The organism is Enterobacter sp. MGH 33, from assembly GCF_000534535.1.
GTDB classification, from domain to species: domain Bacteria; phylum Pseudomonadota; class Gammaproteobacteria; order Enterobacterales; family Enterobacteriaceae; genus Enterobacter; species Enterobacter hormaechei_C.
The window spans coordinates 3084620-3315305 of sequence record NZ_KI973212.1 but is presented as its reverse complement, the minus strand read 5'-3'; the positions used below and the strand labels follow the sequence as shown (position 1 = coordinate 3315305).

210 protein-coding genes, 7 tRNA genes, 3 pseudogenes and 1 other annotated feature (1 of these 221 only partly in view) are annotated in these 230686 nt (G+C 54.5%); of the genes and pseudogenes, 128 read left to right on the top strand and 92 right to left on the bottom strand.

Annotated elements, in window-relative coordinates; translation table 11 throughout:
• Nucleotides 1-97 precede the first annotated feature (97 nt).
• The 10 genes from dalD (at nucleotide 98) to L379_RS08630 (ending at nucleotide 11646) form a co-directional block, all read left to right on the top strand.
• Nucleotides 98-1465: a D-arabinitol 4-dehydrogenase gene (gene dalD / locus L379_RS08585; RefSeq protein ID WP_032104897.1), complete on the top strand. Its 1368-nt coding sequence runs from the start codon at nucleotides 98-100 to the stop codon at nucleotides 1463-1465.
• Nucleotides 1466-1474: 9 nt separating this feature from the next.
• A complete protein-coding gene (gene xylB, locus L379_RS08590; RefSeq protein ID WP_015572354.1) occupies nucleotides 1475-2938 on the top strand; it encodes a xylulokinase in 1464 nt (487 codons plus the stop codon).
• A gap of 67 nt (nucleotides 2939-3005) precedes the next feature.
• A complete protein-coding gene (locus L379_RS08595; protein WP_017693074.1) occupies nucleotides 3006-4283 on the top strand; it encodes an RbtT/DalT/CsbX family MFS transporter in 1278 nt (425 codons plus the stop codon).
• Nucleotides 4284-4327: 44 nt separating this feature from the next.
• Nucleotides 4328-4993, top strand: coding sequence for an HAD family hydrolase (locus L379_RS08600; protein ID WP_080024813.1), 666 nt, complete (start codon nucleotides 4328-4330; stop codon nucleotides 4991-4993).
• Nucleotides 4994-5290: 297 nt separating this feature from the next.
• Nucleotides 5291-6445: a mandelate racemase family protein gene (locus L379_RS08605; protein ID WP_017383258.1), complete on the top strand. Its 1155-nt coding sequence runs from the start codon at nucleotides 5291-5293 to the stop codon at nucleotides 6443-6445.
• A gap of 33 nt (nucleotides 6446-6478) precedes the next feature.
• Nucleotides 6479-8095, top strand: a complete 1617-nt coding sequence (locus tag L379_RS08610; RefSeq protein ID WP_032654223.1) for an ABC transporter substrate-binding protein — start codon at nucleotides 6479-6481, stop codon at nucleotides 8093-8095.
• Complete coding sequence (locus L379_RS08615; RefSeq protein WP_017693076.1) at nucleotides 8092-9129, top strand: ABC transporter permease; 1038 nt, start codon at nucleotides 8092-8094, stop codon at nucleotides 9127-9129. Before L379_RS08610 ends, L379_RS08615 begins: the two co-directional genes overlap by 4 nt.
• Nucleotides 9126-10031, top strand: coding sequence for an ABC transporter permease (locus tag L379_RS08620; RefSeq protein ID WP_015572358.1), 906 nt, complete (start codon nucleotides 9126-9128; stop codon nucleotides 10029-10031). Before L379_RS08615 ends, L379_RS08620 begins: the two co-directional genes overlap by 4 nt.
• On the top strand, nucleotides 10003-10863 hold the full coding sequence (locus L379_RS08625) for an ABC transporter ATP-binding protein (protein ID WP_032104614.1): 861 nt from the start codon (nucleotides 10003-10005) through the stop codon (nucleotides 10861-10863). Before L379_RS08620 ends, L379_RS08625 begins: the two co-directional genes overlap by 29 nt.
• A gap of 9 nt (nucleotides 10864-10872) precedes the next feature.
• A complete protein-coding gene (locus L379_RS08630; RefSeq protein WP_032654220.1) occupies nucleotides 10873-11646 on the top strand; it encodes an ABC transporter ATP-binding protein in 774 nt (257 codons plus the stop codon).
• Between the two features lie 69 nt (nucleotides 11647-11715).
• Here L379_RS08630 and yegS read toward each other — a convergent pair whose 3' ends face one another.
• The 9 genes from yegS to yegD form a co-directional block, all read right to left on the bottom strand.
• Entirely contained in the window at nucleotides 11716-12615 is a 900-nt protein-coding gene (yegS, locus tag L379_RS08635; protein ID WP_015572360.1) for a lipid kinase YegS, read from the bottom strand.
• Between the two features lie 248 nt (nucleotides 12616-12863).
• Entirely contained in the window at nucleotides 12864-14225 is a 1362-nt protein-coding gene (gene yegQ, locus L379_RS08640) for a prephenate-dependent tRNA uridine(34) hydroxylase TrhP (protein ID WP_017383261.1), read from the bottom strand.
• Nucleotides 14226-14453: 228 nt separating this feature from the next.
• On the bottom strand, nucleotides 14454-15176 hold the full coding sequence (gene baeR, locus L379_RS08645; RefSeq protein ID WP_015572364.1) for an envelope stress response regulator BaeR: 723 nt from the start codon (nucleotides 15174-15176) through the stop codon (nucleotides 14454-14456).
• Nucleotides 15173-16576 (bottom strand): envelope stress sensor histidine kinase BaeS, encoded by a 1404-nt coding sequence (baeS, locus tag L379_RS08650; protein WP_015572365.1) that lies wholly within the window; start codon nucleotides 16574-16576, stop codon nucleotides 15173-15175. The genes baeR and baeS overlap by 4 nt, the downstream gene beginning before the upstream one ends.
• On the bottom strand, nucleotides 16573-17988 hold the full coding sequence (locus L379_RS08655) for an MFS transporter (protein ID WP_015572366.1): 1416 nt from the start codon (nucleotides 17986-17988) through the stop codon (nucleotides 16573-16575). The genes baeS and L379_RS08655 overlap by 4 nt, the downstream gene beginning before the upstream one ends.
• Complete coding sequence (gene mdtC, locus L379_RS08660; protein ID WP_017693079.1) at nucleotides 17989-21066, bottom strand: multidrug efflux RND transporter permease subunit MdtC; 3078 nt, start codon at nucleotides 21064-21066, stop codon at nucleotides 17989-17991. It abuts the gene before it with no gap.
• Nucleotides 21067-24189, bottom strand: a complete 3123-nt coding sequence (locus L379_RS08665) for an MdtB/MuxB family multidrug efflux RND transporter permease subunit (RefSeq protein ID WP_032654218.1) — start codon at nucleotides 24187-24189, stop codon at nucleotides 21067-21069. It lies immediately after the preceding gene.
• Nucleotides 24189-25391, bottom strand: coding sequence for an MdtA/MuxA family multidrug efflux RND transporter periplasmic adaptor subunit (locus L379_RS08670; RefSeq protein WP_032654214.1), 1203 nt, complete (start codon nucleotides 25389-25391; stop codon nucleotides 24189-24191). Before L379_RS08670 ends, L379_RS08665 begins: the two co-directional genes overlap by 1 nt.
• Nucleotides 25392-25607: 216 nt before the next feature.
• The gene (yegD, locus tag L379_RS08675) at nucleotides 25608-26960 is read right to left on the bottom strand and encodes a molecular chaperone (RefSeq protein WP_017383266.1); all 1353 of its coding nucleotides are present in this window, start codon (nucleotides 26958-26960) and stop codon (nucleotides 25608-25610) included.
• A gap of 130 nt (nucleotides 26961-27090) precedes the next feature.
• Here yegD and alkA point away from each other — a divergent pair, with 130 nt between their 5' ends.
• Nucleotides 27091-27963 (top strand): DNA-3-methyladenine glycosylase 2, encoded by an 873-nt coding sequence (gene alkA, locus L379_RS08680; protein ID WP_032654211.1) that lies wholly within the window; start codon nucleotides 27091-27093, stop codon nucleotides 27961-27963.
• On the opposite strand, the gene L379_RS08685 is transcribed toward alkA, so the two are convergent.
• The gene (locus L379_RS08685; protein ID WP_032654210.1) at nucleotides 27928-31257 is read right to left on the bottom strand and encodes a diguanylate cyclase; all 3330 of its coding nucleotides are present in this window, start codon (nucleotides 31255-31257) and stop codon (nucleotides 27928-27930) included. The two genes, alkA and L379_RS08685, sit on opposite strands and share 36 nt — an antisense overlap.
• A 342-nt stretch (nucleotides 31258-31599) precedes the next feature.
• Here L379_RS08685 and udk point away from each other — a divergent pair, with 342 nt between their 5' ends.
• From udk to asmA, 3 genes are all read left to right on the top strand, one after another.
• Nucleotides 31600-32241, top strand: coding sequence for a uridine kinase (udk, locus tag L379_RS08690; protein ID WP_000130320.1), 642 nt, complete (start codon nucleotides 31600-31602; stop codon nucleotides 32239-32241).
• Nucleotides 32242-32332: 91 nt separating this feature from the next.
• On the top strand, nucleotides 32333-32914 hold the full coding sequence (gene dcd, locus L379_RS08695) for a dCTP deaminase (RefSeq protein ID WP_006811250.1): 582 nt from the start codon (nucleotides 32333-32335) through the stop codon (nucleotides 32912-32914).
• A 23-nt stretch (nucleotides 32915-32937) separates the two neighbouring features.
• Complete coding sequence (gene asmA / locus L379_RS08700; protein ID WP_032654208.1) at nucleotides 32938-34788, top strand: outer membrane assembly protein AsmA; 1851 nt, start codon at nucleotides 32938-32940, stop codon at nucleotides 34786-34788.
• Nucleotides 34789-34878: 90 nt separating this feature from the next.
• Here asmA and L379_RS08705 read toward each other — a convergent pair whose 3' ends face one another.
• A complete protein-coding gene (locus tag L379_RS08705; RefSeq protein WP_015572372.1) occupies nucleotides 34879-36462 on the bottom strand; it encodes a TerC family protein in 1584 nt (527 codons plus the stop codon).
• A 693-nt stretch (nucleotides 36463-37155) separates the two neighbouring features.
• Here L379_RS08705 and L379_RS08710 point away from each other — a divergent pair.
• The 30 genes from L379_RS08710 to ugd all read left to right on the top strand — a co-directional run bounded on the left by L379_RS08710 (nucleotide 37156) and on the right by ugd (nucleotide 70654).
• Nucleotides 37156-38292, top strand: coding sequence for a polysaccharide export protein (locus tag L379_RS08710; RefSeq protein WP_032654207.1), 1137 nt, complete (start codon nucleotides 37156-37158; stop codon nucleotides 38290-38292).
• Nucleotides 38293-38298: 6 nt separating this feature from the next.
• The gene (gene wzb, locus L379_RS08715; RefSeq protein ID WP_003862078.1) at nucleotides 38299-38742 is read left to right on the top strand and encodes a low molecular weight protein-tyrosine-phosphatase Wzb; all 444 of its coding nucleotides are present in this window, start codon (nucleotides 38299-38301) and stop codon (nucleotides 38740-38742) included.
• Between the two features lie 2 nt (nucleotides 38743-38744).
• Nucleotides 38745-40907 carry a tyrosine-protein kinase Wzc gene (wzc, locus tag L379_RS08720; RefSeq protein ID WP_015572374.1) on the top strand — a complete coding sequence of 721 codons (2163 nt, stop codon included), beginning with the start codon at nucleotides 38745-38747 and terminating at the stop codon, nucleotides 40905-40907.
• 110 nt (nucleotides 40908-41017) lie between these two features.
• Nucleotides 41018-41860 (top strand): colanic acid biosynthesis glycosyltransferase WcaA, encoded by an 843-nt coding sequence (gene wcaA / locus L379_RS08725; RefSeq protein WP_017383272.1) that lies wholly within the window; start codon nucleotides 41018-41020, stop codon nucleotides 41858-41860.
• Nucleotides 41860-42351 (top strand): colanic acid biosynthesis acetyltransferase WcaB, encoded by a 492-nt coding sequence (gene wcaB / locus L379_RS08730; RefSeq protein ID WP_003863505.1) that lies wholly within the window; start codon nucleotides 41860-41862, stop codon nucleotides 42349-42351. Before wcaA ends, wcaB begins: the two co-directional genes overlap by 1 nt.
• Complete coding sequence (gene wcaC, locus L379_RS08735; RefSeq protein ID WP_017383273.1) at nucleotides 42348-43565, top strand: colanic acid biosynthesis glycosyltransferase WcaC; 1218 nt, start codon at nucleotides 42348-42350, stop codon at nucleotides 43563-43565. Before wcaB ends, wcaC begins: the two co-directional genes overlap by 4 nt.
• Nucleotides 43540-44760 carry a colanic acid polymerase WcaD gene (gene wcaD, locus L379_RS08740; protein ID WP_032654206.1) on the top strand — a complete coding sequence of 407 codons (1221 nt, stop codon included), beginning with the start codon at nucleotides 43540-43542 and terminating at the stop codon, nucleotides 44758-44760. Before wcaC ends, wcaD begins: the two co-directional genes overlap by 26 nt.
• 16 nt (nucleotides 44761-44776) lie before the next feature.
• A complete protein-coding gene (wcaE, locus tag L379_RS08745; RefSeq protein ID WP_003863510.1) occupies nucleotides 44777-45523 on the top strand; it encodes a colanic acid biosynthesis glycosyltransferase WcaE in 747 nt (248 codons plus the stop codon).
• 16 nt (nucleotides 45524-45539) lie between these two features.
• Nucleotides 45540-46094 (top strand): colanic acid biosynthesis acetyltransferase WcaF, encoded by a 555-nt coding sequence (wcaF, locus tag L379_RS08750; RefSeq protein ID WP_015572376.1) that lies wholly within the window; start codon nucleotides 45540-45542, stop codon nucleotides 46092-46094.
• Nucleotides 46095-46115: 21 nt separating this feature from the next.
• Nucleotides 46116-47237, top strand: a complete 1122-nt coding sequence (gene gmd / locus L379_RS08755; protein ID WP_003863514.1) for a GDP-mannose 4,6-dehydratase — start codon at nucleotides 46116-46118, stop codon at nucleotides 47235-47237.
• A gap of 2 nt (nucleotides 47238-47239) precedes the next feature.
• Nucleotides 47240-48205, top strand: coding sequence for a GDP-L-fucose synthase (locus L379_RS08760; RefSeq protein WP_015572377.1), 966 nt, complete (start codon nucleotides 47240-47242; stop codon nucleotides 48203-48205).
• A gap of 2 nt (nucleotides 48206-48207) precedes the next feature.
• A complete protein-coding gene (locus L379_RS08765; protein ID WP_065186924.1) occupies nucleotides 48208-48687 on the top strand; it encodes a GDP-mannose mannosyl hydrolase in 480 nt (159 codons plus the stop codon).
• Nucleotides 48684-49907: a colanic acid biosynthesis fucosyltransferase WcaI gene (gene wcaI / locus L379_RS08770; RefSeq protein ID WP_032654204.1), complete on the top strand. Its 1224-nt coding sequence runs from the start codon at nucleotides 48684-48686 to the stop codon at nucleotides 49905-49907. The genes L379_RS08765 and wcaI overlap by 4 nt, the downstream gene beginning before the upstream one ends.
• A gap of 3 nt (nucleotides 49908-49910) precedes the next feature.
• Nucleotides 49911-51347 carry a mannose-1-phosphate guanyltransferase gene (cpsB, locus tag L379_RS08775; protein ID WP_017693088.1) on the top strand — a complete coding sequence of 479 codons (1437 nt, stop codon included), beginning with the start codon at nucleotides 49911-49913 and terminating at the stop codon, nucleotides 51345-51347.
• 109 nt (nucleotides 51348-51456) lie between these two features.
• Entirely contained in the window at nucleotides 51457-52827 is a 1371-nt protein-coding gene (gene cpsG, locus L379_RS08780) for a colanic acid biosynthesis phosphomannomutase CpsG (RefSeq protein ID WP_032654202.1), read from the top strand.
• Nucleotides 52828-52941: 114 nt separating this feature from the next.
• Nucleotides 52942-54336, top strand: coding sequence for an undecaprenyl-phosphate glucose phosphotransferase (gene wcaJ, locus L379_RS08785; RefSeq protein WP_006811236.1), 1395 nt, complete (start codon nucleotides 52942-52944; stop codon nucleotides 54334-54336).
• A 1-nt stretch (nucleotide 54337) separates the two neighbouring features.
• Nucleotides 54338-55816 carry a colanic acid undecaprenyl disphosphate flippase WzxC gene (gene wzxC / locus L379_RS08790; protein WP_015572379.1) on the top strand — a complete coding sequence of 493 codons (1479 nt, stop codon included), beginning with the start codon at nucleotides 54338-54340 and terminating at the stop codon, nucleotides 55814-55816.
• A gap of 15 nt (nucleotides 55817-55831) precedes the next feature.
• Nucleotides 55832-57112 (top strand): colanic acid biosynthesis pyruvyl transferase WcaK, encoded by a 1281-nt coding sequence (gene wcaK / locus L379_RS08795; protein WP_032654201.1) that lies wholly within the window; start codon nucleotides 55832-55834, stop codon nucleotides 57110-57112.
• Nucleotides 57109-58329 carry a colanic acid biosynthesis glycosyltransferase WcaL gene (wcaL, locus tag L379_RS08800; protein WP_017383280.1) on the top strand — a complete coding sequence of 407 codons (1221 nt, stop codon included), beginning with the start codon at nucleotides 57109-57111 and terminating at the stop codon, nucleotides 58327-58329. The genes wcaK and wcaL overlap by 4 nt, the downstream gene beginning before the upstream one ends.
• A gap of 12 nt (nucleotides 58330-58341) precedes the next feature.
• A complete protein-coding gene (gene wcaM, locus L379_RS08805) occupies nucleotides 58342-59733 on the top strand; it encodes a colanic acid biosynthesis protein WcaM (RefSeq protein ID WP_032654200.1) in 1392 nt (463 codons plus the stop codon).
• Nucleotides 59734-59907: 174 nt separating this feature from the next.
• Nucleotides 59908-60804, top strand: a complete 897-nt coding sequence (gene galF / locus L379_RS08810) for a GalU regulator GalF (RefSeq protein ID WP_017693091.1) — start codon at nucleotides 59908-59910, stop codon at nucleotides 60802-60804.
• Nucleotides 60805-61138: 334 nt separating this feature from the next.
• Nucleotides 61139-62413: a WzyE family oligosaccharide polymerase gene (locus L379_RS08815; RefSeq protein ID WP_017693092.1), complete on the top strand. Its 1275-nt coding sequence runs from the start codon at nucleotides 61139-61141 to the stop codon at nucleotides 62411-62413.
• Complete coding sequence (locus L379_RS0124165) at nucleotides 62391-63452, top strand: glycosyltransferase family 4 protein (RefSeq protein WP_228100606.1); 1062 nt, start codon at nucleotides 62391-62393, stop codon at nucleotides 63450-63452. The genes L379_RS08815 and L379_RS0124165 overlap by 23 nt, the downstream gene beginning before the upstream one ends.
• Nucleotides 63443-64663 (top strand): hypothetical protein, encoded by a 1221-nt coding sequence (locus tag L379_RS08820; RefSeq protein WP_017693094.1) that lies wholly within the window; start codon nucleotides 63443-63445, stop codon nucleotides 64661-64663. Before L379_RS0124165 ends, L379_RS08820 begins: the two co-directional genes overlap by 10 nt.
• Entirely contained in the window at nucleotides 64647-65147 is a 501-nt protein-coding gene (gene pssD / locus L379_RS08825; RefSeq protein WP_017693095.1) for a PssD/Cps14F family polysaccharide biosynthesis glycosyltransferase, read from the top strand. Before L379_RS08820 ends, pssD begins: the two co-directional genes overlap by 17 nt.
• Nucleotides 65144-65611: a PssE/Cps14G family polysaccharide biosynthesis glycosyltransferase gene (gene pssE, locus L379_RS08830; protein WP_017693096.1), complete on the top strand. Its 468-nt coding sequence runs from the start codon at nucleotides 65144-65146 to the stop codon at nucleotides 65609-65611. Before pssD ends, pssE begins: the two co-directional genes overlap by 4 nt.
• 173 nt (nucleotides 65612-65784) lie before the next feature.
• A complete protein-coding gene (gene gndA, locus L379_RS08835) occupies nucleotides 65785-67191 on the top strand; it encodes an NADP-dependent phosphogluconate dehydrogenase (RefSeq protein ID WP_032654199.1) in 1407 nt (468 codons plus the stop codon).
• A gap of 89 nt (nucleotides 67192-67280) precedes the next feature.
• On the top strand, nucleotides 67281-68366 hold the full coding sequence (gene rfbB / locus L379_RS08840) for a dTDP-glucose 4,6-dehydratase (RefSeq protein ID WP_017693098.1): 1086 nt from the start codon (nucleotides 67281-67283) through the stop codon (nucleotides 68364-68366).
• Nucleotides 68367-69248, top strand: a complete 882-nt coding sequence (gene rfbA, locus L379_RS08845; protein ID WP_017693099.1) for a glucose-1-phosphate thymidylyltransferase RfbA — start codon at nucleotides 68367-68369, stop codon at nucleotides 69246-69248.
• A 239-nt stretch (nucleotides 69249-69487) separates the two neighbouring features.
• Entirely contained in the window at nucleotides 69488-70654 is a 1167-nt protein-coding gene (gene ugd, locus L379_RS08850) for a UDP-glucose 6-dehydrogenase (RefSeq protein WP_017693100.1), read from the top strand.
• A gap of 49 nt (nucleotides 70655-70703) precedes the next feature.
• Here ugd and L379_RS08855 read toward each other — a convergent pair whose 3' ends face one another.
• Nucleotides 70704-71708: an NAD-dependent epimerase gene (locus tag L379_RS08855; RefSeq protein WP_017693101.1), complete on the bottom strand. Its 1005-nt coding sequence runs from the start codon at nucleotides 71706-71708 to the stop codon at nucleotides 70704-70706.
• Between the two features lie 191 nt (nucleotides 71709-71899).
• On the opposite strand from L379_RS08855, the gene wzzB reads away from it, so the two are divergent.
• Entirely contained in the window at nucleotides 71900-72880 is a 981-nt protein-coding gene (wzzB, locus tag L379_RS08860; RefSeq protein ID WP_017693102.1) for an LPS O-antigen chain length determinant protein WzzB, read from the top strand.
• 38 nt (nucleotides 72881-72918) lie between these two features.
• On the opposite strand, the gene hisIE is transcribed toward wzzB, so the two are convergent.
• From hisIE to hisL, 9 genes are all read right to left on the bottom strand, one after another.
• Entirely contained in the window at nucleotides 72919-73530 is a 612-nt protein-coding gene (gene hisIE, locus L379_RS08865; RefSeq protein WP_017693103.1) for a bifunctional phosphoribosyl-AMP cyclohydrolase/phosphoribosyl-ATP diphosphatase HisIE, read from the bottom strand.
• Nucleotides 73524-74300, bottom strand: a complete 777-nt coding sequence (gene hisF / locus L379_RS08870; RefSeq protein WP_017693104.1) for an imidazole glycerol phosphate synthase subunit HisF — start codon at nucleotides 74298-74300, stop codon at nucleotides 73524-73526. Before hisF ends, hisIE begins: the two co-directional genes overlap by 7 nt.
• A complete protein-coding gene (gene hisA, locus L379_RS08875) occupies nucleotides 74282-75019 on the bottom strand; it encodes a 1-(5-phosphoribosyl)-5-[(5-phosphoribosylamino)methylideneamino]imidazole-4-carboxamide isomerase (RefSeq protein ID WP_032654196.1) in 738 nt (245 codons plus the stop codon). Before hisA ends, hisF begins: the two co-directional genes overlap by 19 nt.
• Nucleotides 75019-75609: an imidazole glycerol phosphate synthase subunit HisH gene (gene hisH, locus L379_RS08880; protein WP_032654193.1), complete on the bottom strand. Its 591-nt coding sequence runs from the start codon at nucleotides 75607-75609 to the stop codon at nucleotides 75019-75021. The genes hisA and hisH overlap by 1 nt, the downstream gene beginning before the upstream one ends.
• Entirely contained in the window at nucleotides 75609-76676 is a 1068-nt protein-coding gene (hisB, locus tag L379_RS08885) for a bifunctional histidinol-phosphatase/imidazoleglycerol-phosphate dehydratase HisB (RefSeq protein ID WP_032654190.1), read from the bottom strand. Before hisB ends, hisH begins: the two co-directional genes overlap by 1 nt.
• Complete coding sequence (gene hisC, locus L379_RS08890) at nucleotides 76673-77734, bottom strand: histidinol-phosphate transaminase (protein WP_032103469.1); 1062 nt, start codon at nucleotides 77732-77734, stop codon at nucleotides 76673-76675. The genes hisB and hisC overlap by 4 nt, the downstream gene beginning before the upstream one ends.
• Complete coding sequence (hisD, locus tag L379_RS08895; protein ID WP_032654188.1) at nucleotides 77731-79035, bottom strand: histidinol dehydrogenase; 1305 nt, start codon at nucleotides 79033-79035, stop codon at nucleotides 77731-77733. Before hisD ends, hisC begins: the two co-directional genes overlap by 4 nt.
• A 5-nt stretch (nucleotides 79036-79040) precedes the next feature.
• Nucleotides 79041-79940 carry an ATP phosphoribosyltransferase gene (gene hisG, locus L379_RS08900; protein WP_032654185.1) on the bottom strand — a complete coding sequence of 300 codons (900 nt, stop codon included), beginning with the start codon at nucleotides 79938-79940 and terminating at the stop codon, nucleotides 79041-79043.
• Between the two features lie 45 nt (nucleotides 79941-79985).
• Nucleotides 79986-80109, bottom strand: a sequence feature (His leader region).
• Nucleotides 80085-80135, bottom strand: coding sequence for a his operon leader peptide (hisL, locus tag L379_RS25915; RefSeq protein WP_099516347.1), 51 nt, complete (start codon nucleotides 80133-80135; stop codon nucleotides 80085-80087). Its footprint overlaps the feature before it by 25 nt.
• 172 nt (nucleotides 80136-80307) lie before the next feature.
• On the opposite strand from hisL, the gene L379_RS08905 reads away from it, so the two are divergent.
• The 4 genes from L379_RS08905 to L379_RS08915 all read left to right on the top strand — a co-directional run bounded on the left by L379_RS08905 (nucleotide 80308) and on the right by L379_RS08915 (nucleotide 83733).
• Nucleotides 80308-81132 carry an SDR family oxidoreductase gene (locus tag L379_RS08905; protein WP_017383300.1) on the top strand — a complete coding sequence of 275 codons (825 nt, stop codon included), beginning with the start codon at nucleotides 80308-80310 and terminating at the stop codon, nucleotides 81130-81132.
• 41 nt (nucleotides 81133-81173) lie between these two features.
• Nucleotides 81174-82103, top strand: coding sequence for a LysR substrate-binding domain-containing protein (locus L379_RS08910; RefSeq protein ID WP_032654183.1), 930 nt, complete (start codon nucleotides 81174-81176; stop codon nucleotides 82101-82103).
• Nucleotides 82104-82322: 219 nt separating this feature from the next.
• Nucleotides 82323-82385 (top strand): membrane protein YoeI, encoded by a 63-nt coding sequence (gene yoeI, locus L379_RS25910; RefSeq protein ID WP_099458931.1) that lies wholly within the window; start codon nucleotides 82323-82325, stop codon nucleotides 82383-82385.
• The gene (locus L379_RS08915; protein WP_006811203.1) at nucleotides 82375-83733 is read left to right on the top strand and encodes an APC family permease; all 1359 of its coding nucleotides are present in this window, start codon (nucleotides 82375-82377) and stop codon (nucleotides 83731-83733) included. The genes yoeI and L379_RS08915 overlap by 11 nt, the downstream gene beginning before the upstream one ends.
• A gap of 121 nt (nucleotides 83734-83854) precedes the next feature.
• Here the strand turns inward: L379_RS08915 and sbcB are convergent, their stop codons facing one another.
• Nucleotides 83855-85291, bottom strand: coding sequence for an exodeoxyribonuclease I (sbcB, locus tag L379_RS08920; RefSeq protein ID WP_369797634.1), 1437 nt, complete (start codon nucleotides 85289-85291; stop codon nucleotides 83855-83857).
• A gap of 191 nt (nucleotides 85292-85482) precedes the next feature.
• Here sbcB and dacD point away from each other — a divergent pair, with 191 nt between their 5' ends.
• The 4 genes from dacD (at nucleotide 85483) to L379_RS08940 (ending at nucleotide 88880) form a co-directional block, all read left to right on the top strand.
• On the top strand, nucleotides 85483-86655 hold the full coding sequence (gene dacD / locus L379_RS08925) for a serine-type D-Ala-D-Ala carboxypeptidase DacD (protein WP_047740833.1): 1173 nt from the start codon (nucleotides 85483-85485) through the stop codon (nucleotides 86653-86655).
• Between the two features lie 118 nt (nucleotides 86656-86773).
• Nucleotides 86774-87247: a DNA gyrase inhibitor SbmC gene (gene sbmC / locus L379_RS08930; RefSeq protein WP_017383302.1), complete on the top strand. Its 474-nt coding sequence runs from the start codon at nucleotides 86774-86776 to the stop codon at nucleotides 87245-87247.
• A 91-nt stretch (nucleotides 87248-87338) separates the two neighbouring features.
• Nucleotides 87339-88397 (top strand): FUSC family protein, encoded by a 1059-nt coding sequence (locus L379_RS08935; RefSeq protein ID WP_017693112.1) that lies wholly within the window; start codon nucleotides 87339-87341, stop codon nucleotides 88395-88397.
• Nucleotides 88398-88544: 147 nt separating this feature from the next.
• Nucleotides 88545-88880, top strand: a complete 336-nt coding sequence (locus tag L379_RS08940) for a DUF496 family protein (RefSeq protein ID WP_000450410.1) — start codon at nucleotides 88545-88547, stop codon at nucleotides 88878-88880.
• 146 nt (nucleotides 88881-89026) lie between these two features.
• Here L379_RS08940 and L379_RS08945 read toward each other — a convergent pair.
• Nucleotides 89027-89102, bottom strand: a tRNA-Asn gene (locus tag L379_RS08945).
• Between the two features lie 226 nt (nucleotides 89103-89328).
• Between L379_RS08945 and emmdR the strand changes: the two genes are divergently transcribed.
• Both emmdR and L379_RS08955 read left to right on the top strand, forming a co-directional pair.
• Entirely contained in the window at nucleotides 89329-90747 is a 1419-nt protein-coding gene (emmdR, locus tag L379_RS08950; RefSeq protein WP_023294986.1) for a multidrug efflux MATE transporter EmmdR, read from the top strand.
• Nucleotides 90748-90850: 103 nt separating this feature from the next.
• Nucleotides 90851-90926 (top strand) — tRNA-Asn (locus L379_RS08955).
• Between the two features lie 118 nt (nucleotides 90927-91044).
• Here the strand turns inward: L379_RS08955 and L379_RS08960 are convergent.
• On the bottom strand, nucleotides 91045-92499 hold the full coding sequence (locus L379_RS08960) for an AMP nucleosidase (RefSeq protein WP_015572404.1): 1455 nt from the start codon (nucleotides 92497-92499) through the stop codon (nucleotides 91045-91047).
• A 76-nt stretch (nucleotides 92500-92575) separates the two neighbouring features.
• Nucleotides 92576-93892, bottom strand: coding sequence for a shikimate transporter (gene shiA, locus L379_RS08965; protein WP_032654177.1), 1317 nt, complete (start codon nucleotides 93890-93892; stop codon nucleotides 92576-92578).
• 256 nt (nucleotides 93893-94148) lie between these two features.
• Between shiA and pagP the strand changes: the two genes are divergently transcribed.
• Entirely contained in the window at nucleotides 94149-94724 is a 576-nt protein-coding gene (gene pagP / locus L379_RS08970; protein ID WP_003859516.1) for a lipid IV(A) palmitoyltransferase PagP, read from the top strand.
• Here the strand turns inward: pagP and L379_RS08975 are convergent.
• Genes L379_RS08975 through L379_RS08985 form a run of 3 tightly spaced genes read right to left on the bottom strand, consistent with a single transcriptional unit; the run spans nucleotide 94721 to nucleotide 99830 of the window.
• The gene (locus tag L379_RS08975) at nucleotides 94721-95644 is read right to left on the bottom strand and encodes an acyltransferase (RefSeq protein ID WP_026080612.1); all 924 of its coding nucleotides are present in this window, start codon (nucleotides 95642-95644) and stop codon (nucleotides 94721-94723) included. The two genes, pagP and L379_RS08975, sit on opposite strands and share 4 nt — an antisense overlap.
• Nucleotides 95645-95682: 38 nt before the next feature.
• Nucleotides 95683-98745, bottom strand: coding sequence for an efflux RND transporter permease subunit (locus tag L379_RS08980; protein WP_032654174.1), 3063 nt, complete (start codon nucleotides 98743-98745; stop codon nucleotides 95683-95685).
• On the bottom strand, nucleotides 98745-99830 hold the full coding sequence (locus L379_RS08985) for an efflux RND transporter periplasmic adaptor subunit (protein WP_032654172.1): 1086 nt from the start codon (nucleotides 99828-99830) through the stop codon (nucleotides 98745-98747). Before L379_RS08985 ends, L379_RS08980 begins: the two co-directional genes overlap by 1 nt.
• A 473-nt stretch (nucleotides 99831-100303) precedes the next feature.
• Here L379_RS08985 and L379_RS08990 point away from each other — a divergent pair, with 473 nt between their 5' ends.
• From L379_RS08990 to ldtA, 3 genes are all read left to right on the top strand, one after another.
• The gene (locus tag L379_RS08990) at nucleotides 100304-100735 is read left to right on the top strand and encodes a universal stress protein (RefSeq protein ID WP_032654169.1); all 432 of its coding nucleotides are present in this window, start codon (nucleotides 100304-100306) and stop codon (nucleotides 100733-100735) included.
• A 47-nt stretch (nucleotides 100736-100782) separates the two neighbouring features.
• Nucleotides 100783-103476 carry a cation-transporting P-type ATPase gene (locus tag L379_RS08995; RefSeq protein WP_032654166.1) on the top strand — a complete coding sequence of 898 codons (2694 nt, stop codon included), beginning with the start codon at nucleotides 100783-100785 and terminating at the stop codon, nucleotides 103474-103476.
• A gap of 62 nt (nucleotides 103477-103538) precedes the next feature.
• On the top strand, nucleotides 103539-104471 hold the full coding sequence (gene ldtA / locus L379_RS09000; protein WP_032654163.1) for a L,D-transpeptidase: 933 nt from the start codon (nucleotides 103539-103541) through the stop codon (nucleotides 104469-104471).
• Between the two features lie 135 nt (nucleotides 104472-104606).
• On the opposite strand, the gene L379_RS09005 is transcribed toward ldtA, so the two are convergent.
• A tRNA-Asn gene (locus L379_RS09005) sits at nucleotides 104607-104682 on the bottom strand.
• Nucleotides 104683-105002: 320 nt separating this feature from the next.
• Between L379_RS09005 and nac the strand changes: the two genes are divergently transcribed.
• The gene (gene nac / locus L379_RS09010) at nucleotides 105003-105920 is read left to right on the top strand and encodes a nitrogen assimilation transcriptional regulator NAC (protein ID WP_003859531.1); all 918 of its coding nucleotides are present in this window, start codon (nucleotides 105003-105005) and stop codon (nucleotides 105918-105920) included.
• 96 nt (nucleotides 105921-106016) lie between these two features.
• On the top strand, nucleotides 106017-106967 hold the full coding sequence (gene cbl / locus L379_RS09015; RefSeq protein WP_017383311.1) for an HTH-type transcriptional regulator Cbl: 951 nt from the start codon (nucleotides 106017-106019) through the stop codon (nucleotides 106965-106967).
• Nucleotides 106968-107121: 154 nt separating this feature from the next.
• On the opposite strand, the gene L379_RS09020 is transcribed toward cbl, so the two are convergent.
• The 3 genes from L379_RS09020 to L379_RS09030 form a co-directional block, all read right to left on the bottom strand.
• On the bottom strand, nucleotides 107122-108003 hold the full coding sequence (locus L379_RS09020) for a nucleoside-specific channel-forming protein Tsx (RefSeq protein WP_032654160.1): 882 nt from the start codon (nucleotides 108001-108003) through the stop codon (nucleotides 107122-107124).
• Nucleotides 108004-108087: 84 nt separating this feature from the next.
• Nucleotides 108088-109650, bottom strand: coding sequence for a bifunctional metallophosphatase/5'-nucleotidase (locus tag L379_RS09025; RefSeq protein WP_032648836.1), 1563 nt, complete (start codon nucleotides 109648-109650; stop codon nucleotides 108088-108090).
• A 128-nt stretch (nucleotides 109651-109778) separates the two neighbouring features.
• Nucleotides 109779-111332 (bottom strand): bifunctional metallophosphatase/5'-nucleotidase, encoded by a 1554-nt coding sequence (locus L379_RS09030; RefSeq protein ID WP_032648835.1) that lies wholly within the window; start codon nucleotides 111330-111332, stop codon nucleotides 109779-109781.
• A 132-nt stretch (nucleotides 111333-111464) separates the two neighbouring features.
• Between L379_RS09030 and L379_RS09035 the strand changes: the two genes are divergently transcribed.
• Nucleotides 111465-112640, top strand: a complete 1176-nt coding sequence (locus tag L379_RS09035) for a cytoplasmic protein (RefSeq protein ID WP_096159905.1) — start codon at nucleotides 111465-111467, stop codon at nucleotides 112638-112640.
• A 105-nt stretch (nucleotides 112641-112745) separates the two neighbouring features.
• On the opposite strand, the gene L379_RS09040 is transcribed toward L379_RS09035, so the two are convergent.
• The 9 genes from L379_RS09040 to L379_RS09075 all read right to left on the bottom strand — a co-directional run bounded on the left by L379_RS09040 (nucleotide 112746) and on the right by L379_RS09075 (nucleotide 123758).
• Complete coding sequence (locus L379_RS09040; RefSeq protein WP_032654156.1) at nucleotides 112746-114272, bottom strand: aryl-sulfate sulfotransferase; 1527 nt, start codon at nucleotides 114270-114272, stop codon at nucleotides 112746-112748.
• 248 nt (nucleotides 114273-114520) lie between these two features.
• The gene (locus L379_RS09045) at nucleotides 114521-114910 is read right to left on the bottom strand and encodes a M15 family metallopeptidase (protein ID WP_032654154.1); all 390 of its coding nucleotides are present in this window, start codon (nucleotides 114908-114910) and stop codon (nucleotides 114521-114523) included.
• Nucleotides 114897-115223: a phage holin family protein gene (locus L379_RS25150; RefSeq protein WP_017693121.1), complete on the bottom strand. Its 327-nt coding sequence runs from the start codon at nucleotides 115221-115223 to the stop codon at nucleotides 114897-114899. Before L379_RS25150 ends, L379_RS09045 begins: the two co-directional genes overlap by 14 nt.
• 329 nt (nucleotides 115224-115552) lie before the next feature.
• Nucleotides 115553-115628, bottom strand: a tRNA-Asn gene (locus L379_RS09050).
• A 163-nt stretch (nucleotides 115629-115791) separates the two neighbouring features.
• Nucleotides 115792-117981 (bottom strand): TonB-dependent siderophore receptor, encoded by a 2190-nt coding sequence (locus tag L379_RS09055; protein ID WP_032654151.1) that lies wholly within the window; start codon nucleotides 117979-117981, stop codon nucleotides 115792-115794.
• Between the two features lie 26 nt (nucleotides 117982-118007).
• Nucleotides 118008-119333 (bottom strand): lysine N(6)-hydroxylase/L-ornithine N(5)-oxygenase family protein, encoded by a 1326-nt coding sequence (locus L379_RS09060; protein WP_017383315.1) that lies wholly within the window; start codon nucleotides 119331-119333, stop codon nucleotides 118008-118010.
• Entirely contained in the window at nucleotides 119330-121072 is a 1743-nt protein-coding gene (gene iucC, locus L379_RS09065) for an IucA/IucC family protein (RefSeq protein WP_032654148.1), read from the bottom strand. The genes L379_RS09060 and iucC overlap by 4 nt, the downstream gene beginning before the upstream one ends.
• On the bottom strand, nucleotides 121069-122016 hold the full coding sequence (locus L379_RS09070) for a GNAT family N-acetyltransferase (RefSeq protein WP_032654145.1): 948 nt from the start codon (nucleotides 122014-122016) through the stop codon (nucleotides 121069-121071). The genes iucC and L379_RS09070 overlap by 4 nt, the downstream gene beginning before the upstream one ends.
• A complete protein-coding gene (locus L379_RS09075; protein WP_032654142.1) occupies nucleotides 122016-123758 on the bottom strand; it encodes an IucA/IucC family protein in 1743 nt (580 codons plus the stop codon). The genes L379_RS09070 and L379_RS09075 overlap by 1 nt, the downstream gene beginning before the upstream one ends.
• A gap of 138 nt (nucleotides 123759-123896) precedes the next feature.
• Here L379_RS09075 and L379_RS09080 point away from each other — a divergent pair, with 138 nt between their 5' ends.
• Nucleotides 123897-125105 (top strand): MFS transporter, encoded by a 1209-nt coding sequence (locus L379_RS09080; protein ID WP_015572420.1) that lies wholly within the window; start codon nucleotides 123897-123899, stop codon nucleotides 125103-125105.
• On the opposite strand, the gene mtfA is transcribed toward L379_RS09080, so the two are convergent.
• On the bottom strand, nucleotides 125102-125899 hold the full coding sequence (mtfA, locus tag L379_RS09085; protein ID WP_017383320.1) for a DgsA anti-repressor MtfA: 798 nt from the start codon (nucleotides 125897-125899) through the stop codon (nucleotides 125102-125104). The genes L379_RS09080 and mtfA overlap by 4 nt on opposite strands.
• 266 nt (nucleotides 125900-126165) lie before the next feature.
• Between mtfA and L379_RS09090 the strand changes: the two genes are divergently transcribed.
• Nucleotides 126166-127068 (top strand): L-proline-binding transcription factor PsrA, encoded by a 903-nt coding sequence (locus L379_RS09090; protein ID WP_003859540.1) that lies wholly within the window; start codon nucleotides 126166-126168, stop codon nucleotides 127066-127068.
• On the opposite strand, the gene L379_RS09095 is transcribed toward L379_RS09090, so the two are convergent.
• From L379_RS09095 to L379_RS09105, 3 genes are all read right to left on the bottom strand, one after another.
• On the bottom strand, nucleotides 127040-127828 hold the full coding sequence (locus L379_RS09095; protein ID WP_032654138.1) for a substrate-binding domain-containing protein: 789 nt from the start codon (nucleotides 127826-127828) through the stop codon (nucleotides 127040-127042). The two genes, L379_RS09090 and L379_RS09095, sit on opposite strands and share 29 nt — an antisense overlap.
• 6 nt (nucleotides 127829-127834) lie before the next feature.
• A complete protein-coding gene (locus tag L379_RS09100; protein WP_032654136.1) occupies nucleotides 127835-129136 on the bottom strand; it encodes an MFS transporter in 1302 nt (433 codons plus the stop codon).
• Nucleotides 129137-129396: 260 nt separating this feature from the next.
• Nucleotides 129397-130692 carry a serine hydrolase domain-containing protein gene (locus L379_RS09105; RefSeq protein ID WP_032654133.1) on the bottom strand — a complete coding sequence of 432 codons (1296 nt, stop codon included), beginning with the start codon at nucleotides 130690-130692 and terminating at the stop codon, nucleotides 129397-129399.
• A gap of 95 nt (nucleotides 130693-130787) precedes the next feature.
• Between L379_RS09105 and L379_RS09110 the strand changes: the two genes are divergently transcribed.
• Nucleotides 130788-131693, top strand: a complete 906-nt coding sequence (locus L379_RS09110) for a LysR family transcriptional regulator (protein ID WP_032654131.1) — start codon at nucleotides 130788-130790, stop codon at nucleotides 131691-131693.
• On the opposite strand, the gene fumA is transcribed toward L379_RS09110, so the two are convergent.
• Nucleotides 131682-133331 carry a class I fumarate hydratase FumA gene (fumA, locus tag L379_RS09115; protein ID WP_032654129.1) on the bottom strand — a complete coding sequence of 550 codons (1650 nt, stop codon included), beginning with the start codon at nucleotides 133329-133331 and terminating at the stop codon, nucleotides 131682-131684. The two genes, L379_RS09110 and fumA, sit on opposite strands and share 12 nt — an antisense overlap.
• A gap of 52 nt (nucleotides 133332-133383) precedes the next feature.
• Nucleotides 133384-134892, bottom strand: a complete 1509-nt coding sequence (locus L379_RS09120) for an anion permease (protein ID WP_017383327.1) — start codon at nucleotides 134890-134892, stop codon at nucleotides 133384-133386.
• A 608-nt stretch (nucleotides 134893-135500) separates the two neighbouring features.
• On the opposite strand from L379_RS09120, the gene L379_RS09125 reads away from it, so the two are divergent.
• The gene (locus L379_RS09125) at nucleotides 135501-138281 is read left to right on the top strand and encodes a flavocytochrome c (RefSeq protein WP_032654125.1); all 2781 of its coding nucleotides are present in this window, start codon (nucleotides 135501-135503) and stop codon (nucleotides 138279-138281) included.
• A 58-nt stretch (nucleotides 138282-138339) separates the two neighbouring features.
• The gene (locus L379_RS09130) at nucleotides 138340-139302 is read left to right on the top strand and encodes an FAD:protein FMN transferase (protein ID WP_032654124.1); all 963 of its coding nucleotides are present in this window, start codon (nucleotides 138340-138342) and stop codon (nucleotides 139300-139302) included.
• On the opposite strand, the gene dcuR is transcribed toward L379_RS09130, so the two are convergent.
• On the bottom strand, nucleotides 139283-140002 hold the full coding sequence (dcuR, locus tag L379_RS09135) for a two-component system response regulator DcuR (protein WP_003859556.1): 720 nt from the start codon (nucleotides 140000-140002) through the stop codon (nucleotides 139283-139285). The genes L379_RS09130 and dcuR overlap by 20 nt on opposite strands.
• Complete coding sequence (locus tag L379_RS09140) at nucleotides 139999-141615, bottom strand: sensor histidine kinase (RefSeq protein ID WP_023294962.1); 1617 nt, start codon at nucleotides 141613-141615, stop codon at nucleotides 139999-140001. Before L379_RS09140 ends, dcuR begins: the two co-directional genes overlap by 4 nt.
• A 153-nt stretch (nucleotides 141616-141768) precedes the next feature.
• Here L379_RS09140 and L379_RS09145 point away from each other — a divergent pair, with 153 nt between their 5' ends.
• Nucleotides 141769-142632 carry an N-acetylmuramic acid 6-phosphate etherase gene (locus tag L379_RS09145; protein ID WP_032648811.1) on the top strand — a complete coding sequence of 288 codons (864 nt, stop codon included), beginning with the start codon at nucleotides 141769-141771 and terminating at the stop codon, nucleotides 142630-142632.
• 55 nt (nucleotides 142633-142687) lie between these two features.
• On the opposite strand, the gene ompC is transcribed toward L379_RS09145, so the two are convergent.
• Nucleotides 142688-143851 carry a porin OmpC gene (gene ompC, locus L379_RS09150; RefSeq protein WP_023294961.1) on the bottom strand — a complete coding sequence of 388 codons (1164 nt, stop codon included), beginning with the start codon at nucleotides 143849-143851 and terminating at the stop codon, nucleotides 142688-142690.
• A 284-nt stretch (nucleotides 143852-144135) separates the two neighbouring features.
• Here ompC and L379_RS09155 point away from each other — a divergent pair, with 284 nt between their 5' ends.
• The 3 genes from L379_RS09155 to L379_RS09165 are packed head-to-tail and all read left to right on the top strand — an operon-like array spanning nucleotide 144136 to nucleotide 146786.
• Nucleotides 144136-144837 carry a phosphohydrolase gene (locus L379_RS09155; protein ID WP_032654123.1) on the top strand — a complete coding sequence of 234 codons (702 nt, stop codon included), beginning with the start codon at nucleotides 144136-144138 and terminating at the stop codon, nucleotides 144835-144837.
• Nucleotides 144838-144880: 43 nt separating this feature from the next.
• Nucleotides 144881-146314: a DNA cytosine methyltransferase gene (locus tag L379_RS09160; protein WP_096159766.1), complete on the top strand. Its 1434-nt coding sequence runs from the start codon at nucleotides 144881-144883 to the stop codon at nucleotides 146312-146314.
• Complete coding sequence (locus L379_RS09165) at nucleotides 146295-146786, top strand: very short patch repair endonuclease (RefSeq protein WP_017383335.1); 492 nt, start codon at nucleotides 146295-146297, stop codon at nucleotides 146784-146786. Before L379_RS09160 ends, L379_RS09165 begins: the two co-directional genes overlap by 20 nt.
• Here the strand turns inward: L379_RS09165 and yedA are convergent.
• Nucleotides 146758-147672 carry a drug/metabolite exporter YedA gene (gene yedA, locus L379_RS09170; RefSeq protein ID WP_015572432.1) on the bottom strand — a complete coding sequence of 305 codons (915 nt, stop codon included), beginning with the start codon at nucleotides 147670-147672 and terminating at the stop codon, nucleotides 146758-146760. The genes L379_RS09165 and yedA overlap by 29 nt on opposite strands.
• Before the next feature lie 178 nt (nucleotides 147673-147850).
• Here yedA and L379_RS09175 point away from each other — a divergent pair, with 178 nt between their 5' ends.
• The 3 genes from L379_RS09175 to dgcQ all read left to right on the top strand — a co-directional run bounded on the left by L379_RS09175 (nucleotide 147851) and on the right by dgcQ (nucleotide 150807).
• Nucleotides 147851-148762, top strand: coding sequence for a DUF808 domain-containing protein (locus tag L379_RS09175; protein ID WP_017383336.1), 912 nt, complete (start codon nucleotides 147851-147853; stop codon nucleotides 148760-148762).
• Nucleotides 148763-148839: 77 nt separating this feature from the next.
• Nucleotides 148840-149022 carry a YodC family protein gene (locus L379_RS09180; protein WP_003859574.1) on the top strand — a complete coding sequence of 61 codons (183 nt, stop codon included), beginning with the start codon at nucleotides 148840-148842 and terminating at the stop codon, nucleotides 149020-149022.
• 84 nt (nucleotides 149023-149106) lie between these two features.
• Nucleotides 149107-150807 (top strand): cellulose biosynthesis regulator diguanylate cyclase DgcQ, encoded by a 1701-nt coding sequence (dgcQ, locus tag L379_RS09185; RefSeq protein WP_032654121.1) that lies wholly within the window; start codon nucleotides 149107-149109, stop codon nucleotides 150805-150807.
• On the opposite strand, the gene L379_RS09190 is transcribed toward dgcQ, so the two are convergent.
• Together L379_RS09190 and yodD are read right to left on the bottom strand one after the other, a co-directional pair.
• On the bottom strand, nucleotides 150792-151592 hold the full coding sequence (locus tag L379_RS09190; protein WP_017383338.1) for a mannosyl-3-phosphoglycerate phosphatase-related protein: 801 nt from the start codon (nucleotides 151590-151592) through the stop codon (nucleotides 150792-150794). The genes dgcQ and L379_RS09190 overlap by 16 nt on opposite strands.
• Nucleotides 151593-151886: 294 nt before the next feature.
• On the bottom strand, nucleotides 151887-152114 hold the full coding sequence (yodD, locus tag L379_RS09195; protein WP_017383339.1) for a YodD family peroxide/acid resistance protein: 228 nt from the start codon (nucleotides 152112-152114) through the stop codon (nucleotides 151887-151889).
• 128 nt (nucleotides 152115-152242) lie between these two features.
• Between yodD and dsrB the strand changes: the two genes are divergently transcribed.
• Nucleotides 152243-152431, top strand: a complete 189-nt coding sequence (dsrB, locus tag L379_RS09200) for a protein DsrB (RefSeq protein ID WP_003859583.1) — start codon at nucleotides 152243-152245, stop codon at nucleotides 152429-152431.
• A 98-nt stretch (nucleotides 152432-152529) separates the two neighbouring features.
• Here the strand turns inward: dsrB and rcsA are convergent, their stop codons facing one another.
• From rcsA to fliF, 14 genes and pseudogenes are all read right to left on the bottom strand, one after another.
• A complete protein-coding gene (gene rcsA, locus L379_RS09205) occupies nucleotides 152530-153153 on the bottom strand; it encodes a transcriptional regulator RcsA (protein WP_017383340.1) in 624 nt (207 codons plus the stop codon).
• A 290-nt stretch (nucleotides 153154-153443) separates the two neighbouring features.
• Nucleotides 153444-154236 (bottom strand): annotated as a pseudogene (gene fliR, locus L379_RS09210) (flagellar biosynthetic protein FliR); the annotation flags it as partial.
• 6 nt (nucleotides 154237-154242) lie between these two features.
• Nucleotides 154243-154512, bottom strand: a complete 270-nt coding sequence (fliQ, locus tag L379_RS09215) for a flagellar biosynthesis protein FliQ (protein ID WP_003859587.1) — start codon at nucleotides 154510-154512, stop codon at nucleotides 154243-154245.
• Nucleotides 154513-154522: 10 nt separating this feature from the next.
• Nucleotides 154523-155260 (bottom strand): flagellar type III secretion system pore protein FliP, encoded by a 738-nt coding sequence (gene fliP / locus L379_RS09220; protein WP_015572437.1) that lies wholly within the window; start codon nucleotides 155258-155260, stop codon nucleotides 154523-154525.
• Nucleotides 155260-155634 carry a flagellar biosynthetic protein FliO gene (gene fliO / locus L379_RS09225; RefSeq protein WP_015572438.1) on the bottom strand — a complete coding sequence of 125 codons (375 nt, stop codon included), beginning with the start codon at nucleotides 155632-155634 and terminating at the stop codon, nucleotides 155260-155262. The genes fliP and fliO overlap by 1 nt, the downstream gene beginning before the upstream one ends.
• 2 nt (nucleotides 155635-155636) lie before the next feature.
• Complete coding sequence (gene fliN / locus L379_RS09230) at nucleotides 155637-156050, bottom strand: flagellar motor switch protein FliN (protein ID WP_003859592.1); 414 nt, start codon at nucleotides 156048-156050, stop codon at nucleotides 155637-155639.
• The gene (gene fliM / locus L379_RS09235; protein ID WP_003859594.1) at nucleotides 156047-157051 is read right to left on the bottom strand and encodes a flagellar motor switch protein FliM; all 1005 of its coding nucleotides are present in this window, start codon (nucleotides 157049-157051) and stop codon (nucleotides 156047-156049) included. Before fliM ends, fliN begins: the two co-directional genes overlap by 4 nt.
• A gap of 4 nt (nucleotides 157052-157055) precedes the next feature.
• Nucleotides 157056-157526, bottom strand: a complete 471-nt coding sequence (fliL, locus tag L379_RS09240; RefSeq protein ID WP_003859598.1) for a flagellar basal body-associated protein FliL — start codon at nucleotides 157524-157526, stop codon at nucleotides 157056-157058.
• Nucleotides 157527-157632: 106 nt separating this feature from the next.
• On the bottom strand, nucleotides 157633-158838 hold the full coding sequence (gene fliK / locus L379_RS09245) for a flagellar hook length control protein FliK (RefSeq protein ID WP_032654117.1): 1206 nt from the start codon (nucleotides 158836-158838) through the stop codon (nucleotides 157633-157635).
• The gene (gene fliJ / locus L379_RS09250) at nucleotides 158835-159278 is read right to left on the bottom strand and encodes a flagellar export protein FliJ (RefSeq protein WP_006811155.1); all 444 of its coding nucleotides are present in this window, start codon (nucleotides 159276-159278) and stop codon (nucleotides 158835-158837) included. Before fliJ ends, fliK begins: the two co-directional genes overlap by 4 nt.
• A 21-nt stretch (nucleotides 159279-159299) precedes the next feature.
• Complete coding sequence (gene fliI, locus L379_RS09255; RefSeq protein ID WP_017693144.1) at nucleotides 159300-160670, bottom strand: flagellar protein export ATPase FliI; 1371 nt, start codon at nucleotides 160668-160670, stop codon at nucleotides 159300-159302.
• Nucleotides 160670-161377 carry a flagellar assembly protein FliH gene (gene fliH / locus L379_RS09260; protein ID WP_032654115.1) on the bottom strand — a complete coding sequence of 236 codons (708 nt, stop codon included), beginning with the start codon at nucleotides 161375-161377 and terminating at the stop codon, nucleotides 160670-160672. The genes fliI and fliH overlap by 1 nt, the downstream gene beginning before the upstream one ends.
• Nucleotides 161370-162368: a flagellar motor switch protein FliG gene (gene fliG, locus L379_RS09265; protein ID WP_003859608.1), complete on the bottom strand. Its 999-nt coding sequence runs from the start codon at nucleotides 162366-162368 to the stop codon at nucleotides 161370-161372. The genes fliH and fliG overlap by 8 nt, the downstream gene beginning before the upstream one ends.
• Nucleotides 162361-164043: a flagellar basal-body MS-ring/collar protein FliF gene (gene fliF, locus L379_RS09270; protein ID WP_032654113.1), complete on the bottom strand. Its 1683-nt coding sequence runs from the start codon at nucleotides 164041-164043 to the stop codon at nucleotides 162361-162363. The genes fliG and fliF overlap by 8 nt, the downstream gene beginning before the upstream one ends.
• A 228-nt stretch (nucleotides 164044-164271) precedes the next feature.
• Between fliF and fliE the strand changes: the two genes are divergently transcribed.
• Both fliE and yedD read left to right on the top strand, forming a co-directional pair.
• Nucleotides 164272-164586, top strand: a complete 315-nt coding sequence (gene fliE / locus L379_RS09275) for a flagellar hook-basal body complex protein FliE (protein WP_003859612.1) — start codon at nucleotides 164272-164274, stop codon at nucleotides 164584-164586.
• 75 nt (nucleotides 164587-164661) lie between these two features.
• A complete protein-coding gene (gene yedD / locus L379_RS09280) occupies nucleotides 164662-165075 on the top strand; it encodes a lipoprotein YedD (RefSeq protein WP_032654111.1) in 414 nt (137 codons plus the stop codon).
• 102 nt (nucleotides 165076-165177) lie between these two features.
• Here the strand turns inward: yedD and amyA are convergent, their stop codons facing one another.
• From amyA to fliD, 4 genes are all read right to left on the bottom strand, one after another.
• A complete protein-coding gene (gene amyA, locus L379_RS09285; RefSeq protein ID WP_003859614.1) occupies nucleotides 165178-166665 on the bottom strand; it encodes an alpha-amylase in 1488 nt (495 codons plus the stop codon).
• 98 nt (nucleotides 166666-166763) lie between these two features.
• Nucleotides 166764-167135 (bottom strand): flagella biosynthesis regulatory protein FliT, encoded by a 372-nt coding sequence (gene fliT, locus L379_RS09290; RefSeq protein ID WP_006811148.1) that lies wholly within the window; start codon nucleotides 167133-167135, stop codon nucleotides 166764-166766.
• Nucleotides 167135-167545, bottom strand: a complete 411-nt coding sequence (gene fliS, locus L379_RS09295) for a flagellar export chaperone FliS (RefSeq protein WP_003859616.1) — start codon at nucleotides 167543-167545, stop codon at nucleotides 167135-167137. Before fliS ends, fliT begins: the two co-directional genes overlap by 1 nt.
• Nucleotides 167546-167575: 30 nt before the next feature.
• Nucleotides 167576-168988 carry a flagellar filament capping protein FliD gene (fliD, locus tag L379_RS09300; protein WP_017693218.1) on the bottom strand — a complete coding sequence of 471 codons (1413 nt, stop codon included), beginning with the start codon at nucleotides 168986-168988 and terminating at the stop codon, nucleotides 167576-167578.
• Nucleotides 168989-169257: 269 nt separating this feature from the next.
• Between fliD and L379_RS0124160 the strand changes: the two are divergent.
• From L379_RS0124160 to sdiA, 8 genes and pseudogenes are all read left to right on the top strand, one after another.
• Nucleotides 169258-170583, top strand: a pseudogene (locus tag L379_RS0124160) (FliC/FljB family flagellin).
• 163 nt (nucleotides 170584-170746) lie between these two features.
• Nucleotides 170747-171466 (top strand): RNA polymerase sigma factor FliA, encoded by a 720-nt coding sequence (locus L379_RS09305; RefSeq protein WP_003859623.1) that lies wholly within the window; start codon nucleotides 170747-170749, stop codon nucleotides 171464-171466.
• A gap of 54 nt (nucleotides 171467-171520) precedes the next feature.
• Entirely contained in the window at nucleotides 171521-172072 is a 552-nt protein-coding gene (gene fliZ, locus L379_RS09310; protein ID WP_015570235.1) for a flagella biosynthesis regulatory protein FliZ, read from the top strand.
• Nucleotides 172073-172158: 86 nt separating this feature from the next.
• Nucleotides 172159-172959: a cystine ABC transporter substrate-binding protein gene (tcyJ, locus tag L379_RS09315; protein WP_003859627.1), complete on the top strand. Its 801-nt coding sequence runs from the start codon at nucleotides 172159-172161 to the stop codon at nucleotides 172957-172959.
• A gap of 103 nt (nucleotides 172960-173062) precedes the next feature.
• Nucleotides 173063-174049, top strand: coding sequence for a D-cysteine desulfhydrase (dcyD, locus tag L379_RS09320; RefSeq protein WP_017693220.1), 987 nt, complete (start codon nucleotides 173063-173065; stop codon nucleotides 174047-174049).
• Between the two features lie 21 nt (nucleotides 174050-174070).
• Nucleotides 174071-174739 carry a cystine ABC transporter permease gene (gene tcyL / locus L379_RS09325; protein WP_003859632.1) on the top strand — a complete coding sequence of 223 codons (669 nt, stop codon included), beginning with the start codon at nucleotides 174071-174073 and terminating at the stop codon, nucleotides 174737-174739.
• Nucleotides 174736-175488 carry an L-cystine ABC transporter ATP-binding protein TcyN gene (gene tcyN / locus L379_RS09330; RefSeq protein ID WP_003859634.1) on the top strand — a complete coding sequence of 251 codons (753 nt, stop codon included), beginning with the start codon at nucleotides 174736-174738 and terminating at the stop codon, nucleotides 175486-175488. The genes tcyL and tcyN overlap by 4 nt, the downstream gene beginning before the upstream one ends.
• Before the next feature lie 223 nt (nucleotides 175489-175711).
• On the top strand, nucleotides 175712-176434 hold the full coding sequence (gene sdiA, locus L379_RS09335; RefSeq protein WP_017384479.1) for a transcriptional regulator SdiA: 723 nt from the start codon (nucleotides 175712-175714) through the stop codon (nucleotides 176432-176434).
• A 64-nt stretch (nucleotides 176435-176498) separates the two neighbouring features.
• Here sdiA and L379_RS09340 read toward each other — a convergent pair whose 3' ends face one another.
• Nucleotides 176499-176723, bottom strand: coding sequence for a DUF2594 family protein (locus L379_RS09340; protein ID WP_003859644.1), 225 nt, complete (start codon nucleotides 176721-176723; stop codon nucleotides 176499-176501).
• Nucleotides 176724-177187: 464 nt separating this feature from the next.
• Here L379_RS09340 and uvrY point away from each other — a divergent pair, with 464 nt between their 5' ends.
• The 6 genes from uvrY (at nucleotide 177188) to L379_RS09370 (ending at nucleotide 180740) form a co-directional block, all read left to right on the top strand.
• On the top strand, nucleotides 177188-177844 hold the full coding sequence (uvrY, locus tag L379_RS09345) for a UvrY/SirA/GacA family response regulator transcription factor (protein WP_017384478.1): 657 nt from the start codon (nucleotides 177188-177190) through the stop codon (nucleotides 177842-177844).
• Complete coding sequence (gene uvrC, locus L379_RS09350; protein WP_032654110.1) at nucleotides 177841-179673, top strand: excinuclease ABC subunit UvrC; 1833 nt, start codon at nucleotides 177841-177843, stop codon at nucleotides 179671-179673. Before uvrY ends, uvrC begins: the two co-directional genes overlap by 4 nt.
• A gap of 56 nt (nucleotides 179674-179729) precedes the next feature.
• Nucleotides 179730-180278: a CDP-diacylglycerol--glycerol-3-phosphate 3-phosphatidyltransferase gene (pgsA, locus tag L379_RS09355; protein WP_003859652.1), complete on the top strand. Its 549-nt coding sequence runs from the start codon at nucleotides 179730-179732 to the stop codon at nucleotides 180276-180278.
• A 163-nt stretch (nucleotides 180279-180441) separates the two neighbouring features.
• A tRNA-Gly gene (locus L379_RS09360) sits at nucleotides 180442-180517 on the top strand.
• A gap of 51 nt (nucleotides 180518-180568) precedes the next feature.
• Nucleotides 180569-180642, top strand: a tRNA-Cys gene (locus tag L379_RS09365).
• An 11-nt stretch (nucleotides 180643-180653) separates the two neighbouring features.
• A tRNA-Leu gene (locus tag L379_RS09370) sits at nucleotides 180654-180740 on the top strand.
• A gap of 129 nt (nucleotides 180741-180869) precedes the next feature.
• Here the strand turns inward: L379_RS09370 and L379_RS09375 are convergent.
• From L379_RS09375 to L379_RS0124155, 7 genes are all read right to left on the bottom strand, one after another.
• Complete coding sequence (locus L379_RS09375) at nucleotides 180870-181886, bottom strand: tyrosine-type recombinase/integrase (RefSeq protein WP_032654108.1); 1017 nt, start codon at nucleotides 181884-181886, stop codon at nucleotides 180870-180872.
• Nucleotides 181870-182118 (bottom strand): DUF4224 domain-containing protein, encoded by a 249-nt coding sequence (locus L379_RS09380; RefSeq protein ID WP_017384475.1) that lies wholly within the window; start codon nucleotides 182116-182118, stop codon nucleotides 181870-181872. Before L379_RS09380 ends, L379_RS09375 begins: the two co-directional genes overlap by 17 nt.
• 210 nt (nucleotides 182119-182328) lie before the next feature.
• Nucleotides 182329-182511: a hypothetical protein gene (locus L379_RS09385; RefSeq protein ID WP_017384474.1), complete on the bottom strand. Its 183-nt coding sequence runs from the start codon at nucleotides 182509-182511 to the stop codon at nucleotides 182329-182331.
• A 2-nt stretch (nucleotides 182512-182513) separates the two neighbouring features.
• Complete coding sequence (locus tag L379_RS09390; protein WP_032654105.1) at nucleotides 182514-183074, bottom strand: siphovirus Gp157 family protein; 561 nt, start codon at nucleotides 183072-183074, stop codon at nucleotides 182514-182516.
• The gene (locus L379_RS26105) at nucleotides 183071-185335 is read right to left on the bottom strand and encodes a hypothetical protein (protein ID WP_032655656.1); all 2265 of its coding nucleotides are present in this window, start codon (nucleotides 185333-185335) and stop codon (nucleotides 183071-183073) included. The genes L379_RS09390 and L379_RS26105 overlap by 4 nt, the downstream gene beginning before the upstream one ends.
• A 50-nt stretch (nucleotides 185336-185385) precedes the next feature.
• The gene (locus L379_RS09400) at nucleotides 185386-185709 is read right to left on the bottom strand and encodes a hypothetical protein (protein WP_032654104.1); all 324 of its coding nucleotides are present in this window, start codon (nucleotides 185707-185709) and stop codon (nucleotides 185386-185388) included.
• A 495-nt stretch (nucleotides 185710-186204) separates the two neighbouring features.
• On the bottom strand, nucleotides 186205-186585 hold the full coding sequence (locus tag L379_RS0124155; RefSeq protein WP_369797642.1) for a helix-turn-helix domain-containing protein: 381 nt from the start codon (nucleotides 186583-186585) through the stop codon (nucleotides 186205-186207).
• Between the two features lie 86 nt (nucleotides 186586-186671).
• Here L379_RS0124155 and L379_RS09405 point away from each other — a divergent pair, with 86 nt between their 5' ends.
• From L379_RS09405 to L379_RS24595, 28 genes and pseudogenes are all read left to right on the top strand, one after another.
• Entirely contained in the window at nucleotides 186672-186866 is a 195-nt protein-coding gene (locus L379_RS09405; protein ID WP_032654100.1) for a Cro/CI family transcriptional regulator, read from the top strand.
• A 64-nt stretch (nucleotides 186867-186930) separates the two neighbouring features.
• Entirely contained in the window at nucleotides 186931-187377 is a 447-nt protein-coding gene (locus L379_RS09410) for a toxin YdaT family protein (protein ID WP_032654098.1), read from the top strand.
• Between the two features lie 21 nt (nucleotides 187378-187398).
• A complete protein-coding gene (locus tag L379_RS09415) occupies nucleotides 187399-187623 on the top strand; it encodes a hypothetical protein (protein ID WP_032654096.1) in 225 nt (74 codons plus the stop codon).
• Between the two features lie 2 nt (nucleotides 187624-187625).
• On the top strand, nucleotides 187626-188615 hold the full coding sequence (locus L379_RS09420) for a helix-turn-helix domain-containing protein (protein WP_032654093.1): 990 nt from the start codon (nucleotides 187626-187628) through the stop codon (nucleotides 188613-188615).
• Nucleotides 188612-190000, top strand: coding sequence for a replicative DNA helicase (locus L379_RS09425; protein WP_032654090.1), 1389 nt, complete (start codon nucleotides 188612-188614; stop codon nucleotides 189998-190000). Before L379_RS09420 ends, L379_RS09425 begins: the two co-directional genes overlap by 4 nt.
• Before the next feature lie 41 nt (nucleotides 190001-190041).
• On the top strand, nucleotides 190042-190719 hold the full coding sequence (locus L379_RS09430) for a hypothetical protein (protein ID WP_032654088.1): 678 nt from the start codon (nucleotides 190042-190044) through the stop codon (nucleotides 190717-190719).
• Between the two features lie 3 nt (nucleotides 190720-190722).
• Nucleotides 190723-190959 carry a hypothetical protein gene (locus L379_RS09435; RefSeq protein ID WP_032654084.1) on the top strand — a complete coding sequence of 79 codons (237 nt, stop codon included), beginning with the start codon at nucleotides 190723-190725 and terminating at the stop codon, nucleotides 190957-190959.
• A gap of 110 nt (nucleotides 190960-191069) precedes the next feature.
• Nucleotides 191070-191339: pseudogene (locus L379_RS09440) on the top strand (DNA cytosine methyltransferase); the annotation flags it as partial.
• Entirely contained in the window at nucleotides 191339-191677 is a 339-nt protein-coding gene (locus L379_RS09445; protein ID WP_032654082.1) for a hypothetical protein, read from the top strand. The pseudogene L379_RS09440 and the gene L379_RS09445, both read left to right, overlap by 1 nt.
• Before the next feature lie 176 nt (nucleotides 191678-191853).
• Nucleotides 191854-192045: a hypothetical protein gene (locus L379_RS09450; protein ID WP_032654080.1), complete on the top strand. Its 192-nt coding sequence runs from the start codon at nucleotides 191854-191856 to the stop codon at nucleotides 192043-192045.
• 68 nt (nucleotides 192046-192113) lie between these two features.
• On the top strand, nucleotides 192114-192710 hold the full coding sequence (locus L379_RS09455; RefSeq protein ID WP_032654077.1) for a DUF1367 family protein: 597 nt from the start codon (nucleotides 192114-192116) through the stop codon (nucleotides 192708-192710).
• An 11-nt stretch (nucleotides 192711-192721) separates the two neighbouring features.
• Entirely contained in the window at nucleotides 192722-193024 is a 303-nt protein-coding gene (locus tag L379_RS0124150) for a Ref family recombination enhancement nuclease (protein WP_032654074.1), read from the top strand.
• 155 nt (nucleotides 193025-193179) lie between these two features.
• Nucleotides 193180-193470, top strand: a complete 291-nt coding sequence (locus tag L379_RS09460; protein WP_017384458.1) for a hypothetical protein — start codon at nucleotides 193180-193182, stop codon at nucleotides 193468-193470.
• 36 nt (nucleotides 193471-193506) lie between these two features.
• Nucleotides 193507-193992, top strand: coding sequence for a hypothetical protein (locus L379_RS09465; RefSeq protein WP_032654072.1), 486 nt, complete (start codon nucleotides 193507-193509; stop codon nucleotides 193990-193992).
• A gap of 12 nt (nucleotides 193993-194004) precedes the next feature.
• Nucleotides 194005-194235: a hypothetical protein gene (locus L379_RS09470; RefSeq protein WP_015571350.1), complete on the top strand. Its 231-nt coding sequence runs from the start codon at nucleotides 194005-194007 to the stop codon at nucleotides 194233-194235.
• Between the two features lie 3 nt (nucleotides 194236-194238).
• Nucleotides 194239-195864, top strand: coding sequence for a portal protein (locus L379_RS09475; protein ID WP_032654070.1), 1626 nt, complete (start codon nucleotides 194239-194241; stop codon nucleotides 195862-195864).
• A complete protein-coding gene (locus tag L379_RS09480; RefSeq protein ID WP_001619031.1) occupies nucleotides 195861-196094 on the top strand; it encodes a Bbp19 family protein in 234 nt (77 codons plus the stop codon). Before L379_RS09475 ends, L379_RS09480 begins: the two co-directional genes overlap by 4 nt.
• Entirely contained in the window at nucleotides 196081-196917 is an 837-nt protein-coding gene (locus L379_RS09485) for a hypothetical protein (protein WP_032654066.1), read from the top strand. Before L379_RS09480 ends, L379_RS09485 begins: the two co-directional genes overlap by 14 nt.
• A 219-nt stretch (nucleotides 196918-197136) precedes the next feature.
• A complete protein-coding gene (locus L379_RS09490) occupies nucleotides 197137-198048 on the top strand; it encodes a phage capsid protein (protein WP_032654063.1) in 912 nt (303 codons plus the stop codon).
• Nucleotides 198049-198105: 57 nt separating this feature from the next.
• Complete coding sequence (locus L379_RS09495) at nucleotides 198106-198669, top strand: phage connector family protein (protein ID WP_032654060.1); 564 nt, start codon at nucleotides 198106-198108, stop codon at nucleotides 198667-198669.
• A 1-nt stretch (nucleotide 198670) separates the two neighbouring features.
• Complete coding sequence (locus L379_RS09500) at nucleotides 198671-200659, top strand: phage tail protein (protein ID WP_032654058.1); 1989 nt, start codon at nucleotides 198671-198673, stop codon at nucleotides 200657-200659.
• Nucleotide 200660: 1 nt separating this feature from the next.
• Nucleotides 200661-201110, top strand: a complete 450-nt coding sequence (locus L379_RS09505; protein ID WP_032654055.1) for a GNAT family N-acetyltransferase — start codon at nucleotides 200661-200663, stop codon at nucleotides 201108-201110.
• A gap of 2 nt (nucleotides 201111-201112) precedes the next feature.
• Nucleotides 201113-201580, top strand: coding sequence for a hypothetical protein (locus L379_RS09510; RefSeq protein WP_032654052.1), 468 nt, complete (start codon nucleotides 201113-201115; stop codon nucleotides 201578-201580).
• A gap of 2 nt (nucleotides 201581-201582) precedes the next feature.
• The gene (locus L379_RS09515; protein ID WP_032654050.1) at nucleotides 201583-204291 is read left to right on the top strand and encodes a transglycosylase SLT domain-containing protein; all 2709 of its coding nucleotides are present in this window, start codon (nucleotides 201583-201585) and stop codon (nucleotides 204289-204291) included.
• Nucleotides 204291-207182, top strand: coding sequence for a hypothetical protein (locus L379_RS09520; RefSeq protein ID WP_032654047.1), 2892 nt, complete (start codon nucleotides 204291-204293; stop codon nucleotides 207180-207182). Before L379_RS09515 ends, L379_RS09520 begins: the two co-directional genes overlap by 1 nt.
• Nucleotides 207183-207246: 64 nt before the next feature.
• Nucleotides 207247-207588, top strand: coding sequence for a hypothetical protein (locus L379_RS09525; RefSeq protein ID WP_032654043.1), 342 nt, complete (start codon nucleotides 207247-207249; stop codon nucleotides 207586-207588).
• On the top strand, nucleotides 207585-209195 hold the full coding sequence (terL, locus tag L379_RS09530) for a phage terminase large subunit (protein ID WP_032654039.1): 1611 nt from the start codon (nucleotides 207585-207587) through the stop codon (nucleotides 209193-209195). The genes L379_RS09525 and terL overlap by 4 nt, the downstream gene beginning before the upstream one ends.
• 20 nt (nucleotides 209196-209215) lie before the next feature.
• Nucleotides 209216-211504, top strand: coding sequence for a phage tail fiber domain-containing protein (locus L379_RS24595; RefSeq protein ID WP_050597042.1), 2289 nt, complete (start codon nucleotides 209216-209218; stop codon nucleotides 211502-211504).
• Nucleotides 211505-211532: 28 nt separating this feature from the next.
• On the opposite strand, the gene L379_RS09535 is transcribed toward L379_RS24595, so the two are convergent.
• From L379_RS09535 to L379_RS09550, 4 genes are all read right to left on the bottom strand, one after another.
• Nucleotides 211533-212738, bottom strand: a complete 1206-nt coding sequence (locus L379_RS09535) for an O-antigen ligase family protein (RefSeq protein ID WP_032654036.1) — start codon at nucleotides 212736-212738, stop codon at nucleotides 211533-211535.
• 462 nt (nucleotides 212739-213200) lie between these two features.
• Complete coding sequence (locus L379_RS09540) at nucleotides 213201-214670, bottom strand: glucosyltransferase domain-containing protein (protein WP_032654033.1); 1470 nt, start codon at nucleotides 214668-214670, stop codon at nucleotides 213201-213203.
• Entirely contained in the window at nucleotides 214663-215592 is a 930-nt protein-coding gene (locus tag L379_RS09545) for a glycosyltransferase family 2 protein (RefSeq protein ID WP_032654030.1), read from the bottom strand. The genes L379_RS09540 and L379_RS09545 overlap by 8 nt, the downstream gene beginning before the upstream one ends.
• Nucleotides 215589-215951: a GtrA family protein gene (locus L379_RS09550; protein WP_032648602.1), complete on the bottom strand. Its 363-nt coding sequence runs from the start codon at nucleotides 215949-215951 to the stop codon at nucleotides 215589-215591. The genes L379_RS09545 and L379_RS09550 overlap by 4 nt, the downstream gene beginning before the upstream one ends.
• 149 nt (nucleotides 215952-216100) lie before the next feature.
• Between L379_RS09550 and L379_RS09555 the strand changes: the two genes are divergently transcribed.
• The 7 genes from L379_RS09555 (at nucleotide 216101) to L379_RS09585 (ending at nucleotide 221166) form a co-directional block, all read left to right on the top strand.
• The gene (locus tag L379_RS09555; RefSeq protein WP_015571338.1) at nucleotides 216101-216331 is read left to right on the top strand and encodes a class II holin family protein; all 231 of its coding nucleotides are present in this window, start codon (nucleotides 216101-216103) and stop codon (nucleotides 216329-216331) included.
• Nucleotides 216312-216851 (top strand): lysozyme, encoded by a 540-nt coding sequence (locus L379_RS09560; protein ID WP_032654028.1) that lies wholly within the window; start codon nucleotides 216312-216314, stop codon nucleotides 216849-216851. The genes L379_RS09555 and L379_RS09560 overlap by 20 nt, the downstream gene beginning before the upstream one ends.
• Nucleotides 216848-217210, top strand: coding sequence for a hypothetical protein (locus L379_RS09565; protein WP_032654025.1), 363 nt, complete (start codon nucleotides 216848-216850; stop codon nucleotides 217208-217210). Before L379_RS09560 ends, L379_RS09565 begins: the two co-directional genes overlap by 4 nt.
• An 852-nt stretch (nucleotides 217211-218062) precedes the next feature.
• A complete protein-coding gene (locus L379_RS09570; protein WP_017384435.1) occupies nucleotides 218063-218818 on the top strand; it encodes a DUF4225 domain-containing protein in 756 nt (251 codons plus the stop codon).
• Nucleotides 218819-218820: 2 nt separating this feature from the next.
• Nucleotides 218821-219144 (top strand): hypothetical protein, encoded by a 324-nt coding sequence (locus L379_RS09575; RefSeq protein WP_017384434.1) that lies wholly within the window; start codon nucleotides 218821-218823, stop codon nucleotides 219142-219144.
• A gap of 91 nt (nucleotides 219145-219235) precedes the next feature.
• A complete protein-coding gene (locus L379_RS09580) occupies nucleotides 219236-220204 on the top strand; it encodes an IS5-like element IS903B family transposase (RefSeq protein ID WP_022649395.1) in 969 nt (322 codons plus the stop codon).
• Nucleotides 220201-221166: a LysR substrate-binding domain-containing protein gene (locus L379_RS09585; protein ID WP_050597041.1), complete on the top strand. Its 966-nt coding sequence runs from the start codon at nucleotides 220201-220203 to the stop codon at nucleotides 221164-221166. Before L379_RS09580 ends, L379_RS09585 begins: the two co-directional genes overlap by 4 nt.
• Nucleotides 221167-221171: 5 nt before the next feature.
• Here L379_RS09585 and L379_RS09590 read toward each other — a convergent pair whose 3' ends face one another.
• The 6 genes from L379_RS09590 to L379_RS09615 all read right to left on the bottom strand — a co-directional run bounded on the left by L379_RS09590 (nucleotide 221172) and on the right by L379_RS09615 (nucleotide 226783).
• Entirely contained in the window at nucleotides 221172-221642 is a 471-nt protein-coding gene (locus L379_RS09590) for a hypothetical protein (protein WP_017384432.1), read from the bottom strand.
• A gap of 165 nt (nucleotides 221643-221807) precedes the next feature.
• Nucleotides 221808-222524 carry an ABC transporter ATP-binding protein gene (locus tag L379_RS09595; RefSeq protein ID WP_017384431.1) on the bottom strand — a complete coding sequence of 239 codons (717 nt, stop codon included), beginning with the start codon at nucleotides 222522-222524 and terminating at the stop codon, nucleotides 221808-221810.
• Nucleotides 222521-223396, bottom strand: coding sequence for an ABC transporter ATP-binding protein (locus L379_RS09600; RefSeq protein ID WP_032654019.1), 876 nt, complete (start codon nucleotides 223394-223396; stop codon nucleotides 222521-222523). Before L379_RS09600 ends, L379_RS09595 begins: the two co-directional genes overlap by 4 nt.
• A complete protein-coding gene (gene livM / locus L379_RS09605) occupies nucleotides 223393-224667 on the bottom strand; it encodes a high-affinity branched-chain amino acid ABC transporter permease LivM (RefSeq protein WP_015570245.1) in 1275 nt (424 codons plus the stop codon). Before livM ends, L379_RS09600 begins: the two co-directional genes overlap by 4 nt.
• A gap of 11 nt (nucleotides 224668-224678) precedes the next feature.
• Nucleotides 224679-225593 carry an ABC transporter permease subunit gene (locus tag L379_RS09610; protein ID WP_003859667.1) on the bottom strand — a complete coding sequence of 305 codons (915 nt, stop codon included), beginning with the start codon at nucleotides 225591-225593 and terminating at the stop codon, nucleotides 224679-224681.
• Nucleotides 225594-225661: 68 nt separating this feature from the next.
• Nucleotides 225662-226783, bottom strand: coding sequence for a branched-chain amino acid ABC transporter substrate-binding protein (locus L379_RS09615; RefSeq protein WP_032654017.1), 1122 nt, complete (start codon nucleotides 226781-226783; stop codon nucleotides 225662-225664).
• A 411-nt stretch (nucleotides 226784-227194) separates the two neighbouring features.
• On the opposite strand from L379_RS09615, the gene L379_RS09620 reads away from it, so the two are divergent.
• On the top strand, nucleotides 227195-227863 hold the full coding sequence (locus tag L379_RS09620; RefSeq protein ID WP_003859671.1) for a YecA/YgfB family protein: 669 nt from the start codon (nucleotides 227195-227197) through the stop codon (nucleotides 227861-227863).
• A gap of 316 nt (nucleotides 227864-228179) precedes the next feature.
• Here the strand turns inward: L379_RS09620 and tyrP are convergent, their stop codons facing one another.
• A complete protein-coding gene (tyrP, locus tag L379_RS09625) occupies nucleotides 228180-229391 on the bottom strand; it encodes a tyrosine transporter TyrP (RefSeq protein WP_032655647.1) in 1212 nt (403 codons plus the stop codon).
• 191 nt (nucleotides 229392-229582) lie between these two features.
• Here tyrP and L379_RS09630 point away from each other — a divergent pair, with 191 nt between their 5' ends.
• Nucleotides 229583-229819 carry a YecH family metal-binding protein gene (locus L379_RS09630; RefSeq protein WP_003859673.1) on the top strand — a complete coding sequence of 79 codons (237 nt, stop codon included), beginning with the start codon at nucleotides 229583-229585 and terminating at the stop codon, nucleotides 229817-229819.
• A gap of 36 nt (nucleotides 229820-229855) precedes the next feature.
• Here the strand turns inward: L379_RS09630 and ftnA are convergent, their stop codons facing one another.
• Nucleotides 229856-230353: a non-heme ferritin gene (ftnA, locus tag L379_RS09635; protein WP_003859676.1), complete on the bottom strand. Its 498-nt coding sequence runs from the start codon at nucleotides 230351-230353 to the stop codon at nucleotides 229856-229858.
• A 199-nt stretch (nucleotides 230354-230552) separates the two neighbouring features.
• Nucleotides 230553-230686: the 3' end of a YecR family lipoprotein gene (yecR, locus tag L379_RS09640; protein WP_015570249.1), read on the bottom strand. Its footprint extends 205 nt past the window's final position; the window shows 134 of its 339 coding nt (coding positions 206-339); its start codon lies beyond the right edge, outside the window — the gene reads right to left on this strand; the stop codon is at nucleotides 230553-230555.

Here is a 230686-nt window from a genome sequence, read left to right as displayed (position 1 = left end):
TATTTGAATGGTCATTTGTTCTTTTGTGATCTGTAGCTCTTATTTTAATCAAATGATCATCTACAGTTCAGCCATAACCTCACTGGAGAACAGAACAATGACCGAGAAATACACATGGCTACATATTGGGCTGGGGTCTTTTCATCGTGCGCATCAGGCGTGGTATCTGCACCGCCTGATTGCCGGCGGCGATACGCGCTGGCACATCGCTGCGGGCAACATACGCAACGATGCTGAACATGTGGTGCAGGCGCTGGCCGCGCAGAAGGGGCGATATGTACTGGAGACCGTCAGCCCGGAAGGCGAGAGAGACTATGAAGAGATCGCCTCGATTCAGACGCTGATCCCGTGGCAGGCGGATTTGCAGCCGCTGATTGCCGAAGGGGCGAACCCGCAGACTCGGGTCATCGCGTTTACCGTGACGGAGGGGGGCTACTATCTGGATACCAGCCACAGGCTGGATGTGGCCAATGCCGATCTGGCGAGCGATATTAAGGGCGGCTGTAAAACCATCTACGGGACAATTGCCCGCATCCTCGAAGCGCGTATGGCGAACGGAGCGGGTCCGGTAACCTTGCTTAACTGTGACAACGTGCGGCATAACGGCGAGCGCTTCCACGACGGGTTGATTGAATTCTTAACCCTCAGCGGCAAACAGAGGGTCATCGACTGGCTGAGCGCTAATGCGACCTGTCCGAATACCATGGTGGATCGCATCACACCGCGTCCGGCGGCCGATCTCCCGGCGCGCATTAAGGCCCGGACGGGCATAGACGATAACGCCCCGGTTATGGGGGAACGCTTTATTCAGTGGGTGGTTGAAGACAATTTCCGCGACGTTCGTCCCGCGCTGGAAACGGTGGGCGTGGAGCTGGTGGGATCCGTCATCCCTTATGAAGAGGCGAAGATCCGCATCCTCAATGCCTCCCATAGCTGTATCGCCTGGGCGGGTACTCTGGTCGGGCAGCAGTATATCCATGAAAGCACGCTGACAGAATTTATCTACAAGATTGCCGACCGCTACGTGACGGAAGATGTCATTCCCTGCCTGGGAGATAATGGCATCGATCTGCCAGCCTACCGCGACGTGGTGCTTAAGCGTTTTACCAACCCCTGGATTCAGGACACCAACCAGCGCGTCGCGGCCGACGGGTTCTCGAAGATCCCGGCGATGATAGCCCCAACGCTGCGTGAATGTTACCAGCGCGGCGTACGTCCTGACGCTACCGCTATGCTGCCTGCGCTGTTCTACGTCTATATGGAGCAGTGGCATCACGGCAAGCTGCCATATGAATACCAGGACGGTATCCTCAACGCCTCTGCGGTACATGCGATGTTCGAATCGGACGATCCGATAGCCCGATATGCCAGCGATACCGCCCTGTTTGGCGATCTGACCGGCCGGGAAGATTTTGCCGCGCTTCTGCGTGAAAAAATCGCTGACGTCTACGCGCTGATTAAGTGAGAGGTGGGTATGTATCTGGGCATCGATCTTGGCACATCAGAAGTAAAGGCGCTGGTCATTGACGAAAACAACGGCGTTGTCGCCACCCATAGCGCGCCGCTGACGATACAGCGTCCGAAGCCGCACTGGTCTGAACAATCGCCGGAAGCCTGGTGGGAGGCAACCGAATACCTGATTGCCACCCTCCGGGAGAAGTGCGGCCACCACTGGCAGGCGATAAAAGCCATTGGCCTTTCCGGACAGATGCACGGTGCGGTACTGCTGGATGCCGCGGGTGAACCCCTGCGTCCGGCCATCCTGTGGAATGACACCCGCTGCGCGCAGGAGTGCGCAGAGCTGGAAGAGATGGCGCCCGAGCTGCACCAGGTGGCGGGGAACCTGGCAATGCCGGGGTTTACGGCACCAAAGCTGCTCTGGGTGCGCCGTCATGAGCCGCAGAACTTCAGCCGTCTCGCCACCGTGCTGCTGCCGAAGGATTATCTGCGCTTCAAAATGACCGGAAAAAAAATCTCTGATATGTCGGACTCGGCAGGGACGCTGTGGCTGGATGTGGGAAAACGAGACTGGTCGGATGCACTGCTGGAAAAATGTGGGCTGTCGCGTGCCGCCATGCCTGCGCTGGTGGAAGGGTGTGAGGTCTCGGCGCTACTCGAACCTGCGGTAGCGCAGCGGTGGGGTCTCAACCCCTCGGTTATCGTTGCCGGCGGCGGGGGAGATAACGCCGTCAGCGCGATAGGGGTTGGGGCCGTTTCGCCGGGCGATGCGTTTATTTCGCTGGGCACCTCCGGCGTGCTGTTTGTGGTCACGGATGCCTACCGTCCGGCGCCCCAGTCTGCCGTGCACGCGTTCTGTCACGTGCTGCCAAACCTGTGGCATCAGATGAGCGTGATGTTAAGCGCCGCCAGTTGTCTACAGTGGTTTTGCCGTCTGGTGGGCGTCACGGAGCTGGCATTGCTTGAGGAGATCGCCCAGCTAAGCGATGCGGAGAAAGCGAGCGCGCCGATGTTCCTGCCCTACCTTTCCGGGGAACGTACGCCGCATAACGATCCCTGTGCACGGGGCATGTTCTGGGGGCTAACGCACTCCAGCCAGCGTGCGCTGATGGGGTATGCGGTGCTGGAAGGCGTCAGCTTCGGTATTGCCGATGGCCTTCGCGTGTTGCAGGAGAGCGGCACGCAGATTGAACAGTGCTCCCTCGTCGGCGGCGGGGCGCGGAGCCCCTTCTGGGCCCAGCTGCTGGCCGATATTCTGGCGATGCCGGTGGTGACGCATAAGGGCGGCGAAACCGGCGGTGCGCTGGGGGCTGCACGGCTGGCCTGTCTCGCAGCCGGTAAGCCGCTGGCTTCCGTGTGCGAAAAACCTGAAGTCTATAAAACCTGGCGCAGCGATCCGGCGCGCCACCGTGCGCTGATGACGCGTTACCAGCAGTTTAACGCGCTTTACCAAAACGACCTGAACTACCGAAACCCATAATTCTGTGGCAAAGACCCTCCGGTGATGCTGCCGGAGCGGTTCCCTGTACCCTAAAAACGAGGTCAATATGTCGTTAAATAACAAACAATGGCTGGGATTACCCCTGAGTCTGGTCTGGGGGTATATCGCTATCGCGGTCTTTATGACGGGCGATGGTTTCGAGCTGGCATTCCTGTCGCACTATATTAAGGCGCTGGGCTTCACGCCTGCTGAAGCCTCTTTCGCCTTCACGCTCTACGGTCTCGCGGCGGCGCTCTCCGCATGGATTTCCGGCGTGGTGGCTGAAATCATCACCCCGCAAAAAACCATGCTGATTGGCTTCGTCCTGTGGTGCGTTTTCCACGTCCTGTTTCTCGTTTTTGGTCTGGGTCAGGCAAATTACGCATTAATTCTGCTGTTCTACGGGATCCGCGGCCTGGCCTATCCGCTGTTCCTCTATGCCTTTATCGTCGCCATTGTGCATAACGTTCGCAGTGACAGTACCAGCGCGGCGCTGGGCTGGTTCTGGGCGGTTTACTCTATCGGCATCGGCGTGTTCGGCAGCTACATTCCGAGCTTTACCATTCCGCACATCGGGGAGATGGGCACGCTGTGGCTGGCGCTGGCATTCTGCGTAACCGGCGGGATCATTGCGCTGGTCTCTATGCGTAAGGTGGAAACGCCACGGCATATGCAGACTCTCTCCACCCGAGAAAAATTCGCCGAGCTGGGCCGTGCAGCGACGCTGCTCTACACCAACCGCAGTATTCTGCTCTCCAGCATGGTGCGTATCATCAACACCCTCTCCCTGTTCGGGTTTGCCGTCATCATGCCGATGATGTTTGTTGACGAACTGGGCTTCACCACCTCCGAGTGGCTTCAGGTCTGGGCAGTATTCTTCTTCACCACCATCTTCTCGAACGTCTTCTGGGGCGTGGTGGCGGAAAAAATGGGCTGGATGCGGGTGGTGCGCTGGTTTGGCTGTATCGGGATGGCGCTCTCGAGCCTGGCGTTTTACTACATTCCGCAGCACTTCGGGCATAACTTTGCCATGGCGCTGGTCCCGGCCATCGCGCTGGGGATTTTTGTGGCGGCCTTCGTACCGATGGCGGCGGTGTTCCCGGCGCTGGAGCCGCGGCACAAGGGGGCGGCGATTTCGGTGTATAACCTGTCAGCCGGTCTGTCTAACTTCCTTGCGCCGGCGATTGCCGTGGTGCTGCTGCCCTGGTTCAGCACGCTCGGCGTGGTCATTGCCTACACGGCGCTGTATGTCGTGGCCTTCATCCTGTGTCCGTTTATTCGGGTTGAACAGCCTGGGTTTGTTCGTCAGGAAACCTGTAAGGGTGAAACGGTCGGAATTTCGTAATTTATTCAGGCCTGACGGCAGCGTCGGGCCATTCACGGAGACGTATGATGGATGTTAAGGCGGTAATTTTTGACATGGATGGCGTCATCATTGACTCCGAAGGCCTGTGGCGTCAGGCGCAGAAAGCAGCTCTGGCAGGCTGGCGTGCTGAGGTCAGCGACGAAGAGTGTGAGTCACTGACGAAAGGCAAGCGGCTGGATGAGATTGCCCGGACCTGGTGTGAATACTGTAAACTTGAGGCCGATCCTGTAATGATTGAAGCGGCCATTCGTCTGCGCATCATCGAACTGATTGGCCGGGAAGGCAAAGCGATAGAAGGCATCTACGACGTGATGTCGTATTTTCGTGAGGCAGGTTACCGGATTGCACTTGCCACCTCTTCGTCGCATGAAATCGTGCATGCGGTGCTTAAGAAACTCAGGATGGGTCACTATTTTGAGGTCATTTGCAGCGCCGACGATGAACGCTACGGAAAACCGCACCCTGCCGTCTATCTCTCGGCGCTGCGAAAATTAGGCCTGACGGCCTCGCAGTGCATAGTGATTGAGGACAGCCAGAGCGGCTACCGTGCCGCCCTTAGTGCGGGGCTCAAAACCCTCATCGTCTCGCCAGCGTGCCATCATGCCAGCTTTAACAATGCCAGTGGCCGGTATGCGTCTATGCATGCGCTGCTGGAAACGCTTGCCGTTCCAGCCCCGGAAGCGGGTTAGTTGACTGATTTGTAAGCGCAGAAGTTTCCGCGGGTTGTTGCCGGTCAGCATATTCCTGCTTCTGCGCTTACCTTCAAATAACGTCTCCCGATCAACCTCACATTTCCCCGCGCTTTTGTGAAAATTGTCACGTCCGACCGTGCATATGCCCAAAAAATAGCCTCTCCTTAACGCGTTTTGTCCGAGGACGTGCTGATTTTTTATGCTTAAATTACATACTGAAACGCATTTTTAAAATCATAAAACCCCTTTGTCATTTTCTGCTTCTGGGCTTATCGCCGGACTTAAGGACCGATAATGAAAATTGAATCTGTAGACGTCACCGTTTTTCAGTACCCGACGCGTCGGGTCTCTGACGCGGCGGGGCATTCGCATCCTGGGCCGGAGAGCATGGCCAAAATGGCGATGTTGACCATCACGGCAGAAGAGGGCACCCGCGGATATTCGTTCGCGCCGCCGGAAGTGGTGCGCCCCTTTGTGGTCAATACCTTCTTTCGCAAAGTGCTGGTGGGGCAGGACGCATTCAACCGGGAACGCATCTGGCAGGATCTGGCGCACTGGCAGCGGGGAAGCGCGCATCAGCTGACCGAGCGTGCGCTGGGCTTCGTTGAACAGGCGCTGTGGGATCTGATTGGCCGTAAGCTCAACCTGCCGGTCTGGAAACTGCTTGGCGGCTATCGCGATAAGGTGCCGGCCTACGGCAGCACCATGTGCGGCGACGATCTGCCGGGCGGATTATCCACGCCGGAGGAGTACGCCAGCTTTGCCGAAAAGCTGGTAGCGCGCGGTTACAAGGCCATCAAGCTGCACACCTGGATGCCGCCGGTCTCTTTCGCCCCCAATCCAAAGATGGACGTCAAAGCCTGTGCCGCCGTGCGTGAAGCGGTTGGCCCGGACATTGACCTGATGATTGACGGCTACCACTGGTACAGCCGTACCGAGGCGCTGTACATCGGCAAAGCGCTGGAAAAGCTTGACTTCGCCTGGTTTGAAGAGCCGATGGAAGAGGAGAGCATGGCCTCCTACGCGTGGCTGGCGGAGAACCTCTCGATTCCGGTTATCGGGCCGGAAAGCCTGGGCGGAAAGCACCACAGCCGTGCTGACTGGATCAAAGCCGGGGCCTGCGACATCCTGCGCGCAGGGTCGAACGGCGTGGGCGGCATTTCCCCAACGCTGAAGGTGGCGAACCTGGCGGAATCTTTTGGCATGGACTGCGAAATACACGGCAACGGCGCGGCCAGCCTGGCGGTGATTGGCGCCATCAAAAACTGCCGCTGGTACGAGCGCGGCCTGCTGCACCCGTTCCTCGACTACGACCAACCGGCGGCGTACCTCAACAGCCTGGTGGACCCGATGGACGAACACGGCATGGTCAGTCTGCCGACCCGCCCGGGGCTGGGCGAAGACATTAATTTTGCATATATCGAAGCCAATACCGTCAGCCACGACTGACAGATAAAAACGTACCCTACAGGCGATATATACATGAAACGATCTCCCTTAGCCGGGGCGTGCTTGCTCGCGCTCTCGCTGATGATGGGGAGCGGTGCGGCGTACGCGAAAACGCCGCCCGACCAGCTCATCATCGGCATGAACATGAATAACCTGCTGACTCTCGATCCGGCGGCAATGACCGGTAACGAAGTGGTCGGCATTGTGGTCAATCTCTACGACTCGCTGGTGGAGCTGGACCCGAACGCGCTCACCAACGTCAGGCCCGCGCTGGCGACGTCCTGGAATATTTCGCCGGACCGTAAAACCCTGACCTTTCACCTGCGTGACGACGTTAAATTCCACTCTGGCAACCCGCTGACGGCGGAGGATGTGGTCTGGTCGATGCGCCGTCTGCTGCACCTCAACCTTGCCCAGGCGTCGGTGTGGAAGTCGTATGGATTTTCTAAGCAAAACATCGACAGCCAAATCAGCGCCCCCGATGCCTACACGGTGCAAATTGTTCTGCCTAAGCCTAACGATCCGCAGCTGGTGATCTACTCCCTCGGCGCGCTCGGCAACCTCGGCGTGCTCGACAGCAAAACGGTGCAACAGCACGCGGTGAATAGCGACTGGGGCAACCGCTGGCTTACCACCAACGAAGCGGGTTCCGGCCCGTTTATGCTGGAAACCTGGCAGGCGAAGGACATGCTGCGCATGCAGCGCAACCCGCAATACTGGCGGGAAGAACCCAAAATGAGCCGGGTGGTGCTGCGTCATTTCCAGGAGTCACAAACCCTGCGCCTGATGATTGAGAAAGGCGATCTCGACGTTGCCAGCAACATGGCGGTGGCGGACATTAACGCCCTGCGCAAAGACCCGCAGCTCACCGTCGAAGCCGTGCAGAAAGGCACGGTCTACTACGTGGCGATGAGCATGAAAGAGGTCCATTTCGCTAACCCGAAGGTGCGCGAAGCGGTGCGCTATCTGATTGACTATCAGGGCATCAACAGCGCGCTGATGCCGGGCTACGGCGTGCTGCACCAGCGCCCGATCAAGGCGGGTATGCCGTCCACGCTGCCGGACCCGGGCTATAGGCTCGATATCCCGCGCGCCAGAAAGCTGCTGGCGGAGGCGGGCTACCCGGACGGGTTTGACACCACCCTGCGGGTGCTGGCGGATCAGCCGTTCCTCAATATCGCCATCGCCGTGCAGTCGACGCTGATGCAGGCGGGCATCAACGCCAAAATCATCACCGGCACCGGGAACCAGATTTACGGCGCAATGCGCGAGCGCAAGTTCGACATGCTGGTGGGGCGCGGCGGTAGCGGCGTCGAACCCCATCCGCACTCCAGCCTGCGGGCGTTGGTCTATAACCCGGACAACAGCGATGGAGCCCGTCTGACCAACTTCCAGGGCTGGCGTACCAGCTTCTACGACAAGCCGCTCAACGAAATGATCGACAAGGCCCTGCTGGAGCGCGATCCGGAAAAACAGATCGCCGACTACCAGCAGATCCAGGTCCGCTACGACGCGCTGATCCCGGCGATGATCCCCCTGTCACAGATGGTCGATTCGGTGGTGGTGCGTAACGAGGTGAAGAACTTCCAGTCGCACCCGTCGGCCACCACCTTCCTGCGTGAGGTCTACAAAACCGGAGGTGACAAATGAGTGTGGCAATTCTCGCGCCCGGCTCACGGACCCGGCGCTTCTCAAAGCGGTTAACGCAGGTGGTGGTGACGCTGTTCGGCCTTCTGCTGCTGACCTTTTTCATCGGCCGCGTAATGCCCGTTGATCCGGTGCTGGCGATTGTCGGACCGGATGCCGACCACAGCACCTATCAGCAGGTCTATCACCAGCTGGGATTCGACCGGTCGCTGCTGGCTCAGTTCGGTATTTACCTCAATAACCTGCTGCACGGCGATCTGGGCAATGCCCTGCTGACGGGTAAACCGGTGACTGCCGATATTCTGCGCGTCTTCCCGGCGACGCTCGAGCTGGCGACGATGGCGATTATCGTCGGTGCGGGTCTGGGCATTCCGCTGGGCGTACTGGCGGCGGCGCGGCGCAACAGCGTTTCCGACTACGTGGTGCGCATCATCAGTCTGGCGGGTTATTCCACGCCGATTTTCTGGGTCGGGATGATGGGGCTGCTGCTGTTCTACGCCTGGCTTGGCTGGGTGGGAGGCGCGGGACGTCTGGATCTCGGACTGGAGGGGGTAGTCCCACGCCGCACCGGACTGATGACGGTGGATGCGCTGCTGGCCGGGAACGGCGCGGTGTTCTGGAACGCCATTAACCATCTGGTTTTGCCCGCGTCGCTGCTTGGCTTCCACTCGCTGGCCTACATCAGCCGCATGACCCGCAGCTTTATGCTGGCGCAGCTGTCGCAGGAGTTCATTATCACTGCCCGGGTGAAGGGCTTAACTGAACGTCAGGTGATCTGGAATCACGCGTTTCGCAACATTCTCGTGCAGCTCCTGACGGTAGTGGCGCTGGCCTACGGCTCGCTGCTGGAGGGGGCGGTGCTGATTGAAACCGTCTTCTCCTGGCCGGGCTTCGGTTCGTATCTCACCGGCAGCCTGCTGCTCGGGGATATGAACGCGGTCATGGGCTGCGTGCTGCTGGTGGGGGTCATCTTCGTGATGCTGAACCTGCTCTCCGACATGCTGTATCAACTCTTTGACCCGAGGACGAAATCATGACCGTTTCTCTGGATTCGCCGCTGGGGACCGGGCCATCCGAACGCCGCCAGCGTATCAGACGCACGCTGGGCCGCGCCGCGGGCTTCGTCGGCAAGATGGCGCGCAATCCGCTCACCGCCATCGGCGGCGGGATTATCCTGCTGCTGCTGATTGTGGCGGCGTTTGCCCCGCTGATCGCGCCGTACAACCCGCTGGTGCAGGACCTCAATAACGCGCTGGTCGCCCCGAACGCACTGCACTGGTTCGGCACCGACGAGTTTGGCCGGGACATCTTCAGCCGGCTGGTGTACGGCGCGCGCATCACGCTCTACATCGTGCTGCTGGTCTCCGTGACCGTTGGCCCGCTGGGGCTGCTGCTGGGCGTGACCGCAGGCTACTTCGGCGGCAGGGTGGACGCGGTGCTGATGCGCGTCACCGATATCTTTATCTCCTTCCCGAGCCTGGTGCTGGCGCTGGCGTTTGTCGCGGCGCTCGGGCCGGGGCTGGAGCACGTGGTGATTGCGATTACGCTCACCGCCTGGCCGCCGATTGCCCGTCTGGCGCGCGCCGAAACTCTCTCTCTGCGCCAGGCCGATTTTATCTCCGCCGTGCGGCTTCAGGGTGCTTCCCCGGTGCGCGTACTGTGGCGTCACATCGTCCCGCTGTGCCTGCCGTCAGTGATTATCCGCATCACCATGAACATGGCGGGGATCATTCTCACCGCCGCCGGGCTGGGCTTTCTTGGCCTTGGCGCACAGCCGCCGGAGCCGGAGTGGGGAGCGATGATCTCCAGCGGTCGTACCTACATGATGGAGTGCTGGTGGGTGGTGACTATTCCGGGGCTGGCGATCCTGATCAACAGTCTGGCGTTCAACTTCTTAGGAGATGGCCTGCGTGACATCCTCGATCCTCGTAGCGAATAACCCGATGCTCGACGTGCGCGATCTCCACGTCGATTTTATCAACGGCGACGCGGTCACCCACGCGGTGCGCGGCGTCTCTTTCCAGCTCGGACGCGAAAAGCTGGCGATTGTCGGTGAATCCGGTTCCGGTAAATCCACCGTCGGGCGGGCGCTGCTACGCCTGCATCCGGCCAAAGCGCAGATCCGCGCCGCGCGGATGCAGTTTGGCGATGTCGATTTACAGGCCGTCAGCGAGGCGCAGATGCGCGGCATTCGCGGCAAGCGCATCTCGATGATCATGCAGGACCCGAAATACTCCCTTAACCCGGTGGTGTGCGTGGGCGACCAAATTGCCGAAGCCTGGCTGACCCATCATCCGGGGCGCAAGGCGGAAGCCAAAGCCAGAGTGCTGGAGATGCTCGACGTGGTGCGCATTCGCCAGCCGGAGCGGGTGTATCACCTCTGTCCGCACGAGATTTCCGGCGGGCAGGGGCAACGCATCATGATCGCCATGATGCTGATCGCCGATCCCGAGCTGGTCATTGCCGACGAGCCGACTTCGGCGCTGGACGTGTCGGTGCGTTTGCAGGTGCTGGGCCTGCTCGACGACCTGGTGCAGTCCCGCGGTCTGGGGCTGATCTTTATCAGCCACGACATCAACCTGGTGCGCAGCTTCTGCGACCGGGTGCTGGTGATGTACGCCGGACGGGTGGTGGAGTCGATTGCCGCGAAGGATCTGCACAACGCCAGGCATCCCTACACCCAGGGGCTCATCAGCGCGCTACCGGAAATCAACCATCGCCGACCGACGCTGCCGGTATTACAGCGTCAGGCCAGCTGGCTCACCGAGTAAGGAGCAGAGATGATCGAGATACAACACCTTAACCTGACGTTTGGCGAGGGCGAGAAGCGTAATCAGGTGCTGGACGATGTGAATATCAGCGTGAGGGACGGCGAGATTTACGGCCTGGTGGGGGAGTCCGGTTCGGGCAAAACAACGGTGCTGAAATGCCTTGCCGGGCTGTTTACCCACTGGGAGGGCGAGCTGGCGATTAACGGCAAGCGGCTGGAAAAACGTATCAGCCAGGAACGCTGCCGCCGGGTGCAGATGGTATTTCAGGATCCGTACGGCTCTTTGCATCCGCGTCACACCATCGGCGATATTCTGGAAGAGCCGCTGCACATTCACCGCATAAAAAATCGGGAGCGGCGCGTTCACGCCCTGCTGGATAAAGTTGGGCTTAGCCGGGCGTTTCGCGATCGCTATCCGCACCAGCTTTCCGGCGGGCAGCGCCAGCGCGTGGCGATTGCCAGGGCGCTGATTCTGGAGCCGCAGGTGCTGCTGCTGGATGAACCTACCTCGGCGCTGGACGTCTCGGTGCAGGCGGAAATCCTCAACCTGCTGGCGGAACTTCAGCATGAGTCGAACCTGACCTACCTTATGGTGACCCACGATCTGGGCGTGATTGCCCATCTGTGTCAGAAGGTGGCGGTAATGCAGTATGGCAAAATCCTTGAAAGCCTGACGGTGGACGAACTGGTCGCCGGGCAGGCCAAAACCGACTATACGCGGATGCTGGTCAATGCCTCACAGCAGTATTCCCGCGAGATGGCGCGGGAGGTGGCGGTGTATTAGGTAGCCGGGTGGCGACTACGCGATCGGTCCTGTAGGCCGGGTAAGGCGTAGCCGCCACCCGGCAAACCATCAGCGCAAGAGCTGACAATCCGGCGGTAATCGGCACTGCAACGCGCCCGGAACAACTTCGATGCGGAATTTCTCTCCGCTCAGCGGTTCGCCATCAAGGTTAAAGGTCATGCCGTGTGGGGCGATCACTTCAAACCACGCGGATTTCCCGGCGATAATATTGGGGCTCTCCTCTGGCTGCGTCAGCGTCGTAAACAGCGCGGGCAGCAGCCCGTCGCCAGTAAAAATGCGCAGCTGTAGCTGACCATCATTAATCAGGGCTTCCGGGCAAAGCTGCTGTCCGCCGCCTGCCTGACGTCCGTTGCCGATACCAATCACCAGCGCGTCGCCCTGCCAGTGGAAGTTCTCACCGTGGATTTCACAACTGTCGGGCTTGAGGGTGTCCATGCGCATCAGGCCGTGAATGAGGTACGAGACGCCGCCCAGCGCGGCTTTCAGCTTCTCCGGCGTTTCGCTGGTGATCCGCGTGCCGAAACCGCCCGTTGCCATGTTGATAAAGCAGGTTCTTTCATTCACCTGCGCGATGTCGACGGCGGTCGCTTTCCCGAGGATAGCCAGTTGCAGCGCTTTGCCTAAATCCTCAGGTATGCCGGCGCTGGTGGCAAAATCATTGGCGGTACCGAGCGGTAAAATGCCCATCACCGGGCGATGTGCTGTGTTGAGGTCAATAAGCGCGCCAGCGATCTCGTTGATTGTTCCGTCGCCGCCGCCTGAAATGATGGTCTCAGCGCCTAACCTGATGCCTTCGTCGATATAGCGTGCCGCATCGCCTTTTTCAAAGGTCACCCGCACGTGAATGCGCGCGCCATCTTCACGCAATTCGGTGATCGCCTGGCGCAACAGATCGTTGCCTGCACTTTTGCCATTGAGAATTAATAAACTGTCTGGATAGGATGCCATCCGGGTTGCTCCCTTTTTTAACTATAGAAAGAGTGTATCCCAGAGAAGGAAAAAGCGGGTAAGAACAGGATGAAAGGCAAAAAATAAGCCCGCGTAAGGGAGATTACGCAGGCTAAGGAGGTGGTTCCTGGTACAGCTAGCATTTATGGGTTATGTTTTTCAGCGGGGGGATAATACCCGTATTGAACGAAGCGGTATGTGATCCGATTCTAAGAATTATCCCAGCGTGAAAAAATCCCGTTGATTGACTATTTGCCGTGTGGATTTCGGGTATTTTCACCTTCAAAATTACGCATCAGCAGCGCAAACTCCAGCTCTACCTCTTCAGGAACCGGCAGCCAGACCACATGGCCGTCGCCAGGAGCGACCTCTATCGCCTCACCTTTTTTGTTTTCCAGGTGCTCCAGGCGGAAGTTCATATTGCCCTGAGGCGTCATCAGCTCCAGGCTGTCGCCTTTAGTGAATTTGTTTTTTACGGCGACGGCGGCCAGCGGACCTTTACGTTCGCCGGTGAAGTCGCCTACAAACTGCTGGCGTTCGGAAATCGAGTAGCCATGCTCGTAGTTCTGGTAGTCGTCGTGGGTGTGACGACGCAGGAAACCTTCGGTATAGCCGCGATGCGCCAGACCTTCCAGCGTTTCCAGCAGGCTGGTGTCGAACGGTTTGCCGGCGGCGGCATCGTCGATGGCTTTGCGATACACCTGTGCGGTACGGGCGCAGTAGTAGTAAGACTTGGTGCGGCCTTCGATTTTCAGGGAGTGTACGCCCATCTGGGTTAAACGCTCGACGTGTGCGATGGCGCGCAGATCTTTGGAGTTCATGATGTAGGTGCCATGCTCGTCTTCGAATGCGGTCATGTATTCGCCCGGACGTTTGGCTTCTTCGATCATAAACACGCTGTCGGTAGGCGCGCCGATACCCAGCGTTGGCTCAACGTTGGTGACCGGGATCGGCTCGTGTTTGTGCACGATATTGCCGATGTCATCTTCTTTGCCTTCCTGAACGTTATATTCCCAGCGGCAGGCGTTGGTGCAGGTGCCCTGGTTCGGGTCACGCTTGTTGATGTAGCCAGAGAGCAGGCAGCGGCCGGAGTAGGCCATGCACAGCGCGCCGTGAACGAAGATTTCGATCTCCATATCCGGCACCTGGGTGCGGATCTCTTCGATCTCTTCGAGGGACAGCTCGCGGGACAGAATGACGCGGGTCAGCCCCATCTGTTTCCAGAATTTCACCGTTGCCCAGTTGACGGCGTTAGCCTGCACCGAGAGGTGAATGTCCATCTCCGGGAAGTTCTCCCGAACCAGCATGATTAAACCCGGGTCCGACATGATCAGCGCGTCCGGCCCCATCTCCACGACCGGCTTCAGGTCGCGAATGAACGTTTTCAGCTTGGCGTTGTGCGGCGCGATGTTCACCACCACGTAGAATTTTTTGCCCAGGGCATGCGCTTCATTGATGCCGAGCTGAAGATTCTCGTGGTTGAATTCGTTGTTACGCACGCGCAGCGAGTAGCGCGGCTGGCCCGCGTAAACGGCGTCGGCACCATAGGCGAAAGCGTAACGCATATTTTGCAGCGTTCCCGCCGGGGAAAGGAGTTCCGGTTTAAACATGTTTGTTCTCGTTCTGATGACAGGTCAGATCCGCGTGCACCTGGTGCAGCGGTAAGGGGAGATCCCCCACTTTAAGGGCGGGCATTGTAGCGCTGCGGGGAAGAGAGGTAAAGCTTTGCCCCTCACCCTAACCCTCTCCCCTTTGGGGCTGAGGGTTCCCCACAAAATAATGCCTGCACAGACGGCCCCCTCTCCCTTGAGAGAGAGGGCTGGGGTGAGGGGGGGTATTCAGGCAATCCTGCACGCATCCGCTTCCCAGCGATAACCCACGCCGTACACCGCGCGAATAAACGACTGGTCGGCGTCCAGTGCCTCCAGCTTGCGGCGCAGGTTTTTGATGTGACTGTCGATGGTGCGGTCGGTCACTACGCGGTAATCGTCATACAGATGGTTGAGCAGCTGTTCGCGGGAAAACACTTTTCCCGGCTCGTGGGAGAGCGTTTTCAGCAGGCGGAACTCCGCTGGGGTAAGATCCAATAGTTTGCTGCGCCAGCTCGCCTGGAAGCGGCTTTCATCGACGATCAGCGGGCTTTGCGCATCCAGCACCTGCAATTCACGCTGCGGCTTACAGCGGCGGAGGATGGTTTTCACCCGAGCGACCACCTCCCGCGGGCTGTAAGGCTTGCAGATGTAATCGTCGGCGCCGATTTCGAGCCCCAGCAGACGGTCGATCTCTTCGATTTTGGCCGTCACCATCACGATGGGCACATCGGAGAAACGACGAATTTCCCGGCACAGGGTCAGGCCGTCGGTACCCGGCAGCATCAGATCCAGCAGGATCAGATCCGGCGGCGTCTGGCGCACGTAGGGCAGCACCTGGTCGCCGTGGCTGATAAGCGTTGGCGCGTAACTTGCGGCACGCAAATAGTCGATCAGCAGTTGCCCAAGTTTAGGCTCGTCTTCCACGATCAAAATACGCGGTGTGTTGTCGTCAATCGGTAACTCGGTCATGCTTCCCTCGATAAATCCCGTTCCAGAGGTAACTCTACTGTAATGCTAACCCCGCCAAAAGGCGAATGGGCGGCGCGGATGGTGCCGCCGTGGGCCTCAACAATGTTAACGCAAATCGCCAGCCCAAGGCCGGAACCGCCGCTGGCGCGGTTGCGTGAACCTTCGGTGCGATAGAAGCGCTCGAACAGTTTTTCCAGCTGCGCATCTTTCACGCCAGGGGCGGAGTCCGCAAAGGTCAGGGCAAAGCGCCCGTTTTCCTGCCTGCCGGAGATATGCAGCGCGCCGCCGCCGTCGGTGTAGCGGAGGCTGTTCTCCAGCAGATTATTGAACAGCTGCATCAGGCGATCTCTGTCGCCAAATACCACCGCGCTGTCCGGCAGCGAGAGGTTGATTTTCAGGTCACGGCTGGCGAAGCGCTCGCGGAATGCGCCGGTCACGACTTCAAGGATATTGATCACGTCGACTGGGGCTTTCTGGTAGGCCAGGGCGCCTTCGTCGGACATGGAAAGCTGATGCAGATCGTCCACCAGCTTGGTCAGCGTGCCGACTTCCGCCTGAAGCGAGGCCACGGACTCGGGGGTGAACTGCCGCACGCCGTCCTGAATCGCCTCCAGCTCGCCGCGCAGCACCGCCAGCGGGGTGCGCAACTCGTGCGAAATGTCGGCCATAAAATCGCGGCGCATCTGCTGGTTTTTTTCCAGCGTGCTGGCGAGCTGGTTGAAGTCCTGCGCCAGCTTGCCCAGTTCATCCTGGCTGCGGGTGTCCACGCGGGTCGAGAAATCACCCGCCGCCAGCTTGTGCGTGCCTTCCACCAGGCGCTTAACCGGCGCCAGCAGGCCGCGCGCCAGCGGGAAGGTGGCGAGCGCCGCAAGCAGGGTAGAAAGCGCGACAATCAGCCAGCTGGTCTGACGCTGCTGGCGGTCAAAGTTGATGTCGGTGTTGCGCGTCAGCCGCTCGACCGGCGAGGCGATAACCCAGCCCACCGTGGCGCCGTTCGAAGTAATGGCGCGCTTTGTGCCGTCCGGCGGTACCGGAGAGCGTGGTCCAACGAGCACGCGCATCTCCTGATCAATCACCCAGAACTGGGTGCGCCAGCCGTGCGGCGGCATGCCCGGCCCCGGGCGGTCGTCGTCATTATCGTGCTCCAGCGATCGCAGGATTTGAAACACAAAGCGATCGTTATTGCGCAGAAAACGCCAGTTACCGTGCAGGCTATACTGTTCGCCCAGCGCGTCGCTTAAGCCCTGTAGTCGCTGTTCGTTACCGTGCTTAATGTAGTCAATAAAGCCGCGCTCAAAGCTGACCCGCACCGCCCAGTGCATGGTAATCAGCAGAACGATACAGGTGGCGAAAATCGCCACAAAAAGCTTACCGGTGATCCCCGGACGCCAGAATTTCATGGTGCACTCCTTTTGCCGCGTCGGATCACGACGTTTTTGGTCGTGTCATTCGGTACTCTGACAAAGATAAAAGCGGGCAGGGCGATAATTACCGCCATGCTGAGGTAAGTGTATAAAAATACCTGATGCGCGACGGGGGTGTCGGCGCTGAGATGGTGCTGCCCGTACATGCCGAGCAGCAATCCGGCGACCGTGACCCCCACGCTCATGGAGAGCTGCATGATCATCGACAGCAGGCTGTTACCGCTGCTCGCCAGCTCGTCCGGCAGATCTTTCAGCGTCAGGGTGTTCATCGACGAGAAGCGCATGGAGTTGATGATCCCCTGGCAGAACAGCACCAGCGGCAGGATGTAGTACCAGCCCAGCAGCGCCACGGCCATAAACAGCAGGCAAACCAACGCCAGCCCGATCGTGGCGGTCACCAGCACCCGGCGATAGCCAAAGCGGTTCACCACCTGCACCACAATACGCTTCATCCCCATGCTGCCGAGCACCATCGGGATCATCATCAGCCCGGCGTGGAACGGCGAGAAGCCCATCCCAATCTGTAAAAACACCGGCGTCATAAACGGCAACATGCCGCTGCCGATGCGTCCGGCAAAGCTGCCGAAGAGACCAAGACGGTAGGTGGGATTTCTGAACAGATTCAGGCTGAACAGCGCGTTAGCGTTGCCTCTGGCATGCCACAGATACCAGAGAATCGCGGTGATCCCCAGCGCCACCAGCAGGGCGAGCGACAGGGAGGAGATCCCCAGCCCTTTTTGCCCGTCGAGGGCCAGGGTGAGCGTCGCCATGCCAGCCGCCAGCAGGATAAAGCCAACGAAATCAAAGCGCCGGGTCTGCATTTTATAGTTCGGCATCAGCGTCAGGGTGGCAATCGCGCCGATAATACCGACCGGCAGGTTGATCAGGAAGATCCAGTGCCAGGAGGCATACTCCACCAGAATACCGCCCAGCGCCGGGCCAAGCAGCGGGCCGACCTGACCGGGCAGGGTGACGAAGGTCATCGCCGCCATATACTGCGCGCGCGGAACAATTTTCATCACCGTTAACCGCCCGACGGGCACCATCATCGCGCCGCCGACGCCCTGTAGCACGCGCGCCATCACCAGCTGGTCGAGGGTATTGGCCTGGGCGCAAAACAGCGACCCGGTGGTAAACAGCACAATGGCGGTGAAGAAGATGTTTCGCACACCGACTTTATCCGCCAGCCAGCCGCTGGCGGGCAGCATCACGGCGACCGTCAGCACGTAGGCGACAATCACCATATGCATGTGCAGCGGGCTCTCCCCCAGGCTTTTCGCCATCGAGGGGAGGGCGGTGTTCACGATGGTCGTGTCCAGCGACTGCATAAAGAAGCCGAACGCGACGATCCACAATTGCCAGCGAACATTACTGGGTAGGTCGGTCATTTACTCGGTCACCGTGGTTCTCTTTTTACGCGAAAAACGCAGCCGCAGTCGGTCAAAGAACAGATAGACTACCGGCGTGGTGTAGAGCGTCAGCAGCTGGCTCATCACCAGGCCGCCGACAATCGTGATCCCCAGCGGCTGGCGCAGTTCAGAGCCGTCACCACCGGATATGACCAGCGGTAGCGCACCGAACAGCGCGGCCAGCGTGGTCATCATGATCGGGCGAAAACGCAGCAGACAGGCCTGGAATATCGCCTCGTCCGGCGTCAGGTTGCCGTTACGCTGGGCGTCCAGGGCAAAGTCGACCATCATAATCGCGTTTTTCTTCACAATACCTATTAATAGCATGATCCCGATGAGCGCGATTAGGCTGAACGGGGCACCGAACAGCTCCAGCGCCAGCAGCGCCCCCACGCCCGCAGAGGGAAGCGTGGAGAGAATGGTCAACGGGTGCACATAGCTTTCGTACAGCACGCCCAGCACGATATAAACCGTGGCAATAGCCGCCAGAATCAAAATGACCTGCGAGTTCATGGTGTCCTGGAACACCTGCGCCGTACCGGCAAAGCTGCCGCGCACGGAGGAGGGCACCCCGAGCTGGGTCATGGCGCGGTTGATGGCGTCGCTGGCCTCAGACAGCGACGAGCCGGTTGGCAGGTTAAACGACACGGTCGAGGCGGCGGAAAGCCCCTGGTGGTTCACCGACAGCGGCGCGTTCGACGGCTGCCAGCTGGCGAAGTACGACAGCGGGATCGCCTTGCCGTCATTATTGATCACAAACATCTTGTCCAGCGCGCTGATGTCCTGGGTGTAGCGCGGATCAACTTCCATCACCACCTTGTACTGGTTCATCGGCTGATAGATGGTGGAGACTTCACGCTGCCCGAAGGCGTTGTTAAGCAGGCTGTTGGCCGCTTCAACGTTAATGCCCAGGCGGGACATGGTTTCGCGATCGTAGGTGAGCGCCATCTCGGCGCCGTTATTCTGGCTGTCGGAGTTCACGTCCGCCAGCTGCGGCAGCGCGGCCAGCGCTTTACGGATCTTCGGCTCCCATTCGCGCAGGGCGGCTAAGTCATCCGAGAGCAGGGTGTACTGATAGCTGGCGTTAGCCTGTCGTCCGCCGACGCGAATATCCTGAACGGCCATCAAAAACAGATTTGCCCCCGGCTCTTTGGCAAGCTTCAGCCGCAGGCGGTCAATGATCTGCTGCGCCGTTTCGTGACGTTCACCGCGCGGCTTAAGGGTAATAAACATCATCCCGCTGTTAACGCGTGAGCCGCCGGTAAAGCCGGTGACGTTATCCACGGCCGGATCTTCCCGGATGATTTTCATAAAGTCTTGCAGTTTGCCCCGCATCGCCTGGAACGAAATACTCTGGTCCGCCTGAATACCGCCCATCAGCACGCCGGTATCCTGCTCCGGGAAGAAGGTTTTCGGGATGGTGATATACATCCAGACGTTGAGCACAATGGTGCCGATCAGCACCAGCCCGACAAGACGCGTGTGGTTCAGCACCCATTTCAGCGATTTGCCATAGCCTGACTGCATCGCCATCAGGACGCGGCCAAAGCCTTTCCTGCGCGGCTGCGAGTGAGGTTGGCTGCGCTTTAGCATCCAGCCGCACATCATCGGCGTCAGCGTCAGCGAAATCACCAGGGAGATACCGATGGCGACGGAAAGCGTGACGGCAAATTCGCGCAGCAGTCGCCCCGGCAGGCCGCCCATCAGCAGCAGCGGCAGGAACACCGCCACCAGCGACAGGCTCATGGACAGGACCGTGAAGCCCACTTCGCGCGTCCCCTGAAGCGCCGCCTGGAGCGGCTTCATGCCCGCTTCCAGATGGCGCGAGATATTCTCCAGCACCACGATGGCGTCATCCACTACAAACCCGGTGGCAATCGTCAGCGCCATCAGCGACAGGTTGTTAAGACTAAACCCACACAGGTACATGGCGGCAAAGGTGCCTATCAGCGATACCGGAACCGCCACCGCCGGGATCAGCGTGGCGCGCCCCGAGCGCAGGAACAGGAACACCACCAGGATCACCAGCGCGACGGAGATGATCAGCGTTTGCTCTACCTCCTCAAGCGAGGCGCGGATGGTAGGGGAGCGGTCCTGCGCAATCTGGAGGTCGATGGCCGCCGGAATCGTTTCCTGAAGCTCCGGCAGGCGCGCGCGGATGCTGTTCACCGTCTGGATGATGTTGGCTTCCGGCAGTTTGCGGATCATCAGCAAAATCGCCGGTTTGGCGTTGGTCATCCCGGCGTTACGCACGTCCTGCACCGAATCGGTGACGCTGGCGACGTCGCTCAGGCGCACCGCCGCACCGTTGTTGTAGTGAATAATCAACGGCTGATACTCGGCGGCGGTTTTCAGCTCATCGTTGGTCTGGATCTGCCAGCGGTGGCTGTTGTCCTCAATCGCGCCCTGCGGCTTACGCACGTTGGCGTTGCTGATGGCGGAACGCACGTCGTCCAGCGACACGCCCTGGTTAAACAGCGCCTGCGGATTCAGCCCCACGCGCACAGCGGGCAGAGAGCTGCCGCCGACGTCCACGTCGCCCACGCCGTCAATCTGGGCGATGGTTTGCGCCAGCTGGGTGGAGGCAAAATCGTACAGCTCGCCCTGGGAGTAGGTCTCTGACGTGAGCGTCAGGATCATGATCGGCGCGTCGGACGGGTTAGCCTTGCGGTAGGTTGGACGGCTCGGCATGCCGCTTGGCAGCAGGCTTTGGGCGGCGTTTATCGCGGCCTGCACGTCACGCGCCGCGCCGTTGATGTCCCGGTCGAAGTTAAATTCCAGAATGATGCGCGTGCTGCCCAGCGAACTGCTGGAGGTCATCTCGTTAACCCCGGCAATTCGCCCAAGCGAGCGCTCAAGCGGCGTCGCCACCGATGACGCCATGGTCTCCGGCGAGGCACCCGGCAGCGAGGCGCTGACCATGATCACCGGGAAATCGACCTGCGGCAGCGGGGCCACCGGCAGCAGCCGGAAGCCCAGCACGCCGCACAGGGTAATAGCGACGGAGAGTAAAATCGTCGCCACCGGACGGTAAATGAAGAGGGCGAAAAACTTCACTTACGCCTCCTCTTCACGTTTCGGGAAGCGGCTTTTCGTCCACAGGGCCAGACGGTCAAACAGCAGGTAGATAACCGGCGTGGTAAACAGCGTCAGCACCTGGCTCACCAGCAGGCCGCCCACCATCCCGATGCCCAGCGGACGGCGCAGTTCGGCCCCCACGCCGGTGCTCAGCATCAGCGGCAGCGCGCCCAGCAGGGCGGCGAGGGTGGTCATCAGGATCGGACGAAAACGCAGCAGACAGGCCTGGTAAATGGCCTCGCGCGGCGCCATACCCTGCTCGCGCTCGGCGGCCAGCGCAAAGTCGATCATCATGATGGCGTTTTTCTTCACGATGCCGATAAGCAGGATGATGCCGATGATCGCAATGACGTCCAGCTCGCTCCCCGCTAGCATCAGCGCCAGCAGCGCCCCCACGCCCGCCGTCGGCAGTGTGGAGAGGATGGTGATCGGGTGGATAAAGCTTTCATACAGCACGCCAAGCACGATATACATCGCCACCACCGCCGCGACAATCAGCCAGACGGTGCTGCCCAGCGCGGCCTGGAACGCCAGCGTACTGCCCTGGAACTGGGTCTGAATATCGGACGGGAAGCTGAGTTCTTTCTCCGCGCCCAGAATGGCCTCCACCGCTTCGCCCAGGGAATAGCCGTCCGGCACGTTGAAGGAAATGGTGGTGGACGGGAACTGATCGAGATGGTTAATCGACAGCGGGGTGTGACGCTCTTCCACGCTGGCAATGGCGCTGAGCGGCACAATCCCGCTGTCTTTGCTGGTCAGGCGCACCGTGTCCAGCGCGGCCAGCCCGGGCGTGTTCTCGGTGTTATGTTCCAGCACCACGCGATACTGGTTGGCCTGGGTATAGATGGTGGAGATCAGGCGCTGGCCAAAGGCGTTATACAGGGCGTTATCCACGTCGGACATGGTAATGCCCAGACGGCTGGCGGTGTCGCGGTTGACGTTCACGTACGCCGCCAGCCCTTTATCCTGCCAGTCGCTGCTGACGTCAGAAACCTGCGGCAGTGCTTTCAGCTTGTCCACCAGCTGCGGCACCCAGGTGCTCAGTGCCTCAAGCGAGGTGGCCTGGAGCGTAAACTGGTACTGCGTGCGGCTCACCTGCGTATCAATGGTTAAATCCTGGATCGGTTGCAGATACAGCTCAATGCCCGGCACGCGCGCCACCGCGCTTTGCAGGCGTTCAATCACCGCGTTAACGCGATCGTCGCGGTCATCGAGCGGTTTAAGGTTAATTTGCAGGCGCGCGCTGTTGAGCGACGGGTTGGTGCCGTCCACGCCCACGTAGGCAGTCAGGCTTTCCACCGCCGGATCTTTCATGATGATCTCAGACACCTGCTGCTGGCGCTGCGCCATGTTGGCGAAGGAGACCGTCTGCGGCGCCTGAAGCGTGCCCTGAATAATGCCGTTGTCCTGAATCGGGAAGAAGCCTTTCGGAATGAAAATCCACAGCATGACGCTGAGCGCCAGGGTGCCGAGCGCCACGCCGAGCGTTGCCCACGGATGGTTCAGCACTTTCGCCAGCACGCGGCCGTAGGCGGCGATAATGCGCTCGAACATCCGCTCGGAGGCGCGCGAGAAGCGGTTTTGCTTGCGCAAGGACTCGTGGCTCAGCATGCGGGCGCACATCATCGGCGTCAGCGTCAGCGACACCACGGCAGAGATCAGAATGGCGACCGCCAGCGTCACGGCAAACTCGCGGAACAGCCGCCCGACGATATCGCCCATAAACAGCAGCGGGATCAGCACCGCAATCAGCGAGAAGGTGAGTGAGATAATGGTAAAGCCAATCTCCCCCGCGCCCTTCAGCGCGGCGGCTAACGGCTTTTCACCTTTTTCGATATAGCGCGAGATGTTCTCGATTACCACGATGGCGTCGTCCACCACAAACCCGGTGGCGATGGTGAGCGCCATCAGCGTCAGGTTGTTAATCGAGAAGTCGAGGAACACCATCACCGCGAACGTTCCGACCAGCGAGAGCGGCACGGCGACGGCGGGAATGATGGTTGCCGGGACGTTGCGCAGGAACAGGTAGATGATCATCACCACCAGCGCAATCGCCAGCATCAGCTCGAACTGGGTGTCGGTCACTGACGCGCGAATATTCGTGGTGCGGTCAGAGAGCACTTTCACGCTGACCGATTTTGGCAGGCTTTCCACCAGCTGCGGCAGCATGGTGCGAATGCTGTCGGCGGTATCAATAATGTTCGCGCCCGGCTGGCGCTGAACGTTCATGACAATCGCCTGCTGCTTATTGGCCCACGCCCCGAGCCAGCTGTTTTCCGCGCCTTGTTCAACGGTTGCCACGTCGCCCAAACGGATCGGCGCGCCGTTCTGGTAGGCAATGATCAGCTGACGGTACTCATCGGCGGACTGCATCTGGTCGTTGGCGGAGAGCGTGACCGCGCGGGTCGGGCCGTCCAGCGAACCCTTCGCTGAGTTGACGTTGGCGCTGCTGATGGCGGTGCGAATGGTTTCGCTGGTTAACCCCAGCGCGGCAATGGCCTGGGCATTCAGTTTGACGCGCACGGCGGGGCGTTGACCGCCCGCCAGCGTCACCAGCCCCACGCCGGTCACCTGCGAAATCTTCTGCGCCACGCGGGTTTCAACCATGTCTTCCACTTGGGTCATCGGCATGGCGGAGGAGGTGACGGCAAGGGTCATGATCGGCGGATCCGCCGGGTTGACCTTGCTGTAAACAGGTGGATTCGGCAGGTCAGACGGCAGCAGGTTTGTGGCGGCGTTAATCGCGGCCTGCACCTCCTGCTCAGCGACGTCCAGCGACAGCGTGAGCTGGAACTGAAGCGTGACGACCGAAGCGCCACCGGAGCTCTGGGAGGACATTTGCTTCAGGCCAGACATCTGGCCAAACTGACGCTCCAGCGGGGCGGTGATGGCGGACGTCACCACATCCGGACTGGCGCCCGGATAGAGGGTGACAACCTGAATGGTCGGGTAGTCCACTTCCGGCAGCGCCGACACGGGCAGAAAACGGTAGCCAATGAACCCGGCCAGCAGGATCGCCACCATCAGCAGGGTCGTCGCAACCGGACGTAAGATAAACAGGCGTGATGGCCCACCTGTAGAGCTCGGCGGCATCACCTGCATCAGGCTTTTGCTCCTGTATCCTGCGCTTCCACCACCTCGACCTGCGCCCCTTCGGTCAGACGGTCAATACCGTCGGTCACGACGCGGTCGCCAGCGGACAGCCCGGCGCTGATCACCACCGTCTGGCTGTCCTGGATGCCGGTTTTCACCAGGTGTTTGCTGACCTTGTTTTCGCTGTTCAGCACCCAGACAAAGTTGCCTTCACTGCCCATTTGCAGGGCCGCCGTCGGGATCACTACCGCGTTTTCTTCGGTCGCGACCAGCATTCGCGCGTTGACGAACTGATTCGGGAACAGCGCATCGTCCTGATTGTTGAAGCGTGCTTTTAGCTTAATGGTGCCGGTGGTGGTGTCGATCTGGTTATCCAGGCTCAACAGCGAACCTTCGCTCAGCTTCTGCTTGTTGGTGCGATCCCAGGCTTCAACCACCAGCGCTTTTCCGGCCTTCTGCGCCTGTATCACCGTCGCAATGTCGCTTTCCGGCAGGGTAAAAACGAGATCGATAGGATGCGTCTGGGTGATCACCACGATGCCCGTGGTATCGCCGCTGGAGATTTGGTTGCCGATATCAACCTGTTTCAGGCCTACGCGGCCGTCAATCGGCGCGGTGATCCGGCTCCAGTCGAGCTGGAGCTGGGCGCTGGCGACCGCGGCTTCGTCGGCCTTGATGGTGCCCTGAGATTCACTGACCAGAGACTGCTGGGTGTCCAGCTCCTGGCGCGACACGAGGTTGGTTTTTACCAGCTGCTGATAGCGGGCTAAATCGCGGCGGGCATTGGCGAGGGTGGCTTTGTCTTTCGCGAGCTGCCCCTGCGCCTGCGCCAGGGCAACCTTAAACTGGCTTGGATCGATTTCCGCCAGCAGATCGCCGGCTTTTACCTGCTGACCTTCCTGGAAATGGATGGCCATCAACTGACCGTCCACGCGGCTACGTACCGTCACGGTGTTGGCGGCGGTGATGGTTCCCAGCCCGGAGAGATAACGAGGCACCGTTTTATTCACCGCCGTTGCCGCCTGCACCGGTGCCAGCGCACCGCCGCGCATAGCGTGGCGCCCGCCGCCCGTTGAGCGTTGTGAGGGGCTATTAGCGCCAGCAGGTGCCGTGGAGTTCGCGGACTGGCTGTGCCAATACCAGGCGGCGGCCAGGACCACCACAATCAGACCAACGGCGATTGCCCAGCGGGATTTGTTACTGCCTTTCATCGTTATACGTTCTCATCCTGAAACTCTTTCGGGGAATGATACTAGTTTAGTCAGCTAACACAGCGAAAAAATGGAGGAAATATGGAAGACTGTCGGGAATTGTCTGAGTGTGGCGCAGCGGTTTCGCCTTCGCCGGGTGGCGCTGCGCTTACCCGGCCTACGGTTGGAGGATCTTGTAGGCCGGGTAAGGCGAAGCCGCCACCCGGCACAACCCCATTAGCTAAACACCACCTGCGCCCAGCGCGCCAGCCCTGCCGTAACGGAGCCAAAGTCATCGCCGCCGGCAATCGGGATCCCCGGCAGCTGTTCCGCCAGCGCTTTCTTGATCAGCGGCGAACGGGCGCTACCGCCAGTCAGGTAAATTACGTCCGGCTTCACGTTGCCGTTCTCAAGCGCCAGTTGCACCTGCTCCAGAATACGCTGAAGCGGCTGAGTGAGCGCCATTTCCAGCCCTTCCTGGGTGATTGCCGTAGCCAGATCGTCACTGATAAACGGCAGCGAAACCGCATGCTCTGGACGATCGGAAAGGGCAATTTTGCTCTCTTCGGCGGTGCGCACCACCCGGTAGCTCAGGCGCTGACGCCACACCTTATACAGAAGTGCGACCTTCTCTGCATCCTGCGCATCACGCACCAGATCGTTGAGGAAACGGCCATTCGCGGTGCTGTAAAAATCACTCTGGGCAGGGACGTCGTTGATGGCAATCGCGTTCCACCATGGCAGGATCGGCAGGGCGATGCCTTTCTCGGTTTGACCGCCCATACCGAGCAGCGGCATCAGGCTCTTGAAGGCCAGGGCAATATCAAGATCGTTACCGCCCACGCGGCAGCCGCTGTGCCCCAGCAGACTATTTTCACGATCGCGACGGTGATGCCACTGGGGACCCATCAGCAGTAATGAACAGTCCGTCGTACCGCCGCCGATGTCCACCACCAGCACCCGTTTCTCTTCCGTCAGCGTGGCTTCAAAATCCAGCCCCGCCGCAACCGGCTCATACTGGAACACCACGTCACGGAAGCCTGCCCGGTGCGCTGCACGCTCAAGGATCCCCTGCGCCTGCTGGTTGGCTTCGTCGCCGCCCAGCCCCTGAAAGTTAATCGGACGGCCAATCACCGCCTGGGTGATGGCATCCGGCACCTGGGACTGCGCCTGATTGCGGATGTGCAGCATCATCGCGCAGACCAGATCTTCAAACATCGCCACCTGCTGCGGCTTCAGGCCGCTGGCGCCGAGGAAGGATTTCGGCGATTTAACGAAGTAGACCTCTTCCGGGTCTTCAATGTACTGCCCGAGGGAAGAGAGGCCGAACTGCACGCTGGACGGGGTAACGTCGATATCTTCCTCGCGGTTAAAGCTGACCGCACGGCGCAGCAGCGCCTGGGTCTCCGCCGCCGTGGCCGGAACCTGATGGTGGCGGAACAGCCACTCGCTCACCGCTTCACGCGTGGGCGCACAAAGCATTGACGGCAACAGCGTACTGCCGTTTTCCATTTTCAGGAGCTGCGGTTGTCCGTTTTGCATTATCGCAACCGAGCAGTTTGCGGTGCCGTAGTCGAATCCAATAAACACAATAAATCCCCATGCCGGTGAGAAGGGGCGAGACTTTAGCGAAATGTCTGCCAGGCGACAACAGGAATATGAAAGCAAGGCGCAAGGCGATCTTTCGGTTTATGCTGAGGTAAATACAAAAGGAGAGACGATGTACACCCTGAACTGGCAACCGCCCTACGACTGGTCGTGGATGTTTGGCTTTCTTGCCGCGCGTGCGGTCACGGGGGTTGAAACCGTTACGGAGGATTACTACGAGCGCAGTTTTGGCTATGCCGGGCACCAGGGCATTTTCCGGGTTACGCCAGACAGCGCAACCCCTACGCTGGCGGTGTCGCTCAGCCCTGGCCTGATCCCGGTGGCGGATATCTGCCTCGACCGCATCTCCCGCCTGTTTGACCTCGATTGCGACCCGCTGCACATTGCGCAGACCCTCGGCGATCTCGGCGCGGCGCGGCCGGGCTTACGTTTGCCGGGCGCGATGGATGCATACGAGCAGGGCGTGCGCGCCATTCTCGGGCAACTGGTGAGCGTGGCGATGGCGGCAAAACTGGCGTCACGGGTGGTGGCGCTGTGCGGTGAACCCATTGAGGATGCGCCGGGCTATCTCTGCTTTCCTCCTCCAGAGGTGCTGGCCGCGGCAGAACCGCTGGCATTGAAAGCCCTCGGGATGCCGCTCAGGCGTGCGGAGTCGTTGATTCATCTGGCGCAGTCGGTGGTGGACGGTGAATTCCCGCTATTCCCGCCTGCGAACGTTGAGGCCGGGATGAAGGCGCTACAGCAGCGCCCCGGCATCGGGCGCTGGACCGCGAATTATCTGGCCCTGCGCGGCTGGCAGGCGAAGGATGTTTTCCTGCCGGATGACTATCTGATTAAACAGCGCTTTGCCGGTATGACGCCCGCGCAGATCCGTCGCTATGCCGAGCGCTGGCAGCCGTGGCGCTCGTATGCGCTGTTACATATCTGGTACACCGACGGCTGGTCGCCGTCAGTTGATGGCGAAATAGCTGGTATTCAGCAGTAGATCGAGCGGCTGCGCTTCCCCGATGGTGTCGCCGTAAATAAAATCAACGCCGATGCCCGACAGCGTATCCATCATGATTGACTGATGGCATGGCCCGGCAATGGTTTTTATGCCCAGACGCTGGGCGTGGCCCTGAATGATTGTCACCATCATCTCATCCATCAGATTGCCGTGGACGTTGGTCACCACGTCTGCATCCAGCAGCAGATAATCAGCGGTATTGGCGCTGAGCTGGCTGAAGACGTTCATATCGCGTCCGACCCGGGTCAGCACCACGCGACAGCCGGCCTGACGAAGCTTTTGCAGACCCTGCTGCACGTTTTCATCCGTATTGCTCAGCACATCAACGGCGATCGCCAGATGCAGCAGCCGCGCCGGCAGCGGACCTTTGGTAATGAGGTCGAGCAGCTCATCCACCAGCGTGACGCTGGCTAAACCCGCTTCTGAGAGCGGCAGCGCGACGCCCATTCCTTTGGCCGCCACCTGTGCGGCATAGGTACGGAAAAATTCGCTGAATATCCGTCGGTCCAGGGCGTGCAGCAGCTCCGGCTCCGCCAGCCCGGCGCGGAAGGCATGCTCTTCCAGCACTTCTCCCTGGCTGGTCCACAGCCGCAAGGAAATCAGCCAGAAGCTACTGCTCTCGGGAATGCGCGGCGAGGCGACGCTGCGGGCGATCATCAGCAGATGGTTATCTTTAATCATGTGCCACTGCTCATCCAGCGACATCATGCTGCGCGTGCTGTGGATCCGCTCCTGCTGGGGTTCGTAGACGGTGACCACGCCGCGCCCGCTGTTTTTCGAGGCGTAGCAGGCGATATCGGCCTGAGACATCACTTCCGCAGCCTGGTAATTGGTGTCGTCAATCAGCGTAATCCCCGCGCTGGCGCCAATGCGGTGCAGGCGTCCTTCCCAGGAAAAATGATAGTTGTTGATGGCGTCGATCAACCGGCCCGCAATATAGCGTGCGCTTTCGACGTTGCAGTCCGGCAGCAGCAGGCCAAACTCGTCGCCGCCCAGACGCGCCAGCACGTCGCTGGAGCGCAGCATGGTCAGCATCAGCGAAGAGAGTTCGCGCAGGAGAGCGTCGCCCGCCGCGTGGCCTGCCGTATCGTTCACCGCCTTAAAACGGTCAAGATCGATAAAGACCAGCGCGTGACGCTGATGGGTCTCCTGTACCGTCTGCAACAGGCGCTTAAGATGGTTTTCAAAGCTGACGCGGTTCGCCAGGTGGGTAAGGGCGTCATGGGAAGCGCTGTAGCTCAGCTGGCGCAGCATTTTGCGCGACTCGGTGACGTCCTGAATCACCAGCACCGAGCCGATGGTGTGTCCTTCCAGAGTGCTGAGGGGGGTTATGCTGTAATGAATGTCGAAACTGCCGCCATTGCGGCAGTTAAGCACCACATCCTGTTCGATATCGGTACGGGACATATCGCCGCTGTGGATGTTTTCCATTAACGGACCGTTCTCGCCGAAGGTAATGTGCAGCACCTTCAGAATGGGCTGACCCAGCGCTTCGCTTTGCGACCAGCCGCTCATCTTCTCGGCGACCGGGTTCATAAAGGTGATGTTCATGTCGATGTCGGTACACAGCACCGCTTCGCCGATGGAGTCGAGGGTGATATGCAGGCGCTCTTTTTCCTGGAACAGCGCCTCGTTCAGCTGCTTCACCTCGGTCATATCCATGTTGATCCCTAACAGCCGCTCCACTTCGCCCTGTTTGTTCAGCACCCGGTTCGCCAGCGAACGAATGTGGCGAATGCCATCCTTGACGCGAATGCGAAATTCCAGCTTGAAAGGTACCCTGGCCTGGAGTGACTCACGCAGGACCTGTTCGGCGTGCGTACGATCTTCAGGCACCATGGCCGCATGCCAGAGCTGCCAGGTGGGTTTAATGTGCGAGGGGATCTCGTACAGCTCAAACATCCGTTTATCCCAGCTGATTACGTCCGGCTCGAGATCCCACTCCCAAATCCCGATTCCGCCGGCTTCGTTAGCGAGAGTGATACGCTCCATCAGACGCTTATTCACCCACTCGGTCTGTTTCAGATCGTTGATGTCTTCAATCTGGGCAATAAAGTAGAGCGGCGTGCCGTCGGCATGGCGCACAACGGAGACGGCCAGCAGCGCCCACACCACCTCGCCGCTGCGGGTGTAGTAGCGTTTTTCAAGGGTGTAGGTGTTGATCTCGCCGTGAATCAGCTGTTGCAACTGCTCCAGGTCGGTATTTAAATCTTCCGGCCAGGTTAACTGCTGGAACGTGAGCGACTGAAGCTCAGACTGGCTGTAACCGAGGAAATTGCACAGCGCCTTGTTGGCCTGGAGCCACTGGCCCTCAATGCCCACCAGCGCCATACCAATCGCGGAATACTCCATCGCATTGCGAAAACGTTCTTCGCTTTCCGTAATATGTTTACGCTCGGCCCTGAAGGCATACATCACCATCGTCATAATGTTGGCGGGGAGCAGCATCATCAGGAAGGGGAGCCACGGCGCGTTGAAGGTGACGATCATGCTGGAGGGCGTCATGGAGAGCGGATTTCGCGCCATCATCAGGGACACCATCATGATGGTGAATAAAAATATCAGGAACGCTTCCATACGCGGCAGACGGACCGCGCTCCACATCAGCAGAACGATAATGCAGGTGAATGGCCACGGCAGCCAGGTGATTGCCGTCCAGCTAAGAACCAGCGTGACGACCAGGGTCACCAGCGTTTCCAGCAGCAGTTTCGGGTTGCGGTGGCGCAGCAGGTAATGCGGCTTAAACAGCAGACCTAACGGCACCAGCGCCAGTGCGCCAATGGCTTCTGAAAGTACCCAGACAAGGAAATTACGCAGCGGCTCCGCGCTCGGCACCAGAAAATGAACCAGAACGCCCCCCACCAGCGGCGGCACCAGGGCACTGCCGAGGGCAAGCCGGACCCAGTCGTTGAGGTTTTGCAGCGGATTATACCAGGGGAGCAGCTTACGCAGTAACAGCGCGCCAACCGTGGCCTCAATGATATTGATCGCCGTGTAGGTGATGTTGATCGATGCCCATGAGAAGAGCATCCACGAGGCAAAAATATTGCCAAAGGAGCAGGCGAGCGCAATGCCGGGCCACATTTTTCCCGCATGGCGGTAAAACGCCACCATCATAATTGAAGTCGGGAACCATAGTGGCGCCAGCAGCGTACCGAAGCGAGTCAGCTCGAGGGAAAATAAGGTGAAGATGAACGTGACCAGACCCAGACAGACAAGCCGCAGTAAAGGATGTGGGGTAGTAACCAAAACCCGCTGGTATTGTTTATTCATTACCGCTCTATCCAGGGACGCCATGTTGTCAGGAGCCAGGTCCGGACGCGTGAAATTAATAATTTGGTTTATGCTAGTACAAACATTTTACAATTCATATGCTGAGTGGTCAGATTTTGACTTCATAGACTTATAAAATAGTTACTCTGCGAAGAAGGGTGATGAAATGGCGAAAAACCGCGCGTAAAAATTTTGCTAAAGGCGTGAAACAGCGCTTTTCAGCCCGCCTCGCATAACCTGCGCATTCGACTGGTATCACGCCCCCGAAATCCCTATAATTGCCGCGTTTGACGCTCCGGCGTCGTCCTTCCTTACATCCAGGTTAATCAGGTCGCTAAATTTATGACTGATAAGTCTCATCAGTGCGTCATCATAGGCATCGCCGGCGCATCGGCTTCAGGTAAAAGTCTTATTGCCAGTACGCTTTATCGCGAACTGCGTGAACAAGTGGGTGATGAGCATATCGGTGTTATTCCCGAAGATAGCTATTACAAAGATCAATCCCATCTTTCGATGGAAGAGCGCGTAAAAACCAACTACGACCACCCCAGTGCGATGGATCACAGCCTGCTGTTCCAGCATCTGGAAGCGCTGAAGCGCGGCGAGGCGATTGAGCTGCCCGTCTACAGCTACGTGGAACATACCCGCACCCAGGAAACGATCCGTATCGAGCCCAAGAAGGTGATTATCCTTGAAGGGATTTTGCTGCTCACCGACGCCCGTCTGCGCGAATCTATGAACTTCTCGATTTTCGTCGACACTCCGCTGGATATCTGCCTGATGCGGCGTATTAAACGCGACGTTAACGAACGCGGCCGCTCCATGGACTCCGTGATGGCGCAATATCAGAAAACCGTTCGCCCGATGTTCCTGCAATTTATTGAGCCTTCGAAACAATACGCCGATATTATCGTGCCTCGCGGCGGTAAAAACCGTATTGCCATTGATATCTTAAAAGCGAAAATCAGTCAGTTTTTTGAATAAGCCGTGTGAATTGTGTACCGTTCAGAGATAACCTGGTTTTGCCCTGACGCCGTAAGGCTTCAGGGCGCGATGCACGAAAGGAGAAAGTGCCATGCGTCTTTGTGACCGCGATATAGAAGCCTGGCTGGATGAAGGCCGCCTGTCTATCACCCCGCGTCCGCCGGTTGAGCGTATTAACGGCGTGACCGTCGATGTGCGTCTGGGGAATAAATTCCGCACCTTCAGCGGCCACACGGCACCGTTTATCGACCTCAGCGGGCCGAAAGACGAAGTCAGTGCGGCGCTGGATCGCGTCATGAGCGACGAAATCGTCATCGAAGAAGGAGAGGCGTTTTATCTCCATCCTGGCGAACTGGCGCTGGCGGTGACCTTTGAATCGGTCACGCTGCCTGCGGACCTGGTCGGCTGGCTTGACGGACGCTCTTCCCTGGCGCGTCTGGGCCTGATGGTGCACGTCACCGCGCACCGTATCGATCCGGGCTGGTCTGGCCGTATCGTGCTGGAGTTCTTTAACGCCGGTAAACTGCCGCTGGCGCTTCGCCCGGGAATGATGATTGGTGCGTTGAGCTTCGAACCGCTAACCGGCCCGGCAGACCGTCCTTATAACCGCCGTCAGGACGCAAAATATCGCGACCAGCAGGGTGCGGTTGCCAGTCGTATCGATAAAGACTGATCTGTGAGTTCACTGAGGAAGCCATGAGAAGAGTTCTGACAACGCTGATGATTTTGCTGGTGGTGCTGGTGGCTGGCCTTTCAGCGTTGGTGCTGCTGGTTAACCCGAATGACTTCCGGGCCTACATGGTGCGGCAGGTGGAAGCGCGCAGCGGGTATGAACTCAAGCTGGACGGGCCGCTGCGCTGGCACGTCTGGCCTCAGCTCAGCATTCTCTCCGGACGTATGTCCCTCACCGCGCCGGGTGCCGCGCAGCCGCTGGTCACGGCGGATAACATGCGTCTTGATGTCGCGCTCATCCCGCTCTTATCCCATCAGCTCCAGGTTGAACAGGTGATGCTGAAAGGGGCGGTGATTCAGCTTACGCCGCAAACCGAAGCCGTTCGTCAGGCGGATGCTCCGGTCGCACCGCGTGAAAACACCTTGCCTGACGTCCCGTCTGACACCGGCTGGTCGTTCGATATTGGTAATCTGAAAGTTGCCGACAGCGTGCTGGTTTTCCAGCATGAAGATGACGAACAGATCACCGTACGCAATATCAACCTCAGGATGGAGCAGGATGCCAACCATCACGCCACCATGGAGTTCTCCGGGCGGATCAACCGCAATCAGCGCGATCTCAACCTGTCGATGAACGCGAACGTGAACGCCTCTGATTATCCGCACCAGCTGACGGCGGACGTTCAGCAGCTTAACTGGCAGCTGACCGGCGCGGATTTACCCGCGAAGGGGATTGCCGGCCAGGGCACGATGCAGGCGGTGTGGCATGAAGAGCGCAAACAGCTCGAACTGAACGCGCTCAACCTCCAGGCCAACGACAGTGCCCTGAAGGGGCAGGCGAGCGTCACGCTTGATGAGAAACCTAAGTGGGTGCTGGATCTGCAATTCGACAAGCTGAACCTCGAGAACCTGCTTCCGCCCCAACCGGTGAACGCGACCGATGAGGGAGCCACGCAGGTGGGGCAAAGCCAGGTCACGCAGTCGCGTCCGGTGATCTCCTCAAATCTCGATCAGCCTGACTACAACGGCCTGCGCGGATTCACCGCCGACATTCTGCTGAAAGCGAACAGCGTGCGCTGGCGTGGGATTGATTTTACTGACGTCAGCAGCCAGATGTTCAACCACAACGGCCTGCTGGTCATCTCCGAGCTCAGCGGAAAAATGGGAGCAGGGAACCTCTCCCTGCCGGGCACGCTGGATGTACGCAAAGACGTTGCCAGCGCCGCGTTCCAGCCGCGTCTGGAAAACGTTGAGATTGGCACCATCCTGAAAGCCTTTAATTACCCGATTGCCCTCACGGGGCAGCTGTCGCTGGCAGGGGATTTCTCTGGTACGAAGATTGATGCGGACGCTTTCCGTCGTAGCTGGCAGGGGCAGGCGCACGTTGAGCTGAAAGATTCGCGCATGGAAGGGCTGAACTTCCAGCAGCTGGTGCAGCAGGCGGTAGAGCGCAGCAGCAGCGTGAAAGCGAATGAAAACTACGACAGCGCAACCCGTCTGGACAGCTTTACCAGCGAGCTTGCCCTCGACAACGGTCAGCTCTCGCTGGACGACATGCAGGGGACGTCGTCACTGCTGGCGCTGACCGGAACCGGCGCGCTGGATCTGGTGAAAGAGACGGCAGACACCCGCTTCAACGTCCGCGTGAAGGCTGGCTGGGAAGGCGAAGGCCAGCTTGTGGAGTTCCTGAAAGAGACGCCGATACCGCTGCGCGTGTACGGAAAATGGCAGGAGTTGAATTACAGTTTGCAGGTCGATCAGATCCTGCGGAAGCACCTTCAGGATGAAGCGAAACGTCGGCTGAATGACTGGGCGGACCGCAATAAAGAGTCTCAGTCAGGTAAGGACGTGAAAAAGCTGCTCGATAAGCTGTGATGCCTGTTGTGCCGGGTGGCGGCTTTGTCTTACCCGGCCTATAAAAGCCAGACACCGTAGGCCGGGTAAGCGAAGCGCCACCCGGCTTTTTTACACCTCAAAATCCATCTCATCTTCACCGCGCAGCGGTATCAGCTGCACCTTCTGCACGCGATGGCTCTCTACCTGCAAGGTTTTGATCATGTAATCCCCCACCTGGACCTCTTCGCCCGGCTGCGGAATACGTTGCAGATATTCCATCAGCAAACCGGCGATGGTGTGGTATTCGCGCTTCTCATCCAGCGGAAGCGGAACGAACTGCACCAGATCTTCGAGCGGCATATGGCCGTTGGCGGTCCAGCTGCCGTCGGCGTTTTTCTGAATATCGTGACGCGCATCGATCTCATCCACCTCATTAGGCAGATTACCGGCGATGGTTTCCATCACGTCGCTGAGCGTTACCAGCCCTTCCACAGAACCAAACTCATCAACGACAAACGCGAAGTGGGTACGAGCGTTGCGGAACTGCTCCAGCGCGGAGAGCAGCGGCAGCGCTTCCGGGAAGACCAGCGGCTGGCGCACCAGCGCCCGCAGGTTGAGCGGCTCGCCATGGAGCTGCTGTTGCAGGAGGTCAATCACGTGTACGACGCCCAGCAGCTCTTCTTCCTCTTCACCGCCGGTCACGACCACGCGGGTGTGCTGGTTTTTATCCAGCAGGGCGCGGATCTGCTCTTCCGGCGCCGTCAGGTCAATATGCTCAATGTCATGGCGGGAGGTCATGATACTGCTCACCGAGCGCTGGTTGAGGTTAAGCACGCGCTCTATCATCCGGCGTTCCTGCGGGTTGAAGATCTGCCCGTCGCTGTGGTCGGCAAGCATCGCCGCGGATTCAGCATCCAGCTCGGCATCCTCTTTTTTGCCGCTCAGCAGGCGCATCACCGTATCTGCGGTGCGCTGTCGTAATGTCTGGTTCGCGGAGAGAAAACGGCGACGGTTGAAAATGGCCAGCTGGTTGAGAAACTCAATCAGCACCGAGAAACCAATGGCGGCGTACAAATACCCTTTCGGGATATGGAAGCCAAAACCATCCGCGACCAGGCTAAAGCCAATCATCAGCAGGAAGCTCAGACAGAGGATGACGATAGTCGGGTGACTGTTCACGAAGCGCGTCAGGGCTTTACTGGCGAGCACCATCAGGGTGATGGCGATGATCACCGCGGCCATCATCACCGCCAGATGGTCAACCATCCCGACGGCCGTGATCACGGAGTCGAGAGAAAAGACGGCATCCAGCACCACTATCTGCGCGACCACTGGCCAGAATTTTGCACCGCGTCGCTGGGTGGGGTTTTCACTGTCTTTTCCTTCCAGCCGCTCATTAAGCTCAACCGTGGCTTTGAACAGCAGGAACAATCCGCCGAAAAGCATGATCAGGTCTCGGGCGCTAAAGCTCAGACCCTGCACGCTGAATAAGGGTTTGGTCAGCGTCACCAGCCAGGAGATTGAGGCCAGTAACAGCAGACGCATCACCATGGCGAGCAGAAGACCCGTCACGCGGGCGCGGTCGCGTTGTGAAGGGGGTAATTTATCGGCAAGGATGGCGATAAACACCAGGTTATCAATGCCGAGCACTAATTCGATGACGACCAGCGTCACCAGCCCGGCCCAGATTGATGGATCGGCAATCCATTCCATAGTAAATGCAATACCTTCTGTTATATGACTAATGTCACACTTCGATCATGGATAAAGCCGACGGAAATTGCAATGCCGGGGTGAGATTTCTCTTAATGCTACACTCAGGTAAACCCCATTTGCCGGGCGGTGTAAATAAGTTAATTGCGAAGATTTAATTACATAAGACGATATTTAGGATATATCGCAATAAATGGTCTGGCGATCTATTTTGTCAATATAAAGAAAATCCGAAAACCTTAAAACTTTGCTCTTAATATTAATCTTAAAAACGAATATTAGGACGGTTGTCTCCTTGCCTGCTATTAGGTTAGCTGCAACAATTCTTCCAGCATCAAATGTTAAATCTCCTTGTTGCTATTTTTGTTTCGGTCTTTGGTGAAGGTTATACATTATCAATCGCCCCTGTGAGGCGTTTGATATATTTCGCAAAAGGCCTTATCCAAGAGGGTGTCTAACCATAACGCATTGTTTAGTCAGTGGATTGGTAACTGAAAGCCAAGGGCGGTAGCGTGCCTGAAAGCGTGTGAATCAGCCTCAATTATTCTGTCAATAGCCAATGGATGAATAAGCTTTTTTTAGGACTGATGCCAGTTATATTGCTAAATGATTAACTGCATTCTGATTGTCACCACGACCCGCGCTTATTTTAATTGCACAGGATAATTACTCTGCCAAAGTGATAAATAATCAATGATGAAATCCAAAATGAAATTGATGCCATTATTGGTGTCTGTGACCTTGATGAGTGGTTGCACGGTCTTTCCCGGCAGCAATATGTCGACAATGGGCAAGGATATGATTAAACAGCAGGATGCTGATTTTGATCTCGACAAAATGGTGAATGTGTATCCATTAACCCCACGTCTGGTGGAACAATTACGCCCACGTCCAAATGTTGCTCAGCCAAATATGTCTCTGGACCAGGAAATTGCCTCTTACCAGTATCGCGTGGGTCCGGGTGACGTCATTAATGTGACCGTCTGGGATCACCCTGAACTGACCACGCCTGCGGGCCAGTACCGCAGCTCAAGTGACACCGGTAACTGGGTACAGTCCGATGGCACCATGTTCTATCCCTACATTGGCAAAGTGCACGTCGCGGGCAAAACGCTTGCTGAGATCCGTAGTGATATTACCGGCCGCCTGGCGCAGTACATTGCTGACCCGCAGGTGGACGTTAATATCGCCGCGTTCCGATCCCAGAAAGCCTATATCTCTGGCCAGGTCAATAAATCCGGCCAGCAGGCGATCACCAACGTCCCGCTCACCGTTCTCGATGCGATCAATGCCGCAGGCGGCTTAACCGACGGCGCTGACTGGCGCAACGTGGTGCTGACCCACAACGGCAAAGAGCAGCGCATTTCGCTTCAGGCGCTGATGCAAAACGGTGACCTGACCCAGAACCGCCTCCTTTATCCGGGCGATATTCTGTACGTGCCGCGCAACGACGATCTGAAAGTGTTCGTGATGGGTGAAGTGAAGAAACAGAGCACCCTCAAGATGGACTTCAGCGGTATGACCCTGACCGAAGCGCTGGGCAATGCGGAAGGCATCGATCTGACCGCCTCCAACGCCAGCGGTATCTTCGTGATCCGTCCTATCAAAGGCGAGAACGCGAAGGGCAAGATTGCCAACATCTATCAGCTGGATATGTCCGACGCGACGTCCCTGGTCATGGCAACGTCGTTCCGTCTCCAGCCGTACGATGTGGTCTATGTCACCACCGCGCCGGTTGCCCGCTGGAACCGTCTGATCAACCAGTTGCTGCCTACCATCAGTGGCGTTCGCTACATGACGGATACGGCGAGCGACGTTCATAACTGGTAAGCCGCGATGTTTAACAAAATTCTGGTGGTGTGCGTGGGGAACATTTGCCGTTCCCCCACGGCTGAAAGGCTGTTGAAAAATTACCAGCCTGCGTTAACGGTCGACTCCGCAGGGCTGGGCGCGCTGGTCGGAAAAGGTGCCGACGAACGTGCCGCAAGCGTTGCCCTTGAGCATAACCTCTCACTCGACGGGCACGTTGCCCGTCAGGTCTCTGGCCGGATGTGCCGGGAATATGACCTGATCCTCGCGATGGAAAAACGCCACATTCACGCGCTGTGCGATATCGCACCGGAGATGCGCGGCAAGGTGATGCTGTTTGGTCACTGGGATGGTGAGCGCGAAATTCCCGATCCGTATCGCAAGAGCCGCGAGGCCTTTGAGGCGGTATACACCTTACTAGACCAGTCTGCCCGTCAGTGGGCGCAGGCACTGAAAGCTCAGCAGGGATAACAATGACAGAAAAAACAAGACCTTCTGCCGCCCCGACGTCGGGCAGTGATGAAATCGATATCGGTCGCCTGGTCGGGACCGTTATTGAAGCGAAATGGTGGGTGCTGGGTATTACCGCCATCTTTGCCGTGGCGGCGATCGTTTATACGCTGTTCGCGACGCCTATTTACAGCGCCGACGCGCTGGTGCAGATCGAACAAAATACCGGAAACTCGCTGGTTCAGGATATCGGCTCGGCGCTGGCCAACAAGCCGCCGGCATCGGAAGCCGAAATTCAGCTGATCCAGTCGCGCCTGGTACTGGGCAAAACGGTTCACGATCTGGGGCTGGATATCGCGGTCACCAAAAACACCTTCCCGGTATTTGGCGCAGGCTGGGATCGCCTGATGGGGCGCAGTAACGATACGGTAAAAGTGACCGACTTCGTGATCCCAAAAGGGGCAGGGGACCAAACCTTTACCCTGACCGTGCTGGGACCAAAACAGTATCAACTGACCAGCGACGCGGGCTTCAGCGCACGCGGTGAGGTGGGGCAGATGCTGACCAAAGAGGGCGTCAGCATCAAGGTCAGCGCAATTCAGGCGCATGAGGGCGGGGAGTTTACGGTCACCAAATTCTCGACGCTCGGGATGATCAACAACCTGCAAAACAACCTGACCGTCACCGAAAACGGCAAGGACACCGGCGTCCTGAGCATGACCTTCACCGGTGAAGACAAGGATCAAATTCGCGACATCCTCAATAGCATCACCCGCAACTATCTGGAGCAGAACGTTGAGCGTAAGTCAGCGGAAGCTGCAAAAAGCCTGGCGTTTCTCAGTAAACAGCTGCCGGAGGTGCGCGCCCGTCTGGATGACGCTGAGAACAAGCTGAACGCGTACCGTCAGGACAAGGATTCCGTCGATCTGCCGCTGGAGGCGAAATCGGTTCTCGACTCCATGGTGAATATTGATGCGCAGCTGAACGAGCTGACCTTCAAAGAGGCGGAGATTTCCAAGCTCTATACCAAACGTCACCCGGCGTACCGCACGCTGCTGGAGAAACGTCGTACCCTGGAAGAAGAGAAGGCGAAGCTGAATGACCGCGTGACCGCGATGCCGAAGACGCAGCAGGAAATTGTACGCCTGACGCGTGATGTGGAATCCGGCCAGCAGGTTTACATGCAGCTGCTGAACAAACAGCAGGAGCTGAAGATCACCGAAGCCAGTACGGTGGGTGATGTGCGTATCGTCGACCCTGCCATCACCCAGCCGGGCGTGCTGAAGCCGAAGAAAGCGCTGATTATCCTCGGCAGCATTATTCTCGGCCTGATGCTTTCCATTGTCGGCGTGCTGCTGCGCTCGCTGTTCAACCGCGGTATCGAAAGCCCGCAGGTGCTGGAAGAGAACGGGATCAGCGTGTACGCCAGCATCCCGCTTTCAGAGTGGCAGAAGTCCCGTGACAGCGTCAAAACCGTTAAGGGCGTCAAGCGTTACAAACAGAGCCAGCTGCTGGCCGTGGGTAACCCGACTGACCTGGCGATTGAAGCGGTGCGCAGCCTGCGTACCAGCCTCCACTTCGCCATGATGCAGGCCAAAAACAACGTCCTGATGATGACCGGTGTCAGCCCGTCAATCGGTAAAACCTTCGTCTGCGCCAACCTGGCGGCGGTGGTGAGCCAGACCAACAAGCGCGTGCTGTTGATCGACTGCGATATGCGTAAGGGCTACACCCATGAGCTGCTGGGGACCAACAACGTTAACGGTCTGTCGGAAATCCTGCTCGGTAAAGGGGAAATCAGCGAGAGCGCCAAGCCGACGTCGATTCCGAAATTTGACCTGATCCCGCGTGGCCAGGTGCCGCCGAACCCGTCTGAACTGCTGATGAGCGAGCGCTTCACGCAGCTGATTGAGTGGGCGAGCAAAAACTATGACCTGGTGCTGATCGATACCCCACCAATTCTGGCGGTCACCGACGCTGCCGTGGTAGGGCGTCATGCGGGCACCACGCTGATGGTCGCACGCTATGCGGTGAACACCCTGAAGGAAGTGGAAACCAGCCTGAGCCGCTTTGAGCAGAACGGTATTGAGGTGAAGGGGGTCATTCTGAACTCCATCTTCCGCCGCGCGACCGGGTATCAGGATTACGGCTACTACGAGTACGAATACAAGTCTGACAGTAAATAATAATCCCCCTCATCCTAACCCTCTCCCCAGGGGGGAGAGAGGACTGCATGGTGCAGCTTTTCTCCCTCTCCCTCCGGGAGAGGGTCGGGGTGAGGGATAAGGGGAAGACCATGACCACACAACGCCCTTTGATTTCTATCTATATGCCGACATGGAATCGTCAGCAGCTGGCGATCCGCGCGATTAAATCGGTCCTGCGTCAGGATTACGATAACTGGGAACTGATTATCGTGGATGACTGTTCCTCCTCTTACGAACAGCTGCAAAAATTTGTCGAAGACCTGAACGACCCGCGCGTGGTGTACACGCACAACGCCATCAACTCCGGGGCGTGTGCGGTGCGCAACCAGGCGATTATGCAGGCGAAAGGGCAGTATCTGACCGGTATCGACGACGATGACGAATGGACGCCAAACCGTCTGTCCATCTTCCTGTCGCACAAAGCGCAGCTGGTGACCCACGCGTTTCTGTATGCCAATGACTATGTTTGCCAGGGCGAGGTCTATTCGCAGCCAGCCAGCCTGCCGCTGTATCCGAAATCACCGTATTCCCGCCGCCTGTTCTACAAGCGCAACATTATCGGCAATCAGGTGTTTACCTGGGCATGGCGCTTTAAGGAGTGCCTGTTCGATACCGAGCTGAAGGCCGCGCAGGATTACGACATCTTCCTGCGGATGGTGGTGGAGTACGGCGAGCCGTGGAAGGTGGAAGAGGCCACGCAGATCCTGCACATCAATCACGGGGAGATGCAAATCACCTCGTCGCCGAAGAAATTCTCGGGCTACTTCCATTTTTACCGCAAGCACAAGGACAAGTTTGACCGTGCCAGCCGGAAGTATCAGCTCTTCACCCTGTATCAGATCCGTAATAAGCGCATGAACTGGCGCACGCTGCTGACGCTGCTGTCGGTACGTAACGGCAAGCGTCTGGCTGACGGGCTTCGGGGGAAATAATGTTTCTGGAAGATTGCCGCGCTAACAGCTGGAGCCTGCGCCCGTGCTGCATGGTTCTGGCCTACCGTATTGCGCACTTTTGCTCGGTGTGGCGCAAAAAAAATGTGCTGAACAATATCTGGGCCGCGCCGGTGCTGGTGCTGTACCGCATCATCACCGAATGCTTTTTTGGCTATGAAATTCAGGCCGCTGCCACCATTGGCCGCCGCTTTACCATTCATCACGGCTATGCGGTGGTCATCAACAAGTTCGTCGTCGCGGGTGATGATTTCACCATTCGCCACGGGGTGACAATCGGCAACCGCGGGCCAGACAGCCTGGCTTGCCCGGTGATTGGCAATAACGTCGAGTTGGGCGCCAACGTGGTGATGATCGGGGACATTACCGTGGGTAATAACGTGACGATTGGCGCAGGCAGCGTGGTGCTGGACAGCATTCCGGACAACGCGCTGGTGGTGGGCGAGAAAGCCCGCGTGAAGGTGATTAAATGAACATTCTGCAATTTAACGTACGCCTCGCAGAGGGCGGGGCGGCAGGCGTAGCGCTGGATCTGCACCAGCGCGCGCTGCAAAAAGGACTCCAGTCGCGCTTTGTTTACGGTTACGGTAAAGGCGGCAAGAAAAGCGTCAGCCATGATAACTATCCGCAGGTGCTGAAGCAGACGCCACGTCTGACCTCCATCGCCAATATTGCGCTGTTCCGCCTGTTTAACCGCGACCTGTTCGGCAACCTGAATAATCTCTACCGCACCGTCACCCGCACTCGCGGCCCGGTTGTGCTGCACTTCCACGTGCTGCACAGCTACTGGCTGAATCTGGAAGAGGTGGTGGCGTTTTGTGGCAAGGTGAAGGCGCACAAGCCGGATACCCGATTTGTCTGGACGCTGCACGACCACTGGAGCGTGACCGGACGTTGCGCCTTTACCGACGGCTGCGAAGGCTGGAAAGATAACTGCCAGAAATGCCCTACGCTCAGCAACTACCCGCCTGTGAAGGTCGATCGCGCGCATCAGCTGGTTGAGGGTAAGCGTCAGCTGTTCCGCGATATGCTCTCGCTCGGCTGCACCTTTATCTCCCCAAGCCAGCACGTGGCGGACGCTTTTAATAGCCTGTACGGAGCAGGGCGCTGCCAGATCATCAACAACGGTATTGATGTGGCAACGGAAGCGATCCTGGCCGAACTGACGCCCGTAGCCGTTACCCCCGGTAGGCCGAAAATTGCGGTCGTCGCCCATGACCTGCGCTACGACGGCAAAACCAACCAGCAGCTGGTGCGCGACATGATGGCGCTCGGCGACAAAATTGAGCTGCATACCTTTGGCAAATTCTCGCCGTTTGATGGCGCTAACGTGGTGAACCACGGGTTTGAAACCGACAAGCGCAAACTGATGAGCGCGCTGAACGGTATGGACGCGCTGGTGTTCAGCTCCCGCGTGGACAACTACCCGCTGATCCTGTGCGAAGCGCTCTCCATCGGCGTACCGGTGATTGCCACCCACAGCGACGCCGCGCGGGAAGTGCTGGAGAAATCCGGCGGTAAAACCTTCAGTGAAAATGAGGTGCTGCCGCTGGTGCAGTTGTCGAAGGCCGATATCGCGCAGGCTGTTTTTGGCACGGACCTGGAATCGTTCCGCAACCGTAGCCGCAAAGCGTACAGTGGACAACAGATGCTGGAGGAGTATGTCTCGTTCTATCAGAATCTGTAGTTATCTGCTGCTGCCGCTGATCTACCTGCTGGTCAACGTTAAGATTGCCCAGCTCGGTGAAAGCTTCCCGATCACTATCGTCACCTTCCTGCCGGTTCTGCTGTTGCTTTACGTTGACAAGCTTAACCTCAAAAAGCTGATGATTTCACTGGGCATCGGGTTTGGTCTGACGGCGTTTAACTACATCTTTGGTCAGTCGCTGGACGCCAGCAAATATGTCACCTCCACCATGCTGTTTGTTTATATCGTTATCATTATTGGCATGGTGTGGAGTATTCGCTTTAAAACTATTTCTCCGCACAATTATAGGAAAATCCTCAGGTTCTTTTATATTGTCGTCGGGCTGATTGTTGTGCTTGCGGCAATGGAGATGGCGCAAATTATTCTCACAGGCGGCAGTAGCCTGATGGAAATAATATCGAAATATCTTATATACAGTAACAGCTATGTACTGAACTTCATTAAGTTTGGTGGCAAGCGTACAACCGCGCTCTATTTTGAACCGGCGTTTTTTGCTCTGGCATTAATCTCAATTTGGCTCAGCATCAAACAGTTCGGTATCAAAACCCCCAAGACCGATGCTATGATTCTTGCAGGAATCGTTCTGTCAGGGTCGTTCTCCGGGGTAATGACGTTTATTCTGTTTTACCTGCTGGAGTGGGCGTTCCAGTACCTGAACAAAGAGGCGATTAAGAAAAAACTGCCGCTGGCGATAATCTCTCTGACGGTATTTTTAGTGGGCGTAATATTTGCGTTTCCGTACATTTCTGAACGTCTGGGTGATTTGGGAACGGAAGGTTCGTCGTCCTATTATCGCATCATTGGTCCACTGGTGATGGTGGGTTATTCCTTAACCCATATTGATGGCGTAGTAAGATTCGGCTCACTTTACGAATATGTTGCATCATTCGGAATCTTTAACGGTGCGGAGGTCGGTAAAACCATAGACAATGGTCTGTATCTGTTAATTATCTATTTTTCCTGGTTCGCCGTACTGTTGACACTGTGGTATCTGTTTAAAGTTTTCAAAATGATGATTAACGCGTTTGGTGATAACCAGAACTTTCGCGTGCAACTTTATCTGTTCACACCGGTGTCGTTGTTTTTTACCGGGTCAATATTTAGCCCGGAATATGCATTCTTAATTGTATGTCCGTTTATTTTGCGCAAAGCGCTGAATATTACGAGCGTATGACGAAATGAGGTGATTTATGTTTCTTAGCGTCATTACTGTCGCCTTTCGTAACTACGAAGGGGTGGTAAAAACCTGGCGCTCGCTGCGCAACCTGGCGCGCGATCCGAGCCTCACCTTTGAGTGGATCGTGGTCGATGGCGGCTCGAACGACGGCACGGCGGAGTTCCTGGAAAAACTCAACGGTGAGTTCAACTTACGTTACATCAGTGAGAAAGATAAAGGCATTTACGATGCCATGAATAAAGGCATCAACATGGCGCAGGGGCGTTACGCCATCTTCCTCAATTCCGGCGATGTGTTCCATGAAGATGTGGCGCTGTTTGCCCGTCAGCTGGCGCGCCAGAAAGAAGATGCCATGTTTATTGGTGATGCGCTGCTTGATTTCGGCGAGGGGAAAAAAGTGCTGCGCGGCGCGAAACCAGGCTGGTATATCTACCACAGCCTGCCGGCCAGCCATCAGGCTATTTTCTTCCCAATGAGCGGCCTGAAAAAACAGCCTTACGATTTGCGCTATAAAGTGTCATCAGATTATGCCCTGGCCGCCAGCCTGTACAAATCTGGCTACCCGTTCCGTCGAATTAAAGGACTGGTATCTGAATTTTCAATGGGTGGCGTGTCAACCTCGAATAATCTGGAACTGTGCCAGGATGCCAAAAACGTGCAGCGTAAAATATTACGCGTGCCGGGGTTCTGGGCGGAATTATCTTATTTCTTACGTCTGAAAACGACGGGTAAAGCGAAAGCCTTATATAACAAAGCCTGAGATATAAGGAAACGTAATGCAGGAATTAAATGGATTCTCCGTGCCGAAAGGTTTTCGGGGCGGGAGCGGTATTAAAGTTCAACTGTGGTGGGCTGTACAGGCAACGTTATTTGCCTGGTCGCCGCAAATACTGTACCGCTGGCGCGCATTTTTACTGCGTCTGTTTGGCGCAAAAATAGGAAAAAACGTAGTCATTCGACCTTCGGTGAAAATTACTTATCCCTGGAAATTAACGCTTGGGGATTACGCCTGGGTTGGGGATGACGCGGTGTTATATACCCTTGGCGAGATTACGATTGGCGCAAATTCGGTGGTTTCACAGAAGTGTTATTTGTGCACCGGCAGCCACGATTTTATGAGCCCGCATTTTGATATTACCGCTTCGCCTGTTGTGATTGGTGAAAAATGCTGGCTGGCAACAGATGTCTTTGTTGCACCCGGTGTTTCTGTTGGCGATGGCACGGTAGTCGGTGCCCGCAGCAGCGTTTTTAAATCGCTTCCGGCAAATAAAATTTGCCGTGGCAACCCCGCAGTGGTGATACGCGAACGCGTTGAAACTGAAAAACTTTGATAAGTACAGAGGAATATAAACATGTCTAAAGTCGCTCTCATCACCGGCGTTACCGGACAAGATGGTTCTTACCTGGCAGAATTGCTGCTGGAAAAAGGGTATGAAGTTCACGGTATTAAGCGTCGTGCCTCTTCATTCAACACCGAGCGTGTCGATCACATTTACCAGGATCCGCATGCGGCAAACCCGAAATTCCATCTGCACTACGGCGACCTGACCGATACCTCCAACCTGACCCGCATCCTGCAAGAAGTACAGCCGGACGAAGTGTACAACCTGGGGGCAATGAGCCACGTTGCGGTTTCCTTCGAGTCCCCGGAGTACACCGCTGACGTGGATGCGATGGGTACGCTGCGTCTCCTGGAAGCGATTCGCTTCCTTGGTCTTGAGAAGAAAACCCGCTTCTACCAGGCATCTACCTCTGAGCTGTACGGTCTGGTGCAGGAAATTCCGCAGAAAGAGACCACGCCGTTCTACCCACGTTCTCCGTACGCTGTGGCGAAACTGTACGCTTACTGGATCACCGTGAACTACCGTGAATCCTACGGCATGTACGCCTGTAACGGCATTCTGTTCAACCACGAATCTCCGCGTCGCGGCGAAACCTTCGTGACCCGCAAAATCACCCGCGCGATCGCCAACATCGCTCAGGGCCTGGAGTCTTGCCTGCACCTCGGCAACATGGATTCCCTGCGTGACTGGGGCCATGCGAAAGACTACGTGAAAATGCAGTGGATGATGTTGCAGCAGGAACAGCCAGAAGACTTCGTGATCGCGACCGGCGTGCAGTACTCCGTGCGTCAGTTCGTTGAGATGGCTGCGGCACAGCTGGGCATCAAGCTGCGCTTCGAAGGCACCGGCGTGGAAGAGAAGGGTATCGTTGTTTCCGTGACCGGCCACGACGCACCGGGCGTGAAGCCAGGCGACGTGATTGTCCAGGTTGATCCGCGTTACTTCCGTCCTGCTGAAGTGGAAACCCTGCTGGGCGACCCAACCAAAGCGCACGAGAAGCTGGGCTGGAAACCAGAAACCACCCTGCAAGAAATGGTATCCGAGATGGTGGCCAAAGATCTTGAAGCAGCGAAAAAACACTCCCTGCTCAAGTCTCATGGCTACGAGGTTGCCATCGCGCTGGAGTCCTGAGAATGACAAAACAACGTATTTTTGTCGCCGGTCATCGCGGAATGGTGGGTTCCGCGATTGTTCGCCAGCTGGAACAGCGCGGCGACGTTGAGGTGATTGTTCGCACCCGCGACGAGCTGAACCTGCTTGACAGCAAAGCGGTGCAGGACTTCTTCGCCAGCGAACGTATCGACCAGGTGTATCTGGCGGCGGCGAAGGTGGGCGGCATTGTCGCTAACAACACCTACCCGGCGGATTTCATCTACGAGAACATGATGATTGAGAGCAACATCATTCACGCGGCGCATCTGCACAACGTGAATAAACTGCTGTTCCTCGGCTCATCCTGTATCTACCCGAAAATGGCGAAGCAGCCGATCGCCGAGAGCGAACTGTTGCAGGGCACGCTTGAAGCCACCAACGAGCCGTATGCGATTGCCAAAATTGCCGGGATCAAGCTGTGTGAATCCTACAACCGTCAGTATAACCGCGACTATCGCTCGGTGATGCCGACCAACCTGTACGGACCGCACGACAACTTCCACCCGAGCAATTCGCACGTGATCCCGGCGCTGCTGCGTCGTTTCCACGAGGCGACTGCCGAAAACGCCCCGGACGTGGTGGTGTGGGGCAGCGGTACGCCAATGCGTGAGTTCCTGCACGTGGACGACATGGCGGCGGCCAGCATTCACGTCATGGAGCTGGATCGCGAGGTGTGGCAGGAAAACACCGAGCCGATGCTGTCGCACATTAACGTCGGGACCGGCGTGGACTGCACCATTCGCGAGCTGGCGCAGACCATCGCGCAGGTGGTGGGCTACAAAGGACGCGTGGTGTTTGACGCCACCAAACCGGACGGCACGCCGCGCAAGCTGCTGGACGTGACCCGTCTGCATCAGCTGGGCTGGTATCACGAGGTCTCACTGGAGCAGGGGCTGGCCAGCACCTACCAGTGGTTCCTGGAAAACCAGCACCGCTTCCGGGGGTAATGATGTTTTTAAGTCAGGAAGATTTTGCCACGGTAGTGCGTTCCACTCCGCTGATCTCAATCGATTTGATCGTGGAGAATGAACGCGGCGAGTTCTTGCTGGGGAAACGAACCAATCGTCCTGCACAGGGCTTCTGGTTCGTGCCCGGCGGGCGCGTGCAGAAGGATGAGACGCTTACCGATGCGTTTGAGCGTCTCACTCTGGCGGAACTGGGTCTGCAACTGCCGATGGCAGCGGGCCAGTTTTACGGGGTCTGGCAGCACTTCTATGACGATAACTTTTCAGGCACCGGGTTCACCACGCACTACATCGTGCTGGGGTTCCGCCTGAAGGTGAGTGAGGCAGACCTGCGTCTGCCTGATTCTCAGCATGACGATTACCGCTGGTTAACGCCAGAGGCGCTGCTGGCAAGCGACAACGTCCATGACAACAGTCGGGCGTACTTCCTTGCGGAACGTCAGGCCGAGGTGCCAGGTCTATGAAAATCCTCGTCTACGGAATTAACTACTCGCCGGAGCTTACCGGTATCGGGAAATACACCGGCGAGATGGTCGAGTGGATGGCGAGCCAGGGACATGACGTGCGGGTGATTACTGCCCCGCCGTATTACCCGGAGTGGAAGGTAGGCGAACGCTATTCCAGCTGGCGCTACCGCCGCGAAGAAGGCGCCGCGACCGTCTGGCGCTGCCCGCTCTACGTGCCGAAACAGCCCTCGACGCTGAAACGTTTAATTCATCTGGGCAGCTTTGCCCTGAGCAGTTTCTTCCCGCTGATGGCGCAGCGTCGCTGGAAGCCGGATCGCATCATCGGCGTGGTGCCGACGCTGTTCTGCACGCCAGGCATGCGCCTGCTGGGCAAACTCTCCGGCGCGCGCACCCTGCTGCACATTCAGGATTATGAAGTGGACGCCATGCTCGGGCTGGGGATGGCCGGGAAAGGCAAGGGCGGCAAGGTGGAGAAGCTCGCCAGCGCCTTTGAGCGCAGCGGCCTGCACAACGTGGATTACGTCTCGACCATTTCGCGCTCGATGATGAACAAGGCGCAGGAGAAGGGCGTCCCGGCGGAAAAAGTGATCTTCTTTCCGAACTGGTCCGAAGTGGCGCGCTTCCGCGATGTGACAGACCAGGATGCGCAGGCGTTACGCGCGCAGCTCGGGTTGCCTGCTGAGCAAAAAATCATTCTTTACTCAGGCAACATCGGCGAAAAACAGGGGCTGGAGAGCGTGATTGACGCCGCGCTTCAGCTGAGCGAACACCCGTGGATGTTCGTGATAGTCGGGCAGGGCGGCGGTAAAGCGCGGCTGGAAAAAATGGCCAGCGAGCGCGGACTGACCAACATCCGCTTCTTCCCGCTTCAGTCTTATGACGCGCTGCCCGCGCTGCTGAAAATGGCGGATTGCCATCTGGTGGTGCAAAAACGTGGCGCGGCGGATGCGGTGCTGCCGTCCAAGCTGACCAACATTCTGGCAGTGGGCGGAAACGCGGTGATTACGGCAGAAGCCGCAACAGAATTAGGCCAGCTGTGCAACAGCTACCCGGGCATTGCCGTTTGCGTGGAGCCGGAATCGGTTCCTGCGCTGGTGACCGGAATTGAGCAGGCACTCGCCATGCCAAAAGAGAACACGGTGGCACGTGAATATGCCGAACGCACGCTCGAGAAAGAGAACGTGCTGAGCCAATTTATTGCAGATATACGGGGATAAATCATGAGTCAAACCACTTTGTATCCGGTCGTAATGGCGGGTGGATCCGGGAGCCGGTTGTGGCCACTGTCCCGCGTGCTTTATCCAAAACAATTTCTGTGCCTGAAAGGCGACCTCACCATGCTGCAAACGACGGTTAACCGTCTGCACGGCGTGGAGTGTGAAAGCCCGGTGGTGATCTGTAACGAACAGCACCGCTTTATCGTTGCCGAGCAGCTGCGCCAGCTGAACAAACTGACCGAAAATATCATTCTGGAGCCTGCCGGACGCAACACGGCGCCTGCCATTGCCCTTGCGGCGCTGGCGGCAAAACGCAGCAGCCCGGACTGCGACCCGCTGATGCTGGTGCTGGCGGCTGACCACGTCATCCAGCAGGAAGAGGCCTTCCGCGATGCGGTACGCGCCGCGATTCCTTACGCTGAGAACGGCAAGCTGGTGACCTTCGGCATCGTGCCGGATCTCCCGGAAACCGGCTATGGCTACATTCGCCGCGGCAGCGTTACGCCTGGTGAAGGCGACAGCGTGGCCTTTGACGTGGCGCAGTTTGTCGAAAAACCGAATCTGGAAACCGCGCAGGCGTACGTCGCCAGCGGGGAATACTACTGGAACAGCGGTATGTTCCTGTTCCGCGCCGGTCGCTACCTGGAAGAGCTGGAAAAATATCGCCCGGATATCTTACGCGCCTGCGAAAAAGCGATGGCGGTGGTGGATCCGGATCTCGATTTTATCCGCGTGGACGAAGAAGCCTTCCTCGCCTGTCCGGAAGAGTCCATTGACTATGCGGTAATGGAACGTACGGCAGATGCGGTAGTGGTACCGATGGATGCGGGCTGGAGCGACGTCGGCTCCTGGTCGTCACTGTGGGAGATCAGCGCGCATACCCCGGAGGGTAACGTCCATCACGGGGATGTGATCAGCCACAAAACGGAAAACAGCTACGTCTACGCCGAATCTGGCCTCGTCACCACGGTAGGGGTGAAGGATCTGGTGGTCGTGCAGACCAAAGACGCGGTGCTGATTGCCGACCGTAATGCCGTGCAAGACGTTAAAAAAGTGGTGGAGCAGATCAAGGCCGATGGCCGCCACGAACACCATATTCACCGCGAAGTCTACCGCCCGTGGGGCAAATATGACTCCATCGACGCCGGCGAGCGTTACCAGGTGAAACGCATCACCGTGAAGCCGGGAGAAGGGCTGTCGGTGCAGATGCACCATCACCGCGCCGAACACTGGGTGGTGGTGGCGGGGACCGCCAAAGTGACCATCGACGGTGAAGTGAAGCTGCTCGGTGAAAACGAGTCCATTTATATTCCGCTGGGCGCCACGCACTGTCTGGAAAACCCGGGGAAAATTCCGCTCGACTTAATTGAGGTGCGTTCCGGCTCCTATCTGGAAGAGGACGACATCATCCGCTTCCAGGATCGCTACGGGCGCGTGTAGCACTCCGCATCATGCCCGGTGGCGCTGCGCTTTCCGGGCCTACGAATGACAAAAATAAATTTGGCCATTACATGGTCAGGGCCAACTGTTGCCTGAAAAAGGGGTCATCATGGAAAAATTAACCTGTTTTAAAGCCTACGATATTCGCGGCAAGCTGGGCGAAGAGCTGAACGAAGACATTGCGTGGCGCATCGGCCGCGCGTACGGCGAATACCTGAAACCACAAACTATCGTGCTGGGCGGCGACGTGCGTCTGACCAGCAAATCCCTGAAGCTGGCGCTGGCGAAAGGGCTACAGGACGCGGGCGTCGATGTGCTGGACATTGGCCTTTCCGGTACCGAAGAGATCTATTTTGCCACCTTCCACCTGGGCGTGGACGGCGGTATCGAAGTGACGGCCAGCCATAACCCGATGGACTACAACGGCATGAAGCTGGTACGCAAGGGCGCGCGTCCTATCAGCGGTGACACCGGCCTGCGTGACGTGCAGCGTCTGGCCGAGGCCAACGACTTCCCGCCGGTGAATGAAGCCACACGCGGCAGCTATAAGCAGATTAACCTGCAAAAAGAGTACATCGACCACCTGCTGGGCTACATCAACGTGGCGAACCTCAAACCGCTGAAGCTGGTGATTAACTCCGGCAACGGCGCGGCAGGCCCGGTTGTCGATGCACTTGAAGCCCGCTTTAAGGCGATGAACGTGCCGGTGACCTTCGTCAAAGTGCACAACACGCCTGACGGCAACTTCCCGAACGGTATTCCTAACCCGCTGCTGCCGGAGTGCCGCGACGACACCCGCAACGCGGTGATTGAGCACGGCGCCGATATGGGTATCGCCTTTGACGGCGATTTCGACCGCTGCTTCCTGTTCGACGAGAAAGGGCAGTTTATCGAAGGCTACTACATCGTTGGCCTGCTGGCGGAAGCGTTCCTCGAGAAAAACCCGGGGGCGAAAATCATTCACGATCCGCGTCTTTCCTGGAACACCGTCGACGTGGTGAAGGCCGCGGGCGGCGAGCCGGTGATGTCCAAAACCGGCCACGCGTTTATCAAAGAGCGTATGCGTGAGGAAGACGCCATCTACGGCGGCGAGATGAGCGCCCACCACTATTTCCGTGATTTTGCCTACTGCGACAGCGGGATGATCCCGTGGCTGCTGGTCACCGAGCTGCTGTGCCTGAAAGGGCAGAGCCTGGGCGAACTGGTGCGCGACCGCATGGCGGCGTTCCCGGCGAGCGGGGAGATCAACAGCAAACTGGCGCAGCCCGCTGAGGCCATTGCCCGCGTAGAGCACCACTTTGCCATTCATGCGCTGGAGATTGACCGTACCGACGGTATCAGCATGGCGTTCCCGCAGTGGCGCTTCAACCTGCGCTCCTCCAACACCGAGCCGGTGGTGCGCCTGAACGTGGAGTCCCGCGCCGATACCGCGCTGATGGAAGCCCGAACGAAGGACATTCTGGCGCTGTTGAATCAGTAAATACTGCCCCTCACCCCAGCCCTCTCCCCAAAGGGGAGAGGGTGTTCAAGTTCCCTCTCCCGTTTGGGGAGAGGGGTAGGGTGAGGGGTAAGGTTTAGAACTAAAGGAACAACGATGACAAATCTAAAAAAGCGCGAACGAGCGAGAACGAATGCATCGTTAATCTCTATGGTGCAGCGTTTTTCTGATATCACCATCATGGTCGGCGGACTGTGGGCGGTGTGTTGGGTCAGCGGGCAGTCGTTCTTATACATGCACTTGCTGATGGCGTTGATTGCGCTGGTGGTGTTTCAGATGATCGGCGGCATGACCGATTTCTATCGTTCATGGCGCGGCGTCAAAATGACCACCGAACTGATGCTGCTGCTCCAGAACTGGACCTTAAGCCTGGTGTTCAGCGCAGGGCTGGTGGCGTTCAGCCATGATTTTGATAACCGTCTTGTGACCTATCTCTGCTGGTATCTGTTAACCAGCATTGGCATGGTGGTCTGCCGCTCGCTGATCCGCTTTGGCGCGGGCTGGCTGCGCAACCGCGGGTATAACCGTCGCTTCGTTGCCGTGGCGGGCGACCTGCCGGTGGGGCAGGTGCTGCTCGACAGCTTCCGCAAAGAGCCGTGGTTAGGTTTTGAAGTGGTCGGGATTTATCACGACGCGAAGCCCGGCGGCGTGCCGTCCGACTGGGCAGGTAACTACGAACAGCTTATTGACGATGCGAAAGCCGGCAAAATTCATAACGTCTACATCGCCATGCAGATGAAAGATGAATCCCGCATCAAGAAACTGATGCGCGAGCTGGCGGATACCACCTGCTCGGTGATCCTCATCCCGGATGTCTTCACCTTCAATATTCTCCACTCCCGTATTGAAGAGGTGAACGGGGTACCGGTTGTTCCACTGTACGACACGCCGCTGTCGGGGATTAACCGCGTGCTGAAGCGCGTGGAAGATATCGTCCTTTCGTCCCTGATCCTGCTGCTCATCTCCCCGGTGCTGTGCTGCATTGCGCTGGCGGTGAAGCTCAGCTCGCCGGGGCCGATCATCTTCCGTCAGACCCGCTACGGCATGGACGGTAAGCCGATCATGGTGTGGAAATTCCGCTCCATGAAGGTGATGGAGAACGACAAGGTGGTGACCCAGGCGACGCAGAACGATCCGCGCGTCACCCGCGTGGGCAACTTCCTGCGCCGTACCTCGCTCGATGAGCTGCCGCAGTTCATCAACGTGTTCACCGGCGGGATGTCCATCGTCGGGCCTCGTCCTCACGCCGTGGCCCATAACGAGCAGTACCGCACCCTGATTGAAGGCTACATGCTGCGCCATAAGGTGAAGCCAGGCATCACCGGCTGGGCGCAGATCAACGGCTGGCGCGGCGAGACCGACACGCTGGAAAAAATGGAAAAACGTATCGAGTTCGATCTGGAGTACATCCGCGAGTGGAGCCTCTGGTTCGATATCAAGATTGTTTTTCTGACCATTTTCAAAGGCTTCGTGAACAAAGCGGCGTACTAAGATGAGCTTACGAGAAAAAACCATCAGCGGCGCGAAATGGTCAGCCATGGCCACCATCGTCATTATTGGCCTAGGCCTGGTGCAGATGACGGTGCTGGCGCGCATTATCGATAACCACCAGTTTGGTCTGCTGACCGTCTCGCTGGTGATTATCGCCCTGGCCGATACGCTGTCGGACTTTGGTATCGCCAACTCCATTATCCAGCGCAAAGAGATCAGCCATCTGGAGCTGACCACCCTCTACTGGCTGAACGTCGGGCTGGGTATCTTCGTCTTTGTGCTGGTGTTCCTGCTGAGCGATGTGATTGCCGGCGTGCTGCATAACCCGGACCTGGCGCCGCTGATGCGCACCCTGTCGTTCGCTTTCGTGGTGATCCCGCACGGGCAGCAGTTCCGCGCGCTGATGCAGAAGGAGCTGGAGTTCAACAAAATCGGCATGATTGAAACCAGCGCCGTACTGGCGGGCTTTACCTTCACTGTGGTCAGCGCCCATTTCTGGCCGCTGGCGATGACCGCCATCCTCGGCTACCTGGTTAACTCTGCCGTGCGCACGCTGCTGTTTGGCTTCTTTGGCCGTAAGATTTATCGCCCGGGGCTGCATTTTTCACTGGCGTCTGTTTCATCCAACCTGCGCTTCGGCGCGTGGCTGACGGCAGACAGCATTATCAACTACGTGAATACTAACCTCTCCACGCTGGTGCTGGCGCGTATTCTGGGCGCGAGCGTCGCGGGTGGCTACAACCTGGCGTATAACGTCGCGGTTGTCCCGCCGATGAAGCTCAACCCTATCATTACCCGCGTGCTGTTCCCGGCGTTCGCCAAAATTCAGGACGATACCGAAAAGCTGCGCGTGAACTTTTACAAGCTGCTCTCCGTCGTGGGGATCATCAACTTCCCGGTGCTGCTGGGGCTGATGGTGGTTGCCAGCAATTTCGTACCGCTGGTGTTTGGCGAGAAGTGGAACAGCATCATCCCGATCCTGCAACTGCTGTGCGTCGTGGGGCTGCTGCGCTCGGTGGGGAACCCGATTGGTTCTCTGCTGATGGCGAAGGCGCGCGTGGATATCAGCTTCAAGTTCAACGTGTTTAAAACCTTCCTGTTTATTCCGGCAATTATTGTGGGCGGCCACATGGCGGGCGCCATTGGCGTGACGCTCGGCTTCCTGCTGGTGCAAATCGTCAATACCGTGCTGAGCTACTTCGTGATGATCAAACCGGTGCTGGGCTCCAGCTACCGTCAGTACATCCTCAGCCTGTGGCTGCCGTTCTATCTCTCCTTACCGACGCTTGCGGTGAGCTACGGCCTGGGCGTGGTGCTCAACGGGCATCTGCCGCTGGCGGCGCTGCTTGCGGTGCAGGTCGCGGCAGGCGCGCTGGCGTTCGCCGTGATGATTGTGCTGTCACGCAATGCGCTGGTGGTCGAGATGAAGCGCCAGTTTTGCCGTAACGAAAAAATGAAAACGCTGCTTCGCGCAGGCTAATTTTACGAGGCCATTATGAAATTACTTATTCTTGGCAACCATACCTGCGGCAACCGTGGCGACAGCGCCATCCTGCGCGGTTTACTGGATGCAATTAACACCCTTAAGCCTGAGACAGAAGTGGATGTGATGAGCCGTTATCCGGTCAGCTCATCCTGGTTACTGAACCGCCCGGTGATGGGCGATCCGCTCTACAGCCAGATGAAACAGCACAACAACGCCGCGGGCGTGATGGGGCGCGTGAAGAAAGTGCTGCGTCGCCGCTACCAGCATCAGGTGCTGCTTTCCCGCGTGACCGACACCGGCAAGCTGCGCAACATTGCCATCGCGCAGGGCTTTACCGATTTTGTTCGTCTGCTGTCCGGCTATGACGCCATTATTCAGGTGGGCGGTTCGTTCTTCGTCGATCTGTACGGCGTGCCGCAGTTTGAGCATGCACTTTGTACGTTCATGGCGAAAAAGCCGCTGTTTATGATCGGCCACAGCGTCGGGCCATTCCAGGATCCGCAGTTTAACCAGCTGGCGAACTATGTCTTCGGCCACTGCGACGCGCTGATCCTGCGTGAATCGGTCAGCCTCGACATGATGAAACGCAGTGAAATCGACACCACCAAAGTGGAGCACGGTGTGGACACCGCCTGGCTGGTGGATCATCAGGATGACAGTTTCCAGGCCAGCTACGCGGTACAGCACTGGCTCGACGTGGCGGCAAAGCAGAAAACCGTCGCCATTACCCTGCGTGAACTTGCGCCGTTCGATAAACGCCTCGGCACGACCCAGGCGGCGTACGAGAAAGCCTTTGCCGACGTGGTGAACCGCGTGCTGGACAGCGGTTACCAGGTGCTGGCGCTTTCCACCTGTACCGGTATCGACAGCTACAACAAAGATGACCGTATGGTGGCGCTCAACCTGCGCAACCTGGTGAACGACCCGTCCAGCTATCACGTGGTGATGGACGAGCTGAACGATCTGGAGATGGGCAAGCTGCTCTCCGCCTGCGACCTGACCGTGGGCACGCGTCTGCACTCGGCCATTATCTCGATGAACTTCGGCACGCCAGCCATCGCCATTAACTACGAGCACAAGTCCGCGGGCATTATGCAGCAGCTCGGCATGCCGGAAATGGCCGTCGATATTCGTCATCTGCTGGACGGGTCGCTGGGTGCGATGGTGGGCGACACGCTCGGTCAGCTGCCTGCGATCAACGAACGTCTGGCGGTGGCGGTAAAAGCCGAACGCGAAAAAGGTATTGGCATGGTGAAATCCGTACTCGACCGCGTCCGGGAGGGGAAATGAAGGTTGGTTTCTTCTTACTGAAATTTCCGCTGTCGTCTGAAACCTTTGTGCTGAACCAAATCACCGCGTTTATCGATATGGGGTATGACGTGGAGATTATCGCCCTGCAAAAGGGCGATACGCAAAACACCCATGCGGCGTATACCCGGTATGGGCTGGAGGCGAAAACCCGCTGGTTGCAGGATGAACCCACCGGACGAATGAACAAACTGCGCCATCGCGCCAGCCAGACGCTGCGCGGCCTTCATCGCGCCTCGACGTGGCGGGCGCTGAATATGTCGCGCTATGGGGCGGAGGCCCGCAACCTGATCCTTTCCGCCATTTGCGGGCAAACGGCCCAGCCGTACCGGGCCGATGTCTTTATCGCCCACTTTGGCCCGGCGGGCGTAACGGCGGCAAAACTGCGTGAGCTGGGGGTAATTGACGGCAAAATCGCAACCATTTTCCACGGTATCGACATCTCCAGCCGGGAAGTACTGAACCACTACACGCCGGAATATCAGCAGCTGTTTCGCCGCGGCGACATGATGCTGCCGATAAGCAACCTGTGGGCCGGACGCCTGAAAACCATGGGGTGCCCGAGCGAGAAAATCACCGTTTCACGCATGGGCGTGGACATGGAACGCTTCACCCAGCGACCGGTTAAGGTGCCGGGCAAGCCGCTGCAAATTATCTCTGTTGCCCGCCTGACCGAAAAGAAAGGGCTGCACGTAGCCATCGAAGCCTGTCGTCAGCTGAAGGCGCGCGGAGTGGACTTCCACTACCGCATCCTGGGTATCGGGCCGTGGGAGCGTCGCCTGCGCACGCTGATTGAACAGTATCAGCTGGAAGACGTGGTCGAGATGCCGGGCTTCAAGCCGAGCCACGAAGTGAAAGCCATGCTTGATGATGCGGATGTGTTCCTGCTGCCTTCCGTAACCGGCGCCGACGGCGATATGGAAGGCATTCCCGTGGCGCTGATGGAGGCGATGGCGGTCGGCATTCCGGTGGTCTCGACCCTGCACAGCGGTATCCCGGAGCTGATCACCTCTGAGCATTCCGGCTGGCTGGTCCCTGAAAACAATGCGCTGGCGCTGGCGGATCGTCTGGCTGCGTTCAGTGATATCGATCAGCAGACGCTGATCCCTGTGCTGCAAAATGCGCGGCAAAAAGTTGAAGCAGAATTTAATCAGCAGGTGATTAATCGCCAGTTAGCGAGCCTGCTGCAAACGCTGTAACGCTGAGGTTGTATGCTGAAAAAGATTACCCGACGCCGATTTGTCTCTTCTTTATCCGTCCTGGCTGCCATGCCACTGCTGTCGCCCCGCGCTGTGCGGGCGGCAACCGGGAAGACGGTTTCTGTCGATCGCTACAACAATAACGACTGGATCGCCGCCTTTAAGCAGGCATTTACCGAGGGCGATACCGTTGTTGTTCCCGCCGGGTTAACCTGTGAAAACATCAATACCGGCATTTTCATTCCTGATGGCAAAACCCTGCTGATCCGCGGTGCGCTGAAGGGCAACGGCCGCGGGCGGTTTGTGCTCCAGGAAGGCTGTAAGGTCATTGGAGAAGGAGAGGGGCGCACGCATAACATTACGCTGGACGTGCGTGGCTCCGACTGTGTCATTAAAGGGCTGGCAATGAGCGGCTTCGGCCCCGTCACCCAGATCTACATCGGCGGTAAAAAGCCGAGAGTGATGCGTAACCTGCTTATCGATCGCATTGCCGTGAGCCAGGCCAACTACGCCATTCTGCGCCAGGGTTTTCATAATCAGGTGGACGGTGCGCGCATAACCAACAGTAAATTCAGCCATTTGCAGGGTGACGCGATTGAGTGGAACGTGGCGATTAACGACCGCAATATCCTGATCTCTGACCACGTGATCGATAACATCAACTGCACAAACGGCAAGATCAACTGGGGGATAGGCATTGGGCTGGCTGGCAGCACGTACGACAATGACTATCCGGAACAGCAGACCGTTAAAAACTTCGTGGTGGCAAATATCACAGGCAGCAACTGTCGGCAGTTGGTCCATGTTGAAAACGGTAAACACTTTGTGATCCGTAATATCAAGGCCAGCAATATTACTCCCGACTTCAGTAAAAAGGCCGGAATTGATAACGCGACGGTAGCTATTTATGGCTGTGATAATTTCGTTATTGATAATATCGATATGGTGAACAGCGCCGGAATGTTAATCGGGTATGGCGTGATCAAGGGCGATTATCTGTCGATACCGCAAAACTTCAAACTTAACGATATTCGCCTGGATAACCGACAGCTTGCCTATAAGCTGCGCGGGATACAGATTTCTTCCGGCAATGCCACCTCGTTTGTTGCCATCACCAACGTCAACATGCAGCGGGCAACGCTTGAGCTGCACAACAAGCCACAGCACCTTTTCTTGCGTAATATCAACGTGATGCAGGAGTCAGCGACGGGACCAGCGCTTAAGATGAACTTCGACTTGCGCAAAGACGTGCGTGGGAAGTTTATGGCCAAAAACGAGACGCTGTTGTCGCTCGCGAACATAAAAGCGGTTAATGAAAAGGGGCAGAGTTCGGTGGATATTGATCGGGTCGATCAACACGTGGTGAATACGGAACGGTTGAATTTTGCGCTGCCGCACAGGTAATCCTATAGCCTATTTTGCGACTATTCCTGGTATGGAATCGCGATCTATTCAGATTACAACTACTGTAATTTGTGGTGGGGTGACCTAGGATTACTTCATATTTACGGCAAAACATGCTGGCGAAAACAGGTTTAAAAGCTATAATTCGTCAACCATTTTAAGGTGGAAGAAATAATGATTAATTTGAAAGCAGTCATACCGGTAGCGGGTTTGGGCATGCATATGTTGCCCGCCACAAAGGCCATTCCTAAAGAGATGCTGCCGATCGTTGACAAGCCGATGATTCAGTACATCGTCGACGAGATTGTTGCTGCGGGGATCAAAGAAATCGTTCTGGTGACGCACTCTTCGAAGAATGCCGTTGAGAACCACTTCGACACCTCTTATGAACTCGAGGCGCTGCTTGAGCAGCGCGTTAAGCGCCAGCTTCTGGCAGAAGTTCAGTCTATCTGTCCTCCTGGCGTGACCATCATGAACGTGCGTCAGGCGCAGCCGCTGGGTCTGGGGCACTCAATCCTCTGCGCGCGCCCGGTGGTGGGTGATAACCCGTTCATCGTGGTTCTGCCGGACATCATTATTGATACCGCTTCCGCCGATCCGCTGCGTTACAACCTGGCGGCAATGGTCGCTCGCTTCAACGAGACGGGCCGCAGCCAGGTGCTGGCGAAACGTATGAAGGGCGATCTCTCTGAGTATTCCGTTATTCAGACCAAAGAGCCACTGGAGACGGAAGGGCAGGTGAGCCGGATCGTTGAGTTTATCGAAAAACCCGATCAGCCGCAGAGCCTGGACTCTGACCTGATGGCAGTCGGCCGTTATGTGCTGAATGCGGATATCTGGGCTGAGCTGGAAAAAACCGAGCCGGGCGCCTGGGATCGTATCCAGCTGACCGATGCGATTGCTGAGCTGGCGAAGAAGCAGTCGGTTGATGCGATGCTGATGACCGGCGACAGCTATGACTGCGGTAAGAAAATGGGGTATATGCAGGCGTTTGTGAACTATGGCCTGCGTAACCTGAAGGAAGGGGCGAAGTTCAGAAGCCGGATTGAGAAGCTGCTTAAAGAGCACTAAACCTTCGGTATACTCCCGCAAAGTATTGATCTAAGGTGGTAAGCGTTCGGAATGGATAGAACGCTACCACCTTTTAATGTTTCTGACACAGATAAGAGCGAGTCTTAGTACGATAGTCTATAACTTTTTGCTTGTTTCTAAGTGAGATACGTCAGACAATTATCCGCATATTTTTATGAACCGGACCTGCGTATTCGGCGTTCAAAAATTTGTTATAGAATATAAGCATGTTGGTAGCTTAGGAGCCAAGGGCGGTAGCGTGGCCCGACCATATTGAGCGTTGTGGCTCATTCCCTTTATTAGTAATGCTAATATTTTACCTAAAGGCAGATTGATGGCATCTCTGTATTTTTTACTTCCTCTTTTATATATTATTTGCACCATATACTTTATAAAAGGCGTATATATTCGCGTTTTTACTATTTTTTACTTCGTGGTGAATTTTGTATATTATCTATCTGTCTGGATACAGGGTATTCCGCTAGAGGAGGGATATACTCAGGTATTTTGGTTCTCATTCTTAAGTTTATTCGCAATCCATTTGTCATATTTTATAACACCAATAAAAGTGTCCTCTCGGTATAATCATTCAGATGATTTGTCTAATTCATGGTTCAGAAGTATTAACTCAAAAATATTTGTCGTTTGTGGTCTGGTTTTATACATTTTTGCTTTGATGATTTATGTGAAAAATAATGGGGTCGCATTTGGTGGTGGTTACGAAGCTCGTCTTGAACAGAATTCGGGTGGCGGCCTGTCAATTATTTTAATGTACGCATTTGTTCCTTCCTCGATTGTGTTCTTTCTTCGTAAACCTACTAAATTACGTTTTATATTGGCAACCGCATTGGCTATTTTCTGTGGTTCTGTTTATTACTACGTTATAGGCGGCTCAAGAAATGTAATGGGCGCGGCAGTTCTTGCTATAACTTATTTTGCCTATGAGAAAAAAGTACTCCGTATAAATGAAATAGCTATACTATCAGCATGTTGCTGTGTAGCTTTAATTGTATTGGGTGCTCTGCGTTATGGATCCAGTCTTGATGATGTGATCAGTATGCTTCTGTCTGGCTCATCAGTCATGATTTCATTCGCTTTAGATTCTTTCTCTCCGATTTATGCAATCAAAGATATTATTGAATATATTGATAAAACAGGTAATATTCAGTATTTTTCAACCTTCTTCAATGAGTTTGCGATTATTGTTCCTCGTTTTTTATGGGAGTCAAAACCGATTAACTTTTTGAATAACGGCTATTTTTATACAACCTATATCCTGAATATGGATACGCAGTTGACCATATCACCAACGATAGTAGGTAGCTTTATTATTATGTTTGGCACAACCTGGTTTTGGCTTTGGGGACTTATTACTGGAAGCACATTAAAAATCATTGACGCAGTAACCAAAAAAACCAGGATGATTACGATAAAGATTACATTTATAACCTGCATTGGCTACTGCTTCTTCTGGGTGCGTGACGGTTTAGAAGTGTTTATGTATATCTCATTTAAATTCTTTTTATGTGTAATGATCATTAAAGCGATTAGCACGATAGTTGGTAGTCTATTGAAAAGGCCTTCGAATGAAAATTTTGCTCATAAGTAATATGTATCCCGGTTCGGATACGCCACATCTGGGCGGGTTCGTTAAAAACGCAGCTGATTCGCTCCGTAATAATGGACATGATATTGAATTATGTGTTCTTAATAAAATCTCAAAAAGCAAAGTTACTAAAATTTATAACTATCTTGTTTTTTATATCTCTATTTTGGTTAAAGTTCTTTTGACCAAAAGTGATTGTCTTTATTTGCATTATGCGTCTCATTGCTATCTGCCGGTAAAAATGGGCAATTGCGTCAGAAGAAAAAAAATTGTGGTGCACGTACACGGCGGTGACGTTAAGCGGCTCAACGGAACCAGTGGAATGTTCTTTCGTGTTAAGAAGGCAATTGTTTCTAATGCGTTGAAAAATGCGGTAAAAATAGTGTTTCCTTCAAAGTCTTATCTGGAATTTACCAAAAATGAATATCAACTCGATGAAGTTAAATGTGCAATAAGCCCTTCTGGCGGCGTTGATACCCAACTCTTTGCGTTTAAAAACCGTGAATTCGGTGCTCCGCTTAAACTCCTTTTTGCTGGACGACTCATCAAGAGTAAACGTGTGGATCTGGCAATACAGGCAATTGAAAACCTGTCCGACGATGATAAAAGTAAAATTCACTTAACTATTGTTGGGGATGGTCCAGAGCTGGGTTCGTTAGTGAAAAGTGCAGCTCATTTACCAAATATTGAATTTTCGCCTGCTGTAGGGCACGTTCGCTTGGCTGAAATTTTTCAGGAACATGATGTACTAATCTATCCTTCAGAAAGTGAAAGCCTTGGACTGGTTCCTTTGGAGGCGATGGCTATGGGGATGATTCCACTTCTAAGTAATATCCCCTCTTTCAACGAGTTCATCGATAATAACCAAAATGGTTTTATTGTTTACGAGGACGGACACTATAAAATTAAAATTGAGCAAATGCTCAAGATGTCACCACAAACGCTTCAAGCGATGTCTCACCAGGCTAAGCAAACGGTCTTAAACAGCTATACGAAAGAAATAGCGCAAACGAAGCTGCTTGAGGCGTTTAAATGTTTGTAATTAATAAATTAATTTGGCTTGGATATACTGTATCTTCTGGAGCAGCAAGGGTTATAATCTTCTTTTTATTGACTCTTGTGTTTGTCCAAAAAGACATTGCGCTCTTTGCTGTTTATTATTCATTCTTAACTGTTGCAGTGATATTCCTCGGTCAGGGACTTGGTACAACGCTCATTAAAGATGGCTCTGAAGTGAGCATGAAATACTTTAATTACGTTTTACTCCTTAGTATTGCAGCAGCCTCGGTTATTACCTTAGCACTGGCGACTCCAACACTAGACTTAAATTTAATTGACACCTTAATATTCGCTGGCTCTCTTGCATGCCTGGCTATCAACCAAATCTATCGTTATTATTATATTTATTATAAAAAGGCACTACCTGGCTTAATTTATGATTTGCTAGCGCTGGTTCTTTTTGCGGCAGGAATGCTGCTGTGCAAACTGCATCTTGTCTCTTTAAAACCTCTTGATATTTTCTTCCTTGCTTACTTTATCGCGACAATAATTAACCAAATTATTTACTACATATATGTTAAGCGAGCGTGGATAACCGTATCTGATAGCAAGGCTTTCAATGGGCTAGATTGGAAATTCTCCCTAAATGTTGGCTTCGTGGGGCTCATTTCTACAGGGATCGTTTTTCTATTACCTTACTTTTCCCGTGAGTTACTTCCCGATGAATCAATGTCGGTACTGGGTCTCACAATTAGCATAATTGGAATTATATCTGTCTTCTCACGTGCATACATGAACTACTTTTATCGAGAGTTAGTGGAGTGTGCTAAATCAAAAGAAGAAAAAGTTTATCTTGCGATAAATAAAAAAGTTATCATCATATCAGCGCTTGTATGCTTTGGTAGTATCCTGCCACTAATCTTTTATGTTAAATTATCGCTTTCCTATGTAACCTTTAATGAAATACTGGCAATCGTCGTGCCTGTAATGCTTTTTACTCTCTCTTCGCAACTATCACTAGTTCAGTCAAATATAATATTATTCCTTGGTAAAGAAAAAATCTCACTGATATTCAACTTTTTTGTATTTATTGTGGTTCTGTCATTGTTTTTGGTATGGCAATACTTCATTAGTATTTCGGTGATATATCTTATCCCATTAATGTCTTTATTCCTGATGGTTTTATATTTAATCAGATACGCTTATTTTAGAATCCTGATCAGGACGGCTTTTAAGAATGGAGAAGCAGTTTAACATGAACATAGAGGATAGTGCTTTATTCATTTACGGCGAGGGAGGACACCGAGCCCAGATGAACAGATTGATGAAAAGAATTGGTGGAGAAATAAATAAAAATAAAATCAGTCTCTCAGATTATAAAATTAAGGAAGAATGGTCTGATAAGCATTATGTCACTCGTGAATTTAGAAATAAATATTCAACGTTCACTAGTGTGCTTCGCTTCAATCAGTTACATCAGATCAAGGTCTGTTTACAGATTCATAAAACTCATCGAATAAAAGTAGTCGTTTCAACGGGACCCGGTGTAGCTCTTATTCCCGCTTTTTATTTTAAATATATTGTTGGTGCAAAAATAATTCATCTCGAAACATGGTCCAGATTCGAAACGAAGTCCTTCACTGGTAGAATCATGTCTTTAATTGCGGATGAGTTTTATGTGCAGCACAAGACGCTTTTAAAACAGTATAAAAAAGCCAAATTTTCCGGAGTGCTATGAAAATTTTAGTGACCGTAGGCACCACTCGGTTTGATAAACTTATCAAGCAGATTGCATCAATTTCAGCGCTTCCACATATGGCCAACAATTTTTTTATGTGCCAAAAGGCGAATGGCCTGTCAAACCCTGAAACAGAAAATTACAAGGAAGTTGAATTTATTCAATCTATTGAGAACGAATATTCTCATTATGATCTTGTAATCAGTCATGCAGGCGCTGGATCAATATTTTCTCTTTTAGATCACGAGAAAAAAATCATCATTGCCCCAAATTTAGATCGTTTGGATAAACATCAGTCTGACATTGCTAAATATATGGGGGAAAAGGAATTTGCAATGATTTGTTGGGATATCGAAGATCTCGAAAATCTAATCATTAATGCAAGTTCATTCCAGCCCAAGAAATTTGAATTAGTGCGATTTTTCAAGAATGATGAGTTTATTGACCATATAAATAACGCGTGATAGTACTCGATCGCTAAAGCCATTTAATAATATTTGCAGGTAACTTTTGATCATAAAAAATAGTTAATGCTTTGTGAAATTATTTGATAACGACTTTAGTATTGTTTAGAGTCATGAGAAGTGATTCCCAAGCCGCTATCATTCGCGGCGACCACACCTGACAGGAGTATGTAATGTCCAAGCAACAGATCGGCGTTGTCGGTATGGCAGTGATGGGGCGCAACCTGGCGCTCAACATCGAAAGCCGTGGTTATACCGTCTCCGTTTTCAACCGCTCCCGTGATAAGACCGAAGAAGTCATCGCTGAGAATCCAGGCAAAAAACTGGTTCCTTTCTATACGGTTAAAGAGTTCGTTGAGTCTCTGGAAACACCTCGTCGTATCCTGTTAATGGTGAAAGCGGGCGCAGGTACCGATGCAGCTATCGATTCACTGAAACCGTATCTGGATAAAGGCGACATCATTATCGATGGCGGCAACACCTTCTTCCACGACACCATTCGTCGTAACCGTGAACTGTCTGCTGAAGGCTTCAACTTCATTGGTACCGGCGTATCCGGCGGTGAAGAGGGCGCTCTGAAAGGTCCATCTATCATGCCTGGTGGACAGAAAGAAGCTTACGAACTGGTTGCGCCAATCCTGACCAAAATCGCAGCCGTAGCTGAAGATGGCGAGCCGTGCGTGACCTATATCGGTCCTGATGGTGCTGGTCATTATGTGAAAATGGTTCACAACGGCATTGAATATGGCGACATGCAGCTGATTGCTGAAGCTTACTCTCTGCTGAAAGGCGGCCTGAACCTCTCCAACGAGGAGCTCGCAGAGACCTTCACCGAGTGGAATAAAGGCGAGCTGAACAGCTACCTGATCGACATCACCAAAGATATCTTCACCAAGAAAGATGAAGAGGGTAAATACCTGGTTGATGTGATTCTGGATGAAGCCGCTAACAAAGGTACCGGTAAATGGACCAGCCAGAGCTCTCTGGATCTGGGTGAGCCGTTGTCCCTGATCACCGAATCCGTCTTCGCACGTTATATCTCTTCTCTGAAAGAGCAGCGCGTTGCAGCATCTAAAGTGCTGTCTGGCCCGAAGGCCAAACCCGCTGGTGATAAAGCAGAGTTCGTTGAGAAAGTCCGTCGCGCGCTGTATCTGGGTAAAATCGTCTCTTACGCGCAGGGCTTCTCTCAGCTGCGCGCGGCATCTGACGAGAATAACTGGGATCTGAACTACGGCGAGATTGCGAAGATCTTCCGTGCCGGCTGTATCATTCGCGCTCAGTTCCTGCAAAAAATCACCGATGCCTACGCTGAGAATGCGGGTATCGCAAACCTTCTGCTGGCGCCTTACTTCAAACAAATTGCTGACGAATATCAGCAGGCGCTGCGTGATGTTGTTGCGTACGCGGTGCAGAATGGTATCCCGGTTCCGACCTTCTCCGCTGCGGTGGCATATTACGACAGCTATCGCGCTGCCGTTCTGCCAGCGAACCTGATTCAGGCACAGCGTGACTACTTCGGTGCGCATACCTATAAGCGTACGGATAAAGAAGGTGTGTTCCACACCGAATGGCTGGATTAATATACGGTTAGCCATGCCATCAAGCCCGGTAGAGATACCGGGCTTTTTTATCTTGCCCGATCCACCTACTGTTTAATGGAATAGATTGCGTGAAAATTCTAGTTACTGGCGGTGCCGGTTTTATCGGTTCCGCGGTTATCCGACATATTATTAGCAATACTCGGGATAGCGTTGTTAACGTTGATAAATTGACCTATGCCGGTAATCTGGAATCCTTGCGTGAAGTAAGCGATAGCGAACGCTATGTTTTTGAGCATGCCGATATATGTGATAAAGAGGCAATGGCGCGTATTTTTGCTACCCATCAGCCTGATGCGATAATGCACCTGGCTGCCGAGAGCCATGTCGACCGTTCTATTACCGGTCCCGCTGCGTTTATTGAAACCAATATTGTTGGCACCTATATCCTGTTAGAAACAAGCCGTGCTTACTGGTCTTCACTGGATGAGGCAGCAAAATCTACTTTCCGTTTCCATCACATTTCAACTGATGAGGTTTACGGCGATCTGCCTCATCCCGATGAACATTATGACTCCACCCCGTTACCGCTGTTTACTGAGAAAACAGCGTACCAGCCAAGCAGCCCTTACTCAGCGTCAAAAGCGTCCAGCGACCATTTAGTTCGAGCCTGGATACGCACCTATGGTTTACCCGGGATTGTGACAAATTGTTCGAATAATTATGGCCCATACCACTTTCCTGAAAAGCTGATTCCTCTTGTTATCCTTAATGCGCTGGATAATAAACCATTGCCGATTTACGGTAAGGGCGATCAAATCCGTGACTGGTTATACGTTGAAGACCATGCTCGTGCACTGTATACGGTTCTGACCACGGGTAAGCCGGGAGAAACCTATAATATTGGCGGTCATAACGAGAAGAAAAATATTGAAGTTGTTCAGACCATTTGTGATCTGCTCGATGAAATGGTACCGAAAGAAACATCCTATCGCGCACAAATTACTTATGTCGCGGACCGACCAGGTCACGACAGACGTTATGCAATTGATGCTCATAAAATTAGCGACGAGCTTGGATGGACTCCTGTGGAAACGTTTGAAAGTGGCATCCGTAAAACGGTTGAATGGTATTTGAATAACCAGGAGTGGGTATCGAATGTAAAAAGCGGCGCCTATAAGAGCTGGATTGAGCAAAATTATGGGGAGCGTAAGTAAATGACGAAACGTAAAGGGATTATATTAGCTGGCGGATCGGGTACACGTCTTTATCCCGTGACTATGGCCGTAAGCAAGCAATTGTTGCCAATTTACGATAAGCCAATGATCTATTATCCGCTCTCTACGCTTATGCTGGCAGGTATACGGGATATTCTGATTATCAGCACGCCTCAGGACACTCCGCGTTTTGAACAACTGCTCGGGAACGGTAGCCAGTGGGGATTGCATATCCAGTACAAAGTGCAACCAAGTCCTGATGGACTGGCACAAGCTTTTATTCTGGGTGAAGAGTTTATCGGTGAGGATAATTGTGCGCTGGTATTAGGCGATAATATTTTCTACGGACACGATCTCCCCAGACTGCTTGAAGGCGCAGCAAGCCAGCAAGAGGGTGCGACCGTATTCGCCTATCATGTCAGCGACCCGGAACGCTATGGCGTCGTTGAGTTTGATAAAGACGGTACTGCAATTGGCCTTGAGGAGAAGCCTCAGCAACCCAAGAGTAATTACGCAATAACCGGTCTTTATTTTTACGACAACGATGTGATTGAGATGGCCAAAAGCTTAACGCCGTCCGAGCGAGGTGAACTCGAAATTACCGACATCAACCGCATCTATATGCAGCAGGGACGATTGTCTGTCGCGATGATGAGACGCGGCTATGCCTGGCTGGATACCGGAACGCATCAGAGTATGATCGAGGCAAGCAATTTTATCGCCACAATTGAAGAGCGACAGGGGCTAAAAGTTTCATGTCCTGAAGAGATTGCGTTCCGACGAGGTTTTATTGATGCCGAACAACTTCGGGTACTCGCTGAACCATTGAAAAAGACCGGGTATGGTCAGTATCTGCTGAATCTGACCAAGGGATTAGTCTGATTTGACGAAGTAAGCAGTTTTCCTCTGCTTACTCTCGACTGCCCTTTAACGTCTTATTGTCGCTGTAAAACAGGTACTTTGCTTAGTGTAACGACAGGTCTTTTTGTTCAGCAAAAACATTTTTCAAAAAACCTGAAACCTTGACAGCGAATGAAGGTTAGCGATAAAAAACGCTTAGTTAATCATTGTGGTGACTGTGTTATGGTCATCAAAAACTCAAACGTGTAGAAGTCAAACAAATGAAAATAACTATCTCCGGAACAGGCTATGTTGGTCTCTCAAACGGTATTCTGATTGCACAAAACCATGAAGTGGTTGCGCTGGATATCGTGCAGGCAAAAGTGGACCTGCTTAACCAGAAGAAGTCCCCGATCGTCGATAAAGAGATTGAAGAATACCTCGCGACCAAACCGCTGAACTTCCGCGCTACCACGGACAAAGAAGATGCTTACCGCGATGCGGATTTCGTCATCATCGCCACGCCAACCGACTATGATCCTAAAACCAACTACTTCAATACCTCTACCGTTGAAGCGGTGATTAAAGACGTTACGGCAATCAACCCGAACGCAGTGATGATCATCAAGTCGACAATTCCAGTGGGTTTCACCAAATCGATTAAAGAAGAGTTGGGTATTGATAATGTCTTCTTCTCGCCGGAATTTCTCCGCGAGGGCAGGGCGTTATACGATAACCTGCACCCATCCCGTATCGTGATTGGCGAGCGTTCCGAGCGTGCGGAGCGTTTTGCTGCGTTGCTTCAGGAAGGCGCAATCAAAAAAGATATTCCGGTGCTGTTCACAGATTCCACCGAGGCAGAGGCCATTAAGCTTTTCGCCAATACCTATCTGGCGATGCGTGTGGCTTACTTCAACGAACTTGACAGCTATGCCGAGAGCTTAGGTCTAAACACCCGTCAGATCATCGAGGGCGTGTGTCTTGACCCACGTATCGGTAACCATTACAACAACCCGTCCTTCGGTTACGGTGGTTACTGTCTGCCAAAAGATACCAAGCAGCTGCTGGCTAACTATCAGGCGGTGCCGAACAACCTGATTTCCGCCATTGTGGATGCCAACCGCACGCGTAAAGACTTCATCTCGGATTCCATTCTCGCGCGTCAGCCGAAAGTGGTGGGCGTGTATCGCCTGATCATGAAGAGCGGTTCCGATAACTTCCGCGCTTCTTCCATTCAGGGGATCATGAAGCGTATTAAGGCGAAGGGCGTACAGGTCATTATTTATGAACCGGCGATGCAGGAAGATGAGTTCTTCCATTCGCGTGTGATCCGCGATCTGGATGCGTTTAAGAAAGAAGCGGATGTAATTATCTCCAACCGTATGGCGGAAGAGCTGGCGGACGTGAAAGATAAAGTCTATACCCGCGATTTGTTCGGCAGCGACTGATTAAAATCGTGATATAAAAAAACCCGGCAATCTGCCGGGTTTTTTGTTTTTAAACGTTATAGAAGTTGCGGTACCAGTCGACGAAGTTTTTCACGCCTTCTTGGACTGAGGTTTGTGGTTTAAACCCAATAACGTCATACAGCGCTTTGGTGTCCGCACTGGTCTCCAGCACGTCCCCCGGCTGGATCGGCATCATATTTTTCACCGCTTCCTTGCCCAGCGCCTCTTCAAGCGCGGTGATGTAATCCATCAGTTCGACAGGTGAACTGTTGCCGATGTTATACACGCGATACGGGGCAGAGCTGGTTGCTGGCGAACCGGTTTCGACTGTCCAGTCGGCATCGGCCTGAGGAATGACGTCTTGTAGGCGAATAATCGCCTCCGCAATATCATCGATATAGGTGAAGTCGCGCTTCATCTTGCCGTAGTTGTATACGTCGATGCTGTTGCCTTCAATCATGGCTTTGGTGAATTTAAACAGCGCCATGTCCGGGCGCCCCCATGGGCCATAGACGGTAAAGAAGCGCAGGCCAGTGGTCGGCAGATTGTACAGATGCGAATAGGTATGCGACATCAACTCATTGGCTTTTTTGGTTGCCGCATACAGGGAAACCGGATGGTCTACGGAGTCGTCAGTAGAAAACGGCATCTTACGGTTGAGGCCGTAAACAGAACTGGATGACGCATACAGAAGATGCTGAACCTTATTGTGGCGACAGCCTTCCAGCACGTTCAGGTGACCTACCAGGTTTGCATCAGCGTAGGCATGCGGGTTTTCCAGCGAGTAACGGACACCCGCCTGTGCGGCAAGATGGATTACGCGGTCAAATTTCTCATTGGCGAAGAGCGCAGCCATGCCCTCGCAGTCCGCTAAGTCCAGCTTGTGGAAGGTGAAACTCTCGGATTTAAGCAGTTCAAGGCGAGCGAGTTTGAGGTTAGGGTCATAGTAATCATTCAGATTATCAAGCCCAACAACTTCATGCCCTGCATCAAGCAGGCGCTTGCTGACATGAGAACCGATAAAGCCCGCCGCGCCCGTTACCAGAAATTTCATAGCTTCCCTCATTTACAGTGTTCTTATTGATGCCCCAGACATCAGAATCCAACTATGATAGCGCGTCGCCTTTAACTTACATAACCCATCTTTCCGATATAACTCATCGGATTCTTATAGAAAAATCCCCAGCAACAGATACACTATGGAAACAAGATTATTTTTGCCCTTTTTCATCTGTTAGGGATTGTATGACGCAAAACAACAATAACCTGGTCGCACGTAACAATGACCCGGAGCAAATTGATTTACTTGATGTAATGCTACAGCTGTGGCGTGGTAAGTGGGTAATAGGGGCTTTTATTGCTGCTTTTATCGTTCTTGCTGGCGTTTACATCACTGTAGCCAAAGAGAAATGGACGTCATCAGCCATCATAGCCCAGCCTGATGCGGCACAAATCGCCACCTATTCCAATGCATTGAATATCCTCTATGGCGGGGCAGCTCCCTCCATGTTAGACATTCAGAATCGTGCTATTGGACGTTTCAATTCCTCCTTCTCGGCATTAGCTCAGGCGCTGGAGAATCAGGAAGATCCGGAAAAACTGACTATTGAGCCTACCGTTAAAGGACAAAGTTTGCCTTTAACCGTAAGCTATCAGGGCGAATCCGCTGAAGCAGCTCAAAAGCAATTAGCTCAGTACATTCAGCAGGTTGACGAGCAGACGGCAAAAGAACTGACGCTTGATCTCAGAGATAACCTCAAGCAGCAGATCACAACCCTGAACGACTCCCTCCAGAATCAGGAGAAAGTTGCTCAGGAGCAGAAAGATCTACGCATCAAGCAGATTACTGAGGCGCTGAAGAACGCAGAAGCCGCTAAGATCACCACTCCGCAGCTTCAACAGACTCAGGATGTTACTCAGGAAACCATGTTCCTGTTGGGTACCGTAGCGCTCAAGTCAATGGTTGATAACGAAGCGTCTCGCCCGCTGGTCTTCTCAGGCGCTTACTACCAAACCAAACAAAATTTACTGGATATTCAGAACCTCAACGTTAACCCAGACACTATTCACGTCTATCGTTACGTCATGAAGCCGAACCTGCCTATCCGACGCGACAGCCCGAAAATTGCTATTACCCTCATCCTTGCCGTACTGCTCGGCGGAATTATCGGTTCTGCTGTCGTCCTCGGCCGTAACGCGCTGAGAAACTACAAGCCAAGAGCCTGATTTACACACAAAAAAGACCGGGTCTCCCCGGTCTTTTTTTATTTATGTCGTTTCCGCAAATTCTCAATCACCGTCGTTAAATCCAGTTCCTGATCCTGAAGCAGCACCAGCAGGTGATACATCAAATCCGACGCTTCGTTCGTCAGCTCCTCACGGTCATGTACGGTGGCCGCCAGCGCCGTTTCAACGCCTTCCTCACCCACTTTCTGCGCAATACGTTTGGTGCCGCTGGCGTACAGCTTCGCCGTGTACGAGCTCTCGGGATCCGCTGATTTACGCTCTGCCAGCAGCTGTTCCAGCTGATAGAGGAACAGCCACTGGTGGCTCGCCTCGCCAAAGCAGCTGCTGGTGCCTTTGTGACAGGTCGGGCCAATCGGGTTGACCAGCACCAGCAGGGTGTCATTGTCGCAGTCTGGCGTAATGCTGACCACGTTCAGGAAGTGGCCCGAGGTTTCCCCTTTCGTCCACAGGCGCTGTTTGGTGCGCGAGAAAAACGTCACCTTGCCGCTGTCGATCGTTTTTGCCAGTGCCTCCTGGTTCATGTATCCCAGCATCAGCACTTCGCCTGAAACGGCATGCTGTACAACCACCGGCAGTAATCCGTCAGTTTTTTCCCAGTCCAGCTGCGCCTGTTGTTGCTCTGTTAACATACCCTGATCTCCACGCCCTGGTCGGCCAGGTACGTTTTTAACTCACCAATATTGATAATCTGTCTGTGGAACACGGAAGCGGCCAGCGCGCCGTCTACGTTCGCATCGCGGAAGGCTTCAAGGAAGTGTTCCATGGTGCCCGCGCCGCCGGAGGCAATCAGCGGAACGTGGCAGACCGTGCGCACTTTTTTCAGCTGCTCGAGGTCGTAACCGTTGCGTACGCCGTCCTGGTTCATCATGTTCAGCACGATTTCACCCGCACCGCGTTTTTGTACTTCCTGCACCCAGTCCAGCGTCTCCCATTGTGTGACGCGCGTGCGGCTTTCATCGCCGGTGTACTGGTTGACGTGATATTTGCCCGTCGCGGTATCAAACCAGGTGTCGATCCCCACGACAATGCACTGCACGCCAAAGCGGTCCGCCAGACGCGTAATCAGCTCCGGATCTGCAAGCGCAGGGGAGTTAATCGAAATTTTGTCCGCACCGAAAGAGAGAATTTTCGCCGCATCGTCAGCAGATTTAATCCCGCCCGCCACGCAGAAGGGAATATCAATCACCTCTGCCACGCGCGCCACCCAGCTTTTGTCCACCACGCGGCCATCGCTGGAGGCGGTGATATCGTAAAATACCAGTTCGTCTGCGCCTTCTTCGGCATAGCGTTTTGCCAGCGGAACGATGTCGCCAATGATCTCGTGGTTGCGGAACTGCACGCCTTTTACAACCTGACCATCACGCACGTCCAGGCAGGGAATTATCCGTTTTGCCAGCATTGAATCGCCTCCTTCACCGTAAATTTGCCTTCCAGCAGCGCGCGACCCACGATCACGCCACGTACACCGGTTCCGCGCAGAGCGGCGATATCCGCCAGGTCGCCGATACCGCCAGAGGACTGAAACGCTACCTGCGGATAACGCGCGCAAACCTCTTCATACAGCGAGACGTTAGAGCCTGCGAGCGTACCATCGCGTGAAATATCCGTGCACAGGACGTGCTTCAGCCCTACCGGAAGATACATCCCGACCAGCTCTTCCAACGTTACGCCGGAGTTTTCCTGCCAGCCGCTGACCGCGACCTGTTTGTTACCCTGCGCGTCAATGCGCACATCCAGCGCCAGCACCAGCGCATCCGCACCGAAGCGGCGGAACCAGCCCTTGACCGTCTCAGGATCTTTCACAGCGGTCGAACCCACTACCACGCGCGCCACGCCCGCGTCCAGTAAGGCGGCAACATCGGCTTCCGTACGCACGCCGCCGCCCACCTGCACCGGGACGTCCACGCCAGCCACCAGTGTTTTAAGCAGTGGGATCTGGCGTTTGGCCGGATCTTTCGCGCCGGTCAGATCGACCAGGTGCAACACCTCAGCGCCCTCGGCGGCGTAAGCCTGTAACCGCGGCAGCGGGTCGTTGCCGTAGTCGCGCTGCTGCCCGTAATCGCCCTGGTGGAGACGAACAACCGTGCCGTCAATTAAATCTAAAGCGGGAATTATCATCACATCTCCAGGAAATTTTTCAGCAGTTGCGCACCGGCGGCGCCGGAGCGTTCCGGGTGAAACTGCACGCCGTAAAAGTTATCTTTCTGCACGGCGGCGGTGAACGCCTCGCCGTAATTGCACTGGGCGATGGTGTAGGCATTCACGGGCATGGCGTAGCTGTGAACGAAATAGAAGTACGCGCCGTCGTCAATACCCTGGAACAGCCTGTTGCCCGCCTTCGGATAAACGCGGTTCCAGCCCATGTGCGGCAGCGGCAGGCCGTGGTCGGTCATTTTCGGCACGTCTTCTTCAATAATGCCCAGCAGATCAACGCCGTTGCTCTCTTCGCTGCGGCGGCCAAGCAGCTGCATGCCGAGGCAAATGCCCAGCACCGGTTGAGTACAGGCTTTGATGAGATCTACCAGCTCGCGCTCATGGATCTGATCCATCGCCGCCTGGGCGGTGCCAACGCCCGGCAGAAAGAGTTTATCCGCGCGCAGTACCACGTCCGGGTCGCGGCTCACCACCGGCTCGTAGCCGTGGCGCATAATCGCCGACTTTACGGAGTTCAGATTGGCGCATCCGGTATCCAGAATCACCACGTTCATTACAGCACTCCTTTCGACGAGGGCAGGGCGTCACCTTCCACGCGGATCGCCTGGCGCAGGGTACGGCCAAAGGCTTTGAACAGGCTCTCGACGCGGTGGTGATCGTTTTTGCCTTTGGTTTTCAGGTGCAGCGTCAGGCCCATGGTGTAAGAAAGCGAGCGGAAGAAGTGTTCCACCATCTCGGTGCTGAGATCGCCCACGCGCTGGTAGGTAAAGTCGGCTTTGTATTCAAGGTGCGGACGCCCGGAGATATCCATCGCGCAGCGCGCCAGGCACTCGTCCATCGGCAGAACAAAGCCGAAGCGGTTGATACCGCGCTTGTCGCCGAGCGCCAGCTTCAGGGCTTCGCCCAGCGCCAGGCCGGTATCTTCCACGGTGTGGTGATCGTCGATATACAGGTCGCCCTTAACGGTGATCTCCATGCGGAAGCCGCCGTGAGTGGCGATTTGATCCAGCATGTGGTCAAAGAAACCGACGCCGGTGTGGATCTTGCTGCCGCCTTCGCGGTCGAGCCAGACCTTCACGTCGATCTGCGTCTCTTTGGTGTTGCGTTCAACGTGGGAATAGCGGTCGCGTCGGGTGAGCTGCTCGCCAATCATCGCCCAGTTTAGCGTGTCGCGGTTATAGCGCAGGCCCGCAATGCCCATGTTGTCCGCCAGCGTGATATCCGTGACGCGATCGCCGATCACATAGCTGTTGCTTTTATCCAGCGCCTCTTCCGCCAGATAACGTTCAACAAGCTTCACTTTTGGCTTGCGGCAGTCGCACTCGTCGGCAGGCATATGCGGGCAGATCAGCACCTCGTCAAAGGCGATACCCTGCGAGGTCAGCACCTGCATCATCAGGTTGTGCGGGCCGTCAAAGTCCGCCTGCGGGAAGCTGTCGGTGCCCAGACCGTCCTGGTTGGTGATCATCACCAGCTTATAGCCTGCTTTCTGAAGCTTCAGCAGCACCGGGATCACATCGGGTTCAAAGGCCAGCTTGTCGAAACGATCGACCTGAAAATCGCTGGGTGGCTCCGAGATGATGGTGCCGTCACGATCGATAAAGAGATACTTCTGACTCATACTTTCTCCGCTTTCAGGGCGTCAATCACGCGCTGGCTCTCTGCACGGGTGCCGACGGTAATACGCAGGCAGCCGCTCAGGGTAGGTTGTTTATTCTGGTCTCGTAAGATAATGCCCTGATCCCACAACGATTTAAATATCGCGCTTGAGGCGGTGAAGCGCACCAGGATGTAATTGGTTTCCGAGTCGAACACCTGCTCCACGCACGGAATCGTTTTAAGGGCATCGACAAGATACTGACGCTCTTCCAGGATCTGCGCCACACGCTCGCGCATCGCGCTGATGCCCTGCGGGGCCAGCGCCTGTGCCGCAATATCGGCAACCGGCGTTGAGAGCGGATACGGGGCGATCACTTTCAGCAGCAGGTCGATAACCGCTTTATTCGCCAGCGTAAATCCACAGCGAAGGCCGGCGAGGGCGAAGGCTTTGGAAAGGGTACGCAGCACAACGAGATGCGGATACTCCTCAAGCCAGCCTGTCAGCGTCGCCTGCGGGCAGAACTCAATATAGGCTTCATCAGCGACGACCAGCGCCTTGCCGCGCGTCATCTCCAGCAGGGTGCGGATATCCTGCGGATGAATAATCTGCCCGGTGGGGTTGTTCGGGCTACAGACAAACACCACCTTCACGCCGTCGAGGTTATCGGCGATGCCCTGCAAATCCAGCTGCCAGTTGTCGAGCGCCTGCACGTTGCGGCAGGCCACGCCAAAGGTTTCGGCGCTGACGCTATACATCCCGTAGGTGGGCTGGCAGTACATCACCGCGTCTTTACCCGGCTCACAGAAGGCGCGGATCAGCAGCTCAATCCCTTCATCCGCCCCACGGCTGACCAGCACCTGCTCAGGCTTCACGCCTGCATACTGGGCATAGTTCTCGATCACCGCTTTCGGCTGACACTCCGGGTAGCGGTTCAGCGTCTGCTGCGAAAGCTCAAAGGCCACCGCCGTGGGATATTCATTGGCATTCAGCCAGACGTCGCCGTTCCCGCCCAGACGACGCGCAGACTGATAGGGCGTCAGGCGACGGACATTTTCGCGGGCTAATTCTTCGATGTTCATGCTTGCTCCTTCAGGGCGGCAACGCGCAGCGTCACGGCATTTTTGTGGGCAGTCAGGCGCTCGGCGGCGGCCAGGGTTTCAATGGTCGACGCCAGCGAGGCAAATCCCTCGCGGGAGAGTTCCTGCACGGTCATGCGCTTCTGGAAATCCGCCAGCCCCAGGCTGGAGCAGGTTGAGGTATAGCCATACGTCGGCAGCACGTGGTTGGTGCCGGAGGCGTAATCCCCGGCGGATTCCGGTGACCAGTCGCCGAGGAACACCGAGCCTGCGCTGGTTATGCAGTCGACCAGTTCGCGCGCGTTGCGGGTCTGAATAATCAGGTGCTCAGGACCGTACTGGTTGGAGATGGCGATGCACTGGTCAAGATCGCGGGCCACAATCAGGCGGCTGGCGGATAGCGCCTGACGCGCCGTTTCCGCCCGCGGCAGGTCAGCCAGCTGACGCTCAACGGCGTCGCCCACGCGTTTTGCCATGTCGGCATCTGGCGTCAGTAAAATCACCTGCGAGTCAGGGCCGTGCTCGGCCTGCGAGAGCAGGTCAGAGGCCACGAAATCCGGTGTAGCGCCGCTGTCGGCAATCACCAGCACTTCAGACGGACCGGCAGGCATATCAATCGCCGCGCCGTCCAGACGCTGGCTGACCTGACGCTTCGCTTCGGTCACGTAGGCATTGCCCGGGCCAAAGATTTTGTCGACCTTAGGAATGGATACTGTTCCGAACGCCAGGGCAGAAATCGCCTGCGCACCGCCCACTTTATAGATCGCCTGCACGCCGCACAGCTTCGCCGCGTACAGGATCTCGTCGGCGATCGGTGGCGGAGAGCAGAGCACCACCTTCTGACAACCGGCAATACGTGCCGGGGTGGCCAGCATCAGGACGGTCGAAAACAGCGGGGCAGAGCCGCCGGGAATATAGAGGCCGACGGACGCCACCGGGCGTGTCACCTGCTGGCAGCGTACGCCGGGCAGGGTTTCCACATCCACCGCCTGCAATTTCTGCGCGGTGTGGAAGGTATCAATATTTTTCACCGCGACGGCCATCGCCTGTTTGATGTCATCACCCAGACGATTGCTGGCATCAATGATTTCCTGCTCGGTAACCTGTAACGCGTCGACCTCAGTTTTATCAAACTTCGCGCTGTACTCGCGCAGCGCATCGTCCCCGCGGGCTTTGACGTTATCGAGGATCTCCGCCACGGTGCGGGTGATGCTCTCCGAGGCGGAAATTGCCGGGCGCATCAGCAACTCGCGCTGTTGCGCGTCGCTACAGGTATTCCAGTCGATGATTGTGTTAAAGCTCATGGTCGTTACTCCATCATCTTCTCAATTGGCAGCACCAGAATGGAACTTGCGCCCAGCGCCTTCAGTTTTTCCATGGTTTCCCAGAACAGGGTTTCGCTGCTGACCATGTGCATCGCCACGCGCTGCTGGTCGCCCGCCAGCGGCAGAATGGTTGGGCGCTCAGCGCCCGGCAGCAGGGCAATCACTTCGTCCAGGCGCTCGGTCGGCGCATGCATCATGATGTATTTGGATTCACGCGCCTGAATCACGCCCTGAATGCGGGTCAGCAGCTTGTCGATGAGCTGCTGTTTGGCGTCGGCCATCTCGCCGTCGCGCTGAATCAGGCAGGCTTTGGAGCGGTAGATCACCTCCACTTCGCGCAGGCCGTTCGCTTCGAGCGTGGCGCCGGTGGAGACGAGGTCACAGATGGCATCGGCCAGGCCCGCACGCGGCGCCACTTCAACAGAGCCATTCAGCAGACAGGATTTAAACTGCACGCCTTTTTGATCGAGGTAACGCTTCAGCAGGTGAGGGTAAGAGGTGGCGATACGTCTGCCGTTCAGCGCGGCCGGGCCGTCCCAGGCTTCATCGACCGGCGTAGCCAGCGACAGGCGGCAGCCGCCAAAGTCCAGACGACGCAGGGTAAAGTAGCGCGGATCTTCGCCCTGCGCGCGGCGGGTTAATAACTCTTCTTCCAGTACGTTTTCGCCGATGATGCCGAGATCAACGACGCCATCCATCACCAGGCCCGGGATATCGTCATCACGTACGCGCAGAATGTCGATCGGCATATTTTCAGCCAGGGCGATCAGGCGCTGGGTGTGCAGGTTGATTTTAATCCCGCAGCGGGCCAGCAGTTCGCGTGAATCGTCGCTTAAACGGCCTGATTTTTGAATAGCTATGCGTAAACGTGAGTTATCTAACATTCTGTGTTCCTCGTTAACCTGTTTTAACCTGTCTGAATGCGGTCCAAAAAAAAGCCCCCGGAAGAAGATCTTCCGGGGGCTTTTTCATGCGTTCATGCACCACTGGAAGATCCAAACGTCTTCCAGCACACATCGCCTGAAAGACTAGTCAGGATGATGGTGATGATGGTGGTTTTTAAAAGGAACGCGTGTCATATAAATTCTCGTTGAATGCTTATGCATTTGATGTCTTTTAACCTAAACCAGTTGTACGCCATAAAGCAAGGGCTTTTTTTGATCATTAATTCATTTCATATTGATGGTATGAATTGTGCGTTCCACCAGGCTGGCGTAGCCTTATAACAGGCATCGTTAAGCGGAGAATGTAATGAAAAAGGTCGCGATTGTCGGGTTAGGATGGTTAGGAATGCCACTGGCGATGTCATTAGCCGCGAAAGGCTGGCAGGTGACAGGGAGTAAGACCACCCGAGATGGGGTTGAAGCGGCACGCATGTGCGGCATTGATGGTGTCGAGCTGCGTCTCGAACCCGAGCTTATCTGCGATACCGACGAGCTGGATGAACTGATGAATGTGGACGCGCTGGTCATTACCTTACCGGCGCGGCGCAGCGGCCCGGGTGAGTCTTTTTACTTGCAGGCGGTGCAGGAGATCGTCGACAGCGCCCTGGCGCACCATATCCCGCGTATCATTTTCACCAGCTCCACCTCCGTCTATGGCGATATCGACGGTACGGCGAAAGAAAACACCGAGCGCCGTCCGGTGACCGCCAGCGGCCGGGTGCTGAAAGAACTGGAAGACTGGCTGCACAATTTGCCTGGCACGCAGGTGGATATCTTACGCCTGGCCGGGCTGGTGGGGCCGGGCCGTCATCCGGGGCGCTTCTTTGCCGGTAAATCTGCGCCGGATGGCCAGCACGGGGTGAATCTTGTGCATCTTGAGGATGTTATCGGTGCAATTGAACTGCTTTTGCAGGCTCCGAAAGGGGGGCACATCTATAATATATGTGCGCCTTCGCATCCGCCGCGCAGTACCTTTTATCCGCTGATGGCGCGCCAGCTGGGTCTGGCGCCGCCGGTATTCAGCGAGGCGCAGGGGGAACGCAAAGGCAAAATTATTGATGGCAATCGTATTTGCCATGAACTGGGATTTGAATATCAGTATCCCGATCCGCTGGTTATGCCCATGGAATAATTGCGCTGGCGGAGACAATCGCACACCGCAAGGGGGCGAAGATGAAACCGCTGCTGGATGTTCTTGTTATTCTGGATGCGCTGGAAAAAGAGGGGAGCTTTGCCGCCGCCTCGGCGAAGCTCTATAAAACCCCTTCGGCTCTGAGCTACACCGTGCAAAAGCTCGAGAGCGATCTTAATATCCAAATCCTTGACCGCACCGGGCATCGCGCGCGTTTCACCCGTACAGGGCAGATGCTGCTGGAAAAAGGGCGTGACGTGCTGCATACGGTTCGCGAGCTGGAAAAACAGGCCGTCAAACTTCACCAGGGTTGGGAAAATGAACTGGTGATTGGGGTTGATGATACATTCCCTTTCTCCCTGCTTACCCCGCTTATTGAGGCGTTCTATCAGCGCCACAGCGTCACCCGGCTGGTTTTTATCAATGGCGTGCTGGGCGGTTCCTGGGAGGCCCTGACGCAGGGCAGGGCGGATATCATCGTTGGGGCGCTGCATGAGCCTCCCCAGTTGAGCGAATTTGGTTTTGCGCGGCTCGGCGTTCTGGAGCAGGTTTTTGCCGTTGCGCCTCATCACCCGCTGGCGAATGAACCGGAGCCTGTTACCCGACGCGTCATTAAAAACTATCGCGCCATTGTGGTTGGAGACAGCTCTCGCCCCGAATGCGGCATTTCATCGCAGCTGCTGGATGAGCAGGAGGCCATCACCGTTTTTGATTTTAAAACCAAGCTGGAGCTGCAAATAAGCGGCCTGGGGTGCGGTTACCTTCCCCGTTATTTAGCGCAGCGGTTTATTGACAGCGGAGCGCTGGTGGAAAAACAAGTTTTAGCGCAGAGCAGTAACGAACCGGTATGGGTGGGCTGGAATGAACAGACCGCCGGGCTTGCCAGCGCCTGGTGGCGAGACGAAATTTTAGCAAATAGTGCTATCGCCACAGTTTACGCTCAGGCAGATGATGGGAAATCAATCAGTTAGTAAAATTAATTTATGGGCGGGTTTCTCAATGTATTGCCTTTTGTATCTGGAATAGGGCAAAATGCCGCCGCTGCAAACAAATGAATAATCGACGATATAAAAGGCGTCGGTTATTTTTTTTTGCATGTACGAAACGAAACTAAAAACCAAGAGGCCGGGCTTCGTACCGGATAGATATTTACTAAAATCCGACAGTTGTTGTCGCTGAGGAAGAAAGAAATGGGGCAATTTTTCGCTTACGTGGCGGTTATCACCGTAAAGGAGAATAACTATGTCGCATAACGCAACTCCAAACACCTCTCGCGTGGAATTACGTAAAACGCTTACGTTGATTCCGGTTGTTATGATGGGCCTTGCCTACATGCAACCGATGACGCTGTTCGATACATTCGGTATCGTATCAGGCCTTACTGACGGTCACGTTGCAACGGCGTACGCCTTTGCGCTGGTCGCCATCCTCTTTACAGCGCTGAGCTACGGTAAACTGGTTCGCCGTTTCCCGTCCGCAGGCTCTGCGTACACCTATGCTCAGAAATCCATTAGCCCGGCGGTTGGCTTTATGGTGGGCTGGTCATCACTGCTGGACTACCTGTTCATGCCGATGATCAACATTCTGCTGGCAAAAATTTACTTCGAAGCGCTGGTGCCTTCCGTGCCGTCGTGGATCTTCGTTGTGGCGCTGGTGGCCTTTATGACCATCTCTAACCTGCGCAGCATCAAGACCGTGGCTAACTTCAACACCCTGATTGTGATCCTTCAGATGGGGATTGTTGCGGTTATCGTTGGGCTGATCATCTACGGCGTTTCCCACGGGGAAGGCGCAGGTACGCTGACCAGCACCCGTCCGTTCTGGTCTGAAGGCGCGCACGTAGTCCCGATGATCACCGGTGCGACTATCCTGTGCTTCTCGTTCCTGGGCTTCGACGGTATCTCTTCTCTGTCTGAAGAGACCAAAGACGCTGAGCGCGTGATCCCGAAAGCGATTTTCCTGACCGCGCTGATTGGCGGCCTGATCTTCATCGGTGCGTCTTACTTCTTACAGCTGTACTTCCCGGATATCTCTCGCTTTAAAGATCCGGATGCATCACAGCCTGAAATTATGCTGTACGTGGCGGGTAAAACCTTCCAGTGGGGCGTGCTGATCTTCTCCAGCGTCACCGTACTGGCTTCCGGTATGGCTGCGCACGCGGGCGTTTCTCGTCTGATGTACGTGATGGGCCGTGACGGTGTGTTCCCAACCCGCTTCTTCGGTTACGTGCATCCTAAATGGCGTACCCCGGCGTGGAACGTGCTGCTGGTGGGCGCTATTGCCCTGCTGGCGATTAAATTCGACCTGGTAACGGCCACGGCGCTGATTAACTTTGGTGCGCTGGTGGCGTTCACCTTCGTTAACCTCTCCGTGATTTCGCAGTTCTGGATCCGTGAGAAGCGCAACAAGACGCTGAAGGACCACATCAACTATCTGGTGCTGCCAGTGTGTGGTGCCCTGACGGTGGGCGCCCTGTGGATCAACCTGGAAGAGAGCTCAATGGTTCTGGGTCTGATCTGGGGTGCAATCGGTCTGATTTACCTGGCTTGCGTGACCAGAAGCTTCCGCAACCCGGTTCCTCAGTACGAAGACGTCGCGTAAGACTGTGTCGGGTGACGGCTATGCTCAACCCGACCTACAGTTTCGTAGGCCGGGTAAGCGTTAGCGCCACCCGGCAAAAAAAAGCCGGAGACATCGCCTCCGGCTTTTTTGTACCCGCTACTCAGACAATTTCTTGTGCATACTGGAACAGCGCTTTCAGCAGCGCCTGCTTCTCAGCATTCCCTTCATACTGACCGTAAAGCATCTCCAGCTCCTGGGCGTAGCTATTAAGAAACTCCGGCGTAAACACGTTGCGCCGATGCTGTAACCAGCGTTCCTGCTCTGCTTCATCCAGCGTGCCGGGATAGTTACGCGCGCGATAATTAAACATCAGCTTCTCAATGCGCTTATCTGCGAAGGTGATATCCAGCGCGGGCAGGTTACGCGGGTCGGTTTGCAGCACGATATTCATCGCCGCGCGATCGGCGTCGCTGAAGAAGCCGTTATAAAGCTGCGCATCCACATTCTCAGACGGCACGAACGGCTCTGCTTCGGCAAAAATGGCGACGACTTTCTCGCGCACATGCGGGTTGTCGCGCAGTACTTTCAGGTTATCGAGGCAGTGCTGACGGTTAATCCCCAGCCGGTCGGCGTCTTCCGGGCGCAGCGTGTTGGCCTGCGCCAGCACCGGGCACTTATTGATGTGCACCAGTTTTACCGGTACGGCTGGCAGGTCACCCAGCGCCTCTTTCGGCGTATAGAGCCGTTCACGTAAGGTGTCGCTGTCGAGCTCAAGCAGCGGGGAGATATCTCCGGCGAGATCCACCATGATGACGGCGTTACGGTTGTCCGGATGCCAGGCAAGCGGCGCCACCCAGCTTGTATTCCCGCGCCACGCACCGAACATCCCTGAAATATGCACCAGCGGTTTCATCTGCGGCACGTCAATTAGCGTCATCAGCTTTTGCTTGCCGCGATAGCTCAACAGATACTCAAACAGGCGCGGCTGCGCGGTTTTTACAAGTTTCGCCATTGCGATGGTCGCGTAAACGTCTGCCATCGCGTCGTGGGCGTTGCTGTGCTCAATGCCGTTGGCCCGCGTCAGGTGCTCGAGCCTGAAGCTCGGCAAGCCGTCATCGTTCTCCGGCCAGTTAATCCCCTCCGGGCGCAGCGCATAGCAGGCGCGCATGATATCCAGCAAATCCCAGCGTGAATTACGGTTCTGCCAGCTCCAGGCATACGGATCGTAGAAGTTGCGGTAGAAGATATTGCGCGTCACTTCATCGTCAAAACGGATGTTGTTGTAACCCACCACGCAGGTATTGGGCACCGTGAACAGGTCGTGGATGCGACGGGCAAATTCTGCTTCGCTAACGCCTTTATCCCGCGCTTCCTGAGGCGTGATGCCCGTCACCATTACCGCGCCCGGCTGCGGCAGATAGTCATCGGCGGGCTTACAGTAAAACACCTCGGGTTCGCCGATGACGTTAAATTCGTCATCGGTACGGATAGCCGCAAACTGCGCCGGTCGGTCCAGCGCCGGATGGGTGCCAAAGGTTTCGTAATCGTGGAACAAAAAAGTCGGGCGCGCGGCAGAGTCAGACACCAGTAATCTCATCCTGTTAAAAATTGACGTCTCTATGGTAAACGATTGGGGTGAGCAGTCCGAATAAAAAGCACCGTCAGGCAAGAAATTTGCGAGATTTGTTCCGAAAAAATCTGCGCATTGTCACATTTTTTTGCAATTAAGGCAGGTAACGACATCAGAACTCCCGTAAAAAGGTCATCGATTTTTACTGACCTGAGGATATACCGTTGAAACGCCGTCTATTTATTGCTGTTTCTTTACTCGCTTCGAGTATTTCATCCGCGCTGGCTGCCGAGCCGCTGGATTTTTCACCTCAGCCGCCTGCCATCCAGGCTGGCTCCTGGGTATTGATGGATTACACCACGGGTCAAATCTTAACGGCGGGCAACGAACATCAGCAGCGTAATCCGGCGAGCCTGACCAAACTGATGACGGGGTACGTTGTCGATCGTGCCATTGATAGCCACCGCATCAGCCCCGATGACATTGTGACGGTCGGACGTGACGCCTGGGCAAAAGGCAATCCGGTCTTTGACGGTTCGTCGCTGATGTTTCTGAAGGAGGGCGATCGGGTTTCCGTGCGCGATCTCAGCCGCGGCCTGATTGTTGATTCCGGCAATGACGCCTGCGTGGCGCTGGCGGATCACGTGGCGGGCGGTCAGCCGCAGTTCGTCAGGATGATGAATGACTACGTTGAAAAGCTGAACCTGCGCGATACCCACTTCGAAACCGTACACGGGCTGGATGCACCGGGCCAGCACAGCTCCGCTTACGATCTCGCCGTGCTTTCCCGGGCCATCATTCACGGCGAGCCTGAGTTCTATCACATGTACAGCGAAAAGAGCCTGACCTGGAACGGCATCACCCAGCAGAACCGCAACGGCCTGCTGTGGGATAAGACCATGAACGTGGATGGCCTGAAAACGGGTCACACCTCGGGCGCGGGCTTTAACCTGATTGCCTCCGCGGTGGACGGTCAGCGTCGACTGATTGCGGTGGTGATGGGGGCAGACAGCCCGAAAGGACGTGAAGATCAGGCGCGCAAGCTGCTGCACTGGGGACAGCAAAATTTTGATACGGTGCAGATCCTGCATAACGGTAAAAAGGTGGGAACCGAGCGCATCTGGTACGGCGATAAAGAGCAGATCGCGCTGGGCACGGATCAGGACTTCTGGCTGGCATTACCCAAATCGGAAGTGCCAAACATCAAGGCGAAATACGTGATGGATAAAAAAGAGCTGGAAGCGCCGATCGCCGCGCATCAGCGGGTAGGGGAGATCCAGCTGTACGATCGTGACAAGGTGGTAGCGCACTGGCCATTGGTTACGCTGGAAAGCGTTGAAAAGGGCGGCCTTTTCTCCCGCCTCGGCGATTATCTGCATCATAAACTCTGACCTTTTTGGGCAGACTGGCAGTGTTGCGAGTCTGCTCACATAATAAACACTCCTGGTTTGCCGATAATCTCGATTCTGCTTTACAGTGTATATATATACAGTAATAAACGGAGGCAGCATGGACTACAGCATCAGGCAGCAACAGAAACGTACGATCGCTGGCTTTCATCTCGTGGGGCCGTGGGAAAAGACGGTCAAGCAGGGATTTGAACAGCTGGTCATGTGGGTAGACGGGCGTCATATTCAGCCGCAGGAGTGGGTGGCCGTTTATTATGACAATCCGGATGACGTGCCGGCAGAAAAGCTCCGCTGCGTTACCGCCGTAACGGTAACGGACGATTTCACTATCCCTGAGAACAGCGAAGGGGTGATGATGACCGAAATTGCTGCCGGAGAGTATGCGATTGCCGCCGCGCGCGTCGAAAATCATGATTTCGCCACTCCATGGTATCAGTTCTTCAACTCCCTGCTGGAAGACAACAAATTCCAGATCGCGGCAAAACCCTGCTTCGAACGTTATCTTAACGATGGCAATGCTGACGGCTACTGGGATATTGAGATGTTTGTACCGGTAGAGCACAAAGTGGGATAATCCTGCGGAATGCAGGGTTTTTCAGCCGGGCGCGATCCACCCGGCTGAAAACACAGTACAATTGTGGTTTGCCGTAGAGCTGGAGACGGGTGTGCGCCCCGACAAGTCATTAACCCCTTTTGAAATTCGGTTATACAAACATTATCGCGTGGTGCACGGTTGCCGCATTGCGCTGGCGTTTGTGTTGACCTTCGTACTGGTTCGTCTGCTGGATATCCCGGAAGGGACGTGGCCGCTGATCACGCTGGTGGTGGTGATGGGGCCGATCTCATTCTGGGGGAACGTGGTCCCGCGCGCTTTCGAACGCATAGGCGGCACCGTTTTAGGCTCAGCGCTTGGGCTTATCGCCCTGAAGCTGGAGCTGATTTCGTTTCCGGTCATGTTGCTGTGGTGCGCGGTGGCGATGTTTCTTTGTGGATGGCTGGCCCTCGGCAAGAAACCGTATCAGGCGCTGCTGATTGGCATTACGCTCGCGGTTGTGGTCGGCGCACCGGCGGGCGATATGACCACCGCATTGTGGCGAAGCGGGGATGTAATCCTCGGCTCGTTGCTCGCCATGCTGTTTACCGGCATCTGGCCGCAGCGCGCCTTCCTGCACTGGCGCATTCAGATGGCAAACTACGTCACGGCATTTAACCGGGTCTACCAGGCCGGGTTTTCGCCGAATCTGATTGAGCGCCCGCGGCTGGAAAAGCACCTGCAAAAAATCCTCAATGATGTGGTCAAAATGCGCGGGTTGATTACCCCGGCAAGCAAAGAAACCCATATCCAGAAAGCCATTTTTGAAGCTATTCAGACGGTCAGCCGTAATCTGGTCTGTATGCTTGAACTGCAAATCAATGCCCACTGGGCCTCACGCCCCAGCCATCTTCTGATGCTCAACGCGCATACGCTGAAAGAGACGCAGCAGATGACGCAACAAACCCTGCTGACCATCGCCCATGCGCTATATGAAGGCAACCCACAGCCGATACGGGCGAACAGCGAGCGGCTGAACGAAATCGTCGCCGAGCTTAAACAGCTGATGAATGAGCGCCAGGGAGACAATGTGGCGGAAACGCCCATCCATGGTTATGTCTGGCTGAGTATGGAGCTGGCGCGACAGCTGGAGTTGTTATCGCAGCTGATTTGCCGGGCACTGCGCAAATAAAAAGCGTATGTGATGCCTGCTGCTTCGATTCAGCAACAATTAGGGTTATGATGGTTTTAAACGATATACTCATTGTCATTCGCAGCCGCTGTCTGTTAAAACGGTTGCTTTAACGAATCCGAATCTCACATTATCAGGGGTGTAAAAATGGAAACTACCAAGCCTTCGTTCCAGGATGTTCTGGAGTTCGTCCGCCTGTTCCGCCGCAAAAACAAGCTACAGCGCGAAATCCAGGACGTAGAGAAGAAGATCCGTGACAACCAGAAACGTGTCCTGCTGCTGGACAACCTGAGCGACTACATCAAGCCTGGCATGAGCGTTGAAGCTATTCAGGGCATCATCGCCAGCATGAAGAGCGATTATGAAGATCGCGTTGATGACTACATCATCAAAAACGCTGAGCTGTCCAAAGAGCGTCGCGACATCTCCAAGAAGCTGAAAGTGATGGGCGAAATCAAAAACGTCGACGCTAAAGGCGAGTAATCGCACACTCTGTTGCCCGGTGGCGCTGCGCTTACCGGGCCTACAGGACTGTTATCACGTAGGTCGGGTAAGGTGAAGCCGCCACCCGACAATTTCACGAACGCAGAAAAGCAAAAAGCCTGCTCTAAAAGCAGGCTTTTTAAATTTGGCTCCTCTGACTGGACTCGAACCAGTGACATACGGATTAACAGTCCGCCGTTCTACCGACTGAACTACAGAGGAATCGTTGTGGAGGCTTATCTTAGCGGCGAAAAAACTTTTGTCAAACCTGATCTCAGGCAAAAGCGTTTGTTTGATGATTCTGTCGTCATTTTGTTGTAAATCCAAACATAATTTTATGGAAAATACTTTGCAGGATACGCATTTCTGCCCCATCATTTGAAATGGAGTTTCAACTTTCTCTCTAAGGTCCATTTTGAACGTCACCGCACCCCTACGCCAGGCGATTATGCGCACGCCCTGGTATGCAAAACGTAAGAGCTATCGAGTTCTGTTCTGGCGTGAAATCACCCCCCTTGCCGTGCCTATTTTCCTGGAGAATACCTGCGTCCTGCTAATGGGGGTGCTGAGCACTTTTCTGGTGAGCTGGCTCGGTAAAGAAGCCATGGCCGGGGTAGGGCTGGCGGACAGTTTCAACATGGTTGTGATGTCCTTCTTTGCCGCTATCGATCTCGGTACGACGGTGGTGGTGGCGTTTAGCCTGGGCAAGCTTGATCCGAAGCGTGCCCGCGAAGCGGCCAGACAGTCGCTAATGATCATGACCCTCTTTTCGATCATCCTTGCGGCGGTTATCCATTATTACGGCAAAGAAATTATCGACATTGTCGCGGGAGAAGCGACCAGCGAGGTGAAGGATCTGGCTCTCACCTACCTGGAAATGACGGTGCTGAGTTATCCGGCGGCTGCCATCGCGCTGATTGGTAGCGGTGCGCTTCGTGGAGCAGGAAATACCAAAATTCCGCTGCTGATCAACGGCGGCATGAACATCCTGAATATCATTATCAGCAGCGTTTTGATTTACGGCGTCTTTTCCTGGGAGGGGCTGGGCTTTGTCGGCGCGGGTTTGGGGCTAACCATTTCCCGCTATATTGGTGCGGCGGCGATAATTGGCGTACTGATGGCGGGAATTACGCCATCGCTGCGCCTGACGCTGAAAAGCTATTTCCGTCCGCTTAACTTCGCCATTATCTGGGAAGTGATGGGGATCGGGATTCCGGCCAGCATCGAATCCGTGTTGTTTAACGGTGGGAAACTGCTGACGCAGATGTTTGTTGCCGGGATGGGAACGGACGTCATCGCCGGCAACTTTATTGCCTTCTCCATCGCCTCGCTCATTAACCTGCCCGGAAACGCGCTGGGGTCGGCGTCGACGATCATCACCGGCAGACGTCTCGGAAAGGGGCAGATAGGGCAGGCGGAACGGCAGCTTCGGCACGTCTTCTGGCTTTCAACTATTGGACTGACGGCGATTGCGTGGGGAACTGCGCCTTTTGCCGGGCTGATGGCCTCGTTCTATACGCATGAAAATGACGTGAAGGAGGTCGTGAAGGTGCTCATTTGGCTCAACGCGGCGTTTATGCCAATTTGGGCCGCGTCCTGGGTACTTCCTGCCGGGCTGAAAGGGGCGCGCGATGCCCGGTTTGCGATGTGGGTCTCCATGCTCGGCATGTGGGGCTGTCGCGTTGTGGCGGGCTACACGCTGGGGGTAATGTTGGGTATGGGCGTTGTCGGCGTCTGGCTGGGGATGTTCCTTGACTGGGCCGTGCGCGGGGCGCTGTTCTACTGGCGCATGGTGAGCGGGCGCTGGCTGTGGAAATATCCGCGAAAAAAACCGGAGCAGGAGGTTTCGGAAACGGCAAGTGCCTGACAAATGTGCGAAGTGGAGAATAAATCGGCAAACGATTGAAAATCTGCATTCACCCTTTGACATCCTCAGGGCGCATCGATAATATGCGCCCCGTTCACACGATTCCTCTGTAGTTCAGTCGGTAGAACGGCGGACTGTTAATCCGTATGTCACTGGTTCGAGTCCAGTCAGAGGAGCCAAATTTAAAAAGCCTGCTTTAAAGCAGGCTTTTTGCTTTTCTGCGTTCGTGAAATTGTCGGGTGGCGCTCCGCTTACCCGACCTACGGAATCCCAGGCCGGGTGAGTGGGTCCTTGTTATCAGCGGAACGGTGGCTCATTAAAGGTGCGCAGCTTGCGGGAATGCAGTTTGTCGCCCTCTGCACGCAGTAAATCGATGGCGCGAATACCAATCTGAAGATGCTCTGAGATCGCCCCTTCGTAAAAACGGTTCGCCTGGCCCGGCAGTTTGATCTCGCCGTGCAGCGGTTTATCGGACACGCACAGCAGCGTGCCGTAAGGGACGCGGAAGCGATAGCCCTGCGCGGCAATGGTGGCGCTTTCCATATCGATTGCGACCGCACGGCTGAGATTGAAACGCAGGGCGGAGGCGGAATAGCGCAGCTCCCAGTTACGATCGTCGGTGGTGACGACCGTACCGGTACGCAGGCGCTGCTTCACCTCTTCACCCGGCATGCCGCTCACCTCTTTGGTGGCGTCGTACAGGGCGCGCTGCACTTCAGCGATACTCGGGATAGGAATATCCGGCGGCAGAACCGCGTCAAGGACATGGTCGTCACGCAGATAAGCGTGGGCGAGGACGTAATCGCCAATCAGCTGACTTTCACGCAGGCCGCCGCAGTGGCCGATCATCAGCCAGACGTCCGGGCGCAGTACCGCCAGATGGTCGCAGATGGTTTTCGCATTCGACGGGCCAACGCCGATGTTAATCAGCGTAATGCCCTGACCGTCGGCGGTGATCAGGTGCCAGGCTGGCATCTGATGCTTTTTCCACGCCAGGTCGGAGATGGCCTCTTCCGGTGCTTCGGTTTCGGCGGTGATCCAGATCCCGCCCGCGCAGGAGAGGGCGATGTAAGGGCTATCCGGATCGAGGATCTGGCTACAGCCCCAGCGGACAAATTCGTCCACATAGCGGGTGTAATTGGTAAACAACACGAACGGCTGGAAATGTTCGGCTGGGGTGCCGGTGTAGTGGCGCAGGCGTGCCAGCGAGAAATCGACACGGCGGGCATCAAAGTGCGACAGCGGTGAAAACTCTGCCGGGTGATAGATCCCGTCCGCCGTCTCATCGCCAATCTGCGACAGCTCAGTGGTCGGGAAGTGGCGGGTCAGCCCCGCGCTCATGGAGCGATCCAGCGTCAGCGCTGAACCGTCTATCACGTACGGGTAAGGGATCTCGTGCAGGGACGGTTCAACGCTGATATGCGCGCCGTAATCCTGATACAGCAGGGTAAGCTGCTCTTCCAGGTAGGGGCGGAACAGCGCAGGTCGCGTGATGGTCGTGCTGTAACAGCCGGAGTGGGTGAAACGCGCATAGGCGCGGGTTTTCGGATTGCTGCTGGCGCTGCCGTCCCAGGTGACAGAGAGCGATGGATAAACAAAAAGGCCCTGGGTTCTGGCCTTTTCATCGGGAAGCTTCCCTGTTTCGATATAGTCACTGATGGCGCTGCGCAGTGCATTGACGGACTGTTCATACAGCGCGTCGAGTTTTTCCAGCGCCTGAGCCGGGGTCAGGCTGGAGCCCTTATTATTCATGTCTGTCTCCTTGTTCCACAGGTGTGCGGCTTTACCCGATAGTATGTCACACGCCTGTGAAACAAAAGTGAGGAGATCAGCTGTGCGCGGTTTCCTTCATCAACAGGGCGGTGGCGGCAGAAAGCAGGCAACCCGCCAGCAGATAAATCGCCACGCTATGCCAGTTACCGCCTGAGAACGTCACCAGCGCGGCGGCGATAAACGGCGTAAACCCGCCGCCGACCACGCTCGCCACCTGATACCCCACGCCCGCGCCGCTGTAGCGGTAGCTTGCGCCAAACAGCTCGGTGAACATTGGCTGCTGCACGCAGACCACCATATCGTGAGCGATGTTCGCAAGCATGATCGCGAAAAAGACAATCCAGAAGACCGACTGTGCCTCCAGCGCCATAAAGAACGGCCAGGCACTGAGTGTGCCGATGAGCGCCCCGGTGATATACACCCGTCGACGGCCAAAGCGATCCGCCAGCCAGGCGAAGCAGGGGATGGTCAGGCAGCTGATCCCGCCCACCACCAGGCCAATATTCAGGAACAATTCCCGCGGCAGGCCGAGGTTTTGCGTGGAGTAGTTCAGGGCAAAGGCGGTGACGATATACATCGTTAGCAGTTCGCACAGGCGCAGGGCAATGATTTTCAGAAAAGCGCCAGGGTGCTGCACCAGCGCTTCCATCACCGGCAGCCGTTTTTTCGCGACTGGTTTTTCGCGCTGCTGCCGCTCAAACTCAGCCGACTCTTCCATGCCGTTACGGATCCACAGGGCCACCACGACCAGCACAATGCTGAAGATAAACGGAATACGCCAGCCCCAGCTCAGGAACTGCTCGTCTGTCGTGAGCTGACTTATTAGCGACACCAGGCCCGTGGAGAGCAGCAGACCCACGCCATAACCCACCTGCACGCCGCTGCTGTAAAACGCTTTCTTGTTCTTCGGCGCGCTTTCCACGGACAGCAATGCCGCGCCGCCCCATTCACCACCGACGGCAAAGCCCTGAATGGCGCGCAGCGTCACCAGCAACACCGGAGCCCACCAGCTAATCGAGGCAAAGGAGGGCAAAATACCGATCAGCGCGGTGGCAATGCCCATCATCCAGACGGTGAGCATCAGCATACGTTTCCGGCCAAGGCGGTCACCGAAGTGGCCGAAAATTATCCCGCCCAGAGGACGAAACAGAAAACCGACGCCGAAGGTGGCAAACGCAGCAAGCGTGCCCATGGCGGGGCTGATCTGGGGAAAGAATTCACGGTTAAAGACCAGCGCAGCGGTAATACCGTAGAGCAGAAAGTCATACCAGTCGACGACGGCGCCTGCGAAGCTACCTAAAGCGGCGCGGCGGGCGCGGTTAAGCGAAGGTGTCTCCTCGTTGCGGCGAGCGGAGATAAGGGTGGAGTCCATAGTTGTCCTGTCTGTACTGATTTTTAATTATTGGTATAAGAAAAGGTCACTCACATCACGGCCGTCATATTGACGGAATGTATGAGACTACCGCGACAGGCGGCCTGAGAAAACGTTTTTATCTTTCCTGAAAGCGCAGAATAAATAAATTTCATCTTATCGGGCGACAACATAAATCAGCCTGTTTGGCTCCGGTTAGGGCTGAATGGTTTACAGTAATAACGATCGCTGCGTGACGTAAGCTGAGGGTATAACGATGCAACGCCTCTTTCCTGCACTATGGGTAGTCCTGTTTTTAGTCGTATCTCCGCTGCATGCGGAGCCGAAAGTCTATGGCGAACAGCGTATTCACCGCTGGTGGGATGCAGTAACGGACGATATTGCGCAAACCTGGGAACAGCCGGATCGTTACGATCTCTACCTTCCGTTTCTGAGCTGGCATGCTCGATTCATGTATGACAAAGAGAAAACCGACAATTACAACGAAATGCCGTGGGGCGGGGGGCTGGGCGTGTCCCGCTACAACGACGAGGGCAACTGGAGCGCGCTCTTTGCCATGATGTTCAAAGATTCACATAACGAATGGCAGCCTGCGATGGGCTACGGCTGGGAGAAAGGCTGGTATCTGGATAACGCAAAAGATTTCCGTCTGGGGCTGGGGGCCGCTGCGGGGATCACGGCACGCGACGACTTTGCCAACTATGTCCCGCTGCCGTTTATCTTCCCGCTTTTCTCTGCCGGATATAAGCGCGTCACCGTCCAGTTCACCTATATTCCCGGGACCTACAACAACGGCAACGTGCTGTTTGCCTGGCTGCGCCTGGGCTTTTAGAGGGTGATCACTTTTTTGGCCACTGCGTTGGACAGGATCAGCAGCGAAAACAGGACCGACGTAACAAACGTAAGCACAATCAGAGCAAGTTTGGTGCTCAGGGACGTCACCGGAATGAGCGCGGTCAGCAGGTGAAACACCGAGTAGTGCATAATATAGACCCCGGTCATGGTTTTGCTAATGGCGGCCAGCACGGACTCTTTAAACTCCGCATTGCGGCGAAAACGCACGCCGTTGGCCGCAATCACCAGGGCAATAATCAGAATGTAGATTTGCGATCCGGTGAGAATAAAGGCGTTTCTGTCTGCTTTAAATAGCGCAAAAAAGAAGTGCCGTTCGTAAAACCACGTGAAGAGATAAATAAACGGTATGGCGATGACCGCTGCCCTGACCACATTTTTGCGGCCGATCCACGCCGCGATCTGCGGATCGCAAAAGAGCTGCCCCGTCAGATAAAACAGCAGCCACGTCCACAGGCGATACTGCGGCGACAATGAAAGGACATGGGCATCAGGATAGAGGGCTGACAGTAAATCGTACCCGTATGAGAAAAGCAGCAGGGCGGCAATCACCCCGCAAAAGAGCGTTCGTCGCTGGCTGAGCCACTCCACCACCGGGTGAAACGTGTAAATCACGATAAACGCGAACACGAACCAGGGCTGGATCAGATATCCGCGCTGATAGGGCTCCCACAGGTAGTAAATCGTTACCCAGAACAGAAAGACGATCACCAGACTTTTGATCTTATCCAGCTGCCAGCGCGTGCCGTGTCGGGATTGCCCGTCCAGATACCCTGCAACCACAAAAAATAACGGCGTGGCGATGGTCGAAATGAAGGTTAAAAAACCGAGGATCCAGTGATAGTCATAATCGTAATGATCCCAGGTGTTGTAGATGGTGAAAAAGGTAACCGCCGTCATACACCCCAGCGTCTTGATGATATTCAGCCCTGTCGCATTCATTGTTGTTCAGCTTTGTCCTTACGATGGAAACACGCGTAAATTACGGGGAGTACCAGCAGCGTAAGGATTGTAGCAAACCCAAGCCCAAACATAATCACAACGGCCATGCTCTGGAAGAACACATCCAGCAGCAGAGGGGCGAGGCCGAGTACGGTCGTAAAGGCGGTGAGGAGGATGGGACGCAGGCGCGACGTGGCGGCGTAAACGATCGCACTGTGCTGATCCTGCTGCACTTTCTGCTGTTCTATCTCTTCCACCAGCACAATGCCGTTGCGGATCAGCATCCCGCTCAGGCTCAGCAGGCCAATCAACGCCATAAAGCCAAAAGGGATGCCGGTAATTAAAAACCCCGGCGTCACGCCGATCAGCGCCAGCGGCACGGTCAGCCAGATGGCGACGGCGTTTTTCACCGAACTGAACATCAGCACCGTGATCACAAACATCACCAGATAGCCGAGCGGCAGCGTGGTAAATAGCCCCTGCTGCGCTTCGCTGGAGTTCTCAGCGTCCCCGCCCCACTCAATGGTGTAGCCGTGGGGCAGGGGAAGGGCATCTATTTGCGGCTTCACGCGGGCGAGAATATTGCCGGAGGTTTGCTGGCTTAGCGGGTCAGGGTCGGTCTGCACGGTCAGCACGCGGGAGCGGTCACGGCGCAGGATCAGCGGATCTTCCCACTCCAGCGCGAAGCCGCTGATGACGTTGCTCAGCGGAATATACTGCTGCCGGGTCTGGCTCCAGACCAGAACGTTATTCAGGTGATTGGCGTCCAGCCGCTCGCTTTCCGGCGGGCGCACCACCACGGGCAACAGGTCGCTGCCTTCTCTGTACAGTCCTGCCCGACTGCCGGAGAAATTCATCTCCAGTGCGTTATCGACGTCCTGCTTATCCACGCCAAGCTCACGTCCCAGCGCGGTGACGTACTGCGGGCGGATCACTTTGCTGCGGTTTTGCCAGTCGTTCCTGACGCTGTCCGTCGCCGGATCGCGCGTAAGGATGTTGTCTACCTGGCTGGCGATCAGACGCAGCCTGTCCGGATCGGGGCCTTTAATACGTATTTCAATGGCGCTGTCGCCGGAGGGGCCAAACATCACCCGCTTCGTGCTGGCGTTAACCTGCGGATAGTTCCGTGCGATGTACTCATCAACGTGGCGGGTCAGGGCGGGGATGTTACGCTGGTCGTCCATTCTCACCATAATTTGCGCATAGTTGCTGTACTGCCGCTGTCCGCTGTAGGTCAAAATAAATCGCATACTTCCCTGACCAATCGTCGAGACCGTAGTTTCCACGCCTGGCTGGCCGTTAATGGTTTTCTCGATATCACCGGTCATCTTCTCGGTCCAGTTAATGTCGGTACCGTAAGGGAGCCAGAGGTCGACAAAGAAAATTGGCGTACTGGAGGAGGGGAAGAAGTTCTGCCGCACCGAGCCAAAGCCCCAGATGGCGGCGGCCAGCAGTGCGGCCATCACTACCAGCGTTGGCGCTTTACGCCGTAACAGCGCGTTGAGCACACCCTGATAGATCCGATAGATGCGTTTGTCATAGGGATCCGTTTCGTCGGCCTTTGGCGGTGCAGCATCTCGTTTAAACAGCCACCACTTAATCAGCACTGGCGTAATGGTGAGGGCTGAGAACCAGCTCAGCATGAGCGAAATCAGCAGGACCTGAAACAGCGACTTACAGTATTCGCCGGTGGAATCCTGTGACAGCCCGACGGGCGCAAAGGCCAGGATGGCGATGACCGTTGCACCCAGCAGCGGCAGCGCAGAACGGCGAATAATGTCGCTAATGGCGTTCATCAGGGACGAGCCCTGCTGCCGGGCTACCAGTACCCCTTCGACAATAACAATGGCATTGTCGACCAGCATGCTGAGGGCGATGATCAGCGCACCCAGTGAAATGCGCTGTAGTTCAATACCCCAGAGATACATGATCAGCAGCGTGCCCAGCACGTTGAGGGCGAGGGAAAAGGCGATAATGATCCCGCTGCGTAAGCCCATAAAGATCAACAACACGCCGATGACAATTGCCAGCGCCATCAGGAAGTTAATGATAAATCCGTTAACGGAATGCCCGACCTCCGCCGCCTGATCGTAAAACAGGTCGATATGGATACCTGCCGGTTTCTCGGCTGACATCTGCTCTAGCTTCGCCTCCAGGGCATGTCCCACGTCGATCACGTTAACGCCGGGGATAAAGGAGACGCCCATGGTGACGGCTTTTCTGCCGTTGGCATGGTAGATGCTGGCAGGGGACGCATCCAGCCCGCGTGACAGGGTGGCAATATCCCGTAAGCGGGTAGCCGCCCCAACGCCGGGCGGGGTCACGATGAGATCGGCCAGCTCGTCAATACTTTCGAATTCACCGGTAGGATGCAGACGAATTGACTCGGTACCGGAGGGGATCTCTCCCGCGCTGGAGACCACGTTCAGCCTGCTGAGCTGGGCAGAAAGCTGGTTCAGCGTTATCCCGCGCGCGGCCATTTTGCTCAGAGAAATGTCCACGTTAATCTGCTGAGTGAGGGCTCCGCCGATGGCCACTTTGCCCACGCCTGGCACGAGGACCAACTCCCGGCGCAGCTGCTCGGCATACCGGACCAGTTCCGGATTGCTGAATTCATCTCCGGAAATGGCAAAGAAAAAGCCGAACACATCGCCAAAATCGTCATTCACAAACGGGGTCACTACGCCGGGTGGAAACTGTCTGGCGGCATCTCCCACCCGGCGACGCAGTTCATCCCAGATTTGCGGCAGTGCATTTGAGTGGTAGCGCGAGGCTATATTAACCGTGATCTGCGACAGGCCGCTGGAGGAGATGGAGCTGACGTTATCCAGATAAGGTAACTGCTGAAGCGCATTTTCCAGCGGCAGGGTGACCTCTTCCTCAACCTGCTGCGCCGACGCGCCCGGATAATGGGTGATCACCACCGCCGTTTTGATGGTAAACGCCGGATCTTCCAGTCTGCCAATGTTCAACAGGGCAATAATGCCGCCTACGCCCAGCAGCAAAATCGTCAGCCAGACGCGAACCGGGTTGCTGATAAACTGACGAGAGATATCCATTACAGTCCCCGTTCACGCGTCCAGATACGTACCGGCTGGTTGGGATGTAGCTCCCCAACGCCTGCGGCCACCACGCGTTCACCGGCCTTAAGCCCACCGACGATGACGACCCCCTCAGCGCTGACTTGCCCCACGCTGACCTTACGATCTTCAAGGTGCAACGTATCGCCTTCGCCCGTCACCACCCAGACATGTGGCTCATTGCGCGGGCGGTTATCCGGGTTAAAGACCGCTTCAACCGGCACTACCAGCGCCTCACTGCCCACACCAGCCGGAAGGTTGGTTAAATTGATGGTGACCGTTCCGCTGACGCCGCCCACGACGGGAAAATCATCCGGGCGGGGCATGGTTAAAATCACCTGCCAGGTCAATGTGTTGCTGTCGCTACTGCCTGAGTGCTCTTTGTACACAGCGGTAAACTCGCGACCGGGCAGGGCGTTGATCCTCACTACCGGTTTGTACTGCGCATTGCGAATATCGAAGGTGTTAAACAGGTTCTCTGGAAGGCTGAACACCACGTCCAGCAGATCGGTACGGGTCAAAGTGACGACGGGCTGGCCGGCGGAGACGACCTGATGATTTCGCACATGGACGCTGGCCGCTGTCCCGCTAAAGGGGGCGACGAGCGTCATCTGGCTTAATTCTTCGCGCGCAATCTGTAGCGCGGCGTTTGCTGAATCGCGGTTGGCGCGCTGGACATCCATCTCGGCTTTCGACACGGCCTGGCGTCCCGCCAGGGTCTGGAAGCGGTCGAATTGCCGCTGAGCCAGGGTCGCCGCCGTTTGCCTGTCGTTCAGGCGCTGCCGGGCTTCACGGGCGTTGAGGCTGGCGAGCCGTTGCCCCTGTTTGACAACGGCACCCTGGCGAATGTCCAGGGTCTCAATCTGCCCGGCTCGTTTGAACGCGAGATCCGTGGCGTCGCCGGATTCAATACGGGCGGGAAACACGCGCAGCTGCGCGTTGCCGGCCTTGACCACCTCTGCGACTTTTACCATTTTCGGCAGGGGCGCGGCGCGGTCGGGTTTCGGATCGCACGCCGTCAGCAGCAATAAAACAGCAGGCAGAAGAGAGAGGTAGCGCTTCACAGTATTCCCCTGATAATAATTGTTTTATTTATTTCGTCATCAATGCTGGGGTGGCGCTATTCTGCCAGGGCCGAGACGACCACATAGGTAAATAGACCGATTGCTGTGCTGGCGATAATGGCGAGCGCAATAAACAAACCAAGGCGAATCAGGCTTAAACCGTACATGCATTCCTCCATGAGGTTGAAGGTGGCGCGGGATAAAGAGAATAAACGTGTTGCATGCCTGACTATGAGCATAGTCGGTGAATAAATAAATGTTAAATAACCATTATTAGTGGCGTGACATACTCAGGCGAAACAAGCGTTACGATGGTGTATCTCCTTTGAATAACATCCTGATATTCCTGTGCTACGTTTAATAGCATCCATTCCTTTTTTCCGTAAAAGGCATTCACGCCTGTACCCATGGGTTTGATGCGATCTCTCCTGATTCACTCACTGTTGTGTTGGTTATAAAAAAGGATGCTTGATATGTATAAAACGATTCTGGTGCCGGTGGATGTATACGAAACAGCATTGTCTGATAAAGCGCTACAGCATGCCCAATTCCTGGCGCAAAGCGCATCGGGTAATGTCCATCTGCTGTACGTTATGCCAAAGTTCTCGGCGGAACTGACCCGCGGTTTTATTGCAGACGCGAGAAAGATGGATGAATATATGATTAATAATGCTAAAGAAAAACTGGCTGCGCTGGTAAAAAAAATCAACCTGCCGGAAGCAAATGTCCATCCACATGTTCGCAGCGGGAATATACGTGATGAGGTAATCAAACTGGCGGATGAGCTTAACGTCGGTGCGATTATTGTGGGATCGCGTAATCCAAATATTCAAACTCATTTATTAGGATCAGAGGCGGCGAGTATCGTTCGTTACGCGCATGTTCCTGTTTTCGTTATTCGTTAATGTCATGAAAGCAAGGTGATTTCTGAAAAGAACCCGAGGAAGGAACGATGATAACAGAAAAGCCTCACCGTCCGTATTATCAACAAACCGTTGATGAAACCCTGACAAATATCCAATCCAGCCTCGACGGACTTAGCAGTACAGAAGCCACCGCCAGGCTGGAAAAATACGGTGAAAATGCCTTACCGCAAAAACCGGGTAAACCTGGCTGGCTGCGCTTTCTGGCCCATTTCAACGATGTCCTTATTTACGTCCTTCTGGCGGCGGCGCTGCTAAAGCTGATAATGGGACACTGGGTGGATATGTTTGTCATTCTTGGGGTAGCCATCATTAACGCCCTGATTGGCCATATTCAGGAGAGCAATGCGGAGAAATCGCTGCAAAGTATTCGCAATATGCTCTCCAGCGAGGCTGTGGTCATCCGGCAGGGCAACCATGAAACTATCCCGACGACAGCACTGGTGCCCGGAGATATCGTCGTGATACGCGCCGGGGATCGCATTCCTGCCGATCTTCGCGTGACAGACGCGCACAATCTGCGGGTGGAAGAAGCTATTCTCACCGGCGAATCCACGGTAGTGGAGAAAAGCAGCGATGCGCTCCACGGGGAGTTGCCGTTAGGCGACCGTTACAACCTGCTTTATTCTGGCACCACCGTCAGCTCCGGCGCGGGAAAAGGGCTGGTGGTGGCGACCGGTGGGGAGACCGAACTCGGCCATATCAACCAGATGATGTCAGACATTGAAAAACACCGTACCCCGTTGATGGTGCAAATGGACAAGCTCGGCAAGACCATTTTTATCACCATTCTGGTAATGATGCTGGCGCTGTTCGTTTTCAGTCTTATCTTCCGTGATATGCCCGTATCAGAGCTGGTGCTGTCGTTGATTAGCCTTGCGGTAGCGGCGGTGCCGGAAGGATTACCGGCCATTATCTCGATCATCCTCTCGCTGGGCGTGCAGGCGATGGCGCGTCGCAAGGCGATTATTCGCAAGCTGCCTACCGTGGAAACGCTGGGGGCGATGACGGTTATCTGCTCGGATAAAACCGGCACCCTGACCATGAATGAGATGACGGTAAAAGCGGTGATTACCGCGGACGCCACCTACCGCGTGGAGGGAGACAGCTACGAGCCGGTAGGCGCGATTCACCCTGTTGACGATCCGACACCGGTCACCGTGACCCCGGGATCTGTGCTGGAGCGCTATCTGCGCACCGTCGATCTCTGTAATGACAGCCAGCTGATCAAAGATGAGCAGGGGCTGTGGAAAATCACCGGCGGGCCAACCGAAGGCGCGCTGAAGGTGCTGGCGGCCAAAATCCCGCTTCCGGCAATTGACGCCGAGTTGCGCAGTAAAATCCCATTTGATTCGCAATATAAATACATGTCCACCCTCTATCGCCTGGGCGACGAAGAGGTGATGTTAATCACCGGTGCGCCGGACGTCCTTTTCCGTCTTTGCCAGCACCAGCAGACCCAAAACGGGCTGGAGCCGTTCAACCTGCACTATTGGGAAGAGAAGATTGAAGAGTATGCGCGCGAGGGATTGCGCATGGTGGCTGCGGCCTGGAAACCGGCTGCCAGCGGGCAGCGTGAGCTGACGCATGCGGATCTGCAAGAAGGGGTCATACTGCTCGGCATTGCGGGCATGATGGATCCCCCGCGCCCGGAAGCCATTTCGGCCATTGCCGACTGCTTGCAGGCGGGCATTCGCGTGAAAATGATTACCGGGGATCATCCACAAACGGCGATGAGCATTGGACAGATGCTGGGTATTGGCAACGCGGCGAGCGCCATTACCGGGCGCGAGCTGGAGGCGATGGACGACCATCAGCTGAGCGAGGCGGCGCAAAAATACGATATCTTTGCCCGAACCAGCCCGGAAGATAAATTCCGCCTGGTGCAGGCGCTGCAAAGTAAGCAGGAAGTGGTCGGGATGACCGGGGACGGGGTGAACGATGCGCCGGCGCTGAAGCGGGCGGATGTCGGCATCGCGATGGGGATCAAAGGTACTGAAGTCACCAAAGAAGCCGCCGATATGGTGTTAACGGATGATAACTTTGCCACCATTGCCCGTGCGGTCCATGAAGGGCGTCGGGTCTACGACAACCTGAAAAAGACCATTTTGTTCGTTATCCCGAGCAACATCGCCCAGGCCCTGCTGATCATTATTGCCCTGCTGGCGGGAAACCTGATCCCATTAACACCGGTACTGATCCTGTGGATGAACATGGCAACCTCGGCAACGCTGTCGTTTGGCCTGGCGTTTGAAGCGGGTGAGAAGGACATCATGAACCGGCCGCCGCGTAAGTCTAACCTGCATGTGATGGACGGGTATGCCATCTGGCGAGTGGTGTTTGTCGGCCTGATGATTGCCATCAGCGCCTTTGTGCTGGAGGCCTGGCTGCAACCTCGCGGCTACTCGCCGGAGTTCATCCGCACCGTGTTGCTGCAAACGCTGGTCACCGCCCAGTGGTTTTACATGCTCAACTGCCGCGTCACCGACGGCTTCTCCCTGGGTAAAGGTCTGCTGGCTAACAAGGGAATATGGATCGTGAGCGGCGTACTTCTCGCCCTTCAGCTTCTGATCATCTATGCGCCGTTCATGCAAATGCTGTTCGGTACCGAAGCGCTACCGTTCCGCTACTGGATCATTACCTTCCTGATTGGGTTTGCGATGTTCATGATTGTTGAAGCAGAAAAAGTCCTTACCCGGAGATGGCGCACGACGAAAAGATGACTGAATGAGTAGGCTAAGCCTGCCCACTGGCAGGCTTTCTCTTTGACTGAGTACAGAACACTATGATTCGATTTGCCTCATTCGTTTTTACGCTTGGTATTCTGGTTCCCGCTGCATCTGCTGTAACCTACCCCCTCCCTCCCGAGGGCAGCCGTCTGGTGGGGGCGCCGATCACCATAACCGTGCCTGAGGGCAATACTCTGCCGCTCGAAGCGTTTGCAACGCAGCACGGACAGGGGTTGAGCAATATGCTGGAAGCCAACCCGGGGGTGGATCCGTTTTTACCGCGAGCCGGAACACAGCTGGTGGTACCCCAGCAGCTTATTCTGCCGCCAACGGTGCGCGAGGGGATTGTGGTGAACGTCGCGGAAATGCGACTTTACTATTATCCACCCGGCAGCAACACGGTTGAGGTGCTGCCTATTGGCATCGGTCAGGCCGGGCGCGAAACGCCGCGTAACTGGGTAACCGCCGTTGAGCGCAAACAGGAAGGCCCAACCTGGTCACCCACGCCAAATACGCGACGCGCTTACGCGAAAGAGGGGAAAACGTTGCCCGCGTTCGTTCCCGCCGGGCCGGATAACCCGATGGGGCTGTATGCCCTCTATATCGGCAGGCTGTACGCGATCCACGGTACCAACTCAAATTTCGGCATTGGTCTGCGCGTCAGCCAGGGCTGCATTCGCCTGCGTAATAACGATATCAAATACCTGTTCGATAACGTTTCGGTGGGGACGAGGGTACAGCTTATCGATCAGCCCTTAAAGGTGACCACCGAGCCGGACGGTAGCCGTTGGGTAGAGGTTCACGAGCCGCTGTCACGCAATCGCGCGGAATTTGAATCGACAAATAAGGTGCCGCTGCCCATTTCAGCCGCACAAAGGACGCAGCTAATAAGTGAAGGGGCGGGCGCTGAGCTGGAACGGCGGTCGGGGATGCCGGTGAAGCTTGCTATGCCCGGTGGCGCTGCGCTTACCGGGTCTACAGGACCGTAGGTCGGGTAAGGCGAAGCCGCCACCCGACAATTTTACCGAACGCAGAATGTAGGTCGGGTAAGCGCAGCGCCACCCGACAAACTGACCGAACGCAGAAAAGCAAAAAGCCTGCTTTAAAAGCAGGCTTTTCAAATTTGGCTCCTCTGACTGGACTCGAACCAGTGACATACGGATTAACAGTCCGCCGTTCTACCGACTGAACTACAGAGGAATCGTGTGAACGGGGCGCATATTATCGACCTGCGTACGCCTTGTCAAAGGATGGATTGCCGACTTTGAACTGTTTGCTGACAAAACCAGCAAAGTGACGTTTTTGCCAACGGAATGCACCATTATTGTGCAGATATACCCCGAATGGGGCAGATCGGAAACCGTTGTCCCCGTCTCAAAACAGGCACCAGTGATTGGCTTTCCTTATTTTCAGCCGCTTAGCAGCGACATACACCCGCTGCAAAAAACTGGCATCCATATTGCAAAACCTGTTTAACAACACAGCCGTTACCGGCACGCTATTTTCGAACAGGGGGCAACATGAACTTAAGACGACTGAAATACTTCGTAAAAATCGTCGATATCGGCAGCCTGACCCAGGCGGCTGAAGTGCTGCATATCGCGCAGCCTGCGCTGAGCCAGCAGGTCGCGACTCTGGAAGGCGAAATGGACCAGCAACTGTTGATCCGCACCAAGCGCGGCGTAACGCCTACCGAAGCGGGAAAAATTTTATATACCCATGCCCGCACGATCCTGCGTCAGTGTGAACAGGCGCAGCTGGCCGTGCACAATGTGGGTCAGACCCTGAGCGGCCATGTCTCCATTGGCCTGGCGCCGGGAACGGCCGCATCGTCTGTCACCATGCCGCTGCTACAGGCAGTGCGCGCGGAGCTACCGGAAGTGCTGGTTTATCTGCATGAGAACAGTGGTTCCGTGCTCAATGACAAACTGCTCAACGGTCAGCTGGATATGGCGGTGCTGTACGATCGCTCCCCGGTTGCCGGGATCACCAGCCAGCCGCTGCTGAAGGAAGATCTTTACCTGGTCGGTACCCGTGATTGCCCCGGCCAGAGCATTGATTTAACCGCTGTGGCAGAGATGAACCTGTTCCTGCCGCGCGACTACAGTGCCGTGCGCGTGCGCGTTGACGAAGCGTTCTCGCTGCGCCGTCTGACGGCCAAAATTATCGGCGAAATTGATTCCATCTCCACGCTGACTGCCGCCATTGCCAGCGGCATGGGTGTAACGGTTCTGCCCGAGTCTGCCGCACGTTCACTGTGCAGCGCCGCGAACGGCTGGATGGCCCGCATCACCACGCCATCCATGAGCTTACCGCTGTCGTTGAATATGTCCGCGCGCGGCTCCCTGTCACCGCAGGCGCAGGCGGTGAAAGAGATCCTGATGTCTCTGGTCAGTAAGCCGTCGCTGGAAAATCGCGAGCTGCAACTCGTCAGCTGATATTCCAAATAAGCATAAGATGCTGGTTTTTATTATTTGTTCTCCAGCCCGCCTGACTCTAACAATAGCCTTATGTCAGATGCGCCGGAGTGAATTGTGAATTTCCAGCAACTTAAAATTATTCGTGAGGCGGCCAGGCGGGATTACAACCTGACCGAAGTCGCCAATATGCTTTACACCTCTCAGTCGGGCGTCAGCCGACATATCCGCGAGCTGGAGGAGGAGTTAGGCATTGAGATTTTTATCCGTCGCGGCAAGCGCCTGCTGGGTATGACCGAGCCAGGCAAGGCATTGCTGACCATCGCTGAGCGCATTCTCAACGAGGCCAGCAACGTTCGTCGGCTGGCGGATCTCTTTACCAACGACGCTTCCGGTGTGCTGACTATCGCCACCACCCATACACAGGCGCGTTACAGCCTTCCGACTGTAATCAAAGCATTTCGTGAGATCTTCCCGGACGTACGTCTCGAACTGATCCAGGGCACGCCGCAGGAAATTGAAGTGCTGCTGCATAACGGTGGGGCCGATATCGGTATCGCCAGTGAACGGCTGAGCAATGACCCGCTGCTGGTGGCGTTCCCGTGGTTCCGCTGGCACCACAGCCTGCTATTACCCGCCGAACACCCGCTGAACCAGGTTTCACCGTTGACGCTGGAAGAGATCGTCAAATGGCCGCTTATCACCTACCGGCAGGGCATTACCGGGCGTTCGCGCATAGATGAAGCGTTCAAGCGTAAAGGGCTCACGCCGGACGTGGTGCTGAGCGCGCAGGATTCCGACGTGATCAAAACCTACGTCGAGTTAGGGCTGGGGATTGGCCTGGTGGCCGAGCAGTCTGGCGGAGAATATGAGGCTGGTAATCTGGTGCGTCTGGATACACGTCATCTGTTCGATGCGAACACCGTCTGGCTCGGGCTGAAGCGCGGGCAGCTTCAGCGTAACTATGTGTGGCGTTTTATCGAGCTGTGCAATGCGGGGCTCTCCGTAGATGAGATCAAACGCCAGGTGATGGAGCCGGAAGAGGTGGCGATTGATTATCAGATTTAGTTTTTGCCCGGCGGCGCATTGTCTGCCGGGAACGGTAAGAGTGGCTCTAAGTCTTCCTGGGTGATGCGTGTACCGAGTTAAATAAAATAATGCCATCCATAAATGAATGGCATTATTATTTTATTCCTTAATGGCTAATTCCTTTTAGACATATTTAAAAAGTGTATCCGGCAGTTAAATAGTAGGCCCACCCCGTAGAGTCTATACGGGTAATCTGCCCTTTGCTATTATATGCTTTACTGCCTTCTTCAAATTGCCCACCATGATAGAAATAACGAAGGGTCGCGCCATAGCTCCAGTGAGAGTAAACTAAGCTGAGGATATGGGTAGAAACTATTGAGTCATTAGTACGGGAGTAAAAGGATTGCTCGCCACCTGATTCGTCTTTTAAGTCTGAGCCAAAATCAAAATTGGTGAAACCGATGTAATTTAGCTTGCCGCCAAACAGTGTAGTTAAAGGAATAGCATATTTTAATTTAAAGCGATATCCATCCCATTCGTTTTCGTTGGCGGCGTTATAATTATTCCCCTGGTATTTAGCGTAGATGTTTGCAGATAAAGTCATCGGTAATCCCGTATCAATATCCGTCCCAATTCCCATATACCAGGTACTTTGACGCTGTCCTTCGTTAGTACCCGCATCATAAATATAGTTGTGAGCAAAATACCATTCTTTAAATGGACCAACGCTCAAATCAAGTCCCGTTAATTTGTCGATGCTAAAACGTGGCTCTATTTCTGTAAAGAATGGCGAGCCATTGTCCCAAATACCAATGTCGTTGTCATTTCCCAAACCAAAAAATTTAGGTAAATCCGCATAGCCGTAAAAATCAAACCAATCCACATGTGCCCACGCACGGTATTCTGGATAGAGATCGGACCTTTTTTGTGGCCCAAAGCGAGTAGAGTTGCTGCCGACTATATTAATGCTTTGATGCCACCAGTCTGATAGATATTCATTATTACCAGAGTCCGCAAACGCAATGAAGGGGAGCATTATCAATGCGCCTGGTAAAAGATATTTCATTTTTTTCATGCGTGTATTTCCTTTAATGGGAGTATGTTGAAAAGCGAGTGGTATTTAAAATACATGTCAGTATTTAATCACTTCTTGTTTAATTCATTTTGCTGCGCTTACATCAGTCACCCTCATTTCATGATCGGGTTTAACTGGGCTATGCGCCTTCACATAATCAATAATTGAATCGGCAGAGGTAGTGCTGTTAATAGTTTTAATATTTTTCCCTTTTAAAAATGCTTCAAATCCATCGCCACCTGTCGCACAAAATGAGTGTGTAGCAACCCGATATATCCTGGTCGGATCTATGGGTTGATTATTGACAGTGAATTTAATGAGACGTTTGCCCAGCGGTTTTGTACTGTCATAGACAACATGAACGCTTTTTGATACTTGCAAAATACCATTGGTGAGATTAGTCGCATGGATCATTAAATCGGTGAGATCTTTTCCGGTAAGATCCATTTCAACCAGGTCATTATTAAACGGGAAGGTGGTAATAACATCGCCGTAGGTTAAATTTCCCTGTGGGAAATCAGCACGTATCCCTCCGCTGTTTTGTAATCCAACGACGGCATCCGGCACTTTTGCCATCATGGCATCAATTATCAAATTACCGACGGGTGATGATTCCCCATATGAACGCGTAAAGTGCGCCGTTGTCGAACCAATAACCTGGCCAGTGATTTTTTTCAGACTGGCATTCCACTCATCAATTTTAAGCTGTACTTTTGGATCAGGTTTATATTCATCAGAAAATACAGTGATTAATTCACCTTTGTAACGCTCAATTTTCTTCGTCTGAGGGTTAAAATCCAATACTAATTTACCAATGTCAGTACCATAGGCATCCGTTGAAACAATGAGAGTGTCATTAACTTTAATCGGTTCTGGCGTCCCTACATGGGCATGGCCTGTGATTAATACATCAATACCCTTAAATTTCTTCGCGGTATCGATATCAGCTTGTAGCATTCTGGCTACGTCTTTGTTTCCATAGCTTGACTGGCGCGCTGGCGTACCTTCATGAATAAGCAGCACGATGATATCCACTTTACCTTTTAAGGCATCAAGCCCTTTTTGAATATAAGGCTCTTCATCACGCGCCTCTGAACCAGCGTAAGCCTTAGCTGCAATCGTGTCATAAAATGCAAATTTCTGATGTACCCCGATTACGCCAATTTTGATGCCATCTTTTTCGACAACCGTCCAGGGGGTATTCCAGACGGGCTTTTCACTGTTGGTATAAAAAACATTACCTAACAAAATGGGGAAGTGTGCTCTTGATAACTGCTTAACCATGTTATCAACGCCATAGTCAAATTCGTGGTTTCCCACTGACACAGCATCAAAGGGCATGGTGTTCATGATATCAATAATGGCTTCGCCTTTGGTCAGGGTACTTATATAGGGCCCGGTAAAGTAATCACCTGCATCAAAGAAAAAAACATCTTTACTTATTTTCTTAGCATCATTGACGATGGTCGCTATATTCGCAAAACCTCCTACCAGACGTTCTTTGTCAACGGTGGGTAGTTTCCCAGGAGAGACATGAGCATGTAGATCGTTGGTATAGTAAATTGTTACATCTTTTGCATGAACTGAGGCGGTTAACGTTGCGAACCAACATAACGTAATCAGGCTCAGCTTTATATTTTTCTTCATAATCAATTCCCTTGAAAAAAATAATAGCTTGAAAAGGGTCCATGTAGAGGTATGAACCCTTAAACGTTTATTTTATTTCAATGCATTCATCACCAATGCGGCGCCAAAAGCCTGTATGGTAAGAACCTTTACTTTTTCACATCAGCAACGCGCATGCCGTTGAGCTGCTCATCCGTAATAGTGTTGCCCGCTTTGAAGTAATCGATCACGGCATTAGAAACGTAGTAACCGCCTGTTGTATTACGCGCTTTACCCTCGGTAAAGGTGGTAAAACCATCGCCGCCGTCAGCAAGGAAGCTCTGAGTGGCAATGTGGTAGACTGTCGCATCCTCAATCGGCTTACCATTAAGGGTAAATACGACGACCCGCTGACCGATTGGTTTACTGCTGTCATACTTCACCTCCAGGCCTTTTGAAACCTGCAAGACGCCATTACTTAAACTTGCGGCATGTTCCATCAAGGTGCGTAATTGTTTACCCGTAAGATCCATCGTGGCCAGCTCGTTAGGGAAGGGGAACGTACTGATGACGTCACCCATCGTAATCGCGCCCGACGGGATTTCATTGCGAATGCCGCCCGAGTTGGTCAAGGCTAGCTGAGTATTTTTACCCGCAGCCACCAGTAGAGCGTCCGCAGCCAGATTACCCAGCGGGGCTGATTCACCATACGCGCGCGTCAACTCAACCGGCGACTGCGCCACCGTTTGTTGAACTACTTTATCCAGTTTCTTATTCCAGCCGTCTATAACCTGTTTCGTTTGCGGATCGGGCTTCCACTCATCGGCGTAAATGGTTTTAAGCTCAAAATTTTTCATCGTAAACTGATGCGGCTTCGTGTAGTCCAGTACCAGTTTCCCCACATCAATGCCGCCGCTGTCGGTCGAGAGGATCAGCGTATTGCCAACTTTAATCGGTTCCGGCGTACCGACATGCGCATGTCCCGTAATCAGAATATCCAGACCTTTCACCTGGCTTGCAGTTTGAATATCTTTATCCAGTGCACGTCGTACGTCGGTCCCTCCCATACTGGACTGACGCGCCGGTGTACCTTCATGGACCAGCAATACGGTCAGGTCGACTTTGCCTTTCAGTTCATCCAGATAGCGCTGTAACCACTTAATTTCATCCCGCGCTTCAATGCCTACGCGCGTTGCCGCGGAGACGGTATCATTGAAGGCAAACACGCCGTGCAAACCAATGACGCCAATTTTCACGCCATCTTTTTCGACGATGGTATAAGGTTTATCCCAGAATAATTTGCTGCTGTTCTCATAGAATATGTTGCCCTGTACGACAGGGAATTTCGCCTGGCTTAGTTGTAATAATGTATTATCCCAGCCATGATCAAATTCATGATTACCTATCGTTACAACATCAAACGACATGGTATTCATAATATCAATAATTGCTTTTCCCTTCGTTAAGCTACTAATATAAGGGCCAGTGAAATAGTCACCTGCATCAAAAAACCATGTCGCTTTACTTTTGGATTTTTCCTCTTTTACCAGAGTAGTGATATTCGCCCAGCCACCAATATCCCGTTTGCCGTCAGCAATCCATGGTACTTTATAAGGTTCTACATGAGCATGGAGATCATTGGTATAAAGGATGGTGACATCCTTAGCGCAGGCCCAAAATGGTAATGTCGTCAGAATACCCGCAGCGATTAACTTTATCTTCATAAGTCGTTCCTTTCAGTCATATAAAGATTCGCTACTTTACGTTCTGAAAGGGTTTTTTATGCGAACCTGCTCACACACTTATGCAAGAGTTATGCGGCAAAATCACCGACCCATTCAAATCGTTGGTGATTAATATTGATTCTGTTTACGATTAATACCTGTAAATCGTTTGGTTGCCGTAATTTAGGGCTGCCAGTATCAGCATCCGAAGATTACAGTTGGCCAGACTACAGGCTAGGATATCCAGCATTGCACTGCCGGGCATGTGGGAGTTATCCCCCTCTGTTTAATGAACAACAATTTAATGAATGGCTTTTTTCTTGCTTAAGCGCCTATGCCTTAGAAAACGGTTATTTTTGCCCTGAATGTTATTGCGCGAAAACTATTTGTTATGGTTATAACCCACGGGGGACACAGCGCGTTCAGTGCCGCGCCTGCAAAAAAGTCTGGACACCCAAACAGCAAAAGCAAAGAAAAATAGTGTATCCAGAACGTATTGAAACTGTGTCACTGGTTGTACCGTTCCAGGGGAGAATTGCAGAACAGAAATTGTATGTCCTGATCAGTTTTGATGCCATCCGCGGTAATATTATTCATCTCTCTACTAATTTTACTGAGCATCAAAGTGGGGAAACATTACGTTATCACTGGAAGGGAAATATCGAGCCTGATTTGCATCACGCTGATATTGTAAAACGCGTTGATATGCGAGAGACACAGTTTCTGCGTCGGAGCCAGTTCGATGAAATACAGTATGGAAGCGCGGCTCTGAAATGTAACGCCAGAGGTTCGATTGTGCGCCCGGTGATAGCGGCTCACGGGCATTTTCGAATACTGAATCTCCTCTTTCCTGAGGTAAAGATGCATGTTATTTCACACGAATGCTTTCTTCGGGGAGCAGTCATTACCGCCTGGGCAAATTTGTTTCGCCTGGGGCAAGGTGAAATGTGGTTTATAGAAGAAGAAATCAACGATAATGATAGTGATATACCCTGGAATTTTCAGAGAACGTCACAGCATGGCTGGTGGCAAAGTCAGTGGCAGCTTTGGGAGCAGGGAAGAAACCGTAAGATGGTTTGCCCATTAACAGGGGGGGATAGCAGTAACGCTAAAAGGCTCTCTTTAACGGCCAGCAGGTGCTTTATCAACTGGCTATATAAACAAACGCATTTTAGTCGCAGCGCGCAACTATCCGCAGGGCGGGTGACGCAAATACTACTTTCCCTGGCGCAAGACTATAACGATAAATTTACATTAGCGCCTTCAGGTATGAATAATGGCTCAATCTTTTCGGCGATGAAGTCATGACCTGTGCGCTTCGTATATAGCATCAAGGGGTCATGGCTCGACATGACCCCCTATTAACATATGCAGTGATCAATTGCATCTGTTCCAGATTGTTACATCATTTGATTAATTTGCATAAATAGATGCCGCAGTGATGACGTCAGTAAGCTCCGTTTCATTAAATAATCTTGCACGGTAGGCCTCCCCTGGGTATTGAGGAGCGCCATCAGATAAAGAAATCACATCATAGATAGAGGCAACCATATTACCGTCTACGTCACTGATAAAGAATGAGCGCGCATGGCAGGTAAAAATAGTGAAATAATCACCATGATCAAACACGCCTCCCATAAAGTCGGTCCATTGGAGGATAGGCGTCGTTGGGAGTTCAACAGGCGCATGAATCTCAACAGCGGTGCCTGCTGCTAAGTCGACCGCATAGAACAGAATGCGGGCTGGATCTGTTTGATAGGGGTCCGACGTCGCTGCGTCATTTATCGGACGAATTACGGGGTTGCCATTTTCATCTACGCAAGATCGGTTATCGAACACTGATAAGACAAATTTTCCTGCGGTAGGATCGATACTGGCAGAAAAAGCACTATTATTCGTAATGCACACCGTATGGGCACCATTTTCAAAATGAGTAATACCCGAATTATCAATATGAATAGTCGCTTGTTTTGCCGGGAACTGAGGGTTGAAATTACCTGTGTCGATTGCCCACAAGATACTGCCATCAACGATAGAGATACCAAAAGTTGTACTCGTTGTGCGAGAATGGACAATAATGGCTTCTTCGTTATTTGGGCTGCTTGCAATCCATGTAAGAGAGTTAAAATGGACATCATTAGGCGTATTGTTATTCAGAATTTGAGAACCACTATATTCGCTGGTATAGTTTTTCGCCCAAATCATTTTCCCTGTCTGATCGTTAAATTTCAGAACCAGCGCATCTTGCGCCATCGTGTTGGTTAGTCGGTTAGGGCTATCGGTGCCAAACATATAAATGTCGCCCGCGGAGTCCCAGACTACATCATGAGTATTTGCATAGTGATTGCCATCAGCATCACGCATGTCGAATTCAAGGACGACATTGCCCATGATATCAATTTTGAAAAAGCTACGGCCGTACCACGCCATATCTTCGTCGCTGCCGGTATAGAGGTAGCCATTGTGGATCCGCAGCGGTTGGAGATGATAAACCGATAAGAAGTTAAAACGCAGGTCACCATTTTGGTCATAACCTCGGCCAGTGGATTCCATTAACCAACTGTTTCCCCATACAGAGGTAAATAGTGCAGGATCGGTTTGCTCAATATCGAGGTGGAAGATGACAGATGTATCATATTCCTGATCTTCTGTACTGATGATAAATGGCTGATTGAAAACTTCAGTACCCGTGTCATCCTTAAATACGACCTGCACACTGTTTGCATATTGCGCATAAAGACCAATAACAGGGATTTTAATGGTTTGAGTAATACCATAAATGAGATCCGATGTATAGGTAAAATCTACGCTGGTTGGACTGGTCGTCCTTTTTGTAACAGTGTAAGAATAACTTACCGGGGTATCTGAGGTAAAATAAAGGTATGCAGCGAGCTGGTTGTCGGCTGGTGCAAGTTCAGTTTTAATATAAGTAATTGTCATGATGGTATTCCTTTTATTTCATTCAATAAGATATATGGTTTTTTTTGTCAGCGCAATTAAGCATCGCCTGTATAAATAACGAGTAAATAAACGCCTGATGGATAATTTTGTGCTGTGATAATTAAAAGCGATTTTGTATTCTCATTCTCCTATTATAAAATTTATGTAAAAAGAACATGGTTAATCATCCGGAAAATAACGATGCGCTGTATTCTCTGCGGAAATATACATATCAAAAGTGTTAGGTTCTATTCAGGATACATCTTTCGTGATAGCTGAAAATGAACGCCATCCTTTATTTCCGTCCAGTTGCCACCCCACTCAATATCAACTGATAACTCCTTAGCGGCCTGAAAAACAGCCGTTGCAATTGTCTGATAATGTTTAAAATCCCATGAAACGGTACCGTTGATGACCGCGAATACATCGACGGCGTGCCCCGTTAAATGCCTGCTTTTAGACGTTAAGGATTTCCCTGATGCTAATAGCTCAAGCTGTCGTTTTTGGTTTCTTACCCCTTCAGAAATACCGAAGTCAACAGGCGATAATTTCAATGCTTTTCTCATCACCTCCGAAAGATCTTTATGTACTCCTTTAAGGTTCTTTTCAGTCTTTCTACTAAATTCATGATTTATCATTACTATCTCCAGAGATTTTCTTCCAGTAATAATTAAGAGCAACAACACCCATTGCACCTGATATACCGCTGACTGCAAGTGAAGTATGAAATACTGAACCAAGGCTTTGTGACATCAACCCAGCAAGTACACCGGTAAATCCTGATACAATAATTTGTGCTAACGCAGAAAATAAACTTCTTCCCGACTGGCCTGACTTAACGTCAAGGAGATATCTGACAAGTCCTCCCCACGCGCCAAATAATATTATGTAAAGCCAGCTAAAAAATGCATTTGATGATGGGTCTTTCCATGGCAAAGCAATTACCTCCATAGGGTATATAAGTAAAAAACTTTAACTCTTGATGAGATTATTTTTCCTGGTCTAACGATTTGCTTTTGCTATGCGGTAAATAATAAACGTTGAGCAATCCCGTTTTGTGATGAATATCACACGGAATGTAATTAATAGTTTTCGCCGATCGATATTTGATGAATGATAGTTATGTGTTATTAATATTAATGATTCTATTTATTAGTGGAATATATAACAGGGACAGGTGAGGAAGTGGGGGTAAACACTAAAACGGCAACGGGCGCCGTCCTGCATTTCTCATGCGCTGAAAAGCAAAAAGCCTGCTCTAAAAGCAGGCTTTTCAAATTTGGCTCCTCTGACTGGACTCGAACCAGTGACATACGGATTAACAGTCCGCCGTTCTACCGACTGAACTACAGAGGAATCGTGTGAACGAGGCGCATATTATCGACCTGCGTGCGCCTTGTCAAAGGGGAAAACACCGTTTTTGTTCGTTTGCCGAGAATTTCAGCAAACCGATGATTTAATAGCAAATTTGCTTTCAAATTGCACAGCATAATGCGCCGCCCGCAGGCGGCGCGCAGGATCAGAACAGAACGGAGTAGTTCAGGCCAAACGTACGTCCACGGCCTTTATAAGTATAAAGACCCGGTGAGCCATAGGTTGGGCTATACAGCCCCGGTGCGCGCTGGCCCCAGGCGGTGGTGTAGTCTTTGTCCAGCAGGTTTTCCACGCTGAAGCTGACTTTGCCCACCGGCAGGGCGTAGCTGCCCAGGAAATCAACGGTGTTATAGCCATCAATCTTCTTACCGTCGGCGTCAGACACGTCGAAGGTTTGTGTGCTCTGCACGCGCAGGGCCCAGTCGCCCGGCGCCCAGTTAACCCATGCGCTGGCTTTAGACGGGCTGGCGCTGTCGACCGTCAGCTTCTCCCATTTCCCGTTTTCACGCGTTTCGGACTTGATGGCGTTAAAGTTCGCCCCGGTGCTCCAGTCGCTGTCGGTGAAGAAATAGTCCACCTGGCCTTCAACCCCATAGATACGACGTTTATCGTCCTCCAGGTTGATGGTCATGTCGCTCTTGTTGATGGTGATGGTTTTATCCGAGAGCGAGTAGTACGCCGCCACCTGGGTACGCAGGTTATCGCCGGTGAAGCGCCAGCCCAGCTCGTAAGCATTGACCTTAATACCGTCCAGCGTTGAGTCGTTCACGTTGACGCTGTTTTGCAGGCGATAGTGACCATCGACCAGCTGATAGGTGCCGGAGCCGTAGTACTTCGCCAGGTCCGGGATCTCGAAGCCCTGGGAGAAGTTAAACCACAGCTGCTGCTGTTCGGTCAGACGTCCAAGGATCCCGGCGTTAAACAGGAAGTTGTTGTAGTCGGTTTTCCCGCCCGGCACCGCGTCAGCGGAGGTCGCTTTGCCCGTGGCGATTGCCTGCTGCTGGGCGTAGCCGACAAAATCGTCCACCTTGTTTTCGGTGTACTGGTAACGCACGCCGCCGCTCAGGGTGATGGCGTCAATGTCATAGCTGGCTTGCAGGAACGGCGCGAGGTTGGTAATGCTGTAACCCGGATAACGGCCCACGTTGTAGGCATTGTCCAGCTCCATGCCGCCGCTCGCCGCCGCTTTGCTCAAGTCAAAGAACTGCTGGTTGGCATCGAACGTTTCATGATCGGCGTCCACACCCCAGGTGAGGGTCAGGTCGTCCATCGGCTTGCTGTTCAGCGTCAGCTTGCCGCCGTAAAAATCGGTTTTCTGCTGGGACGCGCCAATGCTGGTCACCGCGCCTTTGCTCAGCGTCGGGAACGGGTAATAGGTCAGGCTCTCGTCACGGTAGTAAATCTGCGCAACCAGATCCTGACCCCAGAAATCGGTGTTCGAGTATTGCAGGTTGATCAGGTGACGCTCTGTGCCCGGGATACGGTCAGAGTTCAGGTTGTCTTTGTTATAGGCTTTGGCATCGCCCGTGACCGCAGCGAAATTCTCCCCAAGGAACAGGCCGTGCTTGCCGTCGGATTCGCTCTTGTAGTACTGCGTGGTTAACTGGAGCTGCTGATGATCGTCGATGTTGATGGTGCCTGTCCCCATCACGTCGATACGGTCGGAATACTGCAAGCCGGTCTGGGTGTTATCGATAATCACCTCGTCGCCGTTGCCGTCATACCAGCCGCCGTAGCGCTGATAGGAGACCGACAGACGGCCAGAGGCGTTGTCATTGCCGCCGCTCACGGCTGCGGAGACGTTCTCATCATGGTCGTTATGGCTGTTAAACCCGCTTTTTGCCCCGGTCTGGAACTCCACTTCGGTCTCCGGCTGGCCTTTTTTGGTGACGATGTTCACCAGACCGCCGGTACTGCCGCCGCCGTACAGCGAGGTGGCGCCGGAAATGACTTCGATACGGTCAATGTTGAACGGATCGATAGAGTCGAGCTGGCGGCTGTCGCTGCGGGAAGAGTTCAGACGTACGCCGTCCACCATCACCATCATGGAGCGACCGCGCAGGTTCATGCCGTAGTTGGTACGTCCCTGGCTGCTGACGTCCATGCCGGGGATCAGCTGGGCCAGCACGTCTTTAATCTCTTTCCCGCCCTGAACCTGCTGCTCAATTTCCGCCCGCTCAATAACCCAGGTGGTTTGCGCCATCTCTGCCACGCTGCGATGTGCCCGGCTGGCGGAGACCACAATATCTTCTTCCTTTTGTTCTTCCGCCCACGCAGAGGTAGAAAGCATGGCAAGCAAGCACGGATTTAAAACCCAAAGATGAGAACGTTTCATTGTTATGTTGATCCTGAATGTGTGTGTCAGTACTCGGTGGTCTTCATTAATGATTTAAAAACCTGGCTGCTCTCCGGGCTGGTGGTGCTCCGCCAGTGGATCACGCCGGGGGTGGTTGCCAGCTCAAACGGCTCGTCATCGTGAGCGCGATTCAAAATTCGCGCCGCGCGCCAGGCCATCAGGCTGAGCTGGGGTTCGGCAATACCGAGACGGTGCATCCCGGCATTGACGGCAAACAGGCGGTTGCTCTGCGGGCCGTCCCATTCAAGGGTGAAATCGTTGTTGATGCAGAAGGCTTCATTCTCATCCAGACGCAGTCGGGAAGAGAGCGGGGCGAGAAACGCGGGCTGCACGGCGCGGTAGCCGGTGGCGAAAATCACCACGTCGCTCTCCAGCTGTTCGCGCCCGCCGTCCAGGTGATGCTGGATGCTGAGGCGATGTCCGGTTTCCTGGCGCGTCAGCGCCGTCACCGAGCGGGACGGCATCAGATGCGCCCAGGGTTTTTCGCGCAGCACTTCGAAGCGGTGATACATGGCGCGATAGATGGCCAGCAGCGACTCCGTGGTGATCCCGTCGGAGGTCATCTTCTGCTCCTGCAACATCTGACGTCGGGCATCGTCACCAAGGGTCGAGAAGCTGTCCACGTACTCCGGCGTGAAATACTCATTGGCAAACGCGGCTTCATCCAGCGCGTTGTAGTTGTTGCGGCGCGACACCCAGTTGAGGCTCAGCGGCTGCCCCCACTCCCCACGGAAGATATTTAAAAACAGATCCGCACCGCTCTGGCCGCCGCCGACGACGGTGACGCGCTTGCCCGCTAAATCCGGCGTGCGCAGCATCATTTCGCTGGCGTGGAAGCAGGTGTCGTCCTGCGCGGTGACGCAGTCTGGGAGATTGATCTGCTTCCCAATCCCCACGCAGACGTGGCGCGCCAGGAAGCGATCCCGCTGGGTCACGACCTCAAACAGGCCGTTTTGCTCATCAAAGCTGACCTGCTGTACCTGCTGGCTGAAGGCCAGGTTAGTGAGGTTATCTGCCGCCCAGCACAGGTAGTCGGCAAACTCCTCGCGCGACACGGTGCGCTGCTCGGTGGTGAGGAAACGGTAGAACTTTTTGCGCTGTACCAGATAGTTCAGGAAGCTGTGGCGGTTGGTTGGCTCCACGGCGCTGACCAGATCCTTCAGGAAGCTGGTCTGCATATGGCAGTCCGGCACCATCATCCCCGGGTGCCAGGAGAAGTGCGGCTTGCGTTCAAGAAACAGCGAGCTAAAACCGTCCAGCCCCTCTGCCAGCGCGGCAATACTGAGGTTGAACGGACCGATACCAATGCCGATGAAATCATAGGTTTTCATTGCGCTGACTCCTGGGAGACCAGAAAAAGAGGGTTATCAAGATCGCAGACGTAGTTCGGCAGCATGCGGCTGCCGCCGTCGTGTTCAGAGAAGGTCAGTTTGACCGGGTTGAGGATCACGCGAATAATCTGCGGCTTAAACAGGTCGAATTTGGCGAAGCGCGCCGCAAGATCCGGATGGGCGGCCATATAGCGACGTAACACCAGCGCCAGGATCTGATAGAAGCGGGTTTCGCTCACGCCGCATTGCAGGGTGAGGTGGGATATAAAGCGCAGCACCGTGACAAAGTTGCCGGTTTGCAGGTCGTGGATGATGTAATCCGCGCTGAGGCGCGCCGTCACCGCTTTTACCTGCTCAGGCAGGCTCTGCGCCTGCGGGAAATCTTCATCCACCAGGCGCATATCGCCCTGAAAATCCTTCAGGAAAATTCGCTGCGGAACGTAATCTTTCATCACCAGCGTGACGTTCTGGCCGTGGGCGATGAGCGCCACCCCGTAGCGACAGAGCAGGTGATAGAAGGGGATCACCGTCGCCTCAAACAGCTTTTCCAGCCATGCGTCAGCGGTTAACCCCGAGCGTTTGATCCACGCGTCAATCAGCGGGCGCCCCTGGTTATCGGTTTCCATCAGCGCCGCCATCAGCACCGCCTGTTCGCCATCCTGTAAATAGCAGGATGGGTTCTCGCGCCAGATCACCCCCAGCATCTCCTGATAGCGGTACGGCGCCTCAGGCAATGCGGCATAACCCGGATGCGACAGATATCCGGCTGCGGGTTCGCCAAGCACCTGCGCCCCGGAGTGAATCAGCGTGGCATCGCTGGCGAACTGCTGCTGTAGCCAGCGCGAGGCCAGCGGACCGGTGGCGATATACTTGCCCGGAATACCGCGATAGCAGGAGGTGTTGTAGATGGTCAGCGGCAGCTTGATGTCATACGGCGTGCGACGGCTGGCGTTGGTCAGCGTGCGCAGGGACTGCTGCGCCAGATACTCATCGCCGAACTCACCCAGCTCTACCATCTCACCGCGCGCGAGCTGCGCCAGGAAATGAATGGCAATTTTTTGCTGCCACTGCCACGGGTGCAGCGGCACCGGCAGCCAGCTGTCGTCCAGATCCAGCTCCTGCCAGCGGGCGTCGAACCGCTCGCGCTCGGCATCGTCCATGGCGCTGGAGAGCAGGGCGTTAATATCGCAATCGGCGTCGCTGCTCCAGACCAGACGCTCGCGCTGCACGGCGACCCAGTGCAGGCGGAAACGCCCGCGATATTCCGGCGCGTACAGGCGCAGGGCATCCAGCCCCCAGCCGCGGCGTCCCTTGTTGAAAATAAATTTCGGGTGACCGCGCATCAGGCACTGTAGTTCGTCCGGGTCGAGGTGGATCAGCGCATCGGCATCCAGCGTTTCACGCGCCTGCAACAGCTGCATGTCACCCCGCAGCGTGGCGTAGAGATCTTCCATGTGCTCCGCCGTTTGCGCGTCGCTCATCTCCAGCACGGTGGCCAGTTGCAGCAGCGCGTTTTCCGCTTCGACCGCCGCGCCGCTGGTGGTGGTCAGGGTATCAGGGTCAATATGCAGCCAGCCCCATATCCCACGCGTGGCGCGAAACTGCCAGCACGCGTTGCCCATACTGATGCGCCAGTTGTCCGCCGAAACCGGCTCGGCGCGCAGGGTGCGTTCATATTCCAGTTCGGCGAGGATCTTCGCCACCATCTCGCGGTTCACTTTCTGCCAGAGTGCGTTCACAGTTCCACCTCGTGGAAGAAGCGGTGACGCTCGCTCATGATCAGACGGGAGCGTTTGTGCGGGAAGTCGAACTCTTTCACCGTGTCGAAACCGGCGGACGCCAGATGGCGGAACAGACGCTGGTTGTCGAAGCGCGGCTCGGCGACAATGCGCGTGGTGCGCGGTTCATCGAGATACAGATAGTGGCTCAGGCCGCGCAGCCAGCTGCGGATGTATTGCGCGCCGCGCCAGTTTTCTTCACCCACCAGCATGTGCAGCCCGCGGTCAAACGGCTGCCAGCGGTAGTGGCGACCAATGCGATCTTCTGCCGCACAGTAGAGTTCAAAATAGCCGAACGGCTGGTCATTGAAGCAGCCGATAACCGGGTAGCAGTACGTCGAATCAAGCTGGCGGCGCAGGTAGTTTTCCTGCTCGGCCTGCGGTCCCGCCATCTCCCAGAAAGCGTTCACGCGCGGGTTATTCATCCAGCGGGTAAAGCGCTCGCCGTCCTGGGCCACATCGGCCACGCGGAAGCTCAGGGTGCGTTTAATTTGCGGATCGTAACGGCGATACACCTCACCCTGCGGGCGGTGAGGGCGCAGCGGGAAGTACAGCTGACGGCTTTCGTCAAACTGCATTCCGCCGCTCGCCTGTGGACGTTCGCCTTTCAGCCACAGCGGCAGCTGCCAGAAAATTTCACGCGCCAGATAGTCCCCGTGAACGAGGCTAAACAGCGCCTGCGCCTGAGGTTCATCCTGCCAGGCTGCCCACGGCAGGGTAATGCCGGTCAGGGCGGGCGCGGCAACAAACAGCTGGTCGAGGGCGTCCACCAGCCAGCCGTCCGGGAGCCCGGTCAGCCGCTCCAGCACCGCGCTGCCGTCGAGACCCAGCGTCAGCGGCAGGTTTTGTTCCGTGACCGTGCAGCGAAAGCCGTAGCCGGAATGGACGATATTCGCGTTTGCCATCACGCCTTCTCCTTATAAAACGGGTTGCTAAAGTCGAAATAGATCACCGCCGGATCGACGATGGTGTTTTCGTTGCGATCGTGCAGGTAGCAGAAGAAGTTGCCTTTGCAGTTCCAGGTCGGGCTGTCGAGCACGTAATCGAGGCAGCGGGTCTGCTTCGCCGTGGTGCGCAGTTCGGCCAGCGCGTCACGCACGCGGGACATCAGGTTCTCTTCGCTGTCGAAGCCGGCGGCGGCGAGCGCGGCGGTGACGGCAAGGGTAGAGTTCAGCAGCAGGTAATAAGGGAAGTAGCGCAGCAGCTGGCTCTCACCGAAGCGGTTTTCCACCTCGGTTTCACCTGCCTCTTTCAGCCACGCGTCGGCCCCTTCGGTCCAGGCGCTGCCCTGGCAGTCGCGGTAGATCAGCCCAACGGGGAAATCCTGCTGCATCTCAACGAGGATATTTTGCTGGTGCGCCAGCAGGACCAGACCGTAGTCCGCCTCGGCGCTGAACAGCGGAAGCAATACCCGGTCGCAGTAAGCGTCCAGCCAGCAGCGCGCGGCCTGGGCGAGCGGGAGATCCAGACGCTGGCTCAGACGACGCACCGCCGCGGCGAGCAGGCTGTCGCCGCCGTCCGGCGCGGCCTGGGTCAGGCTCACCAGCACGTTGGTTTGCGTTTCAGGGGTATCGAACAGCAGGTTGACGCGCAGGGCCATCAGGCTCTCTTCCTGGACGACGCCGTGCTCATCGCACAGCCCCGCCCAGCCGTCCTCCTGCATCACGCGCATGGTCGGGTAGCGCGCCTGAAGTTCCTGCCAGCGTGCCGTTTTCGCCAGTCGCGCCAGGCGCATGCCGCGCTTAACCTCTTTCACCGACAGCGTGCGCACGGAGTTGGTCAGCCGCACGCTCAGGGAAAACTTAATCATGTCGCTGTTGGTTTCACTGTACAGCGAGCGGGAAGAGCTGGTGGGCAGCCATTGCGCACCGGCTTCGCCCAGATCGCGCAGGGCGCCTTTTTCTACCAGACGCTGGCACCAGTCCTGCTCCAGCAGATAGTCGGCCTGCCACGGGTGCATCGGCAGCAGCCAGCAGGTGTCGGTGAAATGACCGAGAAGGGCCGGCGCGCTCTGCGCTGCAAAGCGCAGCAGACGTTCCCGCAGGGAGACATTCAGGCTGTCGCCGGTAATCAGCTCATGCTCAACCGCAAACCAGCGCAGCGGGAAGCGGGAGGCGAAATCCGGCAGATAGCGACGCGCCTCGACCTCGTTAAACGGCTCGTGCGACTTTGGGGCAGGATGAAAAGCATGGCCGACCAGCAGCGCCTGTTCCGCTTCGGCAAACGTCAGCGGCTTATCGCGCAGGTTTGCCCAGTTGTGGCGTAAATCAATGGCCTGCCAGGTGTGCGTATGGCTTTCCAGGACGCGCTGCTTAAAGCGAGCCAGCGTATCAGCATCCAGATCGCCTTTTACCGTCTCATTTTGAATAATGAAATCAATCAGTTGATGGAATGTGACCGTGTCACCGCCGTCGCTGTCGGCCTGAATCAGCGTTGCCGGAAAACGATACTGGTGATGCTGCGTGGGGGAGAAATAGCGTACCGGAACCCGAATGGCCTGGGTTGGGGAGAGCGGGATATGAATCTGTGATAACTCATCCGCACGGGTTGCGGGAAGATAATGCCAGTCCTTCGTTTCGCGCAGCAGCGCGTTCAAAAAACACTGGGCCGCAACATCTGTACCGGCGGAGCGGGGCAGAGTACGCATAGTTGTACCTCATTCCATGACTGATAATAATTCTCGTTATGATATTCATTCTGTTTACAGTGGCAACTATTTTTGCAATATTTGTTTTCATAAACTTCATAATTTCCACACATTTATTGACATTATCTTCACAATTTTATGCGCACCCGTACTGAGAATCTCACTGACGTTGTGACCCCTAAAGCTAACTGGCCCCTGGCACTGGGCGCCGGTTTATTAGGTATTGGGCAAAACGGTTTGCTGGTTATGCTGCCGCAACTGGTCTCCCTGACCGGACTGTCGCTCTCCGTCTGGGCCGGGCTGCTGATGTTCGGCTCGATGCTCTTTTTACCCGCATCGCCCTGGTGGGGACGCCAGAGCGAGCGGCACGGCTGTAAGATCGTTATGCTGGCCTCGCTGGGCGGCTATCTGGCGAGCTTTGTCGTGATGGCGCTGGTGGTCTGGGCGATGGCGAACGGCGCGCTGAATGCTCTCTGGGGAATGGCAGGCCTGGTGCTGTCGCGCATGCTGTACGGCCTGACGGTATCAGGGCTGGTGCCTGCGGCCCAGACGTGGGCCATTCAACGCGCGGGGCTGGATAAAAGGATGGCGGCGCTGGCGACGATAAGCTCTGGCCTTAGCTGCGGGCGTCTGCTGGGACCGCCCCTGGCCGCGCTGATGCTCAGCGTCAGCCCGGTCGCACCGCTCTGGCTGATGGCGCTGGCGCCGTTTATCGCGCTGCTGCTGGTGCTGCGCGAAGCCGCCGATCCCCCGCTGCCGCCGGTGGCGCACCAGTCGACGCGGTTACAGGCCTCCATGCTGCCTTTCCTGGTGCTGGCACTGCTGCTGGCGGCGCTGGTCAGCCTGATGCAGCTTGGTTTATCGCCGCATCTTCACCCGTTATTTAATGGCGATGCCGTGCAAATCAGCCATCATGTCGCGCTGCTGCTGAGCCTGGCCGCGCTGGCGACCCTGGCGGCGCAGTTTCTGGTAGTACGCCCGCAGCATTTTACCCCGAGAGTTTTACTCTTAATTGCCGCGGTCTTGATGGTGGCGGGTCTTGGGCTGATGTGTCTCGCCAGTTTAGCCCTGTTCTACGTGGGAATTGTCATCACTTCGCTGGGGGCCGCCATGGCAACGCCGGGATACCAGCTTTTGCTCAACGATCGGCTGACGACGGGCAAAGGCGCAGGGGTGATCGCCACCAGCCATACGCTGGGGTACGGGGCCAGCGCGCTGCTGGTACCCGTGGTGACGCGCTTTTACGGTGAGCAGTTTTTGATTACTGCCGCATGGGGAATGGCGCTGCTGTTTCTCGCGGTGAGCGTGTGGGTACGATCGACCGATCGTACCTCTGCTGAACATTAGTGGAACGGATGAGAGGATGTGCTGGCTGCGTCCTCACTTTGCCGCAGACGCTGAAGCGGATCCTGCTGATAAAAATGGCAAAAACGCTGCCACAGCGCCGGGAAGCGCGGAGCGAAAAGCTCAGGTGCGCTAAAGAAATACTCGGACAGTACCGCAAAACACTCGGCGGGATCGGTCGCGGCATAGGCATCAATGCTGGCCGCGCTTTCACCCACCAGGTCTATCTCATCCTGAATGTTTTCCATCGCCGCGTGCAGGTCGTGCTCCCATCCCGCGACTTCACGCAGCGGGATCAGCGGCACGCCGCTGGCGCGATCGCCGTTGCGGGTATCCAGCTTATGCGCCACTTCGTGAATGATCAGGTTGAAGCCCGAGGCATCGAACGAGTCCTGAATATCCAGCCAGTTGAGGATGATTGGCCCTTGCTGCCAGCTTTGCCCGGACTGCACCATACGCTGGTTGTGCACCAGCCCGATGTCATCCTCCCACTCATCATCGACGATAAACGGCGCCGGGTAGATCAGCACTTCGTGGAAGCCATCCAGCCATTCGATACCCAGCTCCAGCACCGGCAAGCAGAAGAGCAGGGCGATGCGGGAATTTTTAAGCGGATCCAGTTCGAAGCCCTGTAGCGGTACCAGCCGTTTTTGCTGTAAAAAACGCTCGGCCAGCTGAATCAGCTTTGATTGCTCTTCAGGCAAGAGATTCGCCAGCACGGGGATCGCCAGAGCCTCATCCCAGGGCAGCGCCATATTTCGACCAGCGTCGTTCGTTTTCCAGGGCCACTTAATCATCGCTTTGCTCGTTACTCGCACGTGAACAAAATGGAAAGGTCAGGGGCTGTTAGCATGCCAACATACTCTGTTAAGCAGTATGACACTCCTCTTCGGCTGCATGCAGACTGGCAGCCTGTTTAAGAGGAATCCAGCCCGCATAAACTATCACTATGTGCCGTCAGGTTGATAGCGCTTTAGGGGTATCCCCTTCATTTTGTGAAGTATGTCGTGCGCGACTATGATAAATCTCTTCTTACCCTACCGTGCTTAAGGATCCCGTCAGTATGCCCGTCAATTTTGACCTCAACGATCTCTATGCCTTCCGCGCTTTACTGGAATATGGCAATTTCCGTCTTGCGGCGGAGTCTATCTGCCTTTCCCAGTCGGCGTTGAGTCGCAGAATTGAAAAGCTGGAGGCGGCACTGGGGACAAAACTGTTCGACAGAACCACCCGGCGCGTCACGCTGACCCTGTATGGACAGACCTTTGCCGACCGATGCGGACAGCTGCTTGCTGATGTGGAGTCCATGCTTTCGGATATCGATAAGGCCAGCGAGGAGCGTACGGGGCTAATCACCGTGGCGACGGTGCCGTCCGCCGCCTGTTACTTTATGCCGGATGTTATCCGCCGCTTTCAGTCCCGTTACCCCCGCGTGCGCATAAAACTGATCGACAGCAGCGCCGGAAATGTTATCGAGGCCGTCACCCGCGGACAGGCGGATTTTGGTATCTGCTTTGCCCGGAGCTTGCAGCCCGACATCGAGTTTGTCCCGCTGGTGGAGGATGTCTACGTGGCCGCCTGCCGGCGCGACAGCCCGCTTGCAAAAAGAAAAAGCCTGACGTGGCAGGCTTTTTATCAGCAGGATTATATCGGTCTGGATAAGACCTCCGGCAACCGCAATCTTCTCGACCAGCGGGTCGGGCATATTCGGCCTGAGCGCCCCAGCATCTGCGAAACGCGGCACGTGACGACCATGCTGGGGATGGTTGAAGCCGGGATCGGCATTGCGGCCGTTCCCGCCATGTCAATGCCCCGCGCAGAGCATTCGCTGCTGACGTCGGTACCTTTAACCGAGCCTGAGGTCAGGCGAACCGTGGGGCTGATCCGCCGCCGCGGGCGGATCCAGTCCTATATTGCTGCCGAACTCGAAACGCTGATTACCGAGCAGTATCGCGAGGTGCACTGACGGGCGTTAAGCCCGTTGCCGTAATGACGCTGGCGGCCTGTGGCGAAGAGAGAAAGGCCAGCAGCGCTTTTCCCTGTTCGGGATGGTCAGCCTTCTGCGTTACGGCACCGGCGAAACGGGTAATGTACTGCATGTCGTCAGGCAACTTACCCACAAACATCACCCCCGGGACCGGCAGAAGCTCGCTCACCTGCTGAAAGCCGAGATCGTATTTCCCTTTTGCCACTTCAGACGCCACCGGGATACGCTCAACCCGGTGCGCTTTATCGTGGACCTGGCCGTCGATGCCCAGCTTACGGAACAGCTGGCTCTCTACATACCGGCCGCTGGCGCTGTCGGAATAAGCCATGGAATGCGCCTTCAGCAGCGTTTGCCGCAGGGCAGGCACCGTACTGATATCCGGCACCGGCGCGCCCGCTTTGACGACCATCCCGACGGGCGAATCCGCCAGCTCCACGCGGGAGCCCGCCGCCGTCCTGCGATCCTGTTCCAGTTTCGCCAGCGCATCGCCCACCATAATCACCACGTCCGCTTTTTCGCCCCGGGCGAGCCGGGCCGGAATGGCCTGCGGCGTTTTGCCCATCGACGGGCCGGAGATCACAATGAGCCTGTCGCCGCTTTGCGCTTCGTACTGCGGCGTCAGCTTCTCCAGCGCCGCTTTGAAGCCGCCAGAAATCATCACCGTCACATCCTGCGCAAGCGCGCCCGCGCTGAGGGAGGCGAAGGTCAGGGCGGCAATCACCGTTCTGAATGTAAGCATGAGGGATCACTCCTTAACGGCAGTTTGCAGGATTAACGTGCGACGACGATAGAGATAAAGCGTTGCCAGCAGGGCGCAAACGGCGGCAAAGCTCATCCAGTAGCCCGGGGAGGCTTTGTCGCCGGTGTACTCAATTAAGGCAGTCGAAATCACCGGCGTGAAACCGCCAAAGACCGCCGTTGCCAGGCTGTAAGCCAGTGAGAAGCCCGCCACGCGCACCTCTGCTGGCATGATCTCCGTCAGGGCCGGGATCATCGCGCCGTTATACAGGCCGTAGAGGAAAGAGAGCCACAGCAGCACGGTCAGCATCATTGAGAAGCTCGGGGCTGCGGCCAGCATCGTCAGCGCCGGATAGCTGGTCGCCAGCGCCAGCAGCGTCATGGCGATCAGCACCGGTTTACGCCCGAAGCGATCCGACAGCGCGCCGCCCACCGGAAGCCAGATGAAGTTGGACACCGCCACCAGCAGCGTGACCAGAAGACTGTCCGACGCGCTGAGCATCAGGACTTTTTTACCGAAGGTCGGCGCGTAAACGGTGATCAGGTAAAACGCGGTGGTGGTCATCGCCACCATCAGCATGCCCGCGACGACTACCGGCCAGTTGGCGAGCAGCGTTGTGAAGACCTGACGCATTGCCAGATGGTGGCGACGGGCGCTGAATTCCTCGGTCTCTTCGAGCTTGCGGCGCAGGAAAAAGATAAACGGCACAATCAGACAGCCAAACAGGAACGGAATACGCCACCCCCATTCGCGAATGGCACTCTCTTCCAGCACCACATTCAGCGCAAAGCCCATCGCCGCCGCGATCATAATGGCGACCTGCTGGCTACCCGACTGCCAGCTGGTGTAGAAACCCTTGCGGCCCGGCGTGGCGATCTCCGCCAGATAAACCGAAACCCCGCCCAGCTCGGCGCCTGCCGAAAAACCCTGCAACAGGCGGCCGGTCAGCACCAGCAGCGGCGCCCACAGGCCAATGCTCTGGTAAGAAGGGATCAGCACGATCAGGAAGGTTCCGGTGGCCATAATTGACAGGGTGACGATCAGCCCTTTACGGCGACCCACTTTATCAATGTAAGCCCCCAGCACAATGGCCCCGATCGGACGCATCAGGAAGCCCGCGCCAAAGACGGCGAAGGTCATCATCAGGGACGCAAATTCACTGCTTGCCGGAAAAAAAGTATGGGCGATGTAGGTGGCATAAAAGCCGAACAGAAAGAAGTCGAATTGCTCAAGAAAGTTGCCCGACGTGACGCGGAAAATCGCGCCCGCTTTGGCACGAAGCGTTGCAGGTGAGGTTGAGGAAACCATGATTATCTCCAGTTTTATAGTGACGTTATGCTCGTCTGTTTCTGAAAACTGGATCAGGAAGTGGAAATTAATAAGCGCAAATAGCGCATGGACTGATGCGTGTGGTGCATTAATGACAAAGCGTTGACCAGTATTTACATATTCAACAATAACTTAACATTTCGGTGATCTTTTATTTACTCGATTTCGCTAAGTTGCTGATATATCGGTTTTGTGACATCGCGCAGGTGAGAAGCCAGGCGGGGCCTGGCTTGGGATTATCAGCGCAGCGCGTTCGCAATCGCGCTAAACATCAGCGACGCTTCCAGCGGCTGAGCGCTGAATGACGGCTCTGCCTGCGGCCAGGTGGACCACTGGACGATAACCAGATTTTCTTTCTGATTAACCATGATCATCTGACCAAATATACCCAGCGCCCACAGGGAATCCTTCAGCGAATTTTCGACTTTCGGCTCCACGTGTGTGGCGGTGGCTGGTACTTCGTTGTTCCACCACTGGTAGCCGTATAACCCCTTCGGATGCGCGTCGGACACCGATCCTTTGGCCTGTGTCCAGGCTGAGGACTGTTTCACCCAGCCCTCGGGGAGGATCTGCTTCCCGTCCGGCAGCGTACCGTTATGCAGGATAAACTCCCCGAAACGCCCCCAGTCTTCCAGCGTGGCGTTGAACCCATGCGCACCCACGTCGTGCTGGCCTTTGCTGTAGGCATGCCACACGCCGTCGCTCGCCATGCCGTACGGCTGCCAGATGGTCTTCTCCAGATACGCCGCGAGCGTCATGCCGGTGGCGCGCTCAAGCACATCGCCTAACAGCCAGGCGCCACCCGAGGAATAGGACCAGTTTTCGCCCGCCGGGTGTTCACGGTGTAACCCCTTCACCAGGGTGCGCACGCAGTTGTAGGTGCCCGGCTTCGCTTCGCATTCGGTAAGCCGGGCGAAGTCAGATTGCGGGTTGGTGTAATCTTCGTTCCACGCCACGCCAGAGGTGTGGGTGATGAGCTGTTTTAGCGTTACGCCCTCCCAGGCGGTGCCTTTTAAGTCAGGTTCGTATTGGGTGACAAGGTCGTCCAGGGAGTGGATTTTCCCTTCTTTAATTGCAGCACCCACCAGCGCGGAGACCACCGATTTGCCCACGGAACGCGACGTCCAGAGCGTTGAGTCGGTATTGCCTTCACCCAGGTATTTATAGGCCACTTTGCCATTTTTCAGCACCAGCATGCCGCTGACGTTCTGGCGTTTCAGGTAATCCTGAAGAGTGTAACTCTTACCCTTCACCTGATAGCGGGCATCGGTGAGCGGTTTTTCTGCGGGCAGCAGCGGCGTAGCGTTGCCGTGGCGGAACACATCCCCTGCGTAGTTGCGGTAGTCATTGCGAAAGCCCACCACGCGATCGGCCTGGCTCCAGGTGAGCATGGTATGCGCGTCCGGGAGTCTGGCATCGAAAGGCGCCGGACAGGTGGTGAGGTCGGTACCGTTGCAGGCCGCCATAACGGCGGGCGAGAGCAGGCTGCTGACAACCAGCGCCGCGAGCAGCGTGCGGTTTGTTTTGATTTTCATATTTATCTCGTTTGGCTCAGGAAGGACTTCAGTTTAAGAACCTGCGGCCTATAATAAAAAACGCGTTATGGGGGAAAATCCCCCGTAAAAATTGCGTGGAGAATGGCGTGGCATCACTGATCTATTCCTTTGCCCAGCTTGAGGCGTTCACTGCCGTCGCTGAACACGGCAGCCTGATGAAGGCGGCCAGTAAACTCGGCAAAGATCGTACTACCCTGCGGGATCTGATCGATTTCCTTGAGGATGGGCTGGGCTATGCTCTGTTCCTGCGGGAGGGGCGCAGCCTGCGCCTGACGCCGGAGGGGGAGCAGCTTCAGCGGCAGGCGCACCTGCTGATGCGCCAGGTCAAAGCGTTTGAGGCGTTTGCCAGATCGGTACCGGACAGCGCGACGCAGGACATCGCCCTCGCTTACGATCCGTTCACCCCCAGAGCTTTTTTACAGGCGCTGATTGCCACACTGGCGACGAAAAAGATCCGCCTGAGCCTGACCAGCGCATCGCGCGATGAGGCGGAAGCGATGCTGGCAAACGGTCAGGCCGATCTGGGGATCTGCCAGGCGCGCAACCGCAGCGTGGGCAATGAGATGGAGTGGCGGGCGCTGGGGGCGATCGAAATGGATTTTTACGCCGCAACGGCGCTTTTTGCGGAGGTTGCGTCGCCGGTGTCGCTGCTCAATCTCTCTCTGGTGCCACAGGTGATTATGCATCCCGCGTCAGACGAGCCGGTTGCCCGTCGCCTGCAAATTTCAGGGCACACGCTTTTCACTAACGAACTGGAGATGCTGCGCGGCCTGCTGGAGAAGGGCTGCGGCTGGGGGTTTTTACCGACCCATCTTCAGGCAACGCAGTGGAAAAATGTAAAAAGGCTGCCCACCGAAGTGGGCAGCCAGGGGATAAGCCAGACGATGGTCACTATCTGGAAGCCGGGCAGCGACAAGCGCGGGTTGATCAACGATACGCTGTCGCTGCTTCCGGCGTTATGGAAACGCTCAGCGCTGTGAGCACCCTTTGCACTGTTTATTCTGGATCTGCTGGAAGAAGTCGTTGCCTTTGTCATCCACCAGGATAAACGCCGGGAAGTTCTCCACTTCAATTTTCCAGATGGCTTCCATTCCCAGTTCAGGATACGCCACGCACTCCAGGCTCTTGATGCTGTTTTGCGCCAGCACCGCCGCCGGGCCGCCGATGCTGCCGAGGTAGAAGCCGCCGTGCTTATGGCAGGCGTCGGTGACCTGCTGGCTGCGGTTACCTTTGGCCAGCATGATCATGCTCGCACCGTGGGATTGCAGTAAGTCTACGTAGGAGTCCATACGCCCGGCGGTGGTTGGGCCTAAGGAGCCAGACGCGTAACCTTCTGGCGTTTTCGCCGGGCCTGCGTAGTAAATCGGGTGATCTTTAACGTACTGCGGCAGTTCTTCCCCGTTGTCGAGCAGCTCTTTCAGCTTCGCATGGGCGATGTCACGCGCCACGATGATGGTGCCGCTCAGCGACAGGCGGGTGGAGACCGGGTGCGCGGAAAGCTGCGCCAGAATGTCGGGCATCGGCTTGTTCAGATCAATGCTTACCACGTCGCCTTCTCCCTGCTGGCGCAGGGATTCAGGAATATACTGGCCCGGGTTGTGCTCCAGCTTCTCAATCCAGATCCCGTCGCGGTTAATCTTCGCCTTGATGTTGCGGTCAGCGGAGCAGGAGACGCCCATGCCGATCGGGCAGGAGGCGCCGTGGCGCGGCAGACGGATCACGCGAATATCGTGCGCGAAGTATTTCCCGCCGAACTGCGCGCCAAGGCCGAGGTTTTGCGCTTCCTGAAGCAGTTCCTGCTCGAGCTGGACGTCGCGGAACGCCTGGCCGTGCGCATTGCCTTCGGTTGGCAGGCCATCGTAATAGCGCGCAGAGGCGAGCTTGACGGTTTTCAGCGTGGCTTCCGCTGAGGTGCCGCCGATAACGAAGGCGATATGGTAAGGCGGGCAGGCCGCGGTGCCCAGGGTCCGCATCTTCTCAACCAGATAATTTTTCAGCTTCGCCGGGGTGATCAGCGCTTTGGTTTCCTGATACAGATAAGTTTTATTGGCGGAACCGCCGCCTTTCGCCATGCACAGGAATTTATACTCGTCACCATCAACGCTGTAGAGGTCGATCTGCGCGGGCAGGTTGGTGCCGGTGTTCACCTCTTTATACATATCCAGCGCCGCATTCTGCGAGTAGCGCAGGTTGTCTTCAATATAGGTGTTATACACGCCCTGACTCAGCGCCGCTTCGTCACCGCCGCCGGTCCAGACGCGCTGGCCTTTCTTACCCATAATGATTGCCGTACCGGTATCCTGACAGGTGGGCAGCACGCCTTTCGCCGCAATCTCGGAGTTGCGCAGGAATTGCAGGGCAACGTACTTATCGTTCTCGCTGGCTTCCGGGTCGCTCAGAATAGCCGCAACCTGCTTCTGGTGAGAGGTGCGCAGCATAAATGCCGCGTCGTGGAAGGCCTGCTGTGCCAGCAGGGCCAACGCCTCTGGCTCGACTTTCAGCACTTCCTGACCGTCGAACTCGGCAACGGAAACGTGCTCTTTGGTCAGCAGATAATATTCGGTGTCGTCATGCGCGAGGGGGAAGGGGTTCTGGTAGATAAAGGGTTTGTTTGACATAGCTTGCTCCACAAAAATTTAACCGCCGGAGGAAATGTCCGGCGGTCAGGAATCAGAACATCATGGACATCCACGGGTAGCCAATCAGCAGCAGAGCTGCCAGGAAGATGGCGCCGAAAATGGTGCCGAGGCGCCAGTAGTCTTTGGTTGGCAGGTAGCCGCTACCGTAGTAAATCGGGCTTGGACCGGTACCGTAGGGGGTGATGATCCCCATCACGCCCAGCGAGGTCACCATCAGCAGGACGAACACTTCCATATTCATGCCCGGAATGGTGGAGGCGATGGTCAGCATCGCAGGCAGCAGCGCCGTGGTGTGCGCGGTGGTGCTGGCGAACAGGTAGTGCAGCAGGTAGAACGCCAGCAGCAGCACGATGGTGGCGACACCCGGAGAGATACCGCTCATCAGCAGGCCGCCTTCTTTACCCAGCCAGCTGATAAAACCGGTGGAGGAGAGGCCATCCGCCAGCGCCACCAGGGTGGCGAACCAGACGAAGGTATTCCACGCGGCTTTGTTACCGGTGATATCGTTCCACTCCAGCACGCCGGTCCACAGCATCAGGCCAACGATCAGCAGGGCAGCCATGGCCGGTTCAATCCACGCCGCGGCGAAGATCCACATCAGCAGCGCACAGCACACGAACACCAGCAGCAGGATCTCATTGCGCGACAGTTTGCCCAGTTTTTCCAGTTCACGGGTCGCCCACAGCGGTACTTCGTTATTCACTTTTACTTCCGGCGGGTAGAACCAGTAGGCCAGCAGCGGCATGGTCAGGATCAGTAGGATGCCCAGCGGCAGGAAGGCGAGGAACCAGGTCCCCCAGGAGATATCAATTCCGACCGTGCTTTTTACCAGCGCCAGCGCCAGCAGGTTAGGTGCCAGAGCGGAAAGGAACATCGAGCTGGTGATACAGGCCGCGGTGATGGCTACCCACATCAGATACGAACCAATTTTGCGCGCGCTTGGGTCGTTGGGTTTTGAACCATACAGCGGCGGCAGGTTGGCGATGATCGGGTAGATGGTCCCGCCGCTGCGCGCGGTGTTGGACGGGGTGAACGGGGCCAGCAGCAGGTCCGCAAACGTAATGGCGTAACCGAGCGTGAGGCTGCGACGGCCCAGGTACTTCACCAGAATCAGCGCCAGACGGCGGCCGAAGCGGGTTTTGTCGTAGCCTGCGGCGAACATAAAGGCACCGAAAATCAGCCAGACGGTGGAGTTACCAAACCCGCTGACCGCCCATTTAAAGGAGGCGCCCGCCAGCTTGAATTTTGGGTCAGCCAGCTGTTCCGGGCTAAAGAGCACCCACTGGCTGCACAGCGCAATCGCCACGACGCCGGTAAGACCGATCACGGCGCCCGGCAGCGGTTCGAAAATTAAGCCGACGATGACGCCGACAAAGATGGCGAAGTAGTGCCACGCATAAGGCGGCAGCCCTTCCGGAACGGGGACAAACAACAGCAGGACGGCAACAATGACGGGCAAAGCCATCATCAGCAGTCGTTTTGCTGTTCCATTTGATGCCAGATTCGCCGCAGGAGGCGTTACAGCAGTTTTTGTATTCATAGTTTCACGTCTTAAGTTGTCAAAAATTCGTCGCCCGGCGAAAACACAAATTCTATTGAAATATCCTTTTTGCTTTTTTTAGTTATTTAAGGTGCGGATTTGTGTTTTCACTAATAGCGATTTAACGCATTTTGGTTTGCGCTAAATAAAAAATGATGATGTTTTTATATTGCTCTTTTGAATGCCATAACTATTGATCGCGATCAAAAAAACGGAACTGAATGGCTATTTTTATATTTTTTATAATAACCACTCTGAGTAGTGTGGTTATTCGCTAATTTTACGCATTTTATGTATCAAAACTATAACATTTAAATTATGGTGCTTTTGTTTATCGTTGTTTTATATGGTTTTTTGCTAGATTTGGTGTATTAGTTTGACCTTTTATAATTTAACTTTTTTTAAATTCTTGTGAACGAGTGAAACATTCCCGCTAACACCAATGTGTTATTAATGTTATCGAAGGGATTAAATAGTTTATTAACTAACGCAATGACTTTAGAAACTAAAAAAAGCTTTATATTACTATCATGACATCGGCAAAAAACACGAAATAAAAAATCATCCCGATAACGAATTCTTAATTTTTAAAGTTTGGAGTTTCTATTATGAGCACTAACGAACGTATTTTAAGCCCCTTCACATTACCGAATGGTACTGAACTGAAAAACCGTTTGTTAATGGCCCCGATGACAACCTGTACCGGTTATTACGATGGCACCGTGACCAGCGAGCTGGTGGAGTACTACCGCGCCCGTGCGGGCAGCATCGGCACCATCATCGTTGAGTGCTGTTTTGTTGACGATCTCGGCCTGGCGTTCCCGGGCGCAATTGGTATTGATAACGACGAGAAAATCGCCGGGCTGGCAAAAATCGCTGACGCTATCAAGTCCAAAGGCTCCAAAGCCCTGCTGCAAATCTACCACGGCGGCCGCATGGTCGACCCAAAACTGATCGGGGGCCGCACGCCGGTTGGCCCAAGCGCCGTTGCCGCGCCGCGTGACGGTGCCGCCACGCCGGTTGCCCTGACCGCGGAAGAGGTGGAAGGCATGATCGGCAAGTTCGGCGAAGCCGTGCGCCGCGCAATTCAGGCCGGGTTCGACGGCGTCGAAATCCACGGGGCGAATACCTATCTGATCCAGCAGTTCTTCTCCCCGAACTCTAACCAGCGCGACGACGAGTGGGGCGGCAGCCGCGAAAACCGCGCGAAATTCCCGCTGGCGGTGCTGGACATTACCCACAAGATGGTGCGCCAGTACGCGGACGACGCGTTTATCATTGGCTACCGTTTCTCTCCGGAAGAGCTTGAAGTCCCGGGCATTCGCTTCGAAGACACCCTGTATCTGCTGGAAAAACTGGCCGCGCGCGGGGTAGATTATCTCCACTTCTCCCTTGGTGCCGCCCTGCGTTCATCTATCGTCGATACTCAGGACCCGACGCCACTTATCGAAAAATACTGCGCCATGCGCTCTGACACGCTGGCGCAGGTACCGGTAATGGGCGTTGGCGGCGTGGTGAATGCCACGGATGTGAATGAAGCGCTGGATCACGGTTACGACCTGATTGCCGTTGGCCGCGCCACCATCGCCTATCCGAACTGGACCGATCGCATCGCGGCGGGCGAAAGCCTGGAGCTGTTTATGGACAGTACCCGACGCGAAGAACTGAGCATCCCGGAACCGCTGTGGCGCTTCTCGCTGGTGGAAGCGATGATCCGCGACATGAGCATGGGCGAATCTAAATTCAAACCGGGCACCTTTATTGAAAAAGTGCAGGACGATGCTAACGAGCTGGTGATTAACGTCAGCCTCGAAACCGACCGCATCGCCGATATCGAACTGGCCTCGGGCCCGAGTGAAGACGTCGAGTTTGTCACCAGCTTCGAAGAGATCCGTACCCGTATTCTGGATGCCAACACCCCGCACGTGGACGCGATTACGGGCGCGACCAGCCAGAGCGAGGCGGTGAAAAAAGCGGTCTCGAAGGCAATGCTGAAATCCAGCAAAGCGCTGGCGGCGGAAGAGGGCGCAGACCCGAATGAGACTAAAAGCGTGGATGTGGTGGTGGTCGGCAGCGGCGGCGCCGGTCTGGCAGCGGCGATTCAGGCGCATGACGAAGGCGCGAGCGTGCTGATCGTCGAGAAAATGCCCACCATCGGCGGGAACACCATTAAAGCCTCGGCCGGGATGAACGCGGCGGAGACCCGCTTCCAGCGCGTGAAAGGTATTCAGGACAGCAAAGAGCTGTTCTACCAGGAAAGTCTGAAAGGCGGTGGCAACAAGAACGACCCTGAACTGCTGCGTCGCTTTGTCGAGAACGCGCCGCAGGCTATCGAATGGCTGGCCACGCGCGGCATTATGCTGAACGACATTACCACCACCGGCGGGATGAGCATCGACCGTACGCACCGTCCGAAAGACGGTTCCGCAGTGGGCGGGTATCTGATCAGCGGCCTGGTGCGTAACGTCAACAAGCGCAACATCGAGGTGATGCTGGATACCTCCGTGAGCGACATCATTTTCGAAAATGGCGAAGTGACCGGCGTGCGTCTGACCACCGAAGAGAACGAAACCCTCACCGTGGCAACCAAAAGCGTGATTGTGGCAACGGGCGGCTTCAGCGCCAACAGCCAGATGGTGGTGAAATACCGTCCGGATCTGGCAGGGTTCGTTACCACCAACCACAAAGGGGCGACCGGAGGCGGTATCGCGCTGCTGGAGCGTATCGGTGCGGGCACCGTGGATATGGGCGAAATTCAGATCCACCCAACCGTTGAGCAGAAAACGTCGTATCTGATTTCCGAATCCATCCGCGGCGGCGGGGCGATTCTGGTAAACCAGCAGGGCAACCGCTTCTATAACGAAATGTCGACCCGCGACAAAGTCTCGGCGCAGATCATCGCGCTGCCGGAGAAATACGCTTACATCGTCTTTGACGAGCATGTTCGCGCCAAAAACAAAGCCGCGGATGAGTACATCGCAAAAGGGTTTGTTACCAGCGCCAGCTCGCCAAAAGCCCTGGCGGAAGAGCTGGGGATGGATCACCACCAGTTCCTGGCAACGCTGGAACGCTACAACGGCTTTGTGGAGAAACAGCACGACGATGATTTCGGCCGCACCACCGCGCTGCGTGCGCCAATCAACGAAGGGCCGTTCTACGCCATTCAGATTGCACCGGGCGTTCACCACACCATGGGCGGCGTGACCATTAACACAGAAACCTGCGTGCTGGACAGCAACCACAACGTATTGCCGGGAGCGTTTGCTGCGGGTGAGGTTGTCGGGGGCATCCATGGCGGTAACCGCATCGGCGGTAACGCGGTGGCAGATATCATTATTTTTGGTACGCTTGCAGGACATCAGGCGGCTATGCGTTCGAAAACACGGTAAGGCTCCTGTTTCCCCGGCGGCGCGGTGCCTGCCGGGGCTACATCTGAGGACTCATGAAATGCCTGATAGCCATCGCGTTTACAGCTACTCCGCCGTTCTGATGGGATCGCCCATCCTCCTGAAACTCTTTTCCCATGACGAAGCGCTTGCCTCTCGCGTGTTTCGCCTGATCAAACAGTACGAAGATCTGCTTACCGTTAACCGAGCGCACTCCCAGGTAATGGACATCAACCATGCGGCCGGTCAGCATCCGGTTGCCGTCAGTCGCCCGGTGTTCGAGCTGATCCGCTGCGCGAAAGCGGCCAGCCTGCTTAAAGACAGCGCCTTTAACCTGGCGATCGGCCCGCTGGTGAAGCGCTGGAAAATTGGCTTTAAGGGGGATGCTGTACCGCCCGCGGACGAGATCGCCGCTTTGCTGGGCATCACGCATCCTGCGGACGTGGTGCTGGATGAAGCCAACAGCAGCGTGTTCCTTACTCGCCAGGGAATGGAGATCGATCTGGGGGCCATTGCTAAAGGCTATATCGCCGACAGGGTGCGGGATTACCTGCATAAAGAGGGCGTTGAACTCGGGCTGATCAACCTTGGCGGCAACGTTCAGACGTTAGGCTCGCCGGAGGGCGGCTGGCGCGTTGGCCTGAAAAAACCGTTTGCCGGTGATGCGCTGATTGGCGCCATGTCGGTCGAAAACCGGTCGGTGGTGACGTCAGGCACCTATGAGCGCTACTTCGAGCTGAACGGCAAACGTTATCACCACATACTTGACCCACGCACCGGCTACCCGCTGGATAACGAACTGGACAGCGTGACGATTATTTCGCCAGACTCCCTCGACGGCGATATCTGGACCACGCTGATCTACGGCATGGGCGTGGAAAAGGGCTGCGCCGCGCTGCGTTCGCGCCCCGATATTGAAGCCATCTTTGTCACCAAAACAAAAGAAGTGGTGATCTCCTCGATGCACCACTTCCGTTTTACCCTTCTGGACGACAGCTACCGAATTACTGGCAGTACTGTTTGAGTAGGCCGACCTGTTCCGGCTGCAAACGGTAGCGATATACCGGCCGGCCGGTAGCGCCGTAGTGAATGCTGGTGAACAGGATATTAATTTGCGCCAGCCAGATCAGGTATTTGCGGCAGGAGACGCGGGAAATGTTGACCGCATTCGCCAGATCGTCGGTGGAAAACTCTATCTCCGGATGGCTGTCGATCCACTGGCAAATGGTGCGCAGCGTCTGCGGCGTCAGGCCTTTCGGTAATTTTTTGCTGTCGGCCAGCTCCGGAGCGCCGCCGTGGATCAGCCTGTCGACGTCGGCCTGTTCATAATACTGATGCGATCCCATCAGGCTGCGCTTTGCCTTCCAGCCGTTCAGCGCCTCTTCAAAACGCGGGAACTGGAACGGTTTAATCAGGTAATCCACCACGCCATAGTGCATTGAGGTCTGGATCGTTGCGGCGTCGGAGGCCGACGAGATCATGATGACGTCAATCGGGCGGCCCGATGCGCGGATGATGGGCAGCAGATCCAGCCCGTTATCCTGCTGCATATAGACATCCAGCAGCACCAGATCGATCGGCTGGCCTGGGTTGGCGATCAACGCCTCGGCCTGGTTGAGCGTGGAAGCGACGCCGCAGCAGCTAAAACCCTCAACGCGGTTAACATACAGACGGTTGAGGTCGGCTACCATGGCGTCATCATCGACAATTAACACATTTATCACGCGATATTCCTCTCGCTATCCCAGGGGATCTGAACAAAAAATTGGGTAAATACGCCAGGCTCCGACTCGACGGTAATATCTCCGCCCAGATTCTGGATCTGCTGACGCGCAAGGAACAGCCCAACGCCGCGGTTTTCACCTTTTGTTGAGTAGCCCTTTGTAAAAATAGCCTCCAGCCGCTCGGGATCAATGCCCGGACCGTCATCGCTGACCTCACCGCTCAGCCAGCCGTTCTGATAATGCAGCAGCAGGCCTATCTCGCCTTCCGGCTGGCCTTCCATCGCATCCAGGGCATTTTCGATTAAATTGCCCAGCACGGTGATCAGCACCGCAACCTGCTCTTCATTGGCGGTGTCGGGAAGCTGACTCTCCTCCGCCAGCGTCAGGGTCACTCCGGCCTCTTTAGCGCGGTTAATTTTACCCAGCAGGAAGCCCGCAATGACCGGGGATTTAACTTTACGTTGTATCGCGCCGATATCCGTCTGATAATTCTGCGCGGTCTGGATGATGTACTCCTCCAGCTTATCGTAGCGCTTCATGTGCAGCAGGCCGAGGATCACGTGCAGCTTGTTCATAAACTCGTGCGTATGAGCGCGCAGGGCATCAACGTAGCTGACCATGCCATCAATACGCTGCATTAACTGGCTGATTTCGGTCTTATCGCGGAACGTGCTGATCGCCCCGATCACCTGATTCTGGCTTTTCACGGGGACCATGTTGCAGAGCAACAGCCGCCCGTTACAGCCGATCTCCTGATCCTGGCGGGCAATGCCGGTCCTGGATACTTCGCGCAGGCTGGCCAGCAGCGGTTCACTGCTGCTTTCGGAGTGCTGGCCTGAGGTCAGGAGTAATATTTCTCTGGCGGTGTGGTTAATCATCGTCACGCGCCCGTGCATATCCACGGCCATCACGCCTTCGCGCAGGGACTGCAACATGGCCTGGCGCTGCTCAAAGAGAGCTGAGATTTCGTAAGGCTCCAGCCCAAAGAGGATACGTTTCAGAACCCGGACCAGACCCCATATCGCCACTGAGCTCATCAGAACGCTGAATAAGATGGTCCACACGGCGTTGAGCCGCCCGCGGGCAATCTGATCTTCAACTTTATTCAGCGAAATACCCACCACCACCACGCCGATCTGGTCGTGCTGGTCGTCATACACTGGCGTAAAGACGCGCAGCGCTTCCGCGAGCGCGCCGCGGTTAACGGAGACATTCTCTTTCCCTTCCAGGGCGGGCGTCAGATCGTCGCCAATAAAATGCAAACCTAACAGCGCTTCGTTTGGATGGGAATAGCGGATCCCACGCAGGTCGGTGACCACGGTAAACAGCAGGTCGTTGCGCTTCGTCACCGCCTCGGCAATCGGCTGGATGATGCCAGCCTGCGGCGATTCCATCAGGCCACGCTTGATCTCCGGGCTGTCGGCCAGCGTCCGGGCGATACCCAGCGCGGTATCTTTCACGTCATCGCGCGTGGCGCGGGTGATCTGCACAGAGTACAGCGCGAAGACCACCAGCAGCACTGAGCCGATAATCGCGCACACCATCAGCGTAACCAGCGTATTCAGCTTCATAGGGCGCTTGCGCGTCGGGGGGAAGGGCTGCAAATCGCTCATTAACACTCCGCGATGAATAAGAAAGGGCTAATTATCGCTGATGACGGGCGTTTCATAAAGCCATGTAAAGAGAGGCGTTTCGTGAGCCTCCTCTCAGGTGACCTATATAAAACACTTTATAGTGTGAGGGTACTCATAATAAGGAGGCAGTTTATGAGCATTATGCTTACCGGTACGGCCAGGGAAAGACGGCACGCCAGCACCACGAACATCGACAGATTATCGACGCTGGATATGCTTAACGTCATACACCAGCATGACGCGCAAATCTCTTCTGCACTTACCCCTCACTTAAGTATGCTGGCCCGCGTGGTGGATAACGCGGCGGCGACGCTTAGCCACGGCGGACGTCTGGTACTGACCGGCGCGGGCGCGTCCGGACGCGTGGCTGAACAGGCGGCAGAAGCGTTTGCGCCGGGAAAACATCCCGTCATTGCGATGACAGCAGGCGATCACGCCGGTAGCTACGCGCGCGGCGTTGCCGACCTTCAGACGATAGAATTTGGCGAGCATGACATGATGCTGGCGCTGTCCGTCAGCGGCAAAACCCCATGGGTATGGGGCGCGATGCGTCATGCGTGGTCTCTGGGCTCAACGGTTGCGATCATTACGGAGGATGCGCAAAGTGAAGCGGCGCAGCTGGCGAGCATGGTCATTGCCCCCGAACTGGGCGCGGATGTGGTGGCCGGGTATACCAACGCTAAAGCAGGCATTGCGCAAAGCATGATCCTGCATATGATCACCACCGGTCTGGCGGTACGTTCCGGACGGGTGTACAGCAACCTGCGCGTTGATCTGGAGGCAAGCAACACCAGATGGGCCGAACGACAAATTGCCATTGTGATGGAAGCGGGGGGATGTAGCCGGGCGCAGGCGAAGGCCGCGCTGGAAAGCTGCAACCACCAGTGCAAAACGGCGGTACTGATGGTGCTGACGGGGCTGGATGCCTGGAAAGCGCACGAATTGCTGGCGCAGAATAACGGGTTTGTTCGCCTGGCCTTGCAGGAAGCGCCATAACATTTCAGCGTCAAATAAAAAAAGCCCGCATCGCGGGCTTTAATATTGATGGGGATTAGAACTGGTAGGTCATGCCTACGCCAACGATGTCATCGGTAGAAATACCGTTTGCTTCGTAGAAGCGTTCATCGTTGTCCAGCATGTTGATTTTGTAGTCAACATAGGTAGAGAAGTTCTTGTTGAAGCTGTACGTCATGCCCACGTCGATGTAGTTAACCAGATCCATATCGCCTTTCTGACCCTGCGGGTTGCCGGCGTAGCCTGGATAAGTCATGTCCTTACCTTTAGAGTAAACCCATGCCAGGGATGGACGCAGACCGAAGTCGAACTGATATTGTGCCACTGCTTCGAAGTTCTGAGTCTTATCCGCAATACCATCATCGCCGTATGGGGTCATGTTGCGGGTTTCAGCGTACATCATTGCCAGATAGACGTTATTGGCATCGTATTTCGCGCCAATGGTCCATGCTTCGGCTGTTTCACCGCCAGCAAAGTGGGCGTTATTTCTACCCGCACCGACTTGTTCGTTAGTACGGTCAGAAGAAGAGTATGCAGCACCCAGGCTCAGACCAGACAGATCGCCAGAGAAGTCATAAGAGGTGGACATACCGAAGCCGTCGCCGTTCTGGAAACGAACATCATCATGGCCGTTTTTGGTGCCTTCCTGATTTTCGTTTGCGTTGCCACCTTCATTATTACCCTGGTATTGCAGCGCAAAGTTCAGGCCGTCGACCAGACCGAAGAAATCGTTATTACGATAGGTCGCCAGACCGTTAGCACGACCGTTCATGAAGTTATCGGTCCAGGTGTAAGAATCTCCACCAAATACCGGCAGCATATCGGTCCAGGCTTCAACGTCATACACGACGCCGTAATTACGGCCGTAATCAAATGAGCCGTAGTCGCCATATTTCAGGCCAGCGAATGCCAGACGGTTGAAAGATTTATCCCCTGCGCCTTCGGTGTCGTTAGCGTAGGTTTTATATTCCCACTGGCCATAGCCTGTCAGGTCGTTCGTGATCTGCGTTTCGCCTTTGAAACCCACCTGTACATAGGTTTCATCACCGTCGTCGCCTGGGTTGTCGGAGAAGGTATGACGCGCATCAACCTTACCGTACAGGTCAACTTTGTTGCCATTCTTGTTATACATTTCCGCCGCATTTACTGCGCCAGCCATTAATAACGCGGGTACGAGAATTGCCAGAACTTTTCTTTTCATTATATATTCCCTTTAAATATAAATTGTCTGAATATATGTAATTACCCTCCGTAACTACATGGCTGATACTATTCTATGGATTATTATTTAGGTTCAAAAATAAATGTAATTAAAGTGGTAAAAATATTGCAAAATATTTCTTTTTATCTCTTTATTTTTCATATGAATTAATTCATTGAAAATATAGCGGGTAATTATTATTAAGTATTTCGTAATTCTATTTATAAAGGATTTTAATTCGGGTGTATTATAATTCACTCACTTTTGAGCAACAGGACAGGATGATGGAACTTGCGCAGTGGCAACACCGTTTTGAGCGCTGGCTCGGCGAAAATCATTTTACTGATGATGCGGCGCACGATATCGCCCATTTTCACCGCGTCTGGATGACGGCGCAGGGTATTATGGCTGACGAGGATAGCGATCCGCTGGTTGTGCTGACCGCATGCTACTTCCATGACATTGTCAGCCTGCCGAAAAATCACCCGGAACGTAGCCACTCCTCGCGGCTGGCAGCGCGAAAAACGCGCGAGATCCTCAGTCGCGACTTTCCTGATTTTCCGCCGGATCGTTATGCAGCCGTTGAGCATGCTATTGAAGCGCACAGCTTCAGTGCCGGTATCGCGCCGCAAAGCCTGGAGGCCAAAATTGTGCAGGATGCCGACCGGCTGGAGGCGTTAGGCGCTATCGGCCTGGCGCGCGTCTTTGCCGTCTCCGGTGCGCTGGGCGCCGCGCTGTTTGATGCCGACGACCCGTTCGCCGGAACACGAGCGCTGGATGATAAAGCCTTCGCGCTCGACCACTTTCAGACCAAACTCCTGCGCCTGCCTGACACCATGCAAACCGCGCGGGGGCGCGAACTTGCGCGTCACAATGCCGATTTTCTGATCCAGTTTATGGCGAAGCTGAGTGCCGAATTACAGGGCGATTACCTCGGAACCGACAGCCAGATATTGACCCATTTCCGTCGCAGTGTGCGATCCTGAACTGTGGTACTCTGTTTTCTGTCTTTATTGTCCGGTTAAGAGAATGCAGGAAAATCGATCAGTGACTGTGCCCGCGCCTGAGCGGGTTGAGAAATCAACGGCAGCCGTGCAGGCACTCCTGCGTCAGCTGCTGGAAATGTATGATGCTAAAACGCTGGCAAACCAGCTGGTGGCCCATGGCGAGAGCCACTGGAGCCCGGCGATACTCAAGCGGCTGCTGATAAGCGACAGGGCAGGTCACCGCCTGAGCGATGGTGAGTTCCGCTATCTGCAAAATTTGCTGCCGCGTCCGCCTGCTGCGCATCCAAATTATGCCTTTCGCTTTATCGATCTCTTTGCCGGTATCGGCGGCATTCGCCATGGATTTGAAGCTATTGGCGGGCAGTGCGTGTTCACCAGTGAATGGAATAAACATGCCGTCCGTACCTATAAAGCCAACTGGTACTGCGATCCCGACGCGCACCAGTTCAACGCGGATATTCGTGATGTCACGCTGAGCCACAAAACCGGCGTCAGCGATGAAGAGGCCGCCGAACACATTCGCAATACCATTCCGGCGCATGACGTGCTGCTGGCAGGTTTTCCGTGTCAGCCGTTCTCGCTGGCTGGCGTGTCGAAGAAGAACGCGCTGGGACGCGCTCACGGCTTTGCCTGTGATACGCAGGGCACACTGTTCTTTGACGTTGCCCGGATCATTGATGCCCGCCGCCCGGCAATTTTTGTGCTGGAGAACGTCAAGAATTTAAAGAGTCATGACGGCGGTAAAACCTTCCGCATTATCATGCAAACGCTGGATGAACTGGGTTATGACGTGGCGGATGCAGAGGACATGGGGCCGGACGATCCGAAAATTATCGACGGCAAACACTTCCTGCCGCAGCACCGCGAACGCATCGTGCTGGTGGGCTTCCGCCGCGATCTCAATCTGAAAGGCGATTTTACGCTGCGTGATTTGCCCTCGCTGTATCCGGCGCGCCGCCCGACGGTGGCCGATCTGCTGGAGCCCGCCGTCGATGCGAAATTCATTCTGACCCCGGTGCTGTGGAAATACCTCTATCGCTATGCCAAAAAGCATCAGGCCAAAGGCAATGGCTTTGGGTTTGGCATGGTCAATCCGCTTAATCCTGACAGCGTGACGCGTACGCTGTCGGCGCGCTATTACAAAGATGGTGCGGAAATTCTTATCGATCGCGGCTGGGATAAGGCGCTGGGCGAAAAAGATTTTGACGATCCCCACAACCAACAGCACCGACCGCGGCGCTTAACGCCGCGCGAGTGCGCCCGCTTAATGGGCTTTGAGACGCCGCAGGGCTACAGTTTTCGCATCCCGGTATCAGATACCCAGGCCTATCGTCAGTTTGGCAACTCGGTGGTGGTGCCAGCCTTTGCCGCGGTAGCTAAACTGCTGGCCTCACGCATCAGCAAGGCCGTTCAGCTTCGTCAGAGCGAGGCCGTCAATGGCGGACGTTCACAATAAGGCCACGCGCAGTAAAAACATGCGTGCCATCGGCACGCGTGATACCGCGATTGAAAAACGGATCGCGGGCCTTCTGACCGCCGCCGGGTTTGAATTCAGGGTTCAGGATGCCACGCTTGCCGGGCGTCCTGATTTCGTCATCGACGCGTACCAGTGCATCATCTTTACCCACGGCTGTTTCTGGCATCATCACGACTGCTATCTGTTTAAAGTCCCGGCGACACGCACCGACTTCTGGCTGGAGAAGATTGGCAGGAACGTCGAGCGTGATAAACGCGATGTTTCGCAGCTTTACGCTCAGGGCTGGCGGGTGCTGATTGTCTGGGAGTGCGCGCTGCGTGGAAGAATGAAGCTGAATGACGTGGAACTGACGGAGCGGCTGGAAGAGTGGATCTGCGGCGGCGGTCAGGCCGCGCAGATCGATACCCAGGGCATTCACCCGATCACGGTTTCTCCACCTCACACCTCGTGACAATCGGTTTCGCGGGCAGCAAATATTTACCCAGCGTGACCAGTACCACGGCAAAGACAATCACACCCAGCGCCAGCCATTCAATCGTCGACAGCACTTCGCCCGCAAAACCGGTACCCAGCAGCACGGCAACCACCGGGTTAACGTAGGCGTAGCTGGTGGCAACCGCCGGTGAGACGTTGCGAATCAGGTACATATAGGCGTTGATGGCGATAATGGAGCCAAACAGCGCCAGATACCCGACGGCCAGGAAACCTGAAAGGTCTGGCATCGCCGTCAGTTTTTCACCCGTCAACGCGGAGGCCATCAGCAGCACAATGCCCGCCGCGAGCATCTCAATCGCACCTGCCATCATCCCGGAGGGCAGCTCGATGCGTGAACCGTAGACCGAGCCGAAGGCCCAGCTCATGGAGCCGATCATGATCAGAACGGCAGCCCAGGGGTTCCCGCTCAGGTTACCGCCGCTGTTCAGCAGGATGATACCCACAAGCCCAATCGCGATGCCCAGCCATTCGAGCTTACGGGTGCGGATCCCGAAGAGGCGACTAAAGCAGAGCGTAAACAGCGGCACGGTTGCGACGACCACTGCGGCGATGCCCGACGGCACGTTCTGGTGTTCGGCGACGGTTACCGCGCCATTGCCCACCGCCAGCAGCAGCAGGCCAATCAGGGCGGCGTTAAGCAGGGGACGCCGCGGCGGTAGTCTGTGGCCGCGCAGCAATAAAAACGCCATCAGCAGCACGCCGGCCGTAAGGAAACGAATACCGGCCATCATCAGCGGGGGCCAGCTTTCCACGCCTATACGAATGACAAAATAGGTGGACCCCCAGATGATATACAGGGAAAAGAGTGCTCCAATGAGCGGTAATAAATGCCGGAAACGCATAGTCCCTCACGACGAAATAAAAAGTTCGCTCATAGTTAACGCCAAAACTATCAGCCTGGCGAGTGCTTTAATTGTGTTGTTGATGTGAAATTTTTGTTGACGCGAGGTGCCAGTTTCCGGGCGGTGAGTTTTGTTCCATACTATTCACTTAATTAGCTAAAAAAGAAGGAAAGAGATTTTGGCAGGAAGTAGCTTATTAACATTACTGGACGACATCGCCACCTTGCTGGATGACATTTCGGTTATGGGAAAACTGGCGGCGAAAAAGACCGCCGGGGTACTGGGAGATGATTTGTCGCTTAACGCGCAGCAGGTCAGCGGCGTGCGGGCGAACCGTGAGTTGCCGGTGGTGTGGGGCGTTGCGAAAGGGTCCTTTATTAACAAGGTGATCCTCGTTCCGCTGGCGCTGCTGATTAGCGCCTTTATACCCTGGGCCATTACGCCCCTGCTGATGATTGGCGGGGCGTTCCTGTGCTTCGAGGGTGCCGAAAAAGTGTTGCATATGTTCGCTGCACGCAAAGAGAAAGACACCCCGGAAATGCGCCAGCAGCGTCTGGAAGCGCTGGCCGCACAGGATCCAAAAACGTTTGAACGCGATAAGGTCAAAGGCGCGATCCGCACGGACTTCATCCTCTCAGCCGAGATTGTGGCGATTACGCTGGGGATCGTCTCAGATGCCCCTCTGATGAACCAGGTGCTGATCCTGTCCGGCATTGCGATCCTCGTGACGATAGGGGTTTATGGCCTGGTCGGGCTGATCGTCAAGCTGGACGATATCGGCTTCTGGCTGGAAAAAAAATCCAGCGCAATTGCGCGCGGCATTGGGAAAAGCCTGCTGGTGCTGGCGCCGTGGCTGATGAAAACCTTGTCGGTGGTGGGAACCCTGGCGATGTTCCTGGTCGGCGGCGGAATTATCGTGCACGGTGTTGCTTCGCTGCATCACATGATTGAACATTTTGCGTCAGGCCAGGGAGCGGTAGTTGCTGCGATCCTGCCCACACTGCTTAACCTCGTACTGGGCTTTATCGTCGGTCTGATTGTGGTAGCCGTTGTTAAGCTGGTTGAAAAAGTACGCGGGAAATCGCATTAATTATTGCTGACCCCGGATGCAAAAAGACTATTCCTCGTCTAAATTGAAAACGTTTCACCCTGATACAGGAGGCAGGTATGGTCTTTTTGATCAGTGATGAAGTTAAGCCCAAAAATGGTGGTCCAGGTATGATCGTCACCGGGTATTCCAGCGGAATGGTGGAGTGTCGGTGGCATGATGGATACGGCATTAAGCGGGAGGCTTTTCGCGAAGACGAGCTTCAGCCTGCTAATAAAAGGCAAAAACGCGACAAGGCTTAATCACACAACGCCCGGCCTTGCCGGGCGTTTTTACTGGCAGAAGACTTATCATATCGGATGGTGAGCGACAATCAGGGAGTGTGTGTGCAGCACGATACCTTTGTTGTAAAACAATCTTTTTTGCAGTGGCTGCATAAGCGTAGCAATCCCCGTTTGATTGTTAACTTCTGTTTTATCGTTGTCCTGATCTTTTCCACCCTCCTGACCTGGCGCGAAGTTGTGGTACTGGAAGATGCTTATATCTCCAGCCAGCGTAACCATCTGGAAACGGTTGCCAGTGCGCTGGACAGACAGCTTCAGTTCAGCGTCGATAAGATATTGTTTTTTCGCCACAGCATGCGTGATGCGCTGGAAACGCCGCTGGCGTTTGGCGTGCTGCATGATGCGATAAAGCGTTTTGCGCATTTGCGCACGTCCCCCAGCTGGCAAATTGCGGTTGATAAACAGCGCACGTTACCGATCAACGGTGTTTCGGATGCCTTCGTTGAAAAGAAGACCCTTCTGAACCGTGATGATGAGTACCTTGATAATGAACTGTCCGCCGCGCTTGAAGTGGGGTATTTGCTGCGTCTGGCATCCAGCCCTTCCCGCAACGAAGAGCGCGTGATTTATGTCTCTCGCGCCGGATTCTTTCTGGAAACGGATACGCCGGGAAATTCCAGCGATATCGTGCAGCGCTATTACCATCTGGTCACTCAGCCCTGGTTTACCCAACAGTCCGAGCGTGAAAACCGTGCGCGTGCCGTGCGCTGGTTTATCTCGCCGCCTTCCACCTTTGTCGGCAAAAAGCCGCTGATCACCGCCAGCGTGCCGGTTTATTACAATCACGTCTGGTATGGCGTGGTGGCGATGGATTTCACCTTTGCCACCCTGCGTCGCCTGCTGGTGGAAGCCGTGGGCGATAACCCGGAAGGGGAATACCAACTGTATGACAGTCGGCTTACCCAGCTTGCAACGTCTGAATCACCGGCTGCGGACGTTAATCATTTTGACGCGCGCGAATTAGCGCAGATAGCGCACGCGATAGAATCGGATTCCGAAGGCGGCATTCGCCTGGGGAGTCGTTTTGTGAGCTGGGAGCGTCTCGACCATTTTGATGGCATCGTCCTGCGCGTGCACACCCTGGATGAAGGGGTGCGCGGTGATTTCGGCAGCATCAGCATTGTGCTGGCATTGCTTTGGGCGCTGTTCACCGCGATGCTGCTCATCTCATGGCTGGTGATCCGGCGCATGGTCAGTAATATGTATTCGATGCAGAACTCGCTGCAATGGCAGGCCTGGCACGACCCTCTGACCCGGCTGAATAATCGTGGGTCGCTGTTCGAGCAGGCGAAAATGCTGGCGAAGCAGTGTGAACAGCAGTCGCTGCCTTTCTCGGTCATTCAGATCGATCTTGATTGCTTCAAGAGCATCAATGATCGGTTCGGGCATCAGGCGGGTGATAAGGTGTTGTCCCATGCCGCGGGTCTGATTGCCAGCACCCTCCGGACTAAAGATATTGCCGGACGCGTCGGGGGCGAAGAGTTCTGTGTGGTGCTGCCGGGCATGACGCTTGAAGAGGCGGCGGAAGTCGCAGAGCAGATCCGCGAGCGTATCGACAGCAAAGAGATCCTGATTAAGAAAAGTACCACCCTGCGCGTAAGTGCGTCGTTTGGCGTCTCTGGCGCGCAGGAGAAGGGCAATTATCACTTCGAAAATCTGCAATCCACCGCCGATGCGCGTCTGTATGAGGCGAAACAGCGCGGGCGTAACCGGGTCATCTGGCAGGATCACGTCAAAAAGTAATCAAGCCCCTCGCACCAGCCGGTCGGCCCGGTGTGCTGAGTGTGATAAACCCGGGCGGGATCGTTGTTCTTAAGGCTGACGCCCTCCCGGTTGAAGCCTTTCACCACGACGGCAAAGCCTACGCTGTCCAGCAGCGGGGCATCATTCGGGCCGTCGCCCAGGCCCAGCGTCGTCGGTTCGGAACCCTCGTGCAGGCGATACTGGTCCACAAGCCAGTGAACCGCCACGTCTTTGCCGCAGCAGGTATCCAGGATATGCCAGAAGCGTGCTCCCTGGACAATCTTCAGCCCCTGCCGGGCGAGTTCGGCGGCAAAGCGTTCCATTTGTTCATCACTGTCACGCCAGATCAGCGTCACGGAAGCCTCGTGTTTACGCGCAAGCACTGAGCGGGGACGACTCAGCCCAGTCCATTCGGCGACCACGCGCTCGTCCACGTCATCGAAGGTGGTGAATTTAAGATGCATCTCCTGGCGTACCCGGGCAATACACTGCCGGATATCGTCATGCTTCTTTTCTGAGATGAACCGTGCGGCGTTTTCCCACCGTACGTCAGGCTGGATCACCGCGCCGTTTTCCGCAATATAGGGCAACCCGCCAAGCCCCAGCTCCTGCTGGATGTCATCCATCTCGGACGCGGTTTTGCTGCTGCACAGAATGACCGGTACCTGTTCATCCATTAACTTTTCCAGCCAGGGGGCCGCAGGCTGCCAGTCGAGTGTGTGAAAATCTAACAGCGTGCCGTCGAGGTCGGTAAAAACAAGCAGAGTCTCCTCAAACGAAGGCATAACGTCTCCCGGGTGATGATTTCACCTAAGATAAATCTTAAAAAAACAGGCATTGACGCGCCGTTGAAGTGGAAACGATCCCGACAAACCCACAGGCGGCGCATGTTTATACTCATAACCAAAATTCACATGTATAAAATATAATATTCGCTAAGAGAATATATGCTTGTAAGACTATTCCGTTGGGGATAATGTCTTACCTGCATCAGATTTCCTGGTGTAACGAATTTACAAGTGCTTCTTGCATAAGCAAGTTTGATCCCGGTCATCCCCATGACCGGGATTTTTTTCGCCTTAGCGGTTCGTCTCCGAGACGCTAAAGTCATGGATATCCAGCTCGAATGCTTCAGCCAGTTCACGGTAGGTATGGTAATCCCTACCATTGACCACGACACGGTCGGAATTATCCTCCGCGCGATGAACTTCGGACTCACTGATTTCATTGATGGCGGCAAGCAGGGCATCGACATCCACTTCAACCTCACGCTTAATGGTGTCGCTGTACTCTTTGTCGGTCTTCATGGCGGGTTCCTCATTTAATCGTCTCAACAGTTAAGTATAGACCGCACACAAAAACGCCATTCGCGCCAGGTGGCGATGCCAGGCAATGCAATTTGTTCTACACTGGCTCAAAACCACAGGAGGAATGTATGAAGGTCAACGATCGGGTAACCGTCAAAACGGACGGTGGGCCGCGCCGCCCGGGCGTGGTGCTGGCTATAGAAGAGTTTAATGAAGGCACAATGTATCTGGTGTCGCTGGAAGATTACCCGCTCGGCATCTGGTTCTTCAACGAACTGGGGCACCCGGATGGGATCTTTGTGGAAACGGCGGAATAGGGCGGCGTCGGGGTGTCTTCTCCCCGGCTCCGGCTACTGAAAAGCAAAATCTCTGGCCAGGCCAGAGATCAAGGTAGGGTACAACATGGCCGTGCAAATTAGCGCATATTAACGAAAATCCCATTCGTCACATTATCTGTCAGGCGTACGACATGGTATATGACTTGCTTATTATGCGTTTTAATTTTCCTTTTAATATTTCCTTTGTGTGACGATACTGTTTTTGCCTTGATATTCATCTGGTCTGAGATCTGAATTGTCCCTTGTCCAGCCATCCACATTCTTAGCATACTTGATTCAGTTCTGCTTAATGATAGGGTGGGTAAGTTAACCGCCCCTACATTCTTAACTTCTTTATTCAAATAATCGCCCAGGATATCATCAAGCGACTCTGGTTTAATCGATTTCGAACTGATTAATAAGTTTTTACGCACCAACAAATACTCATCGAAATGAATATTGGCGATCGCCATAAAAACAATAAACAGGGTCTTAGGATGCTGATTAATGATCTGCTTAATGTGCTGACTGTTAGCGGGGTCGTGAATGAAACAGTCCTCATTAATAAACACCACGCCGGGCTTGTGGGCGTCACAAGCGGCTGCGAGTTCTTCAACGGTGTGTGCATCGTTGATGTCTCTCTTTCTTACCCCTCTGCTTGCTAAGTACCCGGTTAACCCTAGCCGGGTGTAGCTGCATAAATCCATAATGATCGTTGACATGGCATACCCTCACTCAATGCGTAACGATAATTCACCACCTGCCTGAGAGCTCATAAACAGCCATACGGGATGGAAAAAATCTAATAAAACCTGTGAGCATGACAAAGACTTTCAGGCGAACTCACTATCCCGTAAAGTTACGTATAATTTGCCAGGAATCATCTTAAAGTAAAGTAAATATTAAGTATTGTGAGGTGGTTAGAAACATTTAAACCGCGTCAGATATATCCTGGTAGATGTTTTTCGAGATTATTTTTAGGAATATCCTCAGAAAGACATTGCAAACACTGCGGGTTATTATTTGCGTGGAAGTTCGCTGACAATATCCGCTAACAGATTGAATATCTCGCTGAATAAATGCTCGCAGAAGGGGGCGATAAGTGGCATCAATAATGACATTAATAAAAGGCCAACCGTCAAAGTCACCGGAAAGCCGATGACGAATACCGACAGCTGCGGAGCCATTCGGTTGAGTAAACCTAATGCGAGGTTAACGGTGAGCAGCAGGGTAATGATCGGCAGCGCCAGCATCAGCCCGTTGAGGAAGATCAGCCCGGCAGCCCGCACCAGCGCCAGAAACGCGTTGCTGTTTACCGGGTTGTCGCCAATCGGCAGCGTGTGGAAGGTGTCCACCAGCATCGAGATGAGCCACAGGTGGCCGTTGAACGAGAGAAACAACAGCATCGCCAGCAGGTCGATAATACGCGCCAGCACGGGCATATTCAGATGGCTGCCCGGGTCAACGAACGTCGCGAAAGACAGGCCCATCTGCAAACCGATAAGTTCACCCGCCGTTCGTACCGCGGCGAAGGCGAGCTGCATCGTAAACCCGACCGCCACGCCAATCATCACCTGTTGCAGGGCAATCCAGATCGCATTCGGGGAAAAGATCGGGATATCCACCGCTGGCAGGGTAGGGGCAACGATAATCGTGATAACGATGCCCATCCCAATTTTGACGCGTTTAGGCACCGACTTTTCACTGAGTATGGGGGCGGTGGAGATCAGCGCCATGATGCGCAGCATCGGCCAGAAATAGATCCCGAGCCACTGAACAAACTGATCGCTGGTGAAATGCAGCATCGTCCGTCAGCCGATGATGTAAGGCAGATTGGTGAACAGGTTGCGCATATAGTCCAGCAGCAAATTGAGCATCCATGGCCCGGCAACGATAATCGCCACGAAGACGGCAATGATCTTCGGGATGAACGACAGGGTCATTTCGTTAATCTGCGTGGCGGCCTGGAGAATACTGATAATCAGACCGGTGACCAGCGCAACCAGCAGCAGGGGCGCGGCGACGGCAATCGCGACTTTCATCGCCTCCGTGCCCATCATCATGACCGACTCAGGCGTCATTGCGCGCTCCTCAACTGTAGAAACTCTGCGCCAGCGAGCTGACCAGCAGCTGCCAGCCGTCGACCAGCACGAACAGCATGATCTTAAAGGGCAAGGCAATGGTTGCGGGCGGGACCATCATCATCCCGAGCGCCATCAGGACGCTGGCGATCACCAGGTCAATAATCAGGAACGGAATGAAAATGGTGAAGCCAATCTGGAACGCCGTTTTCAGCTCACTGGTCACATACGCCGGGAGCAGAATGCGCATCGGCACCGCTTCCGGCCCCTGTAACTCACCGGTGTTAGCGAGACGGGCAAACAGGGCCAGATCCGCTTCGCGCGTCTGGCGAAGCATAAATTCACGTAATGGCTGTGCCCCCTTTTCCAGGGCAACCTGCATGGAAATTTTATCTTCGCTGAACGGCTGGTAGGCCTCGGTGTAAATCTTGTCGATCACCGGCGACATAATGAAAAAGGTCAGGAACAGGGCTAAACCCAGCAGCACCTGATTGGGCGGCGCGGACGGCGTGCCGAGCGCGTTGCGCAGCAGGCCAAACACAATGATGATGCGGGTGAAGCTGGTCATCATTAGCAGGATCGCCGGGATAAAGGTCAGCGAGGTGATGAATACCAGCGTCTGCACGGACAGGGACCAGCTTTGTCCACCGTTCGCCAGCGGCGTGGAAACCAGCCCCGGCAGTTGCGCATACACAGAGGGCGCGAACAGGCCCAGGCCTGTCAGCGTAAGGAATAACAAACGGCGCATCAGGATCTCCCGGGACGCTTGAGCAAACTCTTCATTACGGACTGGAAATCCGCAGGGGCCTGGGCGTTAGCCTCCACCGTGACAGGCGCAGGGGGGAGCGTGTGAAGGACGTTAATGCTGGAGGCGGTCACGCCCAGCACCAGTCGTGCATCTTCCACCTCCACAATGACCACGCGCTCGCGCGGTCCTAGCGGGGTGCTGGCGCTGACCTTCAACCCGCGGGTACCGGCCGTTTTCCCCGCCAGACCGAAACGCTTTGCCAGCCAGGCGGCGATAAGGATAAAGGCAATAATACCGAACAGCGCGCCGCTCACCTGGAGCAGCGGTGAGCCGGGTACGGCGGAGGGCGCGGACAGTGTTGCCTGGGTTTTCATACTTAACGACTCAGACGACGCATGCGTTCGGAAGGGGTAATGATGTCGGTGATACGTACGCCGTATTTATCGGCCACCACCACTACTTCGCCCTGTGCAATCAGGTAGCCGTTGATCAGAATATCCAGCGGCTCACCCGCTAAACCGTCAAGCGCCACCACGGAACCCTGCGTCAGGCGCAGCAGCTCTTTAATGGTCATGCGGGTGCGACCCAGCTCAACGGTCAGCTTGACCGGAATGTCCATAATCAGGTCGATGTCCTGCAACGTGCCGCTGACGTCGCCGCCGCCTAACTGCTGAAAGACCGCGTCTGCCGCGCTTTTCGTCGGCGTCGTTTTCTGCTCGTTTAACGCGTCAGCCCACAGATCGTCCAGTGCTCCGCTGTTTTCATCGGACGGATTGTTCATGTCACTCATTTGGGCTGTTCCTCATTCAGCGAATTCAAAATCGGGTTGATCAAGTGCTCAACGCGTAACGCATACTGGCCGTTAATCGTGCCGTACTGGCTTGTCAGCACGGGTACACCATCCACATGGGCAATAATGCGGTCGGGTTTATCTATCGGCAAAACGTCGCCGGGTTGTAATTTCAGGATCTGCGATAACCGCATGGAGATGTCGGCGAAGTTGGCCACCAGCTCCAGCTGCGAATGCTGCACCTGACGCACCAGGTTTTCACGCCAGTTCTGATCTTCGTGACGTGAGTTCTCCAGCGGCGGGTTCACCAGCAGTTCGCGCAGCGGTTCAATCATGCTGAACGGCAGGCAGATGTTGAACTCGCCCGTCAGGTTGCCGATCTCGACGTGGAACGGGGTGTTCACGACGATGTCATTCGGGGAGGTGGTGATGTTGGTAAACTTCACCTGCATCTCGGAACGCACGTACTCGACTTCCAGCGGGTTAATCGCTTTCCACGCGTCGCTGTAGGATTCCAGCGCCAGCTTCAGCATGCGGTTAATCACACGCTGTTCGGTATGGGTAAACTCGCGGCCTTCCACTTTGGTCGGGAAACGGCCATCGCCACCGAACAGGTTATCCACCGCGATGAACACCAGGCTTGGCGAGAACACAACCAGGCCGGTACCGCGCAGCGGTTTCAGATGGATCAGGTTAAGGTTGGTTGGCACCGGCAGGTTGCGGGCAAACTCATGATACGGCTGAATGCGGATCGCACCGACGGTGATATCCGGGCTACGACGCAGCAGGTTAAACAACCCCATACGGAACTGACGTGCGAAACGTTCGTTGATGATCTCCAGCGCCTGTAAACGCTCGCGCACCACGCGACGCTGGGTATTGGGATCGTAGGGACGAATATTATCGTCGCCGGTCAGACCCGGCTTCGGTTCGTCACTTTTATCGCTGTCGCCGTTGAGCAGCGCATCGATTTCTGCCTGAGAAAGAATACTGTCGCCCATGTCGTTACCGCAGAATGAAGGCTGTATACAGAACGTCAGTGACTTCCTGCTTAGGTTGGCCGTTTACCAGCGGGGTCGCCAGCGTCTGTTTAATGGCATCGACCAGCTTTTGCTTGCCCACATCGGTGGCGAGCGCGGAGGCATCCTGACGAGAAAACAGCAGCAGCAGACGGCTACGCACTTCTGGCAGGTAGTCGTTCAGGCGTGCACGGGTCGCTTCATCTTTCAGACGCAGCGTAATACCCACGTAAAGCACGCGATCCGCATCGCCCAGGTTCACGGTGAACGTATCCAGCGGGTAGAAGACCGGCGCCGGTGGAGGCGGCGCTTCAGCTTTGGCGGCCGCGCTGGAGGGTTCTTGCTGCATACGCCAGTAACTGTAGCCTGCGGTGGCGCAGGCCGCGAGGGTAATCAACACCAGCAGCGGGATCCAGATGGAACGCTTGCTTTTTTTGGTGATAGCGGAGTCTGTCATCTGATACGAGCTTCCTGTTTCGGTACAGCTTAATACGGTGATTATCCCGTGTCCGGCTTAGGTCAAAGCGTGGAAAAGACGGGGATAATCACGTTACCTCTGGCGTTTAGGCAAAGATGTCTACGGCACGGCTGCCGCGTGCGGCGGATTGCAGGGCGGCAGGGGCAGGCAATAACTCTTCACTCTCATCGTTAAACCCGCCATGCTGGCCGGAACGCGAAGTGTGCTGTTGCTGCCCGGATGAGGACTGCTGTTGCCCGGCAAAGCCCTCGCTGCTGACGCTGCTTTGGGAAAGCTGAATGCCGTTTTCCGCAAGCTGCGTGCGCAGGATCGGCAGGGCCGCTTCCAGCGCCGCGCGGACGTGGCTGTGGGGCGAAACCATCTGCAACTGCGCCTGGTTGTCATCCAGCTTAAGCGAAATTTGCACCTGACCCAGATCCTCCGGGTGCAGACGCAGCTCTGCGGTCTGCTGTCCCTGCTTTGTGAACAGGGTGATGTGCTGGCTCAGATTCTGCTGCCATTCGTGCGTGCCCAGCGGCTGGCTTAACACCGGCGCTGTCGCAACGGTAGCGGCAGGCTGTGAAGGCGCCAGGTGACTGACGATCGGCGCCAGCGTCGCGGTTGGGCTGGCGGCAGACGACGCCGCGCTCGCTACGTCCTGCTTCTCTGCGACGGCTGGCGTAACGGCTGCCGTGGCGGGCAGCGATGTGTCGCTGTCCTGAACCGGCATTTTTTCCTGACCCGTTAACGCATGGCTAAGCGGCTGATGCTGGCCGTTGTCCGTCTGGGCTAGCGTAGAGGGGAGGGCAGCTCGGGGGGCGATCTCCCCTGTGCTCGCAGGCTGCGTCGCTACCGGGGTGGTGGTCTGCTGGTGCGGTAACATCGCCATCAGCGCGCTTAACCCGGCCAGCTCCTCTTCTTCAGTCGTGGTCTCGCTGTTTGTTTTCGCCTCCGGCTGGGTCAGCGCCTTCAGCGCATCCGTATTCGCGGCGGGTTTCAGGCCGGAGACGAGGCTTTGCAGGGAGACGGCGGTATCTTCACCAGTCAGGGTCTCCTGACGGGAGAGCAGCTCGGCGATTTTGGCCTGGAGCGTGGTATCACCGTTTTTTTCCTTTGCCGCTGTCGACAGCTTGTTGCCCGCCGCTTTCAGATCCGCCAGCGTCAGCGGGGCATCTTTGCCTTTGCCGGTGGTCTCGGTCAGCGCGCCCGCCAGCAGAGAAAGAAAATCTTGCGCGCCCTCAGCGCCTTTCCCGGTCAGCGTGCCGCCGGACGGGTCGCTGTCGGTCATCAGCAGTTGTTGCAGTGTGATCATTCTGGTTTCCTCATTGATGCGCGCTGGGCAAACTCATCCATTTTTTTCTGATCCAGACGGTTTTCCGCCAGGGTCGAGGCTGCAATCTGCCGGTCCTGTAAGGTTTGCCAGGCCTGCAACCGCTGTTTTTTCTCGCGCCAGAAATTCAGCGCGGTATCGACTTTTTGCGTCCACTGGTTAAGCTGCTGGCGATGCTGCTCAATCGCCTTTTCCAGCGTCTGGATAAACTGCTGATAGTTAATCCAGCGCTGGCTACCAATGCCCTGCGTCATGTCGGTGTTAAGGTTGGTGCGATATTCATGCTGATAGTCGATTAACATCTTCAACTGTTCTTCAGCCTGCTGGCACCCGCGTCGCATTGCGCCAAGCTGCAATGCGGCATCATCAACTTCTTTTTCAGCCAGATCTTTCAGCGTTGATAACGCGCTGTTCTGCGCCATGACCTTCGCCCTCCACCTGTGTTACACCTGCGGGAAAATCAGCTCCAGTGCCTGGAGGGAATCTTCCCAGTCGGCGCGTTCAAAAATACCCTGTTGCAGAAATGCCTCCAGCTGCGGCCACAGGGCAATCGCTTTATCGAGCATCGGGTCGCTGCCTTTGGCGTACGCCCCGACGCTTACCAGATCGCGGTTGCGCTGGAAGCTGGAGAGCAGTTGTTTGAAGTTACGCACGCGGGCGTAGTGTTGCTCGGTGATCAAGGCCGTCATCGCACGGCTGATCGAGGCTTCAATATCAATTGCCGGATAGTGCCCGGCTTCGGCCAGACGGCGCGACAGCACGATATGGCCGTCGAGGATCGCGCGCGCGGAGTCGGCAATCGGGTCCTGCTGGTCATCGCCTTCGGTCAGTACCGTATAGAACGCGGTGATGGAGCCGCCGCCGCTGATGCCGTTCCCCGCGCGCTCAACCAACGCCGGGAGCTTGGCGAAGACCGACGGCGGGTAGCCTTTGGTCGCGGGCGGCTCGCCGATGGCCAGCGCAATCTCACGCTGCGCCATCGCGTAGCGGGTCAGGGAGTCCATAATCAGCAGCACGTGCTGGCCCCGGTCGCGGAAATCTTCCGCAATACGCGTGGCGTAGGCGGCACCCTGCATACGCAGTAGCGGCGACACGTCCGCAGGCGCGGCGATCACCACCGAGCGGGCGCGGCCCTCCGCACCCAGAATGTTTTCGATGAAATCTTTGACTTCGCGACCACGCTCACCAATCAGGCCTACCACGATAACGTCCGCCTGGGTATAACGCGCCATCATGCCGAGCAGGACCGATTTACCCACGCCGGAGCCGGCAAACAGCCCCATACGCTGGCCGCGTCCCACGGTGAGCAGGGCGTTAATCGGCCGCACGCCGGTATCCAGTACGTGCTCGATTGGGGTGCGTTGCAGCGGGTTGAAGGGTTGGGTGATCAGCGCGCCGGTTTCGGTGGTATCAGGGGAGGGCAGGCCATCGAGCGGTTTGCCGCTTCCGTCCAGCACGCGGCCCAGCAGCGCCGGACCGAGCGGGAGCTGTTTGCCGCTTTGCAGGCCGTCACCGCTGATGTTTTTCGCGTAGACGCGGGCGCCGGGCAAAATCCCTTCCACTTCTTCAAGGGGCATCAGAAACAGGCGCTGACCGTTGAACCCGACCACTTCGCTTTCCACTTCACGCGTCTCCCCCCCGTCCTGACGCTCAATCACGCAGGTGGCGCCGAGCGGAAGTTGCAGCCCCGTGGCTTCCAGGACCAGACCGGTGGCGCGGGTCAGGCGTCCATAACGACGAACGGATGGCAGCTGCGCCATCTTCGTTTCAAAATTATCGAGCGTGTTAAGCCAGCGCGTAAGGCGAGCGGTCATCAGACGACTCCCGGTGCCGCCAGGCGGCACAGTTCCTGCCAGCGGGTCGCGACGCTGGCATCCAGATCGCCCTCATCCGCCGAGACCTTACAGCCTCCGTGATGGAGCGACGGATCGCCGCGCAGCCGCCAGCCGTGCAGGCTCAGCGTCGCGCCGAGGCTATCTTCCACGCGCTGCAAATCATCAGGATGAACGCGCAGTTGCGGTTTGCCGCTGAACAGCGGCTCCTGCTGGAGCAGCCCCTGGATCTGCTTAATCAGCGCGGCGTTATCCACTACCGGCGTCTGGCCGATCACCTGACGGGCCGCCTCCAGCGCCATCTGCATCAGGCGCGAGGCAATCACGCTGTCGAGCGCATCCAGCGTGTGCTGAAACTCGCTCACCAGCTGCTGCATGCGGGCATGCAGCGGCGCCTGCTGCTGGCGCGCCTGCTCAATGCCCTGCTCTAAACCTTTCGCCAGCCCTTCCTGATAACCCTGTGCGTGCCCGGTCTGACGGCCTTCGTTCATCCCGGCGTTGAAGCCCTGCTCGTGCGCCTGCATTTGCATCTGGGCCAGCATCTGGGCGCGCTGTTCCTCTTCACTCAGCTCGGGGATGCCCGCCCCGGCGTCGCCCTCGTCGGACGACACAACGGCAGGGGTGAACTCTGCGGTGGGAGGGGAGAGATCGTCAGGCGTCCAGCGCTTCCACGACAGTTCATCAGACATAGGTGTCGTCTCCGCTGCCAATCACCATCTCGCCGGTTTCTGCCAGACGACGAACAATAAGCAGGATCGCTTTCTGTTCGTTTTCCACCTGAGACAAACGCACCGGGCCACGGTTGGCCAGGTCGTCGCGCAGGATATCGGCCGCACGCTGGGACATGTTGCGCAGGAATTTCTCGCGCAGCGGCTGCTCGGCGCCTTTGAGGGCGATAAGCAGCGATTCGGAGTCCACCTCCTGGAGCAGGCGCTGGATGCTGCGATCGTCCACTTCGACCAGGTTTTCGAACAGGAACATCTCGTCGATAATTTTCTGCGCCAGCTCGCCGTCGAACTCGCGTACCGCCGTAATAACCGCCTCTTCCTGCTGCGTTTTCATCAGGTTGATGATTTCCGCTGCCGTTCTCACGCCGCCCATTTTGCTGCGCTTGAGGTTCTGGCCGTCGAGCAGGTTGTTCAGCACTTCGGTCAGCTCCGCCAGCGCGGCTGGCTGGACGCCGCCGAAGGTGGCGATACGCAGCATCACGTCGTGGCGCAGGCGCTCGTCGAACAGCGCCAGAATATCGGCTGCCTGACCCCGTTTGAGGTGGACCAGAATGGTGGCGATAATCTGCGGGTGCTCGTCGCGAATAAGATCGGCGGCGCTTTGCGGCTCCATAAAGTTGAGCGTTTCGATCCCGCTGGCGGTGTCGCGCGTTTCGAGAATATCTTCCAGCAGGCTGGCGGCGCGCTCTTCGCCCAGCGCCTTAACCAGCACGGAGCGCAGGTATTCGTTGGCGTTGACGTTGAGCGCGGCAAACTGCTCGGCTTCCTGCTCAAACTCCGCCAGCACTTCTGTCAGCTGCTTGTTGGAGATCTGGCGCACGTTGGCCATCGCCGCGCTGAGGATCTGCACTTCTCGCTGGGAGAGGTGTTTAAACACTTCCGCCGCGCGATCTTCGCCAATGGTCATCAGCAGGATGACGCTCTTATCGGTGCCTGTAAGCGTATTACTCATGTTCGTTACCCATCCAACCGCGGATGACCAGCGCGACGACGCGCGGATCGTTATCTGACATTTCGCGAATGCGCTGGCTCATCACCTCTGCGCCCATACGCTGGTTAGCACGGCGCTGCTGCATCTGTTCATCTTTGCTGAGACGAACTTCAACCGCTTCTTCCTCGTCCGGACGCGCGTTCTTCTGTTCCAGCGCGGCTTTCTCGGCTTCAGCACGGCGCTGTAGCTGAGGACGAACGCCCTTACGCCACAGCAGCCACGCGACAATCAGCACCAGCAGCCAGCGGCCTGCGGACATCAGCTGATCGAAGAACGCCTGCTGTTGCCAGAACGGCAGTTCGCCACCGGTCTCATCCACCGGGTTGAACGGTGAGCTCACAACGTTGAGGGTATCGCCACGTTTTTCAGAGAAGCCCATCGCTTCGCGGGTTAAATCTTCGATCTGCTTCATCTGCTCCGCCGTGAGCGGCAGCGGTTTACCGTCCGGCAGCGTTTTGTAGTTCACCACCACGGCAACAGAGAGACGCTGAATATCGCCCGTGTTCAGTTTGGTATGGCGGATAGTCCGGTCGACTTCGTAGTTGGTCGTTTCGTTACGGCTGCTGTTACGCGGGCCGGTACTGTTCGCGGTCGAGGTCGTCTGCTGATTCGTTTGCTGACCGTTCTGCGGGTTTGCCGGCGGGGTGGAGATTGGCGCGGCGTTGGCAGGCGCAGGCTGGTTAGAGAGCGCGCCCGGCACACCGCCAGGATACTGTCCGCCGACCTGTTCCGTCTCATTGATCTGACGCGAGCGTAACACGGCGCGGGAGGCATCCCCGTTCGGGGCGTACTGCTCTTCGGTCTGTTCTTTATTCGAGAAATCAATCTGCGCTGTGACCTGCGCGTGTACGTTGCTGCTGCCGACCACCGGGCCCAGAATCGCTTCGATGCGACGCTGGAGACGGCCTTCCACATCCGCGGCGTATTTCAGCTGGGCGTCATTGAGATCGCGCCCGGCGGTGTTGGACTGCGTCAGCAGATGACCACTCTGATCCACCAGCGTAACGTTACCCGGCGGCAGGCCGGCCACCGCACTGGAGACCAGGTGCGTGACGGCGCTGATCTGCCCTTCATCCAGCGCACGGCCAGGTTCGAGGTTAACGGTCACAGAGGCCGAAGGGGACTTTTGTTCACGGACAAACAGGGACGGCTTAGGCATCGCCAGGTGCACGCGGGCACTTTTCACCGGGCCTAAGGTTTCAATCGTACGGGCCAGCTCACCTTCCAGTGCGCGCTGATAGTTAACCTGCTCGCTGAACTGACTGATGCCGAATTTTTCCTGATCCAGCAGCTCAAAACCAACCGCGCCGCCTTTTGGCAGCCCCTGCTGGGCGAGACGCAGGCGAAGCTCGTGCACTTTATCTGCCGGTACTTCAAGCGCACCACCGTTATCGGCAAAGCGATACGGGATGTTCATCTGGGTTAACTGGGTGACGATGGCACCGCCATCCTGGTCAGAAAGGTTGCTGTAGAGCGTGCGGTAATCCGGGCTTTTTGCCCATAAGACCATCGCGACAACGATCGCAATGGCGGCAGCGCCTGCCACAATCAACGGGATCTTAGGGTTGGCGCGAAGGCGGTTCATCCACTCGAGTGATTTATTCTGTGGCGCTGTCGATGCTGCTGTCGCACTCATTGCGCACCTCTTAAATCCTGGTGGTTTACGTTATTCGTGTAGAGAAACAAAACTGACTCCCGGGTCGGCAAACACGACAAAAGTTCCATACTGATGGCCCTGCCATTATTTGATGATTCGGGATTTTCTATGCGTCAAATAACCTGGTTTTTTAACGCTATTTACCGCCATTATCTTATTGACAAGCTGTTAGTCTTGACCTCGTAAAAAACCATCCAGGGGAGAGTCATGGCTATACAGGGCATTGAAGGGGTACTCAGTCAGTTACAGGCAACGGCGATGACCGCCCGTAATCAGAGCGTGGCTGACCAGCCGCCGGGCGTTAGCTTCGCCGGTCAACTGCATGCGGCGCTGGACCGGATCAGCGACAAGCAAAACGCGGCCCGTACCCAGGCTGAGAGATTTACCCTTGGCGAACCCGGCGTGGCGCTCAACGATGTGATGGCCGATCTGCAAAAAGCGTCGGTGTCATTGCAGATGGGGTTGCAGGTGCGTAACAAGCTGGTGTCGGCATACCAGGAAGTGATGGGCATGCAGGTTTAATCAATACCTATCTTACGCTGGCAGCCTGATGGCTTTAATGCCACAATATTTTTTTCTTCGCATGCAGGAAAGATGATGAAAAAAGTAGCAATTGTGGCTGCGATGCTGACGTTAGCGGGATGTGTTCAGGTAGATAACTATCAGGAAGTGATTAAGCACCCGGTACCTTCGCAACTGGCAGGTTACTGGCAGTCGAAAGGGCCGCAGAGCGCGATGGTGAGCCCGGAAGCGATCGCCACGCTGGTGGTGACGCCAGAGGGGGATACGCTGGATTGCCGTCAGTGGCAGCGCGTTATCGCGGTGCCGGGTAAGATCATGCTGCGTTCAGATGATTATTACAACGTGACGCGTAAGCTGGATGTCTATCCGCTGGAGCGTGATGGGGCGGCGCTGGAGTATGACGGTATGGAACTGTACAAGGTTGACCGTCCAACGGTGGAATGCGCAGATTACCTGAGCAAGAATCCGCTGGATAGTAAGCTTCCGTAGCGGTAAAAGCAAAACGGCAATCATATTGCCGTTTTTAGGGTTTGCTCCCTCTCCCGGTGGGAGAGGGTCGGGGTGAGGGCATCAGGCCGCACTTTCCCAGCACTACAGCGCGTCCTCAATCACCCAGACGCTGACGCTTCCCCCGTTACAGAAGAACGTCCCTTCGCCATCCGCCGCCGTGGTCACGGTTTCCTCGCGGTTGCCTAAAAAATCACGCCAGGTCTTGTTGCCGTAATTCTCCCCGAGGCAGATCGTCTTCTCGCCGTCATCGCCATTCGACAGCACCACAACACAGCCCGGGTGTTCCTCAGTCCCGCTGCGGCTGAACGCAATGCAGTTTGGATGATCGAAAAACAGCGTCTGCACGCCGTGGGCAAAACGCTGCCGGGCGAGGATCAGCTCGTGGAGCTGTTCAATCACAGGCATATCGATGTGATACGTCTCGCCATCCCCGCCGGTGTCGTCATAGCTGGCGCCAAAAAGATCCGGGTAGAACACGCTCGGCACGCCGTTTTCACGCAGCAGGATGAGCGCGTAGGCCAGCGGTTTGAACCAGGCTTCAACCGGGGCTTCCAGCGCCTGCAAGGGTTGGGTATCGTGGTTGGCAACCAGCGTCACGGCATGGAACGGATCGGCTTCCACCAGCGTACCGGTGAAAATCTGGCTCATATCGTAGTCGCGTCCCTGGCGTGAGGCTTCGTGAAATTTCATTTGCAGTGGCGCATCAAACAGCATGGTTTTACCGTCCACCTGATTGATGTAGTGCTGCAATTTATCCACTTCGTGAGACCAGTATTCCGCCACAATAAACAGCGGCTGCGGGGCCACCTCCTGGACGTGCTCAATCCACTCTTTATAGAACCAGGCCGGGATGTGTTTTACCGCGTCCAGGCGGAAGCCGTCGCAGTGGGTTTGCTCCATCACCCAGCGCGCCCAGTATTTGATCTCCTCCGTCACCGCATGGTTGCGAAAATCGATATTTTCACCCATCAGGTAATCGAAATTGCCCATCTCGTCGTCGACCTGATCGTTCCAGCCTTCGCCGGTGTAGTCGTTCACGATTTTGAAGATACCGTCCTCATTGGGGTTTTCAATGTGGTCGATACCGCTGAAGCATTTGTAATCCCAGATAAATTGCGAATACTGCCCGGCCCGAACGGGGAAGGTGTAACGCGTCCAGGCTTCGCATTCGATGATCTCATCGCTGATTTGGGTGCGATCCTGAGCATCCACGCGCTGCACGCGGACGGGTTCCTTTTCATCGGCCCCCATTTTATGGTTGACCACCACGTCCAGAAGCACCGCAATCTGGTTGCTTTTTAAGGCGTTGATGGCCTCCAGCAGCTGGGCTTTATCGCCGTATTTGGTGGCGACGCTGCCTTTCTGGTCAAACTCACCGAGGTCGAAAAGGTCATAAGAGTCATACCCGACGGAATAGCCGCCGGATGCCCCTTTGTATGCCGGCGGTAACCAGACCATATTGATGCCGATTTCGTTCAGGTTGGGGGCTAATGCCGTGACTTCTCGCCACAGTTCACCGCCGGTGGGGTAGTACCAGTGAAAACATTGTAAAAGTGTTGGGTTGCGCATGCACCATCTCCATGAGGTCGCGAAACTCAAGTATGGAGCAGGTTTGGCAGAAATGCCTGGCGAACGAAACGGTTAACGTTTGCCCGCCAGTTAAATGGCTAATTAATATCGCTATTACTTTGCGGAACCAGGACATGACCGCCCTGGTTACCGTAGGTGGAGAGAACGGTTTTCTGGATGGAGGATTGCCCGACCAGCTTCGCCAGCTCATCCATTCTGGCTTGCAGCAACGTTTTTACCTGGCCTTCGTTGTCCAGGATCACCCGCAGCGTCGGGCGAAGCTGCTCCTGAATCTGCATCGAAGGTTCACTTTCCTGAGTGAGACGAGCCAGTGAGTGCACCGCATTAACATAGTCGGTTTCACAGATGATCAGATCATCCCATAGTCCCTGCCGGGCCAGTCGCAACATCAACTGGCTCTGCTCAAGGAGTTGCTGATAAAGGGCATAAAGTTGCGGTGCGTTACTCATTAGACGGCGTCCTGCATCAGTTGTGGCGTACCGGCAACCTCCTTCCACCCGTCAGCGATATTGCGCAGCAAGTTTTCCACCTCTTCGATGGCGCTGGCGTCGTTATTCACATTGGCGTGCAGGAGGCGACGTACCATATAGGCATAAAGGGCAATCAGGTTTTGCGTAAGCTCATCACCGTTATTTTCCACCAGGCCAACCTTCAGCCCGTTTTCGATAATGTTGATGGCTTTTGAGAGCGCCAGCCCTTTTGCCGGGATATTACCGTCTGCCAGGAACAGACGCGCGCGTACCAGCGCGCTGAGGGCTCCATCAAATAGCATGATAACCAGCTGCTGCTGGCTGGCGCTCATCACCGCGCTTTCAACTTCTATCTTTGCGTAGGCTTGCGTGCCTTTTGCGCCGTACATGTTATCCCCCTCGGGTCTGATTAGCGTTTACTACTTGTTGCTGGACGTATTTTCGAACTGCTGCGTCAGGTAGCTGCTGGTGTTGTTCAGCGAGGTCATCAGTACGTCCAGCTGGGTAAACTGGGCTTTGTACTGCGCCACTCTCGCGTCAATACGTTCGCTCACGGCGTTATATTGATCCGTTAACTTGTTCAGCGTTTTGCTGACGCCATCTTTGGCCGCCTGGATAATGCCTTTACTGGAAAGCCAGTCAGTCAGATGGGTGGCCATGGTGGTAGTGATCCCGGTGGTTTTACCGTCACCCACAACCAAATCTTTCACCGCAGACGGGTTATCCGTCAGCGCTTTTTTCAGCTTGTCGCTGTCCAGCTCCAGCTTACCCGTGCTTGGATCTGAAGTAATGCCGACCTGAGACAGCGTTTTATAGGCGGTTCCGCCGACGGAGTTGCCCAGCATGGTTTTCAGCTGCGTCTGAATAGTACGCAGCGTGCTGTCCCCGAGCAGGGCACCGTTGCTGGAGTCCTGCGCATCTGTACCCGCATCAACTGCCGTATATTTGGTTAATGATGCAAAGCTGTCCTGAAGGGTGTTGTAGGCATCCACCCAGGCTTTCATCGCCGTTTCCGCTTTCGACGTATCTTTAGCGATCGTCAGCGTCTGGTTACCGGTGGTGACGTCGTTCAGGTTCAGGGTGATATCTTCCAGCGCATCGCTGATAGTGTTGCTGCTGTTTTCGATATCAACGTTATTCACCTTCAGCTTCGCGTTCTGCGCGGTGACGCTTTCTGTCATGCCGTTGCTGGCGTCGGTGCTGGTGCCGTTGTAACCCATAAAGGATTGCAGGGCGCTGTCGCCGCTCACGCTGATGCTGACCGCGTTGTCCGCCCCGGTTTCGGTGGAGGTGATGGACAGACGGTACTGACCATTACCGACGTTAATAATACTGGCGGTCACGCCGGCGTCAGCTTTGTTAATCGCATCGCGAATGCCGGTCAGCGAGGAGTTTGCCGCGCTGATATCGACGGTCACCGGATCTTTACCGTTACCGGCGGTAAAGGTGATCTTGCTGTCAGCCGTGGCAATGGCCGTTTTGGTATCCGGCTGCGCGTTTTTGGTCGTCAGGGTTTGCGCCTGCGCCAGCTGCGACACGCTGATGGTGTATTTACCGGCAATCGCGCTGCCGGTAGTGGTGGCGCTGAATGCCGTGGTACTGCTCGACGTGCTGGTCGCTGTAAACAGGTCGGCTTTATTCAGCGCGGTGTTGGCGGTCTGAAACGCTTCCAGTGAACTTTTCAACGTGCCGTAAGCGCTCAGCTTGGCGGTATACGATGTCTGTTGTTTGGAAATTGGCGTCAGCTGTGCTTTTTCGGCCGTGGTCAGACTATCCAGAATGTCTGCTAACTTAAGACCCGAACCAATCCCCAATGATGAAATACTTGCCATATTTATTCCTTAATCTATCGACACGTAGAACGAATAGTGGGGTTATCGGCCTTAATGGGGGAAAGTTTACGGTTAATTTCTTTTTTTTAATGGCGGGAATAACGGTAATAGAGAAGAGCTTTTCCGTGGCTAAAAAAATTAACGCGATCCTGAAAAAATATCTAAAGGTTGGTTTGGACCAGACGATAACACCTTTGACGGCGATGAAGCCGAAGGGTGGAAACCCAAATCTAACCAAACAGATTTGATGAACAACAGGAATCGAAATCATGGCACAAGTCATTAATACCAACAGCCTCTCGCTGATCACTCAGAACAACATCAACAAGAACCAGTCCGCTCTGTCTTCTTCTATCGAGCGTCTGTCTTCTGGTCTGCGTATCAACAGCGCGAAAGATGACGCTGCGGGCCAGGCTATCGCTAACCGCTTCACCTCTAACATCAAAGGTCTGACTCAGGCTGCACGTAACGCTAACGACGGTATCTCTCTGGCGCAGACCACTGAAGGCGCGCTGTCTGAAATCAACAACAACCTTCAGCGTGTTCGTGAACTGACCGTTCAGGCAACTACCGGTACTAACTCTGATTCTGACCTGTCTTCAATCCAGGACGAAATCAAATCCCGTCTGTCTGAAATCGACCGCGTATCTGGTCAGACTCAGTTCAACGGCGTGAACGTACTGGCGAAAGACGGTACCATGAAGATTCAGGTTGGTGCGAACGATGGTCAGACTATTTCCATCGACTTGTAGAAAATTGACTCTTCAACTTTAGGTCTGAACGGATTCTCCGTTTCTAAAAACGCGCTGGAAACTGGCGAAGCGATAACCCAACTCCCGAATGGTGCTGGTGCGCCAATCGCTGTGAAGATGGACGCGTCTGTTCTGACTGACCTGAACATCACTGATGCTTCTGCTGTTTCTCTGCATAACGTAACTAAAGGCGGTAATGCGACTTCTACCTATGTTGTTCAGTATGGCGATAAGAGCTATGCAGCTTCTGTTGCTCAGGATGGCACAGTCAAACTGAACAAAGCAGACGTTACATATAATGACAAGGCAAATGGTGTTGCTGACGCAACGCAGACTGGTAGCCTGATTCAGGTCGGTGCTGATGCTGATAACAATGCAGTGGGCTTTGTAACTGTACAAGGTAAAAATTACGTTGCAAATAACTCATTAACAAATGCCAATGGTGCGGATGCAGCAGCGGCAGCTACCTCTGTAACAATTGATGGTGGTACAGGTAACCAAGCCAAGATCGAGCTTAGCCAAAATGGTACTACTGCTGCAACTACTGAGTTCGCTGGTGCTTCAACAAATAATCCACTGGCTCTGCTGGACAAAGCAATCGCGTCCGTAGACAAATTCCGTTCTTCACTGGGTGCGGTTCAGAACCGTCTGAGCTCTGCCGTAACCAACCTGAACAACACCACCACCAACCTGTCTGAAGCGCAGTCCCGTATTCAGGACGCCGACTATGCGACCGAAGTGTCCAACATGTCTAAAGCGCAGATCGTTCAGCAGGCCGGTAACTCCGTGCTGTCCAAAGCTAACCAGGTTCCTCAGCAGGTTCTGTCTCTGCTGCAAGGCTAATCGCCTGATTACGCTTAAACCCCGCTTCGGCGGGGTTTTTTCTGTCCGCATTTACGCGTAACCCCCCAAATAACCCCTCATTTCACCCACTATTCACCCGATTAAAACCCCTCCAGAATCGGATAATCATGCCGATAACTCAACTAACGCAGGGCTGTTTATCGTGAATTCACTCTATACCGCTGAAGGTGTAATGGATAAACACTCGCTGTGGCAGCGTTATGTTCCGCTGGTGCGTCACGAAGCATTGCGCCTCCAGGTGCGTTTGCCGGCGAGCGTGGAACTGGACGATCTGCTACAGGCGGGCGGTATCGGGTTATTGAATGCAGTTGACCGGTACGACGCTCTGCAAGGAACGGCATTTACGACTTACGCAGTGCAGCGTATTCGTGGTGCGATGCTGGACGAGCTGCGCAGCCGCGACTGGGTGCCGCGCAGCGTTCGCCGCAACGCGCGCGAAGTGGCGCATGCGATGGGGCAGCTGGAACAGGAGCTGGGGCGCAACGCGACGGAAACCGAAGTAGCGGAGCGTCTGGGCATTCCTGTTGAAGAGTATCGCCAGATGTTGCTCGATACCAATAACAGCCAACTCTTCTCTTATGATGAGTGGCGCGAAGAGCATGGCGATAGCATCGAGCTGGTGACGGATGAACATCAGCAAGAAAACCCGTTACACCATTTACTGGAAGGGAATTTACGCCAGCGCGTGATGGAAGCGATTGAAGCTTTACCGGAACGTGAGCAACTGGTGTTAACCCTCTATTACCAGGAAGAGCTCAATCTCAAAGAGATTGGCGCCGTGCTGGAGGTGGGCGAGTCACGGGTGAGCCAGCTGCACAGCCAGGCCATTAAACGCCTGCGCACAAAACTGGGTAAGTTATAGGTGAGTTATTCGCCTTGGAAATGCCGCACAACGTATTGACAACCAGGAGTTATCATGACGGTGCAGCAATCTAAAAGACGGCCTTTAAGCCGCTACCTGAAAGACTTTAAACACAGCCAGACGCATTGCGCCCACTGTAAAAAATTACTCGACCGCATCACGCTGGTTCGTCGCGGTGAAATCGTGAATAAGATTGCGATTTCCCGCCTCGACACGCTGATGGATGAAGCCGCCTGGCTTGAAGAGCAAAAAGAGTGGGTAGCGCTTTGCCGTTTCTGTGGCGATCTCCATTGCAAAGAGCAAAGCGACTTCTTCGATATTATCGGCTTCAAGCAATTCCTGTTTGAACAAACGGAGATGAGTCACGGCACCGTGCGTGAATACGTGGTTCGCCTGCGCCGCCTGGGTCAGCATTTGACCATGCAAAATATCTCCCGCGATCTGCTGACGACCGGATACCTGGATGAAAATCTGGAACCCTGGTTGCCCGCCACCAGTACCAATAATTACCGCATCGCGCTGCGAAAGTACGCGCAATATAAAGTCCAGATGCCGGGCGTCATAAAGCAGAAAGTCCGCGCCGGAACAACTTCTGATATATATTAAAAAAGAATAAGATGTAGCGCAGCCGCCTTTGACGTTGCAGGCGATTTCTCTACACTACTCAAAAATTCCACTGTATCGGGGTACTTATGAAATTAGCACTTCTGGGTCGTCAGGCGCTGATGGGGATGATGGCCGTTGCGCTGGTCGCGGGGATGAGCGTGAAAACGTTCGCGGCAGAGAATCTGCTCAACAAAGTTAAAGAGCGCGGCACGCTGCTGGTTGGGCTGGAAGGAACCTATCCTCCGTTCAGCTTCCAGGGCGACGACGGTAAACTGACCGGTTTTGAAGTGGAGTTTGCGCAGGAGCTGGCGAAACACCTCGGCGTTAAAGCCTCCCTGAAACCCACCAAATGGGACGGGATGTTGGCGTCACTGGATTCCAAACGTATTGACGTGGTGATTAACCAGGTAACCATTTCTGACGAGCGTAAGAAGAAGTATGACTTCTCCACGCCGTACACCGTGTCCGGTATTCAGGCGCTGGTGAAGAAAGGTAACGAAGGCAGCATCAAGTCCGCAGCGGACCTGAAAGGTAAGAAAGTCGGCGTCGGTCTGGGCACCAACTACGAAGAGTGGCTGCGCCAGAACGTGCAGGGCGTGGACATCCGTACCTACGATGATGACCCGACGAAATACCAGGATCTACGCGTAGGCCGTATTGACGCCATTCTGGTTGACCGCCTGGCAGCGCTGGATCTGGTGAAGAAAACCAACAATACCCTGGCTGTCGCGGGTGATGCGTTCTCCCGTCAGGAGTCCGGCGTGGCGGTGCGTAAAGGTAACGAGGATCTGCTGAAAGCCATCGATGGCGCCATTGCTGAGATGCAGAAAGACGGCAGCCTGAAGGCGCTTTCTGAGAAGTGGTTCGGCGCAGACGTGACGAAATAAGTCTCTGACTGACAAAAAAAGGCGCTTTTAAAAGCGCCTTTTTTATTTCTCGCGCGTCTGCGTGCATAATGAAATAACAATTGTTTGCGTGACCGGAGGAACCATGTCACTACAGAATTTAACGCGCTTTCCCCGTCTGGAATTTATCGGCGCACCCACGCCGCTGGAGTATCTGCCGCGATTTTCTGACTACCTGGGGCGCGATATTTTCATTAAGCGTGACGATGTGACGCCCATGGCGATGGGCGGAAATAAGCTGCGCAAGCTGGAATTTCTCGCCGCCGATGCCCTGCGCGAAGGCGCGGACACGCTGATCACCGCCGGGGCAATTCAGTCTAACCACGTTCGCCAGACGGCGGCAGTGGCGGCAAAGCTGGGACTCCACTGCGTTGCCCTGCTGGAGAACCCGATCGGGACGCAGGCAGAGAATTACCTGACTAACGGTAACCGTTTGCTGCTGGATCTGTTCAACGTGCAGGTTGAAATGGTCGACGCGTTGACCGACCCGGCTGCACAGCTCGACGAGCTGGCGACGCGTCTGGAAGCGCAGGGTTTTCGTCCGTACGTGATCCCGGTTGGCGGCTCGAATGCGCTGGGTGCCCTCGGCTATGTTGAGAGCGCGCTGGAAATCGCTCAGCAGTGCGAAGGCGCGGTGAGTTTATCCTCGGTGGTGGTGGCGTCCGGCAGTGCGGGAACCCATGCCGGTTTAGCGGTCGGGCTTGAGCAACTGATGCCGGAGGTCGAGCTGATTGGCGTGACGGTTTCCAGAAGCGTTGCAGACCAGAAGCCGAAAGTCGTCACCCTGCAACAGGCGGTGGCTGAACAGCTTGCGCTTCAGGCGAAGGCGGAGATACTGCTGTGGGATGACTATTTCGCGCCGGGCTATGGCACCCCCAATGATGAAGGGATGGAGGCCGTTAAGCTGCTGGCCCGTCTCGAAGGTATTCTGCTCGACCCGGTCTATACCGGCAAGGCAATGGCGGGCCTGATCGACGGCATCGCCCGCAAGCGCTTTAAGGATGAAGGACCCATTTTGTTTGTTCATACTGGCGGGGCGCCTGCGCTGTTTGCCTATCATCCTCATGTCTAAAAATCAGGTAGAAAAATAATAATGCAAGAAAGTATTCAACTGGTTATTGATTCGCTGCCGTTCTTGCTTAAGGGCGCGGTGTTTACTTTACAGCTCAGTATCGGCGGGATGTTCTTCGGGCTGGTGCTCGGGTTTGTGCTGGCACTGATGCGCATGTCGAACATCTGGCCGGTGCGGTGGCTGGCGCGGTTTTACATCTCCGTGTTCCGCGGAACGCCGCTTATCGCCCAGCTGTTTATGATTTACTACGGGCTGCCACAGTTTGGTATTGAGCTGGATCCGATCCCGGCGGCGATGATTGGCCTGTCGCTGAATACGGCGGCGTACACCTCTGAAACGCTGCGTGCGGCGATCTCCTCCATCGATAAAGGACAGTGGGAAGCGGCGGCCAGTATCGGGATGACCCCGTGGCAGACGCTGCGCCGGGCGATCCTGCCCCAGGCGGCGCGCGTGGCGCTGCCGCCGCTGAGCAACAGCTTTATCAGCCTGGTGAAAGACACCTCGCTTGCGGCGACCATTCAGGTGCCGGAGCTGTTCCGTCAGGCGCAGCTGATCACCTCGCGCACGCTGGAAGTGTTTACCATGTATCTGGCGGCCTCGCTGATTTACTGGGTGATGGCGACGGTGCTGTCCGCTCTGCAAAACTATTTTGAAAACCAGCTTAACCGCCAGGAGCGTGATCCAAAATGAGTGCAATTGACGTCAAAAACCTGGTGAAAAAATTCCATGGACAAACGGTGCTGCATGGCATTGATCTTGAGGTTGAGCAGGGCGAAGTGGTAGCAATTATCGGCCCGAGCGGGTCAGGCAAAACCACGCTGCTGCGCAGCATCAATTTACTGGAGCAGCCCGAAGGCGGGACGATCCGCGTGGGTGATATCACCATTGATACCGGGAAACCCATCAGCCAGCAAAAAGGGCTGATTCGCCGCCTGCGCCAGCATGTCGGCTTCGTGTTCCAGAGCTTTAATCTCTTTCCGCACCGCACGGTGCTGGAAAACATTATTGAAGGGCCGGTCATCGTCAAGGGGGAACCTAAGGAAGACGCGACGGTCCGCGCCCGCGAGCTGCTGGCGAAGGTTGGGCTGGCAGGGAAGGAGACGAGCTATCCGCGTCGCTTATCTGGCGGGCAGCAGCAGCGTGTCGCCATTGCGCGCGCGCTGGCGATGCGCCCGGATGTGATCCTGTTTGACGAACCCACATCCGCGCTCGATCCTGAGCTGGTCGGGGAAGTACTGAACACGATCCGACAGCTGGCGCAGGAGAAACGCACGATGGTGATTGTGACGCATGAAATGAGCTTCGCTCGCGACGTTGCCGATCGGGCTATTTTCATGGATCAGGGGAGAATAGTTGAGCAGGGGCCGGCTAAAGCGCTGTTTGCCAATCCGCAGCAGCCCCGTACCCGTCAGTTCCTTGAAAAATTCTTAATGCAGTAGCATTTTAGCGTTCAATTTGCTCCAGATGCCGCTTCTGGAGCAAATTATCCTCCCTTAAACTCCGTTCTGTTGCTTTTTTATTCCGCCTGATGTGGATAAGCCATCGCCAAATTAAAGATAATCTGCCTGTGGCCGATATTTTATATAAATAATCATGCTTTATGTGTTAGGTTATATTCACCATAATAATGATTATCTTTATCAGAGGCTTCATTCAGTAAGTATGAGGGATATAGACTTTTTCACCTGGCGACGGGAATGCTTCCTCCGGTTTCAGGAAATGACCTGTGCCGAAGAGGTATATCAGGAACTTCAGCGACAAACGCAGGCGCTTGAATTCGATTATTATGCGCTTTGTGTTCGACACCCTGTGCCATTTACCCGCCCGCGAACCTCCGTCCATTCCAGTTATCCGCAACAATGGATGGCGCAATATCAGTCCGAGAATTATTTCGCCATTGACCCGGTGCTGAAGCCGGAGAATTTCATTCAGGGACATTTGCCCTGGACGGATGAATTATTCACGGATGCCCAGCAATTATGGGACGGCGCGCGGGACCACGGTTTACGCAAGGGAATAACGCAGTGTCTGATGATGCCAAATCATGCGCTCGGTTTCCTCTCCGTGTCATGTACCAGCTTACAGGCACACTCGATATCCAGTGAAGAAGTTGAGCTGCGTTTACAAATGCTGGTCCAGATGGCGCTCACCACACTGTTACGCTTTGAACATGAGACGGTGATGCCGCCTGAAATGAAATTCAGCAAGCGTGAGCGGGAAATTCTGAAGTGGACCGCAGAAGGGAAGACGTCGGCAGAAATCGCCATCATTCTCTCCATCTCGGAAAATACCGTCAATTTCCATCAAAAGAATATGCAGAAGAAATTCAACGCACCGAATAAGATCCAGATAGCGTGTTATGCCGCGGCGACGGGGCTTATCTGACTGATATCACGTTCTGCGTGTCAGACGAGAAAACGGCTGAATGCTTTGCATCCAGCCGTTTTTGTTACTGGCGGTAGGCTTGTTTAATTTGCTTAACCGTATTGGCAAAAACAGCGGATTCCGCCTGGTCTTCCATCTGCGCGATCTGTTTTTCCATTTTAATGATCACACGACCAGCATCAGCCTGGCCCATCGCTTGTAGCATAAGCGTCAGCAGCGACTTCAGGCAGTTTACTTCCTGTGCCAGTTCCTGGTTATTCTCGGCAGTGGCAAATTCAGGTGTGCTCATTTATTTTCCTCATTATAAAACAGCGCATGAGCGCGACGATGAAAGTTAAGGCGGCGGAGTATACCACAAGCTACGGCAAAAAATGCAGTGGTTGTTTTTTATACTTATCGCGCAGTGATTATTGGGCGGCGTGGATTATGAAGGTACCCTGTCCAATATGTTAGCGACAATTAAATGTTTATCCCCGGTTCGCCATTCGTTAATTGTTGTTACAAAAAATCGCGCGCTCTTTTTCGTTTGAGTTAACAACTGTTTTAGTAACTTTTCGAATGTCGATGCTAAAAAATAGCGGTAAAAGCCCGGCGGGCAAGGGTTTTCTTTCCACTTACTGTACAGCTTAATTTCCAAAAACGAGACCAGAATCGAATAGCCGATTTTTTAGCGTTTTAATCTTGCATGGAAAACCGTTAATATAAACCCAATTAGCAGTCAGTAGCGTTATCCCTATTCTGGAGACATTTCCTTTGATCAACGTCCTTCTTGTTGATGACCACGAACTGGTGCGCGCAGGGATACGACGCATTCTTGAAGATATAAAGGGTATTAAAGTTGCCGGCGAGGCGTGCTGTGGCGAAGATGCCGTCAAATGGTGTCGCGCTAACTCCGCAGACGTGGTGCTGATGGATATGAACATGCCCGGTATTGGCGGGCTTGAAGCCACGCGCAAAATCGCGCGCATGTTCGTTGATACCAAAGTTATCATGCTGACCGTACATACCGAAAATCCGCTGCCTGCCAGGGTTATGCAGGCGGGTGCTGCCGGGTATCTCAGTAAAGGCGCCGCGCCGCAGGAAGTTGTCAATGCGATCCGCACCGTACACGCCGGGCAGCGCTACATCGCTTCTGATATTGCTCAACAGATGGCTCTGAGTCAGATTGAACCGGAAAAAACGGAATCTCCGTTTGCCAGTTTGTCTGAGCGCGAATTGCAGATTATGCTGATGATCACTAAAGGTCAGAAGGTGAATGAGATCTCAGAGCAGCTGAATCTCAGCCCGAAAACGGTCAACAGCTATCGCTATCGAATGTTCAGTAAACTGAACATTCACGGTGATGTCGAACTGACTCACCTGGCCATTCGCCATGGTTTGTGCAATGCGGAGTCGTTAATAAGTCAGTGAGTGAAGCGTTCGATTCAAAAGCATTTCTGAAAACCGTCACCAGCCAGCCAGGCGTCTACCGTATGTACGATGCTGGCGGTACGGTTATCTATGTCGGTAAGGCGAAAGATCTGAAGAAACGCCTTTCCAGCTATTTCCGCAGCAACCTTGCCTCCCGTAAAACCGAAGCGCTGGTCGCACTTATACACAACATTGATGTCACCGTAACGCATACGGAAACGGAAGCGCTGCTCCTTGAGCACAACTACATTAAGTTGTATCAGCCGCGCTACAACGTTCTGCTGCGCGATGACAAATCCTATCCGTTTATCTTCCTGAGCGGCGACACGCACCCGCGGCTGGCGATGCATCGTGGCGCTAAGCATGCGAAAGGTGAATATTTCGGCCCGTTCCCGAACGGTTATGCCGTGCGGGAAACGCTGGCGCTTTTGCAAAAAATCTTTCCTGTTCGCCAGTGCGAAAATAGCGTTTATCGCAACCGCTCCCGGCCATGCCTGCAATATCAGATTGGCCGCTGCCTGGGGCCGTGCGTTGAAGGGCTGGTGAGCGAAGAAGAGTACGCGCAGCAGGTGGAATATGTCCGCCTGTTTTTAGCCGGGAAAGACGATCAGGTGCTGACGCAACTGATTGCCCGTATGGAAAAAGCCAGCGCGGCGCTGGAATTTGAGGAGGCCGCACGCATCCGCGACCAGATTCAGGCGGTGCGCAGGGTGACCGAGAAGCAGTTTGTTTCCAATACGGGCGACGACCTCGATGTTATCGGCGTAGCCTTTGACGCCGGTCTGGCCTGCGTTCATGTGCTTTTTATTCGTCAGGGCAAAGTGCTCGGCAGCCGCAGCTACTTCCCGAAAGTGCCGGGCGGCACTGAGCTGGGTGAAGTGGTGGAGACCTTCGTCGGCCAGTTTTATTTGCAGGGCAGCCAGATGCGTACGCTGCCCTCGGAGATCCTGCTCGACTTCACGCTCGACGATAAAACCCTGCTGGCGGATTCGCTTTCAGAGCTGGCAGGCCGCCGGGTGAATGTTCAGACGAAACCGCGCGGCGATCGCGCGCGTTATCTGAAGCTGGCGCGAACCAATGCCGCCACGGCGCTGACCACTAAACTGTCCCAGCAGTCGACTGTGAGCCAGCGTTTAACCGCGCTTGCTACGCTGCTTAAGCTGCCGGAAGTGAAACGCATGGAATGCTTCGACATCAGCCATACGATGGGTGAGCAGACCGTGGCGTCGTGTGTGGTCTTTGATGCCAATGGTCCGCTGCGGGCAGAGTATCGTCGCTATAACATCACCGGCATTACGCCCGGTGACGATTATGCCGCCATGAACCAGGTGCTGCGCCGTCGCTATGGTAAAGCGATTGAAGAGAGCAAAATCCCGGACGTTATCCTTATCGACGGCGGGAAAGGGCAGTTGGGGCAGGCGAAGGCGGTATTTGAATCGCTCGACGTGGAGTGGGATAAGAACCATCCGCTGCTGCTAGGGGTAGCGAAAGGGGCAGATCGTAAGGCTGGCCTGGAAACGCTGTTCTTTGAGCCGGAAGGCGAGGGCTTTAGCCTGCCGCCGGATTCCCCTGCGCTGCACGTGATCCAGCATATCCGCGATGAGTCGCACGATCATGCCATCAGTGGGCACCGTAAAAAACGGGCGAAAGTGAAAAATACCAGTACCCTTGAGACGATTGAGGGCGTCGGGCCAAAACGTCGCCAGATGCTGTTGAAGTATATGGGCGGATTGCAAGGATTACTCAACGCCAGTATGGAAGAAATTGCAAAAGTGCCGGGTATTTCGCAAGGGCTGGCAGAAAAGATCTACTACTCGTTGAAACATTGAGGGCTCTGTAGCAACATAGAGCTAAATTTTACTGACAACAGACAGTTACCGTCATCATGCGATTTAATATCCCTACGTTGCTCACTCTTTTTCGCGTTGTGCTCATTCCGTTCTTCGTCCTGGCATTTTACCTGCCGGTCGTCTGGGCGCCTTTTGCCTGTGCGCTTATTTTCCTGATCGCTGCCGTGACGGACTGGTTTGACGGTTATCTGGCGCGTCGCTGGAACCAGAGTACCCGCTTTGGCGCGTTCCTCGATCCGGTTGCGGATAAGGTGATGGTGGCAATCGCGATGGTGCTGGTGGCGGAACATTATCATACCTGGTGGGTAACGCTGCCTGCCGCGACCATGATTGGCCGTGAGATTATTATCTCTGCCCTGCGCGAGTGGATGGCGGAGCTGGGTAAACGCAGCAGCGTGGCGGTGTCCTGGATCGGTAAAGTTAAAACCACCGCACAGATGGCGGCGCTGGTATGGATGCTGTGGCGTCCGAATGCCTGGGTAGAGTGGGCCGGCATTGGTCTGCTGTGGGTTGCGGCGGTGCTGACGCTGTGGTCAATGCTGCAATATTTGAACGCTGCGCGCGGTGATTTGCTTGAACAGTGATCGTTTCGGCTTAATTTTCAGCAAACGATCCTGAGATGCAAAAAATAACGTTGACTCAAAACGTCATATCAGTAGAATGCAACGCATCGAACGGCGGCACAGTTAGCCGGACGACAATGAAATCAAGTGGTTAGGAAGTAGTTAAATAGTTACTTGATGACATGCGGGAATAGCTCAGTTGGTAGAGCACGACCTTGCCAAGGTCGGGGTCGCGAGTTCGAGTCTCGTTTCCCGCTCCAGATTAATGCATCGGCAGCTTGCGGGTGCAGGTCGAAAGACAACAGATTTAAGGCGCGTTAGCAAAGCGGTTATGTAGCGGATTGCAAATCCGTCTAGTCCGGTTCGACTCCGGAACGCGCCTCCACTTTCTTCCCTGGCCGGATGGTGGAATCGGTAGACACAAGGGATTTAAAATCCCTCGGCGTTCGCGCTGTGTGGGTTCAAGTCCCACTCCGGCTACCATGGGGAAAATAGAATAAAATCAATGATAAGCAGTGTCGTATAAACCACCGAAAGGTGGTTTTTTATTGCCTGAAATTTGCTTTTCCGAAGATGCGTCCGAAGATGATTTTTCCGCGAACGCATACCCAATCAGTTTTTCTGCCCGCCCACTACTGGTACCACTTTTACTTTCCTGTCATAAATTGCCGTTTGTCGCGAGTTCTTATGGCCGGAAATTGCCTGTTTCTCTTCAAGGCTACCTTCCAGGTCTGAAATGCCTTTTGCTTTCAGATCGTGGAAAGTGAAATCAATCGACAGGTGAGGGTACTTTGCCTGGGCTGCGAGTTTTGCCTCTCGCCAGCGGGAGTTAAAACCATCACGGGTATATTTGCTTCCACTGGGTTGATGGATTAGGAACAAACTTCTTATGCCTGGTTTAAGTGGTAACGCGCGTGCCAGCGAAACCGCTGCGCGTAAACGAGGTGTCCACGCTTTGATCTGCTTCACGCCAGTTTTACCCTGGCAGATAAATATCCCCATATCGCTGATCTGCTCTTCACTTAAAGACAGGACATCGCTTTGCCTGGCAACGCATAAATAAGCGATCTCCATTGCTGCACGGACCACATCAGCCCCAACCTCATATACAGCATTGTATTCTTCATCCGTTACGTAGCGCTCACGTGATACTTCCTTAAATTGCTTTACCCCCTGGCATGGATTTCTTTCTACATGCCCACGTTCATAACCCCAACGAAATACCCGCGAAAGGAAACTCTTTTCCCTGTTTGCCTGCGTTCGGCTGGAAATACCACGCTGATCCATATAACGCCGAATGTGCTCGGGTTTTATTTTTTTTGGGTCTGTTTTGCCAAAAACCGGTAATACCTTACACGAATATTTCGTGTAATCCTTCCTGGTCTCCGGTGACAAATCCATAAAGTCAGGGGAGGCCATAAACATATCGGCAAGGTTTTGGAAGGTATTTTTCCTAACTTCTTCGCCCACTGCTTTTTCGTATGCCAACCAGACAGCTGCCTGTGTTTCTTCAAGGGAACACAGGCGTACGGCTTTATTATCTTTGGTCCGAAACTCATAGGCAGCTTTGCCGCGATATACTCGCGGTGGCATCCAGTTATCGGCGGGGTTTTTACGCTTTCCGGCCATCAAATACGGCTCCGAAATTTGGTTCTTCATCCTCGCGCACCGGGGAGGTTTCCTGGTTGCGGTATTTTATGGGGTTCATGAAATGCCCCCATGTTGTTTTAGGGTGGCCGTCAGCTCTTTCCATAAAGAATATCCCGGCTCGACGCAGGGCATCACACTGTTTTGATTTAAGTGGCGTCCCCGTCAGTTCTATCATCTCTTCTCTGGTGATGATGTCGTGATCGTGTCTCATGGTCTTTCCTCAGCATGCGGTATATCGCATCGTCAGCGTCACTACATGCGCGTTCTATGTCTGACCTGGTCAGAGTCTTCTTTCGTACACTCGCTGATAATTTTCCGATCTTGGTATCAAAGTCTGAGAGCAAAATTGTCCCGGGTTGCCAGTGCAGCATTGCGGCCTCCATTGAGTTGTTGAGGCCACAATGCTATCGGCAGAGAGGGATTAATTCTGATTACGCTTAATCAGGTTATCTTTCAGGAACGCGCCTTTCTCTCGTGTAACCTTGACGTTCTCCGGAAGATGTAACCCCAGCTCACTGCGGCTACGCGCTTCGATGATCCCGTTTGTTCCATCCGGAAACACCACGTGTACCGCATCACCCCTTTTTAGAGTCAGTTTCAGCATAATTAGCGCACCTGTAGGGAGCGTTCGCCGATTTCCAGATGCGCACCCGGTACCGGATTAAGCAATTCCTCTGGAACCTCACCGCCATCGGCTTTGATCTGTTCTGCCGCCGCTTCGGCTGCCTCTATCCGTTCTTTGATAGCCTTTTTGTCAGGGGCGATTACCGTCTGAACGTCGACCACTTCGTCAGGCAATGCGTCAAGATTATCGATCACAACGCTTACCGAACCCTGACGAGCTGTAAAGGTGTTCCTGGGCGTTTTCAGTTTATCGAGGCCAGCACCTAACAGACATGACAGGATGTATTTGCGAAGTTGCTTGTCTTTATTTTCAAAGGACTTTTTGCGCTCAGCCAGACGCTTCATCTCTTCGTCGCAGGTTTTAGCATTGCCCAGGTTGTTGCGCGCCACCACCATAACGGCATCAAGACGGTCAGCCAGTTCGCCTTCAATCCCTTCCAGGGTGTCGGCGATCATCTCCGGCGTCAGTTCGTCAGAGGTTTCCAGCAGGTTTAACAGGCTGGAGTAATCATTTGCTAATGCGATTGCAGTTACCTTGCTCATGCTGTTTTCTCCTGGGCTTTATTCAGTTCTTTCAGACGTTCGTCTTTGATAGTGGTCAGGCGGCGCAGGCGTTTACTCAGGTAGTTAGCATGCTGGCTGTCACCTTTAACCTCAGCGTCTTTACGGTGCACTTCTACTTCACGGGCGATAGATGCAAAAACTTTTGTAACTTCGTTGGCAGATACACCGGTTGCCAGCGTGTTTGCCACCCGTGTGAGCTTGTCGTCCAGTTCCTGGCGCAGGCGTGCAGCATCCTCTGCGTTATCGCTGGCATTTTTAAGTGCGAATTCTTCTTTGTTTTTCTGCCGGTACTCAGGGTTGTCATAGAGACCCATAAATATATCGGCGCTGAATCCGAGCGAAGAGAGCGCCTTTTTAGTCGCATCGGTAAGTGATTTTTTAGTCGCTTCGCCGTCGCAGGTAGGGCCGTATTTACTCCCGTAAAGATAAGGGGTACAGCCGAATGAAATCTCTTCACCGCGCACGCCGTTACGCACATACCAGAGACGGATCTTTATCACGTGATGTTTCTCTGTGAGGTAGCCACCAATGCCGTCTGGAATAAGTTCCCACGTATTGTTCCCGTCCAGCCCTTTGACTGTCCGGGTTATCGGCGCACCATCGTCAAAACGTTCTTCGAGAATATCGACTCCCCAGCCAATACCTTTCGGGCCAAATTCACGGGTGGCCAGCATCGTCATGTAGGTACCGTTGATCGATGTGCCGCCACCGTTCTGAGTAAACTGTTTTGTGAAACGCTCATCAGTTTTAAAAACACGCTTCCACAGGTCGAGATTTTCCATCTCGGTACCGGTGCGTTCGGTGATACTCTTTTCAACGTCATTAACGTTAGGGCGAGGTTCTTCTTGCACTAACGGCTCTGCTGGTTGCCCTGCACTATTAGCTTGCTCGCCGCTGCTCTGTTCCTGCTCTGATTCACTGGCGTAAACGCTGTAGCCCATTTTATTAAGCGTTTCACGTGCGGCCTCAGCCTGGGAATCGGTTACCACTTCCGTTTTTTCCACCTCACTTGATGTGTTCTGCGGTGTGGTCTGAGTTTCTGTTTTTACCCACTTAGGATCGGCAGGGTCGCTTATATCTTCAACATATTCACCCCGCCCGGCTGCCAGTGATTTACTGATTGCATCCGAATCAGTTGGATCCTGTTCAAACACGCCATTTTCGGCAAGCCAGTTGTCGATGTAACGGCGCAATGAGTCGGGGAAGTGATGGGTATCTTTCGCCGGCACATTCTGAATCACGCCAAAAATAGTGTTTCGGGAATACTTGAGGATCTGCTCAGTAGTGCGCAGCGCCATGGACCAGCGTTTAAAGTCTTCCCGGTCTTCTTCAATGAGGATCTCCGCCTGGCGCAAAGCGCTGACAGATACAGTGGTCGCTGGTTCTATTGGCAACAGCGCGAGAGCGATTTCCTGGTCCAGTGTGGCATATGTGTGTTTGTATCCGCGCTGTGGTGCCACCTGGTCTGGGGTACTATCTTCCGTGCTGGTGCTGGTGCTGGTGCTGGTGCTGGTGCTGGTGCTGGTGCTGGTGCTGGTGCTGGTGCTGGTGCTGGTGCTGGTGCTGGTGCTGTTCTGAGGCAGCATTTCTTCACGCTTACCTGGGTTGTCAGTCCATTTTTTAATAAACGAGTAAAGCGCGGCGCCGCCGGGTAACTGGTTCTCAAACTTAACGTAAATTGCCTGTAGGAGATTATTAAGCCCCTCCTGATGCATGTAGTGAACAGGCGGATGCGCTTCCATCGCATTGATGATGTAACGATTTAAGCGATCATCCTCCTCGTCACCGTACTGGCTAGTGTTTTCGAGATTATCAAGATAGTCACAAACCTGGGAATAAATCTCCCCATCCAGCTGGGCGAGGCCAAATAACACCACCGTTGCGAAGCGTTCGCGCGGTGAAATAGTCATGAAGTCTAATTTTTCATCATTGTCAGGAAGGTGGCTCATCCCGCCATTTGGTTCGGCGATTGCCATCCACTTTTCGCCATCGAACGTATGGGATTTAGCAAAGTGCTCGTCAAACTTGCCGATCTCCGGGTGAGGCTGATCAGCTGTGTTTTCCCATATTTCAGGTTTAAAGAAGTTATCGCCGTTCGCGGGATAGTGCTCCCAGAGCTTACCCGTCACGATACTTTCTGCGATTTTTTTGTTGGGGGCTTCCACGCTGATCGCCAACGCAACGGCACCATCTTTGATGGCCGATTTTTTCGGCTTAAACAGGCAGTTGTAAATTGAGATTGTCACTTGGTCTTTCCTCTTCGGTTACTGGCGCGGGTCAGGCGCCGTTATCAGAACGGGATATCACTTTCCTGGATTGTTGAATGGTCGATGCACAGCAGTTGCTGGATCTTGTCTTCTATGAAAGCGACACGCTGGTGAGCCTGATCGACAATCGACGCCTTTTCTTTCTGGAGGCGTTCGACTTGTTTACCGATGATATCTATCGGTTCCGGCTGGTTTATCTCAAGGCAAACAGTGCGCGTTTCCAGCAGCACGTAAAGATCCGGATAGTTTTGTGACATGTCACAGGTATGAACCAGATAGAGTGCCGGAACGTGGGGGTTAGCAGATACGTGGATGTACAGTGTTACTTGCAGGGGTAGCGCTTCCATAGCGGCTCCTTACTGATGTATAATTCGAGCCGATCAGCGGCTCATGTCGTTGGTCTTTCCTCGGTATAGGGTTGGTCCCCTGTACCACCTCCGGGCGGTTTGGTCACTGTCCCGGGTAAAGAAGCCCACTTCGGTGGGTTTTTTTACATCTTGTGCCCGTCTTTCCGGGCTGTCAGGGCTGGTCATGCCCGTTGGTCTTTCCTCGTATTCATTGCCGTGAAAAAAAGTGCCCCTCATGGAGACGAGGCAAAGACTACACACAGCAATTTTGGATTCGTTGCGGTCTTTCCCGCATGTCATCGTACTGGCGGCGACCCGCGAATTTGGTGCCTGTCTTTCCAGACTGTCAGAACGTTTTTCTGAACAACTGCCGCGTGGTTAGTGCGTCGTTGATGTGATGTAATTTAGATAAATCTAACAACTAGGTCAATGTGGAAATTAGATAAATTGAACAGTATGGGCGCAAAAAAACGCATCCATATGATTAGGAAGGAATTATTTTTGTTTGCGTGCTTGCAGTAACTCTTCAAATAAACGATTGAAACCGTCTACTTTTTCACGAAGTTCCGTTAAATGTCGCTCTTTTTCAGATTCTGGGAGTGAAGAAAAGAGGTTTAAAAGCTCTGTTTCTCGTTCATCTAACGGTGGCGGGGTGTCTACCGGGGTTCCTGGGGTGGCAGCTTCATCGCCGTAAAGTATCCAGGTAGGGCTGCATTGAAGTGCGTTACTTAAAGCGAATAAGTTTTTTCCGCCAGGCTCACTATCGCCAGTTTCCCACTGGGAGATAGTGACGTGCGCGACGTTAACCAGCTTCGCTAAAGCGCGCTGAGTAAGTTTGAGATCTTTTCTACGCGCTCTGATGCGCTCACCTGGCATTGTCATAGTTAGATAATTCTAAATTCCCTTGACTTCGTTATCTCGAACACCTAATTTGTTAGAAAAATCTAACAGGAGGGTGTTTCATGTTAACAACTGATGCGATCAAATATTTTGGCAGTAAGAGAAAACTGGCTGAGGCCGCTGGCGTTAAGGCTCCTACTGTCTATGCGTGGGGGCGTTTGGTTCCTGAAGGTAAAGCGGCTCGTTTGTCTCTGATGACTGATGGCGAACTTGTTTATGACCCAAAGGCTTACCAATTGTCAGCAAAATCAGCTTAACAGTTGTCGGCATCGAAATCTGATTACGCATAATCAATTTTCAGCGACAGGAGACGCGAAGGAAGTGGAAAACCTCGAAGAACTGAAACGGGAGATATTCAACTGGGCAGTAGAGCGCGGGCAGGAACATGTTGCCATCGAAATCACGCGCATGTGGTTTCGATTGGGTGGTAACACCAGCACGGTAAAGCTTCACCAGATGGAAGATCCAATGGGTAACGCCGACTGGCGGGCCATAAACAACAATCGCCAGCAAATTTTTCGCTGGTTACGTGGCGACACCAAAGCGGCAAGAGCCAAAACAAGAGCGCTGGCAAAGGCGATGGAAGCTGCATTGCCCGCAGAACGATACGCGCAGCTGGGAATGACTACTCAGCATTTGATATGCGTAGCGATACGCGAGTTTGCCGCGGCGATCATAGCGCTACTGCTGGATGCCAGGGATAGACCGCAGAAGATAGCCCAGGCATTACAAGCCATCCAGGAAACACAGCGCCTGACCAGCGTTTAACTGTGCCGAGGAAAGACCAACATGCTTAATTCAATTGACCGCATTACCTGGCGGAACGGCTTCCGTTTGAATGGCGCACCGGCTGTCATGGAAGACATCGAAGATATTTTCGAAGGTCGCCGTGCAGCTGCGTTATCTATCTGGGCGCAGTATGAAAAACTGAAAGAAGAACTCCGTGAAATGGAACTGTCACCTGAGGAGTATCAGGCGGCATGTCGTCAAATCGCTGAAACATTGGGGATCTGATTATGAGTATGACCCTGATGGCCCGTGCGATGGCAATTAAAACCGGAAACCCAATCCGCAAACTAGTGCTGATCAAACTGGCTGATAATGCCAATGACAGCGGTGAATGCTGGCCGTCTTACAAACATATCGCTGAACATTGCGAGTGCAGCAAGAGCGCTGTTCGTGATCACATCGATGCGCTGATCGCTATGGGCTTGCTGGTGAAAGAAAACCGCCCTGGCGTCAAAAATGGCAAGGGTAATGCGTCGAATCTGTATTACATGAAACTCGATAACCCTATGCCGCCAAAAAGCATAGCCCCTATGCCGTCAAAAAGCACAGGTGTGCCGCCAGAAAGCACACCCCCTATGCCGTGTGGCGGCACCAGAACCAGTCACTCTTTTGAACCAGTCAATGAACCTAAAGATCCCCCTAACCCCCAAATGGGGGAGAGCGAGGAAATTATTCTCGCTGACGCGAAAAAAGCGCTCGAGTTTTATAACGACTGCACCGGTACCCGTTGCCGTGACGTTAAACCATTTGTGCTGATGCTGACGCCAACCCAAACTCGTGAAGGTTACACCCTGGCCGAGTTGCAGTTGGTTATCCGCTGGGTTCTGGCTACATGGCATCGCCGCGGCTCTGGCGCGCCGAAGCCAGCAAATATCTGCCGGGTGAACCGGTTCGACGGTTATCTCGCTGACGCTGAGGCCTGGGCCACCACAGAGGCGAGTATTGATCCGGTTGCGGTTGTTGATGCCTACAACGAGATTTTCGCTGACGTACTTCCTGCTGCGACCCTTGACGCTGATCGCCGCCAGAAAATTACGCGGCTTGCGGCTCACATGATGAATAAAACCACTGGTGCGTTTCTGGGGTACCTGGAAAAGTTCCGCAATACCGCGCCAGATTTTTACTTTGGGGGTGAGCACCACGACGGCTGGCGCGCCAGTTTTGATTACCTCATGAAACCGGAAACACTGCGTAAAACAAGGGAAGGTGCACTGTGAGTCCTCAGGATCTCGAAGCCTGTGTGCTGGCTGGTCTGCTGAATGGCGGTGCAACGCCAGACGCGTTCGATGTGATCGCCAGCACACCGGAGGAATCATTCAGCATTGGATTCCATCGCCGCGCTTTCAGTGAGATAAAAAAACAGGCACTGGCGAACGGCATGATCGATATGCTTTTCATCAGCGAGGCGCTGGGCGGTTCAAGCCTGGCCGATTTGTCAGAAATTTCCCGCATCCCCGCCACGGTACCAAACCTGAAAGGGTATGCAGGGAAAATGGTCAAAGCATGGCGTAGCCGTGCGCTGGCGAAACTGCTGCAAGATGGGGCTGACGGCATCCGGCAGGCGTCAAACCAGGAACAACGCGATCAGGTGGTCGAGAACGCCGTCGCGCAGCTGCTGGACATGACTGCTGACACTGGCGACATTCAGCCAGTACATATCAACGAGCTTTTGCCTGTTTACATGGATACCGTGCAGAAACGAATGGATGGCGATGAATCGACCCGCAATTTGCTGACGGGCATTTCGGATCTCGATAGCGCCACTGGAGGGATCAACCCTCAAGATCTTATTGTCGTTGCTGGCCGACCGGGAATGGGTAAAACAGAGTTCGCGCTCACTGTGGTGGAAGGTGTAACGGCTAAAGGCGGCGGCGCGCTGATTTTTAGCATGGAAATGGCGGCTACGCAGATCGTTGAGCGCTCTCTGGCTGGCGCCGGAAACCTTTCCGTATCGCGTCTGCGCAACCCGCAGGATATGTATGACGAAGATTGGGCACGCTTAACATCAGCGATGGCCACACTCAACGATCGTGATATCTGGATTGTTGACGCTACCGATCTGACCGTCGAACAAATTCGCGCCATTGCGGAAACGCACAAACGCCGCCACCCGCATTTAGCGATGATTATGGTTGACTACCTCGGCCTGATAAAAAAACCGAAAGCAGAGCGTAACGATCTCGCTGTCGCGCATATTTCGCGAAACCTCAAAACGATGGCTATGCGCCTGCATACGCCCACTTTCGCGCTGAGCCAGCTATCCCGCGCAGTTGATGCGCGCCCGGCAGCACTGCGCCGCCCAGTGATGTCAGACCTGCGTGATTCCGGCTCTATTGAGCAGGACGCCGACAGCATCCTGTTTCTGTATCGCGACGAGGTTTATAACCCTGAAAGCCCTGCCGCAGGTATTGCTGAGGTCATTCTCGGTAAGTGCCGTTTTGCAGCAGCCGGCACCGTGATTTACCAGGAATTCAAGAACGGCCATTTTTTACCAATCGATCAGCATGTCGGGAAGGAGAAAACCCGTATCCAACTGGAGGCAGCTAAACCCAAAAAACAACAGCGTCGGTATTCCGACAAATACAACACCGAACCGTTTTAACCGCGCCTGACCAGCGCTAATTAACCAGCGAGGAAAGACCAATGACCGATTTATTGTATGCAAAAACTACCAGTGCAGATGATGGTTGTGACTGGGGACCAGTAATCATCTGGCGTATGAATGCTGGCGCGCGCGCCCGAAACCGAGCCTGTTACGTTCCCGCACCACGCCCGATCCAGGTAAACCCTGTTTATCGCGTAGCGAAAACAAAAAAAGCACCTGTGCAAGCCGTTAACACATCAGGGCGCTGGCTCAAAACCCACACCGCGACGGTTATCACTGCTAAAGGCGAGAAAACGGTAAAAATCCGCGAAACTGCCACCGTCTGGATTGCCGGGAGCAAGGAGAATTACGACAAACTTACCGGGCAGCGAGTCGGCGCACCGGGCCGTTGCCGCCTCCTGTTGGAGTCGATCACCCCGATTGTACGCAAAGCAAAATCGGCACCCGAAAAGGCCTCCGGAGAGTTATCAGCACAAAAGCTGGTGGCGCTAATGAAGGGCAAAACGCTGTCTTATCAGGGCATTCTCACTGCGATTAAAAAATATCACCCGGACATCAAAATCACCATTGACCAGTTGCACAAACGTATCTGGGGCATGGTTCAGTCCAAATACGTCGGTATTGAACGTCATGATGATATGCCGGTGACTCACTTCACTCTGAAAAACGTTGATCCACGTTTTTATGCTCATTCCGAAAAGAACGTGAGGGCTTAAGGCATGGCCGGGCAATCGGATTATCTCCCGCCCGGTTTACCGCTCAATCGCGCCAAATGGCCGCAGGAATTTCAACTCAAAGAGCATTACGACATGCGCGCTGCTGCGCTTATTCGCCAGCTCTATGAGAAGAAAACCACACGTTACGCGGTCGTTCAGCAGATTGAGGCAACGCCGGAGAGTCAACGAGAGTTTTTTAGAGAGCGCTTAAATTACTGGCGCGCGCAGAGAGAAGGTTAAAAATGAGAGAAGTTTTGCTGGAAAGTGCATATCGAAGGCTCATTGAATTAGAGAACCTTTTACTCCCGATCGTTCCAGACACTGTGTGGCCTGTTGAGGTAGGGATGGTATATTGTGGCCCGGACAGCACAGGCCTGGTGACGCTGGATGGGGTGGTTTATCGCATAGTCGATATTGGCATGCGCATGCTGCAACCGCATGAGCTATACCGGGCGCAGGGCTTCCCGGAGTGGTACATCATCGACCAGGATTTCCGGGGCGTGAAGTACGCGAAGGATAAGCAGGTGGCACGTTGTGGAAACGCAGTTCCTCCGCCATTCGCTGAAGCGCTGGTGAGGGCCAATTTGCCTGAATTATGTCATCAGAATGAGGCTGCGTAGTGGCTAAATCCGCAACTGAGCGCAAAAAAGCACAGCGGGCACGTCAGGCCAGAGCCGGTAACCGCAAACTGGAGCTTCAGCTCGATACCCAGGAGATTGAAATGCTTGAGCGCAACTGCGCCGCCCGGCGCCCTGGTCGTGCGCCGTATGATATGGCCGAATACGTCGCGCTGCTGATCCGTCAGGATGATGCACGGATACGCAACCGCATTAAGCGTATAAGCGTAAGCAAATGCACTAAATGCGGCGACGCGCTTCCGGTAAAAAGCTGCATCATGTCAGGTGATTCGCAGTGCTGGGTTACAGGTGGCTGGAAAAAGTTCATACTGACAATATGAGTCAGCAAAGCAATGTACGCTACCGCCGGGAACGGCGGTTTTTTCTTTTTAAAACATAGCTATACGGAATTCAATTTTTCACCGCTTTAACGTTTTGTGCTCTTAAAGATTTGCACTTCCTGCCACATGGGAGTATATATACTGTAATTTTATACAGTTGTTTGAGAGGGGGAGGCGTGATTGAGAAAACGGAGGTTGGGGATCATCTTCCCGATAACGGACGCGTACTCGTGACCCTCAGAAATGGCAAGGTTTCTTCCATAAGATTGGCTCATGACGACGAGCATCTTGCTACACTTAAGTCTTTGTTTGAATTGGCTGAATTGTCCGGTTTTACCATTGTTGAAAAGGACAAAATTAAGGTATAATTAAGCTATCGGGCTGAACACCCGATAACCTGTATTTCTGAGCAATTGCTGCGCTAAAGGGGAAACCAATGGCGCAGTATTCTTTTGTAAAATCAGCTGGCGGAGTATTAATCCCGGCAACGCCGGAAGCGCGCGAATTTATCGAAAAAAAATGCCGCATGGGCGCTGTGCTTTACGCCGACTTTAAACAAGCACGTAATCCGGCATTTCATCGCAAATTTTTCGCGCTGCTCAATCTTGGGTTTGATTACTGGCAACCGACAGGCGGTACCATTTCCCCGGCCGATAAAAAACTGGTTCGTGGGTATGTGCAGCTGGTGGCCCATTATGCCGGGCATGAAGAAACACTCCAGGAACTTGCCGATCAGTATCTCCGCGACGAAGCGGAAAAACGAGCCGGAAATATTAGCGCGGTAAAATCGTTTGAGGCTTTCCGTGCTTGGGTAACTATTCAGGCAGGCTTTTACACCGAATACGAAATGCCTGACGGCACCACCCGCAAAGAACCTAAATCCATATCGTTCGCAAAAATGGATGATATCGAATTTTCCCAGCTCTACAAATCCGTTCTCGATGTGCTCTGGAATTTCATCCTGTACCGCACATTCCCGACACAGCAGGCCGCAGAAAACGCAGCCTCGCAATTATTCAGCTACGCCGCGTAAGAAATATCGCCATGACTAACGACGATAAACGCTGGCTGGCCGACGTTGCCTCACTGGGTTGCGTTGTATGCCGAAATCTTGGCTATGGCGCATCACCCGCAGAAATCCATCACATACGCACAGGGCAGGGAATATCCCAGCGTGCAGACCATAAAAAAACATTACCTCTGTGCACACCTCACCACAGAACCGGCGGGCATGGCGTTGCTATCCACGCAGGCCAGAAAACATGGGAAAAAAATTACGGTACCGAAACTGAGTTACTGGATCAGGTGACAATTGAAGTGAGGGAATTACGATTATGCAGAATTTAATTCCACTCTTAAGAGCAGCAGGAAAAACTAAAAAGTATCGTGGCGCCCAGCGTCCGGAAAGAACAATATTCTGTTTTCCTTCTTTTCTCACAACAGAGGCGGGCGATTTTTCCCTTCTCTATGCTCGCGCGCGCGCGCGTTTTGGGGGGTAATCAATGCCGCTGGTTGCCACCTTCAAAACCGACTGGTTCCGGGTCATTACCGACCTGACCAGAAAAAACCTCACGACACAGGAAATTGCCAACGAACTTGGCGTTTCGAAATCTGCCGTTCTGGGCTGGAAGTCAGGATCTGAACCTCGCCACGGTCATGGCGAAGCGCTTATTGCGTTGTGGTGCATGGCGACCAGCTCTGACAGGAAAAAATTACCCACGGTTTTGCATCGTCAGTGGTTCACCTTTCGTAAATCGCGTTTTGGTCGGGAAACTGACCAGGCATGCAAATAACAATGACCGCTCACCATTCATCCGGAGATATCCAAAATGGGTCGACCAAGAAAAAACGTTGAGGTACCAGGGCAGGAAACTGCTGGTACCGATACAACCAATATCGTGGCGGAAGGGCAAATGCTTAATTCTGTCCCTGTTAAACAGACCGTTGCTGATGCCCCAATTACAGCGACTGAGATCCAGACGCTTAACGCAGAAGGCCAGCGCGCAGAGCGGGAGGTTATCCAGAAGCGCGTTGCCAGTCTGCTGGACGATGCCGCACTCGCTGAGCGCAATACTCTGCTGGGTACCATCAACGAGCAGGGCGCGGCCATCATCGCCCGCTTTGAAACGCTGGGTTACACCGACCTGGCTGACCAGCAGCTGACCGACAATCTCGAATTCCTCCAGCTCGTCAAAAAAGCCACTACGGCGGAGCCTGCCGCGCCGCTGGGCTACGTGACGAACGACGAAGGCAAACGCCAGCCGGTTACGGGTAAGCCCGTTCTGACTGAGCACGGCTGGCACGTTCCGGGCTAAGAGGGGATCGTTATGTGTGGAGGTGGAGCACCTAAGGTCGTACAGACCGACCCGCAGGCCGAAGCGGATGCAGCTGCCGATGCAGCGGCAAAAGCGGCAAACGCAGATGCAGCAGCACGCAAGAAGCGCAAGAAAGGCTCGTCCCTTCTCGCCAGTGGCGCAGAGGGTGCAGCCGATTCTGGCAGCTCTCTGCTGTCCTCTGGTGCGCAGGCAGCGCAGCAGAAAAATACTCTGGGGGCGTAACTGATGGATGAACTCGCCGTTAAGCTGATTAAGCGTTCCGACACGCTGAAAGCCAACCGCCAGCAGCATGAAAGCGTCTGGCGCGAGTGCTATGACTACACCTATCCGCTGCGCGGCGCGGGATTCTCTGACGAAGTGCTCGACGCTCAGAGCGCAAAACACAAGGTGGCGAAGCTACTGGACGGCACCGCCACCGACAGCGCCCGCATGCTGGCCTCTGCGCTCATGTCCGGCATGACCCCGGCAAACGCGCAGTGGCTGAACCTCGACAGCGAATCGTTGCCGGACGATGCCAAAGCCTGGTTGTCTGAGTGCGCAACGCTGGTGTGGGAAAATATCCACGCGGCCAACTTCGACGCCGAGGGATACGAGGCGAATCTCGACGTGGTGTGCGCTGGCTGGTTCGTCCTGTACATCGACGAGGACCGTGAAGAGGGCGGCTACACCTTCCAGCAATGGCCGCTAGCGCAGTGCTATGTCACTTCCACCCGCAAGGATGGCATCGTGGACACGATTTACCGCCGCTACCAGCTGACCGCTGAGCAGGCCATCAAAGAATTTGGCGCGGACAAGGTCAGCGAGAAGATCCGCGACGCGGCGAAGAAAAAGCCTGACGATAAATTTGATTTCCTGCACTGCATTTTCCCGCGGGAAACCTACATGGTGGATGCGCGCCTGGCGAAAAACATGCGCTTTGCGTCGTACAACGTCGACGTGAGCAACAAGCAGGTGGTGCGCGAATCCGGCTATCACGAATTCCCGTGCTGCGTGCCGCGCTGGATGAAAATCCCCGGCGGCTCCTACGGTATCGGTCCGGTGTACGACGCACTGCCGGACTGCAAAGAGCTGAACGAAACCAAACGCATGGAGAAAGCTGCGCAGGATCTGGCTATCTCCGGCATGTGGATTGCCGAAGACGACGGCGTACTCAATCCGCGTACGGTCAAGGTCGGCCCGCGTCGCATCATCGTGGCGAACAGCGTCGACAGCATGAAACCTTTGCTGACCGGTGCAGATTTTCAGGTAGCCTTTACCGCAGAAGATCGCCTGCAAGCATCAATCCGCAAAATCATGATGGCCGACCAGCTTCAACCGCAGGACGGTCCAGCCATGACCGCCACCGAGGTGCATGTGCGCGTTGCTCTGATTCGCCAGCTGCTCGGCCCGGTGTACGGCCGGTTCCAGGCTGAATATCTCCAGTTGCTGGTGGCGCGCTGCTTTGGCATCGCTTTCCGCGCTGGCATCTTCTCCCCACCGCCTGAGAGCCTCCAGAACGCCAATTTCAACGTGCGTTACATCTCACCCCTGGCACGCGCGCAGAAGCTGGAAGACGTAACGGCAATCGAACGCCTCGGCGCGAACGTGGCAAACCTGGCGGGCATCAGCCAGGACGTTGTTGACCTCATCGATACCGATGATGCCACGCGCGTTGTGGCTGAAGCTCTCGGCGTTCCGGCTAAAGTAATTCGCTCATCTGATGCTGTGGCAGATCTCCGTGACCAGCGCCAGAAAGCGCAGCAGCAGGCCGCACAGCAGCAACTCATGATGCAGGCTGGCACCGAGGCGGCTGGAGCCGCAGGGCAGACAGCAGGCGCGGCAATAGGGCAACGACTGGCAGGTAACCAATGAGAATAAAACAGGCTACGCCTCAGGACTTTAAGCGCATTTTCGAAGAGATGCCTGGCGGTTCTCAGGTGCTGGAAGAATTAACGCGCCGCTTCGGGCGTGCTGCGTATGTCCCCGGTGGTACTGAGGGCGACCGCGAAACGTGTTACAGGGCAGGGCAGCGATCCGTACTGGATTACATCCTGCGCGAAATCAACAAGGCCGATGGAGTAGAAGACGATGTGGAAGCTTAAACACTTATTCATGAACGCCGAGCAGGGCGCAGAACAGCCAGGCGGCGGTAACGGAGGTAATGAAGATGGCAGCAATAATCCGGGCGCTGGCGAACCTTCTGGTAATTCTCTACTCAGTACCGGTGCTGGTGAGCCGGGCGCGTCTGACTGGTTACCGGAAAAATACCGCGTTATGGGCGAGGACGGAAAACTCAATATTGAGGGCTCTGCCCGCAAACTGGCGGATGCTCACACTTCGCTTGAGAAACGTCTTGGCAGCGTCGGCACGCCGCCGAAAACTGCTGATGAGTATGAGCCTAAGGTAGAAGTCGAGGGCTTCAACTGGGAAGAGTTCAAAGCCGATCCGCGCATGCAGAGCTTCATTAAAACTGCACACGCCAAAGGCATCACCAACGATCAGATGAGCTTCATCCTGGGTGAATACGCACAGCGTGCTCCTGAGCTGGTGGGCGGTGCCGCTGAGCTGGATTCACAGTCTGCCACCACGCAGCTGCGCGAGGTGTGGAAAACCGACGCAGAGTTTAAGCAAAACATCGGCCTGGCTTTCCGAGCGTTTAATTCGCTTGCTGACGATGCTGACAGGGGCCGTATTGACGAGATCGGCAATAACCCGATGGTTATCCGCATGCTGGCTAAAGTCGGCGCTGAAATGCAGGAAGATGCGCCAGCGGGCGGCGATGTCAATCTCGAAGAGCAGCAGACCATTCGCGACCTGATGAAGTCCCCGGCGTACATGGATCCGAAACACGCCGACCATGAGCGCGTATCAGCGAAGGTCAAAGCGTATTACCAGAAGCGTTACGGTGATCAAACAGTAGCGTGACATGTCACAACGATAACGCAAAAAGCCAGCCTGGCCCGCTGGCTTTTTCATTTGGTCGGGATTCCGACCGCGCACCTCGCTAACAATCTCCCCATAACCAGCCCGGCGGGGACGCCGGATACCTGATTTTTCCCGCAGTGCGTAAGCGCCACCCGCATTGTGCAGATTTGGGCCGGGAAACCGATACCCCAGCAGGCGATATTTTCTGGAGTGATTGTTATGTCATTTGATGCCAATAAGAACATGATCACCGCTGCGTTTATCACGCAGTTTCATGATTCTTTCGAAATCGCCGCACAGCAGAAGGATTCCCGCCTTCAGGCAGCGGTAAACGACCGTGGGATGATCACCGGCGAAGCCTTCACCATTAACGATATGGGTACCATCGAAATGACGCAGATCACTACGCGTTTCGGTGACACCGTATGGGACCTGCCAGAAGCCGGCACCCGTAATGCGTTGATGGCGGATTACGCTGTATTCGTTCCTGTTGAAAAACGTGACCTGCGTAAATTGCTGGCCGACCCTCAGGGGCCATACCTTCAACTTACCCTGGCGGCCGCCAACCGTAAAAAAGACGATGTTGTGTATCGTGCACTACTTGATGATGTCATGCGTAAGACATCCAACAATGGTGCGTATGCACCGGTGTCACTGCCTGTGTCGCAGAAAATTGTTGCTGGTGGTACGGGCATGACCAAAGCCAAGCTGATCGCTGCGAAAGCGATGTTCCGCCGTAACGAGTGCGACGAGCAGAACGGTGAAGAGCTGTACATCACCTACAACGCCGACATGCTGACTCAGATCCTCAGTGATACCACCCTGACTTCTGCCGATTTCATGGCGGTGAAAATGCTCCAGGAAGGTGCTGTATCCGGCAACTGGCTCGGCTTTAAGTGGCTGGCTTACGAAAAACTGGATTCTGTGACCGATGGCGATCCGGCAGTCACCACCAAAACCGCAGTCGCCTGGTGTAAATCCGCTGTGCATTTCGGTACCGGTGCTGAGTACAGCGTCGACATCGGTCCACGTCGCGATAAAAACAACACCATTCAGATCTCTGTTGATGCGTCTTATGGTGCTGGCCGCGCCAACGAGAAAAAAGTCGTCGCCATCGATTTTGTTGTTTAAGCCGCTGGTGTGTTTGCCGGGGTACGCCCCCGGCCTTTTTTCATCTGAGGTTCTGCCATGACTTCGAGTGTCTCTATCTGCTCAAACGCTCTTCTGGCGCTGGGTGCTCACCCGATAAATGATTTCGACGAAGACACGGATCATGCCCGTCTTTGCGCCAACCTTTACCCCACAGTCCGCAATAAATTACTCCGCGCACACCCCTGGAACTGCGCGATAAAACGCGTTGTGCTCTCGCCTGTCAGCGCCGCACCTGTCTTTGGGTATGGTTATCAGTTTTCCCTGCCCGGTGATCTGATCCGCGTCCTGTCCGTTGGCGAACCGCGCGACGATATTGATTACCGAATTGAAGGTAGCCGGTTGCTGGCTAACGTAGACGTGATTCGACTGCGTTATATCTTCCGTAACGAGGACGAGTCCACGTGGGATGCCGCGCTGGTGGATGTGGCTGAAATGATGATGCAGTCCAAACTGGCATACGCGGTAACCGGGTCCGCCAGCCTGCGTGACAGCCTGACGCAAGAGGCGGCGTTTTTGCTTAAACAGGCCAAAGCTGTCGACGGTCAGGAAGAACCGCCGGAAGAGCTTGGCGGTTACCCTACCTATGAGTCGAGGTTCTGACATGCGCGCGAACCTCATAAAAACCAATTTCACCGCGGGAGAGGTGTCCCCGCGCCTGATGGGGCGTGTCGATATCGCCCGCTACGCCAACGGTGCGAAGATTATCGAAAACGCTGTAGTGGTCGTGCAGGGCGGCGTTGTCCGCAGACCTGGCACTCGCTTTGGGGCAGCGACCAAATACGGCGATAAAAAATCCCGTCTCATTCCCTACGTATTCAACCGTTCTCAGGCTTACATGCTGGAGTTCGGTGACGGCTACATGCGCATTTTTCAGAACGGCAAGCAGCTGGTCAACGAAGACAACACGCCGTATGAAATCGCTAGCCCCTATACTTCTGACATGCTGCCCGCCGTGAATTATGTCCAGGGCGCTGACACCATGTTTCTGGTTCATCAGTCTGTGAAGCCTCACCGTCTCCAGCGACGCGGCCAGACCGACTGGGTACTTGAGCCTGCACCGTTCATCGTTGAGCCTTTCGACGAGGTACGCGATACACCGCAGAAATGGTGCAAGCCATCCGTCAAAGAGTTCGTGGGCTCTGAAATTACGCTGACCCTGAGCGATGCGGATCCAGGCGATAACGAAACACCACCGTTTACCGGGGCTGGGTGGGTTGCTCAGGATGTCGGTTCTTACGTCCGGATTAACGAAGGGCTGGTGCTGATAAAAAGCATTACCAGTGCGCAGGTTGCTGTCGGTACCATTCGCAGCGATTTAAGCGCAACACAGGCAGCGTCACCCGGTTCGTGGACACGTGAGGATACTGTCTGGACTGACGATTTTGGCTATCCCGGTGCGGTTACGCTTTACCAGCAGCGGCTTGTTCTTGCCGGTTCCCCGAAGTATCCGCAAACAATCTGGTGGAGTGAAACGGGCGTTTATCTGTCCTTTGAGATTGGCACCGAAGATGATGACGCGATCAGCTTCACGTTGTCTTCTGACCAGCTCAACCCGATTGTGCATCTGGCGCAAATGAATACCCTGATTGCGCTGACCTACGGCGGCGAGTTTACGATCACCTCAGGCAACGATGCGGCCATTACTCCGACCAATATTTCGGTGAAAAACCCAAGCCCGTACGGCTGCAACGGGATCCGCCCGGTGCGCGTTGGTACCGAAATCATGTTCGTGCAGCGCGCTGGCCGCAAGCTCTACGCAGTGGCGTATGACCCAGACAGCTTTGTTTCCTATTCCGCCAACGATATGACGGTGCTGGCTGAGCACATCACCGCCGGTGGCGTGCTGGACATGGCCTATCAGCAGCAACCAGATGCATTTATCTGGATGGTCAGAGCGGATGGGGTTGCGGTCACCATGGCTATCGATCGCGCTCAGGACGTTATTGCATGGTCCCGTCAGGTGACTTCCGGCGCGTTTGAGTCGGTGGCTACCATCCCGTCCGATACCGACGATGTGGTCTACGCCATCGTACGTCGTGAGATTAACGGCCAGACAGTTCGTTATGTCGAGGTTTTCGACAGTAAGCTTTATACCGATGCAGCCGTGACGGGCACCAGTAGCGCCGGTTCTGCCACGTGGTCCGGTCTTGCTCATCTTGAGGGGCAGACGGTTGATGTGGTGGCCGATGGCGCCGTTATGCCGCAGTACACTGTTTCCTCTGGTCAAATTACCCTGTCCCGCCCGGCGAAAAGCGTGGAAATTGGTCTGCACTTCGAAAGTACGATCGAAACGCTTTCGCCAGAAGTCCAGACCACAGAGGGTACGACACAGAACGCGAAGAAGCGCACCAGCGAAGTGACGATGCGTTTTCTCGAAACAACTGGTGCGGAGTGCAACGGCCAGGTCATCCCATTCCGCCGGTTCGGACCAAAAATCCTCAACCAGCCCGCACCGCTTTTCACCGGCGATCACTACTGGGGAAAACTCGGCTGGGAGCGGGGGGAAGACACCCTGCTTATTCAGCAGCGCCAGCCGCTGCCATTCCATCTTCTTGCGATTATTTTCACGTTCACCAGTAACGGGGGCTGACATGGTACGTAACGCAAAATCCGGGGATATCCCGGCGCTGATCGAGCTGGGCGCGCGGATGTATATCGAGTCCCGCTATTCGCAGAATTCACCTTTTGATGAAGAAAAGTGCGCAGAACTTGCCCGTAACCTTATTTCATCTCCTGCCGGCTGTTTGCTTGTGGCAGAAAAAGACGGTGCTGTAATCGGCTGGCTGGCCGGCGGGATTGCTGAGCAGTGGTTCAGCCGCCAGCTCATGGCCTTTGAGTATGGGTTGTTTATCGCGCCTGAACATCGCGGCGGCACGGCTGGCCCGCGTCTCGCTAAAGCCTTTATCACCTGGGCGGAAGACCACGGCGCCGCCATCATAAATATGGGTATCACCACGGGCGTACATGAAGAGCGCACTGGTGATTTGTATTCACGTCTCGGCCTGTCCCGTACCGGTCTGCTTTATTCCAAAGAGGTGTAACGATGTGTACCGGGTTAGAGGTGGCTGCAATTGGTGCGTCTGTTCTTGCAGCTGGTGGCGCGGTCTATAGCGGGCAACAGCAAAAGAAAATGTCCAACTATCAGGCGGCGCAGGCGGAAGCAGATGCAGAAGCCGCGCAGGCTGCTGCACGCGTAGAAGCTGATCGTATTCGTAAGGCGGGCAGGGCACAAGCAGCCCAGGCAAATGCAGCTCTGGCAGCATCAGGTGTTGACACAGGGGAGGGTACAGCACTGCGTATTCAGTCCGATATTGTGGGTGATGCGGAACAGGATGCGTACCAGACCATTCTAGACGGCGCGAACCAGAGCGCCCGGCTCAACGCGCAGGCGTCTGCTGACCGCATCAGCGGCCGTAATGCTTCAACATCTGGCTATATCAGTGCGGGCAGCTCGCTGCTGAGCGCTGGCGGTACAGCGTATAACGGCTGGAAAAAAGCAGGGAGTAAATAAGCGTGAGAATTCCAACGGGTAATTTTGGTAACGTTGCGCCGCAGGCTAATCCGACCCGGGTCGGTGTCAGTAATGTTGGCCAGATTGGTAACGCTGTAGCTGGGCTGGGGGCTGCTCTGGGCCAGACTGTGGATGATTTGCAGCGTACGCAGGATAAAGCTGATGTGGCTGCTACCCAGGCGATACTTACCGATCTCGATGCGAAATCCAGCGACCGCTGGGAGAACCCGGAGACCGGCGCGCTGGTAACCCGGCAGGGGTTTAAGTCGTCTGGCGTTGGTCTGGACATGGACAAGCTGGATTCATCAGACTACGCAGAAGCCCGCAAACGCGTACCACAGAGCCAGTTGCAGTATTTCGATGCGCAATGGAAAGCTGGTCAGATCCGCCGCGCCAGCACCTACAACAGCTTTGAACGTAGCCAGACCGAACAGGCCCAGCGCCAGCAACTCGACGCGACGGTAAAATCGTCCGTTGAACAGGAAGCGGGGGCGTTTGACGACCCGCAGGCAGCTGCGTTAATTCGCGGCGCCCGGCAGCACTCGATTTCATTGTATGGCCAGGCACAAGGATGGTCACAGGAGCAAATTGACCAGGCGGTTTCTGAGGCAAATTTGCGTGCTACGGACCAGCGAGCCCAGAATTATGCGGTTACCAATCCTCAGGGCTGGTTAAATGGCGATTTTCCAGTGAAAGATACCGGTGCGCTGGATATGCGCGCCATCGGGATAGTTGAATCCGGCGGTAAGCATTTTAATGCCGACGGCAGTATTATCACTTCTTCTGCCGGTGCGCAGGGAAAATACCAGCTGATGCCGGACACAGGTAAGGAGCTGGCGGCGAAGCGCGGTATTGAATATAACCCGGCAGACGAAGAGCAAAATGCCCTGCTGGCAAGCGATTACGCAAATCAGCTGTATGGTAAATACGGCTCTGAAACGCTGGCAGGTGCTGCGTACAACTGGGGTATGGGCAACGTTGACAAACTGATCGCGAAAGCCGGGGACCCACGTAAAGGCGAAATATCTGAGGCTGATTTTGTTCGGCAGCTACCTGCGGAAACTCGCGGGTGGCTGGCCCGGTACCGTAAAAATAAAACCGGACTCGATCCGGTGTCTGTCAACAAAATCGATAATATCGCCGAGTCGAAAATTCGGGAGCAGCGTACAGCCCTGCGCGAGCAAATAGACCCAATTCTGAATAATACAATGGTACAGCTGTATAACGGTGAAGTGCCGGACGCTATGCCTGATAAAGCCTCCATCATGTTTGCGTATGGCGAGCAGGGGGCAAAGGCGGTTAAGCAGCTCGATATTGCGATCAACAACGCCAAAACCTTCCAGGCGATACAGTACGTTTCCCCAGAACAGCAGCAGTCAGAAATTGCGAGGTTAAAGCCTCAGGCAAATGACCCTGATTATGCGCTGAAACTCGATGCATACGGCAAACTTGGCGCGCTGGTGCAGAAAAGCAATGAAGCGATACAGGCGCAGCGTGATGCCCGTCGTTTTAACGAAGCGCTGTCTATGGGCGAGAAACTCGACCCTACCAATAAATCTATGCAAAAAGCCGCTGACGCAACACCAACGGCGCAAAATTTCCGGATTAACGACGCCACTACCCACGACGGGATCGTACAGCAGGTTGCCCAGACCGGGATCATTCCTTCGCAGGTAACCACCCAGTTATCGGCGATATCCCGCTCGCGCAGCTCTGAGGCGGTACGTCAGGGTGCTGAGTTATTTAATCGTCTCTATGACACAGATCCTGCGTCTGTTGGCAACATGCCAAAGGATATGCAAGGGTTTTATCTCACCGTTAAGCAGCTTACCGATTCTGGCATGGCGTCCGAAACCGCTATCGAGCAGGCGCAGAATCTGACCTACAACCAGACCGATGCGCTCAAAGCGCAACTGGCATCAACTCAGAGCACCAAGGAGTACAAAAAAGACCGCAGCAAAGCGATGGATTCCGCAGTGAGCAGTATGTCTGGCTTCTTTAGCTGGGGAAATCCATCAGCCGACGACCAGACGCCGGAGGCTGCACGTTTCCGTAACGATTACCAGTCGCTATACGACATCAACTATCGCACCACCGGCGGTAATGCGGATGCGGCGAAGAAAATGACCAACCAGCAGATCGCACGTACATGGAGTATCAGCGAGGTGAACGGCAGCGCTAAGCTTATGAAATATGCTCCGGAAGCACTTTATAACTACGGACCGTCTGGCTGGCAGGCAGCGCAGTGGAAAGAAGAAAAAGAGAGCCTGATGTATGGCGAACGCAAGGGTGATATCTCCACCAGCCCAACGCAGCTCGGGATCACCTCCGGAAGCGCTGCACCTGTTATCAGTAAAACGCCAGAATCGCGTATTGGCGGAGAACTGGAGATAACTCCTGATGTGCTGACGGCCCGCAATGGCGATTACGCCATCATGGTGCGTACAAAAGATAAGGATGGTATCGAGGCGGTACAGCCGTTCTACGATTCGTACGGCAGACCGATGCGCTGGAAACCGTCACTGGAAGAGTGGGCGCCATACAAAAAAATTCAGGAAGAGCGTGAAGAACATGATCGCAATGAGCTGCAACGCGGTCAGGATATACGCGGGTTCAAAGATAAACACCGCGCACTCGACGAACAGTATAAGCGTCTGCACAACGAGCGTATGGACAGAGTTAAAAATTACTTTTCGTGGAGCACTGAATAATGCCGGTATACGCCACTCATGAAGAAATGAATAACGGATTCACTCCGGCGGGTAATGTCCTGGCGGCGCCTTCCGGGTTTGATGTCCCGTTGCCTGAGGGTACCAACCCGGCCCCCCAGCAGGATGAGCCGTCTGTATGGAGCGCTGCATTTCGTCAGAATAACCTGTTGGGCGAGATGTTCCGCCCGGCGAAGCAGTTTGAGCCTGTAGACGGGTATAACCCCTATGCTGATAAAACCGAGCTGCACGGCTATGAACAATGGGGATCCGCTTTTGCCGACTCCCGTTCGCCAGAAGAAACTGCCTGGCTGAAACAGCAGATTGACGACGAAAACGAGGATCGGCGGGTACTTTCCGAGGCCGGGGGGGAGGGTGTTCTCGCCAGCATTGCCGCCGGGGTTGTTGACCCGGTTACAGTAGCTTCGATGTTCATCCCTGGGGCGCAGGGGGGCGCAGTGGCTCGTATTGCGTCGCAGGCTGCAATCGGTGCGGCTGCAACAGCAGCGAGCGAGGTTGCGCTTAACAACCAGCAAATAACCCGCACATGGGGCGAAAGCGCGTCTCACGTCGCAGCGGGTGCATTGATGAGCGGTGTATTTGCGGCGGCTGGCGCCGCGCTGTCTCCTTCTGTTCGCACTAGGGCCACGCGCGAAGTGGCTGATGCGCTCGATAGTATGAGTATCACGTCAGCGACGGATACGGCAGCGGCTTCCCTTTCAGAAGGTGGTAGCGTCGGCGCGGCACGAATCAGCGAAGCCACGCTCGAAGATCTCACTCCGGCAGCTGGTGGCCCGGTCGGTAAACTGGCGCGAAAGGCAGGTAGCTATCTGACACCGTTCACCCGCCTGATGGAGTCACCGTCGAAGACATCCCGCCGCACGGCTCTTGAGCTGGCAGAGAATAATTATACACTTCAGGGTAATGCCCGCGGCATCGAGACACCTGTCGCCGCAGAAACCCGCGTTCGTGGGTGGCGTCGTGAAGAGGCCGCTGTTGTTGTGACAAACAAGCAGGCCTACAGCCAGTACAAAGCCACCGGTGGTGACCTGAGCTTTTCTCAGTTCCGCGAAGAAGTGGGTAATGCCATGCGCAGCGGCGATGTGCATGCTAATCCGGTAGTGCATGAAACGGCACAGGCGATGCGGACCGTGGTTAACCGGGTGAAAGTGGCGCAGCAAAAGCTGGGCCTGCTGCCGCCTGACGAGGAGCTGAAAGCCATCGGCCAGGAGAGTTATTTCCCGCGCGTGTACAGAGTCGGCAAAATCGTTAACGAGCGCGATAAATTTCGCGACATGCTGGTCGACTGGTGGTCGCGCGGTGAGAAAACCATGTCCCGCGAAGAGGCGGAAATTACAGCTGATGCCACGATCAATAAAATCGTCGGCGCAAAAATCCCGCAGGATTTCGCAAACGTCTTTATGGTGAAAGCGGCAGGCAGCACCCGGTCGCGTACGCTCAGCGTTCCCGATCGCCTGATGAAAGATTATCTGGAGAGCGACGCCAACTATGTGCTGCAACGGCATATTCGCGAGGCGTCGGCAGAGGTGGAGCTGACGCGCGCATTCGGTAATAAATCACTGGAGAAGCAGCTCAAGGATATTCAGGACGAATACGATGCGCTGATGCGCCAGAATCCCAAAGACCAGGCGAAACTGGCGAAAGCCCGCGATAACGATATCCGCGACATCACAGCGCTGCGCGACCGCCTGGCGGGTACCTACGGCATGCCGGACGATCCATCATCATTTTTTGTGCGCGCTGGTGCGTTTCTGCGCAGCGCTAGCTTTGTAACCAAGCTGGGCGGTATGACCGTTTCCGCTATTCCTGATCTCGCGCGCGGTGTGATGGTTAATGGCTTTGGCAATACCATGCGCGGTTACTCAGCGCTAATCAGCCGGTCGCCAGCATTCAAGGCCAGCCGCGCCGAACAGTTAAAAATGGCCGTCGGGCTGGAAACTATCCTGCATACTCGTGCGCGTACGATGGGTGACCTGGTAGACAGTTCTGCCCGCACTACGGCGGTAGAAGCGGGAATGGAGCGCGTTACTGATGCGTTCGGCAAGCTCACGCTGATGGGCCACTTCGATGATATGAACAAATCGGTAAACGGCATGATCACGTCCGACGGCATTCTCTCCGGCGCGTTCGCTGGCCGTCGTCTGGCGAAGCTTGGTATTAACGACAACATGGCCGCGCGTATCCGCAGCGAGTTCGAGAAGCACGGTGAAGTCATCAACGGCTGGCATATCGGTAATTTCGAGAAATGGGATGATCAGCACGTGGCTGGCGTTTTTCAGTCGGCGGTACTCAAAGACGTTAATAACACTGTTATCACGCCGGGGATAGGTGATACACCACTATGGGCCAGCACGCCGCTCGGTAAAACCATCTTCCAGTTTAAATCGTTCGCTACCGCATCCTATAACCGTGCCACACTGGGCGGCCTGCAAGAAGGAACCGGGCAGTTTTATTACGGTACCGCTTTTCAGATTGGTCTCGGCGCGCTGACGTACGCGCTTAAACAGACTGCAAACGGTAAAGAGGTAGACTGGTCGCCGAATAAACTGGTACTGGAAGGTGTTGACCGCTCCGGTATTCTTGGCCCGCTGATGGAATATAACAATATGGCGGAAAAGGCCTCCGGCGGTATGGTGGGGCTGGGTGCTTTGCTCGGTACCGGCACACAGTCACGTTATGCCAGTCGAGGTTTTATCGGCTCTGCATTGGGTCCGACGTTTGGCCTTCTCGATACCATTACCGATGTGACAGCTGGCGTGCTCAATGGCGATGCTGGCGATCGGGTTCTGCACAACGTACGTACGCTGTTGCCGGGTAATAACCTCTTCTGGATTGCTCCTCTGATAAATCAGGTTGACCCTGGTATGCGGTAATCGGTCGGGATTCCGACCTCTTGTCTGTTACATCATTGCCCTGTATTCACTATGGGGCTTTTTTATGCATCAGGATTACAAAACACGCCTTACCGCGCTGAGCGATAAACTCACCGATATGGTGCTCGAAGAAGCCGATCCGGATAACTGGCCGGGGGCAGGGAAGAAACCGAGCGAACTGACGAAAGACGAGCGCGGCGACCGCTACTGGGACAAGAAGAACGCAGCCGCATCGCTGACGCTGTTGATTAAGGTTCACTCCCTTATCGGCATGCAGACGCGCGGAGGTACGCCAACTGATAATCCTGGTCAGGATGATGAAGCTTTTGCGCTGGGCCAGCAGGTATCGAAGGCTGAGCGTGAAGCAGCCGCTATTATCGAGCGTCTCCAGAAAGGCAAAAAATGATCTCCTTCCTCGCCTTCTTTCTGATGTGGGCGGAACGGATGCAGTGGAATGTACCGGACTGTCACTATAAAGCCTGCCACTGGCTGGAGCATCGCGGTAATCTCGCGGTGCTTCGCTGTTTCCGTGGGTTCGGCAAATCGACAATTCTCGCGGTCTATAACGCCTGGCGGTATTACTGCGATCGGCAGTATCGCATTTTGCATCAGTCTGAATCCGATGGTACTGCGTATAAAACCAGCCGCGATACGCAGAACGTTTTACGTAATCATCCGCTGACGAAAGGAATGCTACCGGACGGGCAGGGGACGGTAGAGCAGTGGTGGGTCAACGGTGCGCTGGATTTACGTAACGGCAGCATGTATGCCAAAGGCATTCTGTCTAACGTTACATCCGCCCGTGCCAACGAATGCCAGAACGATGATGTAGAAGTACCCCGCAATATCCAGACGCCAGAAGCGCGTGAAAAGCTGCGCTATCGCCTGGGTGAACAAACGCACATCCTGATCCCCGGTGGCCGCAAACTCTACATTGGTACGCCGCATACGCATGACAGCCTTTACGATGAGGTTGAGTCTATGGGCGCTGACTGCTTGACCATCCGGCTATTTGAGAAAGAAAAACGCGTTGAGGCCAAAGACGCTACGCAGCTGCGATACAGCTTATCTTTCCGGCCGGAATATGTTTTCGCCGGGATCCATAAAAGTGCCCGCCTGCTGGTGGAAGATGTCGACTACAAAATTACGGCAAGCGGGGTTGAATTTGCCACCGCGCCCGACACCGTTATTGATTTCTATGCAGATTGCGCCTGGCCTGAGCGATTCACGCGCGATGAAATGGAGAATCGCCGCAAAGAAACGCGCACGATTAACGAGTGGGACAGCCAGTATCAGCTGCACAGTAAACCCGTCGGCGACGTTCGTCTCGATCCAGACCGAATTCGCGAGTACAACATCCATCCGCAGATCCGCTATGCGAACCGTACGGCCTCGCTATGGCTGGGTAACGTGCAAATCGTCGGTGCTGTAGCCTGGTGGGATGTGGCCACAGGTAAAGTTAAAGCGGATGCTTCGGCGTTCTCGCTGATGCTGACGGATGCGAGAGGGCATTTGTACTGGCACATATGCCAGGAGCTTACCGGGGAGCTGGCAGAGTTTGACGATAACGACAAAATCACTGGCGGCCAGGTGGCGCAGATCAAAGAACTGGTACTCAAATATCAGATCCCGGTTGTGTGCGTTGAGGTGAACGGCCCCGGCAGCTTCGCGGGCAAATTGATTCGTCAGGCGCTTAAGGGTACCGGCTGCGGCGTGCGAGAAGAATTCAGTATCACCAACAAGCAGAAACGCATCCTCGATGCGTTTGAAGCGCCCCTGTCTTCTCGGTTCCTCTGGGCGCATACCGATGTGCTCGACGGTCCTGTCTATGGCCAGATGCGTGACTTTAATCCTGCGCTGACCAACCAGCCGGACGACTTCATTGATTCCGGCGCTGGTGCAATAAGTCAGACCCCTGTACGTATCGGGAAAGTGGTCGGGATTCCGACCGGGCATGCGCGCGAAGATTGGCAGTTAAGTGACGGAGATCATCTGGTCGACGTCGATTACTAACCTGCCAGAGGTTTCGCATCATGTCGGTCCCTAACCAGACACCTTATATAATTTATAATGCCAACGGCCTGACGACCGTTTTTCCCTTCGAGTTTTACATCATTAATGCTGGGGATATTCAGGTCTCCATAAACGGTACACCAGTTTCAAGCGGTTACAGCGTTTCCGGCGTTGGTAATGTAACAGGCGGAGATGTGATTTTCATTACTCCACCTGCTGCGGGTACAGTAGTGATGCTGGAACGAGTGGTCCCGACTTACCGTTTGACCGATTACCAGGATAACGGTGACCTGCTGGCCGATACGGTAAACAAGGACTTTGACCGTCTGTGGATGGCTATCCAGCGTTCCTTTATCTACCTTGGTCTGGCATTACGTCGCCCATTGCTTGGAGGGCCGTTTAACGCAGAAGGTTACCGGATTGAGAAGCTTGCCGATCCGGTTAATCCGCAAGATGCTGCGACAAAACGTTACATTGATAATGTGAGTCTTGTTCGTGCGCTGCGTGTCCCTGAAAGCTCCATTCCAACACTTGCACCCGCGGAACATCGAGCAAATAAGCTGCTGGGGTTCAACAGCGCCGGCGATCCAGTATTCGTATCGCCGCCATCGGGGTCTGCCTCAGATGTCATGTTGCAACTAGCTGCAAGTGATGGCTACAAATATATCGGAGAGTGTCCAGATATCTCGACTTTACGGTCGATTGAACCAACAACACTCGGACAGTTAATAAGGGTCAAAAATTACTACTCAGACAAATTTGGTGGTGGGGGCTTCTTCCGCAGTGTTAATCCCGGAACGCTGGTAGAAGATGGCGGTCTTTATATCAAAACGTCCGGCGGAGCTGTGTGGCGGCGGTGCGTCAAAAATAAACAGGTCAGCACAGAAGAATATGGATGCTGGGATGGGAATACAGGATCTGACAACTCTGCACGCCTGTTGAAAGCATGCGCCTCTGGTCTTGACGTGAAAATGATGGGGGAGAATTATAATGTCGTTAGCATCCCTTCAAGTCGATTCAGCCTGACCGGGAGAATGAAAGCCTCTACTGCTGATTTTTCCACGGCATACGGTCGTACGCTCCTGACATTGACTGGAGCGAATGTAACTTATGACATCGATATCGACATGCAGAATTTCGGCGCTGGTGGTTTTATCAACCAGGGTACAGACACTGTTGGTCGCATCAAGGTTTCGAATATCTATGGTGCTAACAGAACGACTTATGGCCTCCAGAACGCAGTAACGGATGAAGGAATAAGAAACACCATTTCTGCCATTATTCGTAATATTCAGAAGGGGGATACTGGCGTTGATCCGCAGCCTGCTGCATTCACCGTAGGTGCTACAACTCAGCGAGGAAACTACCCAGATGTTAATATCTATGACAGTCAAGGTGGGGTAATCGTCGCAGCCACCACTGAAACGGTATTCGGTGTTATCACTGCCAGGTTGATCCACGATAATGGAATTTACTGCCTCGAGGGTAGTCGCGTTTCGATCTCTGAAATGGTTGTTGATAACGGATTAGGCGAGCCCGTTGTAAATGCTGGCGGTATAGTAAACATAGGGGTTCTGCGTATCAGAGAGTGCTCTGGATATGGCATTACATACTCGTACAGTGGAACCATGCGCATCGATGCCTTGTATATCGACAACACCCTAAGTTCATCTATTATGCCAATTCTGCGTAGCCGACCTGATAACGTGAGCAGCACAATCAGGATAGGCCGCATTGAAGGGGCATGTGTACTTGCTGGAGTTACTGCGAGCATTCTTCACTCTATGTTCTCCATTACGCAAGGTGTGACTGATCTGTATATTGGCGATGTAAATCTACGGGTAAATTACGTAACCGGCTCATATCTTGGCATGGCGGATTTTGCAGGGTGCTCAAGGATCCAGTTGGGTAACTGGACGATAGATTTCAATGACACCACAGGGACACTCACATCAGCAAGCATTGCTTACTTCTCTCTGCCTTCTACAGCTCAGTTCGCTGGCTCTCAGGTTGGGTATCAGAATTACAGGTCAACCACGGCGACGGTGAGAATGACTAATATTGGAAACGACACGATAGACTTTGCTGTGGGCCAGGCCGTGCAGGTTAACGCAGGTCCATATATCAGCAGCGCTATCTCTGCTAACTGCCGAATCTTCCATGCCGCAGCAGTACCAACAGCAGGTAAGTGGTACAGCGGGGATAAAATATTCATCATCACACCTGGAACATCAGTGAAACTAGGCTGGGTATGTACACAGTCCGGAGATTTCTCTGGAACAGCACCAACATTCCAGTTGATGGTGTAAAAGAAAAGGCGGCTAATGCCGCCTTCTTTTATTTGTGAGACATCATTTTTTGATAAATGGCATACAGACACAATGCAGCAGGGATCGCTGCCGTTCCCGAGTAAACAACGTGACCAGAGAAGAATGATACGAAGAATATCATGGTAAAGAAGCAAAGTGATATGAGTCTGGACATGCGAGTCTCATAGCATCCATATTTTACTTTTGACCACACAAACTTCATATAGTAGAAGAAGAAAACGACACCGGCTACGCCAAACCACAGGTACATATCAATCAGATCTATTTCTACCGATGATTTTATTCTCTGAAACTCAAGATATTCTTTGGTAAAACCGAAGAAATATTCACCAGTAATAAATGCGGAGTTTCCTTGAATCATTCTCCACGCCGCGTCTACAAACTCATCCCTTCCTGAGAATATTAATCGAGTAATTCCGCCATTCTCATATATATAAACGAATTGAGTCCATTTAGCTCCACTCAGTGTTATGTCTGGGTTGATTATGAAAACCAGCGCGAACACTGCGATAATGGCGGCAGGTATAAGGTACTTTACAGAAAGTGAACGGTATCTAACAAAGAACCATACAGCTACCATTGCGAGAGAAGCAATCATAGCTGTTTTTGTTGAAAGGAGTATGCTGCATCCAAGCAATGCAACAAGCAGGAAGAAAGTCCAAAAGTATCTATAGAAATAAAGTGAAACAAATGCAGCAAGGAACATAAGCAAAATGCTTACTTCATTTCCAGCAAAGAAGAACCCTTTAGCGCCGACAGAGTATTCAGCGTAAGCATCACTTAGGGCGGCGTCTCCATATGCAGAATAACCGTAACCCATTTGCGCCATAAGGAAATTGAGAAGCGTAAACCCTAGCGCTGAAACTGCTCCCAACGCGGCCATCCTGTGAGAAACTCTCAGTGCCGAGAGGGTGTCATAAACGACAAACATTAGCAGGCATCGAATTGCTATCTGCACAGTTTCTACCGGGAACTCATTGAGTTCAAAAGTAGTATAGCCGAGTATCGGACCAAGGCACAGGATAAGCATAAAAAATGAATAGAAAAAAAACCGTTTGATTCTGGTTGCCGCGAGCAGCAAAAGGCACAGACCTAATACAGCAGCTTTATAGAGAGGGGACACAAACCCTATGTCTCGCTCATAAGATAGCCACCCATTCAGCATGTCTACCGGTACAGAAAGGCAGAGAATTAGTATAAGAATTAATCGCATTTTTTATTCTTAAGATAGATTTCTAGTGTTAGCCAGGCTGCTATGAGCAGTAAAAAGATAGCCACTACCCACTTGTTATCCACAGATCCAGTGACAAGCAAGCATACCATTGAGACACCCAAAACTCTTGGGAGGTTAATCCCTTCTTTCATATGTCAGTACCGGGTAGTGCAAAGACGAAAAGCACAACTATCATGATGATTAGCCACTCCATCTTCTTCTCCTCAAAAAAGCAGTTTATCACATGTTTAGGAAAGTTCACTTATTCAGAAGGGCGAGTAAGATTCACTGTATGTATCACCAGCAAAAAGAGAACGGTTTCAAATTGTATAACTTATGACCATTGATTGGTATTGCTAATGATAAAAAACAAGCCATCATCACTGCATTTAATGGTGACAAATTAAATTTATGAACCTAATAAAATTAAGGAAGGCCGAAAAGTATCGGCCTTCGACTAAGTTAGTTCACGTCTTTACATTTTGTAAAGTCTATTATTACCGCGTCTGAATTGTGCATAACAAAATAGTCATCATTAGCAATTAATACACCTTGTTTGCATAAAGCATCTCTGGTTGCTCTTCCTTTGCTTATATGAATATAGTTGAGATAGATCCCATACTGCCGCATGAAGTAGTTTGCGAAAACCCAGTTCTCTCTTATGGATGGGGTAATCAGTTGACGAATGACAGGGAAGTTGTCTGCATATTTATTAGACACCTTGGAAAGCTCAGGCATGCCTATAAAAACAAGATTCTTAAATGGTTTATTTAAATTGTTAATATCTTTGGCAATTACTATTGCCCGATATTCATCAAGCCTTTTTTGCATGGTTGAAGCATTCCCATACGCTGCGGAAAGTGAGAAAGCGTAAACCACCGGGACAATCATCAGGAATTTCCAGTATCGGCTTAAGAAATATATCGCACAAAATACCCCAATGAATACTATGGCATTAACGCCAAGCAATACGCGGGGGTTTGTCACTGGTTTATAGAGTAATAGTAAGGGGCCAGCTATGCATATAAAAATAACTGGAAATGCAATGAGTATAGTTAACTTATCAAACGCAAGGTTTAATTTGTTTTTATTGTTATTGTGTGTAAATAAAGACTTTATCCATATCACTAATAGCAATACTACCAGAGCAACTGCTATCACGTATGCCGTTGTATCTAGTGAGTTTAATACTCTATCGTAAAATGCTTGAGCATTACTAAAAAGCAGACCTATCGGATCTGGTTTTTCAGTAATCATAATACTGTGATTTGTGTTGTAATCACCCTCGATAAAGGCAGGTACAATTGCTAAAGAGTAAATCACCTGAGCTACAAGTAATGATATGGCTTTGTATAAAGCGGTAAGTAAAATGCGACCTTCGCTATTTATTCCTGCTAGTATTGCAGCAAAACAAACTAGTATGATGTACACATTTATAGATGGCTGATAAAGACACATGGTGCCAATCAGCAAGACGGTGCCAACTGCACAGCCAGCTAAAGGTCTGAACTTTCCTGGGATTGTGAACGCAAGAGATGCGAATAATAATGATAAAGCCATAGGCAGAGAATCGAACTGATAAGAAAGATTCTCTAAATAAAACGGAGATATAATAAAAGAAAAAGCCAGTATGTTTCTTTTTGCTTTATCCTCAACACCAAAGTGCTCAGCAAGTAGAGCGCCGCAGAGCACAGTAATTAGCATTGCAATAATTATGGTGAAAGGGGAAAGGTTACTTATAGGGAATCCAAAGCTTAGACCCTCCATAATCCAGTCACTTAGTGGCCTTCCGTTTACACCCCATTTAGTATAACCCTCCGTTGCCCTTCCTATATCATCATTAAACATACGTCCTGCAATAATGATAGGAAGGATGTACACTAATCCTGCAATGTACGCAATTTTGTATCTGCTGAAGAACTGTTCAATCATCTTTCTTGCCCTTGTTTTTAAGCACATATCTTGGACGATTTTTCACTTCAACATATATCCTGCCAATGTATTCTCCAAGTACGCCGATACCGATCAACTGAATGCCGCCAAGGAAAAGAATAGATACCAGTAAAGATGGATATCCACGGACAGCATTACCGAACACCAAAGTGTCGAAAATCATCCACGCGCCGTAAAGGAATGCCACCCCAGCAACAAACAGGCCGATGTAAGTCCACATACGCAGAGGGAATGTAGAGAAGCTTGTGATCCCTTCAAGCGCCAGGTTCCACAACTTCCAGCCGTTAAACTTCGTGCTGCCTGCAACACGCTCGGCACGGGCGTACTCGACTACATCAGTGCGACCACCAACCCATGACAAGACACCTTTCATGAAAAGGTTACGCTCAGGTAAAAGCTTAATATTTTCTACAACCTCACGAGACATGAGACGGAAGTCACCAACGTTTTCTTCAATCTTCGGATTGCTGATCTTGTTGTGCAGCTTATAGAACCACTCAGCCGTCTTGCGCTTCAGTCGGCCATCTGTTGAGCGATCAGAGCGTTTAGCCAGAACCATATCAGCCCCGGCTTGCCATTTCTCTATCAGGTGAGGAATGACTTCGATAGGGTCCTGCAAGTCTACGTCGATCGGGATAATCGCTTCACCGGTCGCGTGGTCAAGCCCGGCGAAAAGAGCGGGTTCTTTCCCAAAGTTACGAGTGAATGACAGTGGAACAACAAGCGGATCGGCAACAGCAAGCGCGTTGATAATTGATTCTGTCGCGTCTTTACTGCCGTCATTAATGAAAACTATCTCAACCTCATGCTTCTGAAGCCCTTCAAATTCCCGAACAGTTTTATAAAAAATAGGTATCGCGTCTTCTTCGTTAAAGACGGGAACGACCAGAGAAATTTTCATTTCGCATCCCTAAAGACAATGAACTTTGAATAAATAAAACCGCACACCAGACTGATGGCGGAGAAAAGAATGAGAGTTACGATCGGAGCCATGCCGGACTTATCGGCAGCCCAACCAACAGCCGCGCTCAGCGAGCCCATGAACCCAACGTAAAGCATGTAACGCATGGTTGTGGTGGAAGACTTGAACGTGAACCTGGCGTTTGCAAAGAAGCTGAATGACACCGCCACGACGAACCCGGCGAAGTTGCCAAGTGCCTGGCCTGTGTGAAACGCATATATGCAAATAGCGAACACAACCCAGTGAATGAGCGTGTTTATGACACCGATCGATGTGTACTTAGCGAAGAGCTTTAACATTATGAGAATCAGTCTATTCTGAAAGGCAAAGAGTTTAGCACTTGTCACTAACCTAATCGACCTCCTCTATATGGTCGGGATTCCGACCGGTCTCCACGCTTACCCTCGGCTCACACAAATATTTTCCCCACAGGGGGTGAGGCATGAGGATGAACAACCTATCAGACGTAGCGGCAGGACTATCCTACGGCACATCTATTGGCAGCTTTGGGTACTGGCTGTTGCAACTACTCGATAAAGTGAGCCCCAGCCAGTGGGCTGCAATCGGCGTTCTTGCAAGTATTCTCTTTGGTTTACTGACGTATCTGACCAACCTGTATTTCAAAATCAAAGACGATCGTCGAAAAGAGGCCAGAGATAATGGCTACCAGCAAGACTAAATTCAGCGCCGCAGTTCTCGGACTGATCCTTGCCGGGGCGCCTGCTTCCGTCATCCTCGATCAGTTTCTGAATGAAAAAGAGGGAAACAGCCTCACAGCTTACAAAGACGGCGGTGGGGTCTGGACTATTTGTCGTGGTGCCACAATGGTGGATGGTAAACCGGTGGTGCAGGGCATGAGGCTGACCCAGGCGAAATGCGACCAGGTAAACTCCATTGAACGTAATAAGGCGCTGGCTTGGGTAGAACGAAATATAAAGGTGCCGCTGACCGAACCACAGAAAGCCGGTATTGCTTCGTTCTGCCCGTACAATATCGGCCCCGGTAAATGCTTCCCATCAACGTTCTATAAGCGCATCAATGCCGGTGACCGCAAAGGGGCCTGCGAGTCGATCCGCTGGTGGATTAGAGACGGTGGCCGCGACTGTCGACTGACAAAAGGCCAGGAGAATGGCTGCTATGGTCAGGTTGTACGCCGGGATCAGGAAAGCGCACTTGCGTGCTGGGGGATAGACCAGTGACCATTAAAGCAAAGCTGTTAGCGCTGGCCGTTCTGCTGGCCCTTTTCGCTGTTACCTTTTACGCGGGTTATCTGAAAGGCTGGTACGCCCATAGCGAAAAGGTAAACAGTGAGCATGCAGCGAAAAACAAAAAGGCTGAGAAAGCCGTCGCCAGTAGTGAGCAGAAAGCGGCAGCGGCCAGCGCAGAAGGTAAAGTGATTTACCGGACCATTTACCGAGATGTGGTGAAATATGCTAACGACCCGAATCATACTAAGTGCGATTTTGACGATCACGCTGTGCAGCTGCGGCAGCGAGCCCTCGATGCGGCCAACTCCATCAGCGGATTTGATGCAGGAGCCATGCAAGGGAGCGAGTAAAGCAGGAACAGACAGCGACGAAGATCTGCAAGCAGACATCGAAACAGCGGAATGCCTGCGGCAGTTACGGCTGGATAAATATCGTTGGCAAGCTTGGTACAGGGCTACGGAATAACGCACTCTTATTCACTAATCATTCCGAAGATTGGTGCCGGAGAGGTTGTAAGTGCATGTATTTAAGGCGTATATATTTGGGTCTATGTTCGGAATATTTTTATAATCTACTGATTTTATTGGTTTTAACAACCAATTTAAAATCCCTCGGCGTTCGCGCTGTGTGGGTTCAAGTCCCACTCCGGCTACCATGGGAAAAAGCAGAATAATCAAAGCAATAAGCAGTGTCGTGAAACCACCGAAAGGTGGTTTTTTTGTGCCTGCAATCCCCCCTTCCTGACAACAAATCTTATTTTCCAGCCCGGCACAGGGACAACTTTAACATGGCTCTCCGGCGACAAGCTCTCAAACGTCCAGGATGTGAACTGGTTTTTAAGTGAAAAATAAGCGGAACGGTAGTGAACCGACCAGCGCATAAAAGCTTCTCAGAAAGCTGTGTAGGGAGGTACGCAGAGGGTATGAAAACGGAAATGCCTCGGGCAAAGCGAACGGAAACTGGTACAACAGGTGGACGAACTGAGGCAGTGCCGCCGTACAGCATTGTCACTTACTGCCCAATCATCTGACTGTAAGCGCCGGGTATAAAAGCATGTGGCGATAATGCACGATGTGGCCGTGTGCACTTTGTATAAGAAATTTCACCTCTTAGCTGCTGCAAACGCATATATGTAAACGACTATTGAATGTCGTCTAAACGCATGTAGTATTGATGATCATCATTTGTAACATGGAGGTGGAATGTATAATCATAATCGTGATAAAAGTCATTTTGAGCATAAAATCCGTGAAATTGAGCTGCTCACAGAGCAAATCGCCGCAAAGCATATACTTTATGGCACTTCAAATCTGTTTTTTGAAATCCAACAGCTTGTGGGGAATTTGAAAAGAGAGATTGAATCCCATTGTCTTACCTATTCTGGGGGGACACATATCCTTGATGAACAGATACGGCACCTCCATGAACAGGATGAGCTGCTTACTTTTAACCGAGCGAAGATATACATAGTTGTCGAAAAAAATCGGACGACAACGACAACCATCGCGCTCAAACAGATTGGCTTCGTCGCCGGTGGCGCACAAGTTTATGGGGGCGCTAGTTTATGTGTTGGTTCGCTGGGTCTGGCATGTGCTGCGTACGGCGCCCCTATGATCGCTCATGGTTTAAATAATATGTACGAAAATGGCTATTATCTCCTTTTCCGTGAAGAACAATCAGGAACCCTGAGAGATGCATATAGATTTGCTGCTACGAAGTTAGGTTATGGTAATAACCAGGCAGACTTAGTCTATGGCGTCGTTGATCTCTCTTTATCAGCATATGGTGCGGGCAGAAAAGTTTTGGGCCCCAGAGAAAAGTCCTGGAGTTTATTCCACAATATCCAATCCGATTATATCAGAGGTTGGCAAGAAGCGTCTAAAACCGCAATGGCGCTGGATTTGACCAGTGGGAGTATTACGGGTTGGCAGATGTACCAGATAGCTAAAGAGAATTGATTATGTCACAAGAATTAGAATTTTCGCTTCATCCACCTGTTTGGCCTGCTATCGTGTATTTTGTTGTATCTGTGGCAATTTTTTTCCTGCTTTATCTCGGTAAACTAAAAGTTAACAGGCTGCGTAAATACCCGCTATTTATCGCATATATGGTGTTTGTAATCGCTGTTGCAGCCGTTCAGATAAACATCTTTGCTAATGGCTACGAGTTTGTCCGCAGCTTTTTGCATATCGATTTTGACCCCTATCGATATGACTCGGTATATTGGGGATCATTGTGTTTCTCCATAATTTACTTGCTGGCGTTGCCCCGGAACAAGTTTTAGCATAATGAAATTTTCATTTAAGGGACGCTATGTCTTTACCGCCATTGTATGCACTGCGTGGCTTTGTTGAATAAATCGAACTTTTGCTGAGTTGAAGGATCAGATCACGCATCTTCCCGACAACGCAGACCGTTCCGTGGCAAAGCAAAAGTTCAAAATCACCAACTGGCCCACCTACAATAAAGCCCTCATCAACCGTGGCTCCATAACTTTCTGGCTGGATGATGAAGCTATTCAGGCCTGGTATGAGTCGGCAACGCCTTCATCACGGGGAAGACCTCAGCGCTATTCTGATCTCGCCATCACCACCGTTCTGGTCATTAAACGCGTGTTCAGGTTGACCCTGCGGGCTGCACAGGGTTTTATTGATTCCATTTTTACACTGATGAATGTTCCGTTGCGCTGCCCGGATTACACCAGTGTCAGCAAGCGCGCAAAGTCGGTTAATGTCAGTTTCAAAACGCCCACCCGGGGTGAAATCGCGCATCTGGTGATTGATTCCACCGGGCTGAAGGTCTTTGGTGAAGGCGAATGGAAAGTCAAAAAACATGGCCAGGAACGCCGCCGTATCTGGCGAAAGTTGCATCTGGCAGTTGACAGCAACACACATGAAATCATCTGTGCAGACCTGTCGCTGAACAATGTGACGGACTCAGAAGCCTTCCCGGGTCTTATCCGGCAGACTCACAGAAAAATCAGGGCAGCATCGGCAGACGGCGCTTACGACACCCGGCTCTGTCACGATGAACTGCGGCGTAAGAAAATCAGCGCGCTTATCCCGCCCCGAAAAGGCGCGGGTTACTGGCCCGGTGAATATGCAGACCGTAACCGTGCTGTTGCGAATCAGCGGCTGACCGGGAGTAATGCGCGGTGGAAATGGACAACAGATTATAACCGTCGCTCGATAGCGGAAACGGCGATGTACCGGGTAAAACAGCTGTTCGGAGGTTCACTGACACTGCGTGACTACGATGGTCAGGTTGCAGAGGCTATGGCCCTGGTACGAGCGCTGAACAAAATGACGAAAGCAGGTATGCCTGAAAGCGTGCGTATTGCCTGAAAACACAACCCGCTACGGGGGAGACTTACCCGAAATCTGATTTATTCAACAAAGCCGCACTGCGTGCGTTTGAAGTTGCTGCGCGGTTGAACTCCTTCAGTAAAGCCGCTGAAACGCTCAATATTACGCCGGGCGCGGTCAGCAGACATGTTCGTACCCTTGAACTGTGGTTCGACTGCGAGCTTTTCAAAAGGCAAGGTCCTCGGGTGGAGGTCACTGAAGCCGGGCGAGTGCTTGCCGGGCAGCTGAACGAAAGCTTCACGAGCATTGAATGGGCCTGCCGGGTATTTCGCAGTGAAAACCACCTGCTGCGGCTTAAAGCGCCCAGCACCCTGACCATGAGATGGCTTCTCGACGTGCTGCGATCTTTTCGCAACAACCATGCAAAACCACAGGTTGAGATTGCCAGCGTCTGGATGGACATTGACACCGTTGATTTCAATCTTGAGCCCTACGATTGCGCCATTCTTCTCGGCAATGGGCGTTTTGGTGACACAACGGAAAGCCAACTGCTATTTCATGAATGGCTTATCCCGGTTTGTACTCCATCGCTTATCGAACCGGCCCGGCAGCGGCTTCCGCAATGCGATCTGATCCATCCTTCACCGGACAGACGTGACTGGCGGCGCTGGCTGCGAAGAACAGGATTGTTCCCGGGGCTCGATATGAGCAGCGGTATGGTGTTCGATACCCTTGAACAGGGAAGTATTGCCGCGATGAACGGGCACGGCATCGCTATCGCCGACCTGCATCTCACGCTTGATGCCCTGAAAAGTGGCCTGCTGGGCCTGCCTTTCAGGGAAGCTATCGCGACGGGGGATGGCTACTACCTCGTCTGGCCAAAAAATTCACTCAAAAGAGAGAGCATTCAGCATCTTCTGGCCTGGCTGCAAAACCATACCCCGGTCGTTCCGGCGCTGGATATCGATTATCTGGCATACGATGACAGTCGGATTTATTAATACCGTTATGAATAAGATATATTTGCCATCTTTTTATAACGTTCTGGCAAAGCGCTGTTCAGGTTGAGCACCTTATCCAGAATATAAAATGCTGGCGTGTTTTTCTGCTGTTCAGCGTCAATAATTGCCGCGCGTAATAGCGTGGCGGCAGACGAAATCTTGTTAAAATAGTCCTCAGACTCCGGCGTCTGTAATTCACCAGAAGTGGCGTAACGCACGTCCGGCCAGCCAGAGAAGTTGAGCAGCGGGAGAGGGTTGCCTGCTTCGGGCTGACAGGATGAAAGCAACGCAGCTGCTTTTTGGGGATCGCGATAGGCAACTGAAAGCATATACGCGCGCTGCGAAAACGGTAACAGGGCGTCAGAATGATTTTTGGTGGAGATAAGCATGGTCATAAAATTCGCTAAATCGCCACCTGATGGGGTTTCAGATGGCGATATAATTTTCATTAACTGAAATAAAGCATCAAGTGTCATGTTTGCCCCGGTTCCTCACATTATGACTATTCAGTTTGCGCCTGAATGTTTTAATTGGCCCACCGTCAGGGTAGGTCGAGAGGATAATATTGGAAGGCGTGCGTTTTTGAAAAACGATTAATAATGGCAATCACTGTGAGTTTTTCTCACTATAGCCTTTTCGTTTCACACGCCACCCAGATACGCCTTCCTCACCTCCGGATCCTTCAGCAACGCCTCGCCGCTGCCGCTTAACCGAATCTGCCCGTTAACCATCACATAGCCGCGGTCGGACAACTTCAGCGCGTGGTGCGCATTCTGCTCGACCAGAAAAATCGTCATTCCGTTACGGGCCAGTTCGCGCAGCGTCTGGAAAATCTGTTTAACCACGATTGGCGCGAGGCCGAGGCTGGGTTCATCCAGCAGCAGAAGTTTAGGACGGCTCATCAGCGCGCGGGCGATAGCCAGCATCTGCTGTTCACCGCCGGAGAGCGTCATCGCCCGCTGGTTACGTCGCTCCTTGAGGCGGGGGAAGAGGTCGAACATGCTTTGCATATCTTCCGCTGCATGCTGATTGCCGACGGGGATTGTCCCCATCAGCAGGTTCTCTTCTACAGACATATCCGGGAAAATGCGTCGTCCCTCAGGTGCCTGCGCGATGCCGCCGGTGGCAACATAGTGGGTGGATTTGTGGCTGATATCCTCGCCGCAGAAGAGGATCTGCCCGTTGCGGATCCGGGGCTGACCAAAGACAGACATCAGTAATGTTGACTTCCCCGCGCCGTTAGCGCCAATCAGGGCCACGGTTTCCCCTTTGTTAACCTCAAGCGAAACCTGCTTCAACGCCTGGATCACCCCGTAGAAAACATCCACATCCTGAAACTGAAGCATCGGTTCGCTCACAGATTTACCTCGCTTTCGTCGGTGCCCAGATACGCGGCAATCACTTTTTCATTGTGCTGGATCTCAGCCGGTTTACCTCTGGCAATCACATCGCCATGATCGAGCACAATGATGTCATCTGAAATGCCCATCACCATCCCCATATCATGCTCGATCAGCAAAACCGTGATGTCATGGTGGTCGCGCAGGAACCGGATGATCTCACTCAGCTTGTGCGTTTCCACCGGGTTCAGGCCGGCAGCAGGTTCATCGAGACAAATCATCTCCGGGCCGGTACACATGGCGCGGGCGATTTCGAGGCGTCGTTGCTGGCCATAGGACATTTCCCCGGCCAGACGGTTCGCGCAATCCACCAGATCCACCACCTCCAGCCAGTAAAACGCCCGGTCCAGCGCATCGTTCTCTGAGCGACGATACGCAGGGGTGTTCAGCACCCCCGCCAGCAGATTGCGGTTGACGCGCATGTGCTGTGCCACCAGCAGGTTTTCCACAACGGACATCTCGCGGAACAGGCGGATGTTCTGAAACGTGCGCGCAAGACCCGCGCGGTTCACCAGATGCGTGCCGCCAAACATCTTATAGAACAGGAGTTGACCAAGCTGCGCCGGGTTGAGCCAGTCGCCCGGCTGGAATTTCTGGCCGAGCACCTGAATGACATTGGTGGTTTTATTTCGTGCATTGAACAGAATGTTGCCGCCGGAGGCCCGGTAGAAACCGGTCAGGCAGTTAAAGACGGTCGTTTTTCCCGCGCCGTTAGGCCCAATGAGTGCGGTAATGGAGCCGCGCTGCACCTCAAGATTGACGTCGTTTAAGGCCTTGATCCCGCCGAAGTGCATCATCAGATGTTCTACACGTAAAATCGTTGCGTTCATGGCGCCACTCCTTTACGCACGGCAAATCCGCTGCGGTTGATGCGGATCAGACCGCGAGGACGCCAGATCATCATCACCACCATCAGCATGCCAAACAGCAGCACGCGATATTCCGCAAAGCTGCGCAGCAGTTCCGGCGTGACGGTCAGCACAAAGGCGGCCAGTACGACGCCGACGGTGGAGCCCATCCCGCCCAGGACCACAATGGCGAGGATCAGGGCCGATTCAAAAAAGGTGAAAGAGGTCGGGTTAACAAACCCCTGGTAGGTGGCAAAAAACACCCCGGCGATACCTGCCGTCGATGCGCCCAGGGTGAAGGCCGAGAGTTTGACCAGAACGTGATTCAGCCCCATTGAACGGCAGGCAATCTCATCCTCACGGAGCGCTTCCCACGCCCGTCCAATGGGCATTCGGGTCAGCCGGTGTTTAATGTACAGCACCAGCATGACTACCAGGAACAGCACCGCATAGATGAAGATAAACTTCAAGTTGGGGTTATAGGTCAGGCCGAAGAACTCGTGGAAGGGGACGCCGCCTTCTTTGGCGCGTCGGCCAAACTCCAGGCCAAAAAAGGTCGGGGCAGGGGCTGAAACGCCGTTAGGCCCGCCGGTGAAGGTGAGCCAGTTGTTCAGCACCAGGCGGATGATCTCGCCAAACCCGAGCGTGACGATGGCGAGATAATCCCCGTGCATGCGCAGCACCGGAAAGCCGAGCAGGGCGCCCGCGCCCGCGGCCATTAGCGCCGCCAGCGGCAGCATGCTCCAGAACCCAAGCCCCAGATACTGATACCCGAGCGCCAGCCCGTAAGCGCCGATGGCATAGAAGGCGACATAACCCAGATCCAGCAGCCCTGCCAGGCCAACAACAATGTTCAGCCCAAGACCGAGCAGGACGTAGATCAGTCCGAGAATGGCAACCGTCAGAACGTATTTAGTGGCCACAAACGGGAAGCAGATCGCCAGCGTGACAATCAGCGGAATGATCCAGCGCATGCGGCTTTTATACGCCGGCGGCCGGACATACACCCCCGCATTGTCGGATTCAAACCGTGCCTGTAAACGTCTTCCGGCCGCCGTAGCTGAAAAGGCGCTCAGTAAAAAGCGTCCCACCATCACCGTGCCTACAATCCACGCCAGCCGCTGGCCGTCAAAGGTAAAGCTGTAACCATCCAGTATCACGCCCGCAATCGGGCCGAAAATAATCAGGGCGATCATTCCGGAAAAAATCGAGTCCAGAATGCAGCGCTTCAGGGAAAAACCGTCAGAGGTCATCGCGTTGTTCCTTACACTTTAGCCACGACGGGGCGGCCCAGCAGCCCCTGAGGACGAAAGATCAGAATTAAGACCAGCAATCCAAACGAGAACACGTCTTTATAATCCGAGTTCACCATCCCGGAGAATTGCGCTTCTGCGACGCCCAGAATCAGCCCGCCAAGCATCGCACCGGGCAGAGAGCCGATGCCGCCCAGCACCGCCGCCGTAAAGGCCTTGATGCCGATAACAAACCCGACGTAAAAATCAAAGGTGCCGTAATTCATGGTGATCAGCACGCCCGCCAGCCCGGCCATGGCTGCGCCGATAACAAACACCAGCGAAATAATTCTGTCGGTGTTGATACCCAGAATGGAGGCCATCTTACGATCCTGCTGTACCGCACGGCACATGCGTCCTAAGCGGGTACGGTTGATAATCCAGGTCAGCACCAGCATGCCCGCGAACGAGGCGATGAGAATAAAGACTTTGGTATAGGTTATCTGGACAAACCCTTCGCCGAGGTGAAAACGCAGCACGCCATCAAGCATGGTGGGCACGCCCTGCTGGCGCGGGCCCTGGCTGAGCTGGACGTAGTTTTGAAGTATCAACGACATCCCGATGGCCGAAATCAGCGGTGCCAGACGCGTCGAGTTGCGTAGCGGCTTATAGGCGATGCGCTCAATCGTCCAGCCATAAACGCCGGTGACCACGATGGTGAAAACCAGCGTCCCCAGGATCAGCAGCGGAAAGGAGTGGAGTCCAAAAAACGCCAGCAGGGCCAGGCCAATGGCCGAGAGATAGGCGGAGATCATATACACTTCGCCGTGGGCGAAATTGATCATACCGATGATGCCGTACACCATGGTGTAGCCGATGGCGATAAGACCGTAGACCGAACCCAGCGTTAAGCCATTAATTAATTGTTGCAGGAAGAATGTACTCATGGTCGCGCACCTGAATAAAGGGTTACGCCGACAGTCAGACCTGCCGGCGCTGAGCAGATTCCGTCCCGTTATGGCACTTCTTTATATTTGCCTTTGTCATCCCATTGATAGACCACGTAGTCAGAGACTTTGAGGTCACCTTTGCTGTCCCAAGCTTTTTTACCCATCACCGTGTCGACAGGGTTGGCCTTCAGCCACTCGCTGGCTTTTGCGGAATCCGTCCCTTTCGTGGCCTTGAATGCCGCCGCGATAGCCTGCACAGACGCGTAGGCGTAGAGGGTGTATCCTTCAGGTTCAAATTTACCGGTGCGGAATTTCTCGATGACGGCTTTTCCGTCCGGGATCAGGCGCGGATCTTTACCGAAGGTCATGTAAATACCGTTGGTGTATTGCGCCCCACCGGCGGCGGTGACCATCTCTTCATTGACGATACAGTCTCCCGAGAAGAACTTCGCCTGCACGCCCTGTTCACGCATCTGGCGAACCAGCGGGCCCGCTTCCGGGTGACAGCCTCCGAAGAACACCACGTCCGGTTTTTGTGCGCCAATTTTGGTCACCAGCGCGTTAAAGTCTTTCTCCCCGCGGGATAACCCTTCGTACATCACCTCCTTCACGCCGCGTTTCGCCAGCGCCGCCTTAGTGGCGTCCGCCAGCCCCTGACCGTAGGTGTCTTTATCGTGGATGATGACCACCCGTTTGGCTTTCAGCTTATCAAGAATGAAATCGCTGGCGACCTGGCCCTGCTGGTCGTCACGTCCGCACATGCGAAATATATCGCTCATGCCACGTTCGGTAATCAGCGGGTTCGTTGAGCCGGGGGTGATGGAGAGGATCCCGGCATCGCTGTAGACCTCGGAGGCGGGCATGGTCGACGAGGAGCAGAAGTGGCCGACGACCGCTTTCACTTTATCCTGATCGACTAAGCGGTTGGCAACGGCGACGGCCTGTTTGGGCTCGCAGGCGTCGTCGCCCTGAACCAGTTTGATTTTCTCACCGTTGATCCCACCGGCGGCGTTAATGTCTTCCGCCGCCTGTGTAGCGCCATGCCAGTATTGATCGCCGTAGGTTGCGTTCGGGCCTGTGAACGGCCCGGCCACGCCGATGACGATATCGGCCTGCGCGGAAAAGGCCGTCACCAGACAACCGGCCAGCACCAGGGAGAGGGGAGTTTTGATAAATTTCAGCGACATTATTATGTTCCTTAGCAAAGAGGTTTTTGCACCAGGTATAAACCCGAACGCCTGATGGCATCGTAAATCCAAAAACAAGAGCGAGAACAAAATGCACTTTAGAAGCAATCTCATGCTTAATACGGCGAGGATCCCACGCACCGCGAAGCGCGCAGAACATTAAGCAAAAAGGTTGCCAGAATGGTTAATCCCTTGACCGGGTCACAACACGTTGAGTATAGAGCGCCGTTTTATGCGCCTTTGCGGGATGAGATGAATTTACAGCGGAGATCACATCTCCTTAACAACAAAGCCCATAAGTTGTGCAACGGTCACGATTTGCACGTTTTTGCAGCAATAAAGACCTAAACTTCAGATAGGCACGCGCGGCGATATATGTCAGGATCGTTTTTTTTATCAGGAGTATCAGCAATGGCTGAAGGCCCATTAAATGAAAGCGAGATGGCGTGGCTGGAAGAGACATTAATCTCTTACGGTCACGACGATGCATCCGTGATTGACGTGTCCGAACTGGACGGCATGCTTACCGCAGTACTTTCCGGTCCCGTTGTGGTGGAGCCCGACACCTGGCTGGTGGCGGTCTGGGGTGGTGAGAAATATATTCCGCGCTGGAAAAACGATCGTGAGATGAACCGTTTTATCGATCTCTGCTTTAAGCACATGAACGATATTGCCGAGCGTTTGAGCGAATACCCGGATCAGTTTGAACCGCTGTTTGGCTATAACGACGTTGACGGTCAGAGCTATACCGTGGTGGAAGAGTGGTGCTATGGCTACATGCGCGGCGTGGCGCTGACGGACTGGTCATCCCTGCCGGAAGCGCTGGAAGCGGACCTGGCGGTGATTGCCCTGCACGGGACGGAAGAGAACAGCGAGAAGCTGGATGCGCTGACCGAAGAGGAGTACATGGCCAGCATCGAAAGCATTCAGCCTGCGGCGCTGCGTTTGTATAACTACTGGGTGGCTAACCCGCAGCAGCCGGAAGCGAAAAAGCCGATCGTGAACGGGTCGAAGGTGGGGCGTAACGATCCGTGCCCGTGCGGGAGTGGGAAGAAGTTTAAAAGCTGCTGCCTGCATTAAATCATTAATTACTGTGGCCTGAATGGGGCACGGGTGTTGAGTCCCCGCTAAAATCGGCGAACCGGAGACCAGATGACAAGGGCTGGACGCCATGGATGGCGGCCAGAGGCGAATCGAGACAGGATGTCGAGTTGAGCCGACCGCAGGCAGATGGTCGGGAGGTGAGCGCAGTGCGAAGCACCGATTTTCCGCGGGGCCGCGGGGATTGATAAGGGGGCCGCGGCGGCCCCCTTATCCCGTTCACATGCTGTGAAAAAATTATATTCTGTTGATCTTAAGGTGAACGGAACAGTACCTCAGGACCTGTATAAATAAGTTATCCCACTTCCGGCAGCATCCCCGCTGCAATCAAAATCTGCACCAGAATAATCACCACCCCACAACCAAACACCGCGCAAAGCATTGGCGTACCGCCCGCTACGCGATACCCCTGCTGCGGATGTTGCTGGCGGCTCTTCCACGCCAGCAGGGAAGGCAGCAGCAGGGCCAGTACCGATAACGCCACGCCAGCATACCCCAGCGCCATCACAAACCCGCGCGGGTAAAAGAGCGCGAAGGCCAGCGGCGGCAGGAAGGTCATCGCCCCCGTCTGTAAGCGTCCGGCAACGGTATTGCGACGCTGGAACAGATCCGCCATATAGTCAAACAGGCCAAGCGCTACGCCGAGGAAGGAGGTTGCCAGCGCCAGGTCTGCAAACAGATGTACCGCCAGCTCCACGTGTGAAGAGGCCACCACGTTACGCAGGGCAACCAGGAATCCATTCAGACCAGAATGCTCTGCCATCAGGCCGATAAAGGTATTGGAATCAATACTGCCCAGCGTCACCAGCTGCCAGAACAGGTAAGCAATCAACGGAATGGCGCTGCCGATAACAAAGACGCGGCGCAGCTTGCGAATATCACCGTTCATATAGCTCACGATGCTCGGCACGCTGCCGTGAAAACCGAAGGAGGTGAAAATAACCGGGATGGCCGAAAGCGCCAGACCTTTCTCCAGCGGGAGGGAGAGCAGGTTAACCTTGTGAACATGCGGTGCCAGCAGCACCAGCATCACAATCAGGAAGAGAATTTTGGCGCTGAACAAAAAACGGTTAAACAGATCGACCAGCGATGTGCCCGCGCAAACCACGCCGCCACCGATCAGCGTAAAGACAATGGCGCCTGTTTCCGGTGAAAGTGACGCGCCGAAGCCGTCATTGATACTTGACGCAATCAACTCCCCGGCGCCGCTGATGTAAGCGGCAGTCAGGGCGTACATCAGGAACATCATGCTGAAACCGGTGATCCACTGCCCGTAGCGTCCAAGATAGCGTGCAGCCAGGGAGCCTAAGCCAGTATCGGCAGGGACATGCTGATAAACCTCCAGCAATAATAGCGCGGTGTAACACATCAGGGCCCACAGACCGCCCAGCAGCACTACGGTAACCCCAAACCCGACGCCGGCGGCAGCCAACGGCATGGCCAACATTCCTGCGCCAATTGTCGTTCCGGCGACGATAAAAATACTTCCCAGAGTTCTGTTCTTCACGCTTTCCTCTACAACGCTTCCATACCGCGACTCATTCTGCGGCGCAGAGTAAGGGAAAAGCACCATCTCGTCAAATCACCGTTACATGGGGTGTAATGATTAATTTACAAAAAGAAAAGGGTAACCTGCGCCAGCGCAAAGCGTGCCGTAGAGGGAACGTTTAGTCTGCTTTTTATTTGCGAGAGGTAACCATGTCAATTCACGGACACGACGTGCTGAATATGATGATTGAGTCAGGTGAGCGCTATACGGAGGAGAGTCTGGTTGAGGCGATACATGCCCGCTTTGGCGAAGCGGCGCGTTTCCATACCTGTTCAGCTTCGGAGATGACGGCCGCGGAGCTGGTGGCGTTTCTGGCGGCGCGCGGAAAATTCATTCCGGCAGCAGACGGATTTTCCACTCACGAAAGTAAAATCTGCCGCCATTAAATAATGCGGTGCTGAAAACTCAGCACCGCTTTTCTGTTAATTCTGGGTATCGAGCGTCGACAGCTCTTTATCAATGAAGTACAGACCTTCCCCGGATTTACCTGCCAGAGATAATTTATCCAGCACGGATTTAAACAGCTTCTCTTCTTCGTGCTGTTCAGCCACATACCACTGAAGGAAATTAAAGGTTGGATAATCCTGGCTGGTCATGGCGGCATGAGCCAGTTCATTAATTTTCTGGGTGATCAGCTGTTCATGCTCATAGGTGGCGCGGAACAGTTCATCAAGAGAGCCGTATTCGGCAAAAGGCGATGCCACGTTATCAATGCGCGGCAGGCTGCCGGTGTCCGTCAGGTAATCAAACAGACGCTGCATGTGCGTCATCTCTTCCTGGGCATGACGACGCAGGAAGGCGGCCGCCCCTTCAAAGCTGTGATAGCTGCACCAGGCGCTCATCTGCTGATAAAGCAGGGAAGAAAAAAGCTCAAGATTCATTTGCGCATTGAGCTTGTCGATCATTTCAGTTTTTAACATGGTGCAGCTCCGATTATTAATTCTGGTTCATGATGAGCGACACTATAATTTGTTATTTAATTATTTGCAAAAAGTAAAATAAATATTTCTTTATTAAAAATACGAATGGGAATAAAACGCATTGCCGCCATTTATATTCATTAATGAGAATTGTTTTAGTTCTTATTAAATAAACTGCCAGCGTGACTGGCAGTCGCGGTTAATACCACGGATTCTGGCTGGAAGAGGTAACAGCATATCCCTGACATTTATACTGAATGGTCACACTTTCGTTCAGACAGAGTGAACCGCTGATCAGGGTGCAGGTTTTAATTGGCTGCCCGTAGGCTGACG

Coding starts and splice junctions, on each gene's coding strand:
- hisH (WP_032654193.1), bottom strand. CDS start 75,609: ATGAACGTGGTGATTCTGGATACCGGATGCGCCAATCTGAACTCCGTA.
- L379_RS08615 (WP_017693076.1), top strand. CDS start 8,092: ATGAGTGTGGCAATTCTCGCGCCCGGCTCACGGACCCGGCGCTTCTCA.
- L379_RS08980 (WP_032654174.1), bottom strand. CDS start 98,745: ATGGATATCTCTCGTCAGTTTATCAGCAACCCGGTTCGCGTCTGGCTG.
- L379_RS08685 (WP_032654210.1), bottom strand. CDS start 31,257: ATGAATAAACAATACCAGCGGGTTTTGGTTACTACCCCACATCCTTTA.
- ftnA (WP_003859676.1), bottom strand. CDS start 230,353: ATGTTAAAAACTGAAATGATCGACAAGCTCAATGCGCAAATGAATCTT.
- L379_RS09140 (WP_023294962.1), bottom strand. CDS start 141,615: ATGAGCGATTTGCAGCCCTTCCCCCCGACGCGCAAGCGCCCTATGAAG.
- sbcB (WP_369797634.1), bottom strand. CDS start 85,291: ATGAGATTACTGGTGTCTGACTCTGCCGCGCGCCCGACTTTTTTGTTC.
- L379_RS09400 (WP_032654104.1), bottom strand. CDS start 185,709: ATGGAAGCGCTACCCCTGCAAGTAACACTGTACATCCACGTATCTGCT.
- L379_RS08915 (WP_006811203.1), top strand. CDS start 82,375: ATGTCGCATAACGCAACTCCAAACACCTCTCGCGTGGAATTACGTAAA.
- fliN (WP_003859592.1), bottom strand. CDS start 156,050: ATGAGTGACATGAACAATCCGTCCGATGAAAACAGCGGAGCACTGGAC.
- L379_RS09420 (WP_032654093.1), top strand. CDS start 187,626: ATGAGTATGACCCTGATGGCCCGTGCGATGGCAATTAAAACCGGAAAC.
- L379_RS09405 (WP_032654100.1), top strand. CDS start 186,672: ATGTTAACAACTGATGCGATCAAATATTTTGGCAGTAAGAGAAAACTG.
- L379_RS09545 (WP_032654030.1), bottom strand. CDS start 215,592: ATGAAAATTTCTCTGGTCGTTCCCGTCTTTAACGAAGAAGACGCGATA.
- L379_RS08910 (WP_032654183.1), top strand. CDS start 81,174: ATGAAACCGCTGCTGGATGTTCTTGTTATTCTGGATGCGCTGGAAAAA.
- L379_RS08975 (WP_026080612.1), bottom strand. CDS start 95,644: ATGACGGCGGTTACCTTTTTCACCATCTACAACACCTGGGATCATTAC.
- hisG (WP_032654185.1), bottom strand. CDS start 79,940: ATGTTAGATAACTCACGTTTACGCATAGCTATTCAAAAATCAGGCCGT.
- gmd (WP_003863514.1), top strand. CDS start 46,116: ATGTCTAAAGTCGCTCTCATCACCGGCGTTACCGGACAAGATGGTTCT.
- L379_RS08620 (WP_015572358.1), top strand. CDS start 9,126: ATGACCGTTTCTCTGGATTCGCCGCTGGGGACCGGGCCATCCGAACGC.
- L379_RS09155 (WP_032654123.1), top strand. CDS start 144,136: ATGGAACTTGCGCAGTGGCAACACCGTTTTGAGCGCTGGCTCGGCGAA.
- wcaE (WP_003863510.1), top strand. CDS start 44,777: ATGTTTCTTAGCGTCATTACTGTCGCCTTTCGTAACTACGAAGGGGTG.
- L379_RS09075 (WP_032654142.1), bottom strand. CDS start 123,758: ATGCGTACTCTGCCCCGCTCCGCCGGTACAGATGTTGCGGCCCAGTGT.
- wzxC (WP_015572379.1), top strand. CDS start 54,338: ATGAGCTTACGAGAAAAAACCATCAGCGGCGCGAAATGGTCAGCCATG.
- L379_RS09415 (WP_032654096.1), top strand. CDS start 187,399: ATGCTTAATTCAATTGACCGCATTACCTGGCGGAACGGCTTCCGTTTG.
- L379_RS25150 (WP_017693121.1), bottom strand. CDS start 115,223: ATGGAGGTAATTGCTTTGCCATGGAAAGACCCATCATCAAATGCATTT.
- L379_RS09095 (WP_032654138.1), bottom strand. CDS start 127,828: ATGCTTACATTCAGAACGGTGATTGCCGCCCTGACCTTCGCCTCCCTC.
- hisF (WP_017693104.1), bottom strand. CDS start 74,300: ATGCTGGCAAAACGGATAATTCCCTGCCTGGACGTGCGTGATGGTCAG.
- sbmC (WP_017383302.1), top strand. CDS start 86,774: ATGGACTACAGCATCAGGCAGCAACAGAAACGTACGATCGCTGGCTTT.
- rfbA (WP_017693099.1), top strand. CDS start 68,367: ATGACGAAACGTAAAGGGATTATATTAGCTGGCGGATCGGGTACACGT.
- L379_RS09145 (WP_032648811.1), top strand. CDS start 141,769: ATGAGCATTATGCTTACCGGTACGGCCAGGGAAAGACGGCACGCCAGC.
- L379_RS08670 (WP_032654214.1), bottom strand. CDS start 25,391: ATGAAAGGCAGTAACAAATCCCGCTGGGCAATCGCCGTTGGTCTGATT.
- L379_RS09485 (WP_032654066.1), top strand. CDS start 196,081: ATGTGGAAGCTTAAACACTTATTCATGAACGCCGAGCAGGGCGCAGAA.
- fliF (WP_032654113.1), bottom strand. CDS start 164,043: ATGAGTGCGACAGCAGCATCGACAGCGCCACAGAATAAATCACTCGAG.
- L379_RS09610 (WP_003859667.1), bottom strand. CDS start 225,593: ATGAGTACATTCTTCCTGCAACAATTAATTAATGGCTTAACGCTGGGT.
- L379_RS09120 (WP_017383327.1), bottom strand. CDS start 134,892: ATGAATACAAAAACTGCTGTAACGCCTCCTGCGGCGAATCTGGCATCA.
- L379_RS08655 (WP_015572366.1), bottom strand. CDS start 17,988: ATGACCGACCTACCCAGTAATGTTCGCTGGCAATTGTGGATCGTCGCG.
- L379_RS09060 (WP_017383315.1), bottom strand. CDS start 119,333: ATGAAAACCTATGATTTCATCGGCATTGGTATCGGTCCGTTCAACCTC.
- L379_RS08960 (WP_015572404.1), bottom strand. CDS start 92,499: ATGAATAATAAGGGCTCCAGCCTGACCCCGGCTCAGGCGCTGGAAAAA.
- hisIE (WP_017693103.1), bottom strand. CDS start 73,530: ATGTTAACAGAGCAACAACAGGCGCAGCTGGACTGGGAAAAAACTGAC.
- wcaA (WP_017383272.1), top strand. CDS start 41,018: ATGACCACACAACGCCCTTTGATTTCTATCTATATGCCGACATGGAAT.
- tcyN (WP_003859634.1), top strand. CDS start 174,736: ATGAGTGCAATTGACGTCAAAAACCTGGTGAAAAAATTCCATGGACAA.
- hisA (WP_032654196.1), bottom strand. CDS start 75,019: ATGATAATTCCCGCTTTAGATTTAATTGACGGCACGGTTGTTCGTCTC.
- L379_RS09430 (WP_032654088.1), top strand. CDS start 190,042: ATGACCGATTTATTGTATGCAAAAACTACCAGTGCAGATGATGGTTGT.
- asmA (WP_032654208.1), top strand. CDS start 32,938: ATGAGAAGAGTTCTGACAACGCTGATGATTTTGCTGGTGGTGCTGGTG.
- L379_RS09570 (WP_017384435.1), top strand. CDS start 218,063: ATGTATAATCATAATCGTGATAAAAGTCATTTTGAGCATAAAATCCGT.
- L379_RS08710 (WP_032654207.1), top strand. CDS start 37,156: ATGATGAAATCCAAAATGAAATTGATGCCATTATTGGTGTCTGTGACC.
- L379_RS09385 (WP_017384474.1), bottom strand. CDS start 182,511: ATGCTGAAACTGACTCTAAAAAGGGGTGATGCGGTACACGTGGTGTTT.
- L379_RS09490 (WP_032654063.1), top strand. CDS start 197,137: ATGTCATTTGATGCCAATAAGAACATGATCACCGCTGCGTTTATCACG.
- xylB (WP_015572354.1), top strand. CDS start 1,475: ATGTATCTGGGCATCGATCTTGGCACATCAGAAGTAAAGGCGCTGGTC.
- ompC (WP_023294961.1), bottom strand. CDS start 143,851: ATGAAAAGAAAAGTTCTGGCAATTCTCGTACCCGCGTTATTAATGGCT.
- L379_RS09575 (WP_017384434.1), top strand. CDS start 218,821: ATGTCACAAGAATTAGAATTTTCGCTTCATCCACCTGTTTGGCCTGCT.
- fliE (WP_003859612.1), top strand. CDS start 164,272: ATGGCTATACAGGGCATTGAAGGGGTACTCAGTCAGTTACAGGCAACG.
- L379_RS0124150 (WP_032654074.1), top strand. CDS start 192,722: ATGACTAACGACGATAAACGCTGGCTGGCCGACGTTGCCTCACTGGGT.
- L379_RS09590 (WP_017384432.1), bottom strand. CDS start 221,642: ATGACACTTGATGCTTTATTTCAGTTAATGAAAATTATATCGCCATCT.
- fliS (WP_003859616.1), bottom strand. CDS start 167,545: ATGTACGGCGCAAAAGGCACGCAAGCCTACGCAAAGATAGAAGTTGAA.
- fliO (WP_015572438.1), bottom strand. CDS start 155,634: ATGAAAACCCAGGCAACACTGTCCGCGCCCTCCGCCGTACCCGGCTCA.
- L379_RS09540 (WP_032654033.1), bottom strand. CDS start 214,670: ATGATTGAACAGTTCTTCAGCAGATACAAAATTGCGTACATTGCAGGA.
- hisC (WP_032103469.1), bottom strand. CDS start 77,734: ATGAACATCGAAGAATTAGCCCGCGAAAATGTCCGTCGCCTGACGCCC.
- fliP (WP_015572437.1), bottom strand. CDS start 155,260: ATGCGCCGTTTGTTATTCCTTACGCTGACAGGCCTGGGCCTGTTCGCG.
- L379_RS09525 (WP_032654043.1), top strand. CDS start 207,247: ATGCATCAGGATTACAAAACACGCCTTACCGCGCTGAGCGATAAACTC.
- L379_RS09030 (WP_032648835.1), bottom strand. CDS start 111,332: ATGAAGATAAAGTTAATCGCTGCGGGTATTCTGACGACATTACCATTT.
- dsrB (WP_003859583.1), top strand. CDS start 152,243: ATGAAGGTCAACGATCGGGTAACCGTCAAAACGGACGGTGGGCCGCGC.
- L379_RS09500 (WP_032654058.1), top strand. CDS start 198,671: ATGCGCGCGAACCTCATAAAAACCAATTTCACCGCGGGAGAGGTGTCC.
- L379_RS09080 (WP_015572420.1), top strand. CDS start 123,897: ATGCGCACCCGTACTGAGAATCTCACTGACGTTGTGACCCCTAAAGCT.
- L379_RS09460 (WP_017384458.1), top strand. CDS start 193,180: ATGCCGCTGGTTGCCACCTTCAAAACCGACTGGTTCCGGGTCATTACC.
- yedA (WP_015572432.1), bottom strand. CDS start 147,672: ATGCGTTTCCGGCATTTATTACCGCTCATTGGAGCACTCTTTTCCCTG.
- L379_RS08610 (WP_032654223.1), top strand. CDS start 6,479: ATGAAACGATCTCCCTTAGCCGGGGCGTGCTTGCTCGCGCTCTCGCTG.
- L379_RS09340 (WP_003859644.1), bottom strand. CDS start 176,723: ATGAGCACACCTGAATTTGCCACTGCCGAGAATAACCAGGAACTGGCA.
- L379_RS09535 (WP_032654036.1), bottom strand. CDS start 212,738: ATGCGATTAATTCTTATACTAATTCTCTGCCTTTCTGTACCGGTAGAC.
- L379_RS0124155 (WP_369797642.1), bottom strand. CDS start 186,585: ATGCCAGGTGAGCGCATCAGAGCGCGTAGAAAAGATCTCAAACTTACT.
- L379_RS08595 (WP_017693074.1), top strand. CDS start 3,006: ATGTCGTTAAATAACAAACAATGGCTGGGATTACCCCTGAGTCTGGTC.
- pssD (WP_017693095.1), top strand. CDS start 64,647: ATGGAGAAGCAGTTTAACATGAACATAGAGGATAGTGCTTTATTCATT.
- baeS (WP_015572365.1), bottom strand. CDS start 16,576: ATGAAATTCTGGCGTCCGGGGATCACCGGTAAGCTTTTTGTGGCGATT.
- fliQ (WP_003859587.1), bottom strand. CDS start 154,512: ATGACGCCTGAGTCGGTCATGATGATGGGCACGGAGGCGATGAAAGTC.
- pagP (WP_003859516.1), top strand. CDS start 94,149: ATGCAACGCCTCTTTCCTGCACTATGGGTAGTCCTGTTTTTAGTCGTA.
- sdiA (WP_017384479.1), top strand. CDS start 175,712: ATGAGGGATATAGACTTTTTCACCTGGCGACGGGAATGCTTCCTCCGG.
- L379_RS09020 (WP_032654160.1), bottom strand. CDS start 108,003: ATGAAAAAAATGAAATATCTTTTACCAGGCGCATTGATAATGCTCCCC.
- L379_RS09435 (WP_032654084.1), top strand. CDS start 190,723: ATGGCCGGGCAATCGGATTATCTCCCGCCCGGTTTACCGCTCAATCGC.
- fliK (WP_032654117.1), bottom strand. CDS start 158,838: ATGATCACACTGCAACAACTGCTGATGACCGACAGCGACCCGTCCGGC.
- L379_RS08815 (WP_017693092.1), top strand. CDS start 61,139: ATGGCATCTCTGTATTTTTTACTTCCTCTTTTATATATTATTTGCACC.
- yodD (WP_017383339.1), bottom strand. CDS start 152,114: ATGAAGACCGACAAAGAGTACAGCGACACCATTAAGCGTGAGGTTGAA.
- wcaL (WP_017383280.1), top strand. CDS start 57,109: ATGAAGGTTGGTTTCTTCTTACTGAAATTTCCGCTGTCGTCTGAAACC.
- dalD (WP_032104897.1), top strand. CDS start 98: ATGACCGAGAAATACACATGGCTACATATTGGGCTGGGGTCTTTTCAT.
- wcaI (WP_032654204.1), top strand. CDS start 48,684: ATGAAAATCCTCGTCTACGGAATTAACTACTCGCCGGAGCTTACCGGT.
- fliG (WP_003859608.1), bottom strand. CDS start 162,368: ATGAGTAATACGCTTACAGGCACCGATAAGAGCGTCATCCTGCTGATG.
- L379_RS09465 (WP_032654072.1), top strand. CDS start 193,507: ATGGGTCGACCAAGAAAAAACGTTGAGGTACCAGGGCAGGAAACTGCT.
- L379_RS09165 (WP_017383335.1), top strand. CDS start 146,295: ATGGCGGACGTTCACAATAAGGCCACGCGCAGTAAAAACATGCGTGCC.
- tcyL (WP_003859632.1), top strand. CDS start 174,071: ATGCAAGAAAGTATTCAACTGGTTATTGATTCGCTGCCGTTCTTGCTT.
- hisD (WP_032654188.1), bottom strand. CDS start 79,035: ATGAGCTTTAACACAATCATCGACTGGAATACCTGTAGCGACGCGCAA.
- L379_RS09025 (WP_032648836.1), bottom strand. CDS start 109,650: ATGAAGAAAAATATAAAGCTGAGCCTGATTACGTTATGTTGGTTCGCA.
- L379_RS08665 (WP_032654218.1), bottom strand. CDS start 24,189: ATGCAGGTGATGCCGCCGAGCTCTACAGGTGGGCCATCACGCCTGTTT.
- terL (WP_032654039.1), top strand. CDS start 207,585: ATGATCTCCTTCCTCGCCTTCTTTCTGATGTGGGCGGAACGGATGCAG.
- hisB (WP_032654190.1), bottom strand. CDS start 76,676: ATGAGTCAGAAGTATCTCTTTATCGATCGTGACGGCACCATCATCTCG.
- L379_RS09045 (WP_032654154.1), bottom strand. CDS start 114,910: ATGATAAATCATGAATTTAGTAGAAAGACTGAAAAGAACCTTAAAGGA.
- L379_RS09130 (WP_032654124.1), top strand. CDS start 138,340: ATGCCTGATAGCCATCGCGTTTACAGCTACTCCGCCGTTCTGATGGGA.
- L379_RS08990 (WP_032654169.1), top strand. CDS start 100,304: ATGTATAAAACGATTCTGGTGCCGGTGGATGTATACGAAACAGCATTG.
- yedD (WP_032654111.1), top strand. CDS start 164,662: ATGAAAAAAGTAGCAATTGTGGCTGCGATGCTGACGTTAGCGGGATGT.
- fliH (WP_032654115.1), bottom strand. CDS start 161,377: ATGTCTGATGAACTGTCGTGGAAGCGCTGGACGCCTGACGATCTCTCC.
- cpsG (WP_032654202.1), top strand. CDS start 51,457: ATGGAAAAATTAACCTGTTTTAAAGCCTACGATATTCGCGGCAAGCTG.
- L379_RS09520 (WP_032654047.1), top strand. CDS start 204,291: ATGCCGGTATACGCCACTCATGAAGAAATGAATAACGGATTCACTCCG.
- dcd (WP_006811250.1), top strand. CDS start 32,333: ATGCGTCTTTGTGACCGCGATATAGAAGCCTGGCTGGATGAAGGCCGC.
- L379_RS09105 (WP_032654133.1), bottom strand. CDS start 130,692: ATGAAAATCAAAACAAACCGCACGCTGCTCGCGGCGCTGGTTGTCAGC.
- wcaK (WP_032654201.1), top strand. CDS start 55,832: ATGAAATTACTTATTCTTGGCAACCATACCTGCGGCAACCGTGGCGAC.
- wcaC (WP_017383273.1), top strand. CDS start 42,348: ATGAACATTCTGCAATTTAACGTACGCCTCGCAGAGGGCGGGGCGGCA.
- L379_RS08605 (WP_017383258.1), top strand. CDS start 5,291: ATGAAAATTGAATCTGTAGACGTCACCGTTTTTCAGTACCCGACGCGT.
- rcsA (WP_017383340.1), bottom strand. CDS start 153,153: ATGTCAACGATCATTATGGATTTATGCAGCTACACCCGGCTAGGGTTA.
- L379_RS09555 (WP_015571338.1), top strand. CDS start 216,101: ATGAACAACCTATCAGACGTAGCGGCAGGACTATCCTACGGCACATCT.
- gndA (WP_032654199.1), top strand. CDS start 65,785: ATGTCCAAGCAACAGATCGGCGTTGTCGGTATGGCAGTGATGGGGCGC.
- nac (WP_003859531.1), top strand. CDS start 105,003: ATGAACTTAAGACGACTGAAATACTTCGTAAAAATCGTCGATATCGGC.
- yegS (WP_015572360.1), bottom strand. CDS start 12,615: ATGGCATCCTATCCAGACAGTTTATTAATTCTCAATGGCAAAAGTGCA.
- L379_RS09160 (WP_096159766.1), top strand. CDS start 144,881: ATGCAGGAAAATCGATCAGTGACTGTGCCCGCGCCTGAGCGGGTTGAG.
- wzb (WP_003862078.1), top strand. CDS start 38,299: ATGTTTAACAAAATTCTGGTGGTGTGCGTGGGGAACATTTGCCGTTCC.
- L379_RS09190 (WP_017383338.1), bottom strand. CDS start 151,592: ATGCCTTCGTTTGAGGAGACTCTGCTTGTTTTTACCGACCTCGACGGC.
- yegQ (WP_017383261.1), bottom strand. CDS start 14,225: ATGTTTAAACCGGAACTCCTTTCCCCGGCGGGAACGCTGCAAAATATG.
- fumA (WP_032654129.1), bottom strand. CDS start 133,331: ATGTCAAACAAACCCTTTATCTACCAGAACCCCTTCCCCCTCGCGCAT.
- fliM (WP_003859594.1), bottom strand. CDS start 157,051: ATGGGCGACAGTATTCTTTCTCAGGCAGAAATCGATGCGCTGCTCAAC.
- tcyJ (WP_003859627.1), top strand. CDS start 172,159: ATGAAATTAGCACTTCTGGGTCGTCAGGCGCTGATGGGGATGATGGCC.
- fliZ (WP_015570235.1), top strand. CDS start 171,521: ATGACGGTGCAGCAATCTAAAAGACGGCCTTTAAGCCGCTACCTGAAA.
- L379_RS09475 (WP_032654070.1), top strand. CDS start 194,239: ATGGATGAACTCGCCGTTAAGCTGATTAAGCGTTCCGACACGCTGAAA.
- dcyD (WP_017693220.1), top strand. CDS start 173,063: ATGTCACTACAGAATTTAACGCGCTTTCCCCGTCTGGAATTTATCGGC.
- L379_RS08630 (WP_032654220.1), top strand. CDS start 10,873: ATGATCGAGATACAACACCTTAACCTGACGTTTGGCGAGGGCGAGAAG.
- L379_RS09470 (WP_015571350.1), top strand. CDS start 194,005: ATGTGTGGAGGTGGAGCACCTAAGGTCGTACAGACCGACCCGCAGGCC.
- L379_RS08600 (WP_080024813.1), top strand. CDS start 4,328: ATGATGGATGTTAAGGCGGTAATTTTTGACATGGATGGCGTCATCATT.
- L379_RS08705 (WP_015572372.1), bottom strand. CDS start 36,462: ATGGAATGGATTGCCGATCCATCAATCTGGGCCGGGCTGGTGACGCTG.
- L379_RS24595 (WP_050597042.1), top strand. CDS start 209,216: ATGTCGGTCCCTAACCAGACACCTTATATAATTTATAATGCCAACGGC.
- L379_RS09550 (WP_032648602.1), bottom strand. CDS start 215,951: ATGTTAAAGCTCTTCGCTAAGTACACATCGATCGGTGTCATAAACACG.
- fliD (WP_017693218.1), bottom strand. CDS start 168,988: ATGGCAAGTATTTCATCATTGGGGATTGGTTCGGGTCTTAAGTTAGCA.
- L379_RS08905 (WP_017383300.1), top strand. CDS start 80,308: ATGAAAAAGGTCGCGATTGTCGGGTTAGGATGGTTAGGAATGCCACTG.
- pgsA (WP_003859652.1), top strand. CDS start 179,730: ATGCGATTTAATATCCCTACGTTGCTCACTCTTTTTCGCGTTGTGCTC.
- fliI (WP_017693144.1), bottom strand. CDS start 160,670: ATGACCGCTCGCCTTACGCGCTGGCTTAACACGCTCGATAATTTTGAA.
- L379_RS09615 (WP_032654017.1), bottom strand. CDS start 226,783: ATGTCGCTGAAATTTATCAAAACTCCCCTCTCCCTGGTGCTGGCCGGT.
- L379_RS09505 (WP_032654055.1), top strand. CDS start 200,661: ATGGTACGTAACGCAAAATCCGGGGATATCCCGGCGCTGATCGAGCTG.
- ugd (WP_017693100.1), top strand. CDS start 69,488: ATGAAAATAACTATCTCCGGAACAGGCTATGTTGGTCTCTCAAACGGT.
- L379_RS0124165 (WP_228100606.1), top strand. CDS start 62,391: ATGAAAATTTTGCTCATAAGTAATATGTATCCCGGTTCGGATACGCCA.
- L379_RS09510 (WP_032654052.1), top strand. CDS start 201,113: ATGTGTACCGGGTTAGAGGTGGCTGCAATTGGTGCGTCTGTTCTTGCA.
- L379_RS09455 (WP_032654077.1), top strand. CDS start 192,114: ATGGCGCAGTATTCTTTTGTAAAATCAGCTGGCGGAGTATTAATCCCG.
- cpsB (WP_017693088.1), top strand. CDS start 49,911: ATGAGTCAAACCACTTTGTATCCGGTCGTAATGGCGGGTGGATCCGGG.
- ldtA (WP_032654163.1), top strand. CDS start 103,539: ATGATTCGATTTGCCTCATTCGTTTTTACGCTTGGTATTCTGGTTCCC.
- L379_RS09560 (WP_032654028.1), top strand. CDS start 216,312: ATGGCTACCAGCAAGACTAAATTCAGCGCCGCAGTTCTCGGACTGATC.
- wcaF (WP_015572376.1), top strand. CDS start 45,540: ATGCAGGAATTAAATGGATTCTCCGTGCCGAAAGGTTTTCGGGGCGGG.
- fliJ (WP_006811155.1), bottom strand. CDS start 159,278: ATGGCGCAGAACAGCGCGTTATCAACGCTGAAAGATCTGGCTGAAAAA.
- L379_RS09100 (WP_032654136.1), bottom strand. CDS start 129,136: ATGGTTTCCTCAACCTCACCTGCAACGCTTCGTGCCAAAGCGGGCGCG.
- L379_RS08995 (WP_032654166.1), top strand. CDS start 100,783: ATGATAACAGAAAAGCCTCACCGTCCGTATTATCAACAAACCGTTGAT.
- L379_RS09055 (WP_032654151.1), bottom strand. CDS start 117,981: ATGAAACGTTCTCATCTTTGGGTTTTAAATCCGTGCTTGCTTGCCATG.
- mtfA (WP_017383320.1), bottom strand. CDS start 125,899: ATGATTAAGTGGCCCTGGAAAACGAACGACGCTGGTCGAAATATGGCG.
- amyA (WP_003859614.1), bottom strand. CDS start 166,665: ATGCGCAACCCAACACTTTTACAATGTTTTCACTGGTACTACCCCACC.
- shiA (WP_032654177.1), bottom strand. CDS start 93,892: ATGGACTCCACCCTTATCTCCGCTCGCCGCAACGAGGAGACACCTTCG.
- L379_RS09390 (WP_032654105.1), bottom strand. CDS start 183,074: ATGAGCAAGGTAACTGCAATCGCATTAGCAAATGATTACTCCAGCCTG.
- wcaD (WP_032654206.1), top strand. CDS start 43,540: ATGTCTCGTTCTATCAGAATCTGTAGTTATCTGCTGCTGCCGCTGATC.
- udk (WP_000130320.1), top strand. CDS start 31,600: ATGACTGATAAGTCTCATCAGTGCGTCATCATAGGCATCGCCGGCGCA.
- L379_RS09125 (WP_032654125.1), top strand. CDS start 135,501: ATGAGCACTAACGAACGTATTTTAAGCCCCTTCACATTACCGAATGGT.
- alkA (WP_032654211.1), top strand. CDS start 27,091: ATGTACACCCTGAACTGGCAACCGCCCTACGACTGGTCGTGGATGTTT.
- L379_RS09380 (WP_017384475.1), bottom strand. CDS start 182,118: ATGAGACACGATCACGACATCATCACCAGAGAAGAGATGATAGAACTG.
- L379_RS09630 (WP_003859673.1), top strand. CDS start 229,583: ATGTCAATTCACGGACACGACGTGCTGAATATGATGATTGAGTCAGGT.
- wzzB (WP_017693102.1), top strand. CDS start 71,900: ATGACGCAAAACAACAATAACCTGGTCGCACGTAACAATGACCCGGAG.
- wcaJ (WP_006811236.1), top strand. CDS start 52,942: ATGACAAATCTAAAAAAGCGCGAACGAGCGAGAACGAATGCATCGTTA.
- galF (WP_017693091.1), top strand. CDS start 59,908: ATGATTAATTTGAAAGCAGTCATACCGGTAGCGGGTTTGGGCATGCAT.
- livM (WP_015570245.1), bottom strand. CDS start 224,667: ATGACCTCTGACGGTTTTTCCCTGAAGCGCTGCATTCTGGACTCGATT.
- L379_RS09600 (WP_032654019.1), bottom strand. CDS start 223,396: ATGAACGCAACGATTTTACGTGTAGAACATCTGATGATGCACTTCGGC.
- wzc (WP_015572374.1), top strand. CDS start 38,745: ATGACAGAAAAAACAAGACCTTCTGCCGCCCCGACGTCGGGCAGTGAT.
- emmdR (WP_023294986.1), top strand. CDS start 89,329: ATGCGCACGCCCTGGTATGCAAAACGTAAGAGCTATCGAGTTCTGTTC.
- L379_RS08760 (WP_015572377.1), top strand. CDS start 47,240: ATGACAAAACAACGTATTTTTGTCGCCGGTCATCGCGGAATGGTGGGT.
- baeR (WP_015572364.1), bottom strand. CDS start 15,176: ATGACCGAGTTACCGATTGACGACAACACACCGCGTATTTTGATCGTG.
- L379_RS08855 (WP_017693101.1), bottom strand. CDS start 71,708: ATGAAATTTCTGGTAACGGGCGCGGCGGGCTTTATCGGTTCTCATGTC.
- pssE (WP_017693096.1), top strand. CDS start 65,144: ATGAAAATTTTAGTGACCGTAGGCACCACTCGGTTTGATAAACTTATC.
- fliL (WP_003859598.1), bottom strand. CDS start 157,526: ATGACAGACTCCGCTATCACCAAAAAAAGCAAGCGTTCCATCTGGATC.
- L379_RS09480 (WP_001619031.1), top strand. CDS start 195,861: ATGAGAATAAAACAGGCTACGCCTCAGGACTTTAAGCGCATTTTCGAA.
- L379_RS09375 (WP_032654108.1), bottom strand. CDS start 181,886: ATGGCCGGAAAGCGTAAAAACCCCGCCGATAACTGGATGCCACCGCGA.
- L379_RS09070 (WP_032654145.1), bottom strand. CDS start 122,016: ATGGCAAACGCGAATATCGTCCATTCCGGCTACGGCTTTCGCTGCACG.
- wcaM (WP_032654200.1), top strand. CDS start 58,342: ATGCTGAAAAAGATTACCCGACGCCGATTTGTCTCTTCTTTATCCGTC.
- L379_RS09040 (WP_032654156.1), bottom strand. CDS start 114,272: ATGACAATTACTTATATTAAAACTGAACTTGCACCAGCCGACAACCAG.
- L379_RS08765 (WP_065186924.1), top strand. CDS start 48,208: ATGTTTTTAAGTCAGGAAGATTTTGCCACGGTAGTGCGTTCCACTCCG.
- L379_RS09495 (WP_032654060.1), top strand. CDS start 198,106: ATGACTTCGAGTGTCTCTATCTGCTCAAACGCTCTTCTGGCGCTGGGT.
- L379_RS08820 (WP_017693094.1), top strand. CDS start 63,443: ATGTTTGTAATTAATAAATTAATTTGGCTTGGATATACTGTATCTTCT.
- L379_RS09180 (WP_003859574.1), top strand. CDS start 148,840: ATGGTCTTTTTGATCAGTGATGAAGTTAAGCCCAAAAATGGTGGTCCA.
- L379_RS08940 (WP_000450410.1), top strand. CDS start 88,545: ATGGAAACTACCAAGCCTTCGTTCCAGGATGTTCTGGAGTTCGTCCGC.
- fliT (WP_006811148.1), bottom strand. CDS start 167,135: ATGAGTAACGCACCGCAACTTTATGCCCTTTATCAGCAACTCCTTGAG.
- L379_RS09090 (WP_003859540.1), top strand. CDS start 126,166: ATGCCCGTCAATTTTGACCTCAACGATCTCTATGCCTTCCGCGCTTTA.
- L379_RS09620 (WP_003859671.1), top strand. CDS start 227,195: ATGGCTGAAGGCCCATTAAATGAAAGCGAGATGGCGTGGCTGGAAGAG.
- wcaB (WP_003863505.1), top strand. CDS start 41,860: ATGTTTCTGGAAGATTGCCGCGCTAACAGCTGGAGCCTGCGCCCGTGC.